This is a genomic window from Eubacterium sp. F2, assembly GCF_046244355.1.
In the GTDB taxonomy this organism is placed as follows: domain Bacteria; phylum Bacillota; class Clostridia; order Peptostreptococcales; family Anaerovoracaceae; genus Aminicella.
Genome location: NZ_CP176393.1, coordinates 1268774 through 1499459, shown reverse-complemented (window position 1 = coordinate 1499459; position 230686 = coordinate 1268774). Strand labels below are relative to the sequence as shown.

Sequence of the window (230686 nt, the reverse complement as noted above, 5' to 3'; positions counted from 1 at the left end):
TCCGTCTCAGGGAGCGTGGAACAGCGATGAACAGACAAAGGAAGAATAAACAAGGCCGCTCCGGGAAAGTATTTCTGAACATCCTGATCATCGTTCTGCTGGTCGTGATGGCCGTCAGCGGCATCCAGCTCGGCCGGGCCTGGTACCGCTACCACACAGGTACAAAGGCCTATGAACAGATCCAGAAAACGGCGGGAACAGACGGCAGCAGCGCGGGAAAATCCGATTCCCCGGACTGGGCGGTTCTGCAGAAGAAATATAAGGATATCAAAGCCTGGCTGAAACAGGACGGAACGGTCATTAACTACCCGGTTGCCCAGGCAGATGACAACCAGTATTATCTTTACCGCCTGATCAGCGGAAAATGGAATGTCAAAGGAAGCCTCTTCATCGACTTCCGAAATAAACACCCCTTTCAGGATTTTCTTACCGTCATCTACGGCCACCGGATGAAAGACCACAGCATGTTCTGGCACATCGCCGATTACAGAAAGGCTTCCTATTATTCCCGGCATCCGGACATGATGCTTTACACCCCGGACGGGAACTATAAGCTGAAAATTTTTGCAGCCGCAACCATTCCTGCCTCCAGCCCGCGATATCAATTCAATTTCAAAACAAAAAGGGATAAACAGGAATATCTGAACTGGATCCAGAAGAAGACCGTACTGCATACGAATGTAAAGGTCTCCGCAGAAGATCACATCGTCATGCTCAGCACCTGCACCTATGAATATCACAACGCCAGAGCCGTTGTTTTTGCGAAGATGCTTCCGGTAAACTAATAGCAGAACAGTATCGTCCAAAGCCCATTGAACCGTAGAAAAACAAGGCCGTTTTCCGCCGCATTCTCTGTGCCGGGAAACGGCTTTTCCCTGTCCGGAAAACAAAAGAAAAATGAGACCGCCTGGCGGCAGCCTCATTCTCCAGCTTTTTTAATGGTCGGGCAAAAGGCCCTACACCAATATTATATCCATTTCAAAGGGAATTACAAATTAATTTTTTCTTTTTCCCTTTTAAGTTTTCTTCAGATCTGTGTATACAGGTCAGAAGATTTATTCTTCATTCACAGGATCCAGTACATTGAAGGTCAGCTTTCCGCCTTCTTCATCGATCGTGATCTGGCTTCCGTCGATCACATCACCGGAAATGATCAGCTTTGCCAGCTCATTCTCAACGTGCTTCTGCAGATACCTTCTGACCGGACGGGCACCGTAGTTCGGATCGTAGGATTCATGTGCAATGAATCTGCGTGCGTTTCCGGTAAGCTCCAGATGGATTTCCCGCTCTGCCAGGTGATCCTCCAGTTCCTTCAGGTTCAGATCGATGATGCCGCCGATCTGCTTCTCGGTCAGAGGGCTGAATACGACGATGTCGTCGATACGGTTCAGGAACTCCGGCTTGAAGTACTGATGCAGCATTCCGGTTACCCGTTCCTTTACCTCAGGGTCGATGGTTCCATCCTGGTTGATGTTGTTCAGCAGTTCCTGGCTTCCGACATTGGAGGTCATGATGATCACCGTGTTCTTGAAGTCAATGGTTCTGCCCTGGTTGTCTGTCAGGCGGCCATCGTCCAGCAGCTGCAGCAGCAGGTTGAAGACATCCGGATGTGCCTTTTCAATCTCATCGAACAGAACGACACTGTAAGGACGTCTGCGGACGGCTTCGGTCAGCTGACCGCCTTCATCATAGCCGACATACCCCGGAGGCGCTCCGATCAGTCTGGAGACGCTGTACTTTTCCATGTACTCGGACATATCGATACGGATCATGTTCTTCTCATCGTCGAACAAAGCTTCCGTCAGTGCCTTGGCCAGTTCTGTTTTGCCGACTCCGGTTGGCCCCATGAAAATGAAGGAACCGATCGGGCGGTTGGAATTCTTCAGGCCGGCACGGGCTCTCAGGATGGCCTCGGAAACCGCTTCAATTCCTTCATCCTGACCGATGACTCTCTTATGCAGGATTTCCGGAAGATGCAGCAGCTTGTTTCTCTCGGTCTCGACCAGCTTGGAAACCGGAATTCCGGTACGGTCTGCAACGATTTCCGCAATCTCGTTCTCGCCGACTTCCATCTTCAGAAGCTGGCTGTCCTTGCTGTTCGCAACCTTGTCCTGCAGCTCTTTCAGCTGGGCTTTCAGTTCAGGAATGGTGCCGTTGACCAGTTTTCCGACCTGATCCCAGTCACTTCTTCTCTGTGCCTCTTCACTCTGGTGCTGTGCCTGATCCAGCTGTTCCTTCACGCTCTTGATCTGGTCGGCAACAGAACGCTCGCCGCTCCACTGGGCGGTGATGGCCTTCTTCTGATCTTCCAGATCAGCCAGTTCCTGATTCAGTTTCTCCAGACGGTTCTTCGCACTTCTGGTATCTTCCTTCTTCAGGGAACTCTTAGCGATGTTCAGTTCCGCGATACGGCCCTTGATCTCTTCCAGCTCTCTCGGCTCACTGTCAATTTCTGTACGGATTCTGGCGGCAGCCTCATCCATGAGGTCGATGGCCTTGTCCGGCAGGAAGCGGTCTGTGATATAGCGGTCAGACAGTTTCGCGCAGGCAATCAGCGCGTCATCCGTGATTCTGACGCCCTTGTGGTAAATCTCAAAACTGTCTTTCAGTCCTCTCAGGATTGCAATGGTATCTTCTACCGTCGGCTCTCCGATCATGACCTTCTGGAAACGACGCTCCAGCGCCTTATCCTTTTCCATGTACTTTCTGTACTCATCCAGCGTCGTCGCGCCGATGCAGTGCAGCTCGCCTCTTGCCAGCTTCGGCTTCAGCATGTTGCCGGCATCCATGGATCCTTCCGTCTTTCCGGCGCCGACGATGGTATGAATCTCATCGATGAACAGAATAATCCGTCCCTCCGATTTCTCAATTTCCTTCAGAACCGCCTTCAGACGCTCCTCGAATTCACCTCTGTACTTGGCGCCCGCAATCAGTGAACCCATATCCAGCTCAAAAATCGTCTTATCTTTCAGTGTATCCGGCACATTGCCCTCGTAAATTCTCTGGGCCAGGCCTTCTACAACGGCGGTCTTACCAACACCCGGCTCACCGATCAGCACCGGGTTATTCTTGGTTCTTCTGGACAGGATCTGGACCATTTCACGGATTTCCTTATCCCTTCCGATGACCGGATCCAGCTTGTTCTCCTTTGCCAGGTCCACCAGATCGCGTCCGTATTTCTCCAGCGCATCGTAGCTGTCCTCCGGCGTGTTGCTGGTGATTCTCTGGTTTCCGCGGACCTTCATCAGCTCCTTGAGGAAGTTATCCTTTGTCACACCATACTGCTGAAGAATCTGCGCGGACGGTGTGCCGTGCTCCTCAAGCAGAATCAGATACACATGCTCCGTACTGACATACTCATCCTTAAACTTCTTAAACGCAAGGTTCTCCGCCTTCGTAAACAGCTGATCGCTGCGGCGTCCCAGATAGACATTATCCGCGTTTCCGGACACCTTCGGCATTTTATTCAGTTCAGCGCCGAGACTGCTCTGCATGGCCGTCACATCCACATTCATGTTCTTCAGAATGCGGTCGACCGTCCCCTGCTCGTCCTGCAGCAGAGCCAGATGAACATGTTCCGGCATCAGTTCCTGCTGGCCGTATTCCAGTGCCAGCTGCCGTGCCGATTCTACTGCCTCCTGCAGTTTCTGCGTATACCTCTCAACCTTCATTATCCTTCACCTCTTTAATTACTCAAGCGCAGTTCCGCGGAGCTTCTGCCTCGTTTTTTCTGCTCTCTGCTTTCATTATACCCACTCCATTCCAGAAGTAAAGACTTTTTTGGCACTCATTTCGATAGAGTGCTAATATTTTTTGAACAAAAGGAAAACCGCCAGGGGATCATCCCGCTGACGGCATTCCGCATTCGATTGATTCAGTTGAATATAGTAGATCCCGGCTGAACCGGTAATCTCTCCATTCCATCCGGCCGCCCCAATGCCGGAAGCATCGCTGATCGCTTTACAGTCCCTTCCGGGACCAGGGGCTTACTGATACTTATAGAATCCCTCGCCGGCATTCATTCCGGTCTTTCCCTGCTGGATATAGGACTCCAGCAGTTTTGCGATCCGGTTGCTCATGGTTCCCGGCTCGGTTGCGTCCGGCGCATTGCTTACAATATTATATGCCGTCTGCAGTCCGACAACATCCAGGATGCGGAACGGTCCTACCGGCGCGCCTGTTCCCAGCTGCCAGGTCTTATCGATTGTTTCCGGATCAGCGACTCCCTTTACCAGGAGTTCTTCTGCCGCATTCAGGAAAGGAACAAGCAGGCTGTTCAGGATGTATCCCGGCTGCTCTTTATGGAGCTGAAGCGGAATCATGCCGATACTTGCTGCAAACTCTACGACACGCTGGTAAACTTCCGGATCAGTTCCCGGATGCCCCATGACTTCTGCCGTGTTGTTCTTCCAGATTTCATTGGCAAAATGAAGGGCAAGGAATTTCTCCGGCCTGCCGGTATCCTCTGCAAACATGCTTGGGAGCAGGGTGGAGGAATTGGTGCAGAGGATAGTCTTTTTCGAGAGAAGCGGAGCCAGACGTTCATAGAAATCTTTCTTCTGCTGCGGGTTCTCTGCCATAGCTTCAATGACAATATCCGCTCCGCGGACGGCTTTCGCGAGATCTGTTTCCAGACGGAGATCTGCATAGGCTGCTTCCGCCTGCTGTTTCAGCGCATCAATGCTTTCCGGCGTTGCCTTGCTGAAATCATCGATCAGGCCTCTGGCATACAGTTTCGGTCCAAGAGGCTGTCCGATGAGTTTCTTCTGCTCTTCCAGTGTCTCCTGGTAAACCTTGCGAAGATGCTCCAGCTTTGGACGTGCCCTCTCAATGGAGCCTTCACTTCTCAGCCAGATCGTGACATCGTATCCCTTATATGCACTCTGATAAGCAATCTGACTTCCCAGGACACCGCCGCCTGCTACTACAACCTTCTTCATTCTCATCTCTGACATCTCCCTTCTATCGGATTCCGGAACATCGTTCCGGAGAAATTTCTAAGTTTTGTTTACGTTCATGAACATTTCCCTTGTCTATATTATACATCATTGTATTGATTTTGAAACAATTGATATTTTATTAACGAAATCTTTTTATTCTTTGTTCAACTGATGAAATCTAGCCGTTTTAAGTGATTGACGAGTTTTTAACACACAAAAAAATACGCGTAAAATACAAAACGCGTATTTTTTCTCTCAACTGTTAGTTTTTTCACAAGGAAGCCAGGAGGATTTCCGTTACGATTCTCTTTTATCCGCCGATGCAGCTCTCAATTCCTTCCGGCTTCTTTCCCGGAGAATTTTGCCGAATCTGTGCCCCAGGATTCCTGCCAGCATCTGCTGGAAGAGGGTTCCCACCAGAACCGGGAAGATTGCGCCGCCCGGAAAATACTGCGCTGCCAGAACAGCTCCGACTGAAATGTTGCGGATGCCGCCGCTGAAGATCATGGTTGTGGCGTTCGGAACGCTCACACGCATGAGAATGGTAATGGCGAACATGACAAAATACGCAAATACAATGATGAACAGCATGAACAGAAGAACCAGAAGGTAGAGCGGCTTCAGGTGCAGCAGATAAGGCGCGACCTTGGTGCTGTTCAGGGTCATGACACAGATCATGGCAATTCTGGCAAAGGGTGTGACCTTAGGCCGCAGCGTCTCCTTCGCCTTCCCGTGGGTCAGCTGATTCAGCGTCAGTGCCAGAAGCGACGGAATGACGATCATGATGATCATACTCCTCATCATCGGCCAGGCCGGGATGTGAACCACGGTGCCGAGAATCATCGACAGCACTACGGGAAGCAGGAAGGGTGAAACGAGGGTGTCCAGAACCATGATGGACAGGGACAGCGCCATGTTTCCGCCATACAGCTCCGCCCAGGTCATTCCCATCATGCCGGCCGGCACAATCTGCTCGATGACAATTCCCGTAACCAGGTGCATATCATTGTGGAAAAAGATCATGCCGAGAAGGTAGCCCAGAACCGGCATCAGAAGATGTAAAAACGCGAGGACCACGAAAACAGGCAGCGGATGGCGGCCGACGTCTTTCAGGGCCTTGAAATTGGAGCCCAGACTGCCCTGGAAGGCCATCACCATGAAGAAATAGGCGGCGAGCCACTGGTAGTCTGAAAACCATCTGGACACCAGAACGCCCAGCAGGACACAGCTCGGCGCGACGAAGGTGATATGCTTCTCTATAAATGAATTAAAGGAATACAGATATTTCATTGATTTTTTTCCTGATTTCTGATAGATTCTCTTAGATACATGCTGACGCAGGCCTGGAAGGCATCAGATCCTGCCCTTCAGGCAATATGTGTCTATCTTACCACGCTTTTCATACGGCCAAAAGAAAATGACGGCGATTTTTCGCTTCCCGCTGTATTTTCTGCCGGAAACGGTGAAAAGTCACAAAAAATTCATATACGGATGCGTCATTCATGGTATAGTAGAAATTCGGTAAAGCGGTCTGCCTGAAGAATGCGTACATGCATTCAAGCAGGGGCTTCTGCGGAATAAGGCTAACCTGACCTCCCGGCCCGGACCGGGGAGACCTGCCTGCCAAAACTGTTTCTCTGAGAGTAATAAGGAAAACATATGTCTAGAAAAAATTCAGCTGTCGGCGGCGCCGCAATACTGGCCGCCGCGGGAATCATCGTTAAACTTCTCGGATTTGCATTCCGTATTCCTCTGACCAGATGGATCGGCGCATCCGGAATGGCGGACTACACACCGGCATACGACGTGTACAGTCTGCTCCTGATCGTCGCTACATCCGGTATCCCGGTTGCGATTTCCAAGCTCGTATCGGAACGCTGCGCAGTCGGAGAATATAAGGAAGCGGGACGAGTCTTCCACATCGCGCGTCTTCTGATGTGGGGCATCGGAATCACCGGATTCCTGATCCTCTGGTTCTTCGCAGACCCGATCGCAAAAGCCATCGGTATTCAGACTTCCGCGCTTTCTATGAAAGCAACCGCACCGGCGCTTCTGTTCGTCCCGATCATGTCTTCTTACAGAGGATTCTTCCAGGGTCTGCAGATCATGCAGCCGACGGCGCTGTCGCAGATTGCCGAGCAGATCGCCCGCGTCATCGTCGGACTCGGCGCCGCCTACCTGCTCTTTAAAGGGATGATCCTTCCAAACTCTCTGAACGAAGGGTATACCGGTATTGAGGCTCTGCGTCTGAAGGGAGCTGCAGGAGCCTGCCTGGGCGCGTCCGCCGGAGCACTTGCAGGATTCCTGGTTATGATCTGGATCCGCTTTATGTACCGCCATATTCTGGCACGCAAGGCCGCAAAAGATCACAGCACCGTCCACGAATCCGGAAAGAAGATCCTGAAGCGCATCATCTGGATCGCCTTCCCGATCACACTGGCCGCCTGCATCATGCCGATCGTCAACCTGATCGACGTTGCCATCGTCCAGAACCGTCTTACCGGAATGGGCTACAGTTATGAAGCCGCAAAAAACCTGTACGGCCAGCTGACCTCCATGGCGGCTCCGATCATCAGTTTCCCGCTGGTTCTGATCCAGGCCCTGACTGCTACGATTGTTCCTATGGTTTCCAGGTCCTGGAAACTGAAGAATCATGATCTCCTGGAGCGCGACTGTATCTTCGGTTTCCGCGCCTCCCAGCTGATCTCTCTGCCATGTATCGTCGGCATGATCGTCATCGCACAGCCGATCCTGATCCTGTTCTACGGCGATCAGGCACGGCGCGCTCCGGCAGCTGCATCCTGTCTGCAGATTTACGCCATCAGCTTCTTCTTCCTTTCTCTGGTCAGCATCGCCACATCAATGCTCCAGGGTCTGGGAAAGCAGCATATTCCGGTCATCAACCTGTTCATCGGAATCGCGCTGAAAATCTGCATCACCTGGACACTCACCGGCATTCACGCCATCAACGTCAGAGGCGCCGCCATCGGAACAACCTGTTCCTACTGTCTGGCTTCTATCCTGGACATCATCGCACTGAAGCGCATTACAGGAGTAAAGCTCGAGCTTGTCCGGAGCCTTGGAAAGCCGCTGATCGCCTCTCTCGTCATGGGTGCTGCGGTTCTCGGAACCAACTTCGTCATGTATAAGCTGACTTCCAGCCTGTACCTGAATACCATTGTGGATATCCTCGTCGGCATGATTGTTTACGGATTTATGACACTGGCCGTACATGCCCTGAACGAAGAAGAAATCGCCCACATGCCGCATGGAGACAAGATCCAGCGCATAGTGGACAAGTTCACAAAGAGAAAGTAAAAGGAGTTAATAACAAGCTGTTAAAAGGCATCAGCCGGATCTCTCCGACTGATGCCTTTTTCATAAGCGGCCGCAGAACGGCGGCCGGCTTCTCTGTCAGGAAACACCTGAGATGTATCCCTTATATAAAGATCTTTCTTCTATTAACGCTCGCTGAACAGCAGGTCGGAATAGGTCGGGAACGGCCATGCCTCCTTGTCTGTCAGAACTTCCAGCTGGTCTGCGTATTCGCGGACTTCTGCCATTGCAGGAAGTACGGAATCGTGGAAGTAGAACATGGCTTCCTTATCTCCTTCCGGAGCGGAATCCAGTGTCTTTTCCAGTGCGGAAGTCTTATCTGCCAGCTTGTCGGTCAGATCGCCCAGATCCTTAACCAGCGTGGACTCGTAGGATGCAGATGCACCGGCGCCCTTCTTCAGCTCAGCTCTCTTCGCAACCTTAGCGGCATAAGCGGAAACTGCAGGCAGAATCTGCTTCTTTGACATGTCGACCATGGTTCTTCCCTCGATATTCAGAACGGCTGCGTAGTTCTCCATGTGAACAGCTCCTCTGGCATCCATCTCTTCCTTCGTGTAAATTCCGTGGCGGATCATCAGGGCCTCGTTCTTCTCGGAAACATATGCCGGCAGAGCCTCTGCGGAGGACTTCAGGTTAGCAAGACCTCTCTTCTCAGCCTCTTCAATCCACTCGTCGGTGTAACCGTTTCCATTGAAGATGATTCTCTTATGCTCCGTGAATACACGCTTGATCAGGGAAGACAGAGCCTTCTTGAAGTCGTCCGCCTTCTCCAGTTCGTCAGCAAACTGATCCAGCTCGTCTGCCATCATGGTATTCAGAACGATGTTCGGTCCGGAAATGGACTGGGAAGATCCCAGCATACGGAACTCGAACTTGTTTCCGGTGAATGCCATTGGAGATGTACGGTTTCTGTCGGTGTTGTCCTGACGGATTTCCGGAAGGACATCAACGCCGATTTCCAGTGTCTTCTTCTTACTGTCGTGATAGCTCTTGTCATCGTTGATCAGTGCGTCGACTACAGCCGTCAGATCGTCTCCGAGGAAGATGGACATAACTGCCGGTGGTGCCTCCTGAGCGCCCAGACGGTGATCGTTTCCGGCAGAAGCAACCGTTGCTCTCAGGAAGTCCTGATACTCATCTACGCCCTTGACAAAAGCTGCAAGGAACAAGAGGAAACGGGCATTCTTGCTCGGCGTCTTGCCCGGCTTGAACAGGTTCTCGCCGGAATCGGTGGACAGTGACCAGTTGTCATGCTTACCGGAACCATTAACGTACTCATATGGCTTCTCGTGAATCAGGCAGACGAATCCGTGACGGTCTGCAACCTTCTTCATCAGCTCCATAGCCAGCTGGTTGTGGTCACATGCTGTATTGGCATCGCTGTAGATCGGCGCCATCTCATGCTGAGCCGGCGCAACCTCGTTATGCTTGGTCTTGGAGAGGACACCGACTTTCCAGAGCTCTCTGTCCAGGTCTTCCATGAAGGCAGAAACTCTCGGCTTGATCATTCCAAAGTAATGATCCTCCATCTCCTGCCCGCGCGGCGGCTTTGCTCCGAACAGTGTGCGTCCGGCAAGACGCAGGTCCTCTCTCTGGTTGTACAGCTTTTTGTCAACAAGGAAGTACTCCTGCTCCGGTCCTACCTGTGCGGTCACGCGCTTCGTCTCTGTGTCTCCGAACAGACGCAGGATGCGGACTGCGGAATTGCTGACTACTTCCATGGAACGCAGCAGCGGCATCTTCTTATCCAGCGCTTCTCCAGAATAAGAGCAGAAAATAGTCGGAATGTACAAGGAATCTTCCTTGACGAATGCGAAGGAAGTCGGGTCCCATGCTGTATATCCTCTGGCTTCAAATGTGCTTCTCAGTCCTCCTGAAGGGAAGGAAGAAGCATCCGGCTCGCCCTTGACCAGTTCTTTTCCGGAGAACTCCATGATGATCTTTCCGCCGCCTGTCGGACGGATAAAGCTGTCATGCTTCTCTGCAGTAGCGCCTGTCATCGGCTGGAACCAGTGGGTGAAATGTGTAGCCCCCTTGGAAACTGCCCACTGTTTCATGGCCTCGGCGATTTCATTGGCCGTTGCCAGGTCCAGTGTCTTTCCCTCAGTTACGCACTCTTTCCAGGCCGTAAAGGAAGCCTCGGAAAGCTCTTCTTTCATTGTTTCCTCGTTAAATACCATGGAACCGAACAGTTCCGGCATCTTTTCAAGATCTTTTTCCATAAGGTTGGTCTCCTGTATTCCTTTATACAATAATTGAAATGGTTTTACTGAGATGTTTCAGCGGATTGTTTCTGCGTCCTCAGGGAGGATGCGGAAAACTATTCCCTCCTGTTCTGTTTCTACTTATCATTTCTCTGTACCCTTTCCCGATTTTCTGATGGACAATGTCTGTCTTTATCCTTTCCGGGCCGGCGGCTTCCCTGTTTCCGTCAGCCTGTTATATTCTTGCTTTTCTGCTTTTGTCCCTATTTACCGCTTGCTCCGTAGTTGCTGAGTACTCTCGCGGACGGATCATCGACGTTGCAGCCTTCCCATGAACGGTTCGGCATCCAGTAATCCTGGATCATCTGTGCCTGTCCCGGGTAGTATTTCTCGAAGATCTCACGGTAGAGCAGGCTTTCCTTGGTAAACGGACGGCAGTAGGTATATCTGCTGCTCAGGCGGCGGAACTCGTCGTCGGTGTAGCACTGCTCGGCGTACTCTTTCAGATCGTCAACCATGGAATGGCCGACTGCATCGGAGAATGCGGCTTTCTGTCTCCACAGAATGTCGTCCGGCAGGATGTGATCCTTCTCGAATGCATGGCGGAGCAGATATTTACCCATCTTATAGTGGTTCATCTTCATGTCCGGATCGATGGACAAAACGTACTGGACAAAGTCAGTATCGCCGAATGGCACTCTGGCCTCCAGTGAGTTTACAGAAACGCAGCGGTCTGCACGGAGAACGTCATACATATGAAGTTCGTGAACACGCTTTACGGATTCCTGCTGGAAGGCTTCCGGTGACGGAGCGAAGTCCGTATATTTATATCCGAACAGCTCATCGGAAATTTCTCCGGTCATCAGAACTCTGACATCTGTTGTTTCGTGAATCTTCTTGCAGCAGAGGTACATGCCGAGGCTGGCTCTGATGGTGGTGATGTCCCAGGTTCCCAGAAGCTTGATGACTTCCGGAAGTGCGTCCAGGACGTCTTCTCTGGACATGTAGAAGGATGTGTGATCTGCACCGATGAAGTCGGCAGCTTCCTGCGCGTACTTCAGGTCGATCGGGTCGCTTTCCATGCCGATGGCAAAGGTTCTGATCTTGCGTCCCAGGAGCTTGGCGCTGATTGCGCAGACCAGACTGGAGTCCAGTCCTCCGGAAAGGAGGAATCCCAGCGGTGCGTCTGCGTCCAGTCTTTCTTCTACAGAATGGATGAGCTTGGCTCTGATCTGCTCGCAGACGGAATCGAGGTCGTCCTTAACCACGGATGTTACATGTGTAATTTCTAAGTAGGAATGGAATTCTCCGTCCTTGTAGTAATGTCCCGGCGGGAACGGCTTGATGCGCTCGCACATGCCTTCCAGGTTCTTCGCCTCGCTGGCAAATACGATGCCGCCCATCTTGTCATAGCCGTAATATAAAGGACGGATTCCGATTGGATCTCTGGCGGCGATCAGTTTATCCTGACGTCCGTCATACAGAATCAGCGCGAACTCGGAACCGAGCTCTCTGAACATGTCTGTTCCCAGTTCGTTGTAAAGCGGGAGAAGGATTTCACAGTCGCTTTCGCTGACAAAATGATATTTTGAATCGAGTTTTTTCTTAAGCTTTCTCCAGCCGTAAATTTCGCCGTTGCACACGATGGAGTCAGATCCCAATGTGAATGGCTGCATGCCGGATTCATCCAGACCCATAATCGCAAGTCTGTGGAATCCCAGGTATCCGGACGGCGTCTCCATGAAACGCGTCATGTCAGGACCTCTGGATTTGGTTCTCTGGAAGAACGGCTGAATCTCTTCTGGGCTGTAAGTCTTTTTCTCAAAACCGATAATTGAACACATAATAAAAACACCTCCGGATATCACATGCAGCTCGTCCTAAAACGTTAGGACGAATAGCTGCTATCCGCGGTGCCACCTAATTTATCATACGCTGTACGCATGATCCCTTTCTGAGTTCTATCAAACCCGTGTGAAATAACGATCACAACTCGTATCCCTTACTGATCATCCGTCCTCATTCTCCTTACTGATGTCGGAGAACTGATAAATGACGTTCTGTTCAAAGCTCCTGAGTGTTCTTCACGAAGCGCCTGCGTCAGAAGTTCTCACTATCCTTCCATCACTGTAACCGGCTTTCAACGCTACTTTTCTCAATCAACGCTGTGTTATATTTAATTTATGCACTTACTATACCCCTGATTTTGTTGGGCGTCAATAGTTTTTATTAGATTTTTTGTGTATAAATGGCAATTCATTTATGATATCGGAGGATTTATGTATCTACAAACCACACGCCGGCTGCGCCAGACAGTAAAAAAAACATGATCTGCATGACGCAGAAGCATCTTTTTTCCTCTATATTCCGGTAGAAGTCCACTGCAAATCAGCGTATAATGGATTATGCAGGAATAAACTGAAAAAGCAAAATACAATCCTGACGAGAGCCATTCTGAACACGCTCTCGGACACCGGAATTTATGAGGGCAGAAACCATGAGACATCCCTATATTCTTGCCGTCGATCTCGGCGGGACATTTATAAAATTCGGTCTTTTCACGGATAAAGGAGAATGTGTTTACCAGTGGAAAACGGAAACCATGCTGGAAAACAGCGGTGATTTCATTCTGACGCAGATTGCGGAGGAAACCGAAAAGACCTTTCACTATCTTCAGCTTCCCCTGTCTTCTCTGGGCGGAATCGGCGCCGGTGTTCCCGGTCCGGTCATTGGCGGAAAAGTCATCAACCGCTGTGTAAACCTGGGATGGGGCGTTATTGATCTCCGGGAACAGTTAGGCAGTCTGCTGGCTCAGAAAGGCTTCGGCAATGTGTACATTCAGGCGCTGAACGACGCCAATGCCGCCGCGCTGGGTGAATATTACGACGGCGCGGGAAAGGACTACCGGGACATCGTCCTGGTCACACTCGGTACTGGAATCGGCTGCGGGATTATTCTGAACGGCCATCTGCGGGAAGGCGCATTCGGCGGAGCCGGTGAAATCGGACACTTCCTGATGAACACTTCAGAAAAGGAATACTGTGGATGCGGAAAGCGCGGATGTCTGGAGCAGTACGCGGCTGCAGGCGGAATCGTCCGCCGCGCGGAAAAACAGATGAAGCTGTCAGATACCCCTTCGCTTCTCCGCCATCTTCCGGACCTGACCGCAAAGGATGTTCTGGATGCCGCAAAGGAAGGGGATCCCTTCGGCATGGATGCCGCAAGATATGCGGGAGAAATGATCGGAAGGGCTCTGGCTTACATCTCCGGAGTTGTTGATCCGGACGCCTTCCTGATCGGAGGCGGAATTTCTGAAGCAGGAGAAATTATTCTTCAGCCGATTAAAGAATCGTTCTTAAAGAACTGTTTCCACGCATCCAGAGATGCAGTCATCCGGACTGCGGAACTGAAAAATGAGGCCGGCATCCACGGCGCTTTCCACGCTGTACGCCTTGCCCTCGAGGAACGCTGAACCCGGAAAGACATACGATAATCATGTGAATATCACTGTACTGTGCATCACTGCGGGGGCGGTTATCGGGGCAGCCGTCCGTGTTTCCTCTGCAGTTATTTTTTGTCCACAGAGAAAACGTATCCGCAGAATGCAGCAGAAGGAAGGACTCCAAAACAAATGAAAGAAGGAAAAGATATCGAAAACATCCAGGTCGGATCCCGCCTGAAAAAGCTCCGTGGAAAAAGGAAGATGAGCATTGCTGCACTTTCCGAGGCTTCCCAGGTCAGCACCGGCCTGATCAGCCAGATTGAGCATGACAAGGTAGTTCCGTCGGTAGTAACACTTTGGCGGCTTTCTCAGGCTCTGGAGACCAGTATTTCCTACTTCTTTGAAGAAGCAGAGGCGCCGGCACATCACGTACTGAAAAAAGGCTCCCAGCGCAGGCTGATTACGGACAAGGGCCATACTGAGTACACACTCTACACCCCTTCCGATCCGACCCGCACGCTGGACATGTGCAAAGTCTGTATTCAGCCGGGGCAGAGCATCGAGAAGGACTCTGTGGACCTGGTTTCCCACGAAGGCGAAGAATGCGGCGTTGTCCTGGAAGGCGAGCTGATTGTGCGTATCCGCGATCAGGAAATTATTCTGAACGAAGGAGACAGCATCACCTTCAAGTCCACAGAACCGCATAAATACCTGAATCGTTCTGACAAACCCTGCATCTCCATCTGGAGCATGACGCCAACCTTCTTCTAGCAGAAGCTGGCGCTGCATGCAGCCTGAACCCGAGGAAAAACAAAAAACTGCCTGCTCACAGTGTCCGATATGGCACTGTGGACAGGCGGTTTTTATTGCAGTATTTCATGTATGAATGACCGCTGAATCAAATCAGACGCAGGATTCCTTCCCGGATTCCGATACAGCCATTAATATCCGCGTGTCCGGTCTACAATATTGTGCATCGGCTCTCCTGCCGCATAGCGTCTCAGATTGTCGCAGAAAAGCTCAATGCAGCGGTATGCCGTATATCCCAGCGTCATATTTCCGGAAATATGCGGGGTCAGAATGCAGTTTTCCGCATTCCAGAGCGGATCATTTTCCGGAAGCGGCTCCGGCGTCATAACGTCCAGCGCAGCACCGGCAATGGCTCCGCTGTTCAGCGCCTTCACCAGGGCCTCCTGGTCGATCAGGCTTCCTCTGCCTACATTGATCAGGCAGGCCGTTTCCGGAAGTTCCTGAAGCTGTTTTTCTCCAATCAGGCCTCTCGTTTCCGGGGTGTCCGGAACGCAGCAGATCAGAATGTCTGTCTCCGGAAGATAACGGTCAATCTGGCTGCTGGAATCAACGCGGGTAAAATGCTCTCCCGCCGGATGGCCGCTGTGGTTCAGTCCGGTGATCTCACTGGCTCCCATGGCAGCCATTCTCGCAGCCGTCTCTTTTCCGATATCCCCGGTCCCGAGAATCGTCACGCGGCTTCCTTTGATCGAGCGGATCTTCAGTCCGCCCTTCCATTCTTTCTTTTCCATATATTTCTGATACTCTGGAAGGCGCTTCAGCAGCATCAGAGTAACCATGATGATGTGCTCAGAAATCGTCACCCCATAGGCACCTGCGCTGTTGGTCAGAATCTGGCTGTCATCGGTCATCACGCCCGGCTTCAGATACGGATCCACACCGGCATTCGTGCTGGCGATCCATTTTGCCGCCTTTGCCTGCGGAATCAGCTGCGGCGTGCGGCAGAGCAGAACTTCACAGTCAGAGACTTTTCCATCCGCTTCCTCCGGCAGATCATACAGCTCAACCGAGAAACCGCACTCCTCCGCGGTTTTCCGGATCATATCCTTCTCCTCTTCCGTCGCAAAATCCAGAACCCCTACTAATTTTCGCATATTCATTTCCTCCAAATTGATGTTTCATTTCTGTCAGAAACTGCCTGCCGCCTCACACAGCTGCAGATAATTTTCTATACTCCAGAACATTATATCATCAACTCTCGGAAATCATCCAGAATATCGCTCAGTCAGTTACGAACATTCCCGATCTCTTCCACGATTTTGTGTGGAAAACCACTTTTTCATTCCGGACAAAAGCTGCAGACAAGTGTAAATCCTGTTTATCCTCACCACCCACCAGATCTTGTTGCCGAATTTTCATCACCAACTATACCTAGTTGCTGCGGATAACTTCCGTGCATAACTTCCTCCGCCGCTGGCTGGATTATGCATACACGGCGTATATTCTTGCAACTTTTCAGAATTTGCTTTCTGGGATTGAGAACAAATCACTGTGGAAACTTTTACAGTGGAAAATGAGAATCCTCTTCCCGAAACCCAATAGCGAAAACAGTTTCTCCACATTTATCCATCTGTTTACCAAACGAACAAACTTGATTTATGCACATGCAGAAAAATGTGGATAACTTTCTATTGACAATCTGAACTTTCCGTACATAATATTGAAATTTCAACGATAAGTCCATTTACATCAATCCACAACTTCCTGTTTAAGAAATTGTATACGATTTTAATTGTCCATGTGGAAAAGGCTCAGGACCGCCTGAATCAAGGCATTTCGATGATGTTGAAAAAGAAGGCGGAAATCGCGAACAGAAGTTTACAATATCAGGTTACCGTGCATATAATTTTACATCCGTAAATTTTTATCGGGAGGATGAGTATGCATATTATACATTTTAATGTATAAACGATGTTTTTCCCTGAAGTCCGGAGCTGCCGCCCGCAGCCATCCGCCGGAAATTCTGCACCCGGAGCAGGAGGAGAGGCAGCGGCCGCCGGTATTTCCTGACCGGCGCGAACGGCATCCGGTGTAAAGCTGGCTCCTGCCACAGCATCAGACCGGCAGCCTTCCTCTGACCGGCTGTTCTTCCCCGCAGAAAAACACCGCTGCAGAAGATTGTTTCCGTTCTTCTTGCAACGGTGTTCCGTATGATTCTGACCGTTAATAAACCAGTCCGTATTTCTCCGCCATGCGGGAAAGGACCTTCTCCGGAAGATTTCCTTCATACATTGCCCTTCCCTGATACTCTCGGAGTGCTCCCTCCAGAGTTTCTTCATCCTCCGTGAGTATGCAGAGCGGTTTCTTCACTGCATACTGGGCATCGGCAAAATCGTCCAGTTCTTCCGGTCCCTGGATCTTTACAGCAACAACAGTATCTTCTGTTTCCTCTGCTTCTTCCAGCGCCGCGGCAAGATCCGCATTACAGGAAAGTGCCTCAGGAATCTGCAGGTCCGCCGGAAGCGGGAAAACTTCTTTTTCCGTCGCCAGCGGCAGCCGGCCGCGCAGTTTTTCCGGGTCCGGAGGCGTCAGTTTAAATGCTTCAGAAGCCTTCTTCATGGCACGGATATGTTCCGGCCCCGTTCCGCAGCATCCGCCGAAGCAGCAGACGCCCGCATTGGCAAAGGCATACTGCACTGCAGCAAAGCGCTCAGGCGGATAGTCATAGACTGATTTTCCGTCAACAGTTTTCGGCATACCCGCATTCGCCTTTGCAGACAGCGGAATCTGCGCGTATCCATGAAGACGCTTCATCTGCTTCAGCATGTCTTCCGGCCCTACGGAACAGTTCATGCCGAAAATATCCGCACCCATGCCCTGGAAAATATCCAGAACCGCGGCAATATCCGATCCCGTAACGGTTTTTCCTTTTTCATCACAGGTAAAAGAAACCAGAACCGGCTTGTCGCTGACCGCCTTTACCGCAAGAAGTGCCGCCCGGGCGTCGGACACCGTCATCATCGTCTCAATCACAAACATATCCACACCGGCCTCTTCCTGTGCAGATGCCTGTTCATAATAGATATCATACAGATCCTCAAAACGCGCATCTCCCATCGGGGCCAGGAATTTCCCGGTCGGCGCAATGTCGCCTGCAACCAGGACACGCCCTTCCGCCCCGGCTTCCTGCACCGCTTTTCTCGACAGTCCGACCAGCTTCCGGTTATATTCCTCCGTCTTGTTGAAAATCCCGTTTTCTTCCAGCTTTACCCGGTTCGCGCCGAAGGTCGGCGCATAAATCACGTCAGACCCTGACGCAATATATTTTGTCTGAAGATCAATGATCGCCTCCGGGTGTTCCAGCACCCACTGCTCCGCACAAACCGATCCATCATACCCACGCTCCTGGAGCTGCGTTCCTGTCGCTCCGTCCAGAATTAAAGGAAAGTAGACTTCCATAAATTATTCCTCCTCGTCTGTTTCTTCACCGAACATCATCAGTCCGATATAGGCATCGTTAAACACCGCATTTCCAGACAGCTCCAGATATCTGCACTGCCTTGTGATTTTCTGCATGTTCTCATACGCTCTGCAGTCCGCACACGCCTTCTCCATGCCCAGAAGAGACGCATTCCCCAGATACACGGCCTTGTCCGCCAGCGCCTCCGGGAACATCCCGATCCGCGCCGCACTCTTCAGATTTACATGTTTTCCGAAGCCGCCGGCCAGATACAGATGCGAAATTTCTTCCGCCTGCACGCCGGCCTCCTTCATCAGAACCTCAATTCCTGCCGCGACCGCCGCCTTGGCCAGCTGCAGCTTCCGGACATCCTGGGCCGTAAACCGCACATTCTTTTCCTTATTGAGGATGATCATTCCATTTCCGTCCTCATCTTCCTGAAGGTAAGGGACTATCACAGGGTCTGCCTCTTCTTCCGCCTCTTCTGGGGACAAAAAGTACCCGCTCTCGTCCACAGCCCCGCACTCGAGCAGGACCGCAAGAAGATCAATGAGTCCGGAGCCGCAGATCCCTGAAGGCTCCCCTCCGCCGATCACGCGGAGATCCAGTGTCCCGTCTTTCAGGGAGACCTGAGACACCGCTCCCGCGGAGGCCGTCATGCCGCACTCGATCTGCGCACCTTCAAAGGCCGGACCGGAAGCCACGGCGCAGCAGAGAAGACCGTTTTTTCCACCGATCGCCATTTCTCCGTTGGTACCGATATCCAGGAAGAGGCTGCTGCCTTCTTCCTCAGAAATCCCGCAGGCAGAAAGGCCTGACAGAATATCTCCACCCACATAACCGGCCGCGCATGGCGCACCGTTTACCTTCATGGATGGAAAAACTTCTTTCCATGCAGCCGGAAACGGCTCTTTTAGTTCATCGTAATTAGGCGATTCATCTTCCAGGAACAGGGTTTCCGGTGTAAACGGCGCCGACGCGATGGAGACTGGAGAAATCCCAAAGAAGATGTGCTGCATGATTGTATTTCCCGCAATATACAGATCGTCTATCTGCGATGCGTTAACCCGGCTCTCTCTGCACATGTCCAGGATCATGTCTCGGATCTGCTCCCGTGCGGTATCCATCAAAACACCGAGTCCGTCGTCAGAATGTTCGATAATATACTGGATTCTGGAAATAACATCGGCGCCATAGGCCGCCTGCCGGTTCCAGGATCCCCGGCGGCAGATGACAGCTGACTTTTCGTCATCGTCCTTTCTGACCAGAGCCGCAGCAATCGTTGTGGTTCCCAGATCCATCGCCGCAGAATAGCGCCTTTCCGGCAGGTCTCGTCCGGCTGCCTCCTGACGGAGATTCTTCTGCATGGATCCCTCCTGACCGGCCGTATCCCCTGTGCATCCGCCCGCCTCCCGGGAACCGCTCCCGGCAGGATTTTCAGCACCCTCCGTAAGAATATCCTCTTCCGACCAGGCTTTCATCATCACGGTCATATTCTCTTCTACCCGGGTTCGGCAGGCCAGAACCGATTCTTTTTCAGAATTCTCTTCCCCCCGGATAATCTCCACACGGCATTTCCCGCAAGTCCCGTTTCCGCCGCAGGCGGCCGGAATAAATATTTTATTTTTCTGAAGAAGCCGGAGAAGATTCTCTCCTGCTTCTGTCTCCAGTATTTTTTCCTGCCCCTTCTGCAGGATTCTGACTTCAATCATTAGCGATTCCTTTTCCGATTTCCACTCCTCCGGCGCAAGACTTTCCGCCGGAAACAAAATTCCAAATATTCAACTGCTATTTCTATCTATTCTATACAATTTTTATGGGGTATAATATGTTTATCTTACACAAGATAAAGAATAATTGTCAAGCACAGGAGGAAACGGATGATCGGAGACAGGTTGGAGCAGCTCGCACGGGAAATCGGGTTTGATCATGTCGGAAAACTGAACAGGAACGCACTTCTTTTCCGCGAAGAAGTCCGCAGGATGTGCGAAGATAACCGCTGCAGCGCCTGGAACACCAGATGGACCTGTCCTCCGGCCTGCGGAAGCCTGGAAAATATCCGCAGACGCGCTTCCCGCTATCAGGAAGGCATTCTGGTCCAGTCTACAGGAAAGCTGAAGGATCCCTTCGATTTTGAGGCCATGAAGGATCTGGAAAGGACCCACAAAAAACGCTTCGACACCCTCATCCGCCAGGCAAAAATAACTGCCGGGGACATCCTGCCCATGGGCTCTGGCACGTGTACCCTTTGCCGCCGCTGTACTTACCCGGATCGGCCCTGCCGCCATCCGGACCGCGCATATCCGTCCATGGAAGCATACGGACTTCTGATTACGGACGTGCTGGAGCAGTCCGGCATGAAGTACAGTTACGGGGAAAAAACGATGACCTACACGGCCTGCATTCTGTTCACTACTACGAATTACGATAAGACAAAGGAAATCTGAATCATGATGACACCAAGAGAAAATTTTCTGCAGCTGCTGAAGAAAGACGGACAGCCTGACCGCGTGCTGGACCAGTATGAAGCGATCAACCTGGTTCTTTACGACCCGATTAACGCCTATCTCAGAGGAAACCGCAAAAGAGGCGTGACGAGCCGGGACCGCTGGGGAACGGTCATCGACTGGCCGGAGGACGCGCCGGGCGCAATGCCGCACGTCACAGACGAGACCAAGGTGATCAAGGATATTACGCACTGGCGCGACTACGTCCACGTTCCGGACATCCACGCCAATGTCCAGACCGGATGGGAAGAATGCCGCGCAAAAGCCCATGCCGCTGACCCGGATCATGAAAAACTGCTTACCGGCTTCATGGGAACAGGAATTTTTGAGCAGTGCCATTTCCTGATTCCCTTCGCGGACGTCCTGGCCTATCTTTACGAATACCCGGATGAAATGCACGATCTGATTGAAACCATCACGGAATACCGCCTGCAGTACGTCAAGGAGCTGATCGACGGTCTGCATCCGGATGCCATTCTTTCCCACGATGACTGGGGCGCCAAGGATGCGCTGTTTTTCCGGCCAGAAATGTGGAGGGAGTTCTTTAAAGAGCCGTACGAGCGCTTCTACGGCTACATCCGCTCCCGCGGCGTCATCGCCATCCACCACTCCGATTCCTACCTGGTCCCGATTCTGGACGATATGGCGGAAATCGGCATTCAGGTCTGGCAGGGTGCGCTCCCGGAAAACAATATCCCGGAAGTTCTGGATCATATGAACGGCCGGCTGGTGCTGATGGGCGGAATCGGCGCCGCCATCGACCGCGCGGATGCTGAGGAAGAGGAGATCCGGTCTTATGTACGCCGTGTGCTGAATCAGGACTGTCCTTACGGCCACTTCATTCCCTGCATCACCTACGGCGTCCCGGGCACCGTCTTCCCGCACGTAGATCCGGTGATCGACAGCGAAATTCAGAGATACAACGAGGAAATACACCTTCCGCGCTTCTATACCGCTCCTGTCCGCAGACAAAAATCAGCTGCCACGGGCAGCAGCAAGGGGCTGGCCGGGCTGACGGAAAACGCGGCTTCTGCCTCTGGCACAGCTGCCGTCTCTGCCTCCGGCAGTCTGGCAGCGCAGGGCGCTGGAAAAGCCGCAGCCGGCATTCCTGCAGATGACACTCCGGCAGCTGGAAATCCTGCAGAAGCGGCATCTTCGGACAGCAGCCTTACGGCGCTCATTTCTCAGGCGCTTCAGAAAGGACGCAAGGCAAAGGTAGTGTCGCTGACAAAAAAGGCTCTGGATGCTGGTGTTTCTCCGGAAGATATTCTGAACGAGGGTCTGATTGCGGGGATGAATGCGGTCGGAGAAGCCTTCTCTGCAAATAAGGTATTTGTCCCGGAGATGATCATGGCCGCACGCTGCATGGTCGCATCTACGGATATTCTGAAACCGCACCTGGTTCAGGACACGGGAGCAGAGCCTAAGGGACGCGTCATTCTGGGCACGGTCAAGGGTGACCTTCATGATATCGGAAAAAATCTGGTAAAAATCATGATGGAAGGAAGCGGACTGGAAGTCATCGATCTGGGCACCGATATCTCCGCTGAGACCTTTGTGCAGACGGCGATTGATAAAGAAGCGGATATGATCGCCTGCTCCGCGCTTCTGACGACCAGTATGCCGGAAATGAAACACGTTGTGGAAGAAGCAGACCGCAGGGGAATCCGCAATCAGGTTAAGATCCTGATTGGCGGCGCTCCGGTTACCCAGGAATACTGCGATGAAATCGGCGCTGACGGCTACACGGATGATGCCGCGGCGGCTGCCCGGGCGGCTGTGAAAATACTGGGTTAAGCTGAACTGCAGCAGATCACAACAGCAGAGGGTAATTTCCTGATAACGAATAATAAGAACCCCACCCTTCCACGACGCTGAAGCGTCGGGTGGGTGCCCGGGAACCTTGTTGTCGTCTAACGGACAGACAATAATAAAGCGTCAATTGTTTATCTCAACCGGGTAAATAATTGACGCTTTTAATATTTGAATTAAATTGCTTATATCGAACGAAATTCTCCATACGACCGCTATATGGATTGGAATTCTAACGTTCGAACAGTTTCACTTCGTGTTGGCTTCCTGTTCTTTTCAAAAACCCTATGGTCCGGGTAAAAGACTGACAAATATTTTCTACCTCCGCCCGTCTTTCAAGCAGATCCAGCGCCCGGATATTTCTGCAGATAAAAGCGCAGCCCCCTGGGCGCAAAGCTCCAGAGGGCTGTGTGAAAGTGCTCAGAACTGGAATCGAACCAGTGACACAAGGATTTTCAGTCCTTTGCTCTACCGACTGAGCTATCTGAGCATATGGAGCGGATGATGAGAATCGAACTCACGCCATCAGCTTGGAAGGCTGAGGTTCTACCATTGAACTACATCCGCATATTTATTGGAGCGGAAGACGAGATTCGAACTCGCGACCCCCGCCTTGGCAAGGCGGTGCTCTACCCCTGAGCCACTTCCGCAAAAGTCGAGGGAGATGGATTCGAACCATCGTAAGCTAAGCTAACGGATTTACAGTCCGCCCCCTTTAGCCACTCGGGCATCCCTCGATATTTATAATTCTACGTTCAAATAAGTTTGAATGGAGCTGGCGGGGGGAATCGAACCCTCAACCTGCTGATTACAAATCAGCTGCTCTACCGTTGAGCCACGCCAGCATATATTGGCGACCAAGACCGGGTTCGAACCGGTGACCTCCAGCGTGACAGGCTGGCATTCTAACCAACTGAACTACTTGGCCTCATTTACTCGCTCCAAAATCAGAACGCCTAATTATAATAACACGCACATACTCTTAATGCAAGTCTTTCTTTAAACTTGTAAAAAATTTACATTTAAAAATTGGCAGATGAATGTTCCGCGCGTCTGAATCACTGGTCAGACGCGCGGATTTACTGGAAACACACGATTTTTCAAACCGCCCATTTCCTGACTGGATTCCGGAACGGTATCATACTCCGGTAAGATTTCCGTATCCTGTTCAAAATTTTTTCTTGTAGTTTTTATTTTGTCCGGTGGAAAAACCTAGCGCTTGTTGGAACGTCTCCAGATTCCCTGTTTCTCTGCCTCTGCGATCAGTTCGTCTCTGACTGCCGGATGGGCAATGGAAATCAGTGCTTCTGCGCGTTCCCAGGTGGTGCGGCCGATGAGGCCTGCGACACCGTATTCGGTTACGATGTGGTCGGCCTGTGTGCGCGGGGTCGTGATGATGTCTCCGCCGGTGAATTTCGGCTTGATGTTGGAGTGTACGTTTCCATTCTTATCGGTGAAGGTGGAATGCAGCGTCAGGAAGGAGCCGCCGCCATTGGAGCGGTATGCGCCGCTGACAAAGTCCAGCTGCCCGCCGGTGCCGCTGATCTGCCTTGTTCCGACGGATTCGGAGCTGACCTGGCCATAGAGGTCCACCGCAATGCAGCCGTTGATGGAAATGAAATTGTCCATTTTTGTGATGGTGGCAAAACTGTTTACGTAGTCCATCGGTGCGGAAATAATGTCAATATTGTGATCCAGGAAGTCGTACAGTTCACGGGATCCGTTGCAGACGGAGAAGACGCCCTTTCCTCTGTGCAGTTCTTTCTTCTTATTCGTGATCTTTCCGGCCTTGTACAGGTCCAGGTAGCCGTCGCTCATCAGTTCGGTGTGCATGCCCAGGTCTTTCAGATCGGATTTTGCGATCAGGGAGCCAAGGGCGTTCGGGGTTCCGCCGATTCCCAGCTGCAGAGTCATGCCGTCATGCAGGTAAGGGAAAAGATTCTCCGCGATTTTTTTATCCGTCTCAGAGGCTTTCGGAGGCGGAAGTGTGGCGACGTCTGTCGTACTGCGGACAACGTAATCCACGTCACGGATATTGATGTGGTCGCGCTCCATACCGTAGACAAAAGGCATGGTCGGATTTTCTTCCAGGATGATTGTATCTGCCGCGTCCAGCAGGGACTGGCTTACGCAGTTGGACAGTCCGTAGCTGAAATTGCCGTACTGATCCATCTCAGATACCGTGATCATGGCAATATTTACCGGCGCGTATCCTTTGTCATAATAGGAGCCGCAGTCTCTGAACAGCATCGGCTGATGGAAGGCTCTGCCCTGCGCGATGTATTTTCTGTCGATGCCTGAACAGTGCCAGAGATTCAGTGTGAATGATGTTCCGTCCTTGTCGGCTTCAATGGATTTTATCGGCCGCATCGTGATCGCGCTGCGGATTTTGACATCGTGCAGCTCGCCGGCGCGTTTTGCCAGAGCCGCGTCCAGATCGTTCGGAAATGAAACTGCCTGACCGTAGTCCAGCCAGTCTCCGTCCTGAACGCATTTTACCGCTTCATCGGCGGACACCAGCTTTCTGTTATATTCTTCCCTGATTGTTGTCATAACTTCTCTCCCTCCGTTATTCAGATATTCTGTCTGATCCTGCGGCATGATGCAGAAGCCGCCAGATCCTGTCAGAAAGCACCAGATATGATTTTAACACAATTGCATGAACAATTATGCAGCTTCCAACATGTATACAGCTATTTTCTTCTCGGGTCTCTGAGGACGAGCTCCCGGCCATCCTTCTTCTGGGTAAATGAGCGGACGGTGTAACCGGACTGCTGGATGGACTTCAGCTGCAGTCTGAGGTTTTCCAGAGCCGCCCTTTTCATCTGCAGAGGATAGCGCGCAATTCCCCTCTCGCCTGTCCAGACTCCCTGATAGTACCAGAGGCTCTCCTCATCGGTTCCGGAGGAATACAGCGCCATTTTGCCGATTACATGGCGTTCCTGAAAGAGATAGGCTCCCTCGATCAGTTCTGCCTGTTCAGCCGCCAGGATGACATCTGCGTCTTCTCCCTGATATTCCGGCAGCTCCGGAGGAAGCTCCTGAAGCATGAGACTGGCGAGATCCGTCGCGTCATACTGTTTTTTCTTATCCCTGCCGTCCTGCGTCTTCTCCGCGCAGAATATGCCCAGCCGCTCGTGCTGGTCCAGATCCCGCGCGTCCAGGGCACCGATTTCCGCAGCACTGTCGAATCCCGCTCTTTTCATGGCATTGATATAGGCTGCTCTCGCACTGGGCTGATTCAGCCGTTCAATGGACAGAAGACCTCCGTTTTCCGCGCAGCGCCCATGCAGAACCCTCGCATAAGGGACGAACAGCTTCTCTTTTTTTCTGACCTTTTCGACAAAAGGTGAAAAAGCAAGGCCGGAAATGCGTCTGCTGTCCAGGTTTTCCTGCAGTGTCCGGGAGGAAAAGACTGTCTCATACTGCAGCGCTTCAGAGGATTTTTTCCCTTTTCCCCGTCCTGTTTTCTTCTCCCAGTCTTCTGCCGTATAAAACTGTATGTTTTCAAGGCCCAGACGGTCTTTCAGCTGCGATGCAAGCAGGATGGCCTCACTGCAGGTATCGATTCCCGTAATCTCCTTGTCCGGGAAGTTTTTTGCCATAAATAAGGAGAGCAGGCCGATATCACAGCCCTGGTCCAGAATGGTTCTGCCGATATACTGCGGATGTGCGCTGATCCAGTCGCAGGTCCGGATCAGAAGATCTCCTTCAAAGCCGATGGAAATGGCGAGACTCCGGGGAAGATTTGCGTTCTTGCTCCGGTAAAACGCTTCATGGTCGATTGACTCCTGCTCATTCTGGTCGGCGCGGCTGTTTAAGAGACGAATCACTTCATCCGCCTCTGTTTTCTGCAGGGAATCGTTCAGGGATCTCCGGAAATCACTTTCATTATCTGCAATCGGATAACCGAACGATGTAATAAAATCTCTGCCTTTTCCCATTTCCATGCCTCCTCATGTGAAAAACGGACGCCCGGAATCCTGTCTCCGCGGCGCCCGCAATGAATTTCTATGCAAGAATGGTCTTGCTGATCAGATTTAAGATTCCGCTGACTGCAGGATTCAGCACAATGTTGACGACATTGAACATAATCAGCAGCATCAGAATCCAGAATCCGCTTCTGTAGAGCGGATAGTACCAGCTGTACTTTCTCAGATTGAAGATCTGGGTGATGATCCCGAATCCGTCAAGCGGCGGAACCGGAAGCAGGTTGAACACCATCAGACTGACGTTGACCACAACGATATAGCGGAGAATGTCCAGAAGGATCTGGGCCAGTGTGACGCCGGATGATGACATGGTCGTCAGCACAACGCCGGAATGAATCATGAAGCGCATGATCAGCGCAAAAACACAGGCGGTGATGAAGTTCATGACGACTCCGGCAATGGACACCAGAAATTCATCTCTTCTCGGATGTTTATAGTATCTCGGATTGATCTGAACCGGAATTCCCCATCCGAAGCCTGCGAAGATCAGGCAGATGAATCCGAACCAGTCGGTATGGGCCAGCGGATTCAGAGTCAGCCTGCCCTGCGCTCTCGGTGTCGGATCGCCAAGTTTATCGCTCATCCAGGCGTGGCCGAATTCATGAAAGGACAGGCCGATGACGATGCCCGGCAGGGTCAGGATTTCTTCCACCAGCCAGGATCTTGCATCGCTGAACCCTCCGTCCAGCATGCGGCTAATGACCATCGCCGCAAGGATGATGACGATCAGAAGTCCGTTTTTATTTCTTAAATTCAATGCTTTTCATTCCTCCAATTACGAACCGATGTTAGTAAATGAATCCGCGGTCTGGTTCGCTGTACTCGGCCAGGCGCGCTTCATAGGCTTCCATGGCTGCTTTTTCAAAGGCAGGATGAACATCCTTCAGTCCTGCTTCTTCCAGAAGGCGGACCATAAATTTCGGGTTCAGAACGAACAGAGGTCCGATGATGTAGGTCGCCATAAGGTTATTATAATGGATTCCCTCTTCCATAATGTCCGGATTCAGACCGCATCCGCGTACCGTCTGGAACAATGGCTGCAGCTCTCCGTCCGGATAGCTCTGTGTGAACTGGCTCTTGTATCCGACAATGGAGATATCTTCGTATTTCCCGATGTACAGGGAGTTGTAGCGGTGCATAAGATCACGCTCTGTGTGGAAAGGGAAGAGATTCAGAAATTCTGTGTCTCCGTTTTCCTTATCATGCACCTTTGTTCCCAGAAGCTCGATGGCGTTGCCGGTAAAGAGCATCCGCTGACCGCGCTCGATGGCGGCTTTCAGCTCCGGCAGATACTCGTTCATTGTATCGCTGACAACGATCTGCGCGCTCTCTGTCATTGTTCCCATGTATACGAGATCGATCTGATTTTCTTCATCCAGGAAACGCGGGCGTTCGTTCAGCGCGGTCTCGATAATTTCAATATCGGGAACAGACATCTTCAGATAGCGGATATTTCCCAGCTCTCCGTACAGGTTTGCGACTTCTGGATATAATACTTCTGCCTTCATTACGCTTCCTCCTTGTCATTCTCATCAACCACATTGGAAATGCCGTGGGCATCGTTCCAGGCGCGGACGGCAGCCTCTGCTTCTCTGGTCGTTTTCATGCCCAGGTTGAAGGAGTCCGTTCCATAGAAAACGTAAATATTGTCGTTCGGCAGCATCTTCAGTTTTCCGACGCCGTCTGCAGGATCTTTTACGTATGTGATTCTGTCTTCCGGCACGCCGGCAATCAGCATTCTCAGTTTATAGTCCAGTCCTCGGTCGCCGTAAACAATGATCTGTTTGATCTTATCGTCGGCAAGGAACTCAAAATCGCAGTCGTAGAGCCAGCAGGTATTTTCTGACCAGTGATGGGTGTCTCCGATGCAGTTGTTGAACATCAGGATTTCCTTGGTACCCGGCTGCTCGCCTACGTACTCGAATACGCGGGATGCAGCATAGGCGTTCTTCTCCTTGCAGAGAATGTTTCTGACGGCTTTGTCGCCGATCTGGTGCACGCCGAAACGGGATGCTGTGATGTGAATCTTCTCCATGGCAGAGCGGATTTCTTCCAGGGAATAGCCCAGCTGCTGCAGCATGGTGATGGCGGATACCTGATTGTAAATGTTGAAAGTGCTCGGATTCAGAAGACGGAATTCTGCGGACTCGCCACCGCCCTCATAGTCCATTGTCATGCTGTTGACATTAACATTTTTTGCCACGCAGTCATACTCCGGCGATTTGAAATCGCAGTTCGGACAGTATGCTTTTCCGATATTGCTGTAGCGGATGTATTTATACTTCAGCTTTGCGTGGCATTTCGGGCAGATCTGCATGTCGTTGATGAGATTGCGGCACTCGGTGAAATCGCCCGGCATCTTGTCGATTCCGTAGTAAACTCTCGGATTTTCCGGAGCCACAGAGGATGCGATCAGATCGTCTGCATTCAGGACCAGATGGGTCTTCTCCGGCATGTAGCGCTCCAGGATGTATTTAATGTATTCCGGATGGCCGTTTCTCATGATAGAGTCTCTGGACAGATTGCTGATCAGCATCAGATCCGGCTGGACATACGGGAAAACCACGCGGGCGGAACGCTCATCGATCTCCAGAACGGCGGTATCGTATTTCTCGCGTCCGAACAGCGTTACTCCGCTGATCAGGCAGGTTGCGATTCCTGTATTGATATTCGAACCCATGCCGTTGTTCAGAACATTTCTTCCCAGTTTTGTCAAAAGGTCATTCAGCATGTTGGAAACGGTCGTTTTTCCGTTGGTTCCTGTAACACCGATAATCGTCTTCGGCTTATGCACGTATTTCAGAAAATCCGGACAGATTTTCAGCGCGACGATTCCCGGAAAGTTCGTTCCGTTATGTTTGGTAATTTTCAGAGCAAGGACGGACATCTTGGCAGCCAGAAGCGCGATGCCGTATCTAAATTTACCCATTTTCTATTCTCCCTCGATTCTAATGATTGTTCTCCTCATCCAATACGGAAATCAGTCTTCCTTCCAGGCTGAATGTTTTCCCCTGGGTGATCTCAACTTCAGCGAATTTTCCGGTCCAGGCATCGGCAAGAGCTGTAACGGACCTTCCCCGTCTCCGGATGTTTTCCGGCAGGTCTTCAGGCAGAACGGAGAAATTGACAAGCTTGAAGCCGTCTGTTCTTCCGCAGAGAGCTTGTTTGTTTCTCTTGCTCTTTCCTTCAATCATGATGGTCTGCACCGTACCCTCATAAGCCTTGTTTTTTTCTGCGCTGCAGCTATTTACCAGATCTACAAGACGGTTGAAACGCTCATGCTTCACATCGTCCGGAATCTGATCCTCATAACCTGCGGCAGGTGTGCCTTTCCTGATGGAGTACAGGAAGGTGAAGGCGGAGTCGTAGCGCACGCGGCTGACCACATCCAGTGTATCCTGGAAATCCTCTTCCGTCTCTCCCGGGAAACCGACAATAATATCCGTGGAAATGGTAATTCTCGGAACAGCCTTCTTCAGCCGGTCTACAAGGCTCAGGTATTTCTCTTTATCGTAATGCCGGTTCATTCTCTTCAGAATCCGGTCGGATCCTGACTGTACCGGCAAATGGATGTTCTTGCACAGTTTATCACAGGTCCGGAAGGTGTCAATCAGTTCCGGGGAAAGATCCTTAGGATGAGAGGTCATGAAGCGGATCCGTTTGATTCCGTCTATTTCTGCAACGAGGCGGATCAGATGGGAAAAAGTGCAGTATCCGCTGCTCTTCTCGGCTTCTTTCTTTTCTTCTTCGGTTTCCGGCTTCCAGGCGGCTCTCTGCGCGGTTTCCGGCAGCTCGTATTCTCCCTTGTAGGAGTTTACGTTTTGTCCCAGAAGCATAACCTCTCTGACGCCATCATCGGCAAGGCTCTGGATCTCTCTCAGAATCTCTTCCGGATGTCTGCTGATCTCGCGGCCCCTGGTATAAGGGACGATGCAGTAGGTGCAGAAGTTGTTGCAGCCAAAGGTGATGTTAACCAGGGCTTTCTCCCTATACAGCCTCTTCATCGGAAGGTGTTCGGGAACTTTCCGGTCTGCTCCGCCGTCCAGAATTTCCATCTCCTGATCGTGATTCTGCATGACGCTGCGCAGGAGGTGCGGCAGACGCTCGATATTGTGGGTGCCGAAAATCAGGTCGACCCATGGGTATTTCGCCTTGATCTGGTCGATGACGCGCTGCTGCTGCATCATGCATCCGCAGACGCAGACGTAAAAGTCAGGATCGTTCATCTTTCTGCGCTTCAGCTGCCCCAGCGTTCCGAAAAAGCGCTTGTCGGCGTTATCTCTGACACTGCAGGTGTTGATGATCGCGACATTTGCGTCTTTCCGCTCTTTCACCTGGGTCATGCCCATATCGCTGAGCAGTCCCGCCATAATCTCAGAATCGTGTTCATTCATCTGACATCCGAATGTCGTGATATGAAACGTTGTACTCATATATTCTCTTATTTCTCCTCTTCTCCGCCAGGGACGAATCCGTGTTCTCAGATCCGGCCTTAGCGGAAGTTCATTTCATTTTTTCTGTCTCTGGTCATCAGCTGATCGACGGCTTCTCTTGGCGTCAGCTCGCCCTTCATGCAGGCGTTGATGCACTGTGTGATCGGCATTTCCACATGATGACGGCGTGCCAGTTTAGCGGCTGCCTCAGCGGTCGTAATGCCCTCAACGACCATGCCGATCTGCTCCACGGCCTTCTGCGGCTCGGTTCCCTGTCCGATCAGGATTCCGCAGCGGCGGTTTCTGGAGTGCATGCTGGTGCAGGTGACGATCATGTCGCCCATTCCCGTCAGACCGGCAAAGGTTTCCTGGCGGGCGCCCATCTTCAGACCCAGGCGGATCATTTCTGTCAGGCCTCTGGTCATCAGCGCAGCCTTGGCATTGTCGCCGTATCCGATTCCGTCGCTTACACCGGCACCGAGAGCAATAATGTTTTTCAGGGCTCCGCCCAGCTCCACGCCCACCAGATCATCATTCGTATAGACGCGGAAACGGTCGGTCATGAACAGATCCTGCACGAATTCCGCAGCCTCCGGATTTTCTGAAGCTGCAACGACAGTCGTCGGCAGGAAGCGGCAGACTTCCTCTGCGTGAGACGGCCCGGAAATTGCTACATACGGAAAATCCGGGCGGAGAATATGCGCGACCATATGAAGCTGAAGAAGCGTTCCTTTTTCGATTCCTTTCGCGGCATTAACCACGATAATTCCATCATCCATGTAAGGAATCGTCTGTTCGAACGCGGAGCGGAATTTCTGTGCCGGTGCGGCAAAAACAACCGCGCAGGCACTCTCCAGCGCCTCTCCTCTGTCCATCGTCAGATGAATGCCAGGCTCCAGTTTTACGCCCGGGAGATATCTTCCATTCTCTCCGGACTCCTTCATGGCATCCAGGTGCTTCTGACTGTGCACCACCAGATAAACTTCATGACCTTTATGCGCCAGCGTCATCGCAAGGGCTGTTCCCCAGCTTCCGGCACCGATCACCGCAACTTTACTCATGATACCCTCTCCTTTTATCTTTTTTTCCTGCTGTATACTGCTCAGGCTTTCGCCCTTATTTTTCATTTCCGCTGCCGTCGTTTCCGCCTGTTTTCTTCTTAAACCAGCTGATGCTTACCGGATCCTCTTCATGGCGGATCAGCCGCATGATGTTGCTTCTGTGGTTAAAGAGGACCAGAATGCCCATGACCAGGCCGATGTAGAAGAAATCCTTCATCAGGAACCAGCAAAGGATCGGGCAGGCAATGGCTGCAATGATCGAACCGAAGCTTACTCTTCTGGTCACGAGGACGGCCAAAACACAAATCAGCAAGAGGGCGAATCCGATTTTCGGATTCAAGGCCACCAGAACACCGAAGGCAACGGCGACACCCTTTCCTCCTCTGAACTTATAATAGACCGGCCAGCAGTGGCCGATAAATGCCGCAGGAGCACTGACCATGGCGCCGATACGTCCGGCGAGAAGATATCCGACTCCGACGGCTGCAATTCCTTTTCCGATATCAATCACAAGAGTTGCCAGCGCGGCCTTCGCCCCGAGTACGCGGAGTGTGTTGGTCGTTCCGGCATTTCCGCTTCCGGCCTTTTTAATGTTGATTCCATGCTTTCTGGCAATCAGCGTAGACGGAGAAATACTTCCCAGCATGTACGCGATCACAGCGGATATGATGATCATAAGAAGTTCATGACTGCTCATTTCTACTGATCCTTTTCTCTCTTTTCACGGAAAATAAATTTAATGGAGGTTCCTTCAAAGCCGAAGGTCTCGCGGATGCGGTTTTCCAGATAACGGTTATAGGAAAAATGCACCAGCTTCCGGCTGTTGATCTGGAACATGAACAGCGGTGGTTTGACGCCGACCTGTGCGCCGTAGTAAATCTTCAGATGCTTTCCCTTATCCGAAGGGGTCGGCTTCATCATGACGGCATCGGCAATCAGACTGTTCAGCTGTCCGGTCGGAACGCGCTGCGCACGGTTCTGCGCTACCGCATGGGCCATGGCCATAACATCGTTCAGACGGAGTTTTTCCGTCACCGAGGTAAAGATAATCGGCGCATAGCTGCAGAACTGCAGTTCAGATTCTACTGTCCTGACAAAATCGCGCATAGTGTTCGTTTCTTTTTCAATCAGATCCCATTTATTGACCACCAGAACGATTCCCTTTCCGGCTTCATGAGCAAGACCCGCGATCTTCTTATCCTGCTCAGTTACGCCATCCTTTGCGTTCATCATGACAATGCAGACATCGGCACGTTCAACTGCCGCAATGGCACGGATAACGCTGTACTTCTCCACATAATCATACACCTTTGATTTTCTGCGGATTCCGGCAGTATCGATCAGGTTGTACTTATCGCCGTTCCAGGTAAACGGGGTATCGACGGAATCTCTGGTGGTTCCGGCAATCGGGCTTACGATCACACGGTTGTCCTGAATCAGCGCGTTGATCAGGGAAGACTTTCCGACATTCGGTTTTCCGATGACGGCAACGCCAATCCTGTCTTCTTCGTCCATCCCTGCGTCATCCGGGAAGCTGTTCACGATCTCATCCAGCACATCACCGACATTCAGCTTGTTGGATGAAGAGATCGGAATCGGCTCTCCGATTCCAAGCGTATAGAAATCATAGAATGAATCCGGAATTTTAGATGGATTATCGATCTTATTCACCAGCAGAATCACTTTCTTTCCGGTTCTGCGCAGCATCTGCGCAACCTCTTCATCTGCCGCGGTCAGGCCTTCTCTTCCATCAACCATGAAGACGATGACGTCTGCCATATCCATGGCAATCTGCGCCTGCTCCCGCATCTGGGAAAGGATGATATCCTTGCTGGAAGGCTCAATACCTCCGGTATCAATCAGGCCAAAGCTTTTTCCGTTCCATTCGGCTTCCGCATAAATGCGGTCTCTTGTCACACCCGGGGTATCTTCCACAATGGACACTCTCTGGCCGACAAGCATGTTGAAAAACGTAGATTTTCCCACATTCGGCCGTCCGACGACGGCAACAATCGGTTTACTCATCGAAAATCCCCCTTGCAAATTCCAGCGGATCGAACTGTTCCAAGTCGTCAATGCCCTCGCCGACGCCGATATACTTGATCGGCATATCGAACTCATCGGCAATCGTGATAGCAATTCCGCCCTTTGCCGTTCCATCCAGTTTGGTAATGACAATTCCGGTCAGCGGAGCAGCCTCGTTGAACTCCTGGGTCTGCGAAACCGCATTCTTTCCGTTTGTTGCGTCCACGATGAGAAGGGTCTCACGTGATGCTTCCGGGTATTCCTTATCAATGACCTTGTTCATTTTTTCCAGCTCGATCATGAGGTTCTTCTTATTCTGCAGACGTCCTGCTGTGTCACAGATCAGAACATCGATATTTTTTGCTTTCGCAGACTGAATCGCGTCAAACAGAACGGCGCTCGGATCCGCGCCTTCTTCATGATGAACCGTGTTGATTCCGATCCGGTCTCCCCAGATGGTCAGCTGCTCTGCTGCCGCTGCGCGGAAGGTATCCGCCGCGGCGAACATAACCGTCTTTCCTTCCTGTTTCAGGCGGTTTCCAAGTTTGGCGATGGTGGTTGTCTTTCCGCCGCCGTTAATTCCGATCATCATGATGACCAATGGATAATTGCTGCTCAGTTTCAGCCGGTCTCCCTTATCCATGAGACCGGCAATAATTTCGGTCAGCTTTTTCTTTACCCGCTCTGGTGCCTGAATATAGTCTTTCTTAATATGATCACGGAGATCATCCATGATCTTTTCTGTCGTTTCCATACCGATATCGGATGTAATCAGAACTTCTTCCAGTTCATCCATCATATCCTCATCGACGGTATTATGCGCCATGATGACATCGCCGATACGCTCTGCCATCCTGCCGAAAAATCCTTTTTTCTTCTTTAATACTGCCATATCTTCTGCCTGTCCCTCCTTTTATTCTGTAAAGTCATCCGGATCATATTCTCCGAGCTTCAGGCTGATGACCTTGGAAACACCTTCCTCAGCCATGGTTACTCCGTACAGCGAATCTGCATGCTCCATGGTCGCTTTCTGATGAGTGATCAGAGCGAACTGCGTCTGATGGAAGTTCTTCAGATACTCGGCAAATCTTGCAATATTAGCCTCGTCCAGCGCTGCCTCAACCTCATCCAGAATGCAGAACGGGGTCGGCTTGACACAGAGCACCGCAAACATCAGTGCAAGTGCTGTCATCGTCTTTTCTCCTCCGGACAGGAGGTTGATATTCTGCAGCTTCTTTCCAGGAGGTCTGGAAATAATCTGAATGCCGGATTCCATCGGATGCTTCTCGTCTTCCAGGATCAGTTCCGCATCTCCGCCGCCGAACAGCTCCTTGAAGATTCGTGTGAAATTCTTCCGGATTGCCTGGAAGGTTGTCGTAAACTGGTGGATGATCTTATGATCCATGTCTTCTATGATCATTTCCAGCTCAGAAGCAGCATTCTGGACATCGCTCTGCTGGTCGGACAGGAATTTATAGCGTTCACTGACTTTTTCATATTCATCAATCGCGCCGACATTGACTTCACCGAGTTTCCGGATGTCGTCCTTCAGTTCGTTGCTCATCTTCACTGCGCCGCTTAATACGAATCCGTCCCACTTCATATCCAGAGCCTGCGCGTAGGAAAGCTCAAAGTCATTGAAGAGACGGTCTTTCAGATGCTCAAGCTGCGTCTCGTTCTTTGCAGCCTTGATTTCCAGCTGATATTTCTCATCGCGGTAAGCTGCAGATTCTTTTCTCAGCTGGTTTTTCTGCTCGTCCAGACTATCCTTCTGTCTGGAAAGTTCCTTTCTTTCGTCTCTGCTCTGGGAAATCAGCTCTTCTGCAGTCTGCTTCTCCTGCTGCAGACGGATCAGGACGGCATCATCATCTGCCGTTCCATAGGACATGTGGCTCTTTTCTCTTGCCAGTTTATCCGCCTGTGATTCTTTCTCCTGCTGCTGGCGGATCAGTTCATTCAGTTCCTTCTCACCGTGAGAAGCAATGGATTTCTCTGATTCCAGCTTTGCATTCCAGCGGTCATATTCAATACGCTGCTGGGAGACTTCTTCTCTGGCCTGCTGCAGCGCAGTCTGCATCTCTGCTTCTTCTTCCTTAACCTTCTCCAGTTCATGCTCAAGCTGAACAATCTGCTGCTCTGCATCCTTGCTCTCATTAAGCAGATTCCTGGCCATTTCATCGGATTCACGGAGTTCCTTATCCGCGTTTTCCACTTCCAGATCGTTCTTCTTAATCTGCTCTTCCGCCTTCCGGATTTCATCGCGGATCGATTTCAGACGAGGTGCGACGGCAGTCAGACGGATGTCGTTTTCTCTCTGCTCCTCTCTGATCTGATGAATCTGCTTCTCAATGGATTTCAGAGCATGTTCCGCTGACTCACTGCTGTTGCGCTGACGGTTCATTTCATCCTGAGACTGCTCGATGTCATTCTGGAGACGGGCAATCTCATTTTTCCTTCCGACAACGTTCGCGGTCTTTCTGCGGTATACTCCGCCTGTAATCGCTCCGCCCGCATTAATAACTTCTCCGTCCAGCGTGACGTAGCGGAGACCCGTTCCCCTGATCTTAGACAGTCGGATTGCGGCATCCAGATTGTCAACGACGGCAACTCTTCCCAGCAGATAGCGGAAAATGCTGCGGTAACGCTCTCTGAATTTAACGAGGTCGACAGCGAGTCCCATAAATCCTGCATCCTGGGCGATTCTTTCCGGGACCTGTGCATTCTTTCCTTCAATGCTGCTGACCGGAAGGAAGGTCAGACGACCCGCCTTATTATGTTTCAGCACATTGACGGCACGTTTGGCACATTCTTCATCCCGGATGATGATATTCTGCTTTGCTGCTCCAAGAGCGGTTTCAATGGCCGTCTCCATTCCGTCCGGAACGTCGATCATATCTCCGGCAACGCCTTCTACGCCGATGAGGCCGGACTGCATGATGTATCTTACCGCATAATTGTAGCCCTCATAGCTGTGTTCCATTTCTTCAATGGTTTTCTGCCGGGAGGTCATCTCGCTGATGCGGATCTGCAGACGGCTGAGCTGGGATTCCAGATCGCTTCGCTGCTGCTGCAGGCTGAGCCGCTGTTTTTCTGCTTCACTCAGTTCTTTCTCCAGACGCTGTTTTTCATTCTGCGCGTAACGTTCGCTGGTTTCGATCTCCTTCTGCTTGTTTTCATACATCTGTTTCGTATGAAGCAGGGCCTCAGAATCACTGTTCAGCTGGCGCTTTCTCTTTTCCAGCGTTGATTTATAGCTTTCTACACTCTTGGATTCACTTTTCTTGGAAGCCGCTGTGCTGTGCAGATCATAAAGCTGACTGGTCAGATCCTTAACGCTGGCTCCTCTTCTGCGCTTTCTTCCGAGCTGCTCAAAGGCATTTTTCTTTTCTTCCAGGGTATTGGATGCCATTCGTGTTCTGGCATTCAGTTCCGCGATCTTTCCGCGGCTCTCCTCAACCTCGATCCTTTTCTCATCTACGCGGCGGGTCACGGAACTCAGTTCGTCCTGAATACGGGACTCTTCCTTTTCCATATTCTGCTGACGTTCCTGTCTCAGCTGGCGTTCCCGCTCAAAATTTCCAATGGATTCAATAATCTCCGGGATTTTTTTATGCGCATCTTCTTCCTGACGGATCAGTCTTGCTTCCTTATTTTCCAGAGCCAGCGCGTCTGTATTGACCTTCTTCAGATTATCCTCTGTAAAGTTGATCTTTCCGGCAAGATCGGAAGACTCCGTCTTATACTGCTCGGCATGTTCCATATCATCCTTGATGTTTTTCAGAATGATGTTCACCGACAGTTCTCTGTACTGCTTCTTCAGTTCCAGATACTGTTTTGCCTTCTGGCTTTCCGTGCGGAGTCCTGTGATTCTTCCTTCCAGCTCCTGAACGATGTCGTCGATTCTGTCCAGGTTGATTTTTGTCTCTTCCAGCTTCTTTTCCGCCTCAGCCTTCCGGTTCTTATACGCGACGATTCCAGCAGACTCCTCAAAAATCTTTCGTCTGCTGGCCGGCTTGTCACTGATGATATCTGCAATTTTTCCCTGGCCAATGATCGAATATCCGTCCACCCCGATTCCGGTATCCACAAAAAGATTCCGAATATCCTTCAGACGGCAGCCATGGTTGTTGATCAGATATTCGCTCTCACCGCTCCGGAACATCCGGCGGGTGATCGCCACCTCATTGTAATCAATATTCAGCGACTGATCGGTGTTGTCGATTACCAGCGTAACCTCAGCCATTCCCTTCGCACGGCGGTTTTCCGTTCCGTTGAAGATGACTTCCTCCATCTTTCCGCCGCGGAGTTCCTTGGCGCTCTGTTCGCCCAGGACCCAGCGGATCGCGTCGCTGATATTGCTCTTTCCGCTTCCATTCGGGCCGACAATTGCTGTAATGCCCTCATTAAAATCAATCACGGACGGTTCAGCAAAAGATTTAAATCCGTGAATTTCCAATCTCTTAAAGTACATTTTCTACGTAACCCTCCTCAAGAGACGCCTTCGCGGCGTTCTGCTCCGCTTCCTTCTTGCTTTTTCCGCTTCCGGACCCCATTTTCTGTCCGTTGCAGAGCATGTGGACATAGAACGTCTTATCGTGATCCGGCCCGGTCTCCCGGTCCAGAACATACCGGATCTCCGGCTCGGTTCCGTTTTTCTGAAGAATTTCCTGCACCTGCGTCTTATAGTCTGAATACAGTTTTCCCTCCAGCGCCAGATCAACCAGCGGACGGAATTCCCGAAGGACGAAATCCCGGACATGCTCGTAATCACTGTCTAAAAACACCGATGCAATGACCGCTTCCACAGCATCCGCGATAATCGATTCCCGCGTTCTTCCACCGGTCATCTCCTCGCCATGTCCCAGATACAGGTATTCTCCGATATTCAGTTTTCTGCCCACTTCTGCCAGTGCTTTTTCGCATACCACCAGGGCTCTGAGTTTTGTCAGTTTTCCTTCATTCGAATGATCGAGCCTGGTAAACAGCTCGGTCCCGATTATGGCATCCAAAAAGGCATCGCCTAAAAATTCCAGCCGCTCGTTGCACTCCATCGGAGGACGGTGATGCTCCTTGCACCAGGAGCTGTGCGTCAGCGCGCGTTTCAGCAGCCGGATGTCATGATACTGATACTGCAGTATCTCTTCAAATTCCTGCTCGTTCAATTTCTGCCTCCCGTTAAAACAGAATTCCGGCCGGCAGATGCCGGCCGGTCTGTCCTTACTGCCTTACTTTCTGTTCTTCTTCCCGGATTGCTTCCGCACGGCTGCCGAGAGCCTCTGCGATGGTTTCCACCACGCCTTCCTCGACATACGGCACAGCCTTCAGAATTGTCTGGCGTACGGCCAGAGCGTCAGAAGAACCGTGCATCTTCAGCAGCGCCTTCTTCAGACCCAGAATCGGCGCACCGCCGTATTCCTTATAGTCCAGCTGCTTCTTCAGTCCGGACAGCTGATCCTTCATCATCAGCGCCGCCAGCTTGGTCTTGGGACTGCTCATGAACATATTCTTTGCCATCTGCAGGATCGTAAGACCGAGACCCTCTGTCAGCTTGATGCATGCGTTTCCGGTAAATCCGTCCGTAACGATAACGTCACAGACAGCATTCTGCAGTTCTCTTGTTTCAATATTTCCGATAAAATTCAGATCGCTGTGAGCCAGCATTTCATGGGCTTCCTTGGTCAGCGGTGTGCCTTTTTCCTTTTCTGTGCCTAAATTTACCAGGCCGACAGTCGGATTGTGGCGTTTCATGACCTTTTCCATATAAATGCTTCCCATAACGCCGAATTCAAACAGATTCCGCGGTTTGCACTCTGCATTCGCTCCGGCGTCAGTCAGAAGTGACGGCTGGCTGCTGCTCAGAACCGGATAGACGGTTGCCAGTGTCGGCCGGTCAATGCCCTTCACTCTTCCCAGGATAAACAGTCCCCCGGCAAGAAGTGCGCCTGTACTTCCGGCAGAAATGAACACATCGCCTTCTCCGTTTTTTACCAGATTCAGGCCCTTCACAATGGAAGAGTCTTTCTTCCTGCGCACGGCCATAACCGGCGCCTCTTCATTGGTGATGACCTCTTTCGCGTCGCAGATGGTAATTCTGCGTCCGCGGTATCCGTATTTTCTGAGCTTCTCCCGAATCAGCGCCTCCGGACCGGTGATACAGATTTCATCACTTTCCTTCAGCATGCCGACAGCCTGCACCGCGCCCTCAACAACAGCGTCCGGCGCGTGGTCGCCGCCCATTCCATCTAAAATTATCCTCATATATGCGATCTTCCTTTACATTTTCTGTATTCCGCCGTATACGGCGGCTTCAGACGTCCCAGACGCCCAGATTATTCCGCGAATTCCTTATCCAGACGGCGGACAACTTCATCAATTCTTCTTGCCGTCTTCCGGAAATCCTCTTCCTTGAATCCTCTGGTCGTCATCGGCGCAGTTCCGACACGGACACCGCTCGTCTTCTTCGGCGGACGCTTGTCTCCCGGAACTGCATTCTTATTCAGCGTAATGCCGACCTCATCCAGTGCATCCTGCAGATCCTTTCCGCTGAACTTATGATCGGACAGATCAATCAGGAATACATGATTATCCGTTCCTCCTGTGACCACCTTATAGCCCAGTTTCAGGAACTCATCGCAGAAAGCCTTGCAGTTGACCACAACCTGGTGGATGTACGCCTTATACTCCGGCGTCTGCGCCTCTTCCGCACAGATGGCCTTGCCGGCGATGATGTGCATCAGCGGGCCTCCCTGTGCATACGGGAAGACAGCACTGTCTACCTTCTTGGCCAGTTCCTTTTTGCAGAAAATCATGCCGCCGCGCGGTCCTCTCAGGGTCTTGTGCGTCGTCGTAGTGATGATGTCTGCATAGCCGAATGGAGTCGGATGCTCGCCCGCGGCGATCAGTCCGGCGATGTGTGCCATGTCGACCATGAAGTATGCGCCGTACTCTTTCGCGATCTCGGAGAATGCCTTGAAATCGATGATTCTTGAATATGCGCTGGCACCTGCGAGAATCAGATTCGGGCGGTACTGACGCGCCTTCTTCTTCACGTCCTCCATATCGATTCTGCCGTTCTCGTCAACATCATAGAATACACAGTTGTACAGCTTTCCGCTGAAGTTGACGGATGATCCGTGAGACAGGTGGCCGCCGTTGTCCAGGCTCATGGCCAGAATGGTGTCTCCCGGCTTCAGAACTGACTTATATGCCGCGAAATTAGCCTGTGACCCGCTGTGCGGCTGAACATTGACGTGATAATCTGTGTGGAAAACCTTTCTCCACTCATCACAACAGTATTCCTCCAGCTCGTCCACATATTTGGTTCCGCCATAATAACGGGACTCATTTCCGGAATGACGATTGGTCGGATATCCTTCTGCATACTTCCAGGAGAGGCAGCTTCCGCAGGCTGCCAGAATGGCCTCAGAACAGTAGTTTTCTGACGCGATCAGCTCGATATTATGCTGCTGACGCTCATACTCCTTCTGAATCAGCTCTCCCACCTTCGGTGAATGCTCCTTTACAAACGTGTAGTTATCCACGTTGTAGCTGCTGTCATCCTTTCCGTTTCTGTCAAACATATTGATCCTCCATTCCCATGCGATACAATAAGAAATAATCCCCCTCTTGCTTACAAGCACATGCCCGAGGCATATATATAATTATTATAACATAAAATACAGGTCCGGTTCCACCGTCTGACAAAAGACAGCCTGCAAGGCCTGAAGGACTTGAAAGCGGAGCCTTCTCAAATCGGAAATACCAAACGGGAAATGTTCAAAATTTCAGCTGCTGCGAAGGCAGGCATAAACTACCTACGAAGGCCATACGAGGACTGCTTTACGACGACTAAATGCGATATTCGTGTATACTGCATACATCCATTCTCTCTTTTCTTTCATCTTCATCCCCGTATCCTTGGATAATATTTACAGAAGTTACCGCTAATAAAGGCAGGGGGCTGCTGCATGAAACTCCTTTATGCTTCATGCAGCAGCCCCAGAAAATAACACGGCCCCGTGCCATGACGCCCGGTACAGCAGTCTATCTGAAAATCTCACAGCAGCTACGACCGCTCCCGCAGACGTTTTCTGTGTCTGTAATATTTAATTCCGAACTGGATATATCTGCGCAGGATGCTGACGACGATAAAGCCCAGCGCAATCGCCATCGCAACGGCAATGACCTGAAAGAGGTTGTAGGCAGCCATGGTGAAATGTCCCTGCACGGCATTATACATAGAATTGTAGAGGCTCGCTCCGGGAACCAGCGGAAAGGCGCCTGTCGTTAAAAAGGTCGTGGAAGGAGCGCGGCAGGCTCTGGCCATGAATTCTGCAAAGGCTGCCACAAAAACAGCGGCCACAAAAGTTGCCATAAAATTGCTGTTTGTAAAATTATGGGCAAGGATTTCCACTCCCCAGGTCAGGAATGCTCCGACAGCGTTGAAAACGAACTGTTTTCCCTTAATATTATACCAGCAGCCGACTCCGATGCACCCGATGGTACAGAAAATCAGCTGAAGGGCAATGCTTGAATTCAGAGTCATCCTACACCCTCCTGAAAATTACCATGGCAAGCATGATTCCACAGGCAATCGCCACGGCGCCCATGCAGGCGCTTGTAACACGCAGAAATCCGGACATAATGTCGCGGTGAAGAACATCGCGGATACCGTTGGTGATGCCCAGTCCGCTGATCAGAAGCATGATGCAGCCGATTGTGATAGACGAAGGATGGGTGACCAGCCCCAGACCACTGGCCAGATCCGAGGAAAAACCCACCAGAAAGGACAGCACAAAATCCTTCACAAAGGCGTTGTCTTCCAGCCTCTGCAGGATCCGGCTGATGTACATGACAAACAGCGAGATAAGGCCGGCAGCTGCCGCGTCAATCATCGTGCCCCCGTAAAACACACAGAATCCGGCTGCTATCAGTACTGAACCTATGAAAAATGCCGGTTTGGTCATGGACTTTCTGTTCATGACATCCTGAAAGCGCGATGCCAGCTCTTCTTCACTTGGCTTGTGCGCAACGACGTAACGAGACAGATCATTGAGATAGTCCAGCTTGTCAAAATCCATGCTTCCGGTTTTCACCATGCGGATCTGGGTCACCATCCTGCCGTCCTGCCACTGCACAGTAGCCATGATGCAGGAGGTCAGAATGAACAGGTCCGCCTGCCTCGCGTTATAGGCGCGGCACATGCGCTTCATGCTGTCCTCACAGCGGCTCACCTCAGCTCCGCATTCCAGCATCGCCTGACCGATGTCGATAATTTCCTTTAAAATGATATCCTCACTCAGTACGATATCCCTGGTCATATAGCTCCCCCAAGCATATTCCGGACGCTTCCGCGCCCGAACCCCTGAAAAAAAACGGCCCGGCTTCGCGAGGATACAAGGCTCCCTGCTCAGCCAAGCCAGATACTATACTACTTATTCAGATGTTCTGCAACAGTATTCAGCTGTTCAGACGTATTCTTCAGCATTTCTTTATATTCTTCCAGCTTATTTCGTTCTTCCTGCACAACTTTTTCAGGAGCTTTTGATACAAATCCCTGATTGGAAAGTTTTTTCTCTGCTCTCTGAACTTCGCCTTCCAGACGCTTCTTTTCCTTGGTCAGACGGTCGAACTCTTCTTTATAGTCGACGAGCTCATCCATCGGAATGAAGATCTGTCCGGCAGCCGCAGTCTTGGACATTGCGTTCTTCGGTGCATCCTGGTTCTCGTGAATGAAGGAGATGGAAGTCAGGTTTCCGAGATCGGCGATGTGTGCCTGCTCTCTCTTCAGTTCTTCCTCACCTTTACCCTCAGCGAGAATCACAGCGCTTACCTTCTTGGACGGTGCAACATTTGCCTCGGAACGGATGTTTCTGATCGCAGTGACGATATCCATCATGCTGCCGATCGCACTCTCCTCCTCAGGGAAGCAGCGGGATTCGCTGTACTCCGGCCAGTGTGCGCAGATCAGATATGCGTTCTTGCAGCCCTCAGACTCCTTCTCCGCATGCGGCAGAGCATCCCAGATTTCCTCTGTGATAAACGGCATGAACGGGTGCAGGAGCTTCAGAATGTTCTTCAGGACCAGAAGCAGCGCAAATCTCGCAACCTTCTTATCCTCTTCATCCTCGCCCCAGAGTCTCTTCTTGACCAGCTCGATGTACCAGTCGCAGTACTCGTTCCAGATCAGGTCGTAGACTCTCTGGGATGCCAGACCCAGCTCAAATTTCTCGAACTGGTCGGTGACATACTTGACGGCCTCATTCATTCTGGAAATCATCCATTTATCTTCATCCTTCAGCGCAATGCCGGAGAAATCCTCTGTCTGATCGAAGGCCAGGCTTTCTCCGTCTGCAACAGGGAGGAGGTTTCCGTCATCATCCTGCAGATTCATGATCACGAATCTGGATGCGTTCCAGAGCTTGTTGGCGAAGTTTCTGGATGCGATCAGTTTCTCTTCCTGGTAACGCATGTCGTTGCCCGGTGTGATGGAATTGCTCAGCATGAAGCGGATCGCGTCGGCACCGTGCTGCTCAACTACCTCCAGCGGATCGATTCCATTGCCCAGAGACTTACTCATCTTGCGGCCCTGGGAATCTCTGACCAGACCATGCAGATAGACGTAATGGAACGGTGTCTCACCCATGGCCTCAAGTCCGGAGAACATCATGCGGACAACCCAGAAGAAGATGATATCGTATCCGGTAACCAGAACGTCAGTCGGGTAGAAGTACTCCAGATCTCTGGTCTTGTCCGGCCAGCCGAGTGTGGAGAACGGCCACAGTGCAGAGGAAAACCAGGTATCCAGTACATCCTCATCCTGCTTCAGGTTCTTGGAACCGCACTTCGGGCAGCAGGTCGGATCCTCTTCGGCAACGATGGTCTCTCCGCAGTCCTGGCAGTACCAGGCAGGAATCTGATGACCCCACCACAGCTGCCGGGAAATACACCAGTCGTGAATATCTTCCAGCCAGTGGTTATAAGTCTTTACGAATCTAGGCGGGACGAACTGAACGTCTCCGTCCTCGGCAGCCTTCAGAGCCGGCTTTGCCAGGTCTTCCATCTTTACAAACCACTGATCAGACAGCATCGGCTCGATCGCGGTATGGCAGCGGTAGCAGGTTCCTGTAGGAATCGTCATCTTCTCTGTCTTTACCAGATATCCTGCCGCGTCCAGATCAGCAACCCACTGCTTTCTGCACTCGTAGCGGTCCATACCCGCATACTTTCCGGCAAGCTCATTCATCGTGCCGTCTTCATTAATGCAGCTCATGATCTCAAGATCATGTCTCTGGCCGACCTCAAAGTCGTTCGGATCGTGCGCCGGTGTAATCTTAACGGCACCGGTTCCTTTCTCAGGATCCGGATACGGGTCCGCGATAATCGGAATCTCTCTTCCGACGATCGGCAGAATAACCTTCTCGCCGACCTGCTCTTTATATCTCTCATCATCCTCCGCTACCGCAATGGCAACATCTCCGAACATGGTCTCCGGACGGGAAGTCGCAACGATAATGTCCTTATCCCCCGGATTAACTGCCGGATAACGGAAATACCAGTAGAAGCCTTCCTTATCCTCATGCTCAACCTCAGCATCAGACAGGGACGTCTTGCAGCTCGGGCACCAGTTAATCAGGCGATTTCCTTTGTAGATCAGGCCCTTCTTATACAGTCTGACAAAGAACGTGCGGACCGCTCTGCTGCAGCCCTCATCCAGTGTAAATCTCTCACGGCTCCAGTCACAGGAGTCTCCCAGCTTTCTGCACTGGCGGGTAATTCTTCCGCCGAACTCCTCTTTCCAGGCCCAGGCTCTCTTCAGGAATTCCTCTCTTCCGAGATCTTCCTTCTCCAGACCCTCTTCCTCACGGATCTTGTTCGCAACCTTAACCTCCGTCGCGATGCTGGCATGGTCAGAACCCGGCAGCCACAGAGCATTGTAGCCCCTCATTCTCTTATAGCGGATCAGCGCATCCTGCAGAGTCTGGTCCAGCGCATGGCCCATATGCAGCTTTCCGGTAATATTCGGCGGCGGCATAATAATCGTAAACGGCGGCTTGTCATCTGTATTCTCCGCGTGGAAAGAGCCGCTCTCCTCCCACATCGAGTACAATCTGTCCTCGAATGCTTTCGGATCATAGGTTTTCGGTAAATTCTTCTTCATAACTTCCCGTCCTTCATCAGTGCTTCTTTTTATTTTCATTCCATTCGACAAAATTCACCGCGCAAGGAAGAAAATCTGCTTCTCTGCACATAAAATCCGTCAAACGTCAATCATATTCGTTATTCTAACACAAGTTATCACTGAATAAAAGTGAGACATACCAAATATACGGTCCGCTGCTCTCAGGGTCCATTGATTATTTCCATAAAAGCAATGCCATGTTTTAAAAGACTTCTTTCTGAGCAGATATTATTTCCGATTTCCTGCCCGTATGCTTCACTTTATTACATTAACGCGTTAATGTGAGATTAATTTAATATAATTATATGTATCCAACATGTATTTTTTATTATTGTTGTTGACAATTCACAAATATCGCTGTACCATGAACTTGTCAAAGAAAGCAGATGCGGCTTGGAAAGTAGTCGGTTTTATTCCTATTTCATTAATAGGAAGTACAGAAATTGATACAATCCTGAAAAATAAGGAAAAGCCGGGAGACATCTGAAAAAAGAATACACACAGGAAACAGCAAGGATTGGTTTGAAGTATGAAGAACTTAGAAACATTACGTTTTCAGATCAATGCCCTCTCCGTTTTCAGAAGCATATTGGATACTCCGACAGTATCCGCGCTTCAGAAACTTTTATATGCAGTTGAAAACGGCTCCCTGGATGATCAGATCACTCAGATTGGAGCCTTTTCAAGTGCATTATTTATTTCTGCGGACGGCGATCTGGGAAAATTCATCCAGAATTATATCGAAAACGATCAGAACATTTATCTGAAGAAAAACGTTACCGGGCAGGAAATCTCGCCGGAACTTCACGCCGCGGCAATGCGCGACCTGAAGATTCTGCAGAACATCTCCCAGTTTTCACCGGACGACGCAGCAGCGGCTCTTGCGGAAAATCTGAAGGTTCGCGGACTTGACCCCGCAGAAGCAAAGGGATGGCTCCCCCGCTGGACCAATTCCGGTGTCAATCTGCTCTCCTCCTATCAGAAATTTATTTCTGAAATACCGGAGAAGGGCTACGGCATCTTCCGAAAGGCCCGCTCCTTTACGGTTCAGAACGGAGAAATCGTTCCCGTTAAATTCGCCGACCCACAGACTCTGGATCAGCTGTACGGATACGAAAGAGAACGCCATCTGGTCTACGAGAATACACGCGCGCTGGCAGAAGGCCGCGGCGCCGCAAACGTTCTCCTCTACGGAGATGCAGGAACCGGAAAGTCTTCCACCATCAAAGCCTGCGCCGCCGCCTTTGCCGATCAGGGCGTCCGCCTGATCGAATTCGAGAAAACACAGCTGCACGAGATCCCGAAAATCATCGACCAGCTCTATAACACACCGTTGAAGTTCATCTTCTTTATCGATGATCTCAGTTTCACGACAGAAGACGATAATTTCAGCTGCCTGAAGGGTATGCTGGAAGGCAGTGTAACCGGCAAATCCGAGAACATCGCCATCTACGCCAGCAGCAACCGCCGTCATCTGGTCAGAGAGCTGGCAGAAGACCGCGCCGGAAGCGACATCCACCTGAACGACACCCTGCAGCAGACCATGAGCCTGTCTGCCCGTTTCGGCCTGACTATCACCTTCCAGCGCCCGGAAAAAGACCTCTACCTGGAGATCGTAAAAAAACTCGCAGCAGAAGAAAACATCGATACGCCGGAAGACGAACTCTGCAGAAAAGCAGAAGCCTTCGCCATCCGCAGCAACGGAAGAAGCCCGCGTACCGCCCGCCAGTTCATCCAGCAGGTGTCCATCGGACTGCAGTAACACATTACGAACACTCTGTGGCGGCCGCCTTAACCTTGTGGCCGCCATTTTTTCGTCAGAAATGAAGCCTGGAGCAGCGCCTGTCTGCGCGCCCTCCCGGCTTTTTCTTTTTGCAGTCGGGAATGTCTTCTTCCACATCTGATTCAACAACTGATTATTTCAGAGAGACCGTTACGGTCACCGGTGTATCCGCTGCCGGGAAGTGTGCGGCATCGATGTGATATTTTCCGACGGAAGTGTATCCGTTTGCCTGGTTGGAAATCGTTCCGTAATAGCAGCTGTTGGTGCAGATCATACAGCCTGACGCGCTGGCAATCTGGTTTTTCTGATTTCCAGTAAATACCATGTCCAGATCCGGATGATTTCCGTTATCGTCCAGCAGAACCTGGCTGAGCGGAAGCGGCGTCTCCTGCCCCGGCCAGGTCAGGGTGACGTTTACATGGCTGTAGTCCTTGTTTGCAATCTTTGACAGTGTGTCTCCGATCTTCTCGCCGTCGTCCAGATAATTTCTGTCCGTGCTCCATGGTTTTCCGCCGATAGAAAGCAAGCCCTCATAAAATGCATTCGGAACGGCGTAATACGGGCACTGGGCCTTCAGCATGGCGTACTGGGCTGTTGTTCCCGTTCTGGAAACCGAGAAGTGCATGGTCTTGTTTCCCTTCAGATAGTTTCCATTCACTTTTCCCTGGAAGGAAACTGTCTTCTTGTCGTGGTCGATGGTGATTCCGTCGGTGGTCTCCACGCCGGTTTTGACGGTCGTTTTCGCTTTTTTGACCGTGAGGACTGCCGATGCGGATATCTTTTTATTCAGCTTTGAAACCGCGGTGATCCTTACCTTTCCGGCCTTCAGTGGTGTGATGCTGCCCTTCTGACTGATTTTCGCAACTTTCGCATTGCTGCTTTTCCACTTAACCGCCTTGCTGGCTTTGGGCGGCACAGCTTTTACCACGCGGGCGCTGGCTTTCTGCCCGACCTGAACGGAGGAAGCGCTGAGTCTGATCGTCAGCTTCTTCGGCTTGATTTTCGAGGCCGCATCAGATGGAAGCAGCATGCCTGCCATCAGGACAAAAATCAAAAGCAAGAGAACCACGCGCTGTGTGCGGCGCTGAACTCTTCCGGATGTCCATTCTGTATGCTTGTTCATAACTCTTTTCTCCTTGTGAAAAGAACGAGGCCGGGGCCTCGTTCTTTATATTTTTTGTCTGATAATGATGACGCTCTGACTAGCAGCAGTCGGAATCATTATCCTGCGCAAAACTGATTGTATATGCGAATGTCTTTGCGTTGTAGTAATCGAGCGGCTCGCCGTCCATTTCAGCGTACGGATAGCCGAAGTTGTTCAGTACAGGACCTTCCTGCTTCGGATTGAGTGTCAGGTCTCTTCCTTCGGAAAGCTCAACCCACTGTTCATTGTTTCCGCCCCAGTACTGGTCTAGGTAGTATTGATAGTGAGTTCGATATATATAATTTTCTTTAATCAATCATCTAAAGCTGATTTTTCTGCCGCCTGCTGACACGAAAAAACAGCTCCCACACATTTCTGCATGGAAGCTGTGATATTTCTTGATTATTTTTCCGATTACTCAGCGTCTGTAACAACTCTTCTTGCTGCTCTCGGTGTCTTTGCGAAGTACATGGACGTTACGCGGATGCCGTACTGGTAGTTGATTGCGTGAACAACCTGTCCGTTACCGGCATACATTGCAAAGTGTCCGCTGTAGATGATGATGTCTCCCGGCTGAAGATTGCTCAGGGAAACGGACTTTCCTGCTGTGTACGGGATTCTCGGTACGTTCAGACCGAAGTGTCTGTATACGGAATAAATGAATCCGGAGCAGTCGCATCCGTTGGTCAGGCTTGTTCCGCCGTATACATACGGATTTCCGACGAACTGCTTGGCATAATCAACGATTTTCTTGCCTGTTGTGCCGGAAAATGTTCTTCCGACTGCGTTTACAGAACCGGTTCCTGTTGTTATGACCTTATCTACAGGATCCTTGGTTGTTGTGGAGACGTATGTCTTATCTGTTACTTCTCCATTTTTTCTGGTAACCTTGTAATTCTTATAAACCTTACCCTTGACCCCTCCGGTAACCTTCTTTGTTGTTTTTCTCATCTCGGAAGAAGTCTTCTGGATTGTGTCATACGGAATTGTGGAAACGACTTCCTTGTCATTGGATACGGTTGTAATATCCAGTGCATTGTCATTTACAACCTTCTTGCAGAAGGACTTGAAGCTCAGAGTGCTCTGAGAGGAAGTATTTTCATTTGCTGCACGCTGGTTATCGCTGAGCGGTGTGACGGTGATCTCATCCTGGTCATCAAAGCTTACAGACTGAATGCTGTCATCCTTATTCTCCAGGTAATCACTGATGCCGTCCTTGATCTCAGAAGCGCTGCGGCTTGTCTTTACATAATAAGTAGTTGTCTTGTTTCCGTTATTTGTGACCACCTTGCTGACTGAGTCAGAATCCGATGCAGCGAATGCACTGACGGATGAAAAGCTGAACACCATTACCATCGTCATGGCCAGTACAGTGATCATCGCTGCCAGGAACGCATGGTGTCTTCTGTTATCAATATTCGCTGTCTCAGTGCTATTAATATGGTACATGAATGAAACCCTGCTTTCTTTGTTTTCTTTAGAATGTTTAACGGTCCTTTTACAAAACATGGCTTCATTGTAACTAATATACATTAAGAAGTCAACAGGTTTCTTAAGTTTTTCACCAGACCAACACAATTAGGCACCGCTAATTCGTTGAAACTCAGCCATTTATATTTCTTTATGACGATTAATAGTTCTTAAGAATTAATTCGAGATAATTAATTTATATCGTTAATAACGTGTATTTATGCACTTCAGGCTGCCAGACGGCGGAATTTCTGTGATATTTATCTCTTTTTCAGCCTGTTTTCAGCCGAAATTATCGTTCTCAGAGGATTTCTTAAGAAAAACATAAGCCCCTGCCGCATCCGAAACGGAATACGGCAGGGGCCTGCTTCACAATTTCTTAAGAATAGGATCAGATACAGATCAGATTCTGTTCGATATTTTATACCCATCGCCCGGGGCAATGATTTACGCCATTTAAGTCTTTCCTTCTATTTCTTCCGCCGCGCAGCACTTCCTTCTTCATTGACCAGGATATCCACCGCATTGTGGACGTTTTCAATCTTGATATGATGCGCGCCTTCCTGGAATTCTCCGTCCAGGGTCCATGGCATCATCGGATCAGCGATGATTTCCATATTTCCGGAGCTGAAGAAAGAGATCAGTTTACAATCATCGTACTGCTGCTTGGAAATAGCCAGAAGTTCCTGACTCAGCTCGATCAGGTTGGAAGGCATTCTCACCAGCATAACTTCAAACTTTCCATCGCTCATATCTACCACATCGCTGCTTAAGGTCAGGATCCCTCCCATGGACGTGGAATTGCAGATTGCACCGAAAATATATTTTCCTCCGTACACGCCGACTTCATCCTTCAGCTTCAGTTCAGACGGCTTGATTGAAAGCAGGTCCTTCGCACCTTCCAGGATGTAGGCCGTGTGTCCCAGCAGATTCTTCAGATTCTGCGGGACATCATAAGACGTATTGGTAAATGCTCCAAAGGATGCAACATAGGAAAAATATCTTCCATTAAAGCGTCCGATGTCGATGGAATGCGGCGTTCCGGACACAATGTCTTCTGCGGCCTGAATCAGGTCCGAAGAAAGCCCCAGACTGCTGGCAAAGTCATTGGTCGTACCGGCAGGAATATATCCAATTGGTCTGCGGACGCCAGACTCCATGACGCCGGCAATGACTTCATTAAAGGTTCCGTCTCCGCCGACTGCCACAACGATATCCGCATCCTTTGCACGCTCTCTCGCGATCGTCGTGCCGTCGCCGCGGCCAAATGTCGTCGCAATGATTGTTTCATATCCCGCCCGGCAGAATACCTCACAGATGTCCGCAAGATATTTTGCAGCCTGAAGGGTTCCCGCCTTCGGATTGATAATCACTAATATCCGTTTCATAATACTATCTCCCGGGACCATATTTTATGTTCCCTATAAACAGCAGCTGTTCTGCTATTTCCGTTTTCTTCTCCTTGCATGGAACTGCCCTTTGCCGACAAAATCCTTCTCTTTCCTGGAAATTCCGCCTCTGCGTTTAGGCTTATGCGGGGCCAGATCCAAGGTATCAGACCAGACCTTATTAAACAGAATGCCCAGCACCATGACCCAGGACAGCAGCCAGAACCAGAACAGCAGCGCGACAATCGCCGACAGGGATCCGTAGATGATATCGTAATTCGCAATCAGATTGACATAGATAGAATAGAACAGTGTCATAATCAGCATGCCAAGTGATGCGAATACGCTTCCCGGCAGGATATCCCGGATTTCCAGTCTTGCGATCGGCAGAACATAGTAGTCGTACATGACAACCAGAAAATACAGGACCAGCGCCAGCGGCCATCTCAGCCAGGACCAGAGACTCGTCAGGATGGAATGCTCAACTACCCTGCCGAAGATCAGCAGAAGGAGGAGCTTTCCATAGACCAGAATGGCAATGACAAATACAATGGTCAGAATAAACACCAGCATGACGCGCAGTGAACGCACGCGCTCTTTCCAGTAATTTCCTGTTGTCCGCCCGCCGGAATATGTGTAATTGGCAATTCTCATCAGAGAGAACTGGGCTCTCGAAGCCGCCCACAGCGCTGTAACGACCAGGAAAATGTTATTTCCGGTGGAATACGTATTCACGAACATCCCGCGCAGCTTTGCCACCATCGACGGCATGACATAGCTGTGAATCCACTGGTTCATAAAGGTCGCAGATATATGGAAAAGTCCCAGAATCTGCGTCACGATTGTCACAGTCGGCACGATGGACAAGATCAGAAAAAACGCAATCTGCGCGGCAAAGCCCTGATAATACGGATCCCACAGCTGACGGACGCCCAGCAGAACCATGGCTCTAAACCGTTTTCTCGTCATAACTTTAAAGATCCTTCTCTTTCAACAGTTTTTCAAGATGCTGGAGTGCTTTTGCCCTGTGGCTGATATGGTTCTTTACCTCTGCCGGAAGCTGGGCAAAGGTCTGCTCATACCCGTCCGGGACAAACAGCGGATCGTAGCCGAATCCATTGCATCCGTGTCCCTCTCTCAGGAGTCTGCCCGGGCATTCTCCTCTGGCCGTCAGAGTCTTCCCATCCGGGAAAACAACCGTAATCACCGACACGAATTTTGCGATCCGCTTCTCATCCGGCACATTTTCCAGCAGACGCAGAAGTTTTTCGTTATTCTTCTGATCATCGCAGGGCTCACCGGCAAATCTCGCGGAATACACACCCGGTGCGCCGTCCAGCGCATCCACCATCAGTCCGGAATCATCCGCGACAGCCGTCTGCGAGGAAAACTTCATGATCGCCTCTGCTTTTTTAAACGAATTCTCCTCAAACGTTGTTCCGTCCTCCACGATCTCAAATGAATCTGGAATTCCCGCATCCTCTCTGGAAATTACATGCATGCCCATGGCAGCCATGATTTTCTCCATTTCCTGAATTTTATGCTGGTTCTTGGAAGCAGCGATCATTAACTTTTCTTTCTGCATGACAGTCTCTCTTTCCCTCTCGCTTCATTCTGTTTCTGCAGGCTACAGCCAGCCGATTCCGGTCAGCAGTATTCTGGCGCCGATGACGATCAGAACAATGCCGCCGACGATCTGCGCATGCTGCTCGAACTTATTTCCAAGTATCCCGCCAAGCCGGATTCCGGCCGCGCTGATGACAAAGGTCGTGCAGCCGATCAGAAGCGACGCCGGAATCACCTTCACATCCATGAAGGCAAAGGTCACTCCCACGGCCAAAGCGTCGATACTCGTTGCCACGGCCAGCAGAAACATTATTTTTGCGTTCATCGCATCATTCTGGTCTTCGTCATCGCCGCAGATGGCTTCGCGGATCATATTCCCTCCGATCAGCGCCAGAAGAATGAACGCAATCCAGTGATCATAGCGGTCTACCAGTTTCGCCGCGGCGCTTCCCAGCAGCCAGCCGATCACCGGCATCAGAAACTGAAATCCGCCGAACCACAGCCCCGCCTTCAGCATATGGGAAGGCCGGACCTTCTTCAGTGACAGCCCTTTGCTTACAGAAACTGCCAGCGCATCCATCGACAGTCCAATTCCGATTAATAATATTTCAATATAGTGCATAACTCTCTTTTCTCAATGCCGATTATCGGTTATCCGCCCAGCTGCAGGCGCATTTTACTGCGCGTTTCCAGCCCCGGACAGCCTCTTCACGCTCTTTCTGCGTGATATCCGGGTGGAAGATTTCCTCAACCTTCCAGTTCCTTGCGATTTCTTCTTTGTCCGACCAGAATCCGCTGGCTAGTCCCGCAAGGTATGCCGCTCCCAGCGCCGTCGTTTCCACGCAGTCCGGACGCATGACCGGAAGATCGCTCAGATCTGACTGGAACTGAACCAGAAGATTGTTCTTACTCGCTCCGCCGTCGACTTTCAGGGAGGTGAGCCGGATTCCGGAATCCTCATTCATGACGTCCAGAACGTCATTCACCTGGTAGGCGATGGATTCCAGCGCGGCACGGATAATATGGTATTTATTGACGCCTCTGGTGATGCCGACAATGGTGCCCCTCGCGTACTGATTCCAGTACGGCGCGCCGAGTCCCGTGAATGCCGGAACCAGGTAGCATCCGTTGGTGTCGTTTACTTTCCTGGCCATGTATTCCGAGTCCTCGGAGGAATCAATCAGCTTCATCTCATCACGGAGCCACTGAATGACTGCTCCCGCGACAAAAATGGATCCTTCAAGGGCATAGGTGATTTTTCCGTCCAGGCCCCATGCAATTGTCGTCACGAGTCCGTGTTCAGACTTGATCGGTGTGTCTCCTGTATTCATCAGGAGGAATCCGCCGGTTCCATAGGTGTTCTTAACCTCGCCCGGCTTAAAGCAGGTCTGGCCGAACAGCGCGCACTGCTGGTCTCCGGCCGCTCCGCCGATCGGAATGGCTCCGCCCACCAGGACCGGATCAGTCGTGCCGTAAATACAGCTGGACGGCCTGACCTCAGGAAGCATACATTCCGGTATATCCAGGAGTTTAAGAATATCCTTATCCCACTGAAGAGTGTGGATGTTAAACATCATGGTTCTGGACGCGTTGGAATAATCAGTGACATGGACTTTTCCGCCGGTCAGCTTCCAGATCAGCCAGGTCTCCACCGTTCCGAAAAGCAGCTCGCCTTTTTTTGCACGTTCTCTGGCTCCGTCCACATGGTCCAGAATCCATTTCAGCTTGGTGCCGGAAAAATACGCATCCAGGATCAGCCCCGTCTTCTCGCGGATCGGTTCGGTCAGTCCTTCTGCCTTCAGAGTGTCCACATATTCGGATGTTCTTCTGCACTGCCAGACAATTGCGTGATAAACCGGTTCCCCGGTTTTCTTATCCCAGACGATCGTCGTTTCTCTCTGATTGGTAATTCCAATGGAGGAAATATCATCCGGACGCGCGCCGGCCTTCGACATTGCCTCAACGGCTACACCGATCTGCGTGGACCAGATTTCATTGGCATCGTGCTCCACCCATCCCGGCTTCGGGAAGTACTGATGGAACTCCTTCTGTGCCATACTGATAATATTTCCTTTTTTGTCAAAAAGGATGCAGCGGCTGCTTGTCGTCCCTGCATCAAGCGCCATAACGTATTTACTCATCATTCACCTCAGAAAACAACTACCGAAATTTTATTTCCTTATTATAGCAAATTATTTCTATCTTTGCATTCTTATCCGGCGGAATGAGCTTCTTTCGGGAAAAAAGACACTGCGGGAAGTCAGCTTCAATAAGTCATACACTTTAATTTTCCGAACATTCAATTCCGTTCCTATTAAAAACAGCGGGGAATGCTGCCAATCCCCGCTGTTTTTATATTCCTTGTATGCAGATGATCCCGCAATTAAAGTGCGCACATTCCAATCCGTTGAGGAATCACGATTATACTATGATTCCGGAACAGATTTTTCAAAACTCCTCTCCGACGTTTTGAAAGTACAGAAAAAATTCCAAATGGCAACGCCCGCAGCTTATTATTATGCGGAGCCGTATCGCGCTCTCTGCCTGAGTGTTCTTTCAGCAGCCCGGCCTCTTGCGAATTTCTACTTTGTCAGCTCAGCTGCAAGCTTGTCCATCTCTTCGGACTGATAGGACTCGACCTCTCCCTTGTCGCAGGCCTCTGCCAGGCTGCTGTCGATCGGAAGAGAGCATATGCGTGGAATGGAATGCTTCTTCGCAACTTCATCTACGTGGCTCTCGCCGAAGATGTGGTGAATGGAACCGCAGTCCGGACATTTAAAGTAAGACATGTTCTCAACCAGTCCCAGAACCGGAATGTTCATCATATCCGCCATGTTTACCGCCTTCTCGACGATCATCTCAACCAGCTGCTGCGGGGATGTGACGATGACGATTCCGTCAACCGGAAGCTGCTGATATACGGTCAGGGCAACGTCGCCTGTCCCCGGAGGCATATCGACGAACATCACATCGATGTCTCCCCATACAACGTCTGTCCAGAACTGCTGGATCGCACCGCCCAGAATCGGTCCTCTCCAGAGAACCGGGTCGGTATCATTCTGAAGCAGAAGGTTGGTGGACATGATCTCGATTCCCGTCTTCGTCACAACCGGATAGATCTCGTTTTCCGCATTTCCCTTAGGTGTTTCCTCTGCGCCGAATGCCTTCGGAATAGATGGACCTGTGATATCCGCATCCAGGATCGCAACCTTCAGGCCCTGACGGCGCGCTGCAGATGCCAGCATAGAAGTTATGGAAGACTTTCCGACTCCGCCCTTGCCGCTGACAACACCGATTACCTTGCGGACCTTGGAATGCTTATTCACTTTCAGCTTCTGAATTTCCGTTCTTTCACCGCAGTTTTCCCCACAGGAACTGCAGTCATGATTACAACCTGCCATAAATTATTCTCCTTTACACAGGAACAGAAGTGCCTTTCCGGCATTCTTCCATTTCCCCTAATTATTAGTCATTTTCCGGCCCTTCCGGACCGCTTGTCAATTAGACTGTACGATTATAGCACAAGTTCCGACAAATACATACCCAGCAAGACTGCAGTGAATCACAGCGGCCCGCTGGGTTAGCTGATTTTCTTCTCATACACGCCCTTCCGACAGCCTTTCAGCAGCGCTGACTGCATAGGATATATTATGTATACACAAACTTTCAAATGTATTTTTGTTGTTTTTTAATAATTGCATTGACAAACATGCAATCCTGCGCTATACTTTAGACAAAGATAAGGATCAAGGAAAAAAGATAAAGCAAGATAGAGGTTAACCCGAAATGCTTTATGAAGTCAGCCGGGAGTGGCTGGAAACCGGTTTTCAGAAACCGGAAATCATGATCCCCAAACAGAAAGGAGATGAGTATTAAGATGAGAAATCTTCTTTATATGAATGGTCCGGGTGACAGAGATGGGCGAGGCCTCATCGGTTGAAAACGGCATCTGGAGATCAACTTTTTAACACAATCGAGTGGAACGGTGTAAGGCAATAAGGCCTGCCGGATGAATATGACAGAATAAGATGCATGGAGCGTTTTCAAACCTCAGGGTGAGAGCTGAAGCCCGGAATAATCGTAAGACGATGAAATTTTCTGCAGATGAGTTATGCTGGGAAAATTGTGAATGATTCCTTTAGAACATGTGGATGTTCTTTATCGGATAGATTACGATTGAGAGGTAAAATTGAATACGATCAGGACAGTTTATTAAAGCCGGCTGCGGAATGACGATTCAGCAGCCGGCTTTTCGTATGTCCGGATCCCCAGCTCCCCTGCTTCCGGCATAATGCCCCTCCACGACGCTGAAGCGTCTGGCGGCTGCCCGGGGACCCTGTTGTCGTCTGATGAACAGACTATCTATATAAAAAAGAAGGCATGCATTCCACATCCCTTCGATCATGAATATGTCTGTTTCCTCTATGACGAGACGACTCTGAACGATTAATTCTTCTCGTTCTCCGGAGGTGCACAGAAGAGATTCAGCATCCTCTGTCTGGACTCCTCGTTTCCGACGAACAGCAGGGTATCGCCGGCCTGGATCTTTTCATACGGTCCCGGCGAAACGATGAATGTGTCATCACGCATAACCTCGACAATGGTCGCGCCGGTTTCCTGCCAGATGTTCACTTCACCGATCGTTTTTCCCAGATAATAGCAGTGCTCGTCAATGTGGAGCTCATAGGGTTCCAGGGTATATCCCGCACGGTCTCTGGTGGTCTGTCCGATCAGCTTGTTCAGGAGCTTGGACAGATGTTCGATCTCCTTCTGCTGGTTCTTTACGCAGGCGTTGATTTCCGCTCTGACCTGTTCAACAGAAACGGTATTCTGATAGCGCTCCAGGAACTGCTGTGCCTTCTGACGGGAAAGCACGTAAGTGCCGCTTCCCTGACGGACTTCCATGATGCCCAGATCACAGAGAATGTGAACAGCTTTTCTGGCCGTTTCCGGAGAAACACCGTAATTGCTGGCAAGTGTCGTACGCGCATTCAGTCTTTCTCCGACGGCGTACCATCCTTCCGCAATTCGCTTGGCAATCTCGACAGAAATCTGCTGATAACGCGATTCATAGACATATTTTTTCTTTGAATTGCTCATTGACACCCCTTCTCTCGTTATATGTTGTCAATCACATCATACCATCCCTATAATAACACAGTTTTTCTGATATCCAAACAAAAAACAGAACAGAAGGGCGAAAATGTCCCAAAACTCCCGCTTCCGTTCTGTTCTGCTATAATAAAATCGTATTTCCGGTCAAAATGACTAATCCATGATCGCTGTAATTTCAATCTCGCACAGTGCGCCTGCCGGAATTTCCTTTACGGCTACGCAGGAACGTGCCGGCTTGCTCGTGAAATACTTTGCGTAAACGTCATTAAATGCCTTGAAATTGCCCATATCACTCAGATAGCATGTGGTACGGATAACCTGATCGAATGTCAGTCCATTTGCCTTCAGAACCTCTGCGACATTCTTGCATGCCTGCTCTGCCTGACCCTCGATGGTGTCTGCTGTGATCTTTCCTGCTGCCGGATCAATTCCAATCTGTCCGGATGCAAACAGAATTCCGTTGGCTGCGATTGCCTGAGAATACGGTCCGATTGCTGCCGGAGCCTTGTCTGTAGCTGTTACCTTAAACATGACGTCATTCCTCCTCATTTTCCAAGTTATTCAAAACGGCAGGATCCTGCCGCTTTCCGACTAATTTTAAGTATAACATATTTCAAAACGGAAAGAATGCCTGTTTTGCACAGCAGACAGAAATCACAGTATTTCCCTGCCATTTTTCAGGAATTTTTTTCTTTTCCCATAAAAAAAGATCCGGAATTCTCACTCTGCCGACAAGTGCAGAAATGAGTTCCGAATCTGCTGTCTTTCTGAAACTGCCTTTTCCTTACGATCTTGCAGCACCGGCCGCACTCGCCTTCATTCCTGCCGCCTGGCGCCCCGCTGCCTGTTTCTGAAAATCCACCGGTTCATAGGCACTGAGTTTTGCCAAGAAACCTTTTTCCTGCAGTTTCTCCTGAATCAGGTCCAGGATTTCCTCACTGTCTGCCTCAATCGTATGATAATGGTACCCCGAAGTGATATTCAGCAGTTCACGTGATTTTCCCGTTGAAATTTCATGGATATACGCAGCAACATCCAGTCTGGAGCGGATGTGCAGTTCCGTGCGGATCAGCCCGTAAGCACGGTGATAGACGAATACATCCAGAAACCGGCCGCCCAGATCGACAACCATATTCAGCTCTTCTTCTGTCTGTTCCTCCGTGTGGCAGACCTTAAACACCCGCGTGCAGGCAGACTTCTGTTTCTGCAGAACATATCCCCTGTTCGTAGAAAGAATGTCCAGCCCGTTTGCCCTCAGCAGCGCAATGTCCTGGACCACCACCTGGCGGCTGACCTTAAACTTCTTCGCGATTCTGCCGCCTGAAACCGGCCGTTCACTGGCAAGCAGGAGTTTCTTAATTTCTTCCCTGCGTACTTTATTGTTCAAGAAACACCAACCTCACTTTCCAGATTCATCACACACTTTTTTCTATCTTCCTATTATACAATATTTCCGATTCCAATACCCGTTTTGACGATGAATTTCCACCCTATTCCACTGGATGCAGGTGTTTCAGCGAAAGGTCCAGAATCGGCGCGGAATGCGTCAGTGCCCCGCTGGACACATAATCGATACCCAGATCTCTGAAACTCTCCAGATTTTCCATGGACACATTTCCGGACGCTTCAATCTCCGCCCTTCCGTCAATCAGCTTTACCGCCTCTTTCATCTGCTCGTGATCCATGTTATCCAGCATAATAATGTCTGCGCCGGCATCCAGCGCTTCCTTCACCATGTCCAGATTCTCCGTCTCGACCTCGATCTTCCGGACGAATGGCGCGTAATTTCTCGCCGCCTCCACAGCCTGACGGATTCCGCCCGCCGCGCCGATGTGATTATCCTTCAGCATAACCCCGTCAGACAGATTATAGCGATGGTTGCATCCGCCGCCTACCGTAACCGCGTACTTCTCGAAAATCCTGTTGTTCGGCGTCGTCTTTCTGGTATCCAGGAGCTTAATCCCACTTCCCTTCAGTTTTTCCGCCATCTGATGCGTATAGGTCGCAATTCCGCTCATCCGCTGAAGATAATTCAGGGCCGTCCGCTCTCCCGAGAGAAGCACCCGGATATCTCCGTTTACGACAGCCAGACGCTCACCTCTTTTCACCGCGTCGCCGTCCTTCTTCTCCCAGATTACTTCCGTCTGGGGATCCAGCAGCTGGAAGGTCCTCTGAAATACCTGCGCACCACAGAGAATTCCATCCCCCTTGGCCATCAGATCTACCGTTCCCGCCTTCGCTTCCGGCATGACACTGTTCGTCGACACATCATCACTGGTAATATCTTCCTTCAGCGCTGAGCAGATCAGCGGATCAGCATTTAACTTCATCGTTATCGGATCTAGCATCATCTCTTCGTTTTCAGCGGCTTCGCCGCGCTCCTTTCTTTTTTCTGACAAAATTTACCTGTTCAAGAGGCCTAGGCCCTGGCGCCGTGATGAGCATCCTGCTTCCCGGCCTGTGCCTGGGGATGAATTCCCTCTGCAGCCGTTTCCTCCGCATCAGCCTCGCGGATTCTCATTTCTCTGTCCGCCTTGTCAATTTCTTTTTTGACGAGATCTGCATAGAGCTCCTTCAGTGCGGATTCATCCTCATACTGGGACAGATCGACACGGCGGAAGACTTCAGGATCATGCTTTACCTGCGCATAACTCTTTATCAGGTCGTCTGCCGCTCTTCCGGCAAAAACCATACTTTCAAGAAGTGAATTGCTGGCGAGGCGGTTCTTCCCGTGTACGCCGTTGCATGCGGTTTCTCCGACCGCGTACAGCTGATTCATCGAAGTCTTGCTCTCATGGTTGACCCAGACGCCGCCCATGTAATAGTGCTGAGCCGGTACAACCGGAATCGGCTCCTTATCCGGGTCATAGCCCATTTTCAGGCAGTGCTCGATGATGTTCGGGAAATGCGTGTGGCGCTCTTCATAAGGAATCGTGCGCAGATCCTCCCAGACATGTCTGGTTCCGTCCTTCTTCATCTGCTTCTTGATTTCGATGGTCAGAAGGTCCCTCGGAAGCAGTTCATTGGTGAAACGCTGCATGTTCTTATCATAGAGTTTGGCGCCCTCGCCTCTTACAGACTCGGAAATCAGGAAGGAACGGTCCTCCGGATTGGTCGTGTAGAAGGTCGTCGGGTGAATCTGTACGTAATTGATGTTCTTCAGGCGGAGTCCGTGACGGATGGCCATGGCAACGCCATCGCCGGTCAGATGGCGGTAGTTCGTGGAATGTTCATACAGTCCGCCGATTCCGCCTGTAGCCAGGATCGTATAATCTGCCTGGACCATGTCCAGTTCGCCGTTTTCCTTTTTAATGACGGCTCCGTAGCAGGTATTGTCCTCTTCCACCATATCCATCATCGTTGTATGCTCCAGAAGCGTGACGTTCGGCAGCGCACGCGCCGCAGCCAGAAGGTGTTTGGTGATTTCCTTGCCGGTCTCGTCCTCATGGAAAAGGATTCTCTTATGAGAATGTGCGCCTTCTCGGGTGAAATCCAGATGCCCGGACGCGTCACGATGGAACTGCACGCCGCAGTCGATCAGATTCTGAATGACTTTCCGTGAAGAGCGGATCATGATATCCACGGACTTCCGGTCATTTTCATAATGGCCGGCCCGCAGGGTATCTTCAAAATAACTGTCATAGTCGGAAATATCTTTCAGCACGCAGATGCCGCCCTGAGCCAGAAAACTGTCACAGGATTCCGCGTCTGATTTTGTGATGATTAAAATCTTCTTATCGCTCGGAAGTTTAAGTGCTGTGTACAGACCGGAGCATCCCGATCCAACAATTAAAATATCCGTCTTTAACATGATAATATCCCTTTCCTGATTTACTCCCTGCATTTATGGAAGCTGCCGGCTGTCATACACAGTGTATCTGTCCGCACCTTCTTCTGACGCAGTTCCTCCGATGCATCTGTCTGACGCCTTAACCCGATCCGTCAGTCCGAATACATCTGCCCGATGCCGGAGAGCATTCCGCATCTCTATCAATTTATCGCCATTATAGCACTAGATTTTACATGTGACAAGACACCTATCAACATTAATGTTTACATTTATCTTGACATGTAAAGACAGTGGTTCTATACTGAAAATCAATGAACAAGAGATGTGCGGATTATTATTTTATTTATATGTCCATAAAAACGGAATAATTCATATTTTCACTCAACAATTTCACAGGCCATGGGGTGATAAAGGAAACGGCCGCAGGCTTTCCTGTCCCCTTGCCAGTCAGATTTTGTCCGCACAGAATGGATGGAAGAGAAAGAATTGGAAAAAGCAGCTTTCGGAGGTTAAACAATGAACACTAGAGAACTTCAGGATGCCATCATGGAGAAGAAGAAGGAAAATGATGTCTGCATTCTGGCACACGCTTATCAGAGCCAGGACATCTGGGACGTTGCCGACTATATCGGCGATTCTTACGGTCTGAGTGTCCAGGCGTCCAAGGCTCCGCAGAAGACCATCATCATGTCCGGTGTGCGGTTTATGGCGGAGACGGTAAAACTGCTTTCCCCGGATAAGAAGGTTCTGCTGGCCAATTCTCTGGCCGGATGTCCGATGGCCGCGCAGATGGACAGAGACGATGTCCTGAAGCTGAGAGAAGAATATCCGGATGCGGCAATCGTCGCCTACATCAATACGACTTCTGACCTGAAGCGCGCTGTCGATGTGGTCGTCACGTCCTCTTCAGCCGTAAAGATTCTGAAGCAGATCCCGAATAAGCAGATCGTGTTTATCCCGGACTGCAACCTGGGATCCTGGTGTGAGGAACAGCTCCCGGATAAGGAATTTATCTTCGTCAACGGCGGCTGCCCGACCCATATGCGCATGATCGAGCGCGACGTGAAGCTGGCAAAAGCCGCTCACCCGAATGCTGAGATTCTGGTTCATCCGGAAGTTCTGGAGGAAGTCAGAAAGCATGCCGATTACATCGGAAGCACCACAGGCATCATGAAGCACGCGGAGGAAAGCAGCAATAAGGAGTTTATCATCGGCACGGAGCACAGCATCGTCCAGCACCTGCAGTTCAAGTGCCCGGACAAGGTCTTCTATCCGCTGTCCAAGGAATGTGTCTGCCATAACATGGCGGCAACCACGCTGATGGACATCTACCGCGCCGTGACCGGAGCCGGCGGGGAGGAAATCCAGCTGTCCGAGCAGGTTCGCAAAGAAGCGCTGAAGCCGATCGAAAAAATGGTAGAGATGGGCTAAAATACCGGATTGTTACATAAAATAAGGGTTTCAATTTTTCTGGTAACAGAATTTCAAGAGGCCGGTACTCCGGGGAATACGAGTTCCCCGGGTGCCGGCCTCTTCTTTTATTGTCTTATGGTCTTATCAGGCAGACGGCAGCAGGCTTCCCGGCTGTCCGCCCGACGCTTATCTCTCCGGCAGATAAAGGATCGATTCCGCAGGATCGCGGAAATTCTTTTCCAGCATCTTCTTATGAGATAAAAATCCCGGATCATCCAGATATTTCGCCTGCTTCGGGCATGTCCTGATGCAGGCCTGGCACTTGATGCAGATTCCCGTGACCTCTTCCGGCTGTTCTGCTGAAATGGACCCCATGGAGCAGACCCGGGCGCAGATTCCGCAACGGTCACAGCGCTGAAGATCTGTTTTCGGCTTTGCCTTCAGAAAATTCACCGGCCTTCCGTCCTCTCCCTTCGGGATATAATAAGGTTCCGGCGGCTGATCTCCGTCGATCACGACCGGCTTCAGCATCTTTCCGGATGCCAGGTACTCCGCTGCCGCATCGACTAAGGATTCCGCCTTGCTGCGGTCTTCTTCCGTCGGGTGTTCACTTCCGATCTCCGCGAAGGCATGGGGCGCGGCAAAGGCTCCCGCAGAAATGGTGCAGAAACCGTTTTCCTGCAATATATGTTTCAGCTCCCTCAGGGCACTCCCCGGGCTCCGGTTTCCAAAAGTTACAAGAGCAATCGCTGGCGTATCCCCGGACGACCTGATCAGACTCCCGATTTCCGGCACAATCTTATTCGGAAGCCTTCCCGCGTAAACCGGAAGACCGATAAGCAGAAGCTCTTCCCTTCCAAATACTCGTTTATCTCTCCTATTCTCCGGCAGCGTAAAATCATCATACAAAGCCGGAATTTCCAGCTTTCCGCTGATTCTCTCCGCGATGAACTCCGCGGCCTTTCTGGTCGTTCCCGTCGGACTGAATGTCAGAACCGTAATCCTTTTCATGGCAGCCTCCTGAATATAGCTTATTCCTTCTGTTTTCACTATACTTTTCCTGAGCAGGATGTCAATCCTCTTCAGCTGTCCGATCGGACAAAAGAAAAAAGACAAGGCAGCGCCCTGTCTTTTTCGTTGAAGTTAAGAGGAGCAGCGTATTATTAATGAATATCCAGAGCAGCGTGATAGCCCTGATATACTGCGTAGGTGATGGTGTTCGGACGAACACAGTTTCCGATGGATGCGAACTGAGGAGCAAGGCCTCTGAGTTCTTCTACGATATCGGTGTTCGGCTTCAGGCCGAGGGCGCAGAGAATGGAATCTGCCTGAATCTCTACCTGCTCACCGTCTTTTGTTTCCCCGATGACCTTATCGTCTGTGATGTTCTTACATGTGCATCCCGTATGTACCTGAATGCCGACTTCCTTCATCTTATTCATCAGCAGAGGACGGTAGCGGACATTGGCATCCGGGCAGAGCTCATCGCGCATTTCCACGACATGAACCTTCTTTCCCTGATCACCCAGGACAGCAGCCAGTTCGCATCCGACAAGGCCGCCTCCGAGAACAACGACGTTCTCTCCAACCTGATCTTTCTTCAGGTAATAATCTTCTGCTACAATCATGCGGCTGCTTTCTCTGAGGCCTGGAATCGGCGGAACCATCGGGGAAGATCCGGCAGCGACGATCAGAGCGTCCGGCGCTTCCTTCTTTACATAATCCGCATCCACACGGGTATTCAGGCGGATTTCCACACCGGCTTTCCGCGCCAGAGTCGCATAAGTTCCGCCAAGCTGGAACATCTCAAACTTCGGCGGCAGAGCTTCTTCTCCCTTCAGGAGGCCTCCGATTTCAGCGGATGCTTCACACAGAATGACCTGGTGTCCTCTTCTGGCAGCGGTATATGCGGCGTAAAGTCCTCCCGGACCGCCTCCGACAACCAGAACCTTGCGCTTAACCGGAGCCGGCATGATTTCTCCAAGGCCCTCGTCTTCTCTTCCGATCAGTGGGTTGACCGTGCAGCGGCGGGTAAAGGTTGCAGCACGCTCTGCCATGCAGGTATAGCAGCGCAGGCAGCGGACGATTTCCTCTTCTCTTCCCTCCGTAATCTTATTTGGCAGCTGCGGATCCGCCAGAAGGGCTCTGGCCATTTCTACTACATCGGCCTTTCCAGAGGCAATGATCTCTTCCAGCATCTCCGGATCATTCAGTCCGCCGATCGTTGCAACCGGCTTATTCACATGCTTCTTGATCTCTGCAGCCAGATACACGTTTCTTCCATGAGGCTCGAACCAGGATGGATGGGTGATTCCAAATGTCTTCTGATAAGTTCCCGCAGATACATGGATCAAATCCACATAGTCTTCTACTGCCTGAGCGATTTTAATTCCCTCGTCCAGATGATAACCGCCGTCTACGAATTCATCTCCGCTCATACGGAACTCAATCGGGAATTTCGGTCCGACTGCTTCACGGACAGACTTGACAACTTCTACCGCAAAGCGGACACGATTTTCAAAGGATCCACCGTATTCATCGCTGCGATGGTTGAAAAGAGGCGACAGGAACTGGTTGATCAGCCAACCGTGGCCGCCGTGAATCATGACCATCTCAAAGCCCGCGCGTTTTGCAAGGGCAGCCGTCTCTCCATAGGATCTGACGATATCATCAATCAGATCTTTTGTGAGCTCTTTCACTTCCACGTCGTCTTCTCTCACTCTCGCAGACGGTCCCCACTGCACCAGGCTGTGCTGCTTATTCTTATCCGCGAGATAAGTTCCGCCGAACTGGCCGGAATGGGAAAGTTCTACCGACGGCATACATCCGTGACGGCGGATGGCATCAGCCGTATACGTGAAGCTCGGAAGGCTGCCCGGGGTGGACAGATTCAGGCGGAACATATGACTTCCATCCGTTTCATGGACCACACACTCGGAAACCGTTACCGCAGCAGCACCGCCCTTGGCACGGAGCTCGTAAAACTTTGTTGTCTTCGGACCGATGCAGCAGTCCGGCGTAATATCTGTTCCGCCCATCGGAGCAGAAAAGATGCGGTTTCTGAAGGTTACTCCCGCCAGTGTGATCGGGGAAAGCAGATTTGGATATTTATTTGTCATTGGTATCTCCTTTTAATTTCTATAGCTTGAATACTGATGATTTTTGTCTTTTCCTTCTTACAAATTTTAAACAGCAAGAGATTCCATCTCTCTTACGGCATCCCTGCCGGAATTCTGCGGCACACTTCTCTTTGCTGCCCATTTTCCGACCGCTTCTGCGACGAAGGCTGTGAAATAGGAAACAATGAAACAGATCAGCCAGTCTTTCCGGATTCCATGAACCCATGCGGAGAACTGCGCCTCAGCCGGAATTACTTCGTTGAAGAAAATGTTGGCTCCGGAAACGATGAGCGTATTTGCAGTATTTAAAATCAGGGATGGAATAATTCCCGCCACCAGCTTATATCCGATCGATCCCGGCTTCAGGCCGATCAGTTCCGCAGACTTGTTTCCCCACTTTACATATGGAACAAAAATACTCGTGACAAGGACAACAAATGTAATCATCGCCATGATCTTAAACACGACGGAAAAATTAAACTCCAGTGAATCGACAATGACGACAGCAATCGCCATAATGAAGCCCATGACGATGGACAATACGGTGGTCAGCACACAGCCAAAATGATCTTTAAACATAATCTTTTCCTCCTCAGGTTTTTTCTCTCTTTGAATTGTCTATACTTTATCAAAACTGTGAGGCATGTTCTATCATCTGTACAGGCACAGGTATAAACAGATAGTTGATAGAGCTGATAATCTTGAAACGAACAAAGTCAGAACGGTATAATGAAATCAATCAGGATAAAAAAATCTGAATCCGCTGAAGAAACAGTGGACATAAAGGAACATAAACATATAGAAAGAATCGGAGAAGCTTTATGGATACCAAACTGCTGGATTACTTTATCGCCTGCTATGAACTGGGCAGCATAAACAAAGCCGCGCACGCCTTATATATTTCCCCTCAGGGGATGAAGCCCTGGATAAACTGGAAGCTGAGGTCCAGAACACCCTGTTTATAAGAAATCGCTCCGGCCTTCAGCCAACCGCCTGCGGAAGATATTTCTACGAGCGCAGCAAGGACCTGATTTCCATGCTCCAGTCCATAGAAGTCGAAATGAAACGGATACACGATAATGAAAACATCTTTCATATCGGCCTTTCCTGCGGGGTGACGAATGTTCTTCCCACCAGATTACTCTGGCCGGAAAACAAGGCCCTTGGCGCAGGCATCGCAGCAGAATTTTCTGAAGATTTTAATGATAAAATTAAAGCCCTTCTTCTTGCCGGCCAGCTGGACCTGGCCCTGATCATCGGCGATATGAACTCTCCTCTGATTACCCAGAGGAAAATCTTCAGCCGGAAAATGAAAGCCATCGTCTATGACGGCCACCCCCTCAGCAGCCGGTCTGTCCTTCAGATTAAGGATCTCAAGTCCCAGCCGCTGATCACCCTGAACGAAAAATTCTCGTCTTATCACCTTCTGATCCAGCGCTGCCGCGAGAGCGGATTTCTGCCAGATATACGCTCCACAACTATGGAAAGCGCAGTGATTTACTCTCTGTGCGCGGACAGACAGGGAATCGGCATCGATGTCGACATCCACCGCAGATTTACGATGCCGGACGATCTCCGCTATATCGAAATCGAGGATTCCATTCCCTGGACCATCAATGCTGTATATCGGACGGCGCATCAGAAAGCGGATCAGCTTGAACAGCTGATCGAACACGTCCGGCTCCAGACTCTGCGTTTTCATGAGGCCGTATGATTACCCGTCTGCATCAGCGAAAACAGATGTCGGCGGCTCTGTCCCGGCCTGCATATACTTACTTGCACTGCCAGATTCTTCTAACCGAGTCTGAGCCCGACATATACGCCGGCTATGCAGCAGACAACAGAAAGAATAATGTACAGTCCTCCCTGAATCCAGCTCCCGGATTCCAGAAGGCCCCAGGCTTCCACAGAAAACGTCGAAAATGTCGTCAGGCCGCCGCACAATCCTGTTTTCAGAAACAGCAGCTTATTGGGATCCATGTCGGTATCCTTCGCATAAGCGATAATAAAGCCGATCAATACGGCACCGATGATATTGGTGATAAAGGTATTGATCGGATAATTTCCCCTGCTCTGCATCGGGATAAGAGAGAGCAGAAATCTGGCGCAGGCTCCGACGAAGCCGCCCATTCCAACTGCTGCCAATTGCATAAACATTCTATTCACCTCATACGATCTGCTGCATCACTTGATTATTTCACTCACGGCTTTATAGTATAGCACGATCAGTGGGTAATTATACGATTATTTCTCCGTTCTGTAATATTTCTGGGAACGGCTCTTCGGTGTTTCCGGATGGGTCATGGCCAGTTTTCCTCATAACATTTAAACAAACAAAAAGCAAACATCAAACAAATAAAGCTAAGGTTAGTCAAACAGATAAATCTGCTCCTTGCCCGTATCTCTTTTGTCCTTACAAAAAAGAAAAATACCGCTAAGCCCGCACTAAATGGCGGACTCGGCGGTATGGTTATCGCTTGATATTTACTTATTTAGCTGCTTCAGCCTGCTGCTTGGCAACTTCCTCAGCGAAGTCCTCGTTTCTCTTCTCGATTCCTTCTCCGACCTCATAACGTACCATCTCTGTAACAGCCATGTCCTGACCAGCCTTCTTAGCCTCTTCAGCAACATACTGCTCTACTGTCAGGTCTCCGTTCTTTACGAACTTCTGGTCGAGGAGGCAGACTTCCTTCAGGACCTTCTTGATCTTTCCCGGGATGATCTTCTCGATCATCTGAGCCGGCTTGCCCTCTTCCTCGAGCTGCTTTCTGGCGATTTCCTTCTCATGCTCCAGGTACTCCTGGTCAGCCTCGGAATCCATAACGAACTTCGGGGACATGGAAGCGATCTGCATTGCTACGTCCTTACCAACCTTCTCAACTGTCTCATTGAATGCGTCGGTCTTGATTCCTGTAACTGCAACGATCTTTCCGCCGCCGTGAACGTATCCTACGTAAACATTTCCCGGTGTCTGCAGCTTGATGAAACGTCTGATGGACAGCTTCTCTCCGATCTTGCTGATCTTCTGGATGAGTGCCTCATCAACGGTTCCCTCTTCTCCGTAAGGCAGAGCCTTCAGAGCCTCTACGTCCTTAACGTCGTTGTTCAGAACGATCTCAGCGATCTTGTCTACGAACTCAACGAACTCCGGATTCTTAGCGACAAAGTCTGTCTCAGAGTTGATCTCTACGACAGCTGCCTGCTTGTGGTCCTCGGAGAACTTGGCAGCAACCAGACCTTCAGCTGCGATTCTGTCAGCCTTCTTGGTGGCCTTGGACAGTCCCTTCTCACGGAGTACGTCCATAGCCTTATCGATGTCGCCGTCTGTCTCTGTCAGAGCCTTCTTGCAGTCCATCATGCCTGCCTGCGTCTTATCTCTGAGCTCCTTTACTAATGCTGCTGTAATCTTCATCTATCTTACCTCCAGATGTACATTCAGAATCAACGGATATGCAATTATTCAGCGTCAGCGATCTCCTCGATGCTCTTCTCGCCTTCCTCAGCGCCTTCTGCATTGGCAGCCTCTGCATCATCCATGCTCTCGCCCTGCTTTCCTTCCATAACGGCATCTGCCATCTTGGTGGAGATCAGCTTGACGGCTCTGATCGCGTCATCGTTAGCCGGAATAACGTAGTCGACATCATCCGGATCGCAGTTGGTATCAACCATTCCAACGATAGGAATGTTCAGGATTCTTGCCTCGTGAACAGCGATCTTCTCCTTCTTAGGATCTACGATGAACATAGCTCCCGGCATACCCTTCATCTCACGGATTCCGCCGAGGTTCTTAACCAGCTTGTCATGCTCCTGCATCAGCTTGCTGACTTCCTTCTTGGACAGCTTCTCGAAGATTCCGTCCTCTTCCATCTTCTCGATCTCGTTCAGTCTTGCAATTCTGGTAGCGATGGTTCTGTGGTTGGTGAGCATTCCGCCGAGCCATCTCTCGCATACGTAATATTCTCCGCATCTCTGAGCTTCATCAGCAATTGCGTGCTGAGCCTGCTTCTTGGTACCTACGAACAGGATCGGCTTTCCGGATGCTGCAACGTCCTTCAGGAAATCGTAAGCTTCGTCGATCAGCTTAACGGTCTTCTGCAGGTCGATGATGTAAATTCCATTTCTCTCTGTGAAGATGTACGGAGCCATCTTAGGGTTCCATCTTCTGGTCTGATGTCCAAAATGAACACCTGCTTCAAGTAACTGTTTCATAGAAACTACTGACATAATAATATCCTCCTGGTTATGACTTCCATCCAGCCGACTGCCGCATTAAACCATCCTCATGGACAGCACCATCTGCGCTTAAGCCGGATGTGTAAAATTAACGGATGTGCGCTCCGCCTGCTCCACTAAAAAAGCATATGCGCAGTCCGCACAAACATAGTTATTATACTTTACTGCTATCAAGAATGCAAGGAGTTTTTCTAGTGCTCGGTCAGATAGTCGTTATAGGCATGGCGGAATTCATGAAAATTCGATGCACATGTTTCACAAGTTTCTCCATTTTCAAAAATTATATTGCAGCTTGTCAGATGTACGACATTACTCATGTTGACGATCCGCTTTTTTGATGAATGGCAAAAATCCCTGTTTAAATATTGATAGACATAGGACTGATCTCCTATCATTTTACTCTTTTGTTTGTCAACAGTGTTGAAATATAGATGTCCCTCTTCATACTCGATGGTATTAATATCATTCAATAGTAGTTTCTTTGTTTCTGATCGTGTAATAAAAGGGACATAATTTTTTAGCGAATTGCGTCGTATTCTCCCATGTTTATCGACAAACAAAAATTTGATTTTCTCTCCATCCGATTTGAATTTACCAGGTGCTTCCTTACATAAGCTATACGCTTCTTCCTGGCTGATCCCGTAAACGGTCCAGCTTTCTGCTCTTTTTCTTTGTTTCTGACTAACCTTATCTCCAAGATTCTTTACCGATGACAGCAGGACCTCGATGTGATCTTCTGTCACGTCTTGATTTACGTTAATTGCCATCTGCTTCTCATACTTGATAAAATTCTGCTCCCTTTCGACTCTTGCCATATTCGTTCTCTCCAATCATTTTACATTTCATAACATTGCATATCTATCACACTTATCTATTCTTTTTACTGTTGGACATACTCGGGATATTTTGCTGAATCTGATTCTACAGATAAATTAATTTGTATTCAATTAATTGTTAATAATAATTCAGATTTATTCTGAATTTTTGTCGATTTTATTTACAAGAGAATATTAATTTTACACCTTATTTGATGTATTAAACAAATTATGATTTTCGCAGCCTCAATGTATGAGTTCAGAGAATCAGGTCTTTACGTGATTTCTCCATGTGATTACAGATGTTTTGTACTACAGCGTTTACAGTAATTAATACATAATGTCAAGTCCGTAAATTGCAAGTTCAAATTGAACAGTAGCAGTTACGAAGCTGATTGAACCTTGTCAACTGAATATACCTGATCGAGAAATTCCTCGAATAGCTCCTCTGGAGTGCAGTAGCCAAGCGCCTTTCGGGGCAATGCGTTGATCTCATCTGCAAAGCTGCAGATTTGTTCTGCGCTGTAGCGCTCGATCGATGATCCCTTGGGAATAAACCTGCGAAGAATACGATTGTGCCGTTCATTCTGTGGTCTTTCCCAAGATGAAAATGCATGGGCAAAATATACATTTATACCATATTTTTCCATCTCTTTAAGCCTGGCAAATTCACTGCCATTGTCGGCTGTGATGGATTGGAAGATCTCCGTGAAGTGCTCCTGGTATTCTTCACGTAGCACCTCCAGAGCCGCCATGACAGAGTCAGCGTCTTTACCCGGGATCTTGATGGCTACATAGTAATCGGTCTTCTTCTCAAGCAGAGTGAGGACGACAGACTCGCTGCCGCGTTTACGGCCTACTACCGTGTCAATTTCCCAGTGACCACAGTGAATCCGCTCCATAACTTCCTCAGGGCGTTCTTCGATGCTCTTGCCCAGGATATGCTTGTTCTGGCGAGCTCTGTGATTTTTGTGGGACTTTCTGGACAGTGCTTCCGGAACATCAGAAGGACGAATCCTGAGGTTTCCCGCCCAGAGCTCATTGTATAAAGTTTTTGTGCATGGAATCTGTTCTGCAGGAAACAGCCGCTCCCGTTTGGCATAGCCCACACAGGCATCCAGAGACCACTTGTGATGTTTGATCTTTCCATACATCCATTCCAGGAAAGGCTCGGCACCCGCAATCTTGTGCACCTTGTGACAACGTGACCGGTTGATCTCATAGTTCTGCTGGCCACGTCTGGCGGAGTATTGTGGAAATCTTCCTCTGTTGCCCCTGCGTTCGCCTGTACCACGCCGAAGCTCGTACATTACGGTGGATGGGGAGCAGTCGATCTGCTGGGCAATCTTACGGAGAGAATAGCCAAGCTTTTTGAAGATCCTGATACTGCATCTTTCTTCAAATCTCAGGTGCTGACCCCTTTCACGATCGGGTGTAATCATGGTAGAATTAAGTTGATCCATAGTGGACTCCTTTCGGTGAATTTTTGTTTCGCAACTTTTATTCTACCAGAAATCCGCTATGGATTTTACTTTATTCAGCTGTTCAAGTTCATTTTACAATCTACCATAATGTCAAGTCCAGAACGTGGTGTGAATTGAACAACTGATTTATTGAAACACGATGCCTCAGCAATGTGTTAAATAAAATATATTTTTCTGATTGCAGTCGGAGAAATCGCTTCAAAGGTCTTTTTTCCGACTTCCATTTGAGCCAGGTCGGTAAACCCGTCTTCCAGGTGATTTTCCCGACCGATTTCGGCTGTTTTGCATGAAAATAAAAGGAATATTGCATGAATAGATATACTGAATACACGTACTGTAAGTTCCATCCATCACAATAATTTTCACACAATAGCTGACTCGATTATCCTATAAAAAGCCGCAGACAGAAGTGTTCATTTATTAACACATCCCTCTGCGGTCTGTATTGTCCAGCATAACCGATTAATCGCAATCTGATCTACTGTCTGTTTCTTTATTATGGAAATGATTCGCCTGACATCTGCCTGGCAGGCAGCTATCGGCAATCCACGTCCTTAATTCACCTTAATCCCCTCATTCTGGCGCTTCTGCTCCCGGTCGAGTTCGCGGTTCTGCTTTACGATTTCGATTTTCTTGCGGTATTTCTCGGCCTTGTCGTCGTAACCGTCGGCCTCGTAGAGTTCCACCAGCTGCTCCATGGTCTCGATGTTGCTCGGGGAGAGCTTCAAAACCTTCTGGAAGGCATCCAGAGCGTCTGGAGTCAGGCCCAGGGCCCGGTAGGCTGCGCCCAGATAGTACCAGAGTGGCCACCACTGGTTGTAGCGCGGATCCTCTTTATAAACGGACAGAATCTCAATGCCGGATTCCAGTCTGCCGCTGATGATAGCGTTGCAGCCTTCCTCAATTTTACAAGGCTCCACCAGTTTCTCGGAGAGTCCCTGCACCTCTTTCCTTGCCTCTTCATTTTTTGTCAGGGAGAGGAAGCGCTGGAAGGTCAGCGCGGCTTTCTGGTAGAGACCTAAGTTCAGGTAGGCGTAGCCCAGATAGTAGTAGCCTTCATCAAAGTCCGGCCATTTCTGTACCAGGGTCTCGAAGGCGTGAAGGGACTCGGCCTTAAAGGTCCCGACGTACTCCTCGCCGGTTCCCTTCTCATAGGCATCGTGCAGGGCTCTGGCGTAGCAGTACTGGGCATCCTTGAATTCCGGGTCCAGGATCAGGGCCGCACGGAAGTAGACGCAGGCGGTCTCATAATCCTCTTCCTTGGCCTTGTCTGCGCCCTGCTGCACCAGCAGCTTGGGGAACTGGTCCGGGAAGAACTTATTAATGTACTTAACGTAGGCATCCCGGTACTTGAATTCCGGGTCGCAGCCAATGACAAATGCCATGGCATCGGCGATCCTTACGGTGCTGAATTCGGTCATCTTGGTGAGGTCGTCCCGGTTCAGCGGAATCGGCACGCCGCGCATGAAGTCAGCGATCTCTGCCTTCCGCAGGTAGTCGTTGGACAGCTCATCAAAAAAGTAATTCTTCAGCTTGCCGACCAGATAATCTTTTATCGGGTCTTTATGTTCGTTGTTGTTATCGTTCTGTGACAATATGTAATACTCCTTCTATAATCTTTTCTCACTTCGCCTGACAGCTCGTGAATCGTGAGAGCCTCTGACAAGCGCCGCAGCCTGCCCGGTTTCCTTGCTGCGCATCGCCCTGCGCCTGACGGCTTGAGCTCTGCGGCAGGCCTGACGGGGGACCTTCCTCTGCTCTGTCTGTGCGCAGTTAATAATAAATGTGCGCTTGCCAATCGCAGGAATAGGTCTCCCTACAGCATTCTCATATTCTCGCTCTTCAGCAGGCCGGCGTTGTGGGCGGCCTGGTCGAGTTCGGCCAGGAGGCGGTCTTTATCTTCTGGCAGGTTTCCGGCGAGGGAGAAGTAGTTGGACGCGTGGTTGCTGCGGAATACGCATGTTTTTGTCGGGTTCATGTTCTCCAGCATGAGGCGGGTTTCTGCGATGACCTGTTCCGGCTCCAGCAGTTTCATCTCGCCGCGTTCTACCTGCTGGGTCAGCGGGGCGCGCGGGTCCAGCATAAGGGTCAGGAGGGCGACATAGGATGCGTTCATCTCGCTGATCATGGTTCCGGTCTCAACGGCGTGCTCTCTCCAGCCTTCCTGCCCGGCAAGGCCGGAAATGAAAGTCACGGAGGCTTTGATTCCGCTGGCTTCGATCATGTGGACGGCGTCGATGAGTTCTGCGCGGGTAGACCCTTTATTAATGGCTTTCAGAACCTTATCACTTCCGGATTCTGCGCCGATGTAGATGATCTTTACGCCGTGCTCATGCAGTTCTTTCAATTCTTCCAGGGTCTTGTGACGGACATCGATGGCGTTTCCATAGACGTTGACCTGCTCGCATTCTGGGAAGAGCTCTTCGATCTTCTTCAGGATCACCAGGAGTTTCCGGTTGGAAAGGCAGAGGGCGTCGCCGTCGCAGAGGAAGATCCTCCTGATCCTGCGGTATCTTCTGCGGGCGTCTTCCAGGTCTTCGATGACTTCGTCCACATTGCGCACACGGAACTGCTTATCTTTATACATGCAGCAGAATGTACAGGTATTGTGGGAACAGCCGATGGTGACCTGGCAGAGCAGGCTCCATGCCTCACTCGGCGGTCTGTAAATATCTCCAACGTAACGCATTGCTTACTTCCTTTCCTTATTTCCCCGGACAAAAACCAGCCGGCAGGAAGACTCCCCCCTGCCGGGCAGCCCTGTTTCTTTCTTTGCAGGCTCTCTGCTTCTCCGGCAGCTTCCCGGCCTTTTATGCCTGTATACACAGCCGGAAGCCGGTTAAAACATATGAAGCAGGCGGAACTACATTCTCTCCGGTGCCTTGACACCCAGAAGCGCCAGACCGTTTGCGATCGCATTCTTTGCGGCTGCAGTCAGCGCCAGCTTTGCGGTCTTCTCGTCTTCATCCTCAACCAGGATGTGTTCATCGTGGTAGAACTTATTATAGGCCTGGGCGATGTCGATAATGTGACGGGTGACGATGGACGGCTCATATTTATCTGCGGCATCCTGCACGACGGACGGATACTGATAGAGGAGCTTGATCAGCTCGTATGCGGCGTCTCCGGTCAGATACTTGCTCTTTACCGGCTCGGAAAGGGCCTTCTTTACCATGTCCTCTCCGGCCTTGCGCAGTACGCTGGCGCAGCGGGCGTGGGTGTACTGGACATAAGGACCGGTCTCTCCGTCAAAGTTCAGGACCTGATCCCATTTGAAGACGTAGTCCTTGATTCTGCTGTTGGACAGCTCGTTGAACATGACGGCTCCGATACCGACTTCTTTTGCGACCTCAGCGATGGAGTCCGGATCCGCATTCGGGTTTTTCTCCTTGATGATTTCTTTTGTCTTCTCTACGGCCTTATTCAGCACGTCTTCCAGGAAGACAACGCGGCCTTTTCTGGTGGACAGGGTTCCTTCTTCCAGGGCAACCATGCCGAATGGAACGTGTACGCAGTCCTTGGCCCAGTCATAGCCCATGAGCTCCAGAACCTTGAAGAGCTGCTTGAAGTAGAGGGTCTGCTGGGAGGCAACGACGTAAATGTTCTTATAGAAATCGTAATGGTCTTTACGATATTCTGCGGTGGCCAGGTCTCTGGTGCAGTAGAGAGAGGTTCCGTCGGACTTGGTGATCAGTGCCGGCGGCAGGTCGTAGTCGGACAGGTCGACGACGTTGGCGCCCTGGGACTCCTGCAGCAGGCCCTTATCCTTCAGTTCCTGGATGACGCCCGGCATCATGTCGGAATACATGCTCTCGCCGTCGTAGGCGTCGAATTCGATGCCCATCATGTCGTAAACCTTGTTGAACTCGCGGAGAGAGAGGTCGGAGAACCACTTCCAGATGCGGATCTCGTCTTCTCCGCCATGCTCCAGCTTATAGAAGGTCTTGCGGGCCTCTTCATTCAGTTCCGGATCTTTCTCTGCTTCTACATGGAACTTGGTGTAGTAGCTCAGCAGGGTCTTGATCGGATCGCGCTCGATGTCCTCGTCATTTCCCCAGTGACGATAGGCGCAGATCATCTTTCCGAACTGGGTTCCGTAGTCGCCCAGATGGTTGGTTCTTACCACGTTATAGCCCAGAGCATCGTAAATTTTGTAAATGGAATTTCCGATCACGGTAGTTCTGATGTGGCCGATGTGGAACGGCTTGGCGATGTTCGGGGAGGAGAAGTCGATGACGATGGTCTTTCCCTTTCCTTCCTCGCTCTTTCCGTAGTGTTCCTTATCGAGGGCAGCCTGAAGGGCGATCTCTGCGACTTTTTCCTTATCCAGGAACATATTCATGTAGGCGTTTACCTGCTCGACTTTCTCGAACATCGGGTCGTCCTGCAGTTTCTCCGCGATGTCTTTTGCGATCAGCGGCGGTGCCTTGTGGTAAATTTTTGCCAGACGGAAGCACGGGAAGGCGTAGTCTCCCATTTTCTGATCCTGTGGAATTTCAAGGATCTGCATAATCTGTTCCAGTGTCAGATCACTCGCCTGCGCGGCAATGCGCTTTGCAATTTCTTCTTTAATGTTGACCATGTTCTGTTTCTCCTTTATCTCTTAAAGATCTTCTTCCGTCTTGACCGGGATTCCTTTTTCCCGGAGAAGCTGCGCAAAGCAGCCGTCTCCTTCTCTGGTTTTTCCGGTAAAGCTTCCGTCGTATACATTTCCATATCCGCAGGACGGGCTTCTGGCCTTCAGAATGGCGCCTTCCATCCTTTCTCCTGCTTCTTTCGCGGCATCTTCTGCCCGTTTCAGGGAACGCCTGGCCCCCTGCCGGAAATACTCCGTCCAGTCTTCTCCGGACTTGCTCATGACGCGGCTTCCCTGCCTCTCTGCAGGTTCCCGCGGGGCCTTCAGTCCGCCTTCTGTCTCCGGGCAGACGGCGATGCAGCCGTGCTCCTGCGCGAACTTGATAACGTCTTCATTTCTGTTGTTTCCGCCGTTGTACTTGCAGTTATGTCCAAGCAGGCAGGCACTGATGATATACATTATGATTCATCCTTCATCTTAACAATTGTGACGCCTTCGCCGCCTTCATTATAGGTTCCGGGGCGGATGGACGCAATATGGGGATTGCGTTTCAGCATCCTTCTGATTTCCTGTTTCAGGATGCCCTCGCCTCTGCCGTGAATGATGGTGACTTCCTTCAGACCGCTGATGTAGACGTCATCCATGTACTTCTCCACGTCCATTCTGGCGTCGTCCGCATTCTTTCCTCTCACATCGATGGACGTGGAGACGGACATCGTCTTTCTTCTTCTTATGTTGGAGGAGCTCCTGTGAGAAATCGTCTTTTTCTTATTCGCTTTGGCGGAGCCGTCGTTCAGCAGCACCAGATTGTTCAGCGGAACGGTCATTCTGGCAATGCCCAGCTGAACAACAACCTGGTCTTTTTCATCCGGCAGGGTCAGAAGATCGCCTTTCTGGTGCAGGGACAGGACTTCCACCCGGTCACCCACGGCCAGCTGGGACGCATCCACCGGATTGCTGTTGACTCTCTGGACGATGTGTTCCGCGTAGCGGTCTTCTTTCTTTTTCAGCTTGTGCTTGCTCTTTGCCAGCGCCTTATTCCGCTCGCCCAGGCTTTCCATTCTGGAGATCTTATTCAGGTCCTTCTGGACATCGTGGGCAGTGTCTCGGGCGTCTTTCAGAATCCGTCTGGCCTGTCTTCTGGCTTCCACCAGAATCTCGTCCTTCTCTTTCTCCAGACGCTTCTTTTCCTCTTCAAAGCGCTCTTTCTCTTCCTTCATGGAGGCGTAAATCTTATCCGCTTCCCGGCGTTCATCCTCGGCCTTGCGGCGGTCTTCATCGATGGCGGAAATGACGTCCTCAAACTCCAGATCTCCGGTCTCGATCATCCGGGAAGCACGGTCGATGATTTTCTTCGAAAGGCCCAGCTTCTTGGAAATTTCAAAGGCGTTGGACCGCCCCGGCACGCCGATCATCAGGCGGTAGGTCGGGCTCAGGGTCTCCACGTTGAACTCCATGGAGGCATTCTCCACGTCTTCACTGGACAGGGCGTATTTCTTCACCTCGTTGTAGTGGGTCGTCGCGGCGGTCGTGGCCTTTCTCTGCCGCAGCTCTTCCAGAACGGAAACGGCAAGGGCCGCGCCTTCCGTCGGGTCGGTTCCTCCGCCCAGCTCGTCCAGCAGGACCAGAGTTCTCTGGTCTGCTTTCTTGGTGATGAAGACGATGTTCTTCATGTGGGAGGAGAAGGTGGACAGGCTCTGCTCGATGCTCTGCTCGTCTCCGATGTCGGCAAAAATATACTGGTAAATCGGCAGCCGGCTCTCGGAAGATGCCGGGATGTGCAGGCCGCTCTGAGCCATCAGCTGAAGCAGGCCGATGGTCTTCAGGGTCAGGGTTTTTCCTCCGGTATTTGGTCCGGTGATCACCAGGGTGTGGTAGGAACCGCCCAGTTCCACGGAAACCGGAACGGCCTTCTCCTGGTCCAGCAGGGGATGACGGGCTTCTTTCAGAATCAGAGGTCCGCCCGGCTGGATCTGGGGCTCTGCCGCCTGCATTCTGCAGCTGAGTTTTCCCTTGGCCATCATGAAGTCCAGTTCCGCGATCAGCTCCTGATTATGCTGCAAGTCGATGCCGACCTCTCCCACGTGTTCAGAGAGATCTCTGAGGATTTTCTGGATTTCTTCCTGTTCGGAAAGCTCCAGTTCTTTCAGCTCATTATTCATGTCGATGATGACCTGCGGCTCGATGAAGAGGGTGGATCCGGCCTTGGACTGGTCATGGACGATTCCCGGGAATCTCGACTTATGCTCGCTCTTTACCGGGATGACGTATCTTCCGTCACGCATAGTGACGATAGAATCCCGCAGATAAGGCTGGTTGGAAGCGCTTCCGGCGATTTTCTCAAGCCGCCTTCTGATCTGTTCATTCACCAGCTGAATGTTCTTGCGGATCTGATAGAGTTCTCTGGATGCCCGGTCGGCAATTTCATCTTCCGACAGAATACAGCGGGAAATGTCGGATTCCAGCTGGGGATGAAGCCGGATCAGATCGACCAGTTCCTGGATATGCGGAAGCTCCGGAAGATCGCCCTTCATGAAGGTAACCACCTGCTGGGCGATTCGAAGGTCCGACTGGACCTGCAGAAGCTGGCGGGTCGTCAGCACGCCGCCCTTTCTGGCCAGGCTGACGGCATCGGAGATGTTGTACAGACTTTCCGTCGGCAGGGCTCCTTTACGCACAATAAGGTCAACCGCTTCTGTGGTTGACCTCAGTCCTTCTTCTATGTTCCGTCTGTCGCTGCCCGGTGTCAGATGTTCCGCCATGGCGCGCGAAAGCTCCGATCCGGTTTCTTCCATCAGCATGCCGATGATTTTATGATATTCCAGAATTTCAAGTACTCGTTTATTCATAGGCAGTGTCTTTCTGTGTATCTGAATTACTTTTATTTCTTGCTTTCATCGCTGTCGGAAGAGGACTTTCCGGTCAGGCCGCTCTGGTTCATCTTCTCCAGCTCACTCTTCAGCTGGATGTTTTCCATCTGAAGATCAAAAATCGAATTCTCGTACTCTGCGCACTTCTTTTCCAGATCGCGGCGCACCGTCTGCTCGTTCTGGCGCTCCGACTTCATCTTCTCCATCTGGTCCTTCGCCTTGACGTAGGAATCCTTTGCCTCGTCCATGGCCCGCAGATACTGCTTGCTGTCATTGACGGCCTTTTCCTTTTCCGTACGCAGACGGTCCATTCTGGACAGCAGGTCAAAATATTCTTCTGCAATATTCAGACAGGTCAGAGCCGGCACACCGCTGACAGTTCCTCCGCCCGCGACCTTGGAAATCAGCTTCATCTTCTCATCCACGTAAGATGCGATCTTTTCGATTTCCTCCGGCGTCTTGTCCCCGGTTATGCTGTACTCCTGTCCGAAGATCCTCACTTTTACACTGTCTGCCATACTGCATCCACCTTCATTACTATGTTCTCAGGGCCCTGCCCTGTAAACTCATCATTTCAATACTTCTTATTTCCCGCGCACGGCCTCATACATCAGAATGGCCGCGGCAATGCTGGCATTCAGAGATTCCAGCCCGCCCCGCATCGGGATCGTCACACGCACGTCCGCCGCGTCGAGGAATTTCCGTTCCACGCCGTTTCCTTCATTTCCTATAACAAGGGCTGTTTTCTCAGAAAGTCCGGCCTCATAATAGGGAAATTCACCGTGGACATCTGTCACAGCGATCTTCTTTCCCAGGCGGTGGGCCAGTTCCGCGGCGCTGTCCGCGCTGTCCTCAAACAGAAGCGGAAGCCGCAGAATCGATCCTGCCGCCGCGCGGACCGTTTTTGGCGCGTAGATATCCGCGGTCCCCTTTACGCAGACCACGGCCTCATATCCGGCGCCCTCCGCGGTACGGATAATCGTTCCGATGTTTCCGGGATCCTGGAGCTGGTCGAGGATGACGATGTTCCCGTCAGAACTTTCCAGACGCTCCATTTCCTCCTGGCTGATTTCTTTTTGACGGACGACGGCCAGAACGCCCATGCTGGTCTCGGTGTCGGAAATCTGCTGGAAGAGCTCCCGGCTGAAAATATAGGAAGCCTTGAAATTCCAGTCCTCCGCGTGTTTCGCGTAACGGGTCCCCTCGCAGAAAATCAGATCCTGCGCCATATCCGAGCGGACAGCCTCTGCGCAGAGATTGTCGCCCTCCGTCAGAAAGCGCTTCTCCTTCTGGCGGTGTTTCTTATGCAGAAGTTTCCGGCAGTCCCGGAAAACCGGATTATCCTTCGATGTGACATAAGTGACCATGGATTCCTCCTTCTGCACACTGATTCAGTAAACAATGAAGCCGGCAGAAACCGGCTTCACTCATTCTCTTCTGCCTGCGGACTTCTGCCGGATGGCTGATTTCCGCCGGTTTACTTGTTATTATTCAGGAAGGTCGGAATGTCGAACTTGGAATCCACCGGGTTCTCACTGCGGGTGCTCTGGAAAATGTCATCCAGAGTGACTTCCTTGCCGCGCAGACCGTTGTCTGTCATTACGGTTCTGCGGTTGTTCATTCCCTTAGGCGCAGTAAAGCTGTCCGGTCCGTCTTCCAGTCCGGAGCTTCCGAATCCGGTTGCAATCACCGTAATGGAAACCTCGTCCTTCATTTCCTCGGTTACGGATGCACCGAAGATCAGGATTGCATCGTCTGCCGCCTGCTCCTCGACCTGGCTTGCGATTTCGTTGACCTCCATCATGCCCAGATCGTAGCCGCCTGCAACGTAGAGCAGGATTGCCTTGGCACCGTCGATTCTGGTCTCCAGCAGCGGACTCTCGATGGCTGCCTGAACCGCATCCTTGGCGCGGTTCTCGCCCTTGCCCTTGCCGACTCCCATGTGTGCGATTCCGCGGTCGGTCATGACCGATCTTACATCCGCGAAATCCACATTGATCAGCGCATCCTCGGAAATCAGATCGGAGATTCCCTGAACACCCTGACGCAGGACATCGTCTGCCATCGCAAATGCCTGAAGCAGGGAGGTATCTTTCTCACTGTTCTCAATCAGCTTGTCATTCGGAACGACAACCAGAGAATCGACGTACTTCTTCAGGAACTGCAGACCTTTCTCTGCCTGCTGCATTCTCTTGCGTCCCTCAAAAGTAAACGGCTTGGTGACCACGCCGACCGTCAGGATTCCCATGTCCTTCGCAGCCTTGGCGATGATCGGAGCCGCACCGGTTCCTGTTCCGCCGCCCATTCCGGCTGTGATAAAGACCATGTCGCTTCCCTTGATCAGCTGCACGATATCATCGAGCGTCTCTTCCGCAGAATGCTGGCCGATCTCCGGGTTTCCGCCGGCGCCCAGTCCCTTGGTCAGTTTTTCACCAATCTGCACCTTCGTTTCCGCATTGCTCTTCTTCAGTGCCTGCTGGTCTGTATTAACGGCTATATAGTCAACTCCGCCGAGCCCGGTTTCAATCATGCGGTTCACCGCATTACATCCGCCGCCGCCGACTCCGATTACTTTCAGAACAGCTGACGTATCCTGTTCATTTTCAAATTGCAACATCCCCACTGCCTCCTTGGATACATAGTATGTTTTATTCTACCATATAATTTAGTGTTTTGCATTATCATTATCTATTGAATACACACGTTTCTGCCCGTTTACATTATGATACTGACGGCGAGAAATACATGTAATCCGCTTTTCCTATACTGATCGTGCCTCTGTAAATTTTACTCTTGAAAAGTTTATTCACGACCTTCTGCAGATTTCCGTCCGCAACCGCCTTTTTCAGCTGCGAGGCGCTGCATTTTACCAGAAGTGTTCTGGTGATGTACGCTTTCACGATAACGCCAGACATATCGATCTCCCGGAAATAAAAATCGCCTTTCTGCGTCTCCGCAATCATATCCAGCATATACTGCAGGGTTCCGCTCTGCTCCGCCCGCACTCGCTTTCCCAGCGTGATCCGGCTGAGCTTCAGGCCCTTCAGAATCGTGATGTCCGGGTTGACACTGGTGATTCTCAGCACCCGTCCCTTTCCGTCAATTACGATATACTGATCGCCGTACTTGATGGCCGCCACCTGTTTTCTTTCCTTCACCCGGATAACCAGGGTCGACGGCAGATGGAAGCGGAATTTCACCTCCGTAAAGTACGGATTCTGCAGCAGCCTGTCCTTCATCTGCCTGTATCCGCTCAGCGCGAACAGGCTCTCACCCTTCTGCGCATCCGCGATATTGATCACTTCACTGTCTGAGTAATAGTGATTTCCCTGAACGTCGATGTTTTTGACGTTGAATACAGGCGACAAAAGGAAGGCGGCAAGGCCCAGCGCAAGAGCGATGACGATCAGGATGTCCAGCAGGATATGCTTTTTCCTGTGCTTTTTCTTTTTTCTCGGCACTTTGTGAAATCCCAGATCCTCCGGACTCCGCGCCTCTAGATCTGCATCCCTGTTGTTTTCTTCCGCAGAGGGCTCCACCATGTCCTGGCCACTCCTTCCGGAGTAATCCGAAGCGCTGTTTTCCTCCGCGCCGGCCCCGCGATTTCTGAAGAAATTCAGGGCTTCATCCGGAGAAGGAGAATCCTTCTTTTCCTCTCCTGTTCCCCAGTCAAAGTCAACGTGAACAGAATTCCGGCTCGTCGGATAGCGCTGCTGCGTATCGTCTATTTTTTTCTGTTCACGATCGTCCATATTCTGCCCCCTCCTTGAATATCTTTATCGCAATCACAGAAGCTTTCCGGCAGAAGCAGAATGGAATCCCGGGTCAGATCCCTAACCCTGCGCTATCTGGCATCCAGATCACTTCTGATCACCTGATAGATTCTCTCTGTGGCATTCTTCGGCGCACATTTCTCTGCTGCCTGCTCCATTGCCCGGAGTTCTTCCGGATGTTCCTGCAGATGATAAATCTCCTGCATGACTTTATTCATTGTAAAATCTTTTTCTTCAATCAGGATCGCACCGCCCTTGTCGGAAACCGATCTGGCATTGAAGTACTGGTGGTTGCCCGGAACATTCGGAGACGGCACCAGAATGGACGCGCGTCCGGTTACGCAGGTCTCTGCCACGGAAAGTGCTCCCGCGCGGCTGATGACCAGGTCGCTTGCTCCGAGGTAATTTTCCATATCATTGATGTAATCCATGATGCGGATGTTATCCTGCAGCTGAACTCCGTCTTCTTTAATCTGGTCCTGCACCCAGCCGTAATGCAGGGTGCCGGTTCCGAACAGAAGAACGATATTTTTCTTTCCGTTCAGCTGCTTCATGACTTCGTACATAACCCGGGTCATCTGGTTGGCTCCCTGGCTTCCCGCGAAGGAGAAAATGACAAAGTCATCCGGGCTCAGTCCCAGGTTCTTTCTGCAGACGGCACGGTCAACATTAAAGAACCTGTCGCGTACAGGATTTCCGACAACCGTGTGTTTCTGCGGCTGTTTGAAATACCGTGAGGCATCGCCGAATCCCAGAAATACGCGGGTGACGTAGCGTTCCAGAAAACGGTTCGCAACTCCCGGGAAAGCGTTCTGCTCGTGGATATACACTTTACATCCATAGCGGTGTGCCGCGTGGATAACCGGCACACAGACGAATCCGCCGGTTCCGACCACCGCGTCCGGTCTGAATTTTTTCATGATCCTGAGCGACTGATTTGATCCGTGAAGGGTCACCGCTGACGTTTTTATGACTCCCAGCGGCGTCTTCTCAAACCAGCGCGCGGCAACCAGCTCCATGTCATATCCGGTTTTCGGCACAATTTCCGTTTCCAGTCCGACATGATTTCCGATGTAGAGGACTTTCGATCCCGGTTCCTGTTTACAGATTTCATCTGCAATCGCAAGGGCCGGATAAATGTGTCCTCCGCTGCCTCCACCAGTGATGATTAATCTCATTTAAATTATTTCTCCTTCAACATTACGACGTTATGACTGTGCAGCTCTGCGGCGGCGCACAGATCGTTTATTTCTCTTGCTTTTTCTTTTTGTCCTGCGGACTTCTTCTGTATCTTCCCGGACGATCTCGCCTCCGCCGGATATCTGCCTGGAAATATTCAGCGTAATTCCCATTCCGCCCATGAAAATCCAGAGTGAATTTCCTCCGTAGCTGATAAAGGGAAGCGCAACTCCGGTCGGCGGCATCGAGGATGTGACGACCGCCACATTCAGGATAACCTGCACACCGATCATGATTCCGAATCCTGCCGCAAGGAGCATTCCCATCCGGTCAGGTGCCCTCATGGAAATGACCAGGCAGCGCCAGACCAGAAGCAGGAAGACGCAGAGCAGAAACAGGACACCGATGAATCCAAGCTCCTCTCCGATAATGGAAAGGATGAAATCGTTCTGCGGTTCCGGCAGATAGAGGTTTTTCTGGATGCTGCGTCCCAGGCCCAGGCCCTTCAGACCGCCGGTTCCCAGTGCCAGAAGAGACTGAACGACCTGATAGCCGTCTCCCTTCGCGTCTGCGAACGGGTTCATGAAACTGGTGATACGTCTGGCCCAGTAGGCGCTGCTTCCGCTCAGGAACTCCCTCGCGGATACGACGAACGCTGCACCGCCGACAGAAACGACCGCTGCTAAAACGATCCAGAAGCGGTTCAGTCCGGCTACCACCATCATCAGAAACACAATGCCTGCCAGGGTAATCGCTGTAGACAGGTTCGGCTGTTTTACAATCAGGCCGCAGAACACCGCCACAACCGCTGCCATCGGAAGCACACCCTGTGTAAAGGATTTGATCCTCTTTGTGTTCGCGGAATAGTAGGCCGCGACATAGACGATAATCGCTCCCTTGGCAAGTTCTCCCGGCATAATACTGAGCGGGCCGATGTAAATCCATCTCGTCGCGCCGTTTACATTCGTTCCCAGAGGCGTCAGAACCAGCAGCAGCAGCACCAGACTGCCCAGAAGGATCCAGATGGATGCCCGGCGCCAGAAATGGTAATCCAGTTTGGAAAAGGCATACATCAGACCGAATCCGATCAGTGCCCAGACGGTCTGCTTTTTCAGATATCCGTACGGCGAACCGGTATTATTCAGGGAATAATAGTAACTTGCGCTGAACACCATAACCACGCCGAAAATGACCAGTGCGATTGTAAGGAAAATGATGCCGAAATCGCTGTCTCCCAGCTTACGCTTCAGAAAGGGACGTATTCTCCATCTTTTCAGCAGTTTCTTCACCATTAACTCTCAAGTCTCCTTACACAGTCCTTGAAATGATCGCCTCTCTGCTCATAGTTGTCATACATATCCCAGCTTGCGCAGGCAGGGGAAAGAAGAACGGTATCGCCAGGCTCTGCCATCTCAAAGGCCTTCTTTACGCAGTCATCCATGTCTTTACACTCTGTAAATGCGCTGAATCCGGTCTTTTCTGCGGACTCTCTGATGAAGTGCGCGTCTCTTCCCAGGAGCATGACATGCTTGACTCTGCCCTTGAAATACTTTACGAACTCATCGAAATTCTGTCCCTTTGCGTCTCCTCCGGCAATCAGAATAATGTTCTTTCCGACTGCCTTGATCGCGATTTCCGAAGCGTCCGTATTGGTTCCCTTCGAATCGTTATAATAGTCGACACCCTGAATCTTTCCGCAGTACTCCAGACGGTGCTCGACGCCGCCGAATGCGCGGATCGCATCTCCGATGGTCTTCTCATCGATTCCCGCACAGTAAGAAACGGCTGCTGCGGCGAGGGCGTTCTGAATGTTGTGGTCGCCGATGATTTTCATTTCATCTGCGCCGAGGAAGTCGACAATCGTTCCGTCCTCTTTCTTCAGAACCAGTCGGCCGTTCTGAACGAAGGCACCGTAATCCAGCTGCTGTGTGGAACTGAACGGAACAACCTTTGCCCTGCTCTGCTCCATGAGCTTTCTGCAGATCGGGTCATCCATATTGGTGACGAAATAATCATTCTCGGTCTGGTTGGCGAAAATATTGGATTTCGCGGCAATGTAGGCGCCCATGGTATGATGGCGGTTCATATGGTCCGGGGAGACGTTCAGGATTGCGGAAACAACCGGCTTGAAGTAGCGGGTGGTCTCCAGCTGGAAGCTGCTGGCCTCGGTAACCATCCAGTCGTCTTCCTTTGACTTCTCCGAAGCCGCGATGACTGCATTTCCGATATTTCCTACGACGTAGGTGGTTCTTCCGGCTCTCTTGAAAATTTCTCCCGTCAGCGTCGTTGTGGTTGTCTTTCCGTTCGTGCCTGTGATGGCGACAAAGCGGCCCTTCGCGACTCTGTAGGCGATCTCCAGCTCACCGGTCACCTCTACGCCGGCATCCTTTGCCGCCTGAATGAACGGAAGCTCCGGGCTTACGCCTGGACTTAAAATCAGCATATCGAACTGAGTCATGTCTTCCGGTGTTTCCCCGAGATAGAACTTTACGCCCTGATCCTCAAACATGCTGAGAAGGCCCGTGTCGATTTCTTCTCTCTTCTTGGAATCCTGAATGCTTACTTTTGCCTTGAGATGTATCATCGCCTGTGCTGCGGCGATGCCGGATTTACCAAGGCCGACAATCAGAACGTTTTTTCTTGCTATATTTGCTTTGTTCGATAATTCCTCGTTCAACATTGATTTCTCCCCCCTTGAGATACGGAAGCCTAGCCGATTCTCATAATTCCATAGGCAATGACACAGCAGATCAGCGCAATTGCCCAGAACATGTGCACAACACTCGTTTCCTTCATTCCGCCGAGCTCGAAGTGATGATGGATCGGCGACATGCGGAACACACGCTTTCCTCTGGTTTTAAAAGATACAACCTGAATAATTACGGATGCAGATTCCATAACGAATACGAATCCGGCGAATGGAATCAGCAGTTCCGCCTTGGTCAGCAGAACCGCGCCTGTAAGTCCGGCGCCCAGTGCCAGTGAACCCGTATCACCCATGAAGATCTTGGCAGGATGGTGGTTGAAGACCAGGAATCCGCCGCATGCGCCCGCCATTGCCAGGCAGTAGATCTCTGTCGTCGGCGACAAAAAGTGATGTCCGACAATGACAAAGAACAAGGAGACAATGGCTGTGACTCCGCCGCACAGTCCGTCCAGTCCGTCGGTCAGGTTGACGCTGTTGGTCATGGCGACCATAACAAAAATGACGAACGGGATGTACCAGATGCCGAAGGCGACATCTCTGTTGATGAACGGAATCCAGACATTGGTTCCCTGATTGGTAAATTTCATAATGTACACACAGAGCAGAATGGAAAAGAGAATCTGCAGTGCGAGTTTCTGCCAGGCACGAAGTCCCAGATTGTGTTTCTCCGCAACCTTGATAAAGTCATCCAGAAATCCGATCAGTCCGAAGAAGAAGCCGAAGGCAACAACGGCCAGCATGCTTTTCAGGCTGTCCAGCTCAAGTGCGCCGAAAACCAGGGAAGTGACAATGATGGACGCATAAATGGCCACACCTCCCATGGTCGGTGTTCCGGCCTTTTTCTGATGGGACTTCGGTCCCTCTTCACGGATGTACTGTCTCAGCTGTCTCTTTTTCAGGAACGGAATTTCCAGCCCCGTAAACAGTACGGACAGCAGGAATCCCGCTGCGAATACGCATAGATATATGATTGGACGCAGTAAATGCATAATGTTCCCCCTCTGTGTCACGACTTCATTGGATAATGTCCGGCCTTCAGAATTCTTAAATTCCGTCCGGGCGCCTGTTTTCAGAATCACGGAGACTGACTTTCCCGCAGCTCCGTTTTCCGGATTATTTCATCTCCAGAATCTTATCTGCAGTTTCAGAAAGATGCATGGAATTGGATGCCTTCAGCAGAATGGCATCACCGTCCTTCAGCAGATCCGGAAGAGCCGCTTCCAGCTTCTCCTTATCCGGGAACCACTTCACGTTTTTCAATCCATTTTCTTCTGCCGCCTCCGCGATGTTCTTCGCAAGATCACCTGCGGTGAGAAGAAGATCGACCTTCTTCTCTGCTGCATACAGGCCGACCTCCCGGTGGCCTTTAACGGCTTCATCACCAAGTTCATACATCTCGCCCAGTATGGCTGCATGACGGTCCGCCTCTGTGTTCATCAGCGTGTCAATCGCGGATTTCATAGAAACCGGCGCGGCATTGTAAGTATCGTCAATGACGGTAAACCGGCCGTTCTTTTCAAACTTCAGACGTTTTCCAGTGAGGTCCTGCAGTTTCTCAAGGCCTTTCTTTGCGTCTTCCAGTGTGCAGCCGAAGGTTGAGGCCGCCGCGCAGGCAAGTGCCGCGTTGATGGCATTATGTGTTCCGTTGACAGCGAGATGAATTTCTACGGAATCATCTCCGTGATGCAGGCAGAAGCTGATTCCTTCTCCGCCTTTTTCCTCGATCTGGTCAACATAAAAATCCTGGCGGTCTGTCTTTCCGACGGTAATCACTTTATAGTCTCCGTGGATTCCCGTTCTGTCCAGCATATCGCAGTCCTCATTGATGACCAGCGTATTTTCCGGGCCGAAGAAATCCGTAATTTCCATCTTGGCCCTGCGGATGTTTTCTCTGGTTTTCAGATACTCAATATGCTGAATGCCGATATTGGTGATCACTGCGGTATCCGGACGCACGATTTTGGAGATGTCGTGGATCTCACCTCTTGCGACCATTCCTTCCTCCAGAACAGCAACATCCATACTGGAATCCAGGCCAAAAATGGCAAGCGGCGTCCCAATGGTGCTGTTCAGGTTTTTCTGCGCCCTGCCGGTCTTAAACCGTTCGGAGCAGATGGCCGCCGTCATGTCCCGGGTTGAAGTTTTTCCCACACTGCCTGTGATTCCGATCCGCTTTACCTGAATACGGTCGAGGTAATATGCGGCAAGGTCCTGCGATGCCTGCACAGAGTCTTCCACCAAAATGACCGACGGTCCGCTGACTCCTTCCGCAGCTTCTTTTTTCATGGTGAAAACAGCGGCGGCTCCTTTTTCCGCAACCTGTGGAATGTACTTATGTCCGTCTGTCCGCTCTCCGATGATCGGAATGAACAGATCGCCCCTCTTCAGCTCTCTGGAATCCGCACTGACTCCCGTGATGAAACCCTCAGAAGGTCCTGCGATCAGTTCTCCGTGTGTCGCGTCTATAATTTCTTTTATGGAAATATTATCCATTCTCCTGCCTTTCCTGCGCTTCTGCGCCTTTTTCCTGTATATCTGTTCCCGGCAGACTGATCCTGCCCGGGTATTACCGGCTACTCACGGTAGATATATACGGTCGTGCCGCGCTTGACGACTTTTCCGGCCTTCGGGTACTGCGCCTTAACCGTGAACTTTCCGCTTCCGGACGGAGATTCCTTGACCTTCAGGCCGAGCTTCTCCAGCTTTGCCTCTGCCTTCACGGAAGACATGCCTGTGACGTCCGGAATCGTGGAAATCGACGAACTCAGGCTCTTCTTTTCCGAAGATGTATAATGCGGCGCAATCTCCTTATACTGCAGGGCCTTCTTTAAAAAGGCCTTTGCAATCGGTCCTGCTGTCTGCGCGCCGTAATGGACCCCCTTCGGGCTGTCCACAACAACCAGAACGGCAAGCTTCGGATTATTCATCGGCGCCATTCCGATAAAGGAAGAATAGGTATCGCTTGAATATCCGCCGTTCTCCGCCTTGTTTGCGGTTCCCGTTTTTCCGCCGATGCTGTATCCGGCAATCTTGACAGTCGTTCCGCTTCCTTTATTCACTTCGTACTCCATGATTTTACACATTTCCGAAGCTGTTTTCTTTGACATGACCTGGCGGACTTTCTTTACCGGGAAGGTTTTTACCGTCTTTCCGCTGGAATCTGTCATTTTCTTTACAATTCTCGGCTTCATCAGCACGCCGTTATTTCCGATGGAGGAAATCGCGGTGATCAGCTGAAGCGGGGTGACGGCAATTCCCTGGCCGTATGCCATGGTTGCCAGATCCACCTTGCTGATTTTATTTTTGTCCTTGATCATCGCGGATGTCTCTGCCGGAAGATCCACATGGGTCTTATCGGTGATGCCGAACAGGTGGAGATAGTTATAGTACTTGTCTTTTCCGAGCTTCAGCGCAAGCTGGACCTGAACCGGATTGCAGGAGTTTCCAACCGCGGAGGTCAGTGTCTCTGAACCGTGTCCGGCTTTCTGCCAGCAGTACAGGGTCGTGCCCGCAACCCTTGTATAGCCACTGCAGTAGAATTTCGTGTTCGGAGTCGCATTTCCCTCTTCCAGGGCCGCCGTTGTATTGATCAGCTTGAAGGTGGAACCCGGCTCATACAGATCACTGACGATCGGATTTTTCCACATGGCGCTTAAATACTTTGACTGCTGCTTGGAAGACATCTTGTTGAACTTCTTCTGGGCAGAAGCGGAAGACGGCTCCATGGCATCGTTCGGATTGAAGGACGGCGTTGTCACCATGGCCAGAATATCTCCGGTTTTCGGATTCATGACGATGCACATGATTTTCTTGGCCTGTGTCTTCTTCATTCCTGCCGCAACGGCATTCGTGGCATAATGCTGAAGAACCTCATCGATGGTCAGCGTCAGGTTGTAGCCGTTTCTCGCGCCGTAAATTCTGTTCTTTCCGAAGGCAAGCGTATTTCCGTTGATATCAGTTTCCTTAATGGAGCGGCCGTTGATTCCGGCAAGCTCATTATTAAACTCCAGCTCGATCCCGCTTCTTCCGGTATTGCTGGAGCTTACACTTCCAATCAGTTTCGCCGCCGAACTTCCGAGAGGGTAGTATCTCTTCGTTGTTCTGGCCGTTTCCAGTCCGGTAATCTTCAGTTTCTGGATCCGTGTACTGGTTTTCCGGGTTACGTACGGGGATACCAGGCATAGGCTTTTATTCGAGGTCAGTCTGCTCTTTACGGCAGATGCCTTCATGTTTAAAATCACCGCAAGTCTTCTGCTGAGTTCCGTGATCTTCTCTGATGAATAGGTGCTCTTCAGCTGAGCAGGACGTGCCCATACCGCATAGCAGTTTGCGCTGCTTGCCAGAACCTTGCCGTTGGTATCGTAAATCGATCCGCGCTTAGACTGAACAGGAAGGTCGCTGGTCTGCTGACTGATTGCCTTTTCACGGTATTCATCAGCGTGCACGATCTGAATCCATGCTGTCCGAAACAGCATGATCAGCATCATCACTGCCAGAAACACAAAAACCCAGACCAGTCTTCTTTTATTTTCTGCTGAGATATTCCTCATTCGATATGTATTACCCCTATCTGCACTTCCGTATGAATGAAAACTGCCGGACAGCCTGGATGATAGTCAGTTGTCCGGCACGCTTGCTTCATCGAATCATGATTTACTGATATGCCTGCTCGCGGATGACCGCCGCAAAATTCTGTGCTGGTTTATCTTTCGATGTGATGTAAATCCGCTGGTCGGAAGTCGGATAGACCATTCCGAACTTCTGCTTTGCAACGCTCTCGATGTGATCCACGCTGTTGCTGGTTTTGATCTTCACGCTCAGCGTGTCCACTTCTCCCTGAAGTGCCTCGTTTTTCGTGATCAGCGTGTTGTTCTCGCTTCTGATTTCAGATGCAAACGCTGTGAGCACAACCAGAACGATAAGCATAAGTCCGATAATGACCATCGCGATAATAACTCTTTTCTTCTCCCGGCTTTTCATCAATCATCTCTCCAAATTCATCCAGTTTACATGTGACGACCGTTTTTACAGCATTAAACCTGCCCCGCGGCAGGAGTATACTTCTAAATCTGATCAGCGTTAAAGTTTCTCGATTACACGCAGTTTGGCGGAACGGGATCGCGGATTCTGTTCCAGCTCCTCATCGGAAGGAGTAATCGGCTTCTTCGTAATCCTGCGGATATCCGCCTGTTTCACCGCATCACCGGCAAGCTCCGGCGGCAGCCCCGCAAGAATGCCCTGATCCGGATTGGCACGCTTCTGAAAGGCCTGTTTGACAATCCGATCCTCCAGCGAATGAAAGGTAATGATGGCAAGCCGTCCTCCCGGTGCGAGTACATCGCAAAAGGCATCCACCGCCCGTTTCAGCTGTCCGAGTTCATCATTGACCTCTATGCGGATCGCCTGAAAGGTTCTTTTTGCCGGGTGAGGGCCCTCTCTTCTGCTCGCCGCCGGTATGGCGCGCTTGATGATGTCCACCAGCTCCCCGGTAGACTCAACCGGATGCTCCGCTCTGGCCCGGACGATGAACTGCGCGATCCTGGCCGCCCAGCGTTCCTCCCCGTATTTAGAAATAACCTGCTTCAATTCTTTTTCACTATAAGTATTTACAACATCCCAGGCGGAGAAGTTATCCTGCTGGTTCATTCTCATATCTAGCGGCGCATCGTGCATATAGGAAAACCCCCGTTCCGGCTCATCGAGCTGGAAGGAAGATACCCCCAGATCCAGGAGCGCTCCGTTCAGAGGCGGAAGATTTCTGTCCTTAAGGATATCCTTGATGTCAGAGTAGTTGCTCTGGACAAAAATCTTCTGGCAAGAGAATTCCTGTAAACGGCCTTCGGCCGCCTGCAGAGCATCCCGGTCACGGTCTATTCCGATCAGCATGCCGTCCTGATTCAGCCGTCTGCAGATCTCACTGGAATGACCGGCACCGCCCAGCGTTCCGTCAGCATATACCCCGGAAGGATCAATATTTAAATTTTCCATGCATTCCCGGAGCATGACCGGAACGTGATGAAACTCCATGCTTCCTCCTAAAAGTTGTATTTTTTCAATGCCTCCGCAAACTCATCCGAATCCATCCGGCCTTCATTATCCGGAGTTTCCCAGATTTCTCTGCTCCAGACCTCGATCTTGCGCATTGCGCCCATGGTAACCAGGTCTTTCTGGATTCCGGCATACTGGATCAGTTCGGACGGGATAACGATTCTTCCCTGTTTATCAAAGGAACATTCTGCTGCATTGGCAAAAAAATGACGGATGAAGGAGCGTACTGCCGGATCAGATTCCGGAAGTTCACTGATTTTCTCTTCCAGCTTCTCCCAATCATCCATGGAATAGATTTCCAGGCAGGGATCGATTCCCTTTGTAAGAATACAGACACCGTCAAGCTTGTCGCGAAAACGGGACGGAACGATCATACGGTTCTTCGCATCTATAGAATTGTGATAGGTGCCCATGAACACGCAGCGGCTCACTCCTTTTCCAACCCGCGCTTCTGCAGGCAGATGCCTGCTTACACGCACCTTAATCTGTACATCGCTCGAGAATTCACTTCCCCACTGTTAAATCTGACACCATTTTACACCACTTTCCCCCACTTTTCAACAAAAGAACAAGCCAGCCCCCACTCCGGCAATTCCGCTAAAATGCCTGAAAACTCAGCCTTCTGACCAGCCCTTTCAGGCATATAAAAAAGGCAGCCTGAAAGATATCGGGCTGTCTTCTCGTATTCCTTGAATTGATCGTTTCCGGATCCGTCCGGGACCCGAAAAACCGGACTTCTGCTTTCCGTCCGCTTACTTATTTGTGAAAATCGAACGCTCTTTTCTGCGGCGTTTTGGATAGCGGGTTCTTCTTCCGCGTCCGCCTCCGCCGAAGATATCTCTGTCGCGTCTGCGTCTTCCACCGAATCCGCCTCCTCTTCCGCCTCTTCCGCCACGGAAGATATGAACCAGAAGGATGATCAGCAGAATAACGACGGCAATTACGATGGCCGCAATCGCAAGAAGAATACCGGCAACACCGTTTGTCTCCTTCAGCAGATGGCTTGGAAGAATGCTTCCGTCATAAACCATCCGGACACCAGTCTTACTGTACTTAGCCGGAACGGATCCCATCGATTTCACATATCTTGCAGCCGCCCCCCAGACTTTAACCGTCTTCTTTCCGTTTTTCAGATACGGAACCGTGCTGAGCGCATGGCCGCTGGAGTCCTTCATAGAAACACTCAGGGACTGTCCATGGCCTTTGGAAATATTCTTCAGTACTGCCGCTGCATTTTCATCAGCAACCACCAGGTAGCGCTTATTATCATCCACCTTTGTCTTCCGGCCATTCTGATCGACCAGACGGAACTGGTAAACCTTATTGCTCAGAACACGGTGCGGATTGTAGATATAGGACACTCCGCCAAAGTACAGCCGTTTTGATGCATCACTCTTATATTCCGATGAAGTGAGCTCCGCGACATTCTGGAGTTCCTTTCCGGTCAGATAGAAATATTTTAATCCCTGTCCGGCGGTTCCATTGCTGCTTCCGCTTCCAAGATCGGCATACACATCTCCGGATGTCAGCGTTCCCTTAGAAAACACACCGGATACCGTCTTCGGAGACATGATGGATATAATATTACTCTGTTTAACGCCTGCCATGTGACGAGCCGCATAGATGTAAGAGTCCGTCAGCAGATTCGTGAAGCCGAGGTCCGTCTTACTCTGCGACAGTGCAGAAACCGTTCCGAAATCCGTCGCGTTGTCCGCAAGAGTCTCACTGAACGGAAGACCGTACTTTGAGAAATATGCGGAATCACTGAGTTTGTTGAACTTCTTGATTTCAGAAGTTACAGATGCCTTCTTGGAGACCTTGTTCAGATCAGCCTTGATGACCTTGCTGTACTTATAGGATTTTCCGCTCGTCTTGAACACGACGGTGTTCAGAGAAGATGCCGCCGCACTCTGTACGACTGCTGCCTTTCCGGAAGATGCCTGCGTCTTTCCCTTTCCGCCGCCGGTCAGGACCAGATCCAGTCCGGAGATGCTGCTCAGTCTGCTGCTCTCAGAAAGCGAATCGGAATCCGTCGTATTGGCCAGGCAGACGATCAGATCCGGATCCTCTTTCTTCTGGATCTTCTTAACGGTCTGTTCTGCCGTCTTTACGTAGTCGCTGTATTTCACGCCGCTGATTCCCGCCTTGTCAAAGGCAGACTTGGAAATAACGGAGAATACCGCGATTTTCTTTCCATAGCGTGTGATTAGCGTATAATTTTCAACCCCAAAATTCTTATATGCTTTCTTCAGGGATCCGCTTACGGATACATTGCTGCAGGACAGATAAGGAACAATGTCCTGGCTCTTTACTGCAGTATTCAGCGCAGATGCAAGAGAAGATGCGCCAAAGGAGAATTCTCCGCTTCCGATTCCGGCAGCATCATAACCTGCCGAACCCATGATCCGGTAAACCGGAGCCTGGCTGCTGAAAACAGCAGACAGCGGTGCCTCAGAAGAAGCATTTCCCGTATCCATCAGGAAGGAAACCGGATAGGCTTTCTGCTCATTGGTATAATACGTTCCGATGCGGTCCATATTGGAAACGCTGTCAGACGCTCCGCCGGTAAAGCTGATGGCGATTTCATCTTTATGACGTTTCTGCTGCTTATGATTGCTGTCATAGTAGTAGCTGGACAGTGACTTCAGGCTGTAATCCGCCTTGCTTGCCTGATGTTTTGCAGATCCGGAAGATGTGTCCTTGCTGCTCTCTTTTGTCGAAGAAGCAGAGGAAGACGTGCTTCCTGAAGTGGACGTACTGCCGGAAATCGTTGAACGTCCCGAAGTCGAGGAGGAAGATGTGCTTCCTGAAGTTGTGCCGGATGTCGATGAATTCCCAGATGTATTAGAACTGTAGTTCCCGGACCCGGACGTTGATGAACTTCCTGACGTACTGCTTCCGGAAGTCCCGCTCTGACTTTGTCCAGATGTGCCTGAAGACTGTCCGGAAGTCGATGTTCCCTGGCTCTGCTGTGAGCTGGAAGACGAACTTCCACTCTGCCCTCCGGCTGTCGGTTCCGCAAACGCAATCTCCGCAGACGGAAGAAGCATCATCATCGAAGCCATTACAGCAACCGCAATGATTCCCGCGCGTTTTAAAAACTTCATATCTATCTCTCCTCTATAGCTGTTTCAGCTTTTCCTTACTCAGACTTATTCCTGCTGCTTTCTGTTTATTCCCGGATTGATTTACTTCGCCGGGAACCGCAGATTTTTCTGACGCGTGTCTTCCTGCATCAGACTCTGCAGCTGATCGTCATCCCACAACGGGTGCTCCAGCGTTTTCAGTCCGAAAATCATCTCTACGTTTTTCCGTTCCCCGATCTGCGAACGCATCACATATACCTGCTCTGCACGCGGATCCTTCGCGAAAGAACGTTCGGTCTCCGCACCGAAAACTTCAATTTCCGAATTCAGAAGCGCCTCATGAATAAAACGGATATTCATAGACGTGACCATCTTCTGCTCAATATCCGGAATACAGTTCCACAGCATGTCCGGATAATAGGTATTATTCATATGCCCGTTCAGATCCACAGCGCTGTAACGCACACGCTCATTCCCGAGCCTCTTCATTTCAAGATCTCCCGGTACATGGAACCTGCGGGGGAGATCAAGTTCCAGCTTCTTTCCCGCCTCGTACTTTGAAAAATCAATCTCCGATGTGCGGATCAGCCTGCCGCTGTGAATATCCGTAAGTGCCCATTCCGAATAGGCCTGCGCACACAGGGTATCGTCTCTGTAGATCTGGTAGCAGCGGACATAGGTTGCCGCCTTTCCCTCGCAGACCCAGCAGCGGACATCGATTTCATCATACTGATGCAGCTGTTCATAGATTTCAATTGAAATTCTTGTGATTACAAAGGACTTTCCCGAAAAAAACAAGTCATAATAACTCGGCTTATTGTCCCTCATCTGATGGTTTGCCGTCTCCTGCATAAACCGCAGCACCATGGACGGCCGGATATTATTATTCACATCCACATCATGACTGCTGACAGCATAATGCTCTGTGTAGTACATATCTTTCCCCTCTCCAAACATACTCTTTTTCATGGGCAGCTCCGCGCAGATCACAAGTGCCGTTTCCCTTCAATTCCACGCAGTCCCCCAGACAGTTGTAATTATTATATCATACACAAAACTTTTTTGTGCTTCAAGGCTGCGATTTGCTATTAATATTTCTTAATTTCTACAGTTTCATGCTGAAAAATCCTGTTCACACACTCATTTCCCCTGTTTTGCACCCCATTCCGCCGTTTCAGCCAGGACATTCCTCCGCGTCAGTCCTTCTGCATGCAGACAAAAAGAAAACAGGAAGAGGCCTTCCAAATTGAAAGACATCTTCCTGCAAACCCTGTCAGCTCAGAGCTGTCAGCCTTATTTAATGCACTCCATTCCTCTCTGCAGTGCTTCCATGTTCATCGGAACCAGTTTTGCCTTACGTCCCGTGAACATGTTCTTAATCATTTCCTGTACCGTTTCAACCTTCAGAGCGCCCGTTGCCTTGACATAGGCACCCAGCATAACCATGTTCGCTACCTTGGTGTTTCCAAGTTCTGTCGCAATGTCGACACATGGAACATAGAAAGACTTGACATCTGTTCTTTCTACCTTCTGTTCAACAACGGAGCTGTTGACGATAATCAGTCCGCCTTCAACAACTCTCGGCTCAAACTTTTCCAGTGCCGGCAGATTCATGGCAATCAGCTCTGTCGGATGTGTAAATACCGGAGAACCGATCGGCTTGTCGGAAATTACGACGGAGCAGTTTGCTGTACCGCCTCTCATCTCCGGGCCGTATGACGGTGCCCAGGTAACTTCCAGTCCTTCATCCATTCCGGCTTCTACGAGGGATTTACCGATTGACAGCACACCCTGTCCACCAAAACCGGATACTGTAATCTGCTTCTTCATCTTTTATCCCTCCGCTCTCGTATCTTTAATTACACCCAGTGGGTAATATGGAACCATGTTCTCTTTCAGCCACTTGCACGCGTCAACCGGAGAGAGTCCCCAGTTGGTCGGGCATGTAGACAGAACTTCAACGAAGGAGAAGCCGTCTCCATCCAGCTGACGCTGGAATGCTGTCTTGATTGCTTTCTTTGCCTTATTCAGGTTCGGAATATCGGTTACACATACTCTTGCAACATAGCTTGCTCCGTCCAGTGTAGCCAGCATCTCTGCCTCACGGATCGGGTATCCGGCCTGCTCAACGGTTCTTCCCAGCGGGCTGGTGGTTGTCTTCTGTCCGATCAGTGTTGTCGGAGCCATCTGTCCTCCGGTCATGCCGTATGTCGCGTTGTTGACAAAAATGGTCGTGATCTTCTCTCCTCTTGCTGCTGCGTGAACGATTTCTGCCGCACCGATGGATGTCAGATCTCCATCACCCTGATAGGTGAATACCGGCATATCCGGATGTGTTCTCTTGATTGCCGTTGCTACCGCAGGAGCTCTTCCGTGCGCAGCTTCCTGCATGTCGCAGGCAAAATAGTTATATGCAAATACAGAACATCCTACCGGGCATACACCGACTGCACTGTCGATAATTCCCAGTTCTTCCATCGTCTCTGCAACCAGCTTGTGAATAATTCCGTGGTTGCATCCCGGGCAGTAATGAAGTTCTGTATCGGTCAGTCCCTTTGACTTCTGATATACGATTGCCATATCACGATCCCCCTTACTTCAAACCTTTCATCGCTTTCTCGGCGATCTCTTCTACAGTCGGCATTACGCCTCCCGCGTGTCCCAGGAATTCGATCGGCTTGCGATCCTGAACAGCAAGCTGTACATCCTGAATCATCTGTCCTTCACTCATTTCTACAACGAGGAATTTCTTTACGGAATCCTGCTCTGCAATCTTTCTCAGAGCGTCATATGGATACGGCCATACCGTCTTCGGACGGAAAAGTCCGGCCTTGATGCCGTGCTCTCTCAACAGTTCCATTGCAGACAGGGAAATTCTGGCCGGGGTTCCGTATGCGACCAGAACGACTTCTGCATCGCCGCAGTCTTTTTCTTCCCAGCGGCACTCATTTTCCTTCATCTTCTGGAACTTCTTCTGAAGCTCTGTATTGAAATTATTACACTCTACAGGATCGATGTAGAGGGAATTAATAATATTATGATGATCTCTTCCGTGACGTCCGGTTGTAGCCCAGTCCTTCGGCGGAAGATCTCTGTGCTTGATCTCATGCCATTCGATCGGCTCCATCATCTGGCCGATCAGTCCGTCGATCAGCAGAACACATGGATTTCTGTACTGATCAGCGATATCGAATGCTTCCTGAACCATGTCTACGGCTTCCTGCATGTTGCTCGGTGCCAGTACTACGTTCTCATAGTCACCGTTTCCGCCGCCTCTGGTTGCCTGGAAGTAATCTCCCTGTGCAGGCTGAATAGTTCCGAGTCCCGGGCCGCCTCTCATGCAGTTGCAGATGACGCATGGTACCTGCGCTCCTGCCAGATAGCCCATGCCTTCCTGCATCAGAGCAAATCCAGGAGAAGATGTGGTTGTCATAACTCTGGCGCCTGCTCCTCCGGCTCCGTAAAGCATGTTGATTGTTGAAACCTCAGATTCCGTCTGCAGAAATACTCCGCCGGACTGAGGCATATGCAGGGACATGTACTCCGGAATCTCACTCTGCGGAGTGATCGGATAACCGAAATATGCCGTGCAGCCTGCTCTGATCGCTGCTTCTGCGATCGCTTCGTTACCTTTCCATAATTCCTTAGCCACAGCAGTTCACTCCTTTCTAAAACTTCTCTACCGTAATGATTGAATCCGGACAGATCTTTGCGCAGCTTGCACATGCGATGCACTGGCTCTGATCCGTAATGCCCGCAGGATGATAACCCTTAATATTTGTGTGTTCCATATCCAGAGCCAGAATATGCTTTGGACATACCGTTACACACAATTCACACCCTTTACATCTGTCGGTGTTAAATGTAACCTTGGTCTCCATATGCTGTACACCTCCTGTTCAACAGCTGAATTAAACTTCCCAGGGTTTTTTCAAATATATATTGATCGGATACACGTCACTTTCACCGGAAGCAAATTTCGCTTTCTCTTCGGTGTGGCAGACCGTGTCCAGACCAGTATGTTCAGAAATTTCCGCGCAGATCCGGCGGCCTTTTTCCAGTTCTCCTGCCGTCGTTTCTCTGCAGAGATGCGTGTTGTCAATGATTCCATCCGCCTTCAGCCCGCTGGCCTTTTCGATTTCCGCAATATATGCGGCGGCTTTTTCTGCCGTGTCCGTCTGCGGCCGGTTCGCATTTACCACAACCAGCATCGCGTGCGGAACATTTGCCAGCCACCTCGTATATCCGCGGAGGACATGCGCTCCGGCCGGATCTCCTCCCACATCGAATATCGTGAAAAGATCCTCCTGATCAAACGCTGCTCTGATGTCCGCCGGCAGTGTCGGCAGATCCGCATCTGAGGCCGAGCGCGAGCTTGCCATCATCCGGATTCCGTACTTTTCATATAATGAAGAATAATCTCTTGAACGGAAATACGGATTGACGATATCCAGATCTGCAATCGCGACGCGTCTGCTTTTTTCTCTCTGGGCCTGGTCAACCGCCAAATTCATAGCAATCTCTGTTTTTCCGCTGCCATAATGCCCGGTGATAATCAGCACCTTATCAGCATCGCAATATTGCTTCAATTTATCTGTCATGTCCGGCATCTCTTCATCTCCCCTATTTTTTATATTTTTAGAATATTCCAACCCAACACGTATGTCAATAGATTATCAAATATAATCAAGTTTTGTCTAAATATTTCTTTTGTTTTTGTGTTTCAAACACAAATTATACTGTATACCTTAAGACGCCAATACAGATGTCAATGTCCTGTAGTTCCCATTATTTCAACATTTACACCCGATTCCATTTCAAGACAAAACTCATCTGCAAGAAGGCTGCTGTGATTTTAAGCACTCTTTACTTCAGTCTGCTAAACTACGATATTTTTTTACTAGTTTTTATAATAGCTTTTTGATATAGAGTCACAAAAGTATTGAAATCCTGTACTTTTCATGTTCCGGATCGGCCGGCCAGACAGCGGGAAGCCTGCTGCCGCTTGCGGAAAGCACAAAAAAGGGCAGAATACCCGCGGCTCTGCCTGAAGCTGCGGAATCTGCCCTTCTGTTTCCTTGCTCGTCTGCTTTTTGTCCGGAGAATTAAAGCATCTCTGCATCGTCCGGAATCTTGAATTCATTCTGTCCGTTCATCAGAAGCGGAACGTTTTTCGCGGACTCTTCCACGTATTCGCGTACAAAATCGGTAAATTCCTTTACCAGGACACTGACGTGCGCATTCTTCTGCCAGAGGAGTACATATTCTATGTACTTGGACGGCTCGGTAATGACCTTGCGGACGATATACGGGTTCGGTGTATAGGTGGTCTGCGGGAAAATTCCGATCCCCACATGCTGCTCACAGAGCGCGATGGTATCGCTGTAGCTGGATGTGCTGCAGACAACATTCGCCTCTTCTCCCACTTCCCGGAACCATCTTCTGAGCGCTCTCGCCCGGGACGGTCTCTGCGGACCGATCAGCGGTTCCCCTTTCAGAAGGGAAAGCGGAAGTTCCTCCCCCTCTCGCTGTGCAAGCGGATGGGCCTTCGGAATGACCGCAATCCATGGTGTTTTTCCGACGCTGAATCCGCTGAATTCCTCTTCATCGTACGGCGCCGCGGCGACGGCCAGATCGGAAAGTCCCTGATCCACTCTTTCCAATGCGTCATCGCTGGATCCGTTTGCAAATTCAAAGCGGACCATCGGATTCTTCTCACGGAAAGCAGCAATCCAGCGTGCTAAATAGTACGGCGCACGGCCGTCTACCACTGAAATATTGATGGAGCCGGCAAGCTTGTCCGTCATTTCCTGCAGATCCAGACGTGTCTTGTCCGCCAGCGTCAGCATTTGCTCGGCTCTGTGCACCAGTGTCTGTCCCGCCTCCGTCAGCTGAAGCTGCCTCCTGCTCCTGTCAAACAGTTTGACACCGAGATCCTGCTCCAGATTCTGAATCTGCTTGCTCAGAGGCGGCTGACTCATATGAAGCCTTTCTGCGGCCTTGGTAAAATTAAGGCACTGCGCCACCGTCAGGAAATATTGTAAATTGCGAAAATCCATAATCCAACCTCCCGTTTCCCTGTCTGGATAAGAAAAGATTCTTCATCCCGTTCAGGCCTTCTTCCCCTTTTTCCCATATGATACAAAAATAGTATCATAAAACGCATGATTTTTGTATACTTTAACGCAAAAAATGTGGTATAATCATTATGTATAGAGAAGGCGTGTATAAATGAAATGCACGGCCTCTCCTGAGCTTTTATGGATCAGCAGATCCATGCGGACATCCTTTCTCCGGGATATTCGCATAAAGTGAAGTAAAACAAATCAATCCAATCCAGGAAAATATCCGCTATCCGGCGGATATTTTCTTTTTTGTTTCTGCCGGACTGAATCTGCTATAAATATACACCGATATCTTTTCTGCTCATATAAAATTAATTCTGATATTCAGACTACAATTAATTTTTCCGTATTCTTTCGAAATAGCCTAAAAAATTTTCTAATAAATTATTGTAAATCCCTAAATTTTGGTTCATAATATATGAACCGATCGAATATTGTTCTTGTACAATAAACATAACTTACTTTATTCATTATTATTCATGAAAGAGAGGGATTTTTATGTCACAGAAATCTTCGCAGCGTGGAAGCTTTAATTCCAACTTCGGCTTCCTGATGGCTGCAGTCGGCTCCGCAGTCGGCCTTGGCAACATCTGGGGATTCCCGTACAAAATGGGAATGAACGGAGGTTTCGCCTTCATTATTATCTACATAGCCATGGCCGTATTCCTCGGCTACCCACTGATGGTCGGCGAAATCGCCCTGGGACGCAAGACCGGAAAATCCGCAGTCGACGCTTATCACGACTGCGATCCGCGCTTTACCTTTAATGGTGTGTTCGAAACCATTGTTCCGTTCTTCCTGCTCTGCTTCTACTGTGTTCTCGGCGGGCTGGTCATGAAATACATGGTGGTCAACTTCGGCGACATTTTCCATGCAGGCTGGGGCGTTAACGGAACAGACCCGTCCAAATACTTCGGTAATTCCATCGGTCATGTCGGTGTCGACCTCGCCTGGATGTTCGGATTCCTGTTTATCACTGCTGTCATCATTATGGGCGGCGTATCCAAGGGAATTGAAAAATTCTCCAAGGTCGCCATGCCGGCACTTTACCTTCTGCTTCTCATTACAGCAATCCGCTGCTGCACACTGAAAGGCGCCGTCGGCGGACTGAAGTTCATGTTCAAGCCTGATTTCTCCATTCTCGCCGGAACAGGATGGCTGAAAGTCATGGCAGCAGCAGGAAGCCAGCTCTTCTTCTCTCTGTCTCTCGCATCCGGATGCCTGATCGCCTTCGGATCCTACATGCAGAAAGAAGACGACATTCAGAAGAGTGCATTCATGATCCCTCTTCTGGACACTGTCGCAGCACTTGCAGCAGGTCTCTGCGTAATGCCTGCCGTATTTGCGGAAGGACTGCAGCCTGCAGGAGGCCCTGGACTTCTCTTCGTCTCCCTTCAGTATGTATTCCAGAAAATGGGAGCCGGCGGACCGGTCTTCGGCTTCATATTCTACCTTCTGGTATTCATCGCAGCACTCAGTTCCTCCATCGGCATGATGGAAGGCGGCGTTGCCGCACTGATCGACAGCCGTCTGAAGAAAGGCAAGTCCTCCGGAAGAATCGGCATGGTTCTCCTCGCCATCTGCACAACCTGCATCGGCGCATTCCTGGTTGCCTATGACCAGCTCGGCGGAAATACACATTTCTGGAAGCCTTTCGGAATGGGCAGCTGGCTCGACGTATTCGATCTGGGCGCAGAAGGCATCCTGATGCCGCTCGGCGGACTGATCATGGCCATCCTCTTCGGATGGGTGCATTACGGATATCTGGATGATGAAGTTCAGATCGGATCCAACTACGGAAGCCGCAAGTTCGTCAACTTCTGTTTTCGCTGGATCTGCCCGATCGTCATGGCATTCATCGTATTCGTTCAGATCAGCAGCTTCTTCTTCAGCAAGACTGGCTGGTACATGGCACTGTTTGGTTAGTGATTCAGGCATCTATGCCTGTTAAACTTCCTTCCAATATCCTGCGGCCCGGGCACTCTGCCCGGCCGCATTTTTTTCTTCTTTCCTTTCCAGCTGCCTGTTCATCTTCAGTCTGTCCCATCCCCATCTGCCCGATTCCGTTTTCTGGACAAAAGCCAGCCTGGCAAGTGACCGCCTTATCTGACGCATTCCCTTGTCACTATGCCTCCGGCAGAAGCTCGTTCCGCGCCTTTTAACCCCTAGCAAATTGGTATGTATTTACAAAAACACCAGAACTGAAGCCGGTTGTATTGTCGTTCATACACAAATTCAATACTTTTTTCTCTTCTCTTGTTAAATTTTCTCCAATCTCCTTTGACATCGTGACAACACTTACATAGAATAGTATTGTCAATCGAGCGGTGATATTCTGAATATCTTATATAAAATCCAAAAATAATATTTTCACGATTCAATAACCAAGGGAGGTTATATTTTATGTCTAGTTCTAATAACGATGCCCAGTTCGAGAAGGTTCTGGGTTCCGGCGACATCCTCGTCATGGCATTCGGAGCCATGATCGGCTGGGGATGGGTGATCTCATCCGGTGACTGGATCAGCAGAGGAGGCGTTCTCGGAGCCGCGCTCGGATTCGTGATCGGCGGCATCGTCATTTACTTTGTCGGCATGACCTACGCAGAGCTGACCACAGCAATGCCGATGACCGGCGGCGAGCACATTTTCAGCTATAAGGCGCTCGGACCGACCGGTTCCTACGTCTGCACCTGGTCGATGATTTTCTGCTACATTGCCGTTGTCTGCTATGAAGCCTGCGCATTCCCATCGATTATTACCTATATTTTCCCGGGATTCTTAAAGGGGTACTTATATACAATCGCAGGATTCCGCGTTTACGCATCCTGGCTTGCCGTAGCACTGCTTATCGCCGCAGGAACCACACTGGTCAACCTGATGGGAGTCAAGGCAGCCGCTGTCCTTCAGACCGTCCTGACACTGATCATCGGAGGTGTCGGCATTCTCCTGATCGTATCCTCGGCCATCAGAGGCGATTCTTCCAATCTGATGCCGCAGCTTTTTGTCGGAAATACTGCTGGTTCTGCCTTCAGTCACGTACTGAACGTTGCCGTCGTCACACCATTCTTCATGATCGGCTTCAACGTCATCCCACAGGCAGCATCGGAAATCAATGTTCCGCTGAAGAAAATCGGAAGAATCCTGATTCTCTCCATTATCCTGGCCGTCGTCTTTTACGGATTCGTCATTCTGGCCGTAGGCAATCTGCTGAACCCGGCAGAACTGAAGGCCTCCATGAATTCCGCAGGTGGACTGGTCACTGCAGATGCCATCGCAAAGGCCTTCAATAGCGCAGTAATGGCAAAAGTTCTGATCATCGGCGGAATGTGCGGAATTATCACAAGCTGGAATTCCTTCCTGATCGGTGGATCCAGAGCACTGTACTCCATGGCAGAATCCTGCATGATTCCGAAGTCCTTCGGAAAGCTGAGTGGAAAGAATAAGATGCCGGTCCGCGCAATCCTGCTGATCGGATTCCTTTCCATGCTCGCACCGTTTGCCGGCCAGAAAATGCTGGTATGGATCTGCGACGCCGGAAACCTGGGCTGCTGCATCGCATACTGCATGGTCGCAGTTTCCTTCGTCATCCTGCGTAAGAAGGCGCCGGACATGAAGCGCCCATTCAAGGTCAGACATGGCAGATTCGTCGGATACGGAGCCATTATCACATCCGGATTCATGGTTGCCATGTACATCATTCCGGGTTCCGGAAGCACACTGACCGTTCAGGAATGGATGATGGCAGGTGCCTGGGCCCTGATCGGAGCCGGATTCTACATTCACAACAAGAGAAAGTATAAGGAGCGCTTCGGATACATTGAAGGCATCAGCTGCGTCGCCGAGCACGGACGCCGCTGCCAGGAGAAAGTCTACGCCTTCGATCATTCCGGAAAAGTTTATGCGGATGAAAATGAGAACGAGCGTCAGACTGCGTAAACGTCACGTTTTCACCTTACATTTCTTTTAACGGCCGGCAGAGGAGGCCATGAGATCCCGGACAGCAGCTGCTGTTTCACTGAGGTCCCGGTTTTCCCTGCTGACCAGATACACATCACTTTGAAATACATCTTCTTCCAATATCCCGCATAGAAGCCCGTCCTCGTCAGAAAGCGCGGACTGCGGCACCAGTGCGGCTCCCAGCCCGGACTTCGCCATCTGAAGCGCAGTCCGGGCATCGTCGTTTATGCAGAAAATCTGCGGGACGACTCCCTCCTGCTCACACTGCATGCGGAAAATCTTCTCCCATCTGCGGTAGAGGATCAGCGGCCGCGCCGCCAGGTCAGCCGCCTTGACCCGGATGGTTTTTGTCCCTTCCGCCTCCGGAAACATCCCCGGCAGTCCCACCGCGGCCAGACAGTCCCGGCGGAGCAGAGTTTTCTGAAGATGCGGCTCAGCAAACGGCGTACGGACCACGCCAAGATCGATTTTCTCGCTCTCTAGCATGTCCAGAACTTCATAGGAATTTCCCTCATACAGTCGCAGCTGAAGATCGGGAATTTCCTTTTTGCACGGCTGAGCATCCGGCAGACCGCATCCCCTGCAGCCGATGAAATCAAGCCGATCCTCACCACGCCCCGGCGGCCCTTCTTCAAATCATTCATTTCATCAAAAATCGAATCTTCTGTTTCCAGCATCTGCGAAGCATAACGCTGAAGCACGCGCCCTGCCTCTGTCAGGGTGATTTCCCTGCTTCCGCGGTGAAACAGAATCAGCCCGCACTCTGCCTCCAGAAGTGACATCTGACGGCTCAGAGGAGGCTGAGACAGGTGCAGACGCCTTGCCGCCGCTGAAATACTCCCTTCCTCCGCAATCACCAGAAAATGCCTTAACTGCCGAAGTTCCATGATCTGCACCCCTTTCCGCATATACCCATACCTTTATTATATTGATTCATCTCAACTATATATACACTATATACCAAAAAGCATGCTAGCATAAACTTACAAAAGCAAGTAAGAATGAACCACGGGCCGGGAGGCCGCGGACATCTGCTCCACGGTCTCCCCGATAAGCCCGCCGGACTTCTGAATGCATCGCAAGATACCCTGCGGAAAGGAGAATCACCTGTCATGAATGCACGCAGCAATCCAGAACTTCACACAACTTCATTAAATACCGCCGGAAACAAGGCATTGAAAAATGCTGGATCATCTCCTGTAAAGAGCGGAGAGATCAATTCCGGAGAAATCCGGCCAGCCCATAAGAGCAGACCCGCACTTTACCTGGACCTCTTCCTGACCTTTGCAGGGATCGGCGTTTCCACATTCGGGGGCGGCTACGCCATGCTGCCGATTCTGCAGCGGGAAGTCTGCGACAAGCGCGGCTGGGCCACCGAGGAAGAGCTGATGGATTACTACGCCATAGGACAGTGCACACCGGGTGTCATCGCCGTGAACACCGCCACATTCGTCGGCTGCCGGATCGCAGGAACGCTCGGAGGAATTTTCGCAACCCTGGGCGTAATCTTCCCGTCCATCGTCATCATCTGCATCATTTCCGCATTCCTGAAGAACTTTGCACACAGCGCCTGGGCCATCCACGCATTCAGCGGAATCCGCGCCGCCGTCTGCGTCCTGATCCTCGATGCCGTCGTAAGAATGGGAAAGAAATCCCTGGTTGACCGCTTCTGCATCGCCATCTTCCTGGCCATCCTCGCAGGCTCCCTTTTCCTGCACCTGTCGCCGATTCTGTACGTCGTTCTCGCAGGCGCCCTGGGCGTTCTGATCAGCCGTGTGACAAAACGCAATGCGTAAGGAGGAAAAATGATGTTTACACTTTTACAGATGTCCTGGGAATTCTTTAAAACCGGCCTCTTCGCCGTCGGAGGCGGCCTGGCCACCCTCCCTTTCCTTTACGATATGTCCGCCCGCATGGGCTGGTTCTCCACCAATGACATTGCCGACATGGTCGCCGTGTCCGAGTCCACACCGGGGCCTCTCGGCGTCAACATGTCCTCCTATGTCGGTTTTACCGCCATGGGCGTTCTGGGCAGCGTCGTCACCACTTGCAGCCTGGTCCTGCCGTCTGTCATCTGCATCCTGATCATTGCGCGGGTTCTGGACAGATTTAAGAACGCCGCAGCAGTCCAGCAGATCTTCTACGGCATCCGGCCGGCCTCCGTTGCCCTGATCAGCGCCGCAGGCCTGCAGGTCGCAAAAATTTCCCTGCTGAACATCAAAGTTTTCCAGAAAACCGGCATCCTGATGAACCTGTTCAACTGGAAAATGATCATTCTTGCCGCCGTTGTCCTGATTGCTTATAAGAAGTTTAAATTCCATCCGATCGTGTATATCCTGGCCGCAGGCGCAGCAGGAGTCGTGATTGGAGGGTAATATCAGAGAACGCATTCCCTATAGCTGCCTGAAATAATCACCTTACTGTAAATACCCGACAGCTCGATTGATATCATCAATGCAATTAACTATAAATGAGATTTAAAACCTAAAACAGCGGGTCCGGGAATCCTCCACTCCCGGGCTCGCTGTAACTATTGAGAACGACGAAGAGCCTGACCCTTCACTTCTCATCATTTACTTTCATACTTGTCGTATTTGTTCAGTATCGCTGCTTTCATTTTTACTCCTTGTTATTTACTGTTCTCGCTAATATATGTTTTCATATCATTGATACAGTCAGCAAGTGTCAGCCTTGACAGCTGCCTTTCCATCTGTCCTTCCAGATCCTGAAACATACTCGAAAGCACCGGTTTAATATTATGGCCTACGATACACTGGTCATTCGGATTCTGATGAATATCAAAAAGGTGTATTTCGTCGGTTTCCATAACCGCCTTGTAAATATCGAGCATAGTAATTTCATCCGCTTCCTTGTTCAGCGTAAAGCCACTGACACCTCTGTGACTTTCTATGATTCCTGCTTTTCTCAATCTGGTCGTAAGTTTTCTGATGTAACTCGCATTTGTACCGACACTGTTTGCAATCTGTTCCGAGTTCATAGGTGTTTCTGCCTCTGAGATAAGAATCAGAGCATGAACCGCTGATGAAAATTTCGTATCCATTTAATCCTCCAGTTCATACGTTGCAATATATTCCGTGCTGTCCGGAACCGCAAGGCCCGTATCATTTTGTGTAATCCATCCCTTCAAGCCTGCTTCTTTGGCAGCAATTTCAAAATGGCAGATGGCAATTCCAAGATCCACTTTCTGAATGTCTCCTGTACTCTCTTTCGCATACCCTTTTGTTTTCTGTTCGTAAAAATGGACCTTGTTTTCTTCTGTAACGACTCTCCATGGCTGTTTATTAGTTGCAGATGGCGATATCCGCAGCATCTTCAGAGGAGTCAGCCAATGTCCCGCTTTTTCCTCTTTCAAAGGATGCTGGAAGTCACCGTTAAAGAAAAGTGTTTCAAAGGCTGCTCTGTCATCTGACTTCAGTCCTTTTCTCATAAGGACTTCTCTTACCGAACGCTTTTCTGCGGCATATCCGACAGGAGATACCGCCGGCATTACCTCATCTTCATTCAGCTCAATTGCTTTCTCAAAGGCTTTTCTGTCCATCGTCGCGGCCAGCCATACCGTTCCCAGTCCTAATGAAACTGCATACAAAATCACTTTCTCAAACGCATATCCATAAGCGAGTTCTGCATGAATTCCTTTTTTATACTTGCCGGCGATATAGGTATCCGCTCCAATAATAACAGGACTGCTGAGACCATATTTTTTTGCATCCAGTATCTGGAATTCAAGGGGTACCTGAAATGGATTTTCAACATCTCCGATATATTTCCTGATCTCATCAAGCACAGACTCCGGAACAGGATTTCCGTCGAATGTCCGCACGCTCACTCTGTTTTTAATTGTCTCTATAGATAATGTCATGATCTATCCGCCTTTCGTTATTAGTATCTGTATCTGATACAAGTATCATAAAGCAGGGACGATTCTGTGTCAAGCAATTTTTGGCAATACCTGCGCTTAGATCCAAGCTGCGTTTTGCTTGTCCAAAATTTATCCCATGTTACCAGCCACAGATCCAGCCAGAACATCTTCCCGTTCTGACAGACTGAGATCACAAAAATTGCATTTGTTAATAACCGTGAAAGATATAACTTTTATAACGCCTGCATATATGATGAATATCGGGAAGTGAGTGTGCAGACCCAAGAAAAACTGAATATCTGTATTCAGACATGCATTTGCACGCCCGGCCTTACCCAACACCTTGCCCAGCTTCAGATATTCTTCTATATATACATGCCAGGCACACATGGCACCCCAACATCCAGAGAAAAGAGGCCATAGCCTCAGGTTAATGCGTACAACCTGCTGCTACAGCCCCTTCTGATGCAATTCTCTATTTCCATATTCATACAGCCGCAGCCCTGCCTTTTCATGCGCAGCGCATCTTATCTGCCAAAATTCAGCGTGCATGCGCCGCCGGCAGCTGCCTCACGGCCGCCTGCCCGGTCAGTTCCCTGGCCCTTTCCTTTTGTCAGCACCACCAGGCCCATGTCATCCTCATCAAAATCCGCGACCTGATCTTCTTTCTGAAAATACTCTTCCATCCACTTCTTCACATCCTGTGAAACCGGCTCGTCGAAGGTGAACGACTGCCCGCCCCCTCAGGTATCATGCATGTGCATATAGAGATTGAACTTCTCCATCAGCGTCCGCTTTAAATACGCCACCTCCGAAAGAGGCAGCAGCACCTGTCTCTGCTTCATCTATTCCAAGCCTCCCGGCAAATTCCCTTCAGTAACTGAATTGATAATTTCTATAAGCATTTATTGCCAACATCGAAGGAATTCAAACGCTCCGGACAAAATATACACGTGCAAGTAAACACCGTTATGCCGAAATCCATGCCGGCGTCCTGCTGCAGGAAACTTTTCATCCAGTTAAAAACACGAATCTGCGCCTGAAAGCTCTGCGGCACTGTAAAAGGCAGAACAGATTCAGGGCATGAAAAAACTCTGAACCATAAACACAGTTCAGAGTTATTCGTTGGTATCGGATCAGGGGATCGAACCCTGGACTCAGCCGTGAGAGGGCTACGTCTTAACCACTTGACCAATCCGACATATCTTAAGTTTTACGCAATCTTCAAAAGAACTTTTCAATCAGGCGCTCTTGAAAACTGACGAATATTATAATACACGGAATCAGTGCCCCTGTCAACAGCTTCCTTGAAAATATTTTAAAAAAATTAATCTGGATTCTTTATGCATATAAGAGTACAATAAATTCATATCGCATATTGTGATATGAACACAAAATTTATCTATATGACTATGCTTTTATGAATTGGAAAAGGAGATTGACCAATGATGAAATACAGAAGCACTCGCGGTGAGCAGCAGGAACTGACTTCTGCAGACGCTGTCATCCGCGGTCTGGCATCTGACCGCGGCCTGTATGTGCCTGAGGAAATTCCCGCACTGCCTTTTGCGATAAAGGATATGCTGGACCAGCCATACACCGCTTTCGCTGAAAAAGTGATCGGCGCATTCTTCGATGACTATACGGAAGAAGAAATTCACTCCTGCGTCCAGAACGCATACACGAATACATTCGAAGCAGAAGAAATCGTGCCGGTAAAGCATGCCGGCGATGCATGGTTCCTGGAACTTTATCATGGACGCACAGCCGCATTTAAAGACATGGCCCTGTCCATCCTGCCTTATCTGCTGACCACAGCCGTAAAAAAGCAGCATGACGACCATAAAATCTGCATCCTGACCGCAACCTCCGGCGATACCGGAAAAGCCGCCATGGCGGGATTTGCTGACGTTCCTGGCACTGAAATCATCGTCTTTTACCCGAACAACGGTGTCAGCCAGGTTCAGGAACAGCAGATGCGCACGCAGGAAGGAAAGAACGTCCACGTCTTCTCCATCGAAGGCAACTTCGACGATGCCCAGACCGGCGTCAAGACCATTTTCCAGGATTCCGACTTCGCAAAAAAGCTTGATGCTCAGGGAATCCGCCTGTCTTCGGCAAACTCGATTAACATCGGCCGTCTGGTTCCGCAGATCGCCTACTACGTCTATGGCTACGCACAGCTCATAAAACAGGGCGCCATCGAAGACGGCGATTCGGTCAACATCACCGTTCCGACCGGAAACTTCGGAAACATCCTTGCCGCTTATTATGCGAAACGGATGGGGATTCCAGTTAAGAAGCTGATCTGCGCATCCAATCGGAACCGCGTTCTGACCGACTTCCTGACCACCGGCGTCTACGATGCCAACCGCGATTTCTACCAGACCAACTCCCCGTCCATGGACATTCTGGTATCCAGCAACCTGGAGCGCCTGCTCTACCACCTCAGCGGCGATGACAGCAGCGAAATCGCCTCACTGATGGAAAGCCTGGACAAGGACAGAAAGTACGAGATTCCTTCTGCCATGAAGGATAAGCTTTCTCTCTTCTCCGCAGGCTCTGCCGATATGAAGCAGACCGACGCTGCCATCGGAGAAATGTATAAGAAGAACCATTATCTGATGGACACGCATACCGCCGTTGCTTACTACGTATATGAGCAGTACCGCAGTAAAACCGGTGATCATACTCCGACACTCATCGCCTCCACTGCAAGCCCGTATAAATTCGCCGACAGTGTTGCCGCATCCATCGGCCTTCCAAAGGCTGAAAACAACTTCCGCTGCATCGATGAAGTCGCAGAAGAAACCGGCGTCCCGGTTCCGGCATCCTTTAAAGGCCTGGAATCCCGCCCGATCCTCCACGATCAGGTCATCAGGGTTAATGAGATGAAAGACGCCGTTGCAGACGCACTGAAATAGCGTCAGCCCGGACAAAATACAGCCAGCAGGAAGAAATCACCTGAGCTTCCGCCCAGAGCCTTAAACCGGCTCTGGGGCGCTCAGGTGCCTTTTTATTCTTACATATATATTTACAGCAGAACAACTGCCTTTCCATATCTCTGCCGGGATTCCAGCCATCTGTGCGCTTCCGGAAGCTCCTCAAAAGAAAAAATCCGGTCCACCCGCTTCATGTATGACATATGTTTTCATATCTTTCCTCTCCTTTTCAGTCAGCCCGAACTGTCCTGACACAGCTGATCATTCCACGCTCGAATATTGCCGTAAATTCTGACATCAGGATGCTTACATGATTTTACATTTCTTCTATTTTATGGAACGCACCCGCTTCAATGTATAAAAAAACCTGCCGAACCAGTATTCTCAACTGTTTCAACAGGTTTAAGATGGAGGCGACACCCAGATTCGAACTGGGGGATAGAGGTTTTGCAGACCTTTGCCTTACCACTTGGCCATGTCGCCGTTGGCTAGGGTAGCAGGATTCGAACCTGCGCATGATGGAATCAGAATCCATTGCCTTACCACTTGGCGATACCCCAACGATGTTATTAAATTTCAAAGGGTGGGTAGTGGGATTTGAACCCACGCATGCAGGAATCACAATCCTGTGTCTTAACCACTTGACGACACCCACCACATAGGTTAAATCATACCACACTCAACGATGAAATGCAACATAATTTAAAATTGGCGACCAAGACCGGGTTCGAACCGGTGACCTCCAGCGTGACAGGCTGGCATTCTAACCAACTGAACTACTTGGCCATATCCATGATTTCGTCTTTGCGGATTATCCGTAAAAGATTAAATTGGTGGGCGCTATAGGGCTCGAACCTATGACCTCCTGCTTGTAAGGCAGATGCTCTCCCAGCTGAGCTAAGCGCCCATATAAGTAGCGGCGAGTGGAGTCGAACCACCGACCTTCCGGGTATGAACCGGACGCTCTAGCCAACTAAGCTACACCGCCATATCGTTCCAATCGGTTTCCTTCGCTCTCAACGCTCTTGCCGACTGCATGAACTAATATACCAAAGGATCGGCACATTGTCAACAAGAAATTTACGAAAAACAGATTTTTATTTTTCATGCTCAAGATTCCTGCCGTTCATATCTCCGCCAAACCATTGAAAAATCAATGAGCAGAGCAAATTATAATCTTCGGAAGAAAGTTCATTATTCCTTTCGGTAAATTTGCTCTGCCTTGAAAATATTACTCCTTTAATACCTGATGTTTTTTATTTTGTTACAAATTAATCTGCCATCAGGTCATCCATGCCGTACAGACCGGCATCCTGCTTCAGGAGAAATCTCGCTGCGTCCAGTGCACCTTCCGCAAACAGGGCGCGGTCATGTGCAGAATGCTGGAGCTTGATTGTCTGGCTTCCTGTGTTAAAGAAAACCTCATGCTCTCCGACAACATTTCCCATACGGATAGAAGAAATGCCGATTTCGTTTTTTTCTCGCTTACAGTGTCCTGAACGGCCGCAATGATACTCTGCATCCGGACGGACCTCTTTCACCGCGTCAGCGAGCATCAGAGCCGTTCCGCTCGGTGCATCCAGCTTGCGGTTATGGTGCGCCTCGACAATCTCCACATCCGCATCAGGGAATACCTGTGCAGCAAGCTTTACGATCTTCGTAAGGAACGCTACTCCAACCGACATATTCGCAGAATAGAACACCGGAATCTGCTCTGCCGCTTTCCGGATCATTTCCTTTTCTTCGTCCGTCTGACCGGTTGTAGCAACGACTGCAGGAAGCTTATGCGCTGTGCAGTAGTCCATCAGTTCTTTTGTACCTGCATGGTGAGAAAAATCGATGACCAGGTCTGCTTCACCGGTATAGTCCTCCAGGTGCTGCAGGGTTCCGTCATTTCCGCTCGGGCTGACTCTGGCAGCGACTTCCATATCCGGAGCATCTTCTACCAGTCCTTCAACAATCTTTCCCATATGTCCGGCTGCGCCGGTAACAATTACCTTAGTCATTAACCTCAACCCCCTGTGCTCTCATGGCAGCCAGAAGACGCTGACGGTTCTGCTCTTCCATCGGATACATCGGAGCACGGACAATATTCTTGCATCTTCCCATGGCTGCTACTGCTGCCTTAACCGGAATTGGGTTGACCTCACAGAACAGTGCACGAATCAGATCACGGAAACGAATCTGCAGCTCTGCAGCGCCCGCAACATCACCGGCAAACCAGCGGTCCGTAATTTCAACAGTTTCTTTAGGAAGAACGTTGGACAGCACGGAGATGCATCCCTTTCCTCCAAGGGACAGAATCGGAACGATCTGATCGTCGTTTCCGGAGTACAGTGTGAGCTTGTCACCAACCATAGAAACGGTATCCAGAATCTCAGACAGATTTCCGTTTGCTTCCTTGATTCCAGCGATATTCTCATGCTCAGCGAGCTTAGCATAAGTTTCCGGCTTAACATCAACACCCGTTCTGGAAGGAACGTTGTAAATAATAATCGGCTTTGTAGATACGTCTGCGAATTCATTGTACATGCGCACCAGGCCATTCTGTGTTGCCTTGTTATAATATGGTGTAACTACGAGGCATGCATCAACTCCAGCCTGGCAGGCAAATCTTGTCAGCTGCAGTCCATAGTTCGTGTCATTGCTTCCTGTTCCTGCAATAATTGGAACACGATGGTCAGCGCGCTCTACTGCAAACTCAATGCACTTTTTATGTTCAGCGTCGGAAAGTGTAGGACCTTCACCAGACGTTGCTGCAATTACCAGAGCATTGATTCCCTGTTCAATCTGCCAGTCAATCAATTTTCCGTAACTGTCAAAATCTACACTTCCATCCTCGTTGAACGGTGTAACCAATGCAGTTGCAATTCCTCTGAAAACTTCGTTTGCCATTTTAGAACCTCCTGATTCTTAACAGATAATAGTAAAGAATGCATTGAGATGAACAAAAAAGCAGCTGATACGGAATCAGCTGCTTGATAACTATCATTCCCGAATTACTGCAGTCAGCATACACGAAGAAAATGCATTCGCACAATTTAACAGCCAGACCTCCCATCTCTGTTCGTCATTGGATCAAAGCTGTTTTTCAGTGCAGGGCATACACATCGTAAATCTCTGCCAAAACTAACAATTCAGGTGTTCTTATCAAGGATAGCGCTCCGCATATATTCTTTATGCGACAGTCAGACAGATCTTATTCTGTCCGCCCGGATATATCACCCCTGCAGCAGTGATACCCTCGGCGTCTGCTCCTTTCCGGCCCCCTGCTCTGCATAGCATGTTCAAAAGCCGTACTATTAGCCCGACGCATCCTCTATCTCAATTTGTGATTCAATAATAACTTTTTTGTTCTCATATGTCAACATGCAATGATTATTTTTTATTTTTTGTTGCCAAAATACAACTTTATTTCCCAACAGCAAGAGAAAAATTATCCACCGCAGCCGCGGCAGACCGTGCAGTATTCTCCCGGTTCCGGCGGCCATTGCTTTGCCATCGTCACTGCTGAAAAATATACACCCATCTTGCGTCACGGTCGCTGTGTTTTTTCAGGGATTTTCGAAGCTGCTGGTTCCACTCCGAATCCGTTTTCCACCGTGATGAATCTTCAAGCGTGTACATAGTTTCAGCAGAAATAAACCGGTAGTCCGGCTTATGTTCACGTTGAGGCATTCCGGCTCCTGTCAGAACAAGAAAGATCAGAATACAAAAAATGAGGCAGAGCGTCTTGACTTCCCGTTCTGCCTCTCTTCCCATATATTTCCCTGTAATGTATTCCGACCGCGTATTTTTAATGCACGGTAGACGGTGTCGCATCAGCTACCAGCTTCATAAATTTATTCAGAACAGTCGTAATTCCTTCCTGTACCTGGTTTCCGAAAAACACTGCAATACCTACCATAGCAAGAGTAACAAGTACTGCAACAATAATCACACCGTATTCCTGTAAAAATGTATTCATGTTATATGATCTCCTTTTCTCCACAAAAAAGTGCTGTCATGCCGGCAGTTTTCACCATACATAAGCAGCGGTTTATATTATAGTTGTACACGTAATTTTCAGTTATATCGTCTATCGCCGATATTAAGATCCAGACAAAATTAATTTTACTGTATTAACGTTTTCGAATCCTGTATTTGACACAGGATCTGCTCGTATTTTGACCATACTTTCCTCCCTGCTACAGCTTCAGCCATAAGACAGCAACGATCAGATAATATTTCTTTTATATAGCTCCCGCCTTCTTAGGCACTGATAAAACAGGCAATAAATCACACATGTATACTTCCTTGTATTACGCCTTTCCTGGACAGCTGAAAAATCGGCATATCCGCATAATAGGTCAGACGCACCAGGGCAGACTCATGGCTTCCTTCCGGTATCACTTCCAGATGACTGTCTTTTCCCAGAACGGAAATACGCTTCTGGCATTCTGCAGCTGCCTGCGGGCTGCACCTTGCTGCCTGAAGTTTTGTCATACATTCAGCATGGACATTCTCTGCAGCAGATACCTGCATCTGAAAAGACAGGAAACAAACCGCCGTTGCCGTCATAATTGCAATCCCGATAATCATCAGCATCGTAGGAATAACGGATTTCATTATCGTCCTCCTTTCATCACAGGCGTTCTGCACTCGATATGAAAATAGGACCCGTGCTCTGAAACAGACTGTTTCATCATGCGGGCTCCCATGCTCTGAAAACCTGTCATTCTGACCATCAGCATCATAAGAACAACCGCAATGACTGCCGCAGCCAGAAACATTCCATACTCCTGGGTAAACCTTTTCACCTGCTAGACCATCCTTTCCATCACAGAAACGGCAAATCCCGCCATTCCACTGGCAATCAGCCACTGCCAGATGGCAAATATACCTATACCGGCCACAGCCTCTACAATCCACGTACCATATTTTTCCATTAACCCTGTCATTTCATTCCTCCCTGTAATCTGCATCAATCTAAATCACATGCAGACAAAAATATGCAAAACCATATACGACCGGCATTGTAAACACCACAGCGATCAGAAGTTCACCGCAGTCAGCCATAAATTCACTCATTAAAATGCCCCCTTTGACAAGCCCATAAATCCTGCCAGAATCAGCAGCAGATTAATGATCAGGTAAAACGACATCATCAGCATCGGCAGTATACTGATCAGGGTAATCCCGGAAAGATAATCTGCATTTCTCAGACGTTCTGCCTGTTCCAGCTGCTTCTGGTTTCTCCTGACCAGTTCCATGATCTGTCTCTGCGCATCTTCTGCAGGCAGATTCTGAATCGTAAACAGTGTCTTGAAAGACGCAGTCAGTTCTTCCGCGTGATACTGCTGAAAAATATTCAAATACGGCTCCAGTGAAGCAGGATTCTTTTCGATCGCGGCGAGAAAGTGCCCTAAAAAACGCTGCATCAGCGGTGAAGCTGTATGCAGCGTCATTTCAACGGCTCTGACCGGAACCATATCATAGAGATGAATGGAAACTTCCCTCATCCAGATTGGGAAATCCTTTAACAATGCCTGTTCAACCATTCTCCTCCTTTTCTTCAGCAGCACATTCGGCCAGTAAAAAATCAGCACAGTCAGGATCAATCCTGCCGCAATTCCGGCCTTTATTTGACATACGGCAGAAACAACGGCGATTCCGATTCCACAGAAGGACATCGGAACTGCTTTCTTCCGTTCCTTTTTTCCTTCATAATGCTCGACATAATCCAGATTTCTCAGCGCAGCTTCCTGATTGATTCTGTGAAGGTCATCAACCAGCCAGTTCCCTGTTATTCTGGACGAAATCAGGATATACAGGCCGACAAACAAAAGCAGGTAAATCAGAGATGAATTCTGATAGACGCCGGATTCAATCAGATGCAGTTCATATTTCTCCGGCAGAGCCTGCTGCGCCTTCAAAAGCAGCCTTGAGAAGAATGCGGCAATTCCTACGGACATAATCATAATCAGCGACAGTTTCATCTTGATATTTTTCAGTTCTTTCTGATACTGATAAACACGGCCCACCCACGCCTGAACATCAAAATACAATGAATCCGCCCCCTGCTGATAATGCCGGCTGTTTCCGCCTTCAACCTGCATCATAAAACGGTGCAGTGTTCTGATCCGCGCACACGGATACGCCTCTTCAATAATCGCAAATCCTTTTTCATACACGTTATCTCCGGAGAAATCATGTTCAATAATAAAGATCGCATCCTGTAGTCTCTCTTTTAACGCACCTTCCGCAGTAACCATTGTGTCTTTCATTGCCGACAATATTTTCGGCGACTGTTTAAAGAACAGCAGCATCTGTTCCATGTACTGCACAGCTTCACGGAAATCCCTCCCTGATGCCAGAAACCTGAACTGCGATCTAACAATCATCGGGAAAGCCGCCATTGCCGTGCAGATCAGAATAACAAGCCTTCCCGTGCTGAGCATGTACAGCTTTCCAACGGCTGCCATCGCCGCCAGAACCATGGCGCTCTGCAGGACATAGGTCTTCATCGAATACTGAAATCCCCATCCTGAAATTTCCCGTGGAAGAAAGTTTCTGCTTTTTGTACCCGGCCTCCCTTTAATCATCAGACCTCTGGGCCTTCTTCGCGCATTTGAACGCATTACTTTCCACCTCCTTCTTCATCACACATTCGGGGAGATATTGCAGTGCTTCCTCCCGCTTCAGCTTGCAGATAAAGTTCTGCGGCAAAGGCTGATCAAGCCAGAGGCCGTCCTGGTAAATCATCTGAAGCTGATTTCTGCCTTTCTTCCGATCCAGTATACAGATCTGAGAAAGTTTTCTCTGGATTCCTTCTTCCTGATTCTTTACATCAACCCGGATTCCGACATCAAAGAAACTGTATATGTCATTTCTCCGCTCTGCTCCCTGACTGCCCATCATATTCATAATCCGGTCCGGAAGCTTCCTGACATCATCAGAATGAATCGTAGTCATCACACTGCATCCTGTAGAAGCCGCCTCCAGCAGATAACTGACTTCCCGTCCCCGTGCCTCGGAAAGAAGCATCCAGCGGCACATCTGCCTGAGCGCTGCCTTGATCGCCTGTTCATAAGAAAAATTTTCCGCGGCTTTCATCTCCACACAGTCCAGCTGAGGATTGATTACAGAAAGTCTCAGTTCAAAATTATCCTCTATAGAAATTGTTCTGGAATATGGTTCAATGTGCTTGGTCAGATACTTCACCAGCTCCGTTTTTCCGCTTCCCACATCCCCGGTTACGATGATACTGCATCTTCCCTTGACTGCCGCTTTCAGGAACTGCAGAATCTCTTCACTTGCATAGTCTTCCTGAATCATGTTCTGCTCAGAAAGTCTCCTTACCGCCGGTGTCTTTCGGATTGCAAGAGTGTAATCTGTATTTGTAACGGAAGGGTCAATCAGAGAAATTCGTAAATTATCTGTCTCTGCTTCCAGTACAGGCTGACTGCGGTTGAAGTTCACATTTGCCAGATTGGCAATCCGCGCTGCAAAACTGTCCAGAAAGGATGTTTCCAGCTTTAATGACACGGGATGTCTTCCTTTTTCCAGATCATCGACCCAAAGTTCTTTTCCGTTCCATGTAATGTCTGTAATTTTTTCATTTTCAATAAACGGAAGAAGTGCTCCGAAATACTCTTTTTGGATATACAGATTCATCCTCTCGCTCCTTTATTTTTGCCGCCGCTGACAGCTCCTCTTTCCTCAGTTTTCTGAACGCCCTCCTCCGTCTCTTCTCCGATTACGGTGCGCCGCTCAGATAAAGACTTCACCCGTCCGCTGAATGACTGCCAGCTCGCCATCACCTCAACATCCAGAAGATGTTTTTCCGGGTCGGCCGTATAGACTCTGAGTTCGTAAAAACGGTTCCGCTTCTTCGGCAGGTTCTTCCGCAATGCCCTCTGAAAGACCTGACTGTATGTATCCTCGCTCCTGCAGGAGGATCTATGCTCAAGTGCCTCTTCCTGCGCAGACATACAGGCATAATTCACTGCTCTGGATACTTCTCTTCTGGTCTGATCATACATATGAATGTCCGCCATCCCGATAAACAGGATGACGGTCATCAATATAATGCAGAACCCTCCTGCCGCACTTTTCACTGCCTTTCCTCCTCCTGTTTTTCTGCATGAAAAAAGCGCAGTTGCAGAAACCGGGACACAAAGTCCGTTTCTGCATGTTGCGCTTGATTATCGTTCTGTTAATTTCTGATCGTATTTATACGTTGAACAGGAAAGTGATAATATCTCCATCCTTTACAACATAATCCTTTCCTTCTGAACGCAGCAGACCCTTCTCTTTAGCTTTGGTCATGCTGCCGTCACACTCGTTCATAAAGGTATCGTAGCTGATTGTCTCTGCCCGGATAAATCCTCTCTCGAAATCCGTATGAATTTTTCCTGCAGCCTGCGGAGCCTTGGTTCCGTCCGTAATCGTCCATGCGCGGACCTCATCTTCTCCTGCAGTCAGGAAGGAAATCAGGTTCAGGAGACTGTATGAAGCCTTGACCAGCTTATCCAGTCCGGACTCTTCAATTCCCAGTTCCTGCAGATATTCCGCCTTTTCATCATCTTCCAGCTCAGAAATTTCCTCTTCGATTTCCGCACAGATCGTGACTGATCTTGCGCCTTCCTGCTCAGCGAATTCCTCAACCTTCTTTGAATACTCGTTTCCCGTTGCCGCATCATCTTCTCCGACGTTTGCAACATAAATAATCGGCTTGAATGAAAGCAGGTCCAGACTCTGAACAAATGCATGCTCATCTTCATCCAGATCATCAGAAATGGTACGCGCAGACTTTCCGTCTTCCAGGACAGCATATACCTTTTTCATGATCTCAACTTCCTTAGCCAGCTCCTTATCGTTTCTGGCTGCCTTGGAAGCCTTGGCAATACGGCGGTCCAGAACTTCCATATCAGAAAGGATCAGCTCTGTGTTAATGGTGTCAATATCATCGAGCGGGTCGATCTTTCCGCTGACATGAACGATATTTTCATCCTCAAAGCAGCGTACAACATGCACGATTGCCGCAGTCTCGCGGATATGTCCGAGGAATTTATTTCCCAGGCCTTCACCCTTGGACGCTCCCTTTACAAGGCCGGCAATATCGCAGAATTCAATCGTTGTGTAAATTGTCCGCTTTGAGTTATACAGCTCATGCAGCTTTGTCACACGCTTATCCGGAACGGTTACAACACCGACATTCGGTTCAATTGTACAGAACGGATAATTCGCCGCCTCTGCTCCTGCCTTTGTAATCGCATTGAACAGCGTACTCTTTCCAACATTCGGAAGTCCTACAATACCTAATTTCATTTTCTATCTGCTCCTTCTGCCATTATTAGAATTATTTTCTCTCTCTGGATCCCGGCTTCATGACCAGTCCGATCCCCGCGTATTTCTTTCTCCACACCCTGTATAATACAAAGCATACGATAAACGCAGTGACACTGATCACCTGCGCCTGACGGAACGGCCCGATCATCAGACTGTCCGTACGCAGACCTTCAACAAAAAACCGCTCAACCGAATACAGCATTCCGTACAGACACATGGTCTGCCCTTTAAACTTTCTCCGGTTGTCCACCCAGAGTAAAAAGAAAAACAACGCCAGACACCATATCGATTCATATAGAAATGTCGGCTGAACCTTTACGCCATTGACCATGATTCCCCAGGGAAGGTCCGTCGGTCTTCCATGGGCCTCGGAATTAAAGAAATTTCCCCATCTTCCAATTGCCTGTCCCAGCGCGACCGTTGGAAAAATCAGATCTCCCATTTCAATCAGAGAGACTTTCTCATGCCGGCAGACAAACACTGCCGTCAGAATTCCTGCTATAAGGCCTCCGTGAATCGCCAGGCCTCCCGCCCGGATATCAAAAATCTGCGTCCAGTCATTCCTGTATAAATCCCAGTTGAAAATAACGTAATATGCCCTGGCTCCGATAATCGCCATCGGAATCATCCAGATCGCCAAGTCAAGCACATTGTCGCTTTTCAGCCCATGCAGCGGAGCTCGCCGGCAGCTGATTAATATTGCCAGCAGAAATCCCGTTGCAATCAAAATTCCATACCAGCGTATCGATATTCCAAAAATCGTAAACGCTATTGGATCCGGTGCTGTCATAATTCTACCTCCTGACTGCTTTTCCATAAAAACAGCCTTCTATATGATAGCACAGGACAATTATGATTGGAAATGCGAAAAACGTTTTTTTAGCTGTTCACCCCTGATCCGGCACTCCGTCTTCAGGTATTGATATGACATATACAGCATCGTACTCTTCAGCATCTGCTCCTCCCTTCCACAATCATTTATTTTTATGCCTTAACTTTCTGCAGAACATACTGCGCCCGTCCTTTTCTGTCTTTTCCTGTTCTTCTGGTCCACTGATAGCAAGACTCTGCCTGAATTCCGTCCCTTTCAAGTTTCACGTAAACCCTCGGGCTGTCTCTTCCACTGCAGGAGACCGTGACAATCCGTGCCCTCTTTCCCTCCTTTTCATTCAGCAGAAGGGATTCTTTCACTGCAGCATAAGCGTTTCCCTCCTCCAGGACCATGCACAGATTTTTCTTCTTCCCTTTAGTTTTTTTCTTCTCGCATCTTCCAGTCAATGCTGCGCTTACTGCCGCTTCATCTGCATCTGCGTGCAGCGCTTTCTTTTCAAAAAAGGCCTGTTCGCACTGCATCTGCAGGTGAAGGGAAGAAGACATATACAACAATATTCCCATAGCAATAACCACATTATTCATTCCGCTCTGATCCTTTATCTGAAGCCATATATTCGCTTGCCGCATACCGGTCTTCCCTGTACCAGACCTGCGTTTTTCCAACACCGAAAAACGTATACGCCAGCACGGACCTGCCCAGAGGAACACGAATTCTGTAGTGAATTCTGCCGCCTCGCTGAACCGGTCGTCTGCTTCCACGCACCTGAATTTCTCCCGTTTTTATCTTCGACTGTGAGACAATCTGCTTCTTCAGATTTCTGACATTTTCATCCCTCAGACAGCCGTCCAGGCGGAGCTGTTCTCTGAACACTTCCGTTGCATTCATCACTTCATGCATATCATGTACCATCGTCTGGACATGGATAAACTGCAGCATCACGGCAAACAGCAGAATCATACACGCCGTCCCGGTAATCACATTCTTCATAGAATTCTCTTCGTTCAGCGGTAACGGATATGTTCCGTCTGCCCTCGCATCCAGCGCTGCGAAGTTCCCAAAAGACTCTCCGGACCACTGGATATCCACTGAAATATCATACATCCAAGCATAAGCATTCCAATTCCGGTTATTAACCTCTTCATTTTCACACTCCTTGTACATTTCCTTTTGTCCGGCAGAACGCCGCTCTAATCCCCGCCGCCCAGCGTCTGCATCATCTGCGTTCCCCTGCCGACGACTTCTCCGGCCGCTCCCTTCAGGCTGTCGCCGGAATCTCCGAGAATCATTGTATTGACAATGATTACCCCCAGCATTATCGTGCCGATGATAATGATGATGTTTTTCATCTTTTCCTCCCTAGAACATGCTGATATTCTGCAGCATGTCATGCATATTCATAAACACAGCCACTGCCGTAAAATTCATCAGGACCGAAAGCACCGCAGCCATCGAAGCCGCCGTACAGATCAGTGACTTCCGCTCGTTACTTTTCATCGCCTGCGTCATCCGCTCCTCTTCAAACGATTCTTCGAATGCATGCATATATGAAACAAGCTCTGCCGGATTCACCTGATCCAATTTTGACAAAATATGACTAAACAAGGCCGCAGCCCTGCTGCCGACCTCCATTTTCAGCCTCAGACACGCGTTCTCGTACTCTCCGTTCCGGTAATCTCTGACCATATCTTCATAAACATGTCTCAGCAGAAAACTGTTATCCTTCAGCTGCTCCAGCATATAGTCGGCTGAAACCGGCGCATCCTGTTTCATCACCGCAAGATTTTTCAAAAGGAGGCAGCTGCTGAAGATTTCCCGGTCACATGCCCTGCGAAGAAATTTCCTTCTGGTCAGAGCAATTATGCCTTGAAATCTATCTTTTGCCGTTTCCCGCCGCCGGGCCGCGATTTTTCTTCTTCTCAGTCTTTTTATCTTCACCCAGGGATGAAGACGAATATTCATTTTCACCATAATTTATTTCAAATCCAGTTTTTCACCGCTTAAGAACACTTGAAAACAGATTCCCGCAATGTACAGCATTACAGAAATCAGAATGCATTTCAGCCCCAAGGGTGTTCTGAACTGACTTCTTAAATAACTTTTCAGCGTCATATCGAAATACTTCAGTGCACAGAACACGGTCCACAAATACGTTCCCGGTACGGCCGCGATCAGCAGCAGTTTTGATTCATGATGCTCTCTTCGTGCCTGCTCGCACACTTTCCGGCTCCGCTCGAGCGACTCCGCCAGATCTTCCAGCGTATGCGTGATATTCATCCCCTGAACATGCGCAAAATAGACAGCCGACGCTAGTGCGCTGCCCCAGACTGTTCCAATGGCATATCTGAGCTTCTCTGTTTCCATCCGGCATTCCTTTTTTGTGCAGGCCTGATTCAGCCCTTTAGCAAGATCGTACAATACCGTGCGCAGATTCGGTGCGTCTTCCAGGGATTCTGCCGCCTCAAAAACCGCCTCCCGTATGTTTCCATCTCTGATCCTGTACTGGGCGAGTAATTCCTGCACCATCACAAGTCCCTCCTGAGACCGGACCCTCCTGCGAGATTCCAGTTTCATCCGCAGAATCAGATACGGCAGCGCCGCTGCGGATATCCCCGCAGCGAGTGCTGTTCTCCAGCCAGTCTCCCAGACCGCTGCAAAAAATACTCCGCATCCGAGAACGCCGGAGATTGCAAGAAACAGATCAGGAGATGGAAAGAAGCGCTGCATCTCTGTACTTTCTATCAGTCTGTACAGAGCTCCCTTCACGACTCCGTATTCTTCATGAATCTCCGCACTTTTCAGCATCTGGATATTTCTTCTTCTGTGCAGCTTCCGCATGATCCCGTGCAGACTGGTTTTCAGCAGTCCGCTCTGTGTCAGCAGAATACCTGATAGCAGCACCGCCTCAAGCAGGTGATCTACCCATTCCATGCACAGATATCCTCTCTGACACAGCTATGATTCCCAGCATCCCGCATATATGGACGTCCGATCATTTCCGGAAACGCGGGCGATCCGTTTCCCGGATTCCGGTTCCGATTTCCTGAGTAATAAGCGGGGAACAATACCCTTCCCTGCTCCATTGCACTGATTTCTTCAAGTTCCTTCAGCAAATGTCTCATTTCCTCTGCTCCTTTCGTCTGAGATTTCATTTTCTCCAGAATAGAAGGGCTGATTCTCGCCTTCCATCTCCAGTTCTGCTGACTGAAATCATACTCACATATTTTTACTGCGCTGACCTGATCCTTCTCCACATCGTAACTGAGCTCCACGATACCGGTTACAATTTTATGTGCCCGGTTTTCCGGATCCTGGCAGCACTCAAAAACATAATCAATATTCTGGTAAACCTGCGCAATCAGATCATCCAGATTCCCACCGAATTTTTCTCTGATTTTCGATGCAATTTTATACGCCGCACTTACTGCGTCATTATCATGAATGGTAGCTTTGCTTCTCCTGGTTCCCGTCGATAAAATATCCAGAAACATCCGATAAGCATACGCATCTCTCATCTCCTCCAGAAGGACATAATCATTGTCTCCTCTTAGAATGGATTTCATCATTGCAAGAAGTTCATCTCCCTCTGCAAGCAGCTGCATGAGCGGTGCTTCCGGCATTATTTCATGCCAAGGAGTTTCCGGATCCGACGCCACCGCCAGACCTTCCAGAAACGGATTCTCACATTTCTGCCAGATCTGGAGCAGCGTGGTTTTTCCTGACCGCACTTCCCCGGCAAACATGACATTAAAGCCCAGCTTCACCATACAGGCAAATAATTCCGGCGCTCCCGGAGGAATCGTCTTCAGCCGTACAAGATCCTGAAAATCCAGATTTTCCTTCATCAGATACTTTCTCATAACAATCACATCCTGCCCCGCTTTTGTCCGCTTCCCGGAATATATGGTCACACGGATTCCATTCCTTAGATAAACCTCATGAAATCCGTACTCCACACGCTCTTCCGGAGCCGCCATCAGGAGTGTCCTCTTCAGTTTCTCCCTCCGGTCATCCGGAATTCTCTGAGGCTGAAGCTCCGATTTTCCGTCAATCAGGCAGTACATCCTGGACCCGATTAACTTTGCCGATGAGGAGCTGCGGTACTTGGGAAGCATGTCATACGCCCATGGAGCAAGCCCCGACAGTCCGTACAGTTCGGCAAAAATTGCTTCGGTAAGATCACTGAACCAAGTGGGAAACGCGCATGCCGTCATCCTGTGCTCCATCAGAATTCCACGGATCTTTTCTTTGTAGAAACTGACCTCCTCTTCATATCCGATTATTGCCCTTGTCTCTTTTTCCAGCCGGAATCCACGCACTTCGTCATCCGCATGTTCCCACTCTGCATCAAGCTTACTCTTTACAAACTCCAGCACTCCCTGGAAAGCCTGATCCCGGTGAGATTCTTCCTGACTGCTGCTTCCGCTTCTGCTCAGGTACTCCGTAAGGTTAAACTTTTCTTCCATGATTTCTTTCCCTCTTCGTCCCGGATCTGCCGGACCAGACGACGCATTGCTCTGGAATACTTGGAGCAGCACATCAGCGTCTCTTTCTCAAGCTCCGCCTGCCATCCATACGATACATACGGGATGCGCACCGCCGCCTTCATTCCGGTCAGCGCCTCAATTTCACCGCAGGACAGAAGCGCAGCAGACAGCTGATATTTATTCAGAATAAGCTCTCCGCTTAACTGCAGCGGCTGAAGCACTTCCCTGACGGCGTATTGAAAGCGCCGCAGACATTTTTCCTGCTGTGTAACCACAAAATACCTCCGCCCGGCAGCTTTCGCCCCGGAAATGTACATTCCGTAATCGAACCGGCTTCCGCAGTCAATGACAATATAGCGGAAGCCTTCCGCACCCTGAAGCAGGGTCTGCATACAGGTTTCCGGATAATACGATGCGGACAGAACATCGCTTAAGGCAGGCAGAACACGGATATTCTTCTCCCTGACAAGACATGGATACAGTTCCGATGGCTGAAGACTCCCGCTCATCAGATTTGCCCGGATATCGTCCATCGATCTGTTTTCGCGGTTCAGAATATAGTCATCTCCATATTTCCCGGATGCCGAGACAAGCAGCACCTTTCCGGGCTCCTTCTCTGCCAGTACTTCAGCCGCAGACTGCGCAGCCATCGTGCATCCGGCCCCATCGTCACCGCCACAGAATGCAATGATTTCTCTCATTCACACCACCTCCTTCTTTGATCTGAAAAATTGCATAAAAAAAGAAGCTCTCGCTTCTACTCACTGCAGATTACCAGTCCGCTGTTTTCTGCCGCCTTTTTCTCAATGACAGCAGCATCCCGTTTTTCTATCACAGCCTGCAGACTGCGATCCTCTCCTGAATACCGTAACACCCTGGCACCAGCTATCTTTTGTCCGCCGGAAAGGATATGAATCCGGTCTCCAGCATGAAGATCATCCGGACAGGAGATCATCCATCGCTCGGGAATGCAGATCCTGTACCGTCCGGATCTGCCGCCGGTCAGAAGCTTCCGGCTGCAGAAATATTCCTTATACAGCGGAGATCCCTTATGGATAAACTGCGCGGCAGCCTTTCCCTGAATCCGCTTCCGATCGTCCGGCCTCAGCATGTCTTTCTGCAGACGGTCCGTCCGCACCACCTTCAGCATATCCGGAGTAATTGTGCTTCCCCGCTGAACACTGCCGCGCAGCACCAGGATATCATCGTAATAAAAATGTGCTCTTCCGAATTTTTCCCATGAAAAAAGCGCCAGCAGGCTGACGCAGATCATGGCAATTCCGAAGATGCGCTTTCCTCTTTCCAACGCATTCTCCTTTCCTCTGAATTCACTTTTCGACACTATCAATGTAACACATTATTCTTCCCCTGACAACCTTTATTTTCTATTTTTGTCAGATTTTTCCATTACATCTTGTGTATGCATTGCAATGACTGCGTTTTCACCGTCCGGCAAAAATATCCCTCCAGGAAGTCAGCCCAGCCTTTTTCCATGAGATAAGTAAAAAGAGAACGAACACACAGGATTTTTCCGTTCATCCACGTCTGTCCGCCCTCATTGTTACAGCCTGTTCTGTTATGTTTTACATCAATGAAAGGTTCTGAGCCACACCAAACAAAAACTTCTGCTTCCAGACTCTCCATACACGGTTTGGTACTTCCGTCGGATTCACCTGATAGATCACATTATCCAGAATATGGTCCTGATAGGCGGGCGGCACATCTTCCAGCGCCTTTCTGATTGCTTCAATCCTCGCCTCCAGCCGCACTTTTTCCATGACCGTCTTTTCCGTCGGATTGACCCTGCTGCAATCTCTTTTACTTCCGCCGGCCACACTCGTACTGTGAATGTTTCCAGACCGGATATCTTCATTGATTTCTTCGACACGCTCCTCCATCCGGTGCAGATCGCGCACCGCCCAGATGGACTGATAGTACACAGCATCAGGCATACAAATACTTTTGAAGCGAGTCTGCTGCCACTCTCTCATACGTTCCTCCCTGCTTAACGGGGAATTTCCCTGATATACAGAAATTATATCCCCGAATATAATAAAACTGGCGATCAGTCTGCGCGCACCGACTGACCGCTCTCGTCTATTCCTTTGTCCGCCGACGGGACAATTTCCATTATCCACAATTTTCAGAGCTCTTCAATGGCATAATGCCCAGTTTCCGGGATTTTGTATCGTAGGGCCGGGATTGTGAACGGGAATGCCCTGGACGTCCCCTTCCGTGGGTTCTCGCCCATGTCTTTGATATAGTAAAAGAGACAAGCATAAATGCTTGTCTCTTTCTGGCGGAGGACATGGGACTCGAACCCACGGGGCTGTTACACCTTACTCGCATTCCAAGCGAGCTCCTTAGCCACTCGGTCAATCCTCCAAATGTCTATGACTTTTTCATATTTTGTTATCGCTCCGTGCGACATGTATTAATTTAACACAGATGCCGCACGGATGCAAGTAATTTTTACAGATTCTTGAATGTTTTTTTTGAAAATGGCCTTTCTGCTATTTCCTGGAAGGTGCGAGGTACATGACTTCGACCTGTCCATTGGTCTGCATGAGCTGCTGGAAGAGCTGCATTTCCTGGGCTGTAGTACTGGTACCGGAGGCGGAGGAAGATGCTGCTGAGGATGCAGATGTGTCTGAAGACGAGGATGTTCCGCTGACTCCGGAGCTGCTGCTTCCGCTGAGCTTTGACTTCAGTCCCAGAAGATCCAAGAGGCTGAGGCTGCTGTCCTGTCCTTCCTGAATGTCCAGTACCGGAACCTGGCTGAGTCCTTTTTCTGAACTCGTCATCTGTGATTTTGCCTGGTCAAATGTGCCGATGTCGTCGATCAGGTCGAGCTTTTTCGACTGCGCTGCGGTGTAGACACGCCCGTCTGCAATCTTGCAGACTTTTTCTTTTGTCATGCCGCGGTTCTCAGCAACGATTCCGACAAAGCGGTCATAGGCATCGTCAATCAGGCCCTGGAGAATACGTTTCTGCTGGGCGGTCAGCTTCTGGGTGTAGCTGCCCATGGTCTTGTTCTTTCCGGCGTGAATGGTATTGGCCTTGATGCCGAGCTTCTTCATCAGCCCGGTCAGGTCATAGATGGTGCCGGAGGTTACGCCGATGGAACCTGCCCAGCCGTCGTGATTCATGATGATCCGGTCTGCCGCACAGGAGATGTAATAGCCGCCTGATGCGCCTTCTGACGCGATATAGGCGTAAACCGGACGTTTGGTCTCTTTTTCGTAATCTTTCAGCGCGGTGTACATCTCATCGGTGGCGTAGGAGCTTCCTCCCGGTGTGTCGACATACAGGAGAATACCGCGGTTGTTAGAATCGTTCTTCATTTCCTTAATGCGGGCCAGAAGCCAGGTCTGGTCGTAGGACGTTGTTACGGACTGGCTCTGGGCGATTTCTCCTTCGATGTGAAGTTCACCGATATACGGGCTGCTCTGTTTCAGCGTGTCGCTTCCGTATAGGGTGACCTGATTTTCTCCGGTCTGAACACCGTGCCCCAGGTCTCCGGTGAAGATCATAAACGCAAGAACAATCAGCGCGATGACCAGAATAACCGCCAGAACAATCCACTTTCTGTTTTTACGCTTCCGCTGCTTTTCCAGTTCGCTGGTGATATAGAGATTGACAAAATTATCCCGCAGGGAGGGATCCATCTGGCTGACGTATTCCGCGAAGTAATCCTGCGTCTCCTTCTCTATTTTTCCATTCTTTCCGATTTTCATGGATTAAATCCTTTCACTACTGATTTCCGTTCTGTCCGGCTTCCGTTCCGCTGCCGCCTTCAGCTTCCCCTGTGCTGCCGGAAGATGCCGTTCCTCCGGCTGAAGCTGCGGAATTTCCTATTGTTTCTCCTGCCGTTGAGGACGGACTTCCGTTTGAAGAATTTCCGGATGCCGTGCTGTTTCCGCTGCGGGAAGTTCCTGCATTACCAGAATTTCCGGAAGATGCAGCGGAAGAAGAATGATTACCGCCGTTATTGGATGCCTTTGCGTTCGATGAGGAACCTGAGGAACCGGATGTCGATCCTGTGCTGATGATGGACGCAAGCTTTTCTGCGATTTCCTTCACCGTGCTCGTCGGCGTGTAGTTTTTTTGGCCAAAAAGCTTCTTATGCAGTTCTATTACATTTTCTTCCAGATTATCCGGGAAAACGACTGCCTGCTGGTCGGCATATCCTTCCGTTACTTCGAACGGCCAGCCGACACTCTGCTTGATTTTCATCTTGGAGAGCTTCATGGCCAGGCTGAGCATATCCTCGTTGGACAGGCTCGTCTCACACTGCTTCAGGCAGACATCCATGATCTTGTTCAGTCTGGTAACGCTGGAACCCTTGACCTTCTGCATGACCTTTTCAACAACGACACGCATCCGGCTCGTTCTCTTGTAATCGTCGCCGACGCCCTTTCTGATGCGTCCGTAGGAAACGGCCTGGACACCTTCAAGCTTCTGTTTTCCAGGCTTGGTGACCAGCTTGTATTTCTTCTGGCCGATGTTATTTGCCGTCTGAATCGTATACTTGTTCAGCTGCTGGATCTCATAGGATTTAACATCAACGGTAATTCCGCCGACCTCGTCAACCAGGTTTGCAACCATTTTAAAGTTGAACAGGACATAGTTGGAAATGTCCAGATCCATCGACTCGTTCAGACTCTGCATGGTCTGCGCTGCCCCGCCGTTCTGGAAGGCGCTGTTGATCTTTCCGAAATTGCCGTCGTCATCCACCGGAAGATAGGTATCACGGTAAACGGACAGCAGACTGACCTCGTTGGTCTTGGTGTTCAGACTGATGATCATGATGCAGTCCGTGTTATTATCGGACAGGTTGCTCTTATTCATCTTTCTGGAGTCGACACCCAGAAGCGCAATATTTACATATCCTTTTACATCCACGCAGGAAAGCTCGCTTTTCTTTACGGTGGTATGCTTGACTTTATTCAGCTTGGAGTTGATGTAGTGACGCGCGGCAGCATATCCGCCTCCGGCAAGAAGCGCGATGACGATCAGCGTGATCAGAAGCCGCCTTGGCCATTTTTTCTTTGTCGGTTTCCCCGGCCCGCCTGTGCCTGCTGCAGCCTTCTTACTTCCTTCAGCAGCCGGCTTATGCGTTTTCTGCTCCGCGCCGCGGCTCTGTGCCTCTGCAGCGGTGCCTTTTTCTTCAGCCTTCTGGTATCCGCTGCTCTTTCTTTCCTGTTCGACTAAATCATTATATTTCTTACTGCGCATCAACATTTCTCCTACCGAATTTACGGTCATCCCGGGCCCATCCCGGGAGTTCTTCCTGCGTCTCAGAGATTTACAGCACAAAAAGCACCAATTGTTCCACTAAAAACGCTCGATCCCTCTCATGTGTAAACGATGTAGAATATGGTATGATAACAATATAAACATTATGTGCCATCTGGCATCTTCATTTGTGCTCAATAGGTGAGATAAACAACTCACATAAACCACATGGAGATATCTAGATTATAGCAAATTTTTTCGAACGGGAAAATATATTACACCCGAAACCCATGGAAAATACACATTACTCCTGTAAAATAGAAAATATGTGATAGGAGGAACGTATCATGACGAACGATAAAAAAGTCATTCTGGCGTCCGGTTCTCCGCGGCGCCTTGAAATTTTAAGAAGGCATAGCATCAACCCGGTAATTATGCCGGCTTCTGTTGATGAAACACTTCCAGAAGGGATCTCTATGGAAGATGCTGTGATGTTTCTTTCCTTTAAGAAAGCCCGCGCCGTTGAAGGGCAGCTGATGCTGACCATTCCGGACCTGAATCCGGAAGACCAGGACTCCAACGACCTGATCCTGGAAGAAGAGCAGGAAGATGAAGACAGCGATCCTCTGGATGAGGAACACACACCGGAATCCCGGGCACAGCTCCTTGCCGAGCAGGACGGCCCGCTTCTGATTCTGGCAGCAGACACCGTGGTTTATGATCCAGACCTGGGGATTCTCGGAAAACCACAGGACCACGATGACGCCTTCCGCATGCTGTCCAGCCTCCGCGGAAAGAAGCACCAGGTCGCAACCGGCTGTTCGCTGATTTTATGCGGCATGCCGGCAAGAAGAATTTTCTGCGAGGTTACCGATGTCTACTGTAAAAACTACACAGATGATGACATCGAATCCTATATCGCGACCGGCGAACCCTTCGACAAGGCCGGAGCATACGGCATCCAGGGTGCCTTCGGTCAGTACATCGACCATATTGAAGGTTCCTATGATAATGTCGTCGGCCTTCCTTACGAACGCCTTGCCGGAGAAAGCGAAATTCTCGATGCTTACTACCGCAGAGATGCCGGCCTGAACTAAAACCGGCACATTCTCAGGAAGCAGCATTCACCCTGTCAGGAATAAGGAGTTATCTATGAAACAACATTTGCAGAATGCAGAAAATAACCGTATTTCCTTGAAAATACTGATTCTGCTGATTGCTTTTTGTCTGACCGCCTCGATGATCCCCGTCTTCAGCGGGTCGTCCTCATCCTATGCGGCATCTAAGAAGACGACAAAAAAGACATCAACCTCCGCGTCCATCAAGAAGAAAACGGGCGATCTGAGCCGCATCAGCAGAAAACAGGCCCAGCCGCAGAAGGCCACCGCCTCCGCCGCACTGAAAGCCTATCGCTCTGCCACGCGCTCCTCTTCCAGGGGAAGCGTCCTGACCTCCAGCCAGTGGACAAAGGGCAGTTCAAAGGACTACTATTATCAACATCTGACGGCACGCCAGAAAAAACTGTACAACGCTATGCTGACGCTGGCCCAGGACCCGTACTCGGAAAACATCGTCGTTTACACTTCGACGAAAAACGCTTCCGATGACAATACCACAGGAACCGACTGGTTTCTCGCCTACCAGAGCCTGATTTACGACCACGCTGAACTTTTCTGGCTCTGGATGGACGGCGGCGACTCTGCCTTCGTATACGATCCGGTGCAGATCGGAAACAGCTATAAATGGGTCATGTGGATGGACCTTTCCGCCTCTGGACAAACTACAACGTCCAGGCAGGAAATGCCGCTCCGCCTGTTCAATTCGGAATCCGGTTACAAACAAGTCAAATCCGAATTTAACAGCGCCGTGAATAATTTCCTCAGCGACATTGACCGCAATCATTCCGATGCTGTCGTTGCCATGGAAATCCACGACAAACTCTGTAAACAGATTACCTACAACGACGCGGCAAACGCCTCCGACGCATTCTTCTACGATCCGTCGCACACGGCGTACGGAGCACTGGTCAACGGAAAAGCCGTCTGCGATGGCTACGCCCTTGCTTATTCGTATCTGCTGAAAAAGTGCGGAATCAGCTCCGCCGTTGCACTGGGATACGTCGGCAGCAATGCGCAGACCGGCGGACACGCCTGGAATCTGGTAAAACTTTCCGGTTCCTGGTATGAAGCAGATGCCACCTGGGATGATAATGACACGAACAACAGTTACGGTCACGATTTCCTGTTCATCACCACAAAGCAGATCAGCAGCCAGATGCCGGGAATCAAGGCCAATACGGTGCACCACCGCGACTCTGCCGAGCCTTATAAGAGTCTGAGCAGACTTCTTCCGACCGCGACAGCGACACACTTTAATCCGTCTTACATGTCAAAGTCTGGACAGACACTGAGCGACAACACCGATTCTGAAGGCAAGGCTGTCAGCCTCGGCGCTGTCTACAACAATAAAATCTATCCGTTTACCGCGGCACCTTCTGCATCAAACGGGAAATGGACACTCAAGATCGTGACTTCGAACCTGAAGTCCGACTCCAATGTCTATAAGGCGGAAGGCGTATCCGCATCGGATTCTTCCCTGCTCGCCGTTCCGACCTGGAGTTCCGCATCCCGGGCGCTGACCCTGAAGCTGAAAGACAGCAGTTCCTCGTCCGCTGCAGCTTCTGACACTGCCGGCAGCAACGCGGTCAAGGTAAAAGTCGAATATGACAACGGCGCAACGGGAACCATTACTGCCAATCTCACCGTCAAGGCCAATGTCCTGGCGGCGCAGAGAACCTACACCGGAAAGACACGCTCCGCATCGTTTGTCGTAACAACCCTGAACGGCGCAATCGTCCCGTCCTCCGCATACACCGCAGTCCTTTACAGCGGCGCAGTGGAACCGGGAATCTACGCCAATCTTGTTACCTTCAAGGACGGAACGCTCTACTCCGGAAACGGCACTAAGCTCGTCTGGATGACCGTAGTTCCACGCACCGCCAGCATTACCGGCGCATCCCAGTCCGGCAAAAAACTCACGGTCAAGTGGACAAGCGCCAATAATTCCGCCAGCGGATACCAGGTCGAAGTCTCCAGCAGCAAGTCCTTCTCCGCCTCTTCTACAAAAACCTATACCGTGAACGGCTCCTCGGCCAGCAAGCTGGTCAAAGCCCTCCGCAAATCCGGAAAATACAAGTACGTCCGCATCCGCGCCTATGCCAGCGGAAGCTGGCACGGCCTCTCGGCAAGCAGCGAGAGCATGAAGAAAGACGGCAGAGCAGCGACCCTGTATTCCAAGTGGTCAGCAGTCAAGAGCCTGACCACTTCCACATCAGGCAAAAAGGCCGCGTAACATTACAATTCCACATCACCGCCCTGTCTGGCCTCACGGATTGCCGACTCTACCATCTCTGCCGTTTTCCTGTGGCTGGATTTCAGCACATCGGTATAGACATCCGCTGTAACCCGGATACTCGTATGCCCCAGGTGCTCCGACACGATTTTCAGATCCACCCCCTGGTTCAGCAGCAGTGTCGCGTTCGTGTGCCTCAGACAGTGCGGCGTCATAAACGCAAATGGCGTGTTGTTCACTCGTTTTTTCATCGCGTGCCATACAGCAGAATCGCACAGATACTCCCCATGATTCCGTGTAAACACCAGATCCGGGTGCGCCAGCGGGTAATCACGCAGCTCCGCATCCCTCTGATCAATCAGATGCCGGGCCCACTGCACCTGAAGAAGCCGAATCACCTCATCCCCAATCGAAATTTTACGTATTGAACTCTTGCTCTTCGGCTCCCCGACTTCGATTCTGCCCTTGGCCGCATACAGCGCCCGGCTGATCATAATTTCCCCATCCGCGAAATCGATATCCTGCCACTCCAGCGCGCAGGCCTCCCCGACCCGCATCCCCGTCAGCAGCAGAAACGGCACCAGCACATCAATCATCTCATGCCGGGAGAACAATTCCAGAAACGCCGGAATCTCTTCCATCGTTAAATACCTTCTCCGCTCCTCCGGCAGCCCCTTCTTCGGCAAAATAACCAATGCGCAAGGGTTTGCCAGTAAATAGTGCATCCGCACCCCAAAGTTCATCACGCTGCACATCGCATGGAACGCGTTCCGCGCCACTGTCGGCCTGTCCTTATAGAACTTGCAGAAATACAGCGAAATCATCCGGTTGTCAATCTCCGACAGCTTCATCTTCCCAAACGCCGGAAGAACATGGTTATTCAAATTCACCTCATACACCCGCATCGTCGAACCTTTCAGCTCATACGGCGCATAGACCCGCATATACTCCTCATACAGATCCTCCATCGTCATCGAGTTCTGCCCCTGTGCGTCCCACCTGCGCCGCTCCCGCTTCAGCATGCGGCGGATGTTCTGCGCATTCCTGGCTTTCTCACTCTCCGCGCTTTTCCGACTGCGTCCTTTTCTCCCCGAGCTTCTGTTTTCCTGTGTACTCATGACGGCTCTCCTTTCTGTGCCAATCTACAGTTTATTCTTATTATTAAACAACAGATTGTCGGATATATCACGAGGGAGAGGGAGAAATGTTATGTATTGTCTGTCCGTGACATTCCCATCACTTTGCGGTACCCAAAATATGCGACCCATGATCGAGGGCGACTCCATCACCTGCCCGAATTACAGATACGCAGACTACACGGCTGCCGCCTGGGCATGAGTTACACGAATTCCGCAGTTTTCGGCTCCATCTTTGGAGCCTATGCCAGGATTCCAGACTGCTGAAGGCGAAAACTCACGCAAGAATCATTCTGGTCATAGCGAACGGCAGCACGCAGATGCAGATCGGAAAGCAGTTCATGCGGTATCTGGAGCCGACCGCTTAACAGCATCCACTGTTCAGCCTAAACCATCTCAGCGCCCCGGCAATTCTGCTGTCGAGGTGCCGTTTTTATGCTTTGATTATCATCCGTAATCCGCTCTCGCAAACAAATTGTCAGATAATGCAGCTCATCTGTACAGCGAGAATATACATTCACTTTCTGCAGAATATAATTTCCTTATTTCCTCCCCCTTTTTCGACAAAAATTCACTTGGCCAAGAAAGTACCGTTTTCTGTGAAGACCGTGTGACGTTTTCTGCAGTAAATCTCATTTTTATTTTATGGAGGTATAACATGACAAGAACGAAAAGCTCTAGAGCGCTTCTCAGTGTTGTACTTGCAGTACTGATGGTCGCAGCTTTCATGCCTGCACTGACGTATTCCTCCTTCGCTGCAACAGCAAAGAAGGCTACTAAGGTTACAAAGCTGAACCACACCGGTGCCAAAGTTTATGGTAAGGTTGGAAACAAGTACGTACTGAAGTACAAGCTGAGCCCGAGCAAGCTGACTTCCGCAGCAAAGAAGACAGTCTGGAAGTCCAGCGACAGCAGCATTGTTAAGGTTTATTCCACAAAGGGCAAGCACGCAGCTGTAAAGGTAAAGGGCGTAGGAACTGCTAAGATCACTGTTTACACAAAGGCAAACAAGAAGGCCAAGGCAGTTTGGTCCTTCAAGACCAAGAAGGTAGAAGCAGCAGCTCCGACCATCGACACAAGCAAGGTTCAGACAACCTATGGACTGTCTACACAGTACAACATGGTTGATAAGTCCATCACAACAGCTGACCTGCTGAAGAATGTCACAGCAAAGGACGCTTCCGGAAAGGATGTTACGGTATCCATCGCTTCCATCAAGGAAGTATCTTCCACAGGCGATTCCATCAATGCATACATCAATGCATACAATGACATTCCGCTGGTAAAGGTAAACAACCAGGCAAAGCACTTTGAGGTTACCTACACAGCAACAGACGCTAACGGAAAGACCGCTACAAAGACTGTTGTCGTAACTGTAAAGAACCTGGATCCAGAAGTAACCGCAAACAACTTCTCTGTTGCAATCGATGCAAATCACGCTCCACTGACAGAAGATGACCTGATCAATAAGGGAATCACAGCTGTTAATGATTATGAGTCCTTCCCGGCAGATACAAAAGCTGAGGCAAAGACTGCTGACGCTTTCCTGAAGGCAGCAAAGGGTAACACAATCGAGGTTGCAAAGATTACGGATGCATCCGGAAAGTCCCTGGAGACAACCGACAAGTCTGTAACACCGGCTAAGACAACAGCAGATCCAAGCCAGATCGTACTGAACAAGGCTGGTACATACAACATCACATACAAGGTAACAGATTACCTCGGCGCTTCTGTTGAGAAAACTGTTACCATGACTGTTGCAAACAACCAGGCACCGACCATTGCTACAACAGAAGCAACGGTTTACTCCAGCTCCGCTACTCCAGCAGCCGATGTACTTGATCAGATTACATACAACGATGCTGAGGATGGACAGAACGTAAAACTTTCCAAGGATGCTAAGTCTAATGTAGAAGTTACATTCATCGATGCAAACGGAATTGTTGTACAGCCTACAGACGCAAACTTCTACAAGAAGGTTGCAAAGGCTTATGTCATCAACGTTACAGATTCCAACGGTGCATATGCACAGACAAAGCTGATCGACATCAAGGTTGCAGACGGCCTTGTACTGACCGCAAAGGATCAGAGTGTTGATATCGACATCAAGGCACCTGCTACAACAACTATCGATCCGATGCAGTACATCACAGCTACGCTGAATGGTGCAGCATACACTCTGGACAACCCGGCTACAACAAAGGGTGGAAACACAACTGTTTACATTGACGGAAAAGAAGTCAAGAGCACAAATGATCTGATCGACGCTAAGAATGCTGGAAAATACACAGTTAAGTATGATGTAACAGCAAAAGTAGATGGAAAGACACTGACAGCAATAAAGACAATTACTGTTAAGGTAGTAGATAAGGCTGATAAGGATGCTGTTGATGCTGCTGTTGCTAAGATCAATGCCATCTCCACAGCAACATCGGGTGACTATGCTGCTACAGTAAACGCTGCAAAAGAAGCTTACAATAAGCTTACTGAGGTGCAGAAGAATGCTGTTCCGCAGAATACATACAAGATCCTGAAAGATGCGGAAGAGGAAGTAGAGAAATTAGAAACATTAGCAAAACCTGTAGAACAGTCAATTGATGCCATCGGAGAGAAAACAACAACGAAAGACTATGCTAGTGCTGTTGATGCTGCAAACAAGGCATATGATACTCTGAACGCTGATTCAAAGGCAATTGTAGACGCTGCAAAGACAAAAGTTCAGGGTAACGAGCTTACATACAAGGATGCTCTTGCAAAATATAATGAAACTCTGAAGAACACACAGGCTGCAGAAAAGACACTCAGTGTAGCTCTGAATGATTCCAAAGATGGAGCAACTGCAAAAATCGATACATCCAAAATCGGAAATGTAACTTATGATTGGCAGTTCCTGAATAAAGATAATAAGTGGGTTGATTTCGAAACTGGTAACGGATCAGCAGAACTTAGTAAGCAGGGCTACAAGGTAAGAGTCGCTGTATACGGCGCTGGAATTGCAGGAACACTGTATTCCAACACAATTGAGATCCCAGATAGTAAATAGTTAGGAATCGAGCATATAAGTGGGGACTTCGGTCCCCATTTTTTACTAATATAACTGACTGACTATTGTTACAAATACTAATTCTTATGCATAGTTTTGAGTATTTTTGAGTTGGTATAAAAACGCATCATGTAAATGAAAAGGAGGATTAGATGGCAATTACGATGAACAGTTTTCACAATAACATTGCTCTCCAACTTGAGGATTATGCTTGTAGGGAATTTGGAGATAGTGGAAGGCCATTAGGAAAATGGTATGATGCAGATAGTATCGAAAATGGAAACTTTGCAAAATGTATGATTACTCTGCTTGAAAGAAAGTATGGCAACGACTGTCCAAGTGAAGTTTCATATTTTATCAGAGAATGCAGACAATATATGGGGGCAAGAGCAGACCAGATCGGGTATGATACAGCAAAATCCCTGTTCGATGAATTTTGTTGCTTTTATGATGTAAGCGGCAAATAGCATGTGCCTGCCACTGTTGTCCAGAAGCTTGTAAAATGTTGTCAATAAGGTGTTACAATGATTTACAAGGTGGTGTGAAATGGACGTTTCCGAAAAACTGAGATTACAGCAGTGGGCATCCGACATGGCGGATTTTCAGAACAGCCGGCTTACCAGGAAACAATGGTGCGAGGTTCATGATATCAATATCAATACGTTCGGTTACCGCTGCACCCCTGTTCGGCACGCGGCGAAAGAATTCGAGCGGCAGAGGGAAGAACAGTCGAGATTCGTGATGATTCCGGCTCCTTCCAAACCAGCAGAAGTCAGTGTCCAGAAAGAACCGGAAGAAACCGCTTCCAAATCGGAATCCCGTATTTTCGTTTACTTCGATCAGGTAGCTCTCGAACTTCCTTATGATGCTCCGGAAACCCAGGTCCGGACAATTCTGGAGGTGCTTAGCCATGCTGAATGATCTAAAGACTGACGGGATGACCGTATATATCGCGTGCGGGTATACGGATCTGCGGTATGGCGTTGACAGTCTTGCCGGGATCATCCAGTCTGAAACCGAGATGAATCCGTTCACGGAAAATACGCTGTTTCTCTTCTGCGGAAGACGTTCGGACAGAATCAAGGGCCTGCTCTGGGAAGGAGACGGATTCCTTCTCCTGTACAAACGCTTGGAGGATGGAAAGTTCCGGTGGCCGCGGGACAGATCTGATGTCGAAAAGATGACCCCGCAGCAGTTCCGCTGGCTGATGGAGGGACTCTGCACAACCCAGAAGCAGACCGTTAAAAAGGTCCATCCCAAACGAATTGAATAAGATGAAATCATGCAAAAAAAGCCTTGAAAATATGCCTTTCAGGGCTTTTTTTGATTCTCCGGAACTGGTATAATTCAGGTATGAAAGAACTCACGAAAAAACAACTGAATAGCATGAGTTTATCCGAGAAAGAAGAACTGATTCTCAAGCTGTTAAGGGCGAATGACGATCAGCAGAAATTGATTGAAAAACAAAAAACGGAAATCGACAAACAAAAGACAGAAATGGAGCATATGTCCGATGTCGTCCGCAAGCTTCAGAACATGATTTTCGGAAGAAGCAGTGAAAAGGATATTCTGAAGGAAGCTGAGCAGTCAAAAGACCATCAGCTTCAGTTTGTGTTCAATGAGGCAGAAGGAACCATGGACATTGTAGATCCTTCAGAACTGGCAGAGAGTGATACCGAAGAAGAGGATCCGGAAGAAGGAAGTGTCCTCGTTCCAGCTCACAGGAGAAAAAGACCGAAAGGCAAACGGAAAGCAGATCTTTCCAAACTGCAGAAGGTTGTCAGGGAATATACCCTGTCAGAAGAGGAACTGGACGAATACTTCGGCGGAAAATATACAGAGCTGAACCCGGACAGACATTCCATTGTCGAATATGAGCCTGCCCATTTTGTTCATGTGGAACAGGTGGTACACGTATACCGTGGATCCGACGGCCGGATTATCCGTGCCGATCATCCGGAAACTCTGCTTAAAACCAGCATTGCAACACCGTCTCTTGCAGCTGGCATTATGAACGGAAAATATGTCAATCACCTTCCGCTTACACGGATGGAAACCATTTTCCGCAATGCCGGACTTCCACTGTCCCATCAGGATATGGCCAACTGGATGATGACGCTGACAGAGCGTTACATGATGCTCCTTTACGACAGACTGAAGGAAGAACTGCTGAGCCATCATGTCATCCATGCAGATGAGACGCCGGTGCTGGTTACCAAAGACGGACGAAAAGCCGGTACGGATAGCTACATGATCGTCTATCGCAGCAACGTGCATGAAGCACATCCCGTTGTAGAGTATGATTACCATAAAACAAGAAATGCAGACTATGTACATGAGTATGCAGGAAAATTCAAAGGCATTTTCGTCTGTGACGGAAATTCGATCTATGAGAGGTTCGCAAAGGATCATCCGGATGTAACGCTTGCTTCCTGCTGGGTGCACATGAGGCGCGGATTTGCGACCATCGTAAAGACGGCAAAGAAGAAGGAAAAGCAAACCAGGAAATACACGCTTGCCGCTTATGCCATAAAACAGATCGCCGTCATTTACCAGCTGGATAATGCTCTGTGGGATCTGGACCGTGAAGAACGACGAAAAGAACGTGATCTGACGGTGCGAAAACATGTAGAAGCCTTCTTCGACTGGTGCAGAGCAAAACTACCGGAAACAGCTCCGAAAAGTAAAATTGCGGAGTCTCTTTCGTATGCCCTGAAACGGGAAAGCACGCTGAAGACCTTCCTGGATGACCCGGATGTGCCGCTTGACAACAATCCTGCAGAGCGGGCAATCCGCCCATTCTGCACCGGCAGGAACAGCTGGCATATTATCGATACGATCCGGGGAGCTCAGAACAGCGCTGTGCTGTATAGCATTGCAGAAACCGCCAAGGCCAATAACCTGGTTCCGTATGAGTATTACAAATATGTTCTGGAACATATGCTTGAACATATGAATGATACGAATCTGGAGTTTGTGGAAGATCTGCTGCCGTGGAGCGAACGTGTTAAGGAGAACTGCTTAGTACCAGAAATACCGAAACCGGAAGAAATGAAAACAGAATAGCATACACCAAAAGCCATCGGAACGCCGGTGGCTTTTCAACTGTGTACACGTGCTATTTACCGCTTACCGCCTGTGGGAGTATTTGACTTTAGCAGTAATATGTGTTTGCTCCCTCCGGTCAGCAGCAGATCACCGGAAGGGAGCTGAAAATATGAATGGTGAAGAAAAGATCAGAAATCAAAAGCTGTGGTACGCAAGAATTGAGGAAATGCTATCCAGTGATATCTCGCAGAAGCAGTGGTGCCAGAATAACGGCATTAATATCAACTCGATGTACTACTGGCTCAGAAGCAAAGACCATGCAAAGATCAAGGCACTGAAATGGGATGCAGATGGATTCGTCCTCTACTACAAGCGTCGGGAGCGTGGTACCTTTCAGTGGCCGAAAAATTTTCGCAATGATGACACCGACCAGATTCCACGAAGCGATCTGAACCGGTTACTCAGCGGTCTGATCATGGAATCATACATCAAAAGGCGGCATTTCGTGACCGTGTAAACGGACAAAAATCTTTTTGTTGAAGCGTCTGTACATATTGAAATTCCAACGATTCGAACTTGCGTTCAGCGCCGAAAAATGGTATGAATATCCGGAAAAATTTCTGGAACGGTTCAGTGGATATCTGCAGACTGACGGGTATGCCGTCTATCAGAAACTGGCAAAGGATGATGCCCGAAAAGCGGGCACGATTACCCCTGTAGGATGCTGGGCACATCTGCAGAGGAAGTTTTGTGATGCCAAAAAGGCAGCAGGCAAAGAGGTGAAGACACCTACGATTGACGTTGCGCTGGCCTTTTTCAGGGAACTGAATCACATAGAGAAAGCATGTGCAGACATGTCCATCGAGGACAGAAAAGCCTACCGGAAAGAACATGCCGAGCCGATTCTGAATGACTTCTTCAGCTGGCTCCATGAAAAGAACGAAATCGTCGTCCACGATTCCCTGCTTGGCAAGGCCTTCACCTACGGCATCAATCAGGAATTTCCGCTTCGTAATTATCTTCTGGATGGAAGACTTGAAATGACAAACAATTTGAGCGAAAGGAGCATAAAAGGCTATGTCATCTGCCGGAAGAACTTCCTTTTCGCCAATACGGAGAACGGCGCGCAGTCCAGCGCCATCCTGTACAGCATCCTTGAAACAGCGAAAGCAAACCATCTCAACTGCTACGAATATCTGAAGTATGTACTGGAGACTTTGTCCCAGATCGATGCTCCGACGGAAGAAGATCTGGACAGACTGCTTCCCTGGTCGGATACACTTCCAGAAAAAGTGACTACAGCGTAAGCGTCAAAGCTAGTGCACCTACCATTCACTGTTACAGTTTGAGAAAATACTCCCATGAGGTGATCGATGATGACCGCCTGTGGGAGTATTTGACTTTAGCAGTAATATGTGTTTGCTCCCTCCGGCCAGCAGCAGATCACCGGAAGGGAGCTGAAAATATGAATGGTGAAGAAAGGATCAGAAATCAAAAACTGTGGTACGCAAGAATTGAGAAAATGCTATCCAGTGATATCTCGCAGAAGCAGTGGTGCCAGAATAACGGCATTAATATCAACTCGATGTACTACTGGCTCAGAAAATACAATAATGACAGGGCGATGAGAGATCAGCCCTTCTCCTGGCTGGAGCTGCCGCACGGGGTTCGCACAGAAATAGCGGATTACAGTGATCAGGAGATGTGCATCAAGTTGAAATGCCCTAAAGCAACAGTGATCATGCCATCGGATACTCCGCCGGCTGCTGCTGCTGCGCTTCTGAAGGTGGTGGCTGAACTATGAGTGAAATCATAACCGATGAAACAAAGGTCTTTCTTGCTTCACACCCTGTCGACATGAGGAAATCGATTAACGGACTTGCAGCCATCGTGGAAGGAAGCTTTGATCTTGATTTGTATGAGGACTGTCTGTTCGTGTTCTGCAGCAAAGACCATGCAAAGATCAAGGCACTGAAATGGGATGCAGACGGATTCGTCCTCTACTACAAGCGTCGGGAGCGTGGTACCTTTCAGTGGCCGAAAAATTTTCGCAATGATGACACCGACCAGATTCCACGAAGCGATCTGAACCGGTTACTCAGCGGTTTGATCATGGAATCATACATCAAAAGGCGGCATTTCGTGACCGTGTAAACGGACAAAAATCTTTTTGTTGAAGCGTCTGTACATATTGGAATTCCAACGATTCGAGCTTGCGTTCAGTACCGAAAAATGGTACAATATATACATGACTAAGGAAGAGAGAAAACGTAAAATCGAGAAGGCGCTGGACGTCGATTTCACGGGAATGACCCGGCAGGAAGTCGAAGAATATGCGCTCAAAGCAGCAGAACAGTCTGTGCTCAACGAAGCGGAGGCGGATCACTGGCGGGAGCTGTACCAGAGAGAAGTGAACCGCAAGTACGGCCGTTCCAGGGACACTGCCGACATCGATTATGCGCAGCTCTCTTTTTTTAATGAAGCCGAAGCAGAAGCAGATCCGGCCGTGCCGGAACCTACTGCCCAGGAGATCAAGGGAAAGCCGAAGAAATCCAGAAAGAAGAAAGGCCACCAGAAGAAGGCTCTGCCGGTTCATGTTACGGAATACAGGCTGTCCGGTGATGAGATGAACTGCCCGAACTGCGGCAGCGAGCTCCATGAGATGAAGAAAATCATCCATGAGGAGATCATTGTGGAGCCTGCCAGATTTCACATTGAGCGGACCGTTACACATGTGTATTCCTGTCGGAACTGCGATAATAGCGGACTGGGCGGAACAATCATCAATGCCCCGTCTCCAAAGTCTTTTATGCCGGGTTCAGCGCTCTCTGCATCTCTTGCAGCATGGATCATCTACCGAAAGTACGCAGAAGGAACACCTCTGTATCGTCAGTCTCAGTCTCTGGCAAGGTTCGGAATGGATATTTCCAGGCAGACTCTTTCCAACTGGGTGGTCAAATCTGCAGACCGATATGGCAGGCCGCTTTACGAGAGACTGAAGGAATATCTGATCAGAAACGATATTCTCCATGCCGATGAGACCACACTCCAGGTTGTCCGGGGACGGGGAAAGGATCAACAGACCAGTAAACCGGAGCACGGGTACATGTGGCTCTACCGGACCGGAAAGTACGCCAGAGAGCCGATCGTAATCTATGAATACTGTGCCGGCCGAAGGTATGAATATCCGGAAAAATTTCTGGAACGGTTCAGCGGATATCTGCAGACTGACGGATATGCCGTCTATCAGAAGCTGGCAAAGGATGATGCCCGAAAAGCGGGTACGATTACCCCTGTAGGGTGCTGGGCACATCTGCAGAGGAAGTTTTGTGATGCCAAAAAGGCAGCAGGCAAAGAGGTGAAGACACCTACGATTGACGTTGCGCTGGCCTTTTTCAGGGAACTGAATCACGTAGAGAAAGCATGTGCAGACATGTCCATCGAGGACAGAAAAGCCTACCGGAAAGAACATGCCGAGCCGATTCTGAATGACTTCTTCAGCTGGCTCCATGAAAAGAACGAAATCGTCGTCCACGATTCCCTGCTCGGCAAGGCCTTCACCTACGGCATCAATCAGGAATTCCCGCTTCGTAATTATCTTCTGGATGGAAGACTTGAAATGACAAACAATTTAAGCGAGAGAAGCATAAAAGGCTATGTCATCTGCCGGAAGAACTTCCTTTTCGCCAATACGGAGAACGGCGCGCAGTCCAGCGCCATCCTGTACAGCATCCTTGAAACAGCGAAAGCAAACCATCTCAACTGCTACGAATATCTGAAGTATGTACTGGAGACTTTGTCCCAGATCGATGCTCCGACGGAAGCAGATCTGGACAGACTGCTTCCCTGGTCGGACACACTTCCAGAAAAAGTGACTACAGCAGATACTGAAGCTGAGTAACAGCAAGACAGTGAAACAGCGGGAGGAACCCTAAAGTGTGGGTATCCTTCCGCTGTATTAGTTTCTCAGTAAATACTGCTGCAGTCAACGTGCATTAGCTTTGACGCTTACCGTGATGTACGGATTTTCTTTCTCTTTTTGCCATAAACTAAGGCCCTCCATGATTTTGATTGTATCATGAAAGGCCTCAGAAATGAACTTTTACAGAGATTGTTTCATACTCTCGAGAAATGGGCATCTGATAAGGTATGTCTGCAAACCACCATGCCAGAATACATTACTGAAATTTCAGAATACAACATCTAGCTAATCATGAGATCAGCTAGATGTATTACTGTCTTACGGTAATACAACAGATTTATAATTTAATTGTATTAGTATAATTTTTGCGGACTTGATTTATACGATATAGAAGAGTCTCCTCTGTGTAATGGTTGTTGATATTGGTATAAAAATCTGAACCTGTCCGTATCTCCACGTCAGTATTATTGTCGCTGCAGATTTCGATTTCACCAGGATGGAATATTTCACTGTGAATTTTTTCTAAGCCTTCGATATTTTTGATTATATTGCATTCCTTAAGATTTCCGTACTGAATTGCAGATTCAAAGAATAAATAAACAGCACTTGCATAATAGTTATATGTACTCAGAGCTATTTCATTACTATTTATTCCTTTTGCTTGGGCACATCGACAAAGGTCCTGCATAGCATGATTAGCACTTAACCGAAGACTTAGGTAGTGATAAAAATCTGAAAGCTTCTTGTCAACATTTTTTATACTTGGTTCCAAATGAGTATTCATAAATTTATTGATAATTATTTTCTCTTCATGGATTAGTTCTTGTCGGATATCCGTCAAATTGTCCTTATACATATTATCATTCATATAATTTTCCTCTCATACGAAAAGGCCAACCCTCGAAGAAGGCTGGCCTATAAGTTATATTAGCTAAATATCAATTAACCAATAACCTTAACACCACTCATGTTTACAGAATATGTAACCGGTGCAATGGAAGAAGTATCCTTAGCTGTGTCTCCAGCCTTGCAGAAATATACCGTAACATTGAAGTTAGGTGTTCCAGTAACCTCAACAACGCTACCATTTACATTTGCCGCAGAGTTGTCAGTAACAATCTTCGCAATCTCATAAGCTGCAGAAGGAGATGTAAATGTCAGAGTAGTCTTAGCATTGCTTGCTAATGTTCCAGTAAGAGTAACAGTTGTAGGTGTTGTAGAAGAAGCAAGTGTTACTGTAGCTGGGCTTGTTACTGTCGGTGCAATAGCTGTGAGCTGCTTCTTTGCAACTGTGAAGCTGTCTGTCTTAGCAGTTGTTCCTGCATAGTCGCCTGTACCTGTTACAACTGCATAGATTTTCTGTCCAACCAGAGACTGAGCCTTGCTGTCCTTATCTGTGTAAGTAGCAGGGATCTTCTGTGTTGTTGTTGCAGCTGTGATGTTTGCTTCGTCAGCCAGTGCGATATCATTACCATTGGCATCCTTGACACCATCGACGAACCACTGAATCTTGGCATTATTAACGAGTTCTGTAGGTACAGTAACCTTCAGTGTATCTCCAACCTGATTGTCTGAACGCGGTGTTGCTGTATCCTGACTTGCAGCTGCATCAGCGTTCCATGCTCTTGTGATTGTAGCAGTCTTAGTTCCCTTAGCATTAACTGTTACACGAGCCTTATATGCACTATTATCTGCAAATGTCCAAACACTTCCAGACTTTACAGAAATCTGTACTTCATATGTTCCTTCAACAGTCGGTGTGTAGGATGCAGAAGTAGCTCCGGAAATAGCAGAAACTGTTTCAGGTTTATCAGAAGCAGTCTTTACAGAATACCACTGATATGTTACATCGTCTGCTGCTGCAGCCGGCTTAACAGATGCTGTCAGAGCTGTTCCTGTCAGAACTGTCTTTCCTGTTACTGTTTTTGTGCCATCTTTAATAGCAACGCCGGAAATCTTGGAAACTACTGCTCCACCATTAACCTTGATAGTCTTGCCATCATACTGTGTTGCAGCTTTTACAGTAACATTTGCCTTCGGTGTAACGATGCAGTATACTGTGTAGCCTTTATCAGCAGATGTCAGTTTATATGTGCTGGATGTAGCTCCGGAAATTGCTGTATCAACAGTTGCATTGTTAACTGTTCCGGATCTGTACCACTGATAAGATGCTACAGAAGAATCCAGTGTGTTCGGTGTAGAAGCATCATCCTTAAGAACAACTGCTTCTGTCTCACCAACATTGTATGTTGTAGAGTCGTTATACGGCTTTGTCTTTGCTGTTGCGGCATCATCATTAACAGTCTTCATCTCTGCTGTTTTAAGAGTTACACCTGTAACCTTAGCAGTAGCAGTGGATGTTACATCATTCTTGCTTGTAGCCTTAACTGTGATGGCTTTGCCGATCTGATCTGTTGTAACTGTGAAATTAGCAGATGTAGCTCCCTCAATTGCCTTGTCGTCTGCATACCACTGGTATGTAACACCCTTAGCATCAGAAGGTTCAACCTTAGCCTGCAGCTCTGTTCCAATTGTCAGTTCCTTTGCAGGATCCTTAGCGTTCGGAGCAGAAACTGTAACACCTGTCAGTGTTGTCTTTGTCTCGGCCTTCTTAGTAACCTTGAATGTCCAGGTTGTCTTAGCCTTCTTGTTTGCCTTTGTGTAAACAGTTACCTTTGCTGTTCCTTCTGCCTTTGCCTTTACAGCTGCACGGTTGCTCTTTGTGGAATAAACCTTAACAATGCTGCTGTCGCTGGACTTCCAGACTGTCTTCTTTGCTGCGGAAGTCAGCTTGCTCGGGCTCAGCTTGTACTTCAGTACGTACTTGTTTCCAACCTTACCATAAACTTTGGCACCGGTGTGGGTCAGCTTTGTAACCTTAGTAGCCTTCTTTGCTGTTGCAGCGAAGGAGGAATACGTCAGTGCAGGCATGAAAGCTGCGACCATCAGTACTGCAAGTACAACACTGAGAAGCGCTCTAGAGCTTTTCGTTCTTGTCATGTTATACCTCCATAAAATAAAAATGAGAAATAGTATGGAGGTGGCAGGATGTGGAAATTGTGGTGAAAGGTTGTTTGGGTTTGCTGGGCTGAATACATGAATCCCAGGCTTGAGAATTGATTAAACAGTTAGGTGATTAATTAATTATCTGCTGTGGTCCTGATAAAGTAGAACAGGCTGCATTCAACTCATTATAAACACAGCCTAATACGAAAAACGGTCCTTCCTTCGGCCGTTGAATTATTCCTTAAAACAAAGACCTAAATTAGTATGACGTTCCAGAGAATGTAACTCCCTTTTGATATAGTCCCATGATGACTGGTACGTATAGGTTCGGCAAACCGAGAAATCCGATGCAGATATGAATTGAATAAATCCGCCGAGATCGTGACTATACTTTTTTGCGAATTGCATCGCGTGCTTCTCTTTCTCAACATCAGTACTATTTTGCAGATCATATAATACATGATCCAAGTTAGATGACATATAGTATGCGTGATATGGTATAGATTTCCATACCGTTGTCAGTGTAGAAAGTCGGTTCATGCATGCACTCTTCTTCAGATTTCGTAAGATGATGGACCCTCGGCTGCCAGTCACTATACTGTGTGGAGTGTACCAGGTATGATCTTGTTCTGGGTTCTCTTGTACATATTGATCCGGAATAAACGTACCGTCCATATCCAGAATATGTATGACTTCCTGGAAATCGTTCCGTCGAAGATATGCACTTGCTGCATACCCTTTTACGATATCACCGACTTTTGCTGTGATATTCTGTGGTGTCGTGTTTCGATCTGAAGTGATATCTCCGTGAGTAATCTGGATGAATACATTCTGTCGTTGAAACCATTGATCAAAAATTAAGCCCAATGCAGTCTCATCCGATTTTCCCTCGACGATAATAAACACAACTTTCTTTCTACTCAATTCCTTCACCTGCCTCTCGGAAAGCCATTGCGATTCTGGTGTTGCTGGTTGGGTTATATACATCCTCTCCATCTGTACCCAGTGCAATATCTCGGAAATAGCAGCTTCTGAGATTGTGGCTATTTTTGATGTTCACTGGCCGGATATAACGATGTTCCGGATTGACAGTCGTAAAAGCAATGTAACCACGGTCAATCGTTTCCAGAGGACGCAGATTATGAGAAGTAAAGATCAGCTGTCCTTTTCCGTATCCCGAGATGACGCGCAGAATCTCACCTAGAAGATACTCGAATATTCCGGAGTCGAGCTCATCAATGGCCACAGTAACCGATGCATCGTTAAACATGACGATCAACAACTGCAGAATGGATAAAATCTTCTTGATCCCTTCAGATTCGTAGCGGAGCGCAATCTTGTGATTCTCCTTAATGGAAACAAGCTCTATGCGTTCACCGATTCCACCGTCCGCTTGAGAAACCTTCTCCAACTCCCGGATGCCGATCGTAAGACCCGGAACGATCTGTTTCAGCACGACATTTACATTATCGATAACTTTTTTTGTTTCGCTGACAACGGTCTCAGGAACAACCTGTGTACTGTCCAGCGGCAAAACGATACTGCCAAGGGAAAGACGTCCGTTCTCCTCCCTGTATTTAAATGAAATTGGCATTCCCTTTAATGAGATCAAGCCGGATGAAAGGGTACTGACAATAAACAGACCAAAATTTCCGTACTCGACCAGTGCTTCCAGCAGCTGTACATGTCTTGAGTATTCTTCTTTTTGTTTTTCGGAAACACTTTTAGCATGATTGCGTATTTTGTTCAGCAGTTCTGCTGAAAACAGAAAAGAACGAGACGATTGCCGCGTTAGTTTCCGCGATATGGCGAGTTCTGCTGAAATCTCCGTACCGGTTCCTATGAGACACCGAAATTTATTTTTTGGTGTAAATACTGCAGTATCTTCTGTTGTATCCATTAATCTTTCCATCCGGTACTTTCGGCTGCCGCTTCTGAAAGAGTAGGACAACGTCTCTGCAGAGATCTGCGCATTGAATTCCTTAACCAGATCACTTTGAATCGTGTTCTGTCCTTGCGGGGCGATACCTTTTGTCAAAACCAGCGAGTAAACCGCTGTATAGTCACCGGATTTCGTGTTCACATCGAATGTATACGTCAGATCCGCGTGATCAGCGTCAACGTTAATGTATTCGGCAAAATCCAGTGGAAGTTGTTTCCCGGACAGCGCCAGCTTCAGCAATGTTACAGCATCAATTAAAGCCGTTTTCCCCGATCCGTTCTGTCCGTACAATCCGAGAACACTGGCATCATGCGGATGCCGCGGATTACAGAAATCCAGGTTCCCGTCAACTACATTTTTGAAATTCTGAATGTGAATCGCTGATAAGCGTACCGTTCCGTGTTCCATATGCTCTCCTGCCTTTCGTTATTGTCTTGAATATAGCATATACGATACACATTTGCAAATATAAACAAGCAATGTGAAATAAAAAATTTCGATTTTATATTTTAAGCCTATGTATCACTCCGACAGGATCGCCAAGCAGATAGAGTGGCTCTCTCTACCGGACGAGGCGGCTCCCAGACGGAGGAATAATCGGAGGTTCTGTAATAGTTAAAGCATTTGATTCCTTTCGATCAGAATGTATTTTATTTGTTTGATTTTCGATTAGAATATCGATCAGTTTATTATTCTATTTGAATCGATTCGATTTGAATAGTATACTATACGTAATACATGATCCGTCAAAGCGACTGATTTACGAGGAATAGATATGATCAGGGAAACAAGAAAGCTGGAATTCAAAAAAGACGTTACAAATACATTTCTGAAAACCGTCAGCGCGTTTTCTAATTATGACGGCGGCAGAATCCTGTTCGGAGTAGATGATAACGGCACTGTGACTGGACTTGCGGATCCCAGACAGTCCTGTCTGGACATTGAAAACAGGATAAATGACAGTATTACTCCTCAGCCCGAGTACACTTTGTCGATTAATGAAGAAGATCAGACCATTACACTCGAAGTGCGAAAAGGTACACATACGCCGTATCTGTATAAATCAAAAGCCTACAAACGCAGTGACTCGGCAACTGTCGAAGTGGACACGGTAGAATTAAAACGGCTGATCCTGCGTGGCGAACATCTCCGATTTGAGGAGCTGCCGGCCGACCAGCAGGATCTTCACTTCTCTGTGCTGGATCATATGCTGCAAGATGAAATCGGCGTTTCCGTCAGCGAGCCGGTTTTGAAGACGCTGAATCTGTACTCCGATGCTGCGGGCTACAATCATGCCGCAGAACTTCTTGCTGACGAAAATCACTTTCCGGGCATCGATGCCGCAAGATTCGGTGATTCCATCAGTATCATTCTGAAGCGTAAAAACGTGGAGAATCGATCGGTTCTGTTCGCTCTTCAGCAGGCGGTAAGCATATATCAGGATGCATATCAATATGAGAAAATCGACGGCATTTACCGCGAAAAAGTTGAACTGATTCCGGAAGACGCGTTCCGCGAGGTGATCGCCAACGCGCTGATGCACCGCACCTGGGATGTTCCGCAGCCAATCCGCATGTATTTCTTCCCGGATCGTGCAGAAATCGTTTCTCCAGGAGGCCTTCCGGAAGACATCACCGAAAAGCAGTATCTTGCCGGCCAGTATTCTTCCCTGCGTAATCCGATCCTGAGCAATGTGTTCTTCCGTCTGCATCTGGTGGAAATCCTGGGGATCGGCATCCCGCGCATCCGCGAAGCCTATGAGGGAAAGGCCGTCCAGCCGGAATTTACGATCAGCGGGCACGCCATCAAGGTTGTCCTTCCGGTGATCCGCGCTGCAGAACCTCTGTCCGCAGAAGAACAGGTACTGTATGATCATCTGCGCAGGAACGAGAGCGTGTCCATGACGCAGATTCTGGAGCGCACCTCACTCAGCCGGTATAAAGCTGGGAAACTTCTCCGTCAGTTAGAGGACAAAGGGTACATCCGCGTTCTGGGCGGCGGCAGAAGCACACGGTACAGCAAGGTGGAAATTCCGGATAAAGTATAATCTACTCAAAATGGATAAAATGACATAATGTGATCCCCAGAGATACAACTAATGCTTCACACTAAGATGCGTTTAAATGTGTAATAATGTTTTACATTTGTGCAAACAAGTGTATAATTATATATACAGAGGTGATGAATGATGTCAACCAAAACTGCTAATTTTAATATGCGTATGAATCCAACTCAGAAAAAAGAGCTTGAAGAATTGTTCTCCAGTTTGGGAATGACCTTGCCGGAAGCGGTGAATATATTTTTCAGCAAGGCTCTGATGGTTGGAGGGCTGCCGTTTGATGTCCGCCGTCCAAAGTATAACGAAGCAACAATCCAGGCCATGGAGGAAGCCCGTAAAATTGCTTCTGGCGAGATAGAGGCTAAATCATATCATTCTGCCGAGGAACTGTTTAAGGATTTAGATCAAGAAGAATGCTGACATTAAAAACGACTACCAAATTTAAGAAAGACTACAGACGTGCCAAAAAACGCGGCTTGAACATGAATCTTTTACAGAATGTTCTTGATCAGCTTATTGCCGGAATTCCATTGGATCCAAAATATCGGGATCACCAATTATCCGGCAATTATTCTGATTTCAGAGAATGTCATATTCAGCCAGACTGGTTATTGATTTACAAGATAAACGAAAAAGAACTTATTTTGACCGCTTCACGAACAGGAAAACACAGCGATGTGTTTAACGAATAGCATATTAAGGGTCCGGACTGCCTGTGAACGTCGTCCGGACCTTTGATTAATCTCCTGCTTTTATAACTATTTCACATAATACTGCTGCCCCCGGGCTTTCGGTGTTTCGGGATCCGTTATCACAACTACGCCTTCCTGAATCAATGGCGTGACATAGCGGCGCATCGCGTACGCCTGCGATTTGAGCCCTAGGAATTTTGTAATTTCCCGGCGGGTTCGCGGTATCCGCAGAAATTCCAGGAGATCCTCTTGCTCCTGCACATTCGTATTTCCATAGTGTTCGGATTCGCTCTTTGCCTTGTAGAACGCAGTGACAAACGTTCCGCGCCGGTCCTAAAATACGGGTTCCGGCATACCGTAAGCAGCCAGGGCTTTTCGCATTGCAGGGATTCCGGAATACCGGTTTTCCGTCAGTTCCAGTATTTCCGCCGCCGATACCAGCACTGCGTTTCTGGTGTCCGGCTGAATTTTGCCGAGCTGGTCCACGCTGATCCGGCCGAACAATCCTCCGGGACTGCAGAACTCCAGCCGGTCTCTGTACATGATGATCTGCACTGGTTTATTCTCTGTCAGCACGCTGTAATCCCGATGCAGCAGCGCGTTCAGAATCGCCTCGCGCACAGCCCTCAGCGGGTATTCCGTCCTGTCCTCACGCTCGCCAGTGTTCTCGTTAATGACCGTGGATTTTCGCATATTTCTCCGTATAAACGCCATGGATTCCTCGATCATGTACTGCAGATTTCCTTCAATACGTACGTTGTCGACAAAACGTTCATCCTGCATCACGACATCATCAAGGGAATTCCCGTCGACGACGATCCCGGTCACACAAAGCTGTGGAAAACAACTCTGGGGATAGCGGGAAAACAGCAGAAGCGCGCTGAGTGTCGGCTTCCCGTCCCGGACCATGTTCATATTTAAATTGAATTAAGTTGAATTTCAAGGTCGTATAAGTGAAATCCGCTGCATAAAGTTAAATTATAACTAAAATAAGTTAAATATATTGCGCATTTAGTGAAATATACAGGTTAAAGTGAAATGCGATTTCACTTAATGATCTTACATGAATCCGCACACCAAATTCTGAACTATGAACATAGCAAAAGCGGGGCCATTGCCCCAAGTCAGTTTCCCTAACTTAGTGCAACAGCCCCTTTTAAGTTGATTATGTACGTTCCGGCTTCCTGTAATATATAATTCGCTTTTACGCCATTTTTAACCTAGTGCAGCGTCTCTTCCTGTGCAGATACCTCTGGGGTGTCTGTATGTGCAGGTTCAGCCTCCTGGTTTGCTGTATCCGTTTTTGTCTCTTCTGACGGCTGATTTTGAGCCGTGTTTTTGTTCTCGTCCGGATTCTTCTTCACGTCTGATTTCGACGGTTCATGTCCCGGCTTATAGAAAACATACGTCTGGCCGTTATCGCCGTACGTGTCTGAAGTGCTCTGCAGTGTAAGCGCGTCATCGGTATCGTAAACGATCCGGAATGCAGCGTTCCCAAGGCATCCCCGGTTAAGCCGGTTGCTTTTCAGCGCTTTAACCGTAATACTGTCACCGTCAACGATATAATAACACTCAAAATCGGAACCGGTGGCTGTATTATGATACCAGCCGTGAACCTTGTTTCCGAAAGAATAGGAAGAGAAGGCTCCGCTGCCGTGGATTTCCAGGTTGAGCGTACCACTGTTCGTCATTCCCGTGAAGGGATAGAGCGGATTGCTGCTGTCGACCGGCATGCCGGTATTCTCTTGCCCGTCCCCGTTTTGTCCGCTGGAAAAGGTATATGTCTTACCCTCATCTCCGTAAATGTTGTTCATGCTCTTCAGGGTGATGCCGTCTCCGGTTTTCCCCACGATCTTGAACTGCGCGTTTCCGAGGTAGTTCTTCTCGTAATTCGGGTTGTCGATATGTTCAGTTTCGATCTTGTCTCCGAAGACATTGAAGCGGCATTCATAATCTGTTCCGGTCGAGGAGTTGTGATACCAGCCGTGAATAGAGTTTCCGTACGACATGTACGCAAACTGGCCGGATCCGTGAATCTCAAGACTGACGTCGCCACCGTTGTCATCATCCGCTCTGCCGCTGAAGGAAACCAAAGGATTGTCTGCATTTACCGGATCGCCGTAATTTCCGTAACTGCAGAATGTGTATTCTGTGCCCTTGTCACCGTACACGTCGCTGGTGCTTCTCAGTTTCAGGAATCCCTCGCCATAGTCCAGAATGACAAAGGATGCCTCGCCAAGGTAGTTTTTCTCATAATTTCGATTGGAAATATGGACAGCGCGTATCGTATTGCCCTTTCGGTTGAAACGGCATTCATAATCTGTATGGGTTCTGCTGTTCCGGTACCATCCGTGAATGGAATTTCCGGAAGAAAGGGAGGCAAACTGACCACTTCCATGAATTTCTAAAGTAATATTTCCAGAAGAAACAGAGCCCTGAAACTGGCGCATCGGATTGGTCGGATCTACCGCTTTAGAAGCGTCGAACTGCTCCGTGTCTGCGTCAAACGGAAGCGTATACGTCACGCCGTTATCCCCATAAGTGTCATCAGTGCTTTTGATTGTCATGCTGGAATCGTTCACTGAGACAATATCAAACGCTGCTTCGCCTTTGTAGTTCTTCTCAAAGTTTTTATTCTCGATGCGGCTGGTTCTGATCTTTCCGCCGGAGACCAGGAAGTAGCATTCAAAATCCGTTCCTGACGCGGAATTATGGTACCAGCCATGAACTTTCGCAGAGGTTGACAGACTGGAGTACTGTCCGCAGCCATGGATTTCCAGAGACAGAGAACCGTCATTCACCATTCCCTGATAATTCCGGAGAGGATTATCATTCGGAAGCGGAGAATCCTGCTTCCCGGAATTTTCATCAGCTCCGGAGTACACGGACCCTGCGTGCAGGATGTTATCGGTATCATCAACATTCAAATCAACGTCACTGTTCGTATTATTCATCACCGAAGAGACAGCGCCGCTGCCCAGCAGGGTGACATCTGTTTTTTCCGCGCCTCTTCTGAGCTGTACGTTGGTGCGTTTCCCAGAAGTATGGATATCGGCTCCGGTGCAGCTCAGAATGCGAACTGAATTTCCGCTGATCGCTACTGATTTAATATGTGCTCCTCGACGCAGAATCATACCCGTGTTTCCTGCTGGAACACGGATCGATGGAGCTGTTCCGCTGACATCCACGCTTCTGGCATTGCTTACGGTCATTTTTCCGGTTCTTCCCTGAACCTTCAGTTGAAGATTCTTTGCGTTCACCTGAACTGAGGCGCTGCTTCTGGCAGATTTAGGAATGCTCAGGGAGCGGCTTCCCTTGCTTATCTTAATTGTCTTCACACGCTTGGATTTCAGCGCGCGGTTCAGCTGTGTCTGTGTCCGCACAGAGACGGATTTAGAAGTTCCTGCATAAACAGGATTACTGACTGCCTGCGCTATAGTGCAGGGAACCATCGCCAGTGTCACTGCTGCAGCAAGACCTATCAGACCACCTTGAAAAACTCTCTTTTTCATCATTTACTCCTAAAATGGTACTCCGCGTCATAATTTGCCGTATTATGGCGCACATCGCAATTCATTAACACCTACAGTATATTCCGGCAGAAGTAGTGATACAAGTGCGACTTATAAATTAATTTCTGCTCTTGATTGACTAAGCCGTGTTGCTGAAAATCCTCCCTGATCGATTGCATCAGGAAGGATTTTCTGACGGACCGCCGCTGCAGACGGTCTCTTCACCTTTCAGTTATTTCACTTTAATCTTTTTAGCCTTTGAGTATTGCCCATAGTACGTATGACCATTTACGCGAACGTATGCGCGGATCCGGAATGTATAGGTTTTCCGGTTCATTCTCAGGCTTGTCCACGACAGCTTTTTAGCGTTCAGAATCTTGATTCTCTGATACTTGCCGTGCGTGCCCTTGCGGTAGATCCTGTACCCGTCCGCACCGGAAGCGGATGTCCATTTCAGGTATACTTTTCCTTTCTTGGTTTTTATCTTTGTGATCTTCACCGCACGGAGATCCGATGCGCAAGGAACAGAAGACATCGCGTAAGATCCGTTATTAACGGTAATTTGAATTCTGCCGTCCTTCACGGGATACGGGGATTGATCCAATGCCGTGAGCTTTCCGTTTTTACCGATCCGGTAAACATACACATCGGACTTCTCCGGGAACTGCTTTGGATTTACCGTGATCGCAACGCTTTTCTTTTCCGGCGTTCCGGCGATCTGGATCTGCTGAATCTGTGCCCCTTTCCGATACTGGTTCTGCACAGAAGTTTTTGTTTTCACCGCTTTCACTTCTGCTCCGGCGCTTTGTTGCTTCTGCTTCAGTCCTGCAACTGCGGCTTTCAGAGCATCTTCCGCACTGCTTAATTCTTCCTTGGACGGATTGTCTTTCTGCAAAATCTTATCCGCAGCAGAGATCGCGTCCTTCAGAGCCTGAACAGAATCGTCCGTATAGCCGGAGATATCTATAGATCTGGCACTTGTGAGTTCAGAAGAAAGTGTTTTCTGCAGCTCCGCCGTATCACCGGCACCTCCGCCTGATGCACCGCCTCCGCCGGAACCCGCAGAATAATTCCGGTCTCCGATCCGGATCGTTCCCGGGAAGGAGATCTTTCCTGCTTTCAGCGCCTCTTTCCAGGAATTGGTATCTGGCAGACTCAGGATAGACGATGATCCGCAGCTGTAAAATACATTGTCGCCGAAGGTCATGGCATCGGCATTCTTGCAGGTAACCTGAATGCCGTCGCTGAAGGCGAAGGCCATTTTTCCGACTGATTTCACGTTTTCAGGGATCGTTACGGACTTCAGGTTTTCCTTATCCATCAGCGCGTAGTTTCCGATTTCTGTCAGGCTGTCCGGAAGATGGACTTCCTTCAGTGCCGCTTTAGCGTTTTTCAGGCTTTCCACCGCAGAATCCGGAGCATTATAGATAAAGAACTGTCCGAGGTTGGTGACCCCGTTACCGACGTTAGCCTTTACAATTTCGTTCCGGTGTTCCTGCCATGGAACCAGAATTGGCTGTTTCCAGTCTTCCATCTTACCGGAAGGATTGCTGATCAGCGGGTTCAGGCCGACATTCAGCACCTTGTTTCCTTCCTGGTAGGCGAAGATCAGATTCTGACCCTTAGTCGAGGAATCTGCTCCGCAGAATCCGAAATCAACTGTTCCTGCGTCCGAATCGGATGACGATACATATTTCCCGTTTTCAAACTTATACTGGGTGCCGGCAATGTCCAGAGTTCTGGTGATTCCCAGGCCATGTTCATCGAACAGATACAACTGGCTTCCGATCTTTTCGACGCCTGTCTGGTATTTTCCGTCGATGAAATACATATTCTTTCCGCTCTCTTTATCTTTCAGCCATCCGGTATATCCGGTTTTTCCGATTTCAGTTACAGGATATGCGCGGTGACACCTTGAGCAGATCGCTTTGCCATTGCTGTACAGTGAGTAGGTATGTCCGTCTTTTATGCAGCTGCTTTCCTTGGTGAAGGTATCATACACCTTGTCTCCATCATATGTCGTGACCTTCATCTGATCATTATCTGCTGAAACGCTCAGGTAGATACCGTGGTCAAAATTCAGATCGGCCTTGGCAAAGTGGAAGTCCGGATTGTTGCTTACAGCGTAGGACTTTTCACCGGTCGATGCGCAGATGTAGTACACTGTGCCCTTGCCGGAATAGGCTTCTCCCTGATTCAGTTTCTCTTCCTGTACGGACTCCGGTTCCTCCCGGTTGTAAAGAGGGTAGGTTCTCGCGTAGCTGTGATCGTGTCCGGCAAAGACAAAGTCGATCCCGGCCTTGTCACATGCAGGCGGAATAATCTTGTTGATGATCTCGTTTCCACCTGAGGTATTGGTATAGTACGCAGGCTGATGCATTGCCAGAATCTTCCACTGTGCGCTGCTTGCCGAAGCATCCTTTACCAGCCAGTCCGCTGCCTCCTGCATTTTATCTGCGTCTGAGGAAAAGGCAATCGTCGCGACGTATACGTTTCCATAGGTCACAGAGTAGTAATCCCTGTTCTTGGTGTTAAAGATTGTATTCACATGGGATGCCTGCGGATCTCCGTCTTCCTCGTGGTTTCCCGTTACATGCAGGGTATCCGTTCCGTTCAGCTGATCGAACGGGGTCAGAATATTATCCCAGTAGGAATATATTGAAGGACCGTCAACAAAATCCCCGAGCTGGATACCGAAGTCGTATCCGGTGCTGACCTTTCCAAGAATCTTGTTTAGATTCTCCATATCATTTCCGGAAGTCTGCGTATCGCCGATGACAAAGAACCTGGTTGTCTCCTTGCCGTCTTCCTGCGCGGTGCTTTTTGTCGTAAAGGTTCCCGCATCGGACCAAATGGATCCGTCTCCTACACGGTAAACATATTTGGTACCCGGCTTCAGTCCGCTGAGCATCACCGAGTTGGAATAATTGGCATTGCCGCTGACCAGATAGGAGAGCAATGTGCATTTTCCTTCTTTGGACTGGAATGCTTTTTCTCCGTCCTTCGTATACTCCGATTCCGGCGCATACTGCACTACTGCATTCTTTTTCGCCTTTGACGGATTGGACATCCAGACCAGATTCTTCATCGTTTCCGGATCGTCACAGACGCCGGCCTCAATATGATACGGTTTTCCGTCCTCGGAGCCTGTCGCGGATACACACTTGGATGTTTCCGAGAAGGACATGCCGTCATCACCGGAAGCGTAGATGGTGAATTCCTTTCCGGCACTGCTGAGTGCAGAAGTTGTAAGTGTGCCGTCTGCGCCGGTTTTTCCAAGGTTTATGTCGCCGCTGCTGCTGTACTGCATCACCGAAACTCCTTCTGCAGGCTTTCCGGAGGCGTCTTTTACCGTGATCACAGCAGGCTGTCCGTCCATGACGGTTCCCGTATCAATCGTATACGCGGCCCTGATCGGCAGAGACTCTGTTCCTGTTCCGAACGTATTCAGCACATCCTCTGAAGCAGTTGTTCTGCTTTCTGTTTTTCCGCTGCTGACCGAATAGGTCAGGTATGCCGGACTGCTCTGCTTCTGCGGCACATCTACCGTGATTTCCGCGATTGCATCAGACGCGCTGTCCGGCAGTGAATCCGGAGCATTCGCGGTAAGTTTCAATGTTCCGCTGCTTTGATCGTATTCTTTTGTTCCGGAGAATCCATTTTTAAACTCCACATTGGAAACCGTGCAGTTAGTTCCCAGGTTCAGGTCCATAGACATGGATTTCAGATTCTTCAGTTCACCGGAGGTGACATTCAGTTTTACTGATCTGCCGAGGACCGCGTGATCCTGTTCCGGCTTTACCGCTACAGAGGTCAGACCGGCATTATCGCCTTTAACCGTGAACTGCTTCGTGATCTTTGACTCATTTCCGTTCTTGTCCCGCACACGCATGGTAATGGAATGCACTCCGTTCGGAAGTTTGATTCCGTTTACAAACAGCTCCCCATCATTCTGCAAGAACTTGGTATTCTGACGGTCGGTTACATCGGTTCCGTCGATGTATACTTTTGCCCAGTCTATACCAGACGTATGGCTGTTTTTTACATCCGAGAACGTGGATCCGAAATACACCGTATTGCTGTCCACTGTGACATTATTATTCTTCAGCAGTGATTTTCTGCCTGATAGCTGCTCACCGACAGACATGGTCGCAATCTGCGGATTATCCGTGTCTTCCGGGTTGTTTCCGTAGACAAATTGTAAATTGTCAAAATACAGACTGCCTTTGGAATGCCCGATGTATTTTGCTTCAGAGACATTTCCGGAAGAATCTTTGGTGCAGTTCCACACACCGTTGCGGTTCGGATCCTGCGGGGAACCGTTGGTATCCATCACACGAAGGAATTCACCTTCCGGAATGGTAATCGGTCCCGGAATCGGGTTGCCGTTGCTGTCCTTCAGCGAGCAGGTGAGATACTTCCATCCGACCCAGTTGATTCCACCCTTAGTCCCGTCTTTGGCATTTTTCGTTTCGTCTGTAAAGTTCAGATTCTGACGGATTCCGTTTCCATCGACACACTGCAGGCGGAGCCACAGGTTCGGCGTACCCTCTGGAGCATATACCCAGACGCCGACGGAAGTCGGACTTCCCGTAACTTCAACGGAATGTTTCAGACCGATGCAGGCTCCTTCTGTACCGTTGATATTGGTGAAGTCATAATTTAGTTTCAGAGCTTTCTGCCCAAAACGGACTTCTCCGTGATCCACATCCACCTGCTGCGCGGATGCGATTCCGCCGCGGCTGACATCGCCACTCATATAATGAATGACAATTAGATCACTTTTACTTCCGGCATTGGTTTCTTCTGCATAGTACGGAGCCGTGGACGTATGATGGGTGTATGGGATGTTTTCATAACTCAATCCGTCACTGTCGCCGCCGTCCAGAATGATCTGCGGCGCGGTCCCGATCCCTACGGTAATATCCGCGGAAACCGAAGTGTCCCATTTGGATACAGCCGTAATTTTGGATTTGACCGAGAGATTTCCTTTCTCATTGTTCTTTGCTGCGGTAAAGGTGTTTCCTGAAATGGATCCGACTGATGAATCCTCAATTTTCCAGTCCAGATCGCCGTCCTTGATGTTCAGGAGACGGCCGTTTGCATAGACACGCAGATTCAGATCACTCTTTTCTCCATAGTCCAGATTCAGGGAATCGTTTACAAACTTAATCTTATCCGGAGCGGAAATGATAATCTTTCCGGTGCCCAGCACGTTTCCGTTGTACTTCAGTTCTACATTAACCGTGTGGCGCTCCGGGTTCTTTCCGTTATCCGTATAGACGCCTGTAGCGCTGTCGATGCTGCCACAGTCTTTACTGTCCTCCGCCAAAGACCATTCCGCGCCGGATGGAATATCGGTTTTATCTCCGGAGGTGCTGACGCCCGAAGCCTGGAAGTTTACTTTGGATCCCGGCGTATAGTATTCATTCTTCGGGGTAATGGACGCGTGATCAAAGGTTGAGGAAACCGAACCGTTGTCCACCAGAAGCAGCGCGGATCCAATGACTCGCTCGGTTCCATCGCTTGGCGTATTTGCGATCGACAGACTGCTGCTTCCTTCCCGGCGTGTCGCCAGCGTTGCCGATCCGCCGCCGTCCAGAAGCAGGGCATTGACACATCCAATGGACTTCAGATAGTTTCCGAGCTGAAGCGCAGTCACTCCGACCGATTTTTCAATTCTTCCGTCCATTTCGACGATGACCACGCTGCCGTCCGCTTTGATGCCGATAGAATTACGCGGAATCACATCCATCGGTACATCGGTGCATACGCTGCCGTCCTTCACCAGGTAACATGGTCCGCTTACGCCTTCCTCCACATCATCTGTCGGAACTGAGGCGTCACGGATAACTTTGGATCCGTCTTTCAGAACCGCAAAATACGGTTCCGTGCTGCCAGCGTTCAGGTTTTTATTTCCCTCCATGATGATGGAGCCAAGAGGCTGCGAGGTGGACATGTTAAAGTAGTCCGCATTGGTAGCTGCAAGAACTCTCTGCGAAGTGGCTTTTTCATAATCTGCTGCCTGGTCCGTGGTCGTCATAAACTTCCAGTCGGAAGAGGACCACTTTGCAGCTTTTGCCTTTCTTGTTTCTGCCGTGCTTCCTTCCGTATAGTAGCCCCCACAGCTTGCCTTGAAACTCGTATTGCTGCCTGGATCTACGGTCAGTACATGAGAAACTACGCTCTCATCCGAAGAATTTTTCAGATTCACCGTAGTTTCCTTTACTCCCTTAACAATCGGGTAATCCGTTTCATCAAGCGTTTTCAGCACATTCACATCCTGTGCATTGGAAGACGCCGAATCATCGGCAAACCCGAAGAACGGAATCATCGTGACCGTCATGACCACAGCCAGGATGATTACGGATAATCGTTTCATCTTAATCCTCTCATTTCATTGCATACGTAAAAAAGGCAAAACCTCCGAAGAGATTTTGCCTTAAGCAAGTTAATTCGAAAGTCGAATAAATTGTGTGTACTGTTGTCAGGTGAGATTAACCTTCAGCACTTTCTGGATTAGTCCAACCAAAGGTAACATTATTAGATGTTGAATCTACAGTCACACTACCAGATGCTGTTTTGCTTTCTGCAGATGCAATGTAGTTGCCTACACCCTTGACAATTACACGAGCTTTAACTGTGTAGTCAGCCTTCAGCTGATTGACGATTCCGCTTCCGAGTTCTACTGTAGCTACACCATTGTTATCAACACTTGTGACATCAATGTTTGTGCTGCTTACATAGTTATCCTGAGCATCATAAATGTCAACCTTGACTGTTGCTGTGTATGCTGTTCCGAGAACTGCATCGGAAGGTTTAGCCAGAGTTACTGTCAGAGTCTTATCACTACCGGCTACTTTAGGAGAAACTGTTAATGCAGCCTTAGCAGTCAGAGTATTTGTCTTTACTGTTGTTCCGCCGCTGCTAACCTCAGCATAGAAGGTATCTCCTGCTGCTGTATCCGCTGGTACAGTGTATGTGCTAGTTTTAGCATCCTTAATTTCAACACCGTTCTTATACCATTTATACTGAACACCAGTAGTGATTGTTCCGCCCATCTTCTGAGCTTCTGCTGTCAGGGTTTCACCTGCATAAGTGAACTGGCTTTCCTCAGCATCTGTGAGCAGATTCTTAGTGTCGGCTAACTTAAGTGTGGCAGCGCCTACTACATCTCCGCCAACATTGACTGTATTGGAAGCCTGTACGGAAGTTCCACTATATGTCTTTTCTGTGGATGCAACGCTGACCTTTACAGTATAAGCACCCTTATCTTTTGCTGTGTAGGTTGCGGATGTTGCTCCATCCAGTTTTACACCGTCCTTATACCACTGATAAGTTACGGTAGCATCTGCCGGTGTTACTTCAGCTGTCAGAGTTGCACCTGCTGTAGCATTCTCAACTTTCTTTCCGTCAACTTTAATAACTGCACTTACAGTTCCAGTGATTTTCTTAGACGCAGAACCAATTGTCGCGATGGTATATGCAGTCTCATTAGCACCCTTTGCGTTGCCTGCAACAGTTACACCAGTCTTAGGTGTTACCTTAGCAGTTACAGTGTATCCGATGTCATCTTTTGTCAGTGTATATGTATCTGTTGTAGCTCCTGCAATCGGTGTCTCTACAGCAGATCCATTTGCAGACTGACTGTTACGATACCACTGAATATCGACTGCATCAGAAAGGCTGTTCACCCCATCAAGGGTTGTTGCCTGAAGCTGGAAGGAATCACCTGCATTAGCAACAGCGCCATTAGAGAATGAATCCTCATATTTGCCTTCAGAATTTGCCTTCTTCATTACAATATTTGTAACCTTTACAGCAGAAACCTTAGCTGTAGCAGCAGACTCAACCTCGTTCTTGCTTGCAGCCTTTACAGTGATTGCTTTTCCAATCTGGTCTGTTGTTACTGTAAACTCAGAGGATGTAGCTCCATCAATCTTGGCTCCGTCTGCATACCACTGGTATGTAACGTCCTTAGCTTCCGGTGCTGCCTTTGCCTGCAGAGTTGTTCCAACCTTCAGGTCTGTTGCCGGATCCTTCGCATTCGGTGCGGATACGGTAACGCCTGTCAGGGTTGTCTTATCTTCCTTTGTCTTGAAGGACCAAACTGCCTTAGCCTTTGTGTTTGCCTTTGTGTAAACAGTGATCTTAGCAGTTCCTACGCCCTTTACCTTTACAGCTGCGTGCTTGCCCTTTGTGGAATAAACCTTAACAATGCTGCTGTCGCTGGACTTCCAGACTGTCTTCTTTGCTGCGGAAGTCAGCTTGCTCGGGCTCAGCTTGTACTTCAGTACGTACTTGTTTCCAACCTTACCATAAACTTTGGCACCGGTGTGGTTCAGCTTTGTAACCTTAGTAGCCTTCTTTGCTGTTGCAGCGAAGGAGGAATACGTCAGTGCAGGCATGAAAGCTGCGACCATCAGTACTGCAAGTACAACACTGAGAAGCGCTCTAGAGCTTTTCGTTCTTGTCATGTTATACCTCCATAAAATAAAAATGAGATTTAATTTACGCATGATCTTCACGTCTCCGGACGACAAGAACCGGATGTGTAAATCACGCATTTGGTTAAAATCTGTGAAAAAAACGTTATTGTTCTCCCACAGATTTCATAACACATTATACCCACATTGGGGCCGATGTGTCAAGTCTATTTGCACTCTATACAAGCCATTCGGGGCAATTTTCTTAAGTAAACTTAAGATATTAGATTGATGCGCAAATACCCATTAAATGTTGAAATTCAGGCGTTTTTAAGCAGTCAATTGTATGCATGTCTTATGGAATGTACGCCTTTCAAAACATGATTAATTCCTTAATCTTTCCTTAATTATGCATCACAGGTCTTCATCTGTCATATTTTTATGTTTACTTATACCTCCGGCTCACATTCCACGACTTCCTCGGACTCTACCGCGGCTTTTACCAGGGCGTCTACATCCAGCGCGGACTCAGATTCTTCGATTCTTGCCAGTTTAGGCTTTGTCGTCGGATGCTTCGGCAGGAAGACGGTGCAGCAGTCCTCAAAAGGCTCGATGGATGTCTCGTAGGTCCCGATCTCGCGGGCCTTATCCATAATATCTACCTTATCCATACCGATCAGCGGGCGCAGAACCGGAATGTCCACGCAGGCATCGGTAACGGTGATGGCTTCTGCTGTCTGGGAAGCAACCTGACCCAGATCCTCGCCGGTGATCAGCATCATGCAGCGGTTCTTCTTCGCGATCTCCTGGGCGATGCGCATCATGAAGCGGCGGACCAGAATCGTGGTCTCTTCTTCCGGGCAGTGCTGGACGATCTGCTCCTGAATCGGCAGCAGGTTGATCACATGCATGCGGATGCGTCCGGAATAGCTGGCCACAATGCCCGCCAACTTCTCGACCTTCTCCTGGGCTCTCTTGGATGTATATGGATAGCTGTGGAAATGCACCGCCTCGATCAGCATGCCGCGGCGTGCCATCATCCAGGCGGCAACCGGAGAATCAATGCCACCGGACAGAAGAATCAGTCCGCGTCCGTTGGTGCCGAGCGGAAGTCCTCCGATTGCGGCGACTTTCTCATCATATATATAGGAAACGCCGCGGCGCAGGTCTACATGCAGGCGGACTTCCGGGTTGTGGACGTCGACCTTCAGGACCTTGCAGCCAATCAGGACTTTGGCGCCGATGATTCTCGCGATCTCCGGACTCTTGATCGGGAAGGTCTTATCCGCGCGCTTGGCAAAAACCTTGAACGTCTTCACGCCGCGCTCCTCGATCTGCTTCAGCATGAACTTCACGGCCATCTCGCCGATGGCGTCCAGGTTGCTCTCGCACTCCCAGGCCGGGCTGATGGATGCTACACCGAACACCCGGCTCACCAGCTTGATAATCGTGTCCTCCGGAATGGTCTTCGGGCTCTTGATGAAAATCAGACCTTCGTGACGGTAGACATCAATGCCGCCGTTTCCCTCTTCTTTCGACTGCTCATTCGTCTTCTTCAGTGCCGCCCGGATTCTCTGGACGAGCACACGCTCAAAATACGGTTTATTCATTCCCTTCAGCGCGACCTCGCCGGTACGCACGATGAAAATATTCTGTTCGTTCATGTTTTTTCCTTTCTTATATATATGAGCCTGTGCGGGCATTACTGGAAACTTCCCAGTCTTCTGAAGCGCTGCACCGCGGTTTTCACCTTATCCGCGACGATATCCATGTCTTCCGGCCGGTTATAGCGGCTGAAGCTGAAGCGGACGGCGCCCTCGATTTCCTTCGGGCTTCTTCCCATGGCCTGGAGGACGTGGCTCTGTCCCTTGTGATTGGAGGAACATGCAGAGCCGGTGGACACGTAAATGCCATCTTCTTCCAGCACATGAAGCAGGACCTCTCCCCGCACGCCCAGAAAGCTGATATTCAGTACAGAATCCGCTCCAGTCTCGTCCAGCGGCGAGTTGATGATAATATCATCGATCTGATCCTGAATGGCCTTCAGCAGGCGGCTTCTGCACTCTTTCATGGTCTTCTGTCCATCGACAAAATGTTCCTGTGCAAGTTCAGCAGCCCTGCCCAGTCCGGCGATCCCCGGCACGTTCTCTGTGCCTGAGCGGTAACCTCTTTCCTGGCCGCCTCCCAGCACAAACGCCGGGATCAGGGTTCCCTTCTTTACGTACATGGCGCCGACGCCCTTGGGTCCGTGGAATTTATGGCCGCTGACCGTCAGGAAGTCCACGCCAGTGCCCTTCAGATCAACTTTTCCGTAGCCCTGCACGGCGTCCGTGTGCACCAGAATGCCGCTTGCCTTGTCCGGTTTTCCACCCTTCTTTCTGGCCAGCTTCACGATGTCCCGGATCGGCATGATGGTGCCGACCTCATTGTTGACCGCCATGATGGAAATCAGTGTCGTCTCAGCATCGATGGCGTCTTCCAGCTCTTCCATATTCAGATGGCAGAGGGAGTCCACCGAAATTCTGCTCACCTTATAGCCTTCATGCTCCAGGCGATTGCAGTTTTCCAGAACTGCCGGGTGCTCCACCGCACTGACGATGATGTGCTTTCCCTGATGTTTTCTCGCGTCAGCGACTTCTCTTAAAACGGTGTTATCCCCTTCCGTTCCGCCGGAATTGAAGATGATCTCTGAAGGATCCGCGCCGAGGGTCTTCGCAAAAGACTTTCTCGCCTTCTCGACGACTTTTTCTGCATCCATTCCCAGAGAATACAGGGAAGAAGGATTTCCAAAAGTATTTTTCGCGACGTCTGCCATCAGGTCGGTGACTTCATCGGCCTGGCGGGTGGTCGCGCTGTTGTCCAGGTAAATCATGTGTTTCATTGTTTCCTTGTCCTGTGTAAAATTTATCCCAAAATCACTCATGTATTAAGGAAGCCTTTCGTTTCCTGAAACGGTCCCGAAAGGCTTCCTATGATATTCCGTTATTTCGCGTAGTCGACGGCCTTGGTCTCGCGGACGACATTGACCTTGATCTGGCCCGGATACTCGAGCTCAGACTCAATGCGCTTGGAGACATTGCGCGCCAGCAGCGGCATTTCATCATCCGGAACCTCGTCCGGGTTGACGATGATTCTGATCTCACGGCCCGCCTGAATGGCGTAAGAATTGGATACACCCGGCGTCGTGTTTGCGATGTCCTCGAGCTTCTCCAGTCGCTTGACGTAAACATCCAGCGTCTCTCTGCGAGCGCCCGGTCTTGCGGCGGACAGGGCATCCGCGGCTGCGATCAGGACAGCTTCCATACATTTCGGCTCGTAGTCGCCGTGGTGGGAAGCCATGCAGTTGATGACCGCGCTGCTTTCCTTGTATTTCTTCAAAATCTGGATTCCGATGTCGACGTGGGTTCCCTCGTACTCGTGGTCCAGGGCCTTTCCGATATCATGCAGCAGACCCGCGCGCTTAGCGAGCTTGACGTTCAGCCCCAGCTCTCCCGCCATCAGGCCGGCAAGGTGGGAAACCTCGATGGAATGCTGCAGGACGTTCTGTCCGTAGGAAGTACGGAAATGCAGGCGTCCCAGGAGCTTGACCAGCTCCGGGTGCAGATTGTGAATGCCCGTCTCGAAAGTTGCCTGCTCGCCCTCTTCCTTGATGACGTGCGCAACCTCGCGGCGTGCCTTCTCGACCATTTCCTCGATCTTGGCCGGATGAATACGTCCGTCCATGACCAGCTTCTCCAGCGCGATTCTCGCAACTTCTCTCCGGATCGGATCGAACCCGGAAATGATGACGGCTTCCGGCGTATCGTCGATAATCAGGTCCACACCCGTCAGTGTCTCAATCGCTCTGATGTTGCGGCCCTCACGTCCGATGATGCGGCCCTTCATGTCATCATTCGGCAAATTAACCACGGACAAGGTGCTTTCTGCAACCTGGTCGGCCGCGCATCTCTGGATGGCGCCGGTGATGATGTTCTTTGCCTTCTCGTCGGCCTCTTCTTTGGCCTGGGATTCGATTTCCTTGATCATTCTGGACGCCTCGTGGCGGCAGTCCTTTTCGACCTTCTCCAGAATAATCTGCTTGGCGTCTTCTGCAGTATATCCGGAAATACGCTCCAGTTCCTGAACCTGCTGCTGCAGGGTTTCTTCCGCCTTCTGCTTCTTTCTCTCGATTTCCTGCTCCTGAGAAGCCATGCGCTTTTCACGCTTCTCAAACTGCTCGAGCTTTCTGTCCGCCGCCTCTTCCTTCTGCTGGATGCGGCGCTCCTGCCGCGCAACCTCGCTGCGGCGCTCTCTTACTTCCTTATCCGCGTCATCACGGATCTTGTGTGCTTCTTCCTTAGCCTCTAATGTGATCTCTTTCCGGATCGTCTCTGAATGATTCTTCGCATCCAGAATCAGATTCTTCGCCTGCTGCTCTGCACTTCCGATGACCTTCTCACCGACATTCTTGCGGATGATGTAGCCGATCAAAACGCCCAGAACCAGCGCCAGGACGATTCCGATGATCAGACCGAAAACTGGTACTGTCAAGGAAGCACCTCCTTCCATCTATTCAACTCTCTTACGATTCTGCCGTCCTCTGCCTGTGTATGTGCTCCCTGCGGTTTCTGAGACGCGTGTTCAGCAAGCTGCATGCGCCTGCACTCCCTGCGATACCCTGGGATTCCTGCTGGCCCTGCCACAGGCTTACAGTTTTTCATCTCTGGCGCCTGCATCCACATCGTCTATTGCCGATTAACAATTTATCCTTATTCTCAGAAAAATCTCCTTCGAAGGCAGAAAAAAAGCGGCTTTCTCAAGCCGGCTTTACTCTTGCTGCGTTTGGATTTTGTCGCAGATCGGCAACAAAACACAGTCCGGCGGTATTAAAATTGCTCCGGACTCGCTCCCGAAAGGTTCTAAGGTTGAAGATGTTCAAGATTTTCTGTTATGTAAACGGCTCATCTGAAAGGCGCATGCCTCGCCGGCACGCGGACTTTCTCTCTGTCCGTGTCATGGGCATGGTCTGCCCTCTGTTCCGCATACGATGTGCTGCAGAATGTATAATAAAAAAAGATCTTAAATCTTTCTTAAACTTCCGGAAAACGGCCCGTAAATGTGATATTCTGTATATTCTAAGATAGGTGGAAATGCACATCCGGGCGCGTCGTAAACGCTGATAAACAAGCGACTTACGCCGGCAGCCGGACATATCGTTTAATAGCGATACACCATTCTGCAATTCTGCCTTGATATACTTACATCTTTTACATTATAATGTTCTAGTGGTTTTTATGTCAAGTATTCCATATAATCGGAAGGGATGAAATTCATGCGTTATATAATCTCGCGCTTCAAGGGCGCTGATAAAATATGTCTGGGCATCGTGGCGGCTTTCATGGTCCTCAGTCTTCTGATGATCGGAAGCACGACGATCGACACGAGTCCGTTCTGGAACCGCAACACCATCGTGCAGGGCGGCTCCTATGTCATCGGCATCGGCCTGATGATGATTATTATGGCCATCGGCTACCAGATCTTTCAGGGAATGATAAAGAAACTGTATATTTTCTCCCTCTTCCTGCTGCTTCTGGTTTACGTGCCGGGTCTCGGTATCACGCAGTTCGGTGCGCGTTCCTGGATCACATTGGGGTTCACCACTGTTCAGCCGTCCGAGATCGTAAAGGTTCTGTTCTGCCTGTTTATGGCGGACTACCTGAACAAACACCATGATGAACTTTACAATTTCAGGGGTCTGCTCAAAGCCGGTATTCTGGCTGCGCCGATCATCGGCATCGTCCTGAAGGAAGACCTGGGAAGTGCGCTGGTATTCATGACCATGTGGCTTGCCATGGTATTCTTTGCCGGACTGAACCTCAAGGTCTTCGCAAAATTCCTGGTTATCGTGGCCTGCCTGATTCCGCCGGCATATATGGTGATGGCGACCTATCAGAAGGAACGTATCAGTTCCTTCCTGCACCCGGACAACCTGAGCATCGGATCCAACTATCAGGTTTACGAATCCAAGATCGCCATGGGTTCCGGCGGTGTCTTCGGCAAAGGCCTCTTCCACGGCACGCAGAAGGCTCTGAACTTTATTCCGGTTCAGAAGTCGGACTTCATTTTCTCCGTAATCATCGAGGAGCTGGGCCTGATCGGCGGCCTGGTCGTCATCGGCCTCTTCGCTTATCTGATGGTCCGCTTCATGCGCATCGCCCTGGAAGCCGCTGACCTCTACGGCGCCCTGATCGTCGTTGGCTTCATCGGCATGTTCATCTTCCAGATTTTCGAGAACATCGCCATGACCATGGGCATCATGCCGGTTACCGGAATCACCCTGCCTTTCCTGAGCTACGGCGGAACGTCGATTCTGTGTAATATGATGGCGCTGGGATTTATACTGGCGGTGAGGGACAGGAGCCGGCTGATCGAATTCTAAGCAGCCGGGTTCTTCAAACCATTCCGATTTGGCCGGCAATAGAAAACGTTCGTGTTATAACGAAGAAAAACGCAAACGTATATGCATACGGTGCGCTTTTCTTCGTTATTTTTTACGTTTTCTGTGCCGGCAGCAGACAGCAAAAACGACGAGAAGCAGCCGCACAGTTCTCATATCTGTCTGCTGCTGCTTCTGTTATTTCTGCAAATCCTGCATTTCATCTGCTCTGGCGGGCTCTGCCGGTATGTTCTCCAGCAGGCGCCGTGCGATGAGCTCAAAGTTTTTCCGGATATAGGTGTCTGGTTTCAGGACGATCGGGACGCCTAAGTTGGTGGAAATGTTGATGTTGCGGTCGCTCTGGATGACGCCGATGAGTTCCGGCCGCATCATCTGGGTGATTTCTTCCAGTTTTGGGGTGTAACCTTGGCGCATGAGTTCGGCGATGACGCGGTTGACGACGACGTAGCGTTCGCGGATGCCGAGCTGGAGGAGTTCTCTGTCTACGGAGTCGGCGTTTCTCAGGGCGGCATATTCTGGTGTGGTCACGATGACGGCGGCGTCTGCTCCGCCGGAGGCGGTGACGAGGCCGTCGTCGATGCCGCTCGGGGCGTCGATGATGACGATGTCGAACATCTCTTTCAGTTTTTCACAGAGGACTTTGCAGTGGAGCGGGGTAATGGTGCCGTCGTCGCGCATCGGTGTGGCGCCCATGATGTACAGGTTCTCGAAGCGTGAGTCTCTGACGAGGGCCTGTTTGATTTTACAGAGTCCGGTCATGACGTCGTAGGCATCGTAGACGACGTTGTTTTCCAGTCCGCAGTACAGGTCTACGTTGCGCATGCCCATGTCCATGTCCAGGATGACGACGCTGAGCCCGTGAAGGGCGAATGTCGCGCCGAGATTCACGGAGAACATGGTTTTTCCTGTTCCGCCTTTACCCGATGCAATTAAGTAGACTTTGCCCATTTTTGCCTCCAATGTGTGAATGAATCTGTGTCTCTCTTTATATGCTTGTATATGCTCTGCTGTTTCCGTGCTTCGCGCGGTTTACCGTGTTCAGATGTGCAGGCTTTCGCTGCGCCATCCGGACTTTTCCGCCCTCTTGCCGGGTGTTTTTTGTCCCGTGGGGGAAAACGGCAGAGGTTAATCCGCCGTGTTGGTTCCTGTCTGTGTTGTGGTGCTGGTCTTTCCGCTGCTCTTGCCGTAGAGCTGGAAGTACTTGGTCAGGACGGCCTTGTTGACCGGGGCCGCGTGGATGGATGTGCCTCCCTGAATCAGCAGGGTGACGACTGCGATGCGCGGATTGTCGGCCGGCGCGAAGGTCTCGGTCCAGGAATAGTAGTCGTAGGAGCCCTTGTCCGCGTCGATCATCTTTGTGGTGATCTTGTACTTGCTGGCCATGCGGAGTGCCATGTCGGCGGCGTCTTCCTCGGAAGAGTAGACCTCTGGCTGCTCGCGCAGGAGTTTCTTGATATTCTTATCGACCTGCTTCCAGGTGACGCTGGTGCCTGCCTGGCTGTTGTAGGACGCTAGGTGCTGTTTCAGATACTTGATCTCGCTGGCCGGCTGCGGTGTGCCTTGGTTCTCCGCGGTTCCGGTCTTTCCGGCTACGGAGTATTTATAGCTTCCGAAGACGGTCTGCAGGGTTCCGTATTTCGCAACTCGCTTCATGCCCTTGACGACGGCCGGAATGGTTGATTTCTTCAGCTTGATCGTTCTGCGGTCGGCAGACTTGTCCACGGTTCCCTTATTCTCTACGCCAGATACCAGGCTGGCGCGGTTGTAGACGCCCTTGTTGGCCAGGGCGGAGATGTAAGTGCACATCTGAACTGGTGTGTAGGCGTTGTCTCCCTGTCCGATGCTGATATTGAACTGGTCGGCGATCGTCCATGTGGCCTGGGCGAAGTAGGTGTATTTAATGACCGATGCTGCGGCTGCTATTTTGCCCTGCTTCATGTCTGTCTGTCTGGACAGTCTGGAAATCAGTTTAGTGTAGGACGGATTGTCCTCCATCCAGCTGCAGATGGTGTTGATGTTCTTCTTCAGCTTACTGTAGTTCGTGTATACATCCTTCGGGAAGTAGGTATGCGCGTTGTTGTAGAGGTAGCTCCACAGACTCGTCTTATAGGTTGCGAGCTTGCGGGCCTTGGTCGGAGACGGTGTAACCGACTCAGACAGCTCGATTCCGGTCTTCTGGCCCAGGCCGAATTTCTTCGACATGCCGATGATTCTCGGGATCGTGATCTTCTTCTTATAGCCCAGCGACTTTTTTGCACCCCAGTTGTATCCGGTTCCGATGGAAATGAAATAGGTGTTAGAGGAGTGCTGCAGTCCCAGTTCCAGGTTCTCGGCACCGTAGGATCCGCCGCCGTCGTTGTACTGTGCAGTACCCCATTTATGGCCGCCCAGTTCGATGTACATCGGGTCGGTGATATACTGATTCGGATTCAGGCCGCATTCCAGCGCAGTCAGGGCTGTGATCGGCTTGAAGGTAGACCCAGGCGCTACAGACGCCATGGTCGCGTTATTGTACAAAGGCGCAGGCGCAAGGGAATCACGGGTGTTTTTCGCCTGAACGGATTTCCATGCCTTGCTTGTAATTCCGCTCGCGAAGATATTCGGGTTATAGCTCGGATAGCTGGCCATGGCCAGAACTTCTCCGGTCTTGGTGTCCATGGCAACGGTGGCGCCGCTCTGGCACTGGGAACCTGCCGCGCTGATGGCGCCCTTCAGGGCGCTTTCTGCAGCCTCCTGCAGATTCAGATCGATGGTCAGGTAGACGTCCTTGCCCTTCTTCGGCTTGCTCTTGCTGATTGTCTTTACATACTGACCGCTGCTGTTGACCAGGATTTTCTTTACGCCGCTCTTTCCATGCAGATAGGTCTCATAGGCGGACTCGATGCCGGAACTTCCGATCAGGTCTGTCGAGGAATAGCCCAGCTTGTCGACGTAATAGCTGCTGTTGCTCTCGGAAATGCTTCCCATGTAGCCGAGCACATGGCAGGCGGTATTTTTATTCGGGTAATACCGCTTATACTGCGACTGGATGGACGCACCCGGAATGGTGTTCTCCCCCACCTTGACGATGGTCTTCTTTGAGACTTCCTTGGCAACGGTTGCCGCGATATAGGATTCGGTGGATTTCATCTCGTTTCTGACGATGAGAATCTTCCGGGCATCCTTATCACTCAGGCTGCTGCTGATCTTGAAGTTCTTACAGAGCGTGTCGAATGCTTTCCTTGCGGATACACCTTTTGAGGCCTGCTTGCTGGAGAAGCAGCCCCACTTGTTCAGGAAATTGGTCTTCTCTGAATCATAGGTGTAGGTCATGGTCGATGGTGTAATCGGAACGGTGACGTTGTAAGTGTTCTGCAGTTCCTCTATCGCCTCGTAGCGGGTTTCGCTGGTCGGGATTCCGTAACGGGTGCGGAGTGCCTGCAGCGCCTTCTCTGCGGACAGGTTTTCATTCAGATCCTCAGATTTCAGCCAGTCTTTCAGCTGTTTATCGTAGGTCCAGTACATGGATCCGTTCTTCTTGATCTTGATCGGGAATTCATCGATGTAAGTGTCTCCGTCTTTTTCCAGAAGACGCATCAGCTTGAGGATATTCCGGTTGATCTTTTTCGAGTCACTGCTGGATGAACTGAAGGTGACAGAAAAAATCTGTTTGTTGCTGGCCAGTACCTGGCCGTTTCTGTCATAGATGTTTCCACGCGGCGCGGATGTATAGATCATTTTTGTACTCTGGCTGGATGCACTTTTGTCCCACTTATCGTGCTGAACAACGGTAAGAATGAACAGGCGGAGAGCCAGAATGAACATCAGCACCAGAATCAGGCCGACGATCATATAGTATCGGTTACTGAATACATTATGTCTGCGATTTCTATTCATTCGCTAAACCTCACTAGATATACCAGTTTTTCTTGTTTCTCTTATGCTCGTCTACGGACAGGCGCCAGTAAATCAGCATAAATACAATCGTATTCTCCGCGATCTGTTCCGGCATGGTCTTCAATGCCGTCATAAAACTGTACGGACTGGAAGCGGCATGTGCCAGACCCCAGTAAAGGAGAGAATAGACCAGAGTAACAAGAATCGAAACGATCAGCGCGACCAGTGCGCTTCTGCTGTTGAACAGATGCCGGGTAAACAGGATCAGCAGGATCACACCGAATGTGGAGACCATGCCGATACCTAAAAACAAACCGAAAACCGCGTCTTCCAAAAGGGCATAGATCATTCCCATGACCATCCAGAGCAGATTATCTGCGTATACCATGGTCAGCGCAGCCGTCAGCATCAGAATGATGTTCGGCGTCTGTATTCCCGGAAAGAGGCTGTGCAGGAACGGCTGCAGCACCAGTGCCGCCGTAAATGCGATGATGCCCTTCCAGGAATCTTTCAGACTGGAAAATCCGGTCATTATATCAGTACGGCAACCTGCTGCAGAGACTCAAAGTCAACCGCTGGTGCGACGGTGATCTTCTGCAGCTGCTGATTGCTGTCATAACGGACGTTCGTAACTTTTCCGATGGTGATTCCGGCCGGGTAGCTTCCCATTCCAGATGTAACGATGGTATCGCCCTGGACGATCGTCGCGCTGCTGTCCAGCGTGTATCCAGTCAGGGTTTTGGCTGTGCTGCCGGTCAGGAGACCCAGGATTTTATGATTGCTCTTAACCATAAAACTGAGCTGCAGGTCCTGATCTTTCAGTGTGGCAACCTTAGACCATCCGGCACCGACTGATTTTACCGTGCCGACCAGTCCATCGCCGCTGACGACCAGATCTCCCTTCTTCACGCCGTTATTCCGGCCGAGATTGATGGTGAGCATGTTCATCCAGTTGGTTCCGTCCATGGCGATGACATCGCCGGAAACCAGCTCCGTTGAATCTCCGGTTCCCTTGTATTTCAGCGCTTTTTTCAGCGACTGTAAATCGCTCTTTTCATTCTGCGACATGGTCAGCGATGCGACCTGGCGCTTCAGTGATTCATTCTCTCTTTTCAGTTTCTCATTTTCACTCTTCAGCGATCCCGCAGAACCGAAGGATGCGAAACCGTTGTGAATTTTATGTCCCAGCGATGAAAACGGCTGCATCACCTTGCCGGCTGCCGTACCGGCTGTGCTGGAGATTACTCCGCCGTCTCCGCCTGTTGCTGCCGCAAAAATAATAAATCCCAGCGCCAGCACAATAACGATTAATAGAAAACTAACAACTTTATGTTCTCTGATCCACCTCATAGAGAATTACCCCCGATGACGACAAACGGCCGGTTCGTGCCGGCCGCCTGTCTCTCTTCTATCCTCTGCGAACGCTTGTCGCATAAATTTTCAGCTTTTCAATGTCGTTCAGACTCATTCCGGTTCCGGCCGCAACCGCCTCGAACGCATTCTCTGCAGTTGTGACTTTCAGTCCCGTGGCCTTGGAGATCACGTGATCAAGACCTCTGACCAGTCCGCCGCCTCCGGAAAGCATCATGCCGTTGTTGGCAATGTCTGCGGCAACTTCCGGCGGTGCCTTCTCGATGGTTGTCTTTACACCGTCTACAATGACCTCTACAGATTCCTGCAGCGCCAGCATCATGTCTTTATTGGAAACCTCAATGGTCTTAGGAAGTCCGGAAATCAGGTCTCTTCCGCTTGCCTTGGTGGTCTCGATGATTTCATTTCCGTCCTCATCAACAGGAAGCTCTGCGCATCCGATCTTCATCTTCAGCTGCTCGGCTGTACGCTCTCCGATGGCCAGTGCGTGACGCTTTCTCATGTAGTTGATGATCGCCTCGTTGAACTTGTCTCCGGCATAGCGGATGGAGCTTGACGCAACGATTCCGCCCAGAGCGATGATCGCGATGTCACTGGTGCCTCCTCCGATGTCGGCAATCATGCAGGCATTGGAGCTGTCTACGTCCAGTCCGGCACCGATCGCTGCTGCCATCGGTTCTTCCAGAATGTACACCTCAGAAGCGCCCAGCTGACGGACAACCTCATTTACCGCTCTCTTCTCAACATCTGTGACACCACTCGGCACACCGACTACAACTCGGAAATTCTTTACCTTATTGGAGGAAACAACCTTCTCGATAAACTTGGTCAGCATATCGGCTGTCCGGTCAAAATCGGAAATGACTCCGTCTCTCAGCGGACGGACGACCTCAATATTCGTCGGCGCCTTGCCGATCATGTTTTTTGCCTCAAGACCGACAGCCAGTACCTTTCCGCTGCGCTTGTCAAACGCGATGACAGACGGTTCGTTCAGCACGATTCCGCTGTCCTTGATATAGATCAGCGTGTTCGCTGTACCCAGATCGATTCCCATGTCCTTCGTCATGATTTTAAACATACCCATCTTATGCAAATACCTCCAACTGATGTCAATATGTATGTATTAAGCGGAATGCTGAACATCCCAATGAATAAACTCAATAATGCAGCGCCTGCCGGTTTACTGCAGGCCGCGTTTATTTATGGAGTCCGCCTCTCCGTCCTCGCCTGTGCGCTCGCCCTCGTAGAAATCCTGCGGAATCACGCCCAGATCCGTCATGCTCTGAAAGACCCCGTCTCCCAGAATGATGTGGTCCAGGACCCGGATTCCCAGCAGCCGCCCGCACTGCACGAGCCTCTCTGTAACCTGAAAGTCCGCGTGGCTCGGCTCCGGATCTCCCGTCGGATGATTATGCAGGAAAATCACGCCCGCAGCGCTCATCCTGACGGCCTTCAGAAACGCTTCTCTCGGATGCACCGGCGCGCTGGACAGTTCCCCGACGGAAACCTCTTCCCAGCCGAGCATCTCACACTTCTGATTGACACAGACGCAGATAAAATGCTCTTTCTTCTCAAAACGCAGGCGTTCCATAAACAGATCTGCTGTTTCCTGGGGGCTTCCCGCCGCGGCCCTTTCCGGCTGACGGCTTGCTGCAATCCTCTTTCCGAGTTCTGCGGCAGCCCGCACGGCCATGGCCTTGGCATCGCCCATGCCTCGGATCTTCTTCAGATCCTCATTCTGCAGTGTCCCGAGATCATACAGACCTCCTGGACACAGCGTGATAATTTCTTCCGCCAGAGTCAGCGCCGACTGCTCCCGCGTTCCCGTCCGGATAATCAGAGCCAGCAGCTCGATATTCGACAAAGCCTGAACGCCAAGGGAGAGACCCCGCTCAAGCGGCCGTTCAGCCGGCGGCATTGACTGGATACTCATGTATCGTTCCATCCTTTCCCGTCCGGCCGGTCACCTGTACATATTCAGGCAGTACAGATCGAACTCCCGTGAAGTCCTGACCGTTTCTGCCTTACATGTCTATGATCCGATTTCCCTGCAGATTTTACATTTCCGCAGGAAGCAGACTGCTTACGCCTTCTGAGCATGCGCCTTCTGCTGACTTCCGTCATCTTCCAGATGACTCTTACACACGTACGCCGGTTCTGCCTTATTCTGCATCGGAGCGCAGAACCGTAATTTAAATTATACCATCGAACCCGTCATTATACAAGACGCGTTAAAGGATCCTTCCCTTTACTGGGCGTGATTGCACCGCTCCAGAATGGATGTGCAGATCTCATCGACGACTTCTTCAATGTTCATGTTCGTGGAATCGATTTCCATTGCGTCGTCGGCTTTTTTCAGAGGGTTGAGCTTGCGGTGCGTGTCTCTGTAATCTCTGTCTTTTACATCCTTCAGGATTTCTTCATAGCTGACGTGTTCTCCGCGTTCCTGCAGCTCCTTATATCTTCTGCGGGCGCGTTCTTCCGGTTCTGCCGTCAGGTAGAACTTGAACTGCGCGTCCTTGAAGACGTTGGTGCCGATGTCGCGGCCGTCCATGATGACGCTTTTTTCATGGCCGATCTTTCTCTGAACGGCAACCAGTTTCTCTCTTACTGCGCCCACCTGTGCGCATTCTGAAGCTGCTGCGGAAATTTCCGGCGTGCGGATTTCCTTCTCCACATCTCTTCCGTCCAGATAAATCTTTCCGTCGATGAAGTTGATCTCTGTGCGCCCCAGCATGTCCTTCAGCGCTTTCTCATCTTCCGGCTGAATGTTTTCTCTTCTCATTTTCAGTCCGACTGCGCGGTACATTGCGCCGGTATCGATGTAGTCAACATGCAGCTTTTCCGCTGCTTTCTTGGCAATCGTGCTCTTTCCGGCGCCGCTCGGTCCGTCTATCGCGATGCGGATAATTTCTCCTTCAGGCAATGCTGTCACTTTCCAGTCCTCCTGTTCATTATGCTCCGCGCGGAGCTTGTCGATCTCTCTGGCAAAAGTCTCAACGTCTGTGAACTGTCTGTACACGGACGCAAAGCGGATGTAGGCAACCTGGTCGACTGCTCTGAGCTCGTCCATGACAAGCTCGCCGATTTTTTCACTCGGAACTTCCTTATCCATCCGGCTGCTGAGATTCCGCTCAATCCGGCTCGCCATCTCCTCGATCTGCTTCATGGAAACCGGACGCTTTTCCGTCGCCTTGACGATGCCTCCGATGACCTTGCTGCGGCTGAACGCCTCTCTGCGCCCATCTTTTTTTACAACCATCAGTGTCGACTCCTCGACCTTTTCATAGGTTGTAAACCGCCTCCCGCAGTGATCGCAGATCCTGCGCCTTCTGATCGCATGACCGTCGTCTGTCTGTCGGGAATCAATGACTCTGGTTCCGCCATGATCGCAAAATGGGCATTTCATATTTTCTCCGCCTTTCTCTGCTCTTAGCTGTTAGCTTTAAAACACATCCACTCATTTTACTATAGTATAGCGCACTTTACCACAGTGTTTTCTATGTGTTTATCGTGATTTTATATTCTCCGCCGGAATTTAACGGCCTGTCTTCCTCATTACTGGAAGAAGAGGCGATAATCTGCATCTTTTCTGACAGCAGGGGCAGATATAAACCCATCAGCGGGCTGTTGTCCAGACTGGCAGATTATGAAATAGAAAGCTTTCTCCGTCTCTTATGAAGTGGACAGAAATCTGGCAGCGTACTGTCATCCGCCGGAAAGCACGAAAAAACTGCCGCTCCGGGATGTTCATTTTCTTTCCCGGGGCGGCAGCCCGCATGTTCGCTTTTCAGTTTTCCCTTTCCGGCTTCCCTTATAAAGTAAAGGGAATTCAATCCTTATTCCTTACTTGGAAGAGGACTTGCTGGAGCTGTTGGAAGAAGACTTGCTGGAATTGCTGCTGGAGGAAGAGGACTCTGTCTGCGGCTTGCCCCACTTTTCAACCTTCTTCAGGATCTTGGTCAGGATCATACTCTCTCTGAATCCGTTGTCCTCAGCATACTCTTCGATCGTCTGGTTATACTGCTTCTTGAAGGACTTCTCAGTGAATCCGGCGTTCTTCAGCATTTTCTTCAGCTCGTTGTTATACTGCTTGTCTGTGAACTTAATGTTTTCCTTCTTCTTAATGCTGTAAATGACCAGTTTGGCCTTGACCGTGGATTTTGCCTGTGTGGTGATGTCCTTCTCCGTCATGCCCTGGGCTTTCAGGAGCTTCTTCTTGGTCATGCCGTACTGCTTGGCAGCCTTGGTATAATTATCATCCAGCTTCTGCTTCTCATACTTCAGCTGACGCTTCGGGTACTTCTTAACCTTGGAGCTGGAGAGAATCTGCTGCCAGAGTGTGCTCTGGATGGTGGACTCGTTCTGCTGCTCCTTGCTGGACAGAAGCTGTTTCTTGATGGAAGCCTCATAAGCCTTCTTGGTCTTATAGTTGGTGTACTTCTTTACAAAAGCTGTATTATATGTCGGTGTCTCGGTGACTTTCTTGGAGTTGATCGTAACCGTGAAGACAACCTTCTTGTTTCTCAGCTTCTTGGTGCTGTAGTTCTTCGGGAATGTCAGGTGAAGTTTAACCTTGCTTCCGACCTTCTCACCGATCAGTCCGCTCTCAAATCCGTCGATCATTGTGCCGGAACCGATCTTCAGTGTATAGTCACTTGCGGATCCGCCGCTGAAGGTCTTTCCGTTGATCTTTCCAACATAGTCGATGCTGACGGTGTCGCCCTTCTTGACCGTGCCCTTCTTTACGGTCTTGGTCGTTGCCTTTGCCTGGACATTGGACTTGATCTGTGCGTTGATCTCTTTCTGCGTTACGGTCGCCTTCGTCTTGGTATAAGTCAGACCCTTATACTTTCCGACCTTAACATACTTGTCATAATTCAGATGCTGATAATTTGACGCAGAAAAATAACCGCTCTTGATCAGGCATCCGAAGATCACTGCCAGTGCAGCGATAATGACCAGAACGATAATTACAATTTTTTTCTTTTTGGTCATGATACTATTACTCCTTAAATTTACAAATGATCATTCCATGCGCACTGGGTGGATCAGCACCCTCTGCATGCACACATCTTTGCATATTCTATCATCAATACAGCCCTAATTCAAACCTCTTCCTTGTATTTCACAGAAATTCCACAGATACAGCAGAAATCTATGGACACATCACACTCAAACGGGCTCCGCAGCTGTATTTATCTGCTTTCCCGGTCCGGTCTGGCCGCCGTCATATTCCTACAATTCTAATATGTATTATAGATTATCTATTTCGTCAAAAAACATTTGCAAGAATCAAATCTTCACAAATCCAACACATTCCACCTGTCTGTTTCAGTGTATAATGATGTTGTCAAGTGGTGAGTGATCATTGCTTGAACGTTCTTTCTTAATAATAAATATCGCAACCGGCAGATCCCCCTTTGGGGGATTTGTCGGTTTTTGGATATTTTCACCACATCTTCCCGGTCAAAACAAATGAAGAACATGCTCTGTGATGCCGACTCATTTGCTGAGTCCTGAGAAATCTGATCCCAGCTTCCGCCTGAACTATGCTCACTGTGTCTCGCCGCCTGAGACAGAATGACAAGACAGGTCAGCAAGACAGGATGATGGCACGTGTATAACTATATACACGGACAGCCTTGATCCCAGCCGCCTAAGGCACAACGGTTGTGACAGCCGTCTGTCCGGGAAGCTTGTTATCGTCTGACCGACAGACAGCAGAAAAATCCCCGAACCTGCCGGCGCTGAATTGCCGGCAGGTCCGGGGATTTCCTATTATATTATAACCGGTTATTTATTCCATTCCGCCTGGTCGCAGAACACGATAATATCGTCACGGACTTCGATGTATCCGTTTTTGATATCGGCTGTCCTGACTTTTGAGCCGTCTTCGCGGATTTTCAGGGATCCGTTTTCGGCCAGTAGTTTGCAGCACCACTCGTGTCCGGGAAGGAATCCTTCTGAACCGCTGATTGTCCGTACGGTAACGGAATTTACATCACCGGAGTAGAATAATTCTTCCGGAGTCATTACCTCTACTTTTACTTTACGAGCCATTTCGATTCCTCCGCATTATATACTCTCAGAGCGTTTCGGCCTCTTGCTTAGTTCTTTTTGCCGGAAGCGTCTTCTGCACTGTCGTCCTCATCGTCGTCCTCGTCTGCTGCTCCGGCCATGGAAACCTGGCTGTCGGCCCTCGACTTCTTATATTTCTCGATGACGTCGTCGATTCCGCCGGCGAAGAGGAACATTTCTTCTGGGATCTCGTCGTATTTACCGTCGAGGATGCCCTGGAAGCTTGCGATGGTCTCTTTCAGCGGAACGTAACGGCCTTTCATGCCGGTAAACTGCTCCGCAACGGTGAACGGCTGGGACAGGAAACGTTGAATCTTACGGGCACGGGAAACGGTCTTCTTATCTTCTTCGGACAGTTCATCCATACCCAGGATGGCGATGATATCCTGCAGGTCTTTATATTTCTGCAGAATCTCCTGTACGCGGCGCGCGGTCTCGTAGTGTTCTTTGCCGACGATCAGCGGATCCAGGATTCTGGATGTGGATGCCAGCGGGTCAACGGCCGGGTAAATGCCCAGCTCGGTGATAGAACGGTCCAGAACGGTGGTCGCGTCCAGATGGGCGAATGTGGTGGCCGGCGCAGGGTCGGTCAGGTCGTCTGCAGGAACGTATACCGCCTGAACGGAGGTAATGGATCCATCTTTGGTGGAGGTGATTCTCTCCTGCAGGTCACCCATTTCATTGGCCAGTGTCGGCTGGTAGCCTACTGCGGAAGGAACACGTCCCAGCAGGGCGGATACCTCAGAACCTGCCTGGGTGAAACGGTAAATATTATCGATGAAGAGCAGTACGTCCTGCTTCTCGTGATCACGGAAATATTCGGCCATGGTCAGTCCGGTCAGGGCGACACGCATTCTGGCCCCTGGCGGCTCGTTCATCTGTCCGAATACCATGGCGGTCTTATCCAGAACGCCGGATGCAGACATCTCTCCGTAGAGGTCGTTTCCTTCACGGGTACGCTCCCCAACGCCGGCGAATACGGAAATTCCGTTACGCTCTGTAGCGATATTGTGAATCAGCTCCTGAATCAGGACGGTCTTTCCTACTCCAGCTCCGCCGAACAGACCAACTTTTCCGCCTCGTGTATATGGGGCAATCAGGTCGATGACCTTGATTCCTGTTTCGAAAATCTGGGATGATGTATCCTGGTCTTCGAAGGCAGGAGCCTTTCTGTGAATCGGCCATTTTTCTTCGCACTTTACCTCGCCCTTGCGGTCGATCGGATCACCGAGTACGTTGAACAGACGGCCGAGGACGTTCTTTCCAACGGGTACGGAAATCGGAGCGCCTGTGTCTACCGCTTCCATGCCTCTGGACAGTCCGTCCGTGGAGGACAGGGCAACGCAGCGAACCTGGTCGTCTCCTTTATGCTGAGCGACTTCGGCGACGATTTTTCCGCCGTCCTTCGTCTTGATCTCAATGGCGTTCATCAGTTCCGGAAGTTCGTCCGGCTTAAATTTAATATCTATAACTGGTCCGATAATCTCATGAATCTTTCCTTTGTTCAATGATCTTACCTCCTCTATTTCTAACCCATCGCTTCCGAACCGGATACGATCTCGATAATCTCGTTGGTGATCTGTGTCTGACGAGCGCGGTTGTACTGCGTCTGAAGCTGATCCAGCAGATCGGACGCATTGTCGTTGGCGTTCTCCATTGCCTCACGTCTTGCGGCGTGTTCGCAGGTCACGGACTCAATTGCTGCTCTGTACAGCTGAAGCTCGACGTATTCCGGAACCAGGTATGCAAACACGGCATCCGGAGAAGGGTCGTATTCAACTGGGTGGCGGAATCCGCTCTTCTTTACTTCCTTATCTTCTTTCTTCTTCAGCTTATTCACATCGATCGGAAGTATCCGCTGTGTGGTGACTTTCTGCACCAGTGGATTGATGTAAGCTGTGGACACGAAGACGATCTCATCGATCTTACCTTCGTGGAATTCGCGCATTAAAGGCTGGGCGATTTCGTGCACGGCACTGTAATCGACCTTATCCGCAAAGGCGTCTACATCCAGCTTACTGTCCAGCATTTCGTATCCGCGGCGTCTGAAATATTCTTCGCCGCGGGATCCGAGACACAGCATCCTGACCTTGTGATCACAGTGGTCAACGGCTTCCTGGGCGGCACGGATAACATCTCCGTTAAATGACCCGCAAAGTCCGCTGCTGCTTGTGATGACCACAAAACAGGTCGTTTTTACTTCCCGCCTGCCCAGAATGTAGCGCTGCGGCACCTGTGAGGCATCCGCAAAGGCGTCCTGAGCGGATCCAATCAGACGCTGAAGATAATACTGACTGTGCAGAAGCGTTGCTTTCGCAATCCTCAGTTTGGAGGCAGAAACCAGCTTCATGGCGTTGGTAATGCGCTCAGTGCTCTGAATGCTCCGGATACGGCGCTTAATGTCCTGCATATGTTCCGCCATACTTCACACCTGCCTTCCTTTACTGTTCAATCTCCTTCTTAAACTGCTCCTTAAACGCGCTGATTCCCTTTACCAGAGACTTCTCCGCCTTTTCTGTCAGGTCGCCGGTCTCATGAATTTCCTGCGCGATTTCCGGATAACGGTCGTTCATATACGGATAGAACTCCTCTTCGAAACGTCCCAGTCTCTCATTTGGAATTTCGTCCAGCATATCGTGAATGGCCGCATACAGGATCATAACCTGATCGGCGACATCCAGCGGATGATACTGAGGCTGACGCAGAATCTGCATCAGTGTAGCGCCGTGCTCCAGACTCTTCTTTGTGGCCGGATCTACATCCGATCCGAACTGTGCAAAGGACTGCAGCTCACGGTACTGGGACAGGATCAGCTTGATCTTGGATGAAACTTTCTTCATGGCCTTGATCTGTGCTTTTCCTCCTACACGGGATACGGAAATTCCGGCATTGATGGCCGGACGCTGTCCAGAGAAGAACAACTCCGATTCCAGGAAGATCTGTCCGTCGGTGATGGAAATTACATTGGTCGGAATGTAGGCGGAAATGTCTCCTGCCTGCGTCTCAATCAAAGGAATTGCCGTCATCGAACCGCCGCCCAGTTCGTCAGAAAGCTTTGCGGCACGTTCCAGAAGTCTGCTGTGCAGATAGAAAACGTCTCCCGGATAAGCTTCACGCCCTGGCGGTCTTCTCAGGAGCAGGGACATTGCACGGTATGCCACCGCGTGCTTGGACAGGTCATCATAGATGATCAGCACGTCCCTTCCCTTATACATAAAATACTCACCCAGCGCGCATCCTGCGTACGGGGCAATGTACTGCATCGGCGCTGCGGCACTGGCCGTTGCGGATACAATCGTGGTGTAATCCATGGCACCGTGGTCTTTCAGTGTCTGCATCAGCTGTGCAACCGTGGACTGTTTCTGTCCGATTGCGACATAAATGCAGATCATATTCTTTCCCTTCTGGTTCAGAATCGTATCGACAGCCAGAGCGGTCTTTCCGGTCTGACGGTCTCCGATGATCAGCTCACGCTGACCCTTTCCGATAGGAACCATGGAGTCGATGGCCTTGATTCCTGTCTGCATCGGCTGCTCTACCGGCTGTCTGTCCAGAACACCCGGTGCCGGGCACTCAACCGGACGGGATTCTTCCGTATGAATGGCAGCGCCTCCGTCAATCGGACGGCCCAGCGCGTCAACAACACGGCCGATCATTTCTTCACCGACCGGCATCTGCACAACCTGTCCCGTCGGCTTGACGATGTCGCCCTCGCCGATTTCATAGTCATCGCCCAGAATTACGGCTCCGACATTATCTTCCTCCAGATTCAGGGCCATGCCGTACACATCATGCGGGAACTTCAGCAGTTCTCCGGACATGCAGTTACGCAGGCCGTAAACTCTGGCGATTCCGTCTCCGACCTGCATAACGCGGCCGAAATCGGAAACATCTAATTCACTACTGTAATTTTCTATTTCGTTTTTTATTAATGTACTGATCTCATCAGGTTTTAAATCCATAACGATCTTCCTCCCCGACTTTCCAGGCTTATCTCCGCCGCATCATTCAGATGGCTTCCGTTAAAGCGATCCGTTCTGAATCTTCTCGTGCAGCTCTTCCAGACGGCTTCTCAGCGAAGCGTCCATCAGCTGATCTTCCGCGTAAATTTTCACGCCGCCAATCAGACTCTTGTTAATCCGATTATGCAGCCTGATCTTCTTATGATAGAAGTCTGAAATCTCGCGGTTAAAGCGGTCCATCTCATCATCGCTCAGCGGAACGGCAGATTCAATCACGCCCTCACCGACGTTCTTCTCATGGTCATCAATTGCGTCGTACTCTTTCACGATCTGGTGGAACAGCGCGACACGGCCTTTATCTACCAGCAGACAGAGGAAATTCTCATTGATATCGGTAATCTTATTTTTGAAAATCTCGTCTATCTTCTGTTTTTTAATGACCTTAGAGATCGCCGGATCCTGCAGAAATCTGCAGAACATTTTATTGTCATTGAATATGCTCTCCAGCTGGTGAAGCTCATCCCGGACTTCTCCGGTATTCTTGCTGTCGATTGCGGCACCGTACAAGCCTCTCGCGTATACTTCAGCGATTGCAATTTCCATAGCCGTTTCACCTCTTCCGGATCCGGTTACTTCTTCTCACCGGCATCCTTCAATACTTTATCGATGATCTCCTTATGGTCTTCAGGAGTAATTTCCTTCTCCATAATTCTGCCGGCTGCTTCTACGGCCAGATCGCCGACTTCCCTGCGCAGCTGGCGTCTTGCAGCCTGCTGCTGACGCTCAATTTCCTGCTGCGAGCGCATAACTGCCTGATGCGCCTCTTCATTGGCTTCGTCGACAATGCGGTCCGCCTGCACTCGTGCCTCTTTACGGGCATCCTGAATGATCTGACGTCCCTCTTCCTCTGCACCGGCAATCTGTTTCTCATAAGCCTTCAGCTTCTTCTCTGCTTTCCGGCTCGTCTTACTTGCGTGATCCAGTGTATCCTGTACAGACTTGCTTCTGGCTTCCATGTAATTATGCACTTTCTCGAAGAAGAAGTGCTTCAGGATGCCGAACAGCACCAGGAAGGTGATGATCGCAAACAGGAAATTCCAGTTGAATTCAAACAATCCCTGTGTAACTTTCATCCTCTGACCTCCTTCATATTACTCTATAGACAAAAGCCAGACCGGCAAGGAAACGCCGGGTACATCCGTCCCGGAAACTCCTGGCCCGGCTGCCTTTTGTCCGTATACTGTGCATTGAATACACTAAATCTTGGCTAAAAGAATCAGTGCGACAACGAATCCTAATACCAGCGCGGTCTCCATGATGGCCATGGCGACGATCATGTAAGCAACCATCTTGTTGCTCATTTCCGGCTGACGGGAAATTCCGTGCATCGCTCCGTTTGATACAATACCTTGTCCAATTCCTACACCCATTGCGGCAAGACCCATGCAGAGTCCTGCACCGATTGCGATAAGTCCACCCATTATTATGCCTCCTGTTCAGCTGATTTCAGCTCACGTTTCTGTTGACGGCGCAGCTTCTTCTGTCTGCGCTTCTCTGCTGTCTCGGGCATCTCTCCGGCAAGAGCGCTGTTCAGGTTGACAGCAGTCAATACAGTAAAGATATACGCCTGAATGACTGGTTCGAAGATATCGAAGAAGCAGTTCAGAGGAATTCCAGTCACGCACCTTAAGATCGGCACGGAGCAGAATTTCAGACTCAGCTTGCCCATGAACGCCAGCCACATGTCGACGACGACCATGCCGCCGAAGATGTTTCCGAACAGTCGCAGTGCAAGCGTTACCGGGAATGTAATGTCACTGATAATATTCATGACGATCATGAACGGATACGGATCCGTCTGCTCACGCAGTCGTCCTCTGAAGCCCAGGTGTTTTACCGAGCTGACCTGAATGATCAGGAAGGACATCAGCGCAAGGGCGGCGGTAACGTTCAGATCCGCTGTTACCGGGCGCAGTCCGAGAAGTCCCAGACTGTTGGCAAACAGCAGAAAGATGATCAGCGTTCCCAGGTACGGTGCGTATACATCTCCTGTTTCTTTGCCGAGATTCGTGTGTGCAAAATTATAGATAAACCCGACGATGGTCTCTGCAACTGCCTGTTTCCCTTTTGGGACCGGTTTCAGATTGCTTCCCATCCAGATGCCGAGTATCGATAAGATCACGCAGATCAGAATCTCAAAGCAGACACTCTCACTCAGAAAGACGTGACCATTTCCGAACGTGAGGATAATCCTCGGTCCGATATGATTTAAATCAATCACGGCTTTCCCTCCTTTTTCCAGCAGAATCCTGCGTTCGCGCACCCTGAAATACAGTTCTGCAGCACTGTTTCGGGAGTCACTGACGGAATCGGGAATCTGCAGCGGAGCTTTTCCTAACTTCGCTGAAAGCTATTTTAATCATTTTGTTATGAAAGTAAAGCGATAAAGTGACATCCACACAGAAACTACATATTGCTTATTTCTTCTTAATGGATTCCTAAGAATTATTAAGTTGAAAAACGGGGATTTGCGTGAAACTTGTGATATACACAAATTTTTACCCGTAAATTTCCATGTAAATTGTAAACCTAGTTATTTTTTTGACAACAGCTTTTCTAGCATATATTGTCAATTAAGGAGTTTCTGTGATGAAGTTACATAAAACGCTCCCTTTCAAAGCCGAATTTTATGTAACTTCTGCATAGTTTTCAATACATTTTGTGCTGCAGTCTATCATAGTGTTCTGATTTTTCTCCTGTTTTTCATTTTCTGACGGCAGAAAGAATAAGCTGCCCCGCCGGAATTTTTCCATGCGGGGCAGCTTATTCTGATGCATATCATATTTTTTTCTCCGCCTACTCCGGCTTGAAATCCTGAAAGCGGTAATCCAGGAATTCCCTGTTATGGCAGTCGCTGGATAAGATCAGCGGGCATCCAAGTTTCTGAATCTGGTCCAGGAAAAAGAAATCCGGATAGGGCCTTGAACGGTATCCCTTTGCCATGCCGCCCATATTAATTTCAAACACCGGCTTTCCCTCTTCACCCAGAAAATCCGAAATCCCCTTCCGACGGACGCATCTCTGGGAGGCAATCTTCTCCAGAGCCGCCATTCCGCAGTCTCTGTACCACTCAGCCTTCTCGTCCCAGTAGTACCCGCCTTCATTGAATTTGCAGACCAGATCGAAATGCCCGACGATGTCTGCGCCGGTTTTCTCCAGAACGTCCGCTTCCGTCTCAAAGTAACACTCCACGTAGTCTCTGACGCTTCCCCGGAAATGCTCTTCAATGGCGCGTTCCATGATTTCCGCCGTATCATCCACGCTGAAATAACCGCCGTCTTTCTTTACATAATGGGTGGAGCCGATGATGTAGTCATAGTCAAAGGCTTCTGCTGCCTTCATCCCGGTCTCTTTCAGCGAATCCTCTGCGTAGAGATCCTTTTCAATGCCCAGCCGGATGTCGATCTGCCCTTCATATTTCTCTTTCAGACCAAGGATTTCCTTCCGATAGGCCTCTTCTCCCTCTGCCGTCATGCAGCAGTCCAGATCGTGAGGCGCAAAACTGTGTCCGGAGAAGCCCAGCAGCTGAAAATCAAGTCCAACTGCCCGCTTTACCATGTCTTCCGGCTTGTCTTTTCCATCACAGTACACCGAATGCGTGTGCAGATTATATTTTCCCGCCGGCCCGATCAGGCCGCGAATGCGTTCAGCCATCTCTTCCTCCTGCTTCTGCTACTCCGATTTTCCTCTGTTTTCCGGAGAAACCGGCGCCGTCTCATAAGTCTGCTTCTTTTTCTGGTCGATCACGCGGCGTCTTGCCATCTCGTCCTCCACGTCGGAGAGCGGAATGCCCATCTCCGCCAGCATGACCATGACATGGTAGGCCAGGTCTGCCGTTTCATACACGGTCTCCCCCCGGTCGCCGGACTTTGCGGCGATGATGACCTCTGCCGCTTCCTCGCCGACCTTCTTCAGGATCTTATCGATGCCCTGATCGAACAGATAGGAAGTGTAGCTTCCCTCCGGCTTCGTCATTTTCCGCTCTTCCAGAAGTTCGTAGAGGGACTGCATCGTGATCTTTTTCTTTTCTTCCAGCTTCTTCTCTTCTTCTTCCACTTCGGTCAAAGGGTACTCGAAGCAAGATTCAGTCCCCATATGGCAGGCCGGGCCGTCTTTTCTGACCAGAACAGTAAGGGCGTCCCGGTCACAGTCGGCGATAATTTTTACGATATGCTGGTAATTTCCGGATGTCTCTCCCTTATGCCAGTATTCCTGACGGGATCTGGACCAGAATACGGTCTGTCCGCACTCCAGAGTCCTCCTCAGGCTTTCCCGGTTCATATAGGCAAGGGTCAGAACGCGCTTTGTCTCTGCGTCCTGAACGATTGCCGGAATCAGTCCTTTTTCATCATATTTCAGTTCATCGATGGATACCATGCTCATTACTCCCTTGTCCCGTGTTACTTTTGTCTCTGTTCAACGGATTATTTCTCTGCGCGTCTGACCGGACGGACCGGAATGCCTGCGGCTGCAAGCTGGTCTTTCAGATCGGCGATGGAAACTTCTCCGAAGTGGAAAATCGAGGCGGCCAATCCCGCGTCGATGTCCGGAATTTCTTTAAACAGCGTGATGAAGTCCTGAATGGAGCCTGCGCCGCCGGACGCGATGACCGGAACGTGCGCGATCTCTTCTACGGCCTTCAGCATCTCCAGGTCAAAGCCTTTTTTCACGCCGTCGGTGTCGATGCTGTTCAGCACGATTTCTCCGGCGCCCAGCTCCTGGCCCTTCGCGATCCACTCCAGGGCATCCATGCCGGTGTCTTCACGGCCGCCGCGGGTGAACACGGTGTAATGCCCGTCGGATCTCGCTGCGTCAACGGAAAGAACCACACACTGGTCGCCGTACTTCTCTGCGGCTTCTTTAATCAGATCCGGGTTCGCAATGGCGCCTGAGTTGACGGAAACCTTGTCCGCGCCGCACTTCAGGACCCGGTCAAAGTCATCGATGGTCCGGATGCCGCCGCCGACGGACAGCGGAATGAAAATGGTAGAGGCCACTTCTTTCAGAATGTCGGTGAAGAGCTGACGGCCCTCTGCGCTTGCGGTGATGTCGTAGAAAACCAGCTCGTCAGCGCCGTGGTCACTGTAATATTTCCCCAGTTCCACCGGAGAGGATACATCGGATAAATCCTTAAAATTCACACCTTTCACAACTCTTCCGTCCTTCACGTCCAGACACGGAATAATTCTTTTTGTAATCATAGTCGTCTGCCCCTTTTATCTTATGTTGAATAGAGAACGCGGGAGACCTGTTGATAAGATCTCCCGCGCAGAATTGGATTCTTGTATTTTTATTTTTGTCTGCCCCCGCTGTGCCGCCCGCCGTTTTACAGGTCTGCGGCCTTTCCCTGATGCAGGGGAAATTCTATCTGTGATCAGCAGATTTTCTGCTGCCCGCTTTCATTACTCGTCGAACTCGCGGATGACTTCACCGATGTCCAGAGCGCCTGTGTACAGTGCACGTCCGATGATGGCTCCGTCCACGCCGATCTCGGCCAGCGCGCCCAGATCGTCCATGCTGGAAATTCCGCCGGATGCAATGATGTCGATGTAGCCGCCGTAATCGGAAACCAGCTTCTTATACAGCTCCAGATTGGTGCCGCCCATCGCGCCGTCCTTGGAAATATCCGTCGTGATGATGGTATGACATCCGTCGTCGATCAGGGTTCTGACCAGCTCATCGATCGTAACCTTGGTAACCTCTGTCCATCCGTTGATCGATACGTTGGCGCCGGAAATATCGATGCCGACGGCAACGTTGTCTCCGTGCTTCTTGATCATGCGTGCGGTGAATTCCGGATCCTTGATGGCCATCGTTCCGATGATGACGCGCAGAGCGCCTACGGAAGCATAGTCTGTGATAATCTCTTCATTACGGATGCCGCCGCCGATTTCCACCAGCAGATCGGTTTCTTCGATAATTTCCTTTACCGCAGAAAAATTAGGCTGTGTTCCGTCAATTGCTCCGTCCAGATCGACGACATGCAGATACTGTGCACCCGCATCCTGGAACTCCTGCGCAATATCCAGCGGATGCTCGCTGTAAACCGTCTTCTTGCTGTAATCTCCGCGAAGCAGACGAACCACATTGCCGCCCTGCAAATCGATAGCTGGAAAGATCTTCATTGTTAAAACAACCTCCTGTAACCTGAGGCCTACATCTCACAGAATGCTCTGAGGATGTCCAGACCCACATCTCCGCTCTTCTCGGGATGGAACTGCAGACCATAGACATTGTCCTTCTGTACCGCAGCCGTCAATTCTGCTCCGTAATCCGTTGTGGCGATCACGCTGCTGTCGCAGTCTGTGCCGTAATAGGAATGAACAAAATAAACGTAGTCTCCCTCTCCGATATTTTTAAAAATCTCGCTTTTCGGGCGTCCCTTCGGAAAATGCAGGGCATTCCAGCCGATCTGCGGAACCTTGTACCCCTCCGGGACAACCGGCTCCATAGAAACCACACTGCCCTCGATCAGACCCAGGCCCTGATGCTCTCCATATTCCATGCTGCGCTCGAACAGCATCTGCATGCCCAGACAGATACCGAGAAGCGGTTTCCCCTCAGCCGCCTGTTCCTTCACCAGACTTCCGAGTCCCGTATCCTTCAGTTTCTGCGCCGCGTCCGCAAACGCACCGACACCTGGCAGAATAATCTTATCCGCAGCTTCAATCTCCTTCCGGTCTCCCGTCAGGGTGATATCCGCGCCGATTCTGCGGAATGAATGCACGAGCGAGAAGATATTTCCCACTCCGTAGTCAATAATCGCAATCATAGCAGCCTCCCGGCAGCCCTGCAGAATAATCTACAAGCATGCCTCTTTATTTTACTCAAAATTTAATATTTATGCAACCACGCGAACTCCCGTAAATGCCTTGTTTTGATGCGAATATCACAACTTCACAGGAATTTCATCTTGCGGCTGTTTGTTTCATTTTTCCCCTTGCTAAAGGATCCCTTTTGTCGATGGAATTTCTCCCTCATGCTGCGGATCAATCGCTGTCGCATGATCCATTACGCGGCCGAAGGCCTTGAACATGGCCTCAATGACGTGGTGGGTGTTCTCCCCGGCGAACTCCTTGAAATGCAGGGTCACGTCCGCCTTCCGCACGAAGCCCAGGAAGAAATCTTTCACCAGCTCGGTGTCGAAATCGCCGACTTTCGCCTGCGGCATTTCCACGTCGAATCCCAGATAGCTTCTTCCGGAAATGTCCACGGCGCAGAGCATCAGCACCTCATCCATCGGCAGAGTAATGTCCGCATAGCGGTAAATTCCGCGCCGTTCGCCCAAGGCCTCCATGAAGGCCTCTCCCAGGGCGATTCCGATGTCTTCAGTGGTGTGATGGTAGTCCACATCGACGTCCCCGACACACTTCACGTCCAGATGAAAATTTCCGTGGCGCGTGAACAGCTCCAGCATGTGATTCAGAAAGCCGCAGCCTGTGTCGATGGTCCCCTTTCCATCGCCCTCCAGCTCAAGCTTCAGCGCGATCTGCGTTTCCTTTGTGTCCCGCTTTATCTCTGCTGCTCTCGTCATGCTTACGCCTCCTTCAGAATGTCTTCAATTTCCTTAAACAGAATGTCCATCTCTTCCGGCTTTCCGATGGTGACGCGGTTCCAGTTCTCAATCAGCGGGTCGTTCCAGTGACGGATCAGGACCTTGCGTTTCTTCAGTTCCTCATAGAGCTTCCCTCCGTCGATCTTGTCGCTGCTGACAAAAATAAAATTGGCAAGGGAAGGAATGACCTGGAAGCCGAGTTTCTCAAAACGTTCGGTGCTGGCCTTTCTGGTGGCCATGATCTTTCTCGCATTCTCTTTATAATAGTCCTCTTCAGAAAGCGCCGCGATTCCCGCCGCAGCCGTCAGGCTGTTGACGTTATACGGGTTGGTGGAATACTTGATCTTCTCCAGATCAGAAATCACGGTCTTGGAACCGATGGCGTATCCCAGACGGGCGCCGGCAAGAGATCTGGACTTACTGAAGGTCTGCGCCACCAGAAGGTTTTCATATTTCTTCGTCAGCGGAACGCAGCTCTCTGCGCCGAAATCGACGTAGGCTTCATCGATCAGGACAACGTGGTCCGGATTGGTCTCGCAGATTTTTCCGATGTCCTCAAGAGAAATCGTTCTTCCCGTCGGCGCGTTCGGATTGGCGATGACCACCATCTTCCCCGTGTTCATGTAGTCCTCCGGACGGATTCTGAAATCCTCCGTCAGAGGAACACGCTCACAGTCTCTTCCGTGCAGCTGTCCGAATACCTGGTAGAACCCGTAGCTGGTTCTCGGGAACATGACACCATCATGGCCGAAGGCAAAGAAGGCAAAGTTCAGAATGTCGTCAGAACCGTTGCTGACGAAGACATTTCTCTCGGTCACGTCGTAGCGGTCTGCCAGTGCCTTTTTCAGGGCCGCGGAATCCGGGTCGCTGTAAAGGCGGAGTCTTCTGGCCCTTTCCGGGTCGGTCAGCGCCTCAACCACCTTCGGGCCTGCCGGATACGGTGACTCGTTGGTGTTCAGCTTGGTGTAGACTGTGTCCTTCGGCTGCTCACCCGGTGTATATTCCTCTAGTGATGAAAATCTTGGATCTAAAAACGTCATAGTCTTCCCCTTATTTCTTCTCTGCTTCTTTCTTTTCCACCTGCTCCGCAAGCGCGTCTCTCATGGTCTCGATCTCTTTCGTCTTGAACTGAAAGGACGCCTTGTTGGCAATCAGCCGCGCACTGATCGGAATGATCGTCTCTAACACCTTCAGATTGTTTTCTCTTAAGGTGTTTCCCGTCTCTACGATATCGACGATAACATCGGAAAGTCCGACGATCGGCGCCAGCTCGATGGAGCCGTGCAGCTTGATCAGATCGATGTCTCTGCCCTGCTCGGCAAAATAGTTTCCCGCGATATTCTTAAACTTGGTTGCGACGACCAGCCGCTTTTCCGGATTCTCATGGAATCCATTCGGACCGGCTACACACATTCTGCATTTTCCGATCTTAAGATCCAGAAGTTCATAGACATCGGACTCATATTCCAGAAGAATGTCTCTTCCTGCAATACCCAGGTCTGCCGCTCCTCTTTCTACGTATTTTACAACGTCTGTCGGCTTTACCTGAAAGTACTGGACACCTTTTTCTTCATTGGTGAAAATCAGTTTCCGCGATCCGTCCTTAATCTCCGGGCACTCATAACCGCAGCGCTCCAGCATGTCGTAAACCTGATCGCCCAGTCTTCCCTTAGGAAGCGCCACTCTCAACATCTGACCCATTATCTGGACGCCTCCTTTCCGTTCTCTTTCTCCGCCTTTTCCACTTCATCCTGAAGCGCGGCTCTGTCGTCCTTACTTACATATTCGATTCTTCCATAACGGAGATTTTCCGGAACATGTCTCTGTGCCAGAACAGAGTTTCCGCGGAAAATAATGCGGCTGGCAGCGCTGTAAACGTCTGCCGGGCTGTCCTTCTCCGTGTAAAGAAGGAGAACATCCGTATCCGTCTTTTCTGAAGACAGCCGGTCCAGATAATCCAGGTAAACGGCAAAACCAATGGCTCCGCCTTCTTTATTCATCCTCTTCATCAGCGGATCATATTCACCGCCGGAGAGGACGCTGTGCGGAACGCCGTTCACAAATCCCTGAAAGCAGATTCCGGAATAATAGGTCATGTCATTGACCATGGAAAAGTCAATCCGTACGTTCTGATCCAGCCCGTCTGCCCTGAGGACATCGAAGACCCCCTCAAGTTCAGCAAGCGCGGCTTTTCCTGCATCGGACAGCGGCAGCTTCTCCAGCACCGGAGAAACCTCTTCCCATGAGCCGTAGGCGGAAACCAGCCTTTCCAGCACATCGATCAGCGCATTTTCCACACCTGCAGCCTCAGCCACCGAACGCAGCTCATGCGGATTCTTTTCTCCTATACACTTGGTAATATTCTCTTTTGTCTGGTCATCGGAGATGTCCCGCATCAGGTCTTTCAGCACGCCCATGTGGGAAACCTGAAGCACATAATCCCCGGATACCGCCTCAAGGCTCTCTGCCGCCAGCATCGTAACCTCTGCGATCTGATAAAGATCAAGATCGCCGATGCACTCCAGTCCGGTCTGCATGATTTCCCGGTGCGCCCGGGTCTCCCTGTCCGAACGGTAGATGTTCTCACTGTAGAAGACCTTCTGGGTGCAGCCTCTGTCGTGACGCTCATTCTTAACGATGGAAAGGGTCAAGTCCGGCTTCAGCGCCATCAGGTGGCCATTTCCGTCACGAAAAGCAATAATATCTTCTGAATCAATAAAATCCCGGTTCTGCAGATAAAGCTCGTACTCCTCAAACTTATCCATCTTATACCGGGAATATCCGTATCTGCGGTACAGCGCATGCAGCTGCATCTGCGCGCGTTCCTCGATACTCATTCTCTCTTCCGTTGTCTGTCCTGCAGCTGTCACTACTTCAACCTCCGTGATGATCAACTTCTGACTGTTTACTACTTCTTTTCTCTTATATTTCCTACTGCTGTTTCTGCCTGGGTCATCTGCCCGCGGCATTCTTCAAGGCGCCCGCTGATCAGTCCGCCGACGGATTTATCGTTTTATCGGCCATCAGCTGGCTTATCGGCTATCGGTCATCGGCTTATTAAATCCGCCGCTTCTGTGAACGCAGCCGGCCCCGCCGGCAGCTTCGTATCATACCGATACCTGCACATCCTCCGCCCGCTTTAGCGCTTTATTACTTTATCATGATAACGCATTAAAGCATTTTGTCAACCTCTGACGAGAAAATTTACATGTATTTAGTATTGTACCACAATATCTGTTACTGCGCATCGTTCATGTACACAACAATGTTATCAAGATCTGCAGAGATGTTTTTTGACAGATCTGCATGTTTTTCTTTGAACGGTACGCAGTCTCAAGTTCGATCAGCGTAGTATGTCTCTTGCAATGCCACAGTTCTTGATAAACATCAGAGTCCCGGAAGCTCCACCCATGATGAATGACCCTCCGCCAATATACTCCAAGCCTGTTCAGGAAACTGTGCTGCCGCCAGATGTAAATCACAACCACCGGCATAGCCGGTGGTTTATTGATTTATCTCGCTTTGCTCGATAAATCCTCATCTAGAGAAATTACACAAAAAACCGCCTGCAAGTTCAGGCTTCCCCTGATCCTTGCAGACGGATATCTGTTCATTTCAAATCTCAAAATGCCCGCTCGGCCTTCCGGGCCTTGCAGTCACTTATTTCTTTTCCTTCAGTTCTGTGTAACGCTTGATCGCTGCCGCAGCCCCGGCATCTGCCGAAGCGCCTGCTTTCTCCGTAAACGGAATCACGCGGCCTTCCTGCTTTTCCTGCTCTCTCAGGCGGTTAAAATCTTCCTCATCCTTAGGGTGCATCATCGTAGAATGACCGGCGCAGGCAGAAAAGAACTTGCATCCGGCGCACATGTACTGACTCTTATCCCATGCCGGGTCATAGCCGTGCTCCTCATTGATCTTCTGACTTTTATTCGCAAATACAACGGTCAGCAGCCCGACCGCCGCCATAACAACCGCCGCAACAATAATCGGAATCATATGATGTAATGCATATGCCATATTCTCAACCCCTTCCTTCAATTCACTTAGAATATACCACGGGAAACAGATTTTACGCATATTTTAAGCTGCTAACTTGTAATTCATTTTGATACATGCAGCCTATCTTCTCGCGAACCTTCCGCGCACCGGCTCACCCTTCAGCAGCTTGTAATAGAAATACACCGCCACCAGAATCTCACAGCCCAGAACCACCAGTCCCGTGCCGCTGGTCAGCGCGTGCATCCCGCTCGTGTTCATCGGCATATGCAGCAGATACAGCGCCAGCGCATTATTTCCCGCATGCACGATAATGGTAATCCACAGATTTCTGTACAGCTCATAGAGCAGGGACAAAATCAACCCGGTCAAGAAGGCAGTCACCGCCTGCGGCAGGCTGCCGTGCCAGACTGCCCATAAAGCAGATGACAAGACCGCGGAAAGCGCAAACGAACATCTCATCCTCAGCGACCGGAATAAAATCCCCCGGATCACTAACTCCTCCATCAGAGGTGCTGCAACCACATAGGCCAGAATCACCAGAAAAATATTTTCTGCCGATGTACTTTCCAGCACACTCGTCTGACCCGCATGAAGAACATGATCCACCAGCGTTCCCAGCGACGACGCCGCTTTAAATCCAAAAAACACCAGAATGACCAGAACGATCAGTTCCTCGACATGCCACCACTTCCGCTTTCCACAGATTCTTTTCCATGCCGGGTCATCGTCCGGGCTGCAGGACCGGAAATAAACAAATGCCCCAATCAGAAGCGCAATGCCGTCCCGGACAATCAGCCCGACCAGCTCCGCATGCGCCCCGTGAAAAAGCCCCGAAATCGGAACTGCCGCACAGGTCAGAATCATGCAGAGCGCGGCTGTCAGAATGCCCTGCCCCATAGTTACCCTTTTCCCCTGATGAAATTGCTGCATATATGACCTTTTCCAATTATTCTACATCTGTAACATTCGTCTTCTGATGCTAAATGTTAGCACGAACCAAACATCCTTGCAAGATCACAGCCCGATGTTGAAGATAAAGTTCTTTTCCAGCGCATAGAAAAGGGACCGGCGCGGCCGCAGCACACGCTGATCCCTTGAACGTTTCTGTTTTGTCCTGACAAAAAGAGAATCTGCAAGGAGAAAACTTAACCGTTTCTTCTTCTTCTCTCTGCCTCAACTCTCTCCTGGTTGACTCTGGCAGTTTCCGGATCGCCGTTCCAGAGCTTCTCCGCAACTGGAGCCCACTCCTTCGCGTACTCCTTGCACTTCGCGGTCAGATGCTCTGCAGACTCAGGGGACTGCAGGTCTGTGGACTTGGCACCGGCTTCCTTAACCATCTGCGGCAGGATCTCCGGATTCTCCAGCATCGGGCAAGGACGCAGCATGTTGTCATTGAACGGCTGGTGGTTATGATACTGCATGAACAGAGGACTCTGCAGAACCTCAAGCAGGGTGTTCTTTCTAATGTTGGTGTTGGAGTAGTGAATGAATACACATGGCTCCGCGTCACCGTTCGCATTGATATGGAAGTAGTTTCTTCCGCCTGCGATGCAGCCGCCGACGAACTCTCCGTCATTCTGGAAGTCGAAGCAGAAGTAGCCCTTTCCGTCTTCCATATTTCTGAGCTCTCTCATGCGGTGATACATGTACTCACGCTGCTCCTTGGTCGGCATCAGCTCCGGAGAAGCATCATTTCCAACCGGCATCAGGTGGAAGTACATGGTGAACATAACGCCCTTCTGGATCTCCATGTCGACAAAATCGTCAGATGTTACCAGGTCCAGGTTCTTTCTGGTGTAGGCAATGGATGTTCCGAACAGGCAGCCGTGCTCCTTCAGCAGATCCATGGCATGCATGATCTTATCGAATGTGCCCTGTCCTCTTCTGGCATCGTTGGTATCCTCGAATCCCTCAAGGCTGATAGCGAGTCCCAGATTTCCGACGCGTACCAGGTCCTCACAGAACTTCTCATCAACCAGTGTGGAGTTGGTGAATGCGACGAATGCGCAGTCCTGATGCTTCTCAGCCAGACGGATCAGGTCATCCTTTCTGACCAGCGGCTCTCCGCCAGTGAACATATAGTAGAAAATGCCCAGTTCCTTACCCTGCTCGATAACATTGTCCATCTCCTCAAAAGTAAGGTTCAGCTTATTTCCATATTCAGCAGCCCAGCAGCCTGTGCAGTGCAGGTTACATGCACTGGTCGGGTCCATCAGGATCAGCCAAGGCACATTACACTGATACTTCGCTCTTGCCTCATGAATCTTCTTTGTTCCGCAGAACATAGCCTCATAGAGGAAGTTCAGAATGAATGTTTTCAGGACATTCGGGTGCAGGGTTGTAATGATGCGGTCGACGTAGCGGCTGATCGCACTGTCCGGATCAGCAAGAAGTCTCTTCATTCTGCTCAGATCGACATTAATGTTTGCGTCACCAAGGTACTTCTCCGCATACCCGAAAACAGTTCCGACAGCCTTGTCACGGTCCTTATGGTACTCCTTCAGCGCCATGTCAATAGCCGCTCCGAAAGCCGCTCTTCCCATCTTATGCTTAATTGATGCTTTATACATAATATCTCTCCATTCTCTTCCGCCTGTTAAAAAGAACCGCTTCCAGATCAAAAGACGGTCCCTTTAACGTTTCCGGCGTAAAATATCCGCCGGTTATTTTTTATGTATTCATTATAGCGGCCAGAAATAGAGAACACAAAATACAATCACGCGCTTTTGTCTAAAACGCGGTCGAAAATTTCCCGGCAAGTGAACCGGCATGCACTGTATCAGCATACACTGTATTGGCATACGCAGAGTCGGCATACGCTGTATTGATACACGATGAATCAGCATATCCTCAATCGAAATACCCTGCATAAGCATGTGCTGAATCGGCATACGCGCAATCGACATTCGCTGTATCAGCACACACTGGAGCGGCATTTGCTGGCGGGGCATCGGTGTATACTGTATTCTATTTGATCACAGTTTTCATTCTGTTGACAATTTCATGCGCGACTTCCTGCTTACCCATCAGTGGAAGCTCCTCTGCACCGTCCTCCGTAATCAGCGTAACCAGATTTGTCGCCGTTCCAAAGCCCGCCCCCGCGTCTCTCAGGTTATTTGCGGCGATCATATCCGCATGTTTCTTCTTCAGTTTCTTTGAAGAGTTTTCCACCAGATTCTGCGTTTCCATCGAGAATCCCAGCAGGAACTGGCCTTCCTTCTTATGTTCGCCAAGATACTGCAGAATGTCCCGGGTCCTCTTCAGCGGAATACTCAGATCATCATCATGCTTCTTGATCTTCTGATTACTGACCGAAGCCGGAGTATAATCCGCAACAGCCGCCGCCATCATTATCGCATCCATTCTGTCAGCACATCCTGTAACCGCGTTAAACATATCTTCTGCACTCTTCACGTTGATAATATTACAGAAATCCGGAGCTTCAGCTGTTGCAGATGCTCTGACCAGCGTTACATCCGCACCCCGCAGCATACATTCCTTCGCCAGGGCAAAACCCATTCTTCCAGTGGAATGATTGGTGATGAAACGGACCGGATCCATCGATTCCTGCGTTGCCCCCGCCGTTACCAGAACATGCTTTCCTTTCAGATCATGTGGGTAAGCAAGCGCATGTTCAATATACCGGTACAGCTCCTCCGGCTCCGGCATCTTTCCCTTTCCCGTGTCTCCGCAGGCCAGAAGGCCCTCTGCTGGCTCAATTACCTGAATCCCGTACTGCTTCAGCTTTTTCAGATTATCCTGCGTAACCGGATTCAGATACATCTGCGTATTCATCGCCGGAACCACCATCTTCGGACAATTGCTCGCAAGGAATGTCGTTGTCAGCATATCATCCGCCAGCCCATTTGCCGTCTTGGCGATCACATCTGCCGTCGCCGGAGCAATCATAAAGAGGTCCGCCAGTTTCGCCAGCGAAACATGCTCCACCTCAAACTGCCGGTTCTTATCGAAGGTGTCCACTACACATCTCTGCCCGCTCAGCGTCTCAAAAACCAGCGGACTGATAAACTCCGTCGCATTTTCAGTCATGATCACATGAACTTCCACCCCGGCCTTATGCAGCCGGCTGACCAGAGATGCCGTCTTATACGCAGCGATGCCCCCGCTGACCCCGATCAAAACTTTTTTATCTTCAAACATAGTCGTTTCCTCCTGTGATACTCTCTATCTGTTCTACACAATCATTGTACCATCACCCCACGCCTATTGCTCGTTAAAATTATAACGCACTTTTACCCTTTGTGGGAAAATAATTAATGTCCTTCCACTGTTTATTGCAGGACTGCCTGTATATATGCATCAATCAGCCTGGCATTGATTCCTCCATCCTCATTATCATAAGTAACGATTAGATTCTTCCAGGGAACAATTCCATTTCGCTCATAAACTGCCAATTTTCTTTTATGCGCTTCAATTTTCCTCTGATCATTGACCATTCCGCAGTGTTCCCAGTAAATCAGGCGGCCGTCGCTTTTCCTCATGATCGTGAAGTCCGGATGGAAGGTAATTCCCTCCAGCAGCAGTTCAGCTTCATATTTATAGTGAAGATTATGCTGATACAAGTGATCACGGATAATCACTTCGTTCTTAGACCGGCAGCTTCCGCCGTCAGCAGATCGGTGGATCAGACCGTCCGCATAATAATTTTCCGGCTGCCGGTATCCTCTGGCCCATTGCTGCGCGGACCAGGAAAAATTGAAATATTCATCCGGAAGATCTGCGTACTGTTCGCGTATTTTCCTATACACTTCATTTACAGGACGGTAGTGCGCGAGAAACTGGTCCGCCGCAGCAATATTCTGCCTGACCACAGGTTTCAGATGCCGGTAGTATTTCTTTTTCAAGTATGCGCAGATGAGCTTCGGGTTCTGGTTGATAACTCTGACTTTCCATTTATCACCTGTCATCACTCTGGAGCAGTAGTAAGTCGAAGATTCTTTTCGCTTAATATCCATTCTGCCTTGTGGATGCCCATTTTCAGCGAGCTTCATTTTTTCAGACATTAACACCATCTCTGACCGCATATAAATGACTTCGTCTCTTAGATCCATAATCCCTCCATATATCAAATATCCACGGATACCCTCCATATATCATGCAGGAAGAGGCCGCGTTGAAGCAATCAACTTTTTTCGGCATTTTTCGACGATACACATGCAAGGTATACGTAAATGACCCGAGCGCTATCATTTTACTTATCATTGAAAATCATACATCATGAATTCTGTGCAGACATTCAACAAACTACCGCTAATATTTCTCTGATCATACAGGCAAATGCTGTTGAGGGCAGAAGCAGCGTATAAACATTCATGTATATGCATGTGTTTTGTATCCATTTGACTTTATATTTTTATGGTTCGTTTAAATCATAATTATTATATTTTGTGCAGACCCATGCTTTCTCTTGAGTTAAATATTCTGAAAGCTTTTTTCAAAAATTACAGCAGATCCCATCTATTTCCATGTTTCTGCTTCTCCTGTATGATAGACGACTCACATATTTCCCATTTCTGAGGAATTGTATATTATTAACTGCCCAGATAATTCCATTATTTTACAGTTTGCAGGCGAAATTACCAGATGCCACTCGCTTTTATATATATTCAGTTCTGCGCTTTCGCCCAAAAATCGAAAAAAAACGAACCTCGAAAAATTCCATCACATTTCCATCATATTCCAAAGCTCCAAGCCCTCCTCTGCCATTCAATCCAAAATATCGCGCCTTACAGTCCGGAAATAAATTCCCCATCTTCCAATCTCCAAACTCCCATGCTGCTGCACCGTGAAAACCAACCGTCTTTATGGTTCTCTGCAATGGCGTTATCCAGGTATAATGTATACTTACACCATCCTGTCAGTCTCCCCAGCCCGCGCCCCTCCGGTATCCGAAACCAATCCCCGGCGGGTCCTCATTTCCCGGCCGGCTCCGCCGGGTTCCCGGGAAGCTGGCTGCGACTTGCTGGCTGCGACTTGCCCGAAAGGCAGAAAAAATCCCGGATCCCGACGGACTGTTTACCAGCCTGCCGTGGTCCGGGATTTAATATTCAGCTTGATCGTATGACTCTGCGTAATGCGCTTATGCCTCCAGAGCCTTCTTTGCTGTGTCGCAGAGCTGTGTGAAGTCTTCTGCGTTGTTGATTGCGATCTCGGAGAGCATCTTGCGGTTGATGTCGATGCCGCTCTTCTTCAGACCGTTGATCAGCTTGCTGTAGCTCAGTCCGTTCATTCTTGCTGCAGCATTGATTCTTGCGATCCACATTCTTCTGTAGTCTCTCTTCTTCTGCTTTCTTCCAACGTATGCGGAAGCCAGAGCTCTCATTACTGCAGGGTTAGCTGCTCTGTAGTTCTTGCTCTTCTGGCCGTAGAATCCTCTAGCCTGCTTCAGTACTTTCTTATGTCTCTTATGAGCGTTTACGCCCTTCTTTACTCTTGCCATTATTCTTACCTCCTGAATTTCTAGAACTATTTACCCATGGATCTCAAGATTCTCTTCTCATCCGCGGTTGTAGCCATTGCGGACTGACGAAGATTTCTCTTTCTCTTTGCGGTCTTCTTAGTAAGAATATGACCCTTATAAGCCTTATGTCTCTTCAGCTTGCCGTTTCCGGTAACTTTAAATCTCTTGCATGCGCCTCTGTGCGACTTCATCTTTGCCATGATATTCCCTCCAATTCTTAGTACAGCAGCTTACCTGGACTGTTCGTCCTTATGCTTGCCGCCGGATTTTTTCTCTGCTGGCTTCGGTGAAAGGAACATCGTGAGGCTCCTTCCTTCGAACTGCGGCTTCTTGTCCATAACGCCGTATTCACTGCAGGCTGCTGCGAATGAATTCATAACGTCACGGCCCTTGTTTACGTAATCGCGCTCACGTCCGCGGAAGCGGAGGCTGACCTTTACCTTGTCTCCGTTCTTCAGGAACTTGCATGCAGTCTTGGCTTTTACGTCGACGTCATGCTCTTCGATAAACGTACTCAGCCGAATCTCCTTGATTTGGATGGTTCTCTGCTTTTTCTTTGCTTCCTTAGCGCGTTTCTGGAGTTCATAGCGGTACTTTCCATAGTCCAGAATCTTCGCTACAGGCGGATGCGCGTTTGGTGACATAAGTACCAGATCCAGCCCTCTCTGTTCAGCGAGTGCCAGTGCGTCACGCTTGCTCATAATTCCTGCCTGTGAACCGTCTGTATCAATTACTCGCAGTTCTTTGGCGCGAATGTCATTATTGATTCTAGTTTCCTGCTTAATTTTATTTTCCTCCTTTTACATCAGAAAAGCGGGCACAGTAAAGTACCCGCCTTGAAAACACGCTAAAATGCCATCTTCGATCAATGAAAACCAGCAAACAACTGTGCCTGTTCTATCAGACTACAGCATCTGCAAGGTGAGAAGCGGATAACTTCTACTTGATTTACCGTTCTATGCTATCACATGTTCCCGTTTCTGTCAATGATTTACATTTAATTTCTATTGTTTATCTGCCTGCATCGTCCGTGCAGTTCCGCCGCTTCCGGCCCTGCATTCTGCAGATTTCCCCCGGCTGCTGTTTCCCCGGTTCTGCAGGACCTGCCCGTCTTCTTCCGGCCGGCACAGATTCTGCGTGTCCTGGCACATTTATCCGTCATCAGCGTATCAGTTAAAGTAACGAAATACGCCCTGCACTTTTCCCTGGATGCTGACGTCCCGCACGATGATCGGACTCATCGTGTCGTTTTCCGGCTGCAGGCGGACATGTCCGTTCTCCTTATAGAAGGTCTTCACCGTGGCCTCGCTCTCAAAGCCGTCGATCATGGCAACGACGATATCGCCGTTCTCCGCGGTGTTCTGCTTGCGCACCAGAATATAGTCTCCGTCCATGATGCCGATATTGATCATCGACGTTCCCCTCACACGGAGCATAAAGCATGTTCCTGCCGCATACTGGGCTGGAATCGGAAAGGTTCCTTCAATATTCTCTTCTGCCGTAATCGGAACCCCCGCCGCAACACGTCCGACAATCGGCACGTTTACCACCGGCGGCTCTTCCACAGATGATTCCGCCGGAACATCATCCAGCACACTGCTGATCTTATCCTGAACCAGCATCAGTGCCCGCGGCTTGGACGGATCCTTCTTCAGAAATCCCTTTTCCACCAGGCTGTTAATATCCTTATGCGCGGTAGAAGTAGACTTGATGTTCACGGCATGGCAGATCTCACGCACGGTCGGCGGATATCCCTTTTCCATAATTTCCGCCTCCATAAACTCCAGAATCTTCTTCTCCCGTTCTTTCAATTCGCTGTGCTTATCCATACCTAACCTCCATCGGCACTATCTGCAGGCGTTTTCCTCTATTGTGTCCATTTTATCATGACGCGAACAGATTGTAAACACTTGTTCGTTATTTTCTTCTTGACAATCCACGCGCCGCTATCATATGATAATCCTAACAATATCAACCGGCGCCGGAACTGAACTTCGGCTGCCAGGGGGCCGCCGCATACCGATTCAGGAACGGTGCATGAACATGCGGCACTGCATTGATGTACGGAACTCAACCAGCCTGCTCTGGCGCCCTGCCAGGGAAGGCTTTTTTTGTGCCCGGACGCAGAAACGGCCGCGCTGCAGGATGTCCCCTTGCCGGGTAAGTTTTGTCCGCGCCGGAACTCATGTATTCATGAAAGGATCGTAATTATGACAAAAGCAAAAAAGTCCAAGGGGAAACCTGTGGAAATCTACGACGCGCGCCAGCTCGGCAAGCCTAAAATGCTGGTCCTCGGCCTGCAGCACACGTTCGCAATGTTCGGAGCAACGGTCATGGTTCCGCTTCTGACCGGTCTGAATGTCTCCACGACGCTGCTGTTCGCCGGCCTGGGAACGCTTCTTTTCCATATTATCACTAAAGGAAAAGTTCCGGCTTTCTTAGGCTCTTCGTTCGCCTTTCTCGGCGGATATGCCGCGGTCGCCCCTCTTCTGAAGAACGGTGCGCCGAATGAGAAAATGCTGCCCTACGCCTGCGGAGGCGTCTTCTGCGCGGGTCTTCTCTACGTCGTGCTCGCCGCGTTTATGAAGGCTTTTGGGCCGCACCGCGTTATGCGCTATTTCCCGCCGATTGTCACGGGTCCGATCATCATCTGCATCGGTCTGACTCTGGCGCCGAATGCCATCGCAAACTGCCGCAGCAACTGGATTGTCGCGCTGGCAGCCCTGGTAACCATCATTTACTTCAACATCTGGGGCAGGGGAATGGCAAAAATTATCCCGATCATCCTGGGTGTTATCGTGTCATATGTGGTTGCCTGTGCCCTGGGTGTCGTCGATATCTCTGCAATCACGAAAGAACGCTGGATCGCCGCGCCGCCGATCACCATGATGAAGTTCGACATTTCCGCAATTATCACAATCGTACCGCTGGCTCTGGCCACCATGATGGAACACATCGGCGACATCACCGCCATCGGCGCCACCACACACCGCAACTACATTGAAAATCCGGGACTTCACAGAACCCTGCTCGGTGACGGTCTCGCAACCTGCCTGGCCGCTGCGTTCGGCGCACCGGCAAATACAACCTACGGCGAGAACACGGGCGTGCTGGCGCTGACCGGAATTTACGATCCTAAGGTCATTGAAATTGCCGCATGTTTTGCTGTTCTGCTGGGTTTCATTCCGAAAGTCGGATTCCTGATCCAGTCGATTCCGGCCGCAACCATCGGCGGAATCTCTCTGATTCTCTACGGAATGATCTCCGCCGTCGGCGTCCGCAACATCGTGGAAAATCACGTGGACTTCACCAGAACCAGAAACACGATCATCGCCGCGCTGATCCTGGTCTGCGGACTGGGATTCACCTTCGGCAGCAAACAGGGGCTGACATTCCACATCGCAGGATTTACAATTACATTGTCAGGTCTGGCCATTGCCTCCCTGACCGGCATCATCGCCAACGCCATTCTTCCAGGAAACGAATATTCCTTCCGCGACGGCAAAGATGAAGATAAAGACAAGTACGGCACATACAACGTGTAAACCGATTCAATCAGCACATAAAGGGGGCAGCCAATGATTAAGGTCTTCAACGCAAAAGAAAAAAATGAATTTGCAGATCTTGCGGATACACCGGAAGTCAAGGAAGTGCGCGACAGCCGCGATTATGCGGTCAACGTCGGAAAAAAAGCTTATCTGATCACCTTCCATTACATCAACCGCCGGCGTGTCACCCTTTACGCTGACCCCCAGCAGTGCTGCGTCATGACCGACTCCCTGCATCTCAGGAAAATCGCAAAAGAGATCGACGCGCCGTCCGGAATCAAAGAAGCCAACATGTTCCTTCAGCGGATTTCCAAGAACGACATGTTCGACCTGCAGAGTCTGGAAAAAGAAGTACAGGCCCTGGAAGACAAACTGTTCGCCGAAAAAACTCCAAACCGCAGAGGTATCGATGAAATCCGCAAACTCCGCCGTGAAATCCTCCGCCGGAAACGCTACTATGAGCTGATGGAATTCATCACTGACGAACTGATGGAGATGGACAGCGACTTCAGCTACATCAGCAAGAAATTCGACCGCCTCTACAAGGTCATCCTCAGGACCCAGGAATTTGCCGAAGAAGTCCGCGACGCCTACCAGTCCCAGGTCGATATTCAGCAGAACAACATCATGAAATTCCTGACCATCATCACCACCATGTTCATGCCGCTTCAGCTGATCACCGGCTGGTACGGAATGAACCTGAAGATGCCGGAAGTCCACTGGCGTTTCGGCTACCCGTATGTCATCGCCCTGAGTATCGCCATCTGCCTGCTCATGTACTGGATCTGCAAGCGGAATAAATGGTTTTAAAGACGAGAAAAACAGCCCGCGCAAGGAGATTCCCGGATGTTTTCGGCATCCTGGCCTGTCCCCTGCCGGGCATTTTTTCTGCTATTCAGTATTTCATTCCCCTGCCGGCCAGCCCTTGCTGACCAGCAAAATCCATGTCAATAAGTCAGCCGATAACCGTGCTTATACACGCGTGTATACAGTATTCCCGGATATCACGTTTCTCCTGCAGAATCGAATCTTGCCAGTTATATTTTGTCCCGGTCTGCTAGAAAGTCAGGCGCATCTCATGCCATGCCACTCCGCCATGGGTGGAATCCGACATACCCTCATCGACAAAACCGAATTTCGCGTAGTAGTGCACCAGGTGGTCCTTGCAGGTCAGCACCAGGCCCTTCCGGCCCTGCTTCCGCGCCTCTTCAATGACGTGCATCAGCAGCATCGCCGCACAGCCCTGCTTTCTGTAGTCAGGAATCGTATCCACACCGAAAATCATCTGCCAGGCGCCCTGCTCGTTATGCAGGAAAGCATCATCATACATCTCGTCTTCCAGATGCTCCTCGTCTGTCACCATTCCATTGACAAAACCAACCATTTTACTGCCGTCTTCCAGAACCCAGAAGTGGTCCGGATAGGCCTTCAGTCGACGCTCCATAGAATCACGTCCGGCTGCCTCTGCAGGCGGAAAGCATTCCGCTTCTACCTGTGTAACGGCATCCAGATCCTTGATATTTGCAGTCCTTATTTCCATAACTGATTCTCCCTCTTCACGTTCTTCTTCATCTGTTCTGTCCGCAGCTTCAGCGGAGAAGCTCCGGATCAGAGTATTTTCCGTCTTTTATCACTGTGCGGAAAATCGCGCAGTTGTCCACCGGCATCCGCCAGATTTCATTTCCCGGGCGCTCAAGCTTTCTGATCCAGCCGAACATCGCCCGGATAGCAACGCCGTGGCTCACTGCAAGGATTCGGTCCTCCGGACCGGCATGTTCCGCAAGGTCAGTAAGAAATTCCCCGACACGACTTGTGACATCCTCCAGCGGCTCGATTCCCTCCGGCGCAGGGATATTTACCGGATCCTGAAGAAAAGCGTGCATCTCCGGTCCCATTTCTTCATAAGTTTTTCCGTCCCAGTCTCCGTAGTCAATTTCAATCAGCCGGTCATCCGTTTCAAATTCCGTACGCGGAATACCAAGAGCAATTTCCGCCGTTTCTTTGGTCCGGCCCAGATGGCTGGTGATCACCCTGTTGAAAGAAAGATGATATTTACGGATGACTTCCGCGGCCGCAGCCGCCTGCTTCCTCCCCGTATCATTCAGCGGACAGTCAATGTGCCCCTGCATCTTTCCTGAAATATTCATATCCGTCTGCCCATGCCTCATGATATACAGTTCCATAAATTCATCCCTCCGGCGCGCATAAAAAATATAATATACACGTCTAGTATACCATCATCACTCCCTTGAGAAAAATCCATTCCTGCTTATTTAAATATACAGAAATTTTACATTGAAAATTTCTTCGTTCGGGACTATAATTGTTTTTGTTAACGATGTGGGGATATAGCTCAGCTGGGAGAGCGACGGACTCGCAGCTCGTAGGTCAGGGGTTCGATCCCCCTTATCTCCACCATAAAAAAAACAGACTGGTATTATGCCAGTCTGTTTTTTTATGGTGGTTATGTTGGGGGATCGGACCCCTGAAAGGGGTGAGATCCGCCTTCTGGACCTAGCCCCGTGAGAACGAGCGGACATTCATCACTTCACCGCGAAGTTCGAACGTCGGCAGGTCCTATGCGAAGACTGCCCAAGAGCGCGAGCACAGCGACGCGCGATTGGCTGCTCGTTTCCGGCAGTCGACGGCGATCTCCATTAATAAATGTTGGCGGATCGGACCCCTGAGATGATGACAGCGGCCGGCGGCCGGCTGCGTACTGATCACCTTTCAACCCGCCCAGGCAAAAACCACAGCCGCCGTGCAGTCCATAAAACTGCGCGGCGGCGGCTCATTTATTCATTCCATTATTGAAAGGAGAAACTCATCCATTACGCATCGGATCTTGCGTACTTGTTCTTCATCTCCATGCTGGCGGTGAAAAGTACCTGATCCATCAGCTTGTCTGTCTTTTCCTGTGTGAAATCAGACATTTCCTGGTTGGCCTTTTCCAGGAATCTGTGCAGGTCAGCGCCGGACGGCTTCTTTTCCTCATAGGCTGCATCTGTTTCGTGGATCAGCGCATGCGCCTTATAGGCAACGGCATTCTGATACTGCTCAACGAAATTGGAGCAGCTCTGGAAGTGTGCATCTGCCATGGCTGCGATCAGGCGGTTGGACCAGTAGAAGTTGTCTGTGGAAACCTTTGCTGTTGTGTTCTGGAAATATTCCGGTGTGGTCTCTATATTCGTGTAGAACGGTACAAAGGCGTTGAATGCGCAGGAACCCAGAGCAACCCACTGGAGGCACTGGATCTCCTTCGGCATGTACGGACGGATCTGTGTCAGGGACAAAACACTGTTTCTGTTGATTCCGATCGGACGGAATTTTCCCCTCCACTCATCCGGGCCGTATCCGCCGTATGGATCGTACTGGGTGTTCTGATAATAACCGGACATGGTGTACTTTACTTCTTCGATAGTGATCTTATGCTCCGGCTGCAGGCACCAAGGCAGATCGTCGGACATCGGTGTGAAATCAGCATCCGGTCCGTCCCAGATGAAGGTGTTCGGGTTCAGGTAACGCTCGATGAACCATGCTCTCGGTGTGTTGTAGGTATGGTCGGAATCGTCATGGCTTCCGAATGCAGCGCGGCTGTCAAAGTCGGTGCAGTTCTTCAGAGAGTCGTAATCTCTGTCCTCATCCATCGTTCTGTCGAGGTGATATTTCTCAACGAACTCGATCATGTCGGAAGAGCACATATGATCTTTCTGCTCGCCAAATGCATCGACGAAGTCGAAGGAATCGATTCCCATCTGGTTCGGCATTACCACATAGCAGTCATCCGGTACACGCTTTGCGATCCAGTGATGTCCGCCGATGGTCTCCAGCCACCAGATGTCGTTGACATCCTGGAATCCGATGGCGTTGAACTCATAGGTTCCGTACTTCTCCAGGATTGCGCCCAGTCTCTCTACACCTTCTCTGGCAGAGTGAATGTACGGAAGAACCAGAGTCGGCATATCCTCTTCACCGATTCCGTCTAAAGCAAGCGGGTCTGCACCCTGGACTGCCGGGTTGGTGGTAATCGTCTCCGTTGCCGTCATTGCGACGTTGACCGCGTTGATTCCGCCCTGTCCCCAGATTCCGCCGGCTTTCTGAACGGCGTCCGGTGTCTCCGTGTACGGCATCGGATCATCAGGAAGATCCATCTCAAACTTGGAAAGTACGGATTTATAGTGCCTCGGCTGATCCTCAGGCATCACGACTTCAAACTTCTTGATGTTGAAATCATCAGAGCCGGAATCATCGTCTCTGGCCATGAAAGTTGACCCGTCATAAGTTGCGTTCTTGCCAACCAGAATTGTTGTGCATCCCATTTTACAAACCTCCTTAATATATTACAGATTCATGTATTCGTGAATATTACTCCGCTCAACATATAAATGATACCCCATTCAGAAAATTTTCTCAACATATTTATGCATTTCCCATGCATTTATTTTTCCCTTGCTCTTTGTTTTTTTGACAAAAATTTATCTCGCAAGAAAGCTGCCGGGATTTTTCTCTGCCTTTCCCTGACTTTCATAAAAATGCATACGAAAAAAGGCCGCAGGATGTAACATTTTACACCCCGCAGCCTGTCTGCGCACTATTCGTCTTTTCCGCTGCCGAGCCGGATTGCTGCCTGCGCCGCGGCAAGCCGCGCAACCGGAACACGGAATGGGGAACAGGAAACGTAGTTGATGCCGATTTCCTGGAAAAACTGAACACTGTCCTGGTCGCCGGTCTGCGCCCCGCATACGCCAAGTCTCAGATTCGGCTTGACCCTGCGGCCCAGAGTAATGGCACGCTGCATCATTTTTCCAACGCCTTCCCGGTCGATGGTCTTAAATGGATCATTGGGGAAAATGCCCTGATCAATGTATTCGCTGATCAGTCCTGCAGTGTCGCTCCGTGACAGTCCATACATCATCTGCGTCAGGTCATTCGTTCCAAAGGAGAAGGTATCCACGCTTTCTGCCAGCGCATCTGCACGCATGCAGGCACGCGGCACTTCCAGCATGCTGCCGATCCGGTACTCTATTTTATGTCCGGATTCTTTCATGACCTTCTGTGCGGTGCGGCTGATGACCTCTTTCACGGTGTTCAGTTCGTGGACGGAAATAACCAGCGGCACAACGATTTCCAGGTCCACCTGCCGCTTCATTTTTTCTTCTGCTTCTATTGCGGCTGAAATAATGGCTTCGGTCTGCATTTCCGCAATTTCCGGATGCATGATGCAGAGCCGGCAGCCGCGCCGGCCCAGCATCGGGTTGTTCTCCCGCAGGGAATCTGCCACTCTCTGCACACTTCCCACGGACAGGTCCGCTTCTTCCGCAAAGGCCGCCAGCTCTCTTCTGCTGTCCGGAAGGAAGTCCTGAAGCGGAAGGTCCAGAAGACGGATGCTGACCGGAAATCCTTCCATTACGGTGAAGATTTCATAATAGTCCGCGCGCTGGATCTGCTTGATTTCTTCCATGACTTCCCGGCGTTTTTCCGGGTCCTCGGTCAGGATCATGCGCTGGAAAAGCTGCAGGCGGTTTCCCTGATAGAACATATGCTCACTCCTGCAGAGTCCGATTCCTTCAGCGCCGAAATCCATTCCCTGCTTTGCTTCTTCCGGCGTATTGGCATTGGTCCGGACTTTCATGGTACGGAATTCATCGGCCCAGCCCATGATTTTTCCAAAATCTCCGGAAAGATCCGGCGGAATCATGTGAATCTGCCCTTCATACACGCGGCCGCGGAAACCGTTGATCGAAATATATTCGCCGCGGTAATAGGTTTTATCTCCTGCCTGCATGCTGTTTAAATCGTCGGCGATTTCCAGGTCATCCCCGACGGAAGTCACGCAAGCCTTTCCCATGGCTCTGGCGGCGCCGGAAGCATGGGAGGTTGTCGCTCCCCGCTGTGTCACGATTCCCGCGGAAGCGTAAATTCCCGCAAGATCCTCTGCATCCGTATCTTTCTGCACCAGAATAACCGGTTCGCCGATCTGATGCAGCTGAAGGGCCTGCTCCGCACTGAACACCAGCCTTCCGCAGGCACAGCCCGGAGATGCTTCAATCCCTTCTGCGATCACTTTGGCATCTTTTTCCTGTTCCGGGTCAAATCGGGGTGCCAGCAGATTTTCAATCGAAACCGGATCGATCCGAAGAACGGCGGTTTTACGGTCAATCAGGTTTTCACTGACCATATCAACTGCGGTTCTCACGGCTGCCTGAGCCGTTCTTCTTCCTCTCCGTGTCTGGAGTATATACAATTTCCCCTTCTGCACGGTAAATTCTGCGTACTGAAGATCTCTATACTGCGTTTCCAGAATCTCACAGATATGCTTCAGACGGTCGTAAACATCCGGAAAGGCCGCGCCCATAATGCTCAGCTCCATCGGCGTGCGGATGCCTCTCTGCATGTCGCTTCCCTTGGCATTGATCATGAACTCCCCGTAGAGACGCTTTTCTCCGCTCGTCGGATCTCTGCTCAGTACAACACCGGTTCCGCTGCTGCTTCCTGCATTTCCGTAAACCATAGCCTGAACGGTAATCGCCTCTCCCGGTTCATCCGGAATCTGACGGATCTTACGATAGGAGACGACATCCGGTGACATCCACTGCCGTAAAAGTGCAAGAATACCATTTTCCAGCTGCTCGATCGGGTCTTCCGGGACATCTGCTCCTGTTTCTTCATGAATCAGATTCCGGTATTCCTCTTCCAGATCCTCCAGCTCTCCGATGGAAAGGAGATCATCCTTGTCCGTGCAGAACTGTCCGCTTTTCTGAGTATACAGATCGATGAATTTATCTTCATCGACTCCCATAACCAGACTGCTGTAAGAAGCGAGGAAGTCCAGCATGTTATTCAGCGCAAAACGCTTATCGCCGGTCATTTTCTCCAGCGCATTCACTGTGTCCCGGTTCAGGCCGAGATTCAGTATGGTTTTCAGCGCTCCGTTCATCGGCACCGGTGCACTTCCCCTGACCGCAAGCAGAAGCGGATTTTCCGGATCGCCCAGATTTTTCCCTGTTACATCTTCCAGCTCAGAAACTTTGGCGCAGATCTCTGCGCGAACAGCGGGATCCATTTTCCCTCCATTTTCATAGAATCTGGAGCAGGCTTCCGTGCTGATCGTGAACCCGAACGGAACCGGAATGCCGATCTTGGTCATTTCTGCCAGATTGGCACCCTTCTCGCCCAGGATCTCTGTCATCTCACTGGATCCCTCATTTAAGGAATAGACTAATTTCTTATCCAAACCAAAGCCTCACTACTAACGCATCACTGCCGGAGACGCCGCACCCCGGAAGCATTCAACAGCGTCTTTTGAAAAAAGCGGCACGGAATCCCCCAGTGCCGCTTTTACATAAACAATCTTAAAATACGAGTTTTTCTTCAATATAGCTGCGGACTTCATCAATCGGCAGTCTGATCTGCTCCATCGTATCTCTGTCACGAATGGTTACACAGTGGTCTTCTGCCGTCTGGAAATCGACACAGATGCAGAACGGTGTTCCGATCTCATCCTGACGTCTGTAACGCTTTCCGATGGATCCTGTAACATCGTAATCTACATTGAAATACTTTGACAGTTCTTCATATACAGGTTCTGCCTGATCGCCGAGCTTCTTAGCCAGCGGAAGAACAGCAGCCTTGAACGGAGCCAGAGCCGGATGGAAATGCATAACCGTACGCACATCCTTCTTACCCTTGTCGTTCTCCATCTCCTGCTCTTCATATGCATCAACGAGGAAGGCCAGAACGGCACGGTCAGCACCGACAGACGGCTCGATGCAGTAAGGAATATAGGAGGTTCTGTCCTTTCCTTCTCCCTCGGTGTAAGTCAGTTCCTCTTCAGAATACTCAGTGTGACGGCCCAGGTCGAAGTCTGTACGGTCTGCGATTCCCCACAGCTCGCCCCATCCGAACGGGAAGTAGTACTCAATATCCGTTGTCATGGAACTGTAGTGAGAAAGCTCTTCCTTCTCATGGTCTCTCAGACGCAGCTTGTCATCGTTCATGCCGAGACTGAGCAGGAACTTATGCGCATACTCTCTCCAGTATTCGAACCACTTCGGATCTTCTCCCGGCTTGCAGAAGAACTCAAGCTCCATCTGCTCGAACTCTCTGGTACGGAAGGTGAAGTTTCCAGGAGTAATCTCATTTCTGAAGGCTTTTCCGATCTGTCCGATTCCGAACGGGAGCTTCTTTCTGGTCGTTCTCTGTACATTCTTGAAATTGACAAAAATTCCCTGTGCAGTTTCCGGACGAAGATAGATCTGAGAAGTTGTATCCTCAGTAACGCCCTGGAAAGTCTTGAACATCAGGTTGAACTGACGGATCGGCGTGAATTCTGTAGAACCGCAGTCCGGACACTTGATTCCGTGCTCCCTGATGTAGCTTTCCATCTTTTCATTCGGCCATCCGTCGACGATAATCTCCGGAAGATTGTTATCGAAGACATACTGCTCAATCAGTTTGTCCGCACGCCATCTCGCATGGCATTTCTTACAGTCAATCAGTGGATCACTGAAACCGCCGACGTGTCCGGAAGCTTCCCATACCTTTGGATTCATCAGAATCGCCGCGTCCAGGCCGACATTGTATTTATTCTCCTGAACGAATTTTTTCCACCATGCCTTTTTGACGTTGTTCTTCAGTTCCACGCCAAGAGGACCGTAATCCCAGGTATTGGCAAGGCCGCCGTAAATTGCAGAACCCGGATAAACAAATCCGCGGTTCTTGGCCAGCGCTACAATTTTTTCCATCGTGACTTCACTGCTCATAATTCCCAACTTTCTGTGCTTCTATTAACCATTGCTTGTGAATGCAGATGCCGAACTTTTCAAGCCCGGCATCCTTTCATCTGCATAAACTGCAGCATCATTCTCTTATTCTGCGCCGTTATCCTCATCTTCTGACGGGGCAGGCTCTTCCTGAGCGGATTCCTCAGGCTGATCATCTTCAGCATCATCCTCAGAATTTTCATCCTGTGATTCAGCCGGCTGATCATCGCGGAACCACTCCTCGTCGAACTCTTCCTCATCGACATAAGGCTCGTCATCATCCGCGCTTCCCTTGACTTTCTCAACCATCTCAGAAACGCTGTTTGTAACAGTCTCAACGACTTCCGGCGTCTTCTCCTTTACCGTCTGAGCCGCCTTGCTTCCGGCTTCTACAGCGCCGGCAGCAATTTCTTCTGCCTTGTCACTGAGGCTGATTACAGACCCGTCATCCTTGATTAAGTCGACTGTGCACTTGAATCCGAATGCAGCCAGTACGCCGAGGAGAACGCCCCATGGTGCGATCACAACGCCCAGGATGCCGGCATTCAGCGGAAGATTCAGTACGGTGTCTCCATCGTGGCGTACCTCGATCTTCGTGACATTTCCGCGCTTTACGACTTCCTTTACCTTATCCATGAGCGCGGTACCTTTGGCGCCGATTTTTCTGGTGGAGGTCATCTCGTCGATATTCTCTTCGATAGCGACGATGGCATCAACAACATTGCCGTCCGCCTTCTCCAGTGCTTCTTTTGCCTCTTTATACGTTACGCCTGTTCTGTCCTTGACCAGTTCAATTTTTTCTAATGTAATCCCCATGTTCAGACCTCCCTGCATTCTTCTGCTCCTCCTCTAAAAAGCCTTCGCTTTTCAGCTTCCGGATGTCCAGATGATATGCTAAATACTGCCTTACGACTTCCTGAATCTTCCCTGCCGTCTGCTCTTTCAGTGCGGCATTCCGAAATGTCTTCAGGTTATGGTTCATAAAATACTCTATGGTTCTAATAATACCAAAATCCACCCTATAAATCAAACGCTCCTGCTGCTTTTCAGAAAGCTTCTTCCTGCATGCTCTGCAGAGAAGCCCGCCGTCCGGAACACTGAACCACTGCAGCTCATCCGGCCTTCCGCAGCTCACACAGTGAGAAAGCTCAGCACGGACACCCATCTGATCCAGAAGATGAATTTCATAGGCGATCAGAAGGGTCAGGTATTTACCGCTGCGCGCGCAGAGCATATCCAGAAACTCCGACAGCAGCCTGAAAATTTCCGGAACGGGAACATTTTCTGAAACAACGCGGTCCGTAAGCTCCAGGGCATAAGACGCGTAAAGATACTTCTCTACATCCTCACCGAGTTCATAGTGGGTGCGCACAATTTCTGCGTGAAGGAGATCGTAAGAATTTCTCCTTGCGATAATCCTGGCGCGGATATGGGAAAAAGGCGCCGTAACTTCTGTCCTTGTCTTTTTACCTTTTGTCCGCTCCCACATGCCCGTGCTGATCTTTCCGTACCGATCCGTCAGCAGAACGACCATTTTCCGGCCATTGGCGATGGAGAACTGCCGCAGAACGACCGCCTCGACCATGACATTCCCTGCCATCTGTGCTATTTCTTCTCCACGTAGCCGAATTCCGTCAGTGCCGAACGTGAATCTCTCCATCCCTCGCGTACCTTGACGAACAGTTCCAGGTAGATCTTAATGCCCAGCAGCGCTTCCAGCTCCTCGCGGGCGGCCTTTCCGATACCTTTCAGCTTCTTTCCGCCTTTTCCGATGATGATGCCCTTATGGGACTTCTTCTCGCAGTAGATGACCGCGCTGATGCGGATGATATTCTTATCTTCCTTGAAGGACTCGACTTCTACGGCGATGCCGTGCGGAACCTCTTCATTCAGATACTTCAGCGCCTTCTCGCGGATCACCTCACTGACCAGAAAACGCTCTGTGTAATCCGTGACCATGTCGTCCGGAAAATACATCGGGCCTTCCTGCATGCAGTCCTCGATGCACTGGGTCAGTTCCTTCACGTTGTCGCCTCTGAGCGCGCTGGTGCCGTAGATCTCCCTGAACATTCCCGTTTTCTCGAAAGTATTGTAGATCTTCAGGTATTCCTCCGGCTGCATCTGGTCCGTCTTATTAATGACGAGAATCTTCGGCGTATGTACCTTCTGCAGCATCTCGACGATATGCTCATTTCCGTGTCCCTTCATGGAATGTTCGTCCACGAGGAAGAGAATGAGATCGACCTCGGACAGCGTGTTTTCCGCCATTTCATCCATGGCCTCGCCCAGACGGTTTCTGCTCTTATGAATGCCCGGCGTGTCCACGAACACCATCTGCACGCCCTCGTCATCGCTGCCGTTTGTTCCCGGTTTTCTGGTGTAAATTCCGCGGATGCTGTTTCTGGTGGTCTGCGGCTTATCAGCAGTTATGGCGATCTTTTCCCCCAGAATTGCGTTCATCAGCGTTGATTTTCCGACATTCGGTCTTCCTACTATTCCAATAAATCCTGATTTCAATCGTTTACCTCTCTTTTTCCGGAAGGACAAAGTCTGAAGGGAGCAAGGCGGATAGCCGCTCTGCCTTTAAACGGGCTTCATCTTCTCCGTAAATGACAATCATATCCTTAGAAAACTCTGTAAAAAACTGCCTGCAGACTCCGCACATGGAGGCTTCGCCGTCCGGCGACGCAACGGCAATGGCGGTAAACTTCCTGTATCCTGCGGTCACAGCCTGCACCCCGGCAGAACGCTCCGCGCAGATTCCGGCAGGATAGGACGCGTTTTCTACATTCACTCCGGTAAATATCTGTCCGTCTTCTGCAAGCAGGGCCGCACCCACGTGATAATGGGAATAGGGCGCGTAAGCATTGCGGCTGGCTTCCATGGCCTTCCGGAACAGGGACGTTTTCTGCTCTTCTGTAAGGGCACCTTCTCCCTCTTCTTTCCGGTCTGTTCTTCTCGGAATTCCAAGCTCATCCATGATCTCTTCTTCCCTTGCCCGCATGACTTTTTTCTCCTCCTCCTGCATGTGGTCGTAGCCCAGGAGATGCAGAATGCTGTGGACGAAGAGATAGATCAGCTCACGCTCGAAGGAATGGCCGAACTCTTCAGCCTGCTGCCGGGCGCGGTCTCTGCAGATCACGACATCGCCGAGCTCGCAGGTGCCGATCATGTCAATGACATCCTGGATCTCATCCGCCCCCTCATACTGCGGAAAAGACAGGACATCGGTCACGCGGTCCACACCGCGGTATTCCCGGTTCAGGGTGTGGATTTCATCCCCGGAGACGAAGCTGACGCTGACCTCACAGCTGTCCTCATCCAGGCCTTCTTTCTTCACGCAGAGGGATGCTGCTTTTTTCATGGTTTCCAGAAGTTCTTCAGAGACCTGATTTTCCTGATCAAAATAGATCTGCATGCTGCTGCCTCCTTCTACTTTCTGTCATCGCCGCGGGTTTCCGGATGGCGGTGATAATATTCATCATAGGCCTTGATGATCCTCTTGACCATCTCATGACGGACGACGTCCACGTCTTTCAGATAGCAGAAGTCGATGCCCTTTACCCCTTTCAGGATATGCTCGGCGTCGATCAGGCCGCTCTTCTTTCCTCTCGGCAGGTCGATCTGTGTGACGTCTCCGGTGATAACCATGCGGGAGCCGAATCCCATACGGGTCAGAAACATCTTCATCTGCTCTCTCGTGGTGTTCTGCGCCTCATCCAGAATGATGAAGGCATCATCCAGGGTTCTTCCTCTCATGTAGGCGAGCGGAACGACCTCGATGATTTCCTTTTCCTGAAGAGAAATGGCCTTCTCCCGGCCCAGAACGTCGTACAGGGCGTCATACAGCGGGCGCAGGTAGGGATCTACCTTTTCCTGCAGGTCTCCCGGAAGGAATCCCAGGTTTTCTCCGGCCTCTACCGCAGGACGGGTCAGAATGATTCTCTGGACCTTCTTGGCTTTCAGCGCAGTGCAGGCCATCGCGACGGCGATATAGGTCTTTCCGGTTCCTGCCGGACCGATCGCAAAGGTTACATCGCGCTTCTTCATGCTGTCCACGTAGCGTTTCTGGCCGATCGTCTTCGGCCTGATCGGTTTTCCCTGTGTCGTAAAGCAGATGATGTCGGACGCGACATTATTCTCTGAATAGGATACGCCCTGTGTCTTCAGCTGGATGACGTAATTTACCTTCTGAGAATCGAGAACTTCTCCTCTCTGAATCATATCCATCAGTTCATGGAGAATGCCGGCCGCAAGAGCGGTGCTTTCCTCACTGTCGCCCTTGACGAGCAGATTGTCGCCGCGCTGAAGAATCTGCGCGGATGCGGCATCCTGAATCAGATGAATGTTATAGTCCATGTTTCCAAAAAGCTCTTCTCTGTCCAGTCCGTCCGGAACGGGAATGCGGGTAAATCCCTGAGAGCGGGAAATTCTGCCTCCCGTCTTCTGTGGTGCTGCTTCTTCCTTTTTCCCTTCACGCTGTCCCGGTTCTGCTGTCTGCCCGGCTGTATCTTCCGGCGCTGCTGAAAACGCGCGGAACATGAAACGATGATCTTCCGTCAATCTTGTCAAAATCCTGTATTCTCCTCTTCTTTCATAGTCTCTGCCGCAGGCATCTGCCTGATCTGCGTGTCCTGCGGGATCTGCCCGGAAAATGCCGGATTTCTGCTGCCTTCCGCAGCTCCTTCCGAAGCAGCATCTTCTTACGGACAGAAAACGATCTTCTTTTTATTTTATACTATTGATACCCTTCTGTGTCATCAATATCTATATTTCTATAAAAAAAGACCAGGCAGCGGTTCCCCGCTGCCCGGACATTCAATTTTACTCTTCAGAAAGAAAATCAGAAACAACTTCACGAACATCATTGCCGTCTGCGCGGCCTTTCAGTTCCTTCATAGTGCAGCCCATCAGTCTGCCCATGCTCTTCTTCGATCTTTCAATGTTCTGCGCGGACGCGATCTTCTCGACCTCCGCACGGATCTCGTCTTTAGAAAGCATCTTCGGAAGATACCGCTCAAGAACCTCGATTTCCTGGTTATATGCATCTTTCAGGTCTGTTCTTCCTGCTTTTTCAAAATCAGCGAGGGCATCTTTACGCATCTTCACCTGCTTCTGCAGGATCTGCACGATACCTTGATCATCCAGTTCTTCACGATTATCGATCTCATACTGCTTGATCGCAGCTCTTGCCATACTGATCGTATTCCTGGCGACGTTGTCATGTGCCTTCATGGCCTGCTTGAAGTCGTTCATCAACTGTTCTTTTAAGCCCATTCTCTCACCTCGATTCAGCTGATCAGGTGCTTAAAAGACTAATACTTTCTAGCCTTTTTTCTAGCAGCTTCAGACTTCTTCTTTCTCTTTACGCTCGGCTTCTCGTAGTGCTCTCTCTTTCTGACCTCAGCCATGACGCCGTCTCTTGCGCATGATCTCTTGAATCTCTTCAGAGCGCTCTCCAAGCTTTCATTTTCTCTTACGAATACCTGTGCCATTCCTGATTCACCTCCCGCCCATTTTATTATTAAAGCAGTGAACAGCACTAGCAATAACACTATATTAGTATACTATTTTGCAGAAATCTTTACAAGAGTTTTTTGAACGCAGATGCTGTCAAGAGCTAGTGGAGCAGGAAGTGACATCCTAAGCTTATTGAACGTAAGTTCTGTACGCAGCCTGACGTCTGGACTTCTGAGCGCCTCGCTGCCAGACGATCGACGGCCTGACTCCGGAGGGCCGGCGGAGTCGGAAGCGTGAGCATGCGCGAAGGGAGCCGGGAGGCGTTCCAGGCACAAGCTGCGTACAAGCTTACGAAAAAACTGGAGATCAGTCAACAAAACTCCCACTGGCTCTTGACAGCATTCCACTGCAGAAAAAATACAGCCGCCTTTCTGAATCAATGCTATAATAAAAGATAGAATTATCTGCCGTATGAAAAAATTGGCAGAGGAAAGGAGCATCGAGTATGTCAGACTGTTTATTCTGCGGAATCGCAAATCACGAGATTCCATCAGAAATCGTCTATGAAGACGATAAGATCTGCGTCTATAAGGATATTCAGCCGCAGGCTCCGGTTCATGTCCTCATGATCCCGAAGAAGCACATCGCTTCTCTGGACGACACCACGGATGAAGACCAGGAGCTCCTCGGCTACATGATGTGCAAGGTCAAGGACATCGTCAAGCTGATGGGCATCACCGACGGCTACCGTGTCGTCAGCAACAATGGTGATGACGCACAGCAGACGGTAAAGCACCTGCATCTGCATATCCTGGGAAAGCGCAAATTCACCTGGCCGCCAGGCTAAACCATAAGGGAAGAAGGCAAAAGCGCCGCTCTGGTGGTTTCTTTTCAGAAACGGCTGAAGGCGGCGCTTTTTTCTTGCCTTTTTTCTTTTGTCAGACTCTATTCTGCAACGGCTTCTGCCAGCATGCCGTCCTTAAACGGCTGCAGCAGCCGGACCTTCACGAACTGGTTGAACATAGACGGGTCTCCGCGGAAATATGTGCGGATGTAGTTGTCTGTATATCCGGTCACCCACTGGCTTCCCGCCTGCCCGTCTGCACCCTTCCGGAGCACCTCCGAACCGGCAGCCTCCGTCTCGTTTTCCATGCCCTGGGATTCTCCGGTGATCGGGTCCTGGGCAAATTCTTCCACCAGAACAATGCGCTCATCACCCTCACAGGCACGGAAAAAGCGGTCTGCCGCCTCCCCGGCCTCTGCAATCAGGCGCCGGCTCCGGTCTGCCTTCACGGTCCCGTCGATCTGGTCTTTCCTCTCTGCGGCCGGTGTTCCCGTTCTCTGCGAATACTTGAAGACGTGGGTCTTGCAGAAGGACAGACGCCTGGTGATGTCCATGCTGTCCTGGAAATCTTCTTCCGTCTCGCCCGGGAATCCGACGATAATATCTGTGGAAAGCCCGTAATGCGGGTCGAATTTCCGGAGTTCTTCTGCAATCGCCAGGAATTCTTCTCTGCTGTAGCCCCTGTTCATGGCGTCGAGCACCTGGTCAGATCCGCTCTGCAGGGCCAGATGAAGGTGGTGGCAGAGTTTTTCATACGGGAAGAGCTTCTTTACGTATTCTGCGTCGATAACCGTCGGCTCCAGGGAGCTCAGGCGGATGCGGAAGTTTCCCGAAATGCTGTTCAGCTCCCCGATCAGCTCGGCCGCACCGTCGTAGCCCAGATCCCGCCCGTAGTAAGCGGTGTTGATTCCCGTCAGCACGATCTCCTTATAGCCTTTTGCGACGAGGCGCTCTACCTCCTCGCGGATTTCTTCCTTGCGGCGGCTCCGGATGGTTCCCCTCGCGTAAGGGATAATGCAGTAGGTGCAGAAATGGGTGCAGCCTTCCTGAATTTTAATGAAGGCGCGGGTTCTGCCCTCCATGCCGGAGATTTCACCCATTTCCTCATAGGTGTTCAGTTCGCTGTAGTCCTTTACTGCGGACAGGACATCACCGGTTTTCCCTTCTTCAGCCCCCTGCGCCTTATTTTTTCCGGCAAAATATTCCTGTACAAGGGGAAGAACGGCATGTTTTTCGTCCGTACCTGCGACGATCTGCACGCCCTCGATCTCCGCCACTTCTTCCGGCTTGATCTGCGCATAGCAGCCGGTAACGGCAACAACGGCATCCGGGTTGATTTTCCGGCAGCGGCGGATAAACTGGCGTGACTTGCGGTCGGCCAGATTGGTGACCGTGCAGGTGTTTACAACGTAAACATCCGCCTTTTCCTCTTCATCCACGATGGTGAATCCGGCCTTCGCAAACTGCTCTTTCATCGATTCTGTTTCATACTGATTGACTTTACATCCAAGTGTGTGAAAGGCTGCTTTCATTCCTTCTCCATTCTCATTTCCGATAATTTCTCTTCTGATCCGGCTAAAAGGCCGCGCCCTCCTGAGAGCTGGCGGCTTTTAGGATTCCTTCTGAAATACCATGGCGCTCCATTCGCCTTTTTCCTGCTTTTCGACGAGAGAAAGTCCGGCTTCTGTTACGGCCTTCTCAACCATGTCTTCTTTCTCCGTCAGAATCCCGGAGGCGATGAAGACGCCGTTTTCATGCAGGTGTGCCGCGATGCCCTCTGCCAGCATGCAGATCAGCTCGGCCATCAGATTTCCGACGATCAGGTCCGCTTCATAGTCCACGCCCTTCGTGAGGTCTCCGTATTCAGCCCTGGCGGTCTTTTCACAGTGGTTGACAGAAATGTTCTCCTGCGCAACGCGGACTGCGTCAAGGTCGACATCGACTCCCAGAACCTCTCCTGCTCCCAGAAGCGCCGCGGCAATGGACAGAATGCCGGAGCCTGTACCGGCGTCCAGAACCTTTGTGCCCTCCTGCAGATATTTCTCCAGCAGGGCCAGGCACATGGATGTGGTCTCATGGGTTCCCGTTCCGAAGGCCATGCCCGGGTCAATGGTGATAATTTTCTCACCTTCCTGCGGCTCATAGTTTTCCCAGCTCGGGCAGACCACCAGATGCTCGCTGACGTGAAAAGGCTTAAAATACGCCTTCCACTTATCCTTCCAGTCTGCGTCGTCCCGGATCTGTTCTGTAATTTTCATGGAGCCCAGATCCACATCCGGACCGTACATGCCGGCTTTCACATCGTCTGCGACCCTCTGCAGGACTTCCTTCATCGTGTCTGCCTGCTTTCTTCCTTCCTCTCCTTCCGGGAAATAGGAGGAGACACGCGGCGCCTCTTCCATCTTGTGAACGACACTCTCTTCAATGTAATCCCATTCATAAGATTCTTTCTTGTCCATGATTTCTTCAACATCACGCGGGTCACTGACCTCTGTATCGCTGATTCCCGCGGCATCAAGCGCCGCTGTCAGAAGCTCAATGCCCGTCTCCGATGTCTCACAGCTGACCTCAATATATCTCATGTGCATTCCTCCGTATTTTCTGCGCGTCCGGAAAGTTTCTTTCCTCCGCGCGATTTCGTCTATTAAATTCCGAAGTTAAAAATTTAGTATCATCCTTGCTGTCACTATAAACATGTTATTTTACCACCGTATGTAATGTTTGTATAGTATTTTTTACAATGCATACTTCCAATTAATGTAAATCTGTGTTATACTTTTTATGTATAGGAGATGTATGCCTTGAAATTACAATGTATTGACGTATTTAAAAATTTTATAGAAAGGGGATGTTCGTTGAATGTATAACATAGGCGACCTGATCATGTATGGAGGAACAGGAGTCTGCGAAGTTAAGGATATCACCAGACCGGATTTCGGCGGCACACAAGTAAAGCAGGATTACTACATTCTTCAGCCGCTCTATCAGAGCGGAACGATTTACGCGCCGGTAGACAACGAAAAGGTCTTCAGCCGTCCGGTCATTTCCGCACAGGAAGCTGACGATCTGATTTCCATCATCCCGGAAGTTCATACAGAAATATATAAGAGCAGCAGCACACAGCAGCTGACCAAGCATTATCAGTCCGTCATCGATACCCATAAGACGGTAGACCTGATCCGTCTGGCAAAATCCATCCGCAAGAAGATGGATGCCGCGCATAAGCAGAACCGCCACCTGGGACAGATCGATAAGAAGTTCATGAAGCGTGCAGAAGACCTTCTCTATGGAGAACTGGCCGCAGCGCTGGAAATCCCGCGTGACGACGTAGAAGACTATATCCAGGAACGCCTGAATGGAAAGAACGAGACAGACCGTTAAGTCTGCCCCCCTCTTTATCCAGGCCGGCCGCCGGACCGGCAGAATCTCTTCACTGAGCTAAAGAGTAAAAGAGCCAGCGGCAGAGATAACACGATAATCCGGTAAATAAGTAAATACGACCTCAATGGCCTGCCTGTTTACTCACACAGACAGCACAGACCATCATCTTATTATTTTCCCCGCCGGCGAAGAGCATGTGCTCTTGCGTCGGTATTTTTTACTTTAAAGTCCGCGGCT

Annotated in this window: 197 protein-coding genes, 15 tRNA genes, 2 pseudogenes and 1 riboswitch (1 of these 215 only partly in view); of the genes and pseudogenes, 36 read left to right on the top strand and 178 right to left on the bottom strand. The window is 50.0% G+C overall.

Annotation, left to right across the window (positions count from 1 at the left end; genetic code table 11):
• Positions 1-30, top strand: partial view of a GntR family transcriptional regulator gene (locus ACI77B_RS06315; RefSeq protein ID WP_409336043.1) — the final stretch only. It extends 693 nt beyond the left edge of the window; 30 of the gene's 723 nt are visible here — the last part of the coding sequence; its start codon lies beyond the left edge, outside the window; its stop codon occupies positions 28-30.
• Positions 27-785 carry a class B sortase gene (srtB, locus tag ACI77B_RS06310; RefSeq protein ID WP_409336042.1) on the top strand — a complete coding sequence of 253 codons (759 nt, stop codon included), beginning with the start codon at positions 27-29 and terminating at the stop codon, positions 783-785. Before ACI77B_RS06315 ends, srtB begins: the two co-directional genes overlap by 4 nt.
• A gap of 270 nt (positions 786-1055) precedes the next feature.
• On the opposite strand, the gene clpB is transcribed toward srtB, so the two are convergent.
• The 3 genes from clpB to ACI77B_RS06295 form a co-directional block, all read right to left on the bottom strand.
• Positions 1056-3671, bottom strand: a complete 2616-nt coding sequence (gene clpB / locus ACI77B_RS06305; protein ID WP_409336041.1) for an ATP-dependent chaperone ClpB — start codon at positions 3669-3671, stop codon at positions 1056-1058.
• Between the two features lie 315 nt (positions 3672-3986).
• Complete coding sequence (locus ACI77B_RS06300; RefSeq protein WP_409336040.1) at positions 3987-4946, bottom strand: 3-hydroxyacyl-CoA dehydrogenase; 960 nt, start codon at positions 4944-4946, stop codon at positions 3987-3989.
• Positions 4947-5237: 291 nt separating this feature from the next.
• Positions 5238-6230 (bottom strand): bile acid:sodium symporter family protein, encoded by a 993-nt coding sequence (locus tag ACI77B_RS06295; RefSeq protein WP_409336039.1) that lies wholly within the window; start codon positions 6228-6230, stop codon positions 5238-5240.
• Positions 6231-6599: 369 nt separating this feature from the next.
• On the opposite strand from ACI77B_RS06295, the gene ACI77B_RS06290 reads away from it, so the two are divergent.
• Positions 6600-8258 carry a putative polysaccharide biosynthesis protein gene (locus tag ACI77B_RS06290; RefSeq protein WP_409336038.1) on the top strand — a complete coding sequence of 553 codons (1659 nt, stop codon included), beginning with the start codon at positions 6600-6602 and terminating at the stop codon, positions 8256-8258.
• A gap of 143 nt (positions 8259-8401) precedes the next feature.
• Here the strand turns inward: ACI77B_RS06290 and ACI77B_RS06285 are convergent, their stop codons facing one another.
• On the bottom strand, positions 8402-10498 hold the full coding sequence (locus tag ACI77B_RS06285; protein WP_409336037.1) for a glutamine synthetase III: 2097 nt from the start codon (positions 10496-10498) through the stop codon (positions 8402-8404).
• Between the two features lie 245 nt (positions 10499-10743).
• Entirely contained in the window at positions 10744-12324 is a 1581-nt protein-coding gene (gene asnB, locus ACI77B_RS06280; protein ID WP_409336036.1) for an asparagine synthase B, read from the bottom strand.
• Between the two features lie 653 nt (positions 12325-12977).
• On the opposite strand from asnB, the gene ACI77B_RS06275 reads away from it, so the two are divergent.
• Together ACI77B_RS06275 and ACI77B_RS06270 are read left to right on the top strand one after the other, a co-directional pair.
• Positions 12978-13952: an ROK family protein gene (locus tag ACI77B_RS06275; RefSeq protein WP_409336035.1), complete on the top strand. Its 975-nt coding sequence runs from the start codon at positions 12978-12980 to the stop codon at positions 13950-13952.
• A gap of 159 nt (positions 13953-14111) precedes the next feature.
• Entirely contained in the window at positions 14112-14693 is a 582-nt protein-coding gene (locus ACI77B_RS06270; RefSeq protein WP_409336034.1) for a cupin domain-containing protein, read from the top strand.
• Between the two features lie 170 nt (positions 14694-14863).
• Here the strand turns inward: ACI77B_RS06270 and ACI77B_RS06265 are convergent, their stop codons facing one another.
• The 3 genes from ACI77B_RS06265 to ACI77B_RS06255 form a co-directional block, all read right to left on the bottom strand.
• Positions 14864-15826 carry a D-2-hydroxyacid dehydrogenase gene (locus ACI77B_RS06265; RefSeq protein WP_409336033.1) on the bottom strand — a complete coding sequence of 321 codons (963 nt, stop codon included), beginning with the start codon at positions 15824-15826 and terminating at the stop codon, positions 14864-14866.
• A gap of 1069 nt (positions 15827-16895) precedes the next feature.
• Entirely contained in the window at positions 16896-18131 is a 1236-nt protein-coding gene (locus ACI77B_RS06260; RefSeq protein WP_409336032.1) for a homocysteine S-methyltransferase family protein, read from the bottom strand.
• Between the two features lie 3 nt (positions 18132-18134).
• Complete coding sequence (locus ACI77B_RS06255; RefSeq protein ID WP_409336031.1) at positions 18135-19844, bottom strand: ASKHA domain-containing protein; 1710 nt, start codon at positions 19842-19844, stop codon at positions 18135-18137.
• Positions 19845-20012: 168 nt separating this feature from the next.
• Between ACI77B_RS06255 and ACI77B_RS06250 the strand changes: the two genes are divergently transcribed.
• A complete protein-coding gene (locus ACI77B_RS06250) occupies positions 20013-20579 on the top strand; it encodes a DUF2284 domain-containing protein (protein WP_409336030.1) in 567 nt (188 codons plus the stop codon).
• Positions 20580-20582: 3 nt separating this feature from the next.
• Positions 20583-22436, top strand: a complete 1854-nt coding sequence (locus ACI77B_RS06245) for a cobalamin-dependent protein (RefSeq protein WP_409336029.1) — start codon at positions 20583-20585, stop codon at positions 22434-22436.
• A gap of 432 nt (positions 22437-22868) precedes the next feature.
• Here the strand turns inward: ACI77B_RS06245 and ACI77B_RS06240 are convergent.
• The 23 genes from ACI77B_RS06240 to ACI77B_RS06130 all read right to left on the bottom strand — a co-directional run bounded on the left by ACI77B_RS06240 (position 22869) and on the right by ACI77B_RS06130 (position 46122).
• Positions 22869-22941: transfer RNA gene (locus tag ACI77B_RS06240), tRNA-Phe, on the bottom strand.
• Positions 22942-22944: 3 nt separating this feature from the next.
• A tRNA-Gly gene (locus tag ACI77B_RS06235) sits at positions 22945-23018 on the bottom strand.
• An 8-nt stretch (positions 23019-23026) separates the two neighbouring features.
• Positions 23027-23101: transfer RNA gene (locus ACI77B_RS06230), tRNA-Gly, on the bottom strand.
• A 5-nt stretch (positions 23102-23106) separates the two neighbouring features.
• Positions 23107-23188, bottom strand: a tRNA-Tyr gene (locus ACI77B_RS06225).
• Between the two features lie 33 nt (positions 23189-23221).
• Positions 23222-23296 (bottom strand) — tRNA-Thr (locus ACI77B_RS06220).
• Between the two features lie 6 nt (positions 23297-23302).
• Positions 23303-23379: transfer RNA gene (locus ACI77B_RS06215), tRNA-Asp, on the bottom strand.
• 284 nt (positions 23380-23663) lie between these two features.
• Positions 23664-25004 carry an acetyl-CoA hydrolase/transferase family protein gene (locus ACI77B_RS06210; protein ID WP_409336028.1) on the bottom strand — a complete coding sequence of 447 codons (1341 nt, stop codon included), beginning with the start codon at positions 25002-25004 and terminating at the stop codon, positions 23664-23666.
• A gap of 140 nt (positions 25005-25144) precedes the next feature.
• Positions 25145-26395, bottom strand: a complete 1251-nt coding sequence (locus ACI77B_RS06205; protein WP_409336027.1) for a methyltransferase domain-containing protein — start codon at positions 26393-26395, stop codon at positions 25145-25147.
• Positions 26396-26462: 67 nt separating this feature from the next.
• On the bottom strand, positions 26463-27200 hold the full coding sequence (locus tag ACI77B_RS06200; protein ID WP_409336026.1) for a site-2 protease family protein: 738 nt from the start codon (positions 27198-27200) through the stop codon (positions 26463-26465).
• Between the two features lie 31 nt (positions 27201-27231).
• A complete protein-coding gene (locus ACI77B_RS06195) occupies positions 27232-27951 on the bottom strand; it encodes a hypothetical protein (protein WP_409336025.1) in 720 nt (239 codons plus the stop codon).
• Positions 27951-29372: a Mur ligase family protein gene (locus tag ACI77B_RS06190; protein ID WP_409336024.1), complete on the bottom strand. Its 1422-nt coding sequence runs from the start codon at positions 29370-29372 to the stop codon at positions 27951-27953. Before ACI77B_RS06190 ends, ACI77B_RS06195 begins: the two co-directional genes overlap by 1 nt.
• Before the next feature lie 19 nt (positions 29373-29391).
• Complete coding sequence (locus ACI77B_RS06185; protein WP_409336023.1) at positions 29392-30876, bottom strand: MiaB/RimO family radical SAM methylthiotransferase; 1485 nt, start codon at positions 30874-30876, stop codon at positions 29392-29394.
• A gap of 59 nt (positions 30877-30935) precedes the next feature.
• Positions 30936-31937 carry an NAD(P)H-dependent glycerol-3-phosphate dehydrogenase gene (locus tag ACI77B_RS06180; RefSeq protein WP_409336022.1) on the bottom strand — a complete coding sequence of 334 codons (1002 nt, stop codon included), beginning with the start codon at positions 31935-31937 and terminating at the stop codon, positions 30936-30938.
• A gap of 55 nt (positions 31938-31992) precedes the next feature.
• Positions 31993-32634: a glycerol-3-phosphate 1-O-acyltransferase PlsY gene (plsY, locus tag ACI77B_RS06175; RefSeq protein WP_409336021.1), complete on the bottom strand. Its 642-nt coding sequence runs from the start codon at positions 32632-32634 to the stop codon at positions 31993-31995.
• A gap of 2 nt (positions 32635-32636) precedes the next feature.
• Positions 32637-33962 (bottom strand): ribosome biogenesis GTPase Der, encoded by a 1326-nt coding sequence (der, locus tag ACI77B_RS06170; RefSeq protein ID WP_409336020.1) that lies wholly within the window; start codon positions 33960-33962, stop codon positions 32637-32639.
• Complete coding sequence (gene ftsY, locus ACI77B_RS06165; protein ID WP_409336019.1) at positions 33955-34854, bottom strand: signal recognition particle-docking protein FtsY; 900 nt, start codon at positions 34852-34854, stop codon at positions 33955-33957. Before ftsY ends, der begins: the two co-directional genes overlap by 8 nt.
• Positions 34855-34875: 21 nt before the next feature.
• Entirely contained in the window at positions 34876-38433 is a 3558-nt protein-coding gene (smc, locus tag ACI77B_RS06160; RefSeq protein ID WP_409336018.1) for a chromosome segregation protein SMC, read from the bottom strand.
• Positions 38423-39124 (bottom strand): ribonuclease III, encoded by a 702-nt coding sequence (rnc, locus tag ACI77B_RS06155; protein WP_409336017.1) that lies wholly within the window; start codon positions 39122-39124, stop codon positions 38423-38425. The genes smc and rnc overlap by 11 nt, the downstream gene beginning before the upstream one ends.
• 55 nt (positions 39125-39179) lie before the next feature.
• Positions 39180-40220, bottom strand: coding sequence for a phosphate acyltransferase PlsX (gene plsX / locus ACI77B_RS06150; RefSeq protein WP_409336016.1), 1041 nt, complete (start codon positions 40218-40220; stop codon positions 39180-39182).
• A gap of 71 nt (positions 40221-40291) precedes the next feature.
• Positions 40292-41542 carry a serine hydroxymethyltransferase gene (gene glyA, locus ACI77B_RS06145; RefSeq protein WP_409336015.1) on the bottom strand — a complete coding sequence of 417 codons (1251 nt, stop codon included), beginning with the start codon at positions 41540-41542 and terminating at the stop codon, positions 40292-40294.
• A gap of 485 nt (positions 41543-42027) precedes the next feature.
• Positions 42028-42507 (bottom strand): threonine/serine exporter family protein, encoded by a 480-nt coding sequence (locus tag ACI77B_RS06140; RefSeq protein ID WP_409336014.1) that lies wholly within the window; start codon positions 42505-42507, stop codon positions 42028-42030.
• A gap of 1 nt (position 42508) precedes the next feature.
• Positions 42509-43282, bottom strand: a complete 774-nt coding sequence (locus tag ACI77B_RS06135) for a threonine/serine exporter family protein (protein WP_409336013.1) — start codon at positions 43280-43282, stop codon at positions 42509-42511.
• Positions 43283-43392: 110 nt separating this feature from the next.
• Positions 43393-46122, bottom strand: coding sequence for a valine--tRNA ligase (locus ACI77B_RS06130; protein WP_409336012.1), 2730 nt, complete (start codon positions 46120-46122; stop codon positions 43393-43395).
• 550 nt (positions 46123-46672) lie between these two features.
• On the opposite strand from ACI77B_RS06130, the gene ACI77B_RS06125 reads away from it, so the two are divergent.
• Positions 46673-47905, top strand: coding sequence for an ATP-binding protein (locus tag ACI77B_RS06125; RefSeq protein ID WP_409336011.1), 1233 nt, complete (start codon positions 46673-46675; stop codon positions 47903-47905).
• Positions 47906-48059: 154 nt separating this feature from the next.
• Here ACI77B_RS06125 and ACI77B_RS06120 read toward each other — a convergent pair whose 3' ends face one another.
• From ACI77B_RS06120 to ACI77B_RS06055, 14 genes are all read right to left on the bottom strand, one after another.
• Positions 48060-49049, bottom strand: a complete 990-nt coding sequence (locus tag ACI77B_RS06120) for a YdjY domain-containing protein (protein WP_409336010.1) — start codon at positions 49047-49049, stop codon at positions 48060-48062.
• A gap of 79 nt (positions 49050-49128) precedes the next feature.
• Positions 49129-49386 (bottom strand): hypothetical protein, encoded by a 258-nt coding sequence (locus ACI77B_RS06115; RefSeq protein ID WP_409336009.1) that lies wholly within the window; start codon positions 49384-49386, stop codon positions 49129-49131.
• A 98-nt stretch (positions 49387-49484) separates the two neighbouring features.
• Positions 49485-50519: a C40 family peptidase gene (locus ACI77B_RS06110; protein ID WP_409336008.1), complete on the bottom strand. Its 1035-nt coding sequence runs from the start codon at positions 50517-50519 to the stop codon at positions 49485-49487.
• Positions 50520-51010: 491 nt separating this feature from the next.
• Complete coding sequence (locus tag ACI77B_RS06105) at positions 51011-51928, bottom strand: diacylglycerol/lipid kinase family protein (protein WP_409336007.1); 918 nt, start codon at positions 51926-51928, stop codon at positions 51011-51013.
• A gap of 54 nt (positions 51929-51982) precedes the next feature.
• On the bottom strand, positions 51983-52897 hold the full coding sequence (locus ACI77B_RS06100; RefSeq protein WP_409336006.1) for a YihY/virulence factor BrkB family protein: 915 nt from the start codon (positions 52895-52897) through the stop codon (positions 51983-51985).
• A gap of 4 nt (positions 52898-52901) precedes the next feature.
• Positions 52902-53513, bottom strand: a complete 612-nt coding sequence (locus ACI77B_RS06095; protein ID WP_409336005.1) for an XTP/dITP diphosphatase — start codon at positions 53511-53513, stop codon at positions 52902-52904.
• A 42-nt stretch (positions 53514-53555) separates the two neighbouring features.
• Complete coding sequence (locus tag ACI77B_RS06090; protein ID WP_409336004.1) at positions 53556-54116, bottom strand: manganese efflux pump MntP family protein; 561 nt, start codon at positions 54114-54116, stop codon at positions 53556-53558.
• 22 nt (positions 54117-54138) lie between these two features.
• Positions 54139-55635, bottom strand: a complete 1497-nt coding sequence (glpK, locus tag ACI77B_RS06085) for a glycerol kinase GlpK (RefSeq protein WP_409337706.1) — start codon at positions 55633-55635, stop codon at positions 54139-54141.
• Between the two features lie 441 nt (positions 55636-56076).
• Positions 56077-56895 (bottom strand): P-loop NTPase, encoded by an 819-nt coding sequence (locus ACI77B_RS06080; protein WP_409336003.1) that lies wholly within the window; start codon positions 56893-56895, stop codon positions 56077-56079.
• Between the two features lie 1045 nt (positions 56896-57940).
• Positions 57941-58594, bottom strand: coding sequence for a TrkA C-terminal domain-containing protein (locus tag ACI77B_RS06075; protein WP_409336002.1), 654 nt, complete (start codon positions 58592-58594; stop codon positions 57941-57943).
• A gap of 168 nt (positions 58595-58762) precedes the next feature.
• Positions 58763-59140, bottom strand: coding sequence for a Rid family detoxifying hydrolase (locus tag ACI77B_RS06070; protein WP_409336001.1), 378 nt, complete (start codon positions 59138-59140; stop codon positions 58763-58765).
• A gap of 253 nt (positions 59141-59393) precedes the next feature.
• Positions 59394-59996 (bottom strand): transcription repressor NadR, encoded by a 603-nt coding sequence (locus ACI77B_RS06065; protein ID WP_409336000.1) that lies wholly within the window; start codon positions 59994-59996, stop codon positions 59394-59396.
• A 103-nt stretch (positions 59997-60099) separates the two neighbouring features.
• Positions 60100-60957, bottom strand: coding sequence for a carboxylating nicotinate-nucleotide diphosphorylase (gene nadC, locus ACI77B_RS06060; RefSeq protein ID WP_409337705.1), 858 nt, complete (start codon positions 60955-60957; stop codon positions 60100-60102).
• 71 nt (positions 60958-61028) lie between these two features.
• Positions 61029-62420 (bottom strand): L-aspartate oxidase, encoded by a 1392-nt coding sequence (locus ACI77B_RS06055; protein WP_409335999.1) that lies wholly within the window; start codon positions 62418-62420, stop codon positions 61029-61031.
• A 495-nt stretch (positions 62421-62915) separates the two neighbouring features.
• On the opposite strand from ACI77B_RS06055, the gene nadA reads away from it, so the two are divergent.
• Positions 62916-63830, top strand: coding sequence for a quinolinate synthase NadA (gene nadA, locus ACI77B_RS06050; RefSeq protein WP_409335998.1), 915 nt, complete (start codon positions 62916-62918; stop codon positions 63828-63830).
• A 168-nt stretch (positions 63831-63998) separates the two neighbouring features.
• On the opposite strand, the gene ACI77B_RS06045 is transcribed toward nadA, so the two are convergent.
• The 4 genes from ACI77B_RS06045 to ACI77B_RS06030 all read right to left on the bottom strand — a co-directional run bounded on the left by ACI77B_RS06045 (position 63999) and on the right by ACI77B_RS06030 (position 68027).
• Positions 63999-64823 carry an EFR1 family ferrodoxin gene (locus tag ACI77B_RS06045; protein WP_409335997.1) on the bottom strand — a complete coding sequence of 275 codons (825 nt, stop codon included), beginning with the start codon at positions 64821-64823 and terminating at the stop codon, positions 63999-64001.
• Positions 64824-64975: 152 nt separating this feature from the next.
• Complete coding sequence (locus ACI77B_RS06040; RefSeq protein ID WP_409335996.1) at positions 64976-66931, bottom strand: FAD-dependent oxidoreductase; 1956 nt, start codon at positions 66929-66931, stop codon at positions 64976-64978.
• A 66-nt stretch (positions 66932-66997) separates the two neighbouring features.
• Complete coding sequence (locus ACI77B_RS06035; RefSeq protein ID WP_409335995.1) at positions 66998-67510, bottom strand: hypothetical protein; 513 nt, start codon at positions 67508-67510, stop codon at positions 66998-67000.
• Between the two features lie 328 nt (positions 67511-67838).
• A complete protein-coding gene (locus ACI77B_RS06030) occupies positions 67839-68027 on the bottom strand; it encodes a hypothetical protein (RefSeq protein ID WP_409335994.1) in 189 nt (62 codons plus the stop codon).
• Here ACI77B_RS06030 and ACI77B_RS06025 point away from each other — a divergent pair.
• Complete coding sequence (locus ACI77B_RS06025; protein ID WP_409335993.1) at positions 67992-68645, top strand: LysR family transcriptional regulator substrate-binding protein; 654 nt, start codon at positions 67992-67994, stop codon at positions 68643-68645. The two genes, ACI77B_RS06030 and ACI77B_RS06025, sit on opposite strands and share 36 nt — an antisense overlap.
• Positions 68646-68725: 80 nt before the next feature.
• Here the strand turns inward: ACI77B_RS06025 and crcB are convergent, their stop codons facing one another.
• The 31 genes from crcB to ACI77B_RS05870 form a co-directional block, all read right to left on the bottom strand.
• On the bottom strand, positions 68726-69088 hold the full coding sequence (crcB, locus tag ACI77B_RS06020; protein ID WP_409335992.1) for a fluoride efflux transporter CrcB: 363 nt from the start codon (positions 69086-69088) through the stop codon (positions 68726-68728).
• Positions 69089-69419: 331 nt separating this feature from the next.
• Positions 69420-70343 (bottom strand): translation elongation factor Ts, encoded by a 924-nt coding sequence (tsf, locus tag ACI77B_RS06015; protein WP_409335991.1) that lies wholly within the window; start codon positions 70341-70343, stop codon positions 69420-69422.
• A 44-nt stretch (positions 70344-70387) separates the two neighbouring features.
• Complete coding sequence (rpsB, locus tag ACI77B_RS06010; protein ID WP_409335990.1) at positions 70388-71155, bottom strand: 30S ribosomal protein S2; 768 nt, start codon at positions 71153-71155, stop codon at positions 70388-70390.
• Positions 71156-71355: 200 nt separating this feature from the next.
• Positions 71356-71979, bottom strand: coding sequence for a LytTR family transcriptional regulator DNA-binding domain-containing protein (locus ACI77B_RS06005; RefSeq protein ID WP_409335989.1), 624 nt, complete (start codon positions 71977-71979; stop codon positions 71356-71358).
• A gap of 383 nt (positions 71980-72362) precedes the next feature.
• On the bottom strand, positions 72363-73442 hold the full coding sequence (locus ACI77B_RS06000) for an IS30 family transposase (RefSeq protein WP_409335988.1): 1080 nt from the start codon (positions 73440-73442) through the stop codon (positions 72363-72365).
• Between the two features lie 575 nt (positions 73443-74017).
• Positions 74018-75058 carry a tetratricopeptide repeat protein gene (locus ACI77B_RS05995; protein ID WP_409335987.1) on the bottom strand — a complete coding sequence of 347 codons (1041 nt, stop codon included), beginning with the start codon at positions 75056-75058 and terminating at the stop codon, positions 74018-74020.
• Positions 75059-75279: 221 nt separating this feature from the next.
• Positions 75280-76152, bottom strand: a complete 873-nt coding sequence (locus tag ACI77B_RS05990) for a radical SAM protein (protein ID WP_409335986.1) — start codon at positions 76150-76152, stop codon at positions 75280-75282.
• A 174-nt stretch (positions 76153-76326) separates the two neighbouring features.
• Entirely contained in the window at positions 76327-78045 is a 1719-nt protein-coding gene (gene argS / locus ACI77B_RS05985) for an arginine--tRNA ligase (RefSeq protein WP_409335985.1), read from the bottom strand.
• A 21-nt stretch (positions 78046-78066) separates the two neighbouring features.
• Positions 78067-78498 carry a DUF523 domain-containing protein gene (locus tag ACI77B_RS05980; protein WP_409335984.1) on the bottom strand — a complete coding sequence of 144 codons (432 nt, stop codon included), beginning with the start codon at positions 78496-78498 and terminating at the stop codon, positions 78067-78069.
• On the bottom strand, positions 78498-80888 hold the full coding sequence (locus ACI77B_RS05975) for an endonuclease MutS2 (RefSeq protein ID WP_409335983.1): 2391 nt from the start codon (positions 80886-80888) through the stop codon (positions 78498-78500). Before ACI77B_RS05975 ends, ACI77B_RS05980 begins: the two co-directional genes overlap by 1 nt.
• Before the next feature lie 32 nt (positions 80889-80920).
• Positions 80921-81427, bottom strand: coding sequence for a cell division protein ZapA (gene zapA / locus ACI77B_RS05970; RefSeq protein ID WP_409335982.1), 507 nt, complete (start codon positions 81425-81427; stop codon positions 80921-80923).
• 66 nt (positions 81428-81493) lie between these two features.
• On the bottom strand, positions 81494-82276 hold the full coding sequence (locus ACI77B_RS05965) for a TrmH family RNA methyltransferase (protein ID WP_409335981.1): 783 nt from the start codon (positions 82274-82276) through the stop codon (positions 81494-81496).
• Between the two features lie 110 nt (positions 82277-82386).
• Positions 82387-83526, bottom strand: coding sequence for a cell division protein FtsZ (ftsZ, locus tag ACI77B_RS05960; RefSeq protein WP_409335980.1), 1140 nt, complete (start codon positions 83524-83526; stop codon positions 82387-82389).
• A gap of 103 nt (positions 83527-83629) precedes the next feature.
• Positions 83630-84661: a cell division protein FtsQ/DivIB gene (locus tag ACI77B_RS05955; protein WP_409335979.1), complete on the bottom strand. Its 1032-nt coding sequence runs from the start codon at positions 84659-84661 to the stop codon at positions 83630-83632.
• Between the two features lie 92 nt (positions 84662-84753).
• The gene (murG, locus tag ACI77B_RS05950) at positions 84754-85860 is read right to left on the bottom strand and encodes an undecaprenyldiphospho-muramoylpentapeptide beta-N-acetylglucosaminyltransferase (RefSeq protein ID WP_409335978.1); all 1107 of its coding nucleotides are present in this window, start codon (positions 85858-85860) and stop codon (positions 84754-84756) included.
• A gap of 30 nt (positions 85861-85890) precedes the next feature.
• Positions 85891-87153 (bottom strand): putative lipid II flippase FtsW, encoded by a 1263-nt coding sequence (gene ftsW, locus ACI77B_RS05945; protein WP_409335977.1) that lies wholly within the window; start codon positions 87151-87153, stop codon positions 85891-85893.
• Positions 87153-88541 carry a UDP-N-acetylmuramoyl-L-alanine--D-glutamate ligase gene (gene murD / locus ACI77B_RS05940; protein ID WP_409335976.1) on the bottom strand — a complete coding sequence of 463 codons (1389 nt, stop codon included), beginning with the start codon at positions 88539-88541 and terminating at the stop codon, positions 87153-87155. The genes ftsW and murD overlap by 1 nt, the downstream gene beginning before the upstream one ends.
• 29 nt (positions 88542-88570) lie before the next feature.
• On the bottom strand, positions 88571-89557 hold the full coding sequence (gene mraY, locus ACI77B_RS05935; RefSeq protein WP_409335975.1) for a phospho-N-acetylmuramoyl-pentapeptide-transferase: 987 nt from the start codon (positions 89555-89557) through the stop codon (positions 88571-88573).
• Positions 89558-89681: 124 nt separating this feature from the next.
• Positions 89682-91061: a UDP-N-acetylmuramoyl-tripeptide--D-alanyl-D-alanine ligase gene (locus ACI77B_RS05930; protein WP_409335974.1), complete on the bottom strand. Its 1380-nt coding sequence runs from the start codon at positions 91059-91061 to the stop codon at positions 89682-89684.
• An 80-nt stretch (positions 91062-91141) separates the two neighbouring features.
• On the bottom strand, positions 91142-93118 hold the full coding sequence (locus tag ACI77B_RS05925; RefSeq protein WP_409335973.1) for a penicillin-binding transpeptidase domain-containing protein: 1977 nt from the start codon (positions 93116-93118) through the stop codon (positions 91142-91144).
• A 103-nt stretch (positions 93119-93221) separates the two neighbouring features.
• Positions 93222-93548 (bottom strand): cell division protein FtsL, encoded by a 327-nt coding sequence (locus ACI77B_RS05920; RefSeq protein WP_409335972.1) that lies wholly within the window; start codon positions 93546-93548, stop codon positions 93222-93224.
• Positions 93549-93647: 99 nt separating this feature from the next.
• Positions 93648-94595, bottom strand: coding sequence for a 16S rRNA (cytosine(1402)-N(4))-methyltransferase RsmH (rsmH, locus tag ACI77B_RS05915; RefSeq protein ID WP_409335971.1), 948 nt, complete (start codon positions 94593-94595; stop codon positions 93648-93650).
• An 8-nt stretch (positions 94596-94603) separates the two neighbouring features.
• Positions 94604-95095 carry a division/cell wall cluster transcriptional repressor MraZ gene (gene mraZ / locus ACI77B_RS05910; RefSeq protein ID WP_409335970.1) on the bottom strand — a complete coding sequence of 164 codons (492 nt, stop codon included), beginning with the start codon at positions 95093-95095 and terminating at the stop codon, positions 94604-94606.
• Positions 95096-95368: 273 nt separating this feature from the next.
• Entirely contained in the window at positions 95369-97723 is a 2355-nt protein-coding gene (locus tag ACI77B_RS05905) for a 5'-nucleotidase C-terminal domain-containing protein (protein WP_409335969.1), read from the bottom strand.
• An 81-nt stretch (positions 97724-97804) separates the two neighbouring features.
• On the bottom strand, positions 97805-98671 hold the full coding sequence (locus tag ACI77B_RS05900; RefSeq protein WP_409335968.1) for an acyl-[acyl-carrier-protein] thioesterase: 867 nt from the start codon (positions 98669-98671) through the stop codon (positions 97805-97807).
• Between the two features lie 324 nt (positions 98672-98995).
• The gene (locus ACI77B_RS05895) at positions 98996-99532 is read right to left on the bottom strand and encodes a 2-oxoacid:acceptor oxidoreductase family protein (RefSeq protein ID WP_409335967.1); all 537 of its coding nucleotides are present in this window, start codon (positions 99530-99532) and stop codon (positions 98996-98998) included.
• A 3-nt stretch (positions 99533-99535) separates the two neighbouring features.
• Positions 99536-100282, bottom strand: a complete 747-nt coding sequence (locus ACI77B_RS05890; RefSeq protein WP_409335966.1) for a thiamine pyrophosphate-dependent enzyme — start codon at positions 100280-100282, stop codon at positions 99536-99538.
• A gap of 13 nt (positions 100283-100295) precedes the next feature.
• The gene (gene vorB / locus ACI77B_RS05885) at positions 100296-101354 is read right to left on the bottom strand and encodes a 3-methyl-2-oxobutanoate dehydrogenase subunit VorB (protein ID WP_409335965.1); all 1059 of its coding nucleotides are present in this window, start codon (positions 101352-101354) and stop codon (positions 100296-100298) included.
• Positions 101355-101370: 16 nt separating this feature from the next.
• Positions 101371-101583, bottom strand: a complete 213-nt coding sequence (locus ACI77B_RS05880) for an indolepyruvate ferredoxin oxidoreductase subunit alpha (RefSeq protein ID WP_409335964.1) — start codon at positions 101581-101583, stop codon at positions 101371-101373.
• Positions 101584-101613: 30 nt separating this feature from the next.
• Positions 101614-102303 (bottom strand): hypothetical protein, encoded by a 690-nt coding sequence (locus ACI77B_RS05875; protein ID WP_409335963.1) that lies wholly within the window; start codon positions 102301-102303, stop codon positions 101614-101616.
• A gap of 504 nt (positions 102304-102807) precedes the next feature.
• Positions 102808-103761, bottom strand: coding sequence for a LysR family transcriptional regulator (locus ACI77B_RS05870; protein WP_409335962.1), 954 nt, complete (start codon positions 103759-103761; stop codon positions 102808-102810).
• Positions 103762-104325: 564 nt separating this feature from the next.
• On the opposite strand from ACI77B_RS05870, the gene ACI77B_RS05865 reads away from it, so the two are divergent.
• Positions 104326-105753 (top strand): sodium-dependent transporter, encoded by a 1428-nt coding sequence (locus tag ACI77B_RS05865; protein ID WP_409335961.1) that lies wholly within the window; start codon positions 104326-104328, stop codon positions 105751-105753.
• Between the two features lie 477 nt (positions 105754-106230).
• Positions 106231-107763 carry an APC family permease gene (locus ACI77B_RS05860; RefSeq protein ID WP_409335960.1) on the top strand — a complete coding sequence of 511 codons (1533 nt, stop codon included), beginning with the start codon at positions 106231-106233 and terminating at the stop codon, positions 107761-107763.
• Between the two features lie 27 nt (positions 107764-107790).
• Here ACI77B_RS05860 and ACI77B_RS05855 read toward each other — a convergent pair whose 3' ends face one another.
• A complete protein-coding gene (locus ACI77B_RS05855) occupies positions 107791-108276 on the bottom strand; it encodes a LysR family transcriptional regulator substrate-binding protein (protein WP_409337704.1) in 486 nt (161 codons plus the stop codon).
• Positions 108264-108671 (bottom strand): LysR family transcriptional regulator, encoded by a 408-nt coding sequence (locus ACI77B_RS05850; RefSeq protein WP_409335959.1) that lies wholly within the window; start codon positions 108669-108671, stop codon positions 108264-108266. Before ACI77B_RS05850 ends, ACI77B_RS05855 begins: the two co-directional genes overlap by 13 nt.
• A 378-nt stretch (positions 108672-109049) precedes the next feature.
• Here ACI77B_RS05850 and ACI77B_RS05845 point away from each other — a divergent pair, with 378 nt between their 5' ends.
• On the top strand, positions 109050-109580 hold the full coding sequence (locus ACI77B_RS05845; RefSeq protein ID WP_409337703.1) for a chromate transporter: 531 nt from the start codon (positions 109050-109052) through the stop codon (positions 109578-109580).
• Between the two features lie 9 nt (positions 109581-109589).
• On the top strand, positions 109590-110159 hold the full coding sequence (locus tag ACI77B_RS05840; protein WP_409335958.1) for a chromate transporter: 570 nt from the start codon (positions 109590-109592) through the stop codon (positions 110157-110159).
• A 254-nt stretch (positions 110160-110413) separates the two neighbouring features.
• On the opposite strand, the gene ACI77B_RS05835 is transcribed toward ACI77B_RS05840, so the two are convergent.
• From ACI77B_RS05835 to ACI77B_RS05820, 4 genes are all read right to left on the bottom strand, one after another.
• A complete protein-coding gene (locus tag ACI77B_RS05835) occupies positions 110414-110845 on the bottom strand; it encodes an Rrf2 family transcriptional regulator (protein ID WP_409335957.1) in 432 nt (143 codons plus the stop codon).
• Positions 110846-111664: a nitroreductase family protein gene (locus ACI77B_RS05830; protein WP_409335956.1), complete on the bottom strand. Its 819-nt coding sequence runs from the start codon at positions 111662-111664 to the stop codon at positions 110846-110848.
• A gap of 527 nt (positions 111665-112191) precedes the next feature.
• On the bottom strand, positions 112192-112350 hold the full coding sequence (locus ACI77B_RS05825; protein WP_409335955.1) for a hypothetical protein: 159 nt from the start codon (positions 112348-112350) through the stop codon (positions 112192-112194).
• Positions 112351-112790: 440 nt separating this feature from the next.
• Positions 112791-112865 (bottom strand) — tRNA-Glu (locus ACI77B_RS05820).
• Between the two features lie 247 nt (positions 112866-113112).
• Here ACI77B_RS05820 and thrC point away from each other — a divergent pair.
• Positions 113113-114588: a threonine synthase gene (gene thrC, locus ACI77B_RS05815; protein WP_423245295.1), complete on the top strand. Its 1476-nt coding sequence runs from the start codon at positions 113113-113115 to the stop codon at positions 114586-114588.
• Positions 114589-114698: 110 nt separating this feature from the next.
• On the opposite strand, the gene ACI77B_RS05810 is transcribed toward thrC, so the two are convergent.
• The 30 genes from ACI77B_RS05810 to ACI77B_RS05665 all read right to left on the bottom strand — a co-directional run bounded on the left by ACI77B_RS05810 (position 114699) and on the right by ACI77B_RS05665 (position 134496).
• Complete coding sequence (locus tag ACI77B_RS05810) at positions 114699-114809, bottom strand: zinc-binding dehydrogenase (RefSeq protein WP_409335953.1); 111 nt, start codon at positions 114807-114809, stop codon at positions 114699-114701.
• A 205-nt stretch (positions 114810-115014) separates the two neighbouring features.
• Positions 115015-115089, bottom strand: a tRNA-Cys gene (locus tag ACI77B_RS05805).
• 2 nt (positions 115090-115091) lie between these two features.
• Positions 115092-115166, bottom strand: a tRNA-Gln gene (locus ACI77B_RS05800).
• Between the two features lie 22 nt (positions 115167-115188).
• Positions 115189-115261, bottom strand: a tRNA-His gene (locus ACI77B_RS05795).
• A gap of 54 nt (positions 115262-115315) precedes the next feature.
• A tRNA-Asp gene (locus ACI77B_RS05790) sits at positions 115316-115392 on the bottom strand.
• A 45-nt stretch (positions 115393-115437) separates the two neighbouring features.
• Positions 115438-115513: transfer RNA gene (locus tag ACI77B_RS05785), tRNA-Val, on the bottom strand.
• A 7-nt stretch (positions 115514-115520) separates the two neighbouring features.
• A tRNA-Met gene (locus tag ACI77B_RS05780) sits at positions 115521-115594 on the bottom strand.
• A gap of 283 nt (positions 115595-115877) precedes the next feature.
• Positions 115878-116612: a 4-hydroxy-tetrahydrodipicolinate reductase gene (gene dapB, locus ACI77B_RS05775; RefSeq protein WP_409335952.1), complete on the bottom strand. Its 735-nt coding sequence runs from the start codon at positions 116610-116612 to the stop codon at positions 115878-115880.
• A complete protein-coding gene (gene dapA / locus ACI77B_RS05770; protein ID WP_409335951.1) occupies positions 116605-117501 on the bottom strand; it encodes a 4-hydroxy-tetrahydrodipicolinate synthase in 897 nt (298 codons plus the stop codon). The genes dapB and dapA overlap by 8 nt, the downstream gene beginning before the upstream one ends.
• A 254-nt stretch (positions 117502-117755) precedes the next feature.
• Positions 117756-117936, bottom strand: a riboswitch (Lysine riboswitch).
• Between the two features lie 466 nt (positions 117937-118402).
• The gene (locus tag ACI77B_RS05765; RefSeq protein ID WP_409335950.1) at positions 118403-118573 is read right to left on the bottom strand and encodes a hypothetical protein; all 171 of its coding nucleotides are present in this window, start codon (positions 118571-118573) and stop codon (positions 118403-118405) included.
• Between the two features lie 311 nt (positions 118574-118884).
• Positions 118885-119214, bottom strand: coding sequence for a hypothetical protein (locus tag ACI77B_RS05760; RefSeq protein ID WP_409335949.1), 330 nt, complete (start codon positions 119212-119214; stop codon positions 118885-118887).
• Positions 119214-119405, bottom strand: a complete 192-nt coding sequence (locus ACI77B_RS05755; RefSeq protein WP_409335948.1) for a hypothetical protein — start codon at positions 119403-119405, stop codon at positions 119214-119216. Before ACI77B_RS05755 ends, ACI77B_RS05760 begins: the two co-directional genes overlap by 1 nt.
• Positions 119406-119408: 3 nt before the next feature.
• Positions 119409-119546, bottom strand: coding sequence for a hypothetical protein (locus ACI77B_RS05750; protein WP_409335947.1), 138 nt, complete (start codon positions 119544-119546; stop codon positions 119409-119411).
• A gap of 129 nt (positions 119547-119675) precedes the next feature.
• On the bottom strand, positions 119676-121226 hold the full coding sequence (locus tag ACI77B_RS05745; RefSeq protein WP_409335946.1) for a hypothetical protein: 1551 nt from the start codon (positions 121224-121226) through the stop codon (positions 119676-119678).
• A complete protein-coding gene (locus tag ACI77B_RS05740) occupies positions 121183-122262 on the bottom strand; it encodes an ATPase, T2SS/T4P/T4SS family (RefSeq protein WP_409335945.1) in 1080 nt (359 codons plus the stop codon). The genes ACI77B_RS05745 and ACI77B_RS05740 overlap by 44 nt, the downstream gene beginning before the upstream one ends.
• Entirely contained in the window at positions 122259-122705 is a 447-nt protein-coding gene (locus ACI77B_RS05735; RefSeq protein ID WP_409335944.1) for a hypothetical protein, read from the bottom strand. The genes ACI77B_RS05740 and ACI77B_RS05735 overlap by 4 nt, the downstream gene beginning before the upstream one ends.
• Before the next feature lie 115 nt (positions 122706-122820).
• A complete protein-coding gene (ychF, locus tag ACI77B_RS05730) occupies positions 122821-123918 on the bottom strand; it encodes a redox-regulated ATPase YchF (protein WP_409335943.1) in 1098 nt (365 codons plus the stop codon).
• Between the two features lie 31 nt (positions 123919-123949).
• Positions 123950-124729 carry a prolipoprotein diacylglyceryl transferase gene (gene lgt, locus ACI77B_RS05725; protein ID WP_409335942.1) on the bottom strand — a complete coding sequence of 260 codons (780 nt, stop codon included), beginning with the start codon at positions 124727-124729 and terminating at the stop codon, positions 123950-123952.
• A 194-nt stretch (positions 124730-124923) separates the two neighbouring features.
• Positions 124924-125334, bottom strand: coding sequence for a hypothetical protein (locus ACI77B_RS05720; protein WP_409335941.1), 411 nt, complete (start codon positions 125332-125334; stop codon positions 124924-124926).
• A 13-nt stretch (positions 125335-125347) separates the two neighbouring features.
• The gene (locus ACI77B_RS05715; protein WP_409335940.1) at positions 125348-125875 is read right to left on the bottom strand and encodes a hypothetical protein; all 528 of its coding nucleotides are present in this window, start codon (positions 125873-125875) and stop codon (positions 125348-125350) included.
• Between the two features lie 86 nt (positions 125876-125961).
• Positions 125962-126120 carry a hypothetical protein gene (locus ACI77B_RS05710; protein ID WP_409335939.1) on the bottom strand — a complete coding sequence of 53 codons (159 nt, stop codon included), beginning with the start codon at positions 126118-126120 and terminating at the stop codon, positions 125962-125964.
• A 10-nt stretch (positions 126121-126130) separates the two neighbouring features.
• Entirely contained in the window at positions 126131-126562 is a 432-nt protein-coding gene (locus ACI77B_RS05705; RefSeq protein WP_409335938.1) for a hypothetical protein, read from the bottom strand.
• A gap of 183 nt (positions 126563-126745) precedes the next feature.
• Positions 126746-127702, bottom strand: a complete 957-nt coding sequence (locus ACI77B_RS05700; RefSeq protein ID WP_409335937.1) for a type II secretion system F family protein — start codon at positions 127700-127702, stop codon at positions 126746-126748.
• Entirely contained in the window at positions 127690-129237 is a 1548-nt protein-coding gene (locus ACI77B_RS05695; RefSeq protein WP_409335936.1) for an ATPase, T2SS/T4P/T4SS family, read from the bottom strand. Before ACI77B_RS05695 ends, ACI77B_RS05700 begins: the two co-directional genes overlap by 13 nt.
• The gene (locus tag ACI77B_RS05690; protein WP_409335935.1) at positions 129204-129959 is read right to left on the bottom strand and encodes a hypothetical protein; all 756 of its coding nucleotides are present in this window, start codon (positions 129957-129959) and stop codon (positions 129204-129206) included. The genes ACI77B_RS05695 and ACI77B_RS05690 overlap by 34 nt, the downstream gene beginning before the upstream one ends.
• Positions 129960-130015: 56 nt before the next feature.
• The gene (locus ACI77B_RS05685) at positions 130016-130564 is read right to left on the bottom strand and encodes an SAF domain-containing protein (RefSeq protein ID WP_409335934.1); all 549 of its coding nucleotides are present in this window, start codon (positions 130562-130564) and stop codon (positions 130016-130018) included.
• 277 nt (positions 130565-130841) lie between these two features.
• Positions 130842-131249, bottom strand: a complete 408-nt coding sequence (locus ACI77B_RS05680; RefSeq protein WP_409335933.1) for a hypothetical protein — start codon at positions 131247-131249, stop codon at positions 130842-130844.
• 306 nt (positions 131250-131555) lie between these two features.
• Positions 131556-131643, bottom strand: a tRNA-Ser gene (locus ACI77B_RS05675).
• A gap of 128 nt (positions 131644-131771) precedes the next feature.
• A complete protein-coding gene (sppA, locus tag ACI77B_RS05670; protein WP_409335932.1) occupies positions 131772-132995 on the bottom strand; it encodes a signal peptide peptidase SppA in 1224 nt (407 codons plus the stop codon).
• 16 nt (positions 132996-133011) lie between these two features.
• Complete coding sequence (locus ACI77B_RS05665) at positions 133012-134496, bottom strand: LCP family protein (protein WP_409335931.1); 1485 nt, start codon at positions 134494-134496, stop codon at positions 133012-133014.
• Positions 134497-134843: 347 nt separating this feature from the next.
• Between ACI77B_RS05665 and ACI77B_RS05660 the strand changes: the two genes are divergently transcribed.
• Together ACI77B_RS05660 and ACI77B_RS05655 are read left to right on the top strand one after the other, a co-directional pair.
• Complete coding sequence (locus ACI77B_RS05660) at positions 134844-135593, top strand: Maf family protein (protein WP_409335930.1); 750 nt, start codon at positions 134844-134846, stop codon at positions 135591-135593.
• Positions 135594-135648: 55 nt separating this feature from the next.
• Positions 135649-137847, top strand: coding sequence for a transglutaminase domain-containing protein (locus ACI77B_RS05655; RefSeq protein WP_409335929.1), 2199 nt, complete (start codon positions 135649-135651; stop codon positions 137845-137847).
• Positions 137848-137849: 2 nt separating this feature from the next.
• Here the strand turns inward: ACI77B_RS05655 and ACI77B_RS05650 are convergent, their stop codons facing one another.
• Positions 137850-138965 (bottom strand): tyrosine-type recombinase/integrase, encoded by a 1116-nt coding sequence (locus ACI77B_RS05650; RefSeq protein ID WP_409335928.1) that lies wholly within the window; start codon positions 138963-138965, stop codon positions 137850-137852.
• Between the two features lie 676 nt (positions 138966-139641).
• Here ACI77B_RS05650 and ACI77B_RS05645 point away from each other — a divergent pair.
• The 10 genes from ACI77B_RS05645 to tnpC (ACI77B_RS05600) all read left to right on the top strand — a co-directional run bounded on the left by ACI77B_RS05645 (position 139642) and on the right by tnpC (ACI77B_RS05600) (position 148975).
• A complete protein-coding gene (locus tag ACI77B_RS05645; protein ID WP_409335927.1) occupies positions 139642-142026 on the top strand; it encodes a hypothetical protein in 2385 nt (794 codons plus the stop codon).
• A 152-nt stretch (positions 142027-142178) separates the two neighbouring features.
• Positions 142179-142493: a hypothetical protein gene (locus ACI77B_RS05640; RefSeq protein WP_409335926.1), complete on the top strand. Its 315-nt coding sequence runs from the start codon at positions 142179-142181 to the stop codon at positions 142491-142493.
• 79 nt (positions 142494-142572) lie between these two features.
• Positions 142573-142947, top strand: coding sequence for an IS66 family insertion sequence element accessory protein TnpA (tnpA, locus tag ACI77B_RS05635; protein ID WP_409335925.1), 375 nt, complete (start codon positions 142573-142575; stop codon positions 142945-142947).
• Positions 142937-143299, top strand: a complete 363-nt coding sequence (tnpB, locus tag ACI77B_RS05630; protein WP_409335924.1) for an IS66 family insertion sequence element accessory protein TnpB — start codon at positions 142937-142939, stop codon at positions 143297-143299. The genes tnpA (ACI77B_RS05635) and tnpB (ACI77B_RS05630) overlap by 11 nt, the downstream gene beginning before the upstream one ends.
• Before the next feature lie 113 nt (positions 143300-143412).
• Positions 143413-145092: an IS66 family transposase gene (gene tnpC, locus ACI77B_RS05625; RefSeq protein WP_409335923.1), complete on the top strand. Its 1680-nt coding sequence runs from the start codon at positions 143413-143415 to the stop codon at positions 145090-145092.
• 151 nt (positions 145093-145243) lie between these two features.
• Positions 145244-145591: an IS66 family insertion sequence element accessory protein TnpA gene (gene tnpA / locus ACI77B_RS05620; protein ID WP_409335922.1), complete on the top strand. Its 348-nt coding sequence runs from the start codon at positions 145244-145246 to the stop codon at positions 145589-145591.
• A gap of 37 nt (positions 145592-145628) precedes the next feature.
• Entirely contained in the window at positions 145629-146381 is a 753-nt protein-coding gene (gene tnpC / locus ACI77B_RS05615; protein ID WP_409335921.1) for an IS66 family transposase, read from the top strand.
• A gap of 158 nt (positions 146382-146539) precedes the next feature.
• Positions 146540-146878, top strand: coding sequence for an IS66 family insertion sequence element accessory protein TnpA (gene tnpA, locus ACI77B_RS05610; RefSeq protein WP_409335920.1), 339 nt, complete (start codon positions 146540-146542; stop codon positions 146876-146878).
• On the top strand, positions 146875-147228 hold the full coding sequence (tnpB, locus tag ACI77B_RS05605; protein ID WP_409335919.1) for an IS66 family insertion sequence element accessory protein TnpB: 354 nt from the start codon (positions 146875-146877) through the stop codon (positions 147226-147228). The genes tnpA (ACI77B_RS05610) and tnpB (ACI77B_RS05605) overlap by 4 nt, the downstream gene beginning before the upstream one ends.
• A gap of 94 nt (positions 147229-147322) precedes the next feature.
• Positions 147323-148975, top strand: coding sequence for an IS66 family transposase (tnpC, locus tag ACI77B_RS05600; RefSeq protein WP_409335918.1), 1653 nt, complete (start codon positions 147323-147325; stop codon positions 148973-148975).
• A 358-nt stretch (positions 148976-149333) separates the two neighbouring features.
• On the opposite strand, the gene ACI77B_RS05595 is transcribed toward tnpC (ACI77B_RS05600), so the two are convergent.
• From ACI77B_RS05595 to ACI77B_RS05580, 4 genes are all read right to left on the bottom strand, one after another.
• Positions 149334-149864, bottom strand: coding sequence for a hypothetical protein (locus ACI77B_RS05595; protein ID WP_409335917.1), 531 nt, complete (start codon positions 149862-149864; stop codon positions 149334-149336).
• Positions 149865-149938: 74 nt separating this feature from the next.
• Positions 149939-151996, bottom strand: a complete 2058-nt coding sequence (locus tag ACI77B_RS05590) for a hypothetical protein (protein ID WP_409335916.1) — start codon at positions 151994-151996, stop codon at positions 149939-149941.
• Between the two features lie 240 nt (positions 151997-152236).
• Positions 152237-152926, bottom strand: coding sequence for a hypothetical protein (locus tag ACI77B_RS05585; RefSeq protein WP_409335915.1), 690 nt, complete (start codon positions 152924-152926; stop codon positions 152237-152239).
• Entirely contained in the window at positions 152919-154352 is a 1434-nt protein-coding gene (locus tag ACI77B_RS05580; RefSeq protein ID WP_409335914.1) for an AAA family ATPase, read from the bottom strand. Before ACI77B_RS05580 ends, ACI77B_RS05585 begins: the two co-directional genes overlap by 8 nt.
• Positions 154353-154719: 367 nt before the next feature.
• On the opposite strand from ACI77B_RS05580, the gene ACI77B_RS05575 reads away from it, so the two are divergent.
• The 3 genes from ACI77B_RS05575 (at position 154720) to ACI77B_RS05565 (ending at position 156695) form a co-directional block, all read left to right on the top strand.
• The gene (locus tag ACI77B_RS05575; RefSeq protein ID WP_409335913.1) at positions 154720-155991 is read left to right on the top strand and encodes an RNA-binding domain-containing protein; all 1272 of its coding nucleotides are present in this window, start codon (positions 154720-154722) and stop codon (positions 155989-155991) included.
• A gap of 138 nt (positions 155992-156129) precedes the next feature.
• Positions 156130-156423, top strand: a complete 294-nt coding sequence (locus ACI77B_RS05570) for a type II toxin-antitoxin system RelB/DinJ family antitoxin (RefSeq protein ID WP_409335912.1) — start codon at positions 156130-156132, stop codon at positions 156421-156423.
• On the top strand, positions 156417-156695 hold the full coding sequence (locus ACI77B_RS05565) for a type II toxin-antitoxin system YafQ family toxin (protein WP_409335911.1): 279 nt from the start codon (positions 156417-156419) through the stop codon (positions 156693-156695). Before ACI77B_RS05570 ends, ACI77B_RS05565 begins: the two co-directional genes overlap by 7 nt.
• A 66-nt stretch (positions 156696-156761) precedes the next feature.
• Here the strand turns inward: ACI77B_RS05565 and ACI77B_RS05560 are convergent, their stop codons facing one another.
• From ACI77B_RS05560 to rny, 8 genes are all read right to left on the bottom strand, one after another.
• Entirely contained in the window at positions 156762-156956 is a 195-nt protein-coding gene (locus ACI77B_RS05560; RefSeq protein ID WP_409335910.1) for a Fic family protein, read from the bottom strand.
• A gap of 72 nt (positions 156957-157028) precedes the next feature.
• Positions 157029-157610, bottom strand: a complete 582-nt coding sequence (locus ACI77B_RS05555; protein ID WP_409335909.1) for an ATP-binding protein — start codon at positions 157608-157610, stop codon at positions 157029-157031.
• A gap of 305 nt (positions 157611-157915) precedes the next feature.
• Positions 157916-160210, bottom strand: coding sequence for a hypothetical protein (locus ACI77B_RS05550; protein ID WP_409335908.1), 2295 nt, complete (start codon positions 160208-160210; stop codon positions 157916-157918).
• Positions 160211-160439: 229 nt separating this feature from the next.
• Complete coding sequence (locus tag ACI77B_RS05545; protein ID WP_409335907.1) at positions 160440-166589, bottom strand: phosphodiester glycosidase family protein; 6150 nt, start codon at positions 166587-166589, stop codon at positions 160440-160442.
• A gap of 115 nt (positions 166590-166704) precedes the next feature.
• On the bottom strand, positions 166705-168684 hold the full coding sequence (locus ACI77B_RS05540) for a hypothetical protein (protein WP_409335906.1): 1980 nt from the start codon (positions 168682-168684) through the stop codon (positions 166705-166707).
• Between the two features lie 398 nt (positions 168685-169082).
• Positions 169083-170297: a tRNA uracil 4-sulfurtransferase ThiI gene (gene thiI / locus ACI77B_RS05535; protein ID WP_409335905.1), complete on the bottom strand. Its 1215-nt coding sequence runs from the start codon at positions 170295-170297 to the stop codon at positions 169083-169085.
• Positions 170298-170335: 38 nt separating this feature from the next.
• Positions 170336-171514: a cysteine desulfurase family protein gene (locus ACI77B_RS05530; protein WP_409335904.1), complete on the bottom strand. Its 1179-nt coding sequence runs from the start codon at positions 171512-171514 to the stop codon at positions 170336-170338.
• 101 nt (positions 171515-171615) lie between these two features.
• On the bottom strand, positions 171616-173181 hold the full coding sequence (gene rny / locus ACI77B_RS05525; protein WP_409335903.1) for a ribonuclease Y: 1566 nt from the start codon (positions 173179-173181) through the stop codon (positions 171616-171618).
• 763 nt (positions 173182-173944) lie between these two features.
• Here rny and ACI77B_RS05520 point away from each other — a divergent pair.
• On the top strand, positions 173945-175051 hold the full coding sequence (locus tag ACI77B_RS05520) for an FtsW/RodA/SpoVE family cell cycle protein (protein WP_409335902.1): 1107 nt from the start codon (positions 173945-173947) through the stop codon (positions 175049-175051).
• 195 nt (positions 175052-175246) lie between these two features.
• On the opposite strand, the gene minD is transcribed toward ACI77B_RS05520, so the two are convergent.
• The 35 genes and pseudogenes from minD to lexA form a co-directional block, all read right to left on the bottom strand.
• The gene (minD, locus tag ACI77B_RS05515; protein WP_409335901.1) at positions 175247-176017 is read right to left on the bottom strand and encodes a septum site-determining protein MinD; all 771 of its coding nucleotides are present in this window, start codon (positions 176015-176017) and stop codon (positions 175247-175249) included.
• Between the two features lie 177 nt (positions 176018-176194).
• Positions 176195-178945 carry a peptidoglycan D,D-transpeptidase FtsI family protein gene (locus ACI77B_RS05510; RefSeq protein ID WP_409335900.1) on the bottom strand — a complete coding sequence of 917 codons (2751 nt, stop codon included), beginning with the start codon at positions 178943-178945 and terminating at the stop codon, positions 176195-176197.
• A 13-nt stretch (positions 178946-178958) separates the two neighbouring features.
• Complete coding sequence (locus tag ACI77B_RS05505) at positions 178959-179477, bottom strand: hypothetical protein (RefSeq protein ID WP_409335899.1); 519 nt, start codon at positions 179475-179477, stop codon at positions 178959-178961.
• Positions 179477-180295, bottom strand: a complete 819-nt coding sequence (mreC, locus tag ACI77B_RS05500) for a rod shape-determining protein MreC (protein ID WP_409335898.1) — start codon at positions 180293-180295, stop codon at positions 179477-179479. The genes ACI77B_RS05505 and mreC overlap by 1 nt, the downstream gene beginning before the upstream one ends.
• A 58-nt stretch (positions 180296-180353) precedes the next feature.
• Positions 180354-181400: a rod shape-determining protein gene (locus tag ACI77B_RS05495; protein ID WP_409335897.1), complete on the bottom strand. Its 1047-nt coding sequence runs from the start codon at positions 181398-181400 to the stop codon at positions 180354-180356.
• A gap of 96 nt (positions 181401-181496) precedes the next feature.
• Positions 181497-182249 carry a RadC family protein gene (radC, locus tag ACI77B_RS05490; protein ID WP_409335896.1) on the bottom strand — a complete coding sequence of 251 codons (753 nt, stop codon included), beginning with the start codon at positions 182247-182249 and terminating at the stop codon, positions 181497-181499.
• Positions 182250-182564: 315 nt separating this feature from the next.
• The gene (gene cmk / locus ACI77B_RS05485; protein WP_409337702.1) at positions 182565-183227 is read right to left on the bottom strand and encodes a (d)CMP kinase; all 663 of its coding nucleotides are present in this window, start codon (positions 183225-183227) and stop codon (positions 182565-182567) included.
• A 69-nt stretch (positions 183228-183296) separates the two neighbouring features.
• Positions 183297-183725 (bottom strand): annotated as a pseudogene (gene nrdR, locus ACI77B_RS05480) (transcriptional regulator NrdR); the annotation flags it as partial.
• Between the two features lie 437 nt (positions 183726-184162).
• On the bottom strand, positions 184163-185314 hold the full coding sequence (tig, locus tag ACI77B_RS05475) for a trigger factor (RefSeq protein WP_409335895.1): 1152 nt from the start codon (positions 185312-185314) through the stop codon (positions 184163-184165).
• A 798-nt stretch (positions 185315-186112) separates the two neighbouring features.
• On the bottom strand, positions 186113-186379 hold the full coding sequence (locus ACI77B_RS05470) for a F0F1 ATP synthase subunit epsilon (protein WP_409335894.1): 267 nt from the start codon (positions 186377-186379) through the stop codon (positions 186113-186115).
• 146 nt (positions 186380-186525) lie between these two features.
• Positions 186526-187905 (bottom strand): annotated as a pseudogene (atpD, locus tag ACI77B_RS05465) (F0F1 ATP synthase subunit beta); the annotation flags it as partial.
• 20 nt (positions 187906-187925) lie between these two features.
• Complete coding sequence (gene atpG / locus ACI77B_RS05460) at positions 187926-188819, bottom strand: ATP synthase F1 subunit gamma (RefSeq protein WP_409335893.1); 894 nt, start codon at positions 188817-188819, stop codon at positions 187926-187928.
• Positions 188820-188838: 19 nt separating this feature from the next.
• Positions 188839-190359, bottom strand: coding sequence for a F0F1 ATP synthase subunit alpha (atpA, locus tag ACI77B_RS05455; protein WP_409335892.1), 1521 nt, complete (start codon positions 190357-190359; stop codon positions 188839-188841).
• A gap of 60 nt (positions 190360-190419) precedes the next feature.
• Positions 190420-190962, bottom strand: a complete 543-nt coding sequence (gene atpH, locus ACI77B_RS05450) for an ATP synthase F1 subunit delta (RefSeq protein WP_409335891.1) — start codon at positions 190960-190962, stop codon at positions 190420-190422.
• 26 nt (positions 190963-190988) lie between these two features.
• Positions 190989-191492 (bottom strand): F0F1 ATP synthase subunit B, encoded by a 504-nt coding sequence (gene atpF, locus ACI77B_RS05445; RefSeq protein ID WP_409335890.1) that lies wholly within the window; start codon positions 191490-191492, stop codon positions 190989-190991.
• A gap of 123 nt (positions 191493-191615) precedes the next feature.
• Positions 191616-191840 (bottom strand): ATP synthase F0 subunit C, encoded by a 225-nt coding sequence (locus ACI77B_RS05440; RefSeq protein WP_178264153.1) that lies wholly within the window; start codon positions 191838-191840, stop codon positions 191616-191618.
• Positions 191841-191842: 2 nt separating this feature from the next.
• Positions 191843-192640, bottom strand: a complete 798-nt coding sequence (gene atpB / locus ACI77B_RS05435; RefSeq protein ID WP_409335889.1) for a F0F1 ATP synthase subunit A — start codon at positions 192638-192640, stop codon at positions 191843-191845.
• Between the two features lie 575 nt (positions 192641-193215).
• Positions 193216-194073 carry a histidinol-phosphatase HisJ family protein gene (locus tag ACI77B_RS05430; RefSeq protein WP_409335888.1) on the bottom strand — a complete coding sequence of 286 codons (858 nt, stop codon included), beginning with the start codon at positions 194071-194073 and terminating at the stop codon, positions 193216-193218.
• 18 nt (positions 194074-194091) lie between these two features.
• Complete coding sequence (hisIE, locus tag ACI77B_RS05425; RefSeq protein ID WP_409337701.1) at positions 194092-194796, bottom strand: bifunctional phosphoribosyl-AMP cyclohydrolase/phosphoribosyl-ATP diphosphatase HisIE; 705 nt, start codon at positions 194794-194796, stop codon at positions 194092-194094.
• A 47-nt stretch (positions 194797-194843) separates the two neighbouring features.
• A complete protein-coding gene (hisF, locus tag ACI77B_RS05420; RefSeq protein WP_409335887.1) occupies positions 194844-195620 on the bottom strand; it encodes an imidazole glycerol phosphate synthase subunit HisF in 777 nt (258 codons plus the stop codon).
• 201 nt (positions 195621-195821) lie between these two features.
• Positions 195822-196544 (bottom strand): 1-(5-phosphoribosyl)-5-[(5-phosphoribosylamino)methylideneamino]imidazole-4-carboxamide isomerase, encoded by a 723-nt coding sequence (gene hisA, locus ACI77B_RS05415; protein ID WP_409335886.1) that lies wholly within the window; start codon positions 196542-196544, stop codon positions 195822-195824.
• Positions 196545-196573: 29 nt separating this feature from the next.
• Positions 196574-197191 carry an imidazole glycerol phosphate synthase subunit HisH gene (gene hisH, locus ACI77B_RS05410; RefSeq protein ID WP_409335885.1) on the bottom strand — a complete coding sequence of 206 codons (618 nt, stop codon included), beginning with the start codon at positions 197189-197191 and terminating at the stop codon, positions 196574-196576.
• A gap of 171 nt (positions 197192-197362) precedes the next feature.
• On the bottom strand, positions 197363-197953 hold the full coding sequence (gene hisB / locus ACI77B_RS05405) for an imidazoleglycerol-phosphate dehydratase HisB (protein ID WP_409335884.1): 591 nt from the start codon (positions 197951-197953) through the stop codon (positions 197363-197365).
• Positions 197954-197955: 2 nt separating this feature from the next.
• Positions 197956-199014, bottom strand: a complete 1059-nt coding sequence (gene hisC, locus ACI77B_RS05400; RefSeq protein ID WP_409335883.1) for a histidinol-phosphate transaminase — start codon at positions 199012-199014, stop codon at positions 197956-197958.
• 10 nt (positions 199015-199024) lie between these two features.
• Positions 199025-199675 (bottom strand): ATP phosphoribosyltransferase, encoded by a 651-nt coding sequence (gene hisG / locus ACI77B_RS05395; RefSeq protein WP_409335882.1) that lies wholly within the window; start codon positions 199673-199675, stop codon positions 199025-199027.
• The gene (locus tag ACI77B_RS05390; RefSeq protein WP_409335881.1) at positions 199675-200811 is read right to left on the bottom strand and encodes an ATP phosphoribosyltransferase regulatory subunit; all 1137 of its coding nucleotides are present in this window, start codon (positions 200809-200811) and stop codon (positions 199675-199677) included. The genes hisG and ACI77B_RS05390 overlap by 1 nt, the downstream gene beginning before the upstream one ends.
• 823 nt (positions 200812-201634) lie before the next feature.
• Entirely contained in the window at positions 201635-201991 is a 357-nt protein-coding gene (locus ACI77B_RS05385; protein ID WP_409335880.1) for a hypothetical protein, read from the bottom strand.
• 102 nt (positions 201992-202093) lie between these two features.
• Positions 202094-202870 (bottom strand): CPBP family intramembrane glutamic endopeptidase, encoded by a 777-nt coding sequence (locus ACI77B_RS05380; protein WP_409335879.1) that lies wholly within the window; start codon positions 202868-202870, stop codon positions 202094-202096.
• A gap of 248 nt (positions 202871-203118) precedes the next feature.
• Entirely contained in the window at positions 203119-204543 is a 1425-nt protein-coding gene (locus ACI77B_RS05375) for a radical SAM protein (RefSeq protein WP_409335878.1), read from the bottom strand.
• A 397-nt stretch (positions 204544-204940) separates the two neighbouring features.
• The gene (coaBC, locus tag ACI77B_RS05370) at positions 204941-206134 is read right to left on the bottom strand and encodes a bifunctional phosphopantothenoylcysteine decarboxylase/phosphopantothenate--cysteine ligase CoaBC (RefSeq protein WP_409335877.1); all 1194 of its coding nucleotides are present in this window, start codon (positions 206132-206134) and stop codon (positions 204941-204943) included.
• 131 nt (positions 206135-206265) lie between these two features.
• Entirely contained in the window at positions 206266-206997 is a 732-nt protein-coding gene (locus ACI77B_RS05365; RefSeq protein ID WP_409335876.1) for a hypothetical protein, read from the bottom strand.
• Between the two features lie 1076 nt (positions 206998-208073).
• Entirely contained in the window at positions 208074-208433 is a 360-nt protein-coding gene (gene rplT, locus ACI77B_RS05360; protein WP_409335875.1) for a 50S ribosomal protein L20, read from the bottom strand.
• A gap of 26 nt (positions 208434-208459) precedes the next feature.
• Entirely contained in the window at positions 208460-208654 is a 195-nt protein-coding gene (gene rpmI / locus ACI77B_RS05355) for a 50S ribosomal protein L35 (protein WP_178263875.1), read from the bottom strand.
• Between the two features lie 30 nt (positions 208655-208684).
• Positions 208685-209194 (bottom strand): translation initiation factor IF-3, encoded by a 510-nt coding sequence (gene infC / locus ACI77B_RS05350; RefSeq protein WP_409337700.1) that lies wholly within the window; start codon positions 209192-209194, stop codon positions 208685-208687.
• A gap of 429 nt (positions 209195-209623) precedes the next feature.
• Positions 209624-210283 carry a transcriptional repressor LexA gene (gene lexA / locus ACI77B_RS05345; protein WP_409335874.1) on the bottom strand — a complete coding sequence of 220 codons (660 nt, stop codon included), beginning with the start codon at positions 210281-210283 and terminating at the stop codon, positions 209624-209626.
• 381 nt (positions 210284-210664) lie between these two features.
• Between lexA and ACI77B_RS05340 the strand changes: the two genes are divergently transcribed.
• A complete protein-coding gene (locus ACI77B_RS05340; protein WP_409335873.1) occupies positions 210665-211999 on the top strand; it encodes a uracil-xanthine permease family protein in 1335 nt (444 codons plus the stop codon).
• 33 nt (positions 212000-212032) lie between these two features.
• Positions 212033-212812, top strand: coding sequence for a CorA family divalent cation transporter (locus ACI77B_RS05335; protein ID WP_409335872.1), 780 nt, complete (start codon positions 212033-212035; stop codon positions 212810-212812).
• A gap of 247 nt (positions 212813-213059) precedes the next feature.
• Here the strand turns inward: ACI77B_RS05335 and ACI77B_RS05330 are convergent, their stop codons facing one another.
• Both ACI77B_RS05330 and ACI77B_RS05325 read right to left on the bottom strand, forming a co-directional pair.
• On the bottom strand, positions 213060-213542 hold the full coding sequence (locus ACI77B_RS05330; protein ID WP_409335871.1) for a GNAT family N-acetyltransferase: 483 nt from the start codon (positions 213540-213542) through the stop codon (positions 213060-213062).
• A gap of 49 nt (positions 213543-213591) precedes the next feature.
• Positions 213592-214185 (bottom strand): histidine phosphatase family protein, encoded by a 594-nt coding sequence (locus ACI77B_RS05325; RefSeq protein ID WP_409335870.1) that lies wholly within the window; start codon positions 214183-214185, stop codon positions 213592-213594.
• Between the two features lie 159 nt (positions 214186-214344).
• On the opposite strand from ACI77B_RS05325, the gene ACI77B_RS05320 reads away from it, so the two are divergent.
• Positions 214345-214420 (top strand) — tRNA-Ala (locus ACI77B_RS05320).
• Positions 214421-214833: 413 nt separating this feature from the next.
• On the opposite strand, the gene ACI77B_RS05315 is transcribed toward ACI77B_RS05320, so the two are convergent.
• The 10 genes from ACI77B_RS05315 to rpsU form a co-directional block, all read right to left on the bottom strand.
• A complete protein-coding gene (locus tag ACI77B_RS05315; RefSeq protein WP_409335869.1) occupies positions 214834-216321 on the bottom strand; it encodes a C69 family dipeptidase in 1488 nt (495 codons plus the stop codon).
• Between the two features lie 272 nt (positions 216322-216593).
• Entirely contained in the window at positions 216594-219236 is a 2643-nt protein-coding gene (gene ppdK / locus ACI77B_RS05310) for a pyruvate, phosphate dikinase (RefSeq protein ID WP_409335868.1), read from the bottom strand.
• Positions 219237-219354: 118 nt separating this feature from the next.
• Positions 219355-220764, bottom strand: a complete 1410-nt coding sequence (locus tag ACI77B_RS05305; protein ID WP_409335867.1) for a glycine--tRNA ligase — start codon at positions 220762-220764, stop codon at positions 219355-219357.
• Between the two features lie 105 nt (positions 220765-220869).
• Positions 220870-221580: a DUF4342 domain-containing protein gene (locus ACI77B_RS05300; RefSeq protein WP_409335866.1), complete on the bottom strand. Its 711-nt coding sequence runs from the start codon at positions 221578-221580 to the stop codon at positions 220870-220872.
• Entirely contained in the window at positions 221555-222364 is an 810-nt protein-coding gene (recO, locus tag ACI77B_RS05295) for a DNA repair protein RecO (protein ID WP_409335865.1), read from the bottom strand. Before recO ends, ACI77B_RS05300 begins: the two co-directional genes overlap by 26 nt.
• Positions 222365-222369: 5 nt before the next feature.
• On the bottom strand, positions 222370-223281 hold the full coding sequence (gene era / locus ACI77B_RS05290; protein WP_409335864.1) for a GTPase Era: 912 nt from the start codon (positions 223279-223281) through the stop codon (positions 222370-222372).
• 4 nt (positions 223282-223285) lie between these two features.
• Complete coding sequence (gene ybeY, locus ACI77B_RS05285; RefSeq protein WP_409335863.1) at positions 223286-224182, bottom strand: rRNA maturation RNase YbeY; 897 nt, start codon at positions 224180-224182, stop codon at positions 223286-223288.
• A 14-nt stretch (positions 224183-224196) separates the two neighbouring features.
• Positions 224197-225123, bottom strand: coding sequence for a PhoH family protein (locus ACI77B_RS05280; RefSeq protein WP_409337699.1), 927 nt, complete (start codon positions 225121-225123; stop codon positions 224197-224199).
• A gap of 465 nt (positions 225124-225588) precedes the next feature.
• Positions 225589-226041, bottom strand: coding sequence for a GatB/YqeY domain-containing protein (locus tag ACI77B_RS05275; protein WP_409335862.1), 453 nt, complete (start codon positions 226039-226041; stop codon positions 225589-225591).
• Positions 226042-226079: 38 nt separating this feature from the next.
• Positions 226080-226259 carry a 30S ribosomal protein S21 gene (gene rpsU, locus ACI77B_RS05270; RefSeq protein WP_090163239.1) on the bottom strand — a complete coding sequence of 60 codons (180 nt, stop codon included), beginning with the start codon at positions 226257-226259 and terminating at the stop codon, positions 226080-226082.
• A gap of 470 nt (positions 226260-226729) precedes the next feature.
• On the opposite strand from rpsU, the gene ACI77B_RS05265 reads away from it, so the two are divergent.
• Complete coding sequence (locus ACI77B_RS05265) at positions 226730-227071, top strand: histidine triad nucleotide-binding protein (protein WP_178263889.1); 342 nt, start codon at positions 226730-226732, stop codon at positions 227069-227071.
• A 98-nt stretch (positions 227072-227169) separates the two neighbouring features.
• Here the strand turns inward: ACI77B_RS05265 and mtaB are convergent, their stop codons facing one another.
• Complete coding sequence (gene mtaB / locus ACI77B_RS05260; RefSeq protein WP_409335861.1) at positions 227170-228600, bottom strand: tRNA (N(6)-L-threonylcarbamoyladenosine(37)-C(2))-methylthiotransferase MtaB; 1431 nt, start codon at positions 228598-228600, stop codon at positions 227170-227172.
• Between the two features lie 78 nt (positions 228601-228678).
• Positions 228679-229650, bottom strand: coding sequence for a 50S ribosomal protein L11 methyltransferase (gene prmA / locus ACI77B_RS05255; protein WP_409335860.1), 972 nt, complete (start codon positions 229648-229650; stop codon positions 228679-228681).
• A gap of 277 nt (positions 229651-229927) precedes the next feature.
• On the opposite strand from prmA, the gene ACI77B_RS05250 reads away from it, so the two are divergent.
• Complete coding sequence (locus ACI77B_RS05250; RefSeq protein WP_409335859.1) at positions 229928-230449, top strand: CarD family transcriptional regulator; 522 nt, start codon at positions 229928-229930, stop codon at positions 230447-230449.
• The last annotated feature ends 237 nt before the right edge of the window (positions 230450-230686 follow it).

Bases quoted from the DNA above. Each gene is read 5' to 3' on its own strand.
- hisH (WP_409335885.1), bottom strand. From the start codon at position 197,191: ATGATTGCGATTATTGACTACGGAGTGGGAAATATCTTCTCGCTCGTG.
- tnpC (WP_409335918.1), top strand. From the start codon at position 147,323: ATGACTAAGGAAGAGAGAAAACGTAAAATCGAGAAGGCGCTGGACGTC.
- ACI77B_RS06295 (WP_409336039.1), bottom strand. From the start codon at position 6,230: ATGAAATATCTGTATTCCTTTAATTCATTTATAGAGAAGCATATCACC.
- ACI77B_RS05980 (WP_409335984.1), bottom strand. From the start codon at position 78,498: ATGTATATCATCAGTGCCTGCCTGCTTGGACATAACTGCAAGTACAAC.
- ACI77B_RS06290 (WP_409336038.1), top strand. From the start codon at position 6,600: ATGTCTAGAAAAAATTCAGCTGTCGGCGGCGCCGCAATACTGGCCGCC.
- murD (WP_409335976.1), bottom strand. From the start codon at position 88,541: ATGTTGAACGAGGAATTATCGAACAAAGCAAATATAGCAAGAAAAAAC.
- ACI77B_RS05890 (WP_409335966.1), bottom strand. From the start codon at position 100,282: ATGGCAATCGTATATCAGAAGTCAAAGGGACTGACCGATACAGAACTT.
- ACI77B_RS05690 (WP_409335935.1), bottom strand. From the start codon at position 129,959: ATGAGAGAAATCATTGCATTCTGTGGCGGTGACGATGGGGCCGGATGC.
- ACI77B_RS05565 (WP_409335911.1), top strand. From the start codon at position 156,417: ATGCTGACATTAAAAACGACTACCAAATTTAAGAAAGACTACAGACGT.
- ACI77B_RS05550 (WP_409335908.1), bottom strand. From the start codon at position 160,210: ATGATGAAAAAGAGAGTTTTTCAAGGTGGTCTGATAGGTCTTGCTGCA.
- ACI77B_RS05875 (WP_409335963.1), bottom strand. From the start codon at position 102,303: ATGACAGATAAATTGAAGCAATATTGCGATGCTGATAAGGTGCTGATT.
- ACI77B_RS06270 (WP_409336034.1), top strand. From the start codon at position 14,112: ATGAAAGAAGGAAAAGATATCGAAAACATCCAGGTCGGATCCCGCCTG.
- ACI77B_RS05375 (WP_409335878.1), bottom strand. From the start codon at position 204,543: ATGTATAAAGCATCAATTAAGCATAAGATGGGAAGAGCGGCTTTCGGA.
- ACI77B_RS05920 (WP_409335972.1), bottom strand. From the start codon at position 93,548: ATGAAAAGCCGGGAGAAGAAAAGAGTTATTATCGCGATGGTCATTATC.
- glyA (WP_409336015.1), bottom strand. From the start codon at position 41,542: ATGTTTGACAGAAACGGAAAGGATGACAGCAGCTACAACGTGGATAAC.
- ACI77B_RS05840 (WP_409335958.1), top strand. From the start codon at position 109,590: ATGATGTTTACACTTTTACAGATGTCCTGGGAATTCTTTAAAACCGGC.
- ACI77B_RS06120 (WP_409336010.1), bottom strand. From the start codon at position 49,049: ATGAACAAGCATACAGAATGGACATCCGGAAGAGTTCAGCGCCGCACA.
- ACI77B_RS06130 (WP_409336012.1), bottom strand. From the start codon at position 46,122: ATGAAGAAGAATTTACCGAAAACCTATGATCCGAAAGCATTCGAGGAC.
- rsmH (WP_409335971.1), bottom strand. From the start codon at position 94,595: ATGGAGTTTCATCACGTTCCGGTCATGCTCCGGGAATGCATGGAAAAT.
- ACI77B_RS06190 (WP_409336024.1), bottom strand. From the start codon at position 29,372: ATGGGTAAATTTAGATACGGCATCGCGCTTCTGGCTGCCAAGATGTCC.
- ACI77B_RS05305 (WP_409335867.1), bottom strand. From the start codon at position 220,764: ATGAGCAGTGAAGTCACGATGGAAAAAATTGTAGCGCTGGCCAAGAAC.
- ACI77B_RS05595 (WP_409335917.1), bottom strand. From the start codon at position 149,864: ATGAATGATAATATGTATAAGGACAATTTGACGGATATCCGACAAGAA.
- thrC (WP_423245295.1), top strand. From the start codon at position 113,113: ATGAAATACAGAAGCACTCGCGGTGAGCAGCAGGAACTGACTTCTGCA.
- ACI77B_RS06250 (WP_409336030.1), top strand. From the start codon at position 20,013: ATGATCGGAGACAGGTTGGAGCAGCTCGCACGGGAAATCGGGTTTGAT.
- mreC (WP_409335898.1), bottom strand. From the start codon at position 180,295: ATGAGGTGGATCAGAGAACATAAAGTTGTTAGTTTTCTATTAATCGTT.
- ACI77B_RS05830 (WP_409335956.1), bottom strand. From the start codon at position 111,664: ATGACATTATCTATAGAGACAATTAAAAACAGAGTGAGCGTGCGGACA.
- hisG (WP_409335882.1), bottom strand. From the start codon at position 199,675: ATGGGTCAGATGTTGAGAGTGGCGCTTCCTAAGGGAAGACTGGGCGAT.
- ACI77B_RS05575 (WP_409335913.1), top strand. From the start codon at position 154,720: ATGATCAGGGAAACAAGAAAGCTGGAATTCAAAAAAGACGTTACAAAT.
- ACI77B_RS06255 (WP_409336031.1), bottom strand. From the start codon at position 19,844: ATGATTGAAGTCAGAATCCTGCAGAAGGGGCAGGAAAAAATACTGGAG.
- ACI77B_RS06135 (WP_409336013.1), bottom strand. From the start codon at position 43,282: ATGACCAGGGATATCGTACTGAGTGAGGATATCATTTTAAAGGAAATT.
- ACI77B_RS06285 (WP_409336037.1), bottom strand. From the start codon at position 10,498: ATGGAAAAAGATCTTGAAAAGATGCCGGAACTGTTCGGTTCCATGGTA.
- hisB (WP_409335884.1), bottom strand. From the start codon at position 197,953: ATGACGAGAGCAGCAGAGATAAAGCGGGACACAAAGGAAACGCAGATC.
- ACI77B_RS06075 (WP_409336002.1), bottom strand. From the start codon at position 58,594: ATGAGCAATTCAAAGAAAAAATATGTCTATGAATCGCGTTATCAGCAG.
- ACI77B_RS06300 (WP_409336040.1), bottom strand. From the start codon at position 4,946: ATGAGAATGAAGAAGGTTGTAGTAGCAGGCGGCGGTGTCCTGGGAAGT.
- zapA (WP_409335982.1), bottom strand. From the start codon at position 81,427: ATGGCAGACAGTGTAAAAGTGAGGATCTTCGGACAGGAGTACAGCATA.
- ACI77B_RS05645 (WP_409335927.1), top strand. From the start codon at position 139,642: ATGACAAGAACGAAAAGCTCTAGAGCGCTTCTCAGTGTTGTACTTGCA.
- ACI77B_RS05955 (WP_409335979.1), bottom strand. From the start codon at position 84,661: ATGGACGATCGTGAACAGAAAAAAATAGACGATACGCAGCAGCGCTAT.
- ACI77B_RS05495 (WP_409335897.1), bottom strand. From the start codon at position 181,400: ATGGGTATGTTTAAAATCATGACGAAGGACATGGGAATCGATCTGGGT.
- ftsZ (WP_409335980.1), bottom strand. From the start codon at position 83,526: ATGTTGCAATTTGAAAATGAACAGGATACGTCAGCTGTTCTGAAAGTA.
- ACI77B_RS06180 (WP_409336022.1), bottom strand. From the start codon at position 31,937: ATGAGTAAAGTTGCGGTGATCGGTGCCGGAAGCTGGGGAACAGCCCTT.
- minD (WP_409335901.1), bottom strand. From the start codon at position 176,017: ATGGGCAAAGTCTACTTAATTGCATCGGGTAAAGGCGGAACAGGAAAA.
- ACI77B_RS05390 (WP_409335881.1), bottom strand. From the start codon at position 200,811: ATGAGTATCGAGGAACGCGCGCAGATGCAGCTGCATGCGCTGTACCGC.
- ACI77B_RS05430 (WP_409335888.1), bottom strand. From the start codon at position 194,073: ATGGCTGAACGCATTCGCGGCCTGATCGGGCCGGCGGGAAAATATAAT.
- tnpA (WP_409335920.1), top strand. From the start codon at position 146,540: ATGAATGGTGAAGAAAGGATCAGAAATCAAAAACTGTGGTACGCAAGA.
- dapA (WP_409335951.1), bottom strand. From the start codon at position 117,501: ATGGCAAACGAAGTTTTCAGAGGAATTGCAACTGCATTGGTTACACCG.
- ftsY (WP_409336019.1), bottom strand. From the start codon at position 34,854: ATGGCAGTATTAAAGAAGAAAAAAGGATTTTTCGGCAGGATGGCAGAG.
- ACI77B_RS05750 (WP_409335947.1), bottom strand. From the start codon at position 119,546: ATGACAGGGTTAATGGAAAAATATGGTACGTGGATTGTAGAGGCTGTG.
- ACI77B_RS05760 (WP_409335949.1), bottom strand. From the start codon at position 119,214: ATGAAATCCGTTATTCCTACGATGCTGATGATTATCGGGATTGCAATT.
- atpG (WP_409335893.1), bottom strand. From the start codon at position 188,819: ATGGCGGAACATATGCAGGACATTAAGCGCCGTATCCGGAGCATTCAG.
- ACI77B_RS05665 (WP_409335931.1), bottom strand. From the start codon at position 134,496: ATGCGCAGTAAGAAATATAATGATTTAGTCGAACAGGAAAGAAAGAGC.
- ACI77B_RS05530 (WP_409335904.1), bottom strand. From the start codon at position 171,514: ATGAAACACATGATTTACCTGGACAACAGCGCGACCACCCGCCAGGCC.
- ACI77B_RS05895 (WP_409335967.1), bottom strand. From the start codon at position 99,532: ATGAAGAAGCAGATTACAGTATCCGGTTTTGGTGGACAGGGTGTGCTG.
- hisF (WP_409335887.1), bottom strand. From the start codon at position 195,620: ATGATTACAAAAAGAATTATTCCGTGTCTGGACGTGAAGGACGGAAGA.
- atpA (WP_409335892.1), bottom strand. From the start codon at position 190,359: ATGGATTTAAAACCTGATGAGATCAGTACATTAATAAAAAACGAAATA.
- asnB (WP_409336036.1), bottom strand. From the start codon at position 12,324: ATGTGTTCAATTATCGGTTTTGAGAAAAAGACTTACAGCCCAGAAGAG.
- ACI77B_RS05520 (WP_409335902.1), top strand. From the start codon at position 173,945: ATGCGTTATATAATCTCGCGCTTCAAGGGCGCTGATAAAATATGTCTG.
- ACI77B_RS05265 (WP_178263889.1), top strand. From the start codon at position 226,730: ATGTCAGACTGTTTATTCTGCGGAATCGCAAATCACGAGATTCCATCA.
- plsX (WP_409336016.1), bottom strand. From the start codon at position 40,220: ATGAGGATAATTTTAGATGGAATGGGCGGCGACCACGCGCCGGACGCT.
- ACI77B_RS05850 (WP_409335959.1), bottom strand. From the start codon at position 108,671: ATGGAACTTCGGCAGTTAAGGCATTTTCTGGTGATTGCGGAGGAAGGG.
- rpmI (WP_178263875.1), bottom strand. From the start codon at position 208,654: ATGGCAAAGATGAAGTCGCACAGAGGCGCATGCAAGAGATTTAAAGTT.
- ACI77B_RS05250 (WP_409335859.1), top strand. From the start codon at position 229,928: ATGTATAACATAGGCGACCTGATCATGTATGGAGGAACAGGAGTCTGC.
- ACI77B_RS05505 (WP_409335899.1), bottom strand. From the start codon at position 179,477: ATGACCGGATTTTCCAGTCTGAAAGATTCCTGGAAGGGCATCATCGCA.
- ACI77B_RS05330 (WP_409335871.1), bottom strand. From the start codon at position 213,542: ATGGAAATAAGGACTGCAAATATCAAGGATCTGGATGCCGTTACACAG.
- ACI77B_RS05900 (WP_409335968.1), bottom strand. From the start codon at position 98,671: ATGAAAAAGAGTATGTTTGGAGAGGGGAAAGATATGTACTACACAGAG.
- atpF (WP_409335890.1), bottom strand. From the start codon at position 191,492: ATGAAAGTTACACAGGGATTGTTTGAATTCAACTGGAATTTCCTGTTT.
- nadC (WP_409337705.1), bottom strand. From the start codon at position 60,957: ATGCTAGATCCGATAACGATGAAGTTAAATGCTGATCCGCTGATCTGC.
- tnpA (WP_409335922.1), top strand. From the start codon at position 145,244: ATGAATGGTGAAGAAAAGATCAGAAATCAAAAGCTGTGGTACGCAAGA.
- ACI77B_RS06195 (WP_409336025.1), bottom strand. From the start codon at position 27,951: ATGAAGGCAGAAGTATTATATCCAGAAGTCGCAAACCTGTACGGAGAG.
- ACI77B_RS06105 (WP_409336007.1), bottom strand. From the start codon at position 51,928: ATGAAACGGATATTAGTGATTATCAATCCGAAGGCGGGAACCCTTCAG.
- thiI (WP_409335905.1), bottom strand. From the start codon at position 170,297: ATGAACGAACAGAATATTTTCATCGTGCGTACCGGCGAGGTCGCGCTG.
- ACI77B_RS06275 (WP_409336035.1), top strand. From the start codon at position 12,978: ATGAGACATCCCTATATTCTTGCCGTCGATCTCGGCGGGACATTTATA.
- ACI77B_RS05540 (WP_409335906.1), bottom strand. From the start codon at position 168,684: ATGACAAGAACGAAAAGCTCTAGAGCGCTTCTCAGTGTTGTACTTGCA.
- dapB (WP_409335952.1), bottom strand. From the start codon at position 116,612: ATGACTAAGGTAATTGTTACCGGCGCAGCCGGACATATGGGAAAGATT.
- ACI77B_RS05710 (WP_409335939.1), bottom strand. From the start codon at position 126,120: ATGAAAAACATCATCATTATCATCGGCACGATAATGCTGGGGGTAATC.
- tnpC (WP_409335923.1), top strand. From the start codon at position 143,413: ATGAGTTTATCCGAGAAAGAAGAACTGATTCTCAAGCTGTTAAGGGCG.
- ACI77B_RS06140 (WP_409336014.1), bottom strand. From the start codon at position 42,507: ATGACTCTGAATTCAAGCATTGCCCTTCAGCTGATTTTCTGTACCATC.
- ACI77B_RS06030 (WP_409335994.1), bottom strand. From the start codon at position 68,027: ATGAAAGATGTTTTCATTATCGTGTATCCGTTTCATTTCGACTTCTAT.
- ybeY (WP_409335863.1), bottom strand. From the start codon at position 224,182: ATGCAGATCTATTTTGATCAGGAAAATCAGGTCTCTGAAGAACTTCTG.
- ACI77B_RS05650 (WP_409335928.1), bottom strand. From the start codon at position 138,965: ATGAGTACACAGGAAAACAGAAGCTCGGGGAGAAAAGGACGCAGTCGG.
- ACI77B_RS06125 (WP_409336011.1), top strand. From the start codon at position 46,673: ATGAAGAACTTAGAAACATTACGTTTTCAGATCAATGCCCTCTCCGTT.
- lexA (WP_409335874.1), bottom strand. From the start codon at position 210,283: ATGGATAAGCACAGCGAATTGAAAGAACGGGAGAAGAAGATTCTGGAG.
- ACI77B_RS05555 (WP_409335909.1), bottom strand. From the start codon at position 157,610: ATGAACATGGTCCGGGACGGGAAGCCGACACTCAGCGCGCTTCTGCTG.
- ACI77B_RS05380 (WP_409335879.1), bottom strand. From the start codon at position 202,870: ATGGGGCAGGGCATTCTGACAGCCGCGCTCTGCATGATTCTGACCTGT.
- ACI77B_RS06185 (WP_409336023.1), bottom strand. From the start codon at position 30,876: ATGAGTACAACGTTTCATATCACGACATTCGGATGTCAGATGAATGAA.
- ACI77B_RS06260 (WP_409336032.1), bottom strand. From the start codon at position 18,131: ATGGAAGTCTACTTTCCTTTAATTCTGGACGGAGCGACAGGAACGCAG.
- smc (WP_409336018.1), bottom strand. From the start codon at position 38,433: ATGTACTTTAAGAGATTGGAAATTCACGGATTTAAATCTTTTGCTGAA.
- tnpA (WP_409335925.1), top strand. From the start codon at position 142,573: ATGGACGTTTCCGAAAAACTGAGATTACAGCAGTGGGCATCCGACATG.
- ACI77B_RS05870 (WP_409335962.1), bottom strand. From the start codon at position 103,761: ATGGATTTTCGCAATTTACAATATTTCCTGACGGTGGCGCAGTGCCTT.
- ACI77B_RS06205 (WP_409336027.1), bottom strand. From the start codon at position 26,395: ATGGGAAAAGGCAGAGATTTTATTACATCGTTCGGTTATCCGATTGCA.
- ACI77B_RS05975 (WP_409335983.1), bottom strand. From the start codon at position 80,888: ATGAATAAACGAGTACTTGAAATTCTGGAATATCATAAAATCATCGGC.
- ACI77B_RS05825 (WP_409335955.1), bottom strand. From the start codon at position 112,350: ATGGAAGAGTATTTTCAGAAAGAAGATCAGGTCGCGGATTTTGATGAG.
- tnpB (WP_409335924.1), top strand. From the start codon at position 142,937: ATGCTGAATGATCTAAAGACTGACGGGATGACCGTATATATCGCGTGC.
- rpsB (WP_409335990.1), bottom strand. From the start codon at position 71,155: ATGTCAGTAGTTTCTATGAAACAGTTACTTGAAGCAGGTGTTCATTTT.
- ACI77B_RS05695 (WP_409335936.1), bottom strand. From the start codon at position 129,237: ATGGAAGAAAAGTTTAACCTTACGGAGTACCTGAGCAGAAGCGGAAGC.
- sppA (WP_409335932.1), bottom strand. From the start codon at position 132,995: ATGAAAATCGGAAAGAATGGAAAAATAGAGAAGGAGACGCAGGATTAC.
- radC (WP_409335896.1), bottom strand. From the start codon at position 182,249: ATGAGTATCCAGTCAATGCCGCCGGCTGAACGGCCGCTTGAGCGGGGT.
- ACI77B_RS05280 (WP_409337699.1), bottom strand. From the start codon at position 225,123: ATGGACTATAACATTCATCTGATTCAGGATGCCGCATCCGCGCAGATT.
- ACI77B_RS05745 (WP_409335946.1), bottom strand. From the start codon at position 121,226: ATGCGTTCAAATGCGCGAAGAAGGCCCAGAGGTCTGATGATTAAAGGG.
- hisA (WP_409335886.1), bottom strand. From the start codon at position 196,544: ATGAAGATCTTTCCAGCTATCGATTTGCAGGGCGGCAATGTGGTTCGT.
- ACI77B_RS05700 (WP_409335937.1), bottom strand. From the start codon at position 127,702: ATGGAATGGGTAGATCACCTGCTTGAGGCGGTGCTGCTATCAGGTATT.
- ychF (WP_409335943.1), bottom strand. From the start codon at position 123,918: ATGAAATTAGGTATTGTAGGACTTCCGAATGTTGGAAAGAGTACGCTG.
- ACI77B_RS05470 (WP_409335894.1), bottom strand. From the start codon at position 186,379: ATGGCTCGTAAAGTAAAAGTAGAGGTAATGACTCCGGAAGAATTATTC.
- clpB (WP_409336041.1), bottom strand. From the start codon at position 3,671: ATGAAGGTTGAGAGGTATACGCAGAAACTGCAGGAGGCAGTAGAATCG.
- ACI77B_RS05765 (WP_409335950.1), bottom strand. From the start codon at position 118,573: ATGAATACATTTTTACAGGAATACGGTGTGATTATTGTTGCAGTACTT.
- ftsW (WP_409335977.1), bottom strand. From the start codon at position 87,153: ATGGTGAAGAAACTGCTGAAAAGATGGAGAATACGTCCCTTTCTGAAG.
- ACI77B_RS05965 (WP_409335981.1), bottom strand. From the start codon at position 82,276: ATGGTCACTTATGTCACATCGAAGGATAATCCGGTTTTCCGGGACTGC.
- der (WP_409336020.1), bottom strand. From the start codon at position 33,962: ATGAGTAAACCGATTGTTGCCGTCGTCGGACGGCCGAATGTGGGAAAA.
- ACI77B_RS05930 (WP_409335974.1), bottom strand. From the start codon at position 91,061: ATGGATAATATTTCCATAAAAGAAATTATAGACGCGACACACGGAGAA.
- ACI77B_RS05865 (WP_409335961.1), top strand. From the start codon at position 104,326: ATGTCACAGAAATCTTCGCAGCGTGGAAGCTTTAATTCCAACTTCGGC.
- ACI77B_RS06090 (WP_409336004.1), bottom strand. From the start codon at position 54,116: ATGCACTATATTGAAATATTATTAATCGGAATTGGACTGTCGATGGAT.
- murG (WP_409335978.1), bottom strand. From the start codon at position 85,860: ATGAGATTAATCATCACTGGTGGAGGCAGCGGAGGACACATTTATCCG.
- ACI77B_RS06245 (WP_409336029.1), top strand. From the start codon at position 20,583: ATGATGACACCAAGAGAAAATTTTCTGCAGCTGCTGAAGAAAGACGGA.
- ACI77B_RS06000 (WP_409335988.1), bottom strand. From the start codon at position 73,442: ATGGATCAACTTAATTCTACCATGATTACACCCGATCGTGAAAGGGGT.
- ACI77B_RS05990 (WP_409335986.1), bottom strand. From the start codon at position 76,152: ATGCGTTACGTTGGAGATATTTACAGACCGCCGAGTGAGGCATGGAGC.
- ACI77B_RS05860 (WP_409335960.1), top strand. From the start codon at position 106,231: ATGTCTAGTTCTAATAACGATGCCCAGTTCGAGAAGGTTCTGGGTTCC.
- ACI77B_RS06055 (WP_409335999.1), bottom strand. From the start codon at position 62,420: ATGTTAAAGACGGATATTTTAATTGTTGGATCGGGATGCTCCGGTCTG.
- ACI77B_RS05590 (WP_409335916.1), bottom strand. From the start codon at position 151,996: ATGACAAGAACGAAAAGCTCTAGAGCGCTTCTCAGTGTTGTACTTGCA.
- ACI77B_RS05385 (WP_409335880.1), bottom strand. From the start codon at position 201,991: ATGGCATATGCATTACATCATATGATTCCGATTATTGTTGCGGCGGTT.
- ACI77B_RS06110 (WP_409336008.1), bottom strand. From the start codon at position 50,519: ATGTACCATATTAATAGCACTGAGACAGCGAATATTGATAACAGAAGA.
- ACI77B_RS05570 (WP_409335912.1), top strand. From the start codon at position 156,130: ATGATGTCAACCAAAACTGCTAATTTTAATATGCGTATGAATCCAACT.
- ACI77B_RS05510 (WP_409335900.1), bottom strand. From the start codon at position 178,945: ATGAATAGAAATCGCAGACATAATGTATTCAGTAACCGATACTATATG.
- ACI77B_RS05715 (WP_409335940.1), bottom strand. From the start codon at position 125,875: ATGTATGATATTTCAGTGGATATCCAGTGGTCCGGAGAGTCTTTTGGG.
- coaBC (WP_409335877.1), bottom strand. From the start codon at position 206,134: ATGTTTGAAGATAAAAAAGTTTTGATCGGGGTCAGCGGGGGCATCGCT.
- mtaB (WP_409335861.1), bottom strand. From the start codon at position 228,600: ATGAAAGCAGCCTTTCACACACTTGGATGTAAAGTCAATCAGTATGAA.
- tsf (WP_409335991.1), bottom strand. From the start codon at position 70,343: ATGAAGATTACAGCAGCATTAGTAAAGGAGCTCAGAGATAAGACGCAG.
- hisIE (WP_409337701.1), bottom strand. From the start codon at position 194,796: ATGGTATCCATCGATGAACTGAAATATGATGAAAAAGGACTGATTCCG.
- ACI77B_RS05740 (WP_409335945.1), bottom strand. From the start codon at position 122,262: ATGAATCTGTATATCCAAAAAGAGTATTTCGGAGCACTTCTTCCGTTT.
- recO (WP_409335865.1), bottom strand. From the start codon at position 222,364: ATGGCAGGGAATGTCATGGTCGAGGCGGTCGTTCTGCGGCAGTTCTCC.
- rplT (WP_409335875.1), bottom strand. From the start codon at position 208,433: ATGGCAAGAGTAAAGAAGGGCGTAAACGCTCATAAGAGACATAAGAAA.
- ACI77B_RS06040 (WP_409335996.1), bottom strand. From the start codon at position 66,931: ATGACAAATAAATATCCAAATCTGCTTTCCCCGATCACACTGGCGGGA.
- tnpB (WP_409335919.1), top strand. From the start codon at position 146,875: ATGAGTGAAATCATAACCGATGAAACAAAGGTCTTTCTTGCTTCACAC.
- ACI77B_RS05300 (WP_409335866.1), bottom strand. From the start codon at position 221,580: ATGGGGATTACATTAGAAAAAATTGAACTGGTCAAGGACAGAACAGGC.
- mraY (WP_409335975.1), bottom strand. From the start codon at position 89,557: ATGCATTTACTGCGTCCAATCATATATCTATGCGTATTCGCAGCGGGA.
- argS (WP_409335985.1), bottom strand. From the start codon at position 78,045: ATGGTCAACATTAAAGAAGAAATTGCAAAGCGCATTGCCGCGCAGGCG.
- lgt (WP_409335942.1), bottom strand. From the start codon at position 124,729: ATGACAGCACCGGATCCAATAGCGTTTACGATTTTTGGAATATCGATA.
- nadA (WP_409335998.1), top strand. From the start codon at position 62,916: ATGAACACTAGAGAACTTCAGGATGCCATCATGGAGAAGAAGAAGGAA.
- ACI77B_RS05640 (WP_409335926.1), top strand. From the start codon at position 142,179: ATGGCAATTACGATGAACAGTTTTCACAATAACATTGCTCTCCAACTT.
- glpK (WP_409337706.1), bottom strand. From the start codon at position 55,635: ATGAGTAAATACGTTATGGCGCTTGATGCAGGGACGACAAGCAGCCGC.
- rpsU (WP_090163239.1), bottom strand. From the start codon at position 226,259: ATGGCACAGGTATTCGTAAGAGAAAATGAAAGCTTGGAGAGCGCTCTG.
- ACI77B_RS05720 (WP_409335941.1), bottom strand. From the start codon at position 125,334: ATGGGAATATTGTTGTATATGTCTTCTTCCCTTCACCTGCAGATGCAG.
- ACI77B_RS05275 (WP_409335862.1), bottom strand. From the start codon at position 226,041: ATGGGCTTAAAAGAACAGTTGATGAACGACTTCAAGCAGGCCATGAAG.
- ACI77B_RS05655 (WP_409335929.1), top strand. From the start codon at position 135,649: ATGAAACAACATTTGCAGAATGCAGAAAATAACCGTATTTCCTTGAAA.
- ACI77B_RS05680 (WP_409335933.1), bottom strand. From the start codon at position 131,249: ATGAGAGAGTGGCAGCAGACTCGCTTCAAAAGTATTTGTATGCCTGAT.
- atpH (WP_409335891.1), bottom strand. From the start codon at position 190,962: ATGGAAATTGCAATCGCTGAAGTATACGCGAGAGGCTTGTACGGTGCC.
- rny (WP_409335903.1), bottom strand. From the start codon at position 173,181: ATGGAAGGAGGTGCTTCCTTGACAGTACCAGTTTTCGGTCTGATCATC.
- ACI77B_RS06265 (WP_409336033.1), bottom strand. From the start codon at position 15,826: ATGCGAAAATTAGTAGGGGTTCTGGATTTTGCGACGGAAGAGGAGAAG.
- tig (WP_409335895.1), bottom strand. From the start codon at position 185,314: ATGACCAAAAAGAAAAAAATTGTAATTATCGTTCTGGTCATTATCGCT.
- ACI77B_RS05835 (WP_409335957.1), bottom strand. From the start codon at position 110,845: ATGGATACGAAATTTTCATCAGCGGTTCATGCTCTGATTCTTATCTCA.
- ACI77B_RS05880 (WP_409335964.1), bottom strand. From the start codon at position 101,583: ATGGAGACCAAGGTTACATTTAACACCGACAGATGTAAAGGGTGTGAA.
- ACI77B_RS06095 (WP_409336005.1), bottom strand. From the start codon at position 53,513: ATGCAGAAAGAAAAGTTAATGATCGCTGCTTCCAAGAACCAGCATAAA.
- ACI77B_RS05660 (WP_409335930.1), top strand. From the start codon at position 134,844: ATGACGAACGATAAAAAAGTCATTCTGGCGTCCGGTTCTCCGCGGCGC.
- ACI77B_RS05580 (WP_409335914.1), bottom strand. From the start codon at position 154,352: ATGGAACACGGAACGGTACGCTTATCAGCGATTCACATTCAGAATTTC.
- ACI77B_RS05335 (WP_409335872.1), top strand. From the start codon at position 212,033: ATGATTAAGGTCTTCAACGCAAAAGAAAAAAATGAATTTGCAGATCTT.
- ACI77B_RS06100 (WP_409336006.1), bottom strand. From the start codon at position 52,897: ATGACGAGAAAACGGTTTAGAGCCATGGTTCTGCTGGGCGTCCGTCAG.
- ACI77B_RS05545 (WP_409335907.1), bottom strand. From the start codon at position 166,589: ATGAAACGATTATCCGTAATCATCCTGGCTGTGGTCATGACGGTCACG.
- ACI77B_RS05925 (WP_409335973.1), bottom strand. From the start codon at position 93,118: ATGAGGAATATCTCAGCAGAAAATAAAAGAAGACTGGTCTGGGTTTTT.
- ACI77B_RS05905 (WP_409335969.1), bottom strand. From the start codon at position 97,723: ATGAAGTTTTTAAAACGCGCGGGAATCATTGCGGTTGCTGTAATGGCT.
- ACI77B_RS05315 (WP_409335869.1), bottom strand. From the start codon at position 216,321: ATGGGATGCACAACAATTCTGGTTGGCAAGAACGCAACTTATGACGGG.
- ACI77B_RS06070 (WP_409336001.1), bottom strand. From the start codon at position 59,140: ATGTTTAAGGTAACAGCTACAGACAAGGCTCCGGCAGCAATCGGACCG.
- ACI77B_RS05340 (WP_409335873.1), top strand. From the start codon at position 210,665: ATGACAAAAGCAAAAAAGTCCAAGGGGAAACCTGTGGAAATCTACGAC.
- ACI77B_RS05325 (WP_409335870.1), bottom strand. From the start codon at position 214,185: ATGGAACTGTATATCATGAGGCATGGGCAGACGGATATGAATATTTCA.
- ACI77B_RS06080 (WP_409336003.1), bottom strand. From the start codon at position 56,895: ATGGCAGGTTGTAATCATGACTGCAGTTCCTGTGGGGAAAACTGCGGT.
- ACI77B_RS05810 (WP_409335953.1), bottom strand. From the start codon at position 114,809: ATGTCATACATGAAGCGGGTGGACCGGATTTTTTCTTTTGAGGAGCTT.
- ACI77B_RS06045 (WP_409335997.1), bottom strand. From the start codon at position 64,823: ATGAAAAGGATTACGGTTCTGACATTCAGTCCGACGGGAACGACCAGA.
- ACI77B_RS06210 (WP_409336028.1), bottom strand. From the start codon at position 25,004: ATGACAACAATCAGGGAAGAATATAACAGAAAGCTGGTGTCCGCCGAT.
- ACI77B_RS05440 (WP_178264153.1), bottom strand. From the start codon at position 191,840: ATGGGTGGACTTATCGCAATCGGTGCAGGACTCTGCATGGGTCTTGCC.
- ACI77B_RS06005 (WP_409335989.1), bottom strand. From the start codon at position 71,979: ATGGCAAGAGTCGAAAGGGAGCAGAATTTTATCAAGTATGAGAAGCAG.
- plsY (WP_409336021.1), bottom strand. From the start codon at position 32,634: ATGAGCAGTCATGAACTTCTTATGATCATCATATCCGCTGTGATCGCG.
- ACI77B_RS06035 (WP_409335995.1), bottom strand. From the start codon at position 67,510: ATGTTTAAAGATCATTTTGGCTGTGTGCTGACCACCGTATTGTCCATC.
- ACI77B_RS05365 (WP_409335876.1), bottom strand. From the start codon at position 206,997: ATGTCTGAAAAAATGAAGCTCGCTGAAAATGGGCATCCACAAGGCAGA.
- hisC (WP_409335883.1), bottom strand. From the start codon at position 199,014: ATGACGTTTTTAGATCCAAGATTTTCATCACTAGAGGAATATACACCG.
- srtB (WP_409336042.1), top strand. From the start codon at position 27: ATGAACAGACAAAGGAAGAATAAACAAGGCCGCTCCGGGAAAGTATTT.
- crcB (WP_409335992.1), bottom strand. From the start codon at position 69,088: ATGTTTATGCAATTGGCAGCAGTTGGAATGGGCGGCTTCGTCGGAGCC.
- prmA (WP_409335860.1), bottom strand. From the start codon at position 229,650: ATGAGATATATTGAGGTCAGCTGTGAGACATCGGAGACGGGCATTGAG.
- ACI77B_RS06025 (WP_409335993.1), top strand. From the start codon at position 67,992: ATGAAACGGATACACGATAATGAAAACATCTTTCATATCGGCCTTTCC.